The following is a 223,518-nucleotide window of genomic DNA, read 5'->3' as shown; positions in this document are numbered from 1 at the left end:
GGTAGGCTCTCACTTAACCTGTTTGACGGCTTCACACTTTCAGGCCATACAGCCCACATATTTGATTTAAAAGGTCAAGACATGGACAGACACATCTACCAAGTTCACGCCGTTTACAACAACCCATACATCTTAGTTGCTGCCCAGTATATCTGGGATAAGGATGACTACTACGAAGGAGATGACGTTACACAGAAAGGTTATTCTGTTAACGGAGACTTAAAACTCAAACCTTTCACAGGTTACCCTGTAGGGCTATTTGGAAGGTACGACCACTGGGATCCCAACGACGACAAGTCAGACGACACGAGGAAACACTTCGTATACGGTGCCTGGTGGAACTACAGCAACCATGTAAGGTTTACCCTTGCAAACGACAGACTCATAAACGAAAGTGGGAAGGATAAGAACACACTTATGGGAGTAGCTCAAGTTAAATGGTAAGGGGCCTCCCCCCTTTTTTATATACTTAACCTAAAAACTGACTGGAGGAGAGCAGAATGAGAAAACTGATAGCTATATCCCTCTCATCGGCCGTTCTCTTCTTTGGGTGTTTCGGAGGAGAGAAGAAAGCAGAGAAAGGAGCTGAAAAGGAAGCTCCCCAAAAATCAAAAGTTGTAATCAACGGAGCAGGAGCCACTTTTCCGTATCCAGTTTACGTAAACTGGGCTAAAGGATACGAAGAAGCTACAGGAGTAAAGGTCAACTACCAAGGAATCGGTTCCGGTGGAGGTATCAGACAGGTAACTGAAAGGACAGTTGACTTCGGCGGTTCAGACAAGATGCTCTCACCACAGGAGCTTGATAAGAGGAAACTCTACCAGTTCCCGGCAATCATCGGCTCAATTGTAGTCGTTTACAACCTTCCAGGAGTAGGTGATACAGAACTTAAACTCTCAAACAGAGAAGTTTGTGACATCTTCATGGGTAAAGTTAAATACTGGGATGACTCCGAAATAAAGAAAGACAACCCAAACCTTAAGCTACCCCACCAGAAGATTACTGTTATCCACAGGGCAGAAGGTTCTGGAACTACCTGGAACTTTACCTACTGGCTGAGTCAGGTTTGCCCTGAGTGGAAGGACAAAGTTGGCCACGGAAAAGTTGTTAACTGGCCTGTTGGAATTGGAGCTAAAGGAAACGCAGGGGTTACTAACTACGTAATACAGACTCCTGGAGCAGTTGGATACGTTGAGTACGCTTACAAGCTTCAGAACAACCTGAAGGCTGCACAACTCCAATCTAAAGACGGAGACTTTGTAAAACCAAGTGAAGAGTCGTTCAAGGCTGCCGCTTCCCACGCAAGCTGGAAGCCGGAAAGCCACTTTTACTTACCCGGAAACCTTCTCCTTCAGCCCGGTAAGGACAGCTGGCCTCTAACGGCAGCAAGCATGATTCTCCTTCCAAGGGAGAAGAAAGAGAGAAACAAGCTTGTAATTCAGTTCTTTGACTGGGCGTTTAAGAACGGAGATGAGGTTGCAGCGAAGTTAGGTTACGTTCCCCTTCCTGAATTAACTAAGGAAATGGTTGGGAACTACTGGAAAAACGTTGTTCTTAAGTAGTTAAAGGGGGGGCTCCACCCCCCTTCTATTAGGAAAGGATCTCGTCAATAGTAACAACTGTTCCAACCTTTCCGGCAATATCCGGACCGGGTTTAAGTGTCTTCTTACCAGGTCTCCAGTTTGCTGGGCAAACTTCATCTGGATGCTCGTAAACGTACTTCCAAGCCTCAAGCTGACGGAGAAGCTCGTTAACGTTCCTTCCAACAGGTGGGTTAAGAACTTCCTCGGCTACGATAACGCCGTCTGGGTTGATGATGAACCTTCCCCTCCTGGCAAGTCCTGCTTCCTCAATGTAAACGCCGTAAGCCCTTGCAGTTGCTCCTGTTGGGTCTGCTGCAAGTGGGAACTTAAGGTCCTTGAGAAGAGGTTCCGTTTCACAGAAGATCTGGTGGCTGAAGTGGGTGTCTGTTGAGATAGCAAGAACGTCTGCTCCAAGAGCCCTAATCTCGTCAATCTTTGCGTTTACTGCAGCAATTTCAGTTGGGCAGACGAAAGTAAAGTCTGCAGGGTAGAAACAGAGGACCAAGAACTTTCCTGCGTAGTCGGAGAGTTTTACCTCTGTGTAGCCCTTTTTAATCGGGTCGTAAGCGTTTAGGCAGAACTCTGGAGCTTTTTGACCTACTAATGCCATCGCCTCCTCCTTTTGATTTGATTTGTTGTAATGAGAATGATAATAATTAGCAGTTAAAATTTCAAGGCAAAAGTTTCTATATTGCAGTTATACGTTATAGATTAAGTCTATGCTTTGTATCATGAAAGGAAGGATAACCCCTTCCAAAAGAGGATTTCCGGGCTAATTTTCTTGTGGGAAACCGGATATAAGGAGCTCCATGAAGGACAGAATAATCATCAAAGGCGCAAGACAGCACAACCTAAAAAACGTTGACCTTGAGATACCGAAGAATAAACTTGTCGTTATCACTGGAGTTTCAGGCTCCGGTAAGTCTTCTCTGGCCTTTGATACTCTCTACGCCGAGGGACAGAGGAGGTACGTAGAGAGTTTATCTGCCTACGCAAGGCAGTTCCTCCAGCTGATGGAGAAGCCCGACGTTGACCTGATTGAGGGGCTCTCTCCTGCAATCTCAATAGAGCAAAAGACAGTTTCAAAGAACCCAAGGTCAACCGTTGGAACAACTACAGAAATTCACGACTACTTGAGGCTCCTCTTTGCAAGGGTTGGAACTCCTTACTGCCCTAAGTGTAACGTTCCAATTGAGCCCCAAACAGTTCAGGAGATAGTTGACAGGGTTTTAAAACTTGAGGGGAAGAGGGTAATCATCATCTCTCCGGTTGTCAGGGAGAGGAAAGGAGAGCACAGGGAGCTCCTTGAGAAACTCGTCAAACAGGGATTCAGAAGGTTTAGGATAGACGGTAAAGAGTACAGGGCTGAAGAGGTTTTAGACATTAAGCTTGAAAAGAAGGTAAAGCACACACTTGAAGTAATTGTTGACAGGCTAAAGGTTACCGAGAAGTCTAAAAGCAGGATAGCAGACTCTGTTGAGATAGCCGTTAACCTCTCAGAAGGCCTTGTAACCGTTCAGAACTACGAGACAAAGGAAGAGAAGACCTACTCTACGAAAGGAGCTTGCCCCATCTGTGGATTTTCGTTTAGAGAAATTTCCCCGAGGCTCTTTTCCTTTAACAGCCCACTTGGGGCCTGCCCTGAGTGTGGAGGGCTCGGCTTTCGGCTTGCAGTTGACCCTGAGCTCCTTTTAGACTTTAACGCTCCCGTTGTTGAATCTGTGGAGCTCTCAAACAGGGCAAAGTTTGAGTATTTAGCTGATTTAATAGAAACGGGGTGCGAGGAGCTTGGAATCTCTCCCTACACTCCGGTTAAAGAGCTAAGCAATGAGGAGTTTAACTTCCTCTTCTACTCCGAAAAAAGGCCTATAAGGGTTTTCAACACAGTTCCCTACAGCAGGGGGAACTACAGGCCTTACTACTTTGAAGGGATAATTACCCACCTTGAGAGGCGCTACCACGAGAGTGAATCAGACTATGTGAAGGAATTGATAGAACCATACCTGAGAGAAGTTGAGTGTAAGTCCTGTAAGGGAAGGAGACTCAACCAAGAGGCCCTCTCTGTAAAGATTGGAGGAAAGAACATAGCTGAAGTTGAGTCTATGACAGTTGGAAAGTGCTACAGGTTCTTTGAAGAGCTTGAGTTTACGGGACAGAAAAGAGTAATTGCAGAGAGAATCCTAAAGGAGATAAAGAACAGGCTCAAGTTCCTCTTAGACGTCGGTCTTGACTACCTAACCTTAGACAGGAGAACATCAACCCTCTCCGGTGGTGAGTCTCAGAGGATAAGACTTGCAACTCAAATAGGTTCAAAGCTTTCAGGCGTCCTCTACGTTTTAGACGAGCCCAGCATCGGACTTCACCAGAGAGACAACAGAAGGCTGATTGATACCCTCAAGAACTTGAGAGACCTGGGAAATACTGTAATCGTAGTTGAACACGACGTAGAGACGATTGAGAGTGCAGACTTCGTAGTTGATATGGGTCCCGGAGCCGGAGTCCATGGAGGAAAGGTCGTTGCTACAGGAACTCCAGAGGAAATCAAGTCAAACCCGAAGTCCCTAACGGGGAAATACCTTTCCGGGAAACTATCAATAGAAATCCCAAAGAAGAGGAGAAAGCCTACAGACAAGTGGTTGAAAGTGGTTGGAGCGTCTGAACACAACCTTAAGAACATTACAGTTGAGTTTCCTTTAGGATTATTGGTTTGCGTTACCGGAGTTTCAGGTTCAGGTAAGTCAACCCTTGTAAATGAAATACTTTACAGAGCTTTAGCCAAAGAGATCTACGGCAGTAAGGTGATTCCCGGAAAGCACGAAAGGATTGAGGGGCTTGAACACGTTGACAAGGTCGTCAGAGTTGACCAATCTCCGATAGGTAGAACTCCGAGGTCAAACCCCGCAACCTACATTGACGTGTTTACACCGATAAGGGAGCTCTTTGCCGCAACTCCAGAGGCAAGGGCAAGGGGCTATAAGAAGGGAAGGTTCTCCTTCAACGTTCCCGGTGGAAGGTGTGAGGCCTGTAAAGGGGACGGAGTTGTAAAGATAGAGATGCACTTCCTACCGGACGTCTACGTAACTTGTGACGTTTGCGGTGGGAAAAGATTTAACAGGGAAACCCTTGAAATCACCTACAAGGGCAAGAACATTTACGATGTTTTAGAGATGACGGTTGAAGAGGCAATGGAGTTTTTCAGAAATCACCCGAAAATCTTCAACAAGCTGAAAACCCTCTACGACGTGGGGCTTGGCTACATTAAACTTGGCCAGCCTGCAACTACCCTCTCAGGAGGAGAAGCCCAGAGGGTTAAGCTTGCAAGGGAGCTCTCTAAGAGGGGAACTGGAAAAACCGTCTACATTCTTGACGAGCCGACAACCGGCCTTCACATTCACGACGTTAAAAAACTGATAGAAGTTCTCCAAAGGCTTGTTGACAAGGGGAACACGGTAATAGTGATTGAACACAACCTTGACTTTATCAAGTGTGCCGACTGGATCATTGACCTCGGCCCCGAAGGTGGAGAGAGGGGAGGAAGAGTGGTTGCTACTGGAGCTCCCGAAGAGGTTGCAAAAACCGATACCTGGACTGGTAAATTTTTAAAAGAAGTTCTAAACAGATAAAGGAGGTAAGCATGAAGGTTCTTTTGATTCTCAACAGGGAACCTTACGACGGAACTGATGTAACTTGGAACGCCTTAAGGCTTGCAGGGAAACTCCTTGAGAAGGGAGCAGTTGTAAGGATTTTCCTTATGAACGACGCCGTTGACCTTGCAAGGAACGAAACTATAAAGCCGGAATTTTATGATCAGGACTTGGTTGCAATGCTGAAAGACCTTATCGCAAAGGGAGTTCCCGTAAAGGTCTGCGGGACTTGTATGGCAAGGTGCGGTATCCACAAGGGTAAGCCCTACTACGAGGGAACCGAGAAAGCAACTATGAACGACTTAGTTGAATGGATTTTAGACAGCGACAAAGTTTTAACGTTTTAAGAGAGGGGGAGTTCCTCCCCCTTCACCAGCTTAAAACAGCCTGTTGTAAAGCTCCTTTCCTACAACCCGGGAGAGCTCTACAACTCCACCCCTTAAAACGAAAGTTTTATCAAAACCTAAAAGCCTTAAAGCTACAACGGCTGCAGTAGCCCTTCTGTCTGTGTGGCAGAGAACAAAAACTGTCTTATCCTTGGGAATTCTTTTGAGGTTTTCCTCTTTAAAGAGCTCGTGCATCGGTATGTAGAGAGTGTTCTTCAGTCGGGGAGCAAGGAGTTCCTGCTCCAAAGGAGTCCTTATGTCTAAAATGACAAAGTCCTGCTCCTCCTTTATAAGGTCAACAACCTGTTCCGGTTCAAGGGCACAAGGGTTGCTTGCAAGGGTTTTTGGAGTAAAGTTTGAAAAGAGAAGCTGAATTCTCCTTAGAAACTCCCTGTCCAGTTCCACAGTTACCCTCACTAAATTGGTTTAAGATAGCTCTTTCATCGTTACTTCGTGGCAGAGGCGACAATCCATTTTTGTTTTTTGACTTCCTTCAACTTTGTGAGGTTTAAAGTTTCCGAAGTGGTATTCGTTCAACATTTCAACTACCTTAGCTGCAACAGTTGCCGTTAACCTTGCACACCTTTCAGACCTTTCCTTACTGTTGTAGAGAATCGGCCTTCCAAATTTAATAGAAGCCATCTTGCACCACCTCTGAACAGAAACGTGACAGAGTGGAGAGTGGGAAACACTCTCAGGAAAAGGCTGTTTACGCCAGTTACCTTTACCGGGAATGTATGTCGGAAGAGGCGTTTTCTGATACCAGTCGTAGAGTGTGTCAATCATAGCCTTAAAGTCTTTAGTAGGGCAGGTAAGGTTGAATATCGCTCCGGCTGCGTTTAGAGTTCCACACAGAGTTCCCCAACCGGCAGCTCCACCGCCTCCATACCAGAACATGAGAGTTGGTATTCCAAGGTAAGGTCCGCCGACCTTCCTCTGGAGCTCCCCGATTACTGCGTTAAAGACTCCATAGGCACACTCATGCTGGTAGTAACCGTCGTAGGCAAGGTCTGCAACCTTTTTAGGGTCAAGCTTAACGTAAGGTAAGGGAAGATTTATCTCCTTCTGAGACGCAAAGCTCATTGCGGAGCCAACAGTCAGTCCTGCAATAGCTCCAACCCCCGCCTTTGCAACGTCCTTTAGGAACTTCCTCCTTTCCAAAGTACCCTCCTTAACCACTATTTGGTGGTGAACTTGCTTTCATTCTATCATAGAGGTTTTGTTTACGTTTACCTCCTAATCGTTGACGGTGAGAAGCTCCTACAGCTCTACTCGGAGAGTAAAGGAATCTACACAGAGAACAGAAGCATCGTAGTTCCCTTTATAACCTACTTTAAGAGCTTAGCGGGATGAAGGAGCAGGCTGGCTATCAACGGTATACCAGTTCTCGTGAACGTGAATAACCTTTCCGTCTTTGGTTTTGACGTCGTATTCAGTGTCGGCGTTAACCGTGTGGGTGCTGGTCTGGTCACTTCCGAAAACGTATCCTAAGATTCCTCCAGCAACTGCACCGTAGATAGCAGCGTCTTTAGCCTTTGCCTTGTAGTGCTTGTGGGTAGCTGCACCTACTGCAGCACCGCCTAAAGCCCCTAACATCGCCGCGTCTGTCTTTGAAAACTGAGTCGAGGTGCAACTTGAAAGCAGCAGACCTAAAACGCTAATCCCCAAAAGAACCTTTCCCATAGTATTTCTCCATAATCCGTTTATACTCATCAAGAACCTTCCTCCTTATGTGGAGGTAGAGCTCCTTACTCAACGGGTTCACTATAGGAACAAACTCTCCACTTTTACTCTTCCTCGTCGGCATCTGTATAAAGTAGCCGTTATTTGAATATAGTATCTTTATGTCCTTAATTTCTAAAATATCGTTAATCCTGACGGTAGCAACGGCCTTAACGTTTCCTCCAACACCGGTGGTATCAAAGGGGTAAATCTTTACGTCTGTTACCTCAAGGTTCATAACGGGCAGGCGTTCAAGCTCTTTCTTGTTCATCCGATTGAAACTCCTTCTTCAATTTCGGCGTAAACCCTACTTCCCATCTCCCTCCACCTGCTCAGCCTCCTCCTTGAGATTACTTGAAGGGGGATGTAAACTCCCATCTCCTCGTATACTCTCAGGGCCTCCTCCATTGCAGGTTTTAGAGCTCCCGTCTCATCGTCAACCAAAACGAAGATCTCAAAACCTTCAGGCCTCTCAACGACCTTAACGTCGTCGAAAGAAACCCTTCTCCTGAGATTTTCGGAAAACTTCTTGAGAGCTCTCTTCTTCTTATCAGGAAGGGAGAGTAAATTCCACCACTTCGGATTCTCTAACTGCCCTTCACTTTCAACGTAAACTACAATTCCTTCAGTCCCTTCGGGAACCGAGCAGGGCTCAACGGGAACGAAGGCGCCGTTTCTAAAAACAACCTTAAGGCTTTTCAACTTTAACCTCTTTCGCCATATTCAATAGAGAAAATTTAGATTGAGGAGGGAGAGATGGCCATATTTAGGAACAGGCTCCACGCAGGAGTAGAGCTCCACAGAGGAGTAGAGCTCCCGGAGAACAGCGTAATCTTTGCCATTCCAAGAGGAGGAGTTCCCGTAGGCTACGCAGTTGCCAAAGAGAAGAAACTTCCGTTAGACATAGTAGTCGTAAGAAAACTCCCCATTCCTTGGAACCCCGAAGCGGGATTTGGAGCAGTAACCTTAGACGGAACTGTTTACCTCAATCCAGAGTTTGAGGGCTATCTTTCACCAAAAACAATTGAAGAGATTACGAAAACGGTATTAGAAGAAGTTAAGAGGCGAAACAGGGTTTATAGAGGAGGAAAAGGATACAAGGACTTAACGGGAAAAGTAGCAGTAGTAGTTGACGACGGTTTTGCATCGGGCTATACAGCAATTGCAGCGGCAAACTTCCTCAAAAAACTAAATCCTGAAAGGATTTACGCAGTCTCCCCCGTCTGTCCGACCCACACGAAGGAGCTCCTTGAAAACTTCTACGACGGTGTCTACTGTCTGGTTGAGAGCAGGGAGCTCCCCTTTGCAGTAGCCTCTTTCTATGAGGACTTTCACGACCTTACAGACGAAGAAGTTCTTGAGCTTATAGAAGACCTAAAGAGGGAAAACCTTTTCTGGCCGGAGGTTTAAATGAAAACGGTAGAGATGCTGAAAATCGTAAAAGAGGTTCTTAAAAACGCTTACTCACCTTACTCAAAGGTAAGGGTAGCCGCAGTTATGGTAGGAGACGACGGAACTTTAACAGGAGTAAACGTTGAAAACGCCTCTTACGGACTAACTTTGTGTGCCGAAAGAGTAGCCGTGTTTAAAGCCGTTTCAGAGGGAAAGAGGGATTTTTACAAAATGTTAATATATTCTCCTGACGTGATGCCCTACCCCTGTGGAGCCTGCAGACAGGTACTTTCAGAGTTCTTTACAGAAGACTTTGAAATAGTTGTTACAAACGGAAAGGAGGAGGAGAGGTTTACACTCGGGGAGCTCCTTCCCTTCAACTTCAAACTGTAAGGAGGTTACATGGTAAAAATTCTTCTGATAGAGGACGACGAAAACTTGGGAGAGCTGACAAAAGACAGACTTGAAGACTACGGTTTCTCTGTAGACTGGGTTTTAGATGGAAAAGAGGCATTTAGCAGACTTAAAGAGAAAAAATACGACATTGTCCTTTTAGACCTGATGCTTCCGGGAATGAGCGGGCTGGAGTTGTGCGAAAAGGTTAGAAAGGAGACTCCGAACAGAGAAACTCCAATAATAATCTTAACAGCCCTCGGAGATGAGGAGACGAAAGTCAAAGGGCTAACACTGGGAGCAGACGACTACGTAACAAAACCCTTTAGTATAAAGGAGCTAATAGCGAGAATTGAGGCCGTTTTAAGGAGAGCAGGCTACGGTAAGAAAGACGTTTTAGAGTTTGAGGGAATAGTTGAGAACAAGAAGTCAAAGTCTGTAACGGTAGATGGAAAACAAATTCACCTAACAAAGACGGAGCTCCAGCTCTTAGAGTTTTTCCTTGAACACCCTGAAGAACTCTTTTCACGAGAAGAGCTCTTAGAGAAGATATGGGGAAGCGACCACAACGAGACAACGAGAACGGTAGATGTCTACATCAGCAGACTGAGGAAAAAGTTGGGAGACAAAGGTAAATACCTCAAAACGCTTCCCCGATTAGGCTATAAACTAACAAAAGAGATTTAAACTACGGGAGTGTCTACCCAAGTGTGTAAAAATTAAACCTAAAGGAGGGGAGCACATGAAAAAGCAGTATGACCCTTTCTGAGATTTTTGTAGAGAGGCTTGAGGTATGATAGGATTTACACAGTTTTATGGACATTCCCTTTTAATATGCTCCTTTTCCAGTAAGCATTACATAGATTGTTTTTAGAATGATCTTTATGTCTCCTAAAAATGAAATATTATCAATATACTTTAAATCAAGATCAATTCTGTCTTCAAAAGTTGCCTCATTTCTTCCTTCTACCTGCCAAAGACCCGTTACACCAGGCTTGACAGATAAAAGTTTTTTTCTAATATTTTCAGGAATCTTGTAATCGTCAAATTCTTTATATATATATGGTCTTGGACCAACTACACTCATATCACCTTTTAACACATTAAAAAATTGTGGAAGTTCGTCAAGAGATGTTTTCCTTAAAAATTTCCCTATAGGTGTAACTCTTGGGTCGTAAGATTTTAATTTTCTATATTTTTTCCACTCTTCTTTGGCTTTTGGATTTTCATTTAAATATTTTTTCAAAATCTTATCATTATTTTCATACATAGTTCTAAATTTTAACAATTTAAATTTTCTACCGTTTAATCCCGGTCTTTCCTGCACAAAAAAAATCTTTCCACCATCTGTTAATTTTATAGCAATAGCAATTAGAATCATAACAGGTAAAGTTATAATAATTGCAAACAAGGAAAATCCTATATCAAAAGCCCTTTTCCACCAAGGAATTCTGGATTCAAACATACTCCTCCCTCTTCCTTTCCAAGTGACTTATCACTTGCTACTCTATCAAAATTTCCTATTTCTCTCCCAATTCCAGGCAGTCTGAACGATGTACTTCAAGTCATCAAACTTGGGCTTCCAACTTAAAGTCTTTCTAAGCTTTGAGCTATCTGCAACAAGAACAGCAGGATATCCTGGCCTCCTTTCTACTTCTTCTACTTTAAAATCAACTCCTGTAACTTTCTTAGCTGTATCTATAACTTCTTTTACAGAATAGCCATGTCCATAACCGCAGTTAAATACTTCGCTACTTCCTCCATCCAACAAGTACTCAAGTGCAAGTATATGAGCTTCTGCAAGGTCATCTACGTGAATGTAATCTCTTATACACGTTCCATCAAAAGTATTGTAATCCGTTCCAAAAATCTTTATGCTTTCTTTTTCACCTTTTGCAGTTTTAAGTATTAAGGGTATTAAATGCGTTTCTGGATTATGACTTTCTCCTATGTGTCCTTCTGGATCAGCTCCTGCAGCATTAAAATACCTTAAAGAAACATATTTCAAGCCGTAAGATCTATCAAAGTCTTGAAGGATCTTTTCAACAAAAGCTTTTGATTGTCCATAAGGATTTACAGGTTTTATAGGTTCTGTTTCTGGAATAGGAATCTTTTCTGGATTTCCATAAACTGCAGCGGTAGAAAAAAAGATAAATCTATTCACATTATTTTTTATCATAACTTCAAGGAGGTTTATTGTATTAAGCGTGTTGTTCTTGTAGTACTTTAAAGGTTCTTTAACCGATTCAGCAACCTCTATGAATGCAGCAAAGTGCATAACTGCATCTGGTTTAAACTCTTCAAAAATAACATCTAAGGTTGCTTTGTCTTGTAGATCTGCTACGACCAATTTACCGTATAGAACAGCTTCTTTATGCCCCTTAGAAAGGTTATCAACAACTAAAACCTCAAAACCTTTTTCTCCTAGTACTTTAACTACATGACTTCCTATGTAACCTGCTACACCTGTGACAAGTATTCTCATTTTGACTCCTTATTCACTATTCTTTCCAATTCCTCTTCCCAACCTGGGATCTCTATGTTTAACTCTTTTGACAGTTTCCTATTACTCATAGCGGAAAACTTTGGTCTTTTAGCAGGTAGATTAAATATTTCTTTAGAAACCGGATATATAAATTTATCTATTCCTTTTATCTCAAAGATTTTCTTTGCCCATTCATATCTTGAAGCATATCCTGAGTTTGTTAAATGGTATAAACCCATTACCCCATTTTCTAATGCCTTTAAGGTCACATCAACCAATGTTCTTGTTGAAGTTGGAACTGATATTTCGTCATAAGCTATTTTTAAGTACTCATTATTTTCTGCCCATTGCATAAGTTTATAAATAAAATTCTGCTTACCTTCTCCATAAACCCAGCTTGTCCTAAATATTAGATATTTCTCGGGGTTTTCTTCTATTATCCACTTTTCGCCTGTTAGCTTGCTTTTTCCGTATTCGTTTAGAGGATTTGGGGTGTCTTCCTCTGTGTACAGGCCGTCTTCTTTTTCCCCATCAAAAACATAATCTGTTGAGTATGTCACAAAGTAGCTATTATAAATATTTGATGCATAAGCTAAATTTCTGACACCTAAAGCGTTTGTTTTGTAAGCATCCCAATACTGGCTTTCTGCTTTATCAACGAGGTTATAGGCAGCACAGTTTATGACTATATCAGGCTTATAACTTTCAAAAACTTCTAAAACTTTATTCAAATCTGATATATCACACTCACTATGAGATAAAGCTAAAAAATCTTTATTTTGGTTTTCTAAAGCCTTTTGGAAAGCCTGACTTAACTGTCCATTTTTCCCAAATATTAAATATCTCACCTATAAACCTTCTCCCAGTAATCTTTTAAATATTTCAACTTCTTTTCAACCCATTCCATATTTTCTAAATACCATTTAACAGTTTTTTCAATACCTTCTTCAAACTTCACCTTTGCTTCCCACCCTATCTCCCTTTCTATTTTTTCTGTATTAAGAGAATACCTGAAATCATGTCCCGGTCTATCCTGAACAAATGTAATTAAATCCTCAGATTTATCTAATATATTAAGTATCGATTTAACAACATCAATATTTTTCCTTTCTTCTCCACTTCCTACATTATAGACTTCCCCAATTTTACCTTTATCTATTATCTCAAAAACAGCCTCTGCACAGTCTGAAACAAAAAGCCATTCTCTTACATTTTGTCCTGTTCCGTATACTGGTATAGGTTCTTCATTTAAAGCTTTTAGTATAACAACAGGAATTAGTTTTTCAGGATACTGCCACCATCCATAGTTATTAGAAGGTCTAACTGTAATAACTGGAAGACCATATGTTCTATAATACGCTCTTCCAAGCATGTCTGCAGAAGCTTTGCTTACAGAGTAAGGAGAATTTGGATTTAGTGGTGTATTTTCAAAAAACTGCCCTTCTTCTCCAAGTTCTCCGTAAACCTCGTCTGTGGCAATATTTATAAATAAATCAATATTACTTTCTTTAGAAATATCTAGTAAAACCTGCGTGCCTTTTACATTTGTTTCTATAAAAGGAGAAGCATCTAATATACTTCTATCAACATGACTTTCTGCTGCCCAGTGAACAACAACATCAGGTTTTTCTGTTTTGAATATGTGTTCTATAAACTCTCTGTTTGTAATGTCTGCTTTGTAAAATGTTATTTTATTCTCAACATTTTTAAGTCTTTCCATATCTCCTGCGTATGTCAGTTTATCAACGACGACAGTTTCAAAGCCTTTTTCCACAGCCTGCCTTACAAACTCGCTTCCAATAAAACCAGCCCCACCTGTTACCAGTAGTTTCAAATTTTATCCTCCATAAACAAAATTTATATCTGCGTTATCTAAAAACGGCAAATTTTTATCCTTTTCTGACAAGAAAATGTTATTAATCTTATCTAAAGGCCATCTTATATTTATAGTTGGATCATCCCATCTTATACCAGCATCATGCTCTGGAGAATATTCCCCACCTGACACTTTGTATATAACTTCAGCTTCATCTGAAAGGGTTAGAAAACCATGGGCAAACCCTTTAGGTATCCAAAGCATAAGTTTATTGTCTTCTGAAAGCTCATAACCAACCCATTTTCCAAAAGTGGGACTTCCTTTTCTGATATCAACAGCAACATCAAAAATTTTCCCTTTTATACATCTGACCAGTTTTCCCTGGGAAAATGGTTCTTTCTGGTAATGAAGTCCCCTTAAAACTCCTTTTACAGATTTAGAATGATTATCCTGAACAAAATCTGTATCTATTCCTGCTTTTTCAAAATCTGATTTTTTATATGTTTCCATAAAAAACCCTCTTTCATCACCGAAAACTCTGGGTTTTATAAGAACTACATCTGGTATTTCTGTTTTCATAAACTCAAACGGCATTTTTACTCCCTATTTTAAGTGAATAGTGATCTGTGAGTAGTGAAAAGTTAATATGTATCATTTATATTTTTACCTTATTATCCGTGTTATCCAGATAAGACAACTCTTTCGCAATGACAATCTGAGTTTCTAATTCTGCTACTGAACCCAAGGAATTATATAAAAACTGTATACGCTCTTTATCGGAGTTTCTTGCACAACCTTTAGCAATATTTGATGGAACAGATATATATAGCATATCGCCTCAATTGACTAGTTAAACCATTTAGCTCGCTTTTTGGAAACTTTTCAGTAATTGTGTATATAAGTTTAACCAGATTAATACTCTCTCTCCATACTTCTAAATTCTTATGATCCATCCTCTCATCTTCTCACCACTCACCAATCCCTTCTTGCCATTCACTTCTCACTTTTCACTCCTTGCCACTTCTATTAAATATTTTCCATACTCTGTTTTTCTAAGCGGCTTTGCAAGTTCTAAAAGCTCCTCTTTTGTTATCCAGCCGTTATTATAAGCTATCTCTTCTATACAACCTATCATTAAACCTGTTTTATTTTCTATTGTTGCAACAAACTCTCCAGCCTCAAGGAAGCTATCATGTGTTCCAGCATCAAACCACGCAAAACCTCTACCAAGTAATTTAACCTTAAGTTTTCCCCGTTTTAAATACTCTTCATTGACGGATGTAATTTCAAGTTCTCCTCTATCTGAAGGCTTAACATTCTTCGCTATTTCTACAGCTTTATTATCATAAAAATACATTCCAACTACCGCATAATTAGATTTAGGCTTTTTGGGTTTTTCTTCAAGAGATATTACATTACCATTTTCATCAAACTCTACCACTCCAAATCTTTCTGGGTCTTTAACTGCATATCCAAAAACATAAGCTCCACCATTTTTTTCTATGTCGCTTTTAGCTTCTTCCATTATTTTAACTAAATCGTGCCCGAAAAATACATTATCCCCAAGCATGTAACAAATGTTATCATCTTTTATAAATTCTTCTGCAAGTATAAGACCTTCAGCAAGACCGTTAGGTTTTTCTTGAATCTTATACTGAATATTCATTCCAAGCTGTGAACCATCTTTAAAAAGCTTTTGAAAATTGTCTAAATCATCAGGGTTTACTATAAATAAAACATCTTTTATCCCGAGAAGCATTACAAGAGAAAGAGGATAGTAAATCATAGGTTTGTTGTAAATAGGTAGGAAATGCTTATTAACCGCCTGAGTAACAGGATAAAGCCTTGTCCCACTTCCTCCGGCAAGGATAACTGCTTTCATCAATCACCTCATAATATATGTTGTAAAATCATGTAAAGATTTAAAATCTTTATTTTTACCAATTTAAAAACTTATCATTCCTGCATTTTCACCGAATTCTACATCAGAGATAGAATCTCCAACCATTATTGATTTTCCAAAATCTATTTCAGGAAAATCTCTTTTTGCCTGTAAAGCCATTCCTGTTTTAGGTTTTCTGCAGCTGCAATTTTCCTTTTCGTAGTCATGCGGGCAGAAATATATTTTATCTATCTTTATTCCGCTACTTTCTAAAATATCAATCATATTACTATGTATATTGTTTAAATCTTCTTCTGTCATAAAACCTCTAGCTATTCCTCTTTGATTTGCAACTATAATAATTTTCCCAAAAATATTATTTAATATTTTCAATGCTTCTATAACACCAGGTAAAAATTCAAATTGTTCCCAATTTCTAACATAATCTCCTTCAATTTTTTTATTTATAACTCCGTCCCTGTCTAAAAATAACGTCCAGTTTTTATCAATATTTAAATTTTTTAAAATCTCTTTTTGCTTTTTCATAGTCATCCGGTATCCCTATATCTATAAAATATGAATCAAATGGTATTCCATAAAAGTCATAATATTTATAATATTTCTCAAGAAAATCTTTTTCAAATGAAAATTTTTCAGGCATATTTAAAGACAAAAAAAATTCTTTATTTAACAAATAAATTCCACCATTAATAAGTCCATATTTCCTATATTTTTTCTCTAAAAAATTAATAATCTTATAATTATTGTCTATTTCTATCACACCGTATCTATCAAAATTTTTCATTTCTTTTAAAGCTAGTGTTAAGTTTGAATTTTTATTTTTGTAAAACTGGTAGAATTTCCTTAAATCAATACCAAAAAAAGTATCCCCGTTTAAAATTAAAATATCTTTACTATTTGTAAATTCTAAAGCTTGCTTGATTGCTCCTCCTGTTCCTAAAAGTTCCTTTTCTTCTGAGTAACTAATTGAAGTGTTTTTGAATTTTTCACCAAAATAATTTTTTATAATATCTGCTTTGTAGCCTACAGCCAAAATTACTCGCTTTATATCATATCTATTTAAGTAATTAAGTAAATACTCTAAAAAAGGTTTACTATTAATATCTGCCATAGGCTTGGGGAAATCTTTAACAACGCTTTTTAATCTTGTTCCCAATCCCCCTGCAAGGACTATAGCCTCTTTAACCATTGAATAGCTCTCTTTCCACAATCTCACATATTATATGTCCAATTGTAATGTGTGCTTCCTGTATTCTTGGAGTATCAGTTGAAGGAACATTTATTAAATATTTACACATATCTTTCATTTTTCCACCATTTTTTCCAGTCATCCCAACAGTAACCATTCCAATATCATTTGCAACCTGTAAAGCATTTGCAACATTTTTAGAATTCCCAGAAGTTGATATTCCTATTAGTATGTCTCCTTTTCTACCTTTTGCTTTTATAAGCCTTGAATATATCTCATCATAAGAGTAATCATTCGCAACAGCAGTTAAATAAGATGTATTCACATGTAGAGCCTCTGCAAATAACGGTTCTCTATCAAAATAAAATCTACCTGAAAGCTCTGCCGCTATATGCTGGGCATCTGCTGCACTACCACCGTTTCCGCATATAAGAACTTTTTTATCATTTTTAAAAGCATTAATAATTTCTTTTGAAACATCAGATATTACTGAGATCAAATTTTCATCTTCTAATATTTTTCTCTTTACATCTATAGAACTTAACAATGATTTTTTTATACTTTCATTAAACATTTTAAACCCTCCATGTTTCAAGTCCATACTTTGTAAACTGAAATCTTCTAAATTCTCCACCAAATTTTTGTAAAGCTTCTATAACATTATACCTTGTATTTTTAGGGCAGTAAAATATCATAAATCCCCCACCACCAGCACCAGATATTTTACCACCTGTTGCACCTGCTTTTTTAGCAGTTTCATAAATTTCGTCTATAACAGGATTAGTTATACCTTCTGCCATCTGTTTTTTATATTGCCATCCATAATCTAATATTTCTCCAATTTCATTAAGGTTTCCTTTTAAAATAGCTTCTTTCATCATTACTGCTTGCTCTTTGAGCTTGTGCATAGCTTCTATAGACTTTTCTTTTTTTCCGCTTACATTTTTAACCTGTGCTTCAATAATCTTAGAAGAAAGTCTACTTGTTCCTGTATAGTAAAGTAAAATACTAAATTGAAGTTCATTTATTATGTCTGGTTTAATTCTTAAAGGATTTACTATTACTTTATCATTATCATAAAATTCCATGAAGTTAAAACCACCAAAGGTCGCTGCATATTGGTCTTGTTTTCCACCTGCCATTCCTAAATCTTTTCTTTCTATTTCAAAAGCTAAATGAGCTATATCGTATTCTCCGAGAGGAAGTTTTAACCATTCAGCAAAAGCTCCAATAATTGCAACAACAAGAGTAGATGAACTTCCAAGACCAGAGCCAGGAGGGGCATCTACATAAGTAGATAAAGTAAACGATAAAGGCTTTTTAGTAAATTCTTTTACAATTTTATTGTAAATCCCTTTTAGTAAATCCAAATTACCATCTATTTCTAAAACTTCCTGTAATGGGTATTCTAAAGTTTCGTTTCTATCTATGGATTTAAAAACAATCTTTTTATCTTCCCTTGGTTCAATAGTTGCATAAGCATACATACTAATCGTTGCATTTAAAACTGCACCTCCATATATATCAGAATAAGGACTAACGTCTGTTCCTCCTCCTGCAAGTCCAAGTCTTAATGGTGCACGTGAACGGTATATCATCAATATCCTCCTTTTAAATATATTTAAATATTTTAAAATTCCTAAAAAATCTATTTATTCTTTTAGGATTTTGCAATAATCGCCATACACTTTCAAATCCTAATTTTTTTATTAACAAGGGGGCAGGTTTCTCTCTACCAGAAACTATTTCAAAAGTTCCTCCAACGCTCATTATGAATCTTATTCCTAATTCTTTCAGTTCTTTTATATTATCATTTATCCAAAATTCTTGCTTTGGTGCTCCAAAAGCCACAAACAATATATCTGGGGAAGATTTTTTTAGATATTCTAAAATTCTTTCGTTTAATTCATTTGGAAATGGATATGGTGAATAAGGTGGAGAAAATCCATCCATATGCAAATTTGGAAATTTCTCCTTTAGTTTTTTTTGTGATAATTTATTTGATTCTTCCAATCCTCCTAATAAAAAAACTTTTAAGCCTAATTCATTTGCAACATTACAAACATCATATATGAATTCGGAACCTGATATTTTTTCTAAATAAACATCTCTATTTTTTAGTTTTATTATAAAAAATGGAATTTGGCCATCTATAGTTGTAATATACTTGTTCAATACATTTTTAAACTTTTCATTTTCATTAGCCATAACAATAAGCTCTGAGTTTACAGGGAAAATTACCTGTAGCTTATTCTCTTTTAGCCCATCCAGTAGTTTTTCTTTACTGAGTCCATTAAAATTTAAGTTAAATTCCTTTATATATAATTCCATCCCAAATTCCTTTTATTGTAGCCCTTATATTTTTTAAATTTTTGGTTGTTTTTATTGTATTCATTAATATAAATGGGGTTGATATAATATTATACAATAAATTGTAGTGTTTTTTTATATATATCATATTACTTTTGTTAATTAGGTAATAATAAAGCCATTTTTTATCTTTTGTACTTGCACTTTCCTTATGGTACACATAACTATCCAATGCTACAGCTAATTTCCATCCCCTCCTTTTTCCTCTTGTTATCAGATCAAGTTCTTCGGTATAAAGAAAGTAATCTTCATCAAATATTCCTATATCTTCTAAAGTTTCCTTTTGTATTAAAAGTGAAGCTCCCATAATATAATCTATAGATTTATCAACCTCTTCAGCTTTTAAATTTTTTAATATTGATATATGTTTATTTTTCATATAGAGCTTACCTAATCCTAAAATGGGATAAAATTTCCCCCCACCTATTGTCTGTATATAGTCTGGATTATCATAGTATCTGATAACTGAACCAACAAAACCTATCTTATTATCCTTTTCTGCAACTTTGATAAGATTTGAAAGTGTATCTCTTTCAACCACTGTGTCATTATTTAAAAGCCAAATATATTTAAAATCTTTTCTTTTTAAAGCAAATCTAAAAGCAGTATTATTTCCCTTTGCAAATCCATAATTGCCTTTATTTTTTATTATAATTACTGGATATTTAGTGTTTTCAGATAATTTAAAATTTTTCTCTTTTTCTATATTTCCACCTTTTAATGCTTCTTCTTCGGAGTATACAATAAAAGGGATTTTTTTTTGAAGTAAAGGAAAAACTTTATCTTTATGCTTTTCTGAAGGCAAAGGAAATATTTCTCTATTCAAATATTTAGCAATATATTCAACAGAATTGTCCTGTGAATCATTATCAATTATGATTATTTGATAATCTTTATAATCCGATTTTAATACACCCTCAACACATTCAATTGTATCTTGCCAAGAGTTCCAGTTAAGGATGAAAATATATGTTTTTTTTCTCATATTTTTACTTTCCCTGCAAATATATTATTGAGATAAGCTCTAAATGGACGAATTCCTAATTTACCGGCTTTTATATTCCATTCTAAAAAAAATTTAAAATATAACTCACTAAAGCTTAAGTAGTGTGATATATTGGAAGAGTCAGGATTATATCCAAAATCTACCATATATTTTAAACATATTCTTTCTACAGTTTTTATATCATTTTTACTTAATGTTTCTCTCCACTTTTCTTTTGCTTCCACATAAATCCCTTTTTTCTTTTTCAATTCTTTAAAAGATGTATTGGTTTCATTAGGAGTCAGCATATCTTCATAAAATTCTATTTTTAAAAATTGACATAAATTTTCAATAACTTTTTGACTATTATCTACCAAATCTTCGTATTTTATTATAAAAATATCCTCTTTTTTAAGACTTAATAGCTTAGTTACTTGTTTCATACCTACATACCATTCAATAGCAGGTTGATAAACTTTATTATATAAATCTCCTCTATTAATCATAGATGCTGTAACTGCACGAGGGTCTCTGATTGTTACAATTATTTTGGCATCTGGAATTTTTTGTTTTATATAATTTATGTAAAAAATATGATTAGGTGTTTTTTCTCCATATATTTTTTTACCTTTAAAATGTGCAAATTGTTTCAAAATTGTAATAAACATATCTTCATAAGTTGTTGGTGTTTTTTTCTCAAATGTTGTTATTAAATCTAGAAATAAAGGTTTATATGTTTCCATAGAAGGATCGTGACTATGAAAAAGCAAATAATAAATCCATTTAGGAATATTATGCTTTATTTTAATAGAACCTAGTAATTTTCTTGCTGCCCAAAGTCTATTATAAAAACTTGTTTCGGGAGCAATGTTAACTTCAGGATGTTTATTTAATACTTCCCTAATTAATGTTGTTCCTGATCTACCTGTACCGACTATTAATATCATGCTTTTCTCCCAATTATTAATATTTTAAAAAAGAATATTAAAAAAATATAGAAAACCATAAAAATAGTCATTACACCATTATATGTTATAAAATTTTGACCTATACTCCCAAAAACACTTTTCAACCCCCATACAACAGAAGAAAGATAAAAAAGGATAATATACTTGTTCCCTTTTTTCGTCCAATATAAAGAAAATGAATAAAGTAAAGATATTATCATTGCAAAAAATAAAGCAAAAATAATAACACTATATATCTTATATTCAACATACCATGAACCAATAAGTGTAGGAGGTAATCCACCACCGCCAATCCAATCATGTGCTAATATTTGAGAGCGCAAAAAATTATCTAAACCTTGGCCTTTTCCAGGCATTATAATTGATATATCTTTCAAAATTCCACCTGTTTCTAATTCACCATGATTATTTATGAAATCGATTGTCATAATAAAGTTATAAAAATGTTCCTGGAATCTATAAAAAAGATAAATTATAGATAAATAAAGTATATTTAATATGTCAAAAGATTGTATAAATATCTCTCCTCCATATAATGATTTTCCACTTAAATAAGCTCTTAAAATACCAATAAAAGCCAATGATAGTAGAAAAATTAAAAATAGACCAATAGCTTTTAATTTTAATTTTCTAAAAAAGGAAATAAGTAAAGTACTTACTAAAACTAATTGTATAATTTGCCCCCTCCATCCAGTAAAAAGAATTAAGATAATTGCTATACATAGCTTTGAAAATAAAATGATTTTTGAAATATTAGTAGTTTTATGATTTACATGTAGATATATAATATCTAACCAAATTGACATTTCTAAAAAAGTAAAAGCTGGCCATAAAATATAACCCATACCTAAATTAGCACGAGCTACATCTGGATCCGAAGCTAAAAGAGGAATACCTTTTTTTATAAATACTATAAAAAATAAGGCAACACCTAAAATAAATAAAATATCATTAATATATAATTCCAATTTACTGATTTTTTTTGTTTTGAGTTTCTTCAAATATATTTCGTGTGGAATTTTTAGTTTTAAAAATCTTAAAAAAATAAATTTAAACATTTTTAACGAAAAATAAAACAACAAAAATCCAACGGAAAATATATTAAAGTAGAAATCATATTTATTATTTTCATTCGAAAAAGAAAAATTTAATACATAAACAAAAAATATCGGTAATAAAAATATTATTTCTGGCTCATAAATAGATAATGATTTTTCCTTCAAATAAACTTTTACTATTTTAATAAACTCAAATAAGTATATTACGTAAATCAAATATAACGTTAACATTTAAAATACCCATATTTTAATATTCCAAAACTTGTATTTATATCTTATATATACTAAACCTAATAAATTCCATATAATTGTACTTATCATTGTAGCAACAGCTGCACCATTTATACCATATAATGGAATTAAATATAAATTCAAAATTATATTTAGAAAAAATGCAATAAATATTATAAAACTCATTATATGCTGTTCTCCAACCATAGCAAGAATATAACCAATGGAACCCACAGAAGTGTTGAAAAGTTGTCCAAAAGATAATAAAATCAATGCCATAAAACCTATTTCAAAATCTGTTCCAAAAATTTTCAGTAAATCTTTACCTAAAAATATAATAAAAATAAAAGTAAGTACTCCATATATTATTCCCATCTTAGACGTAAATTGAGATAATTTTTTAAACTCTCTAAAGTTCTTCTTAGAAAATTCACTTGCTATCTTTGGTGCAGTGATACTATTAATGGCAAATAATATAAAACTTATGATATAAGAAATGCGCAATGCAATTGAATAAATACCAACTTCTTCTTCATTCAAAAATATACCAATCATTATTGTATCTGTCCATGCCATAACAAATGTCAACATACTTGTAAAAAGCATAGGAACAGAAACAGATAATATAGTGGAATAGGATAAAGAAGAGTTAGTAGAAGTTAGTTTATTGTTAGCTGTGGTTAGGGGGTGGTTGTTAAATTGTTCCCTCCAGATTACGAAAGCGATGAGGGAGATTATAAACACCGAAAAAATGTAAATTGAAATTGGGATTTGGTTTAGGAAGGTTAACTGGTTGTTAGTTAGTAGTAAAGTTATGAAACCAAGAAGTATTGAAGCAAGTATAAAAATTCCTGCTTGTTGGAGAAGCATATATTCTTTTATCTTTTTAAGTCCTCTTAAACTTTCTGTATGAATAAATAGCAAAACAAATGGGACTATCCCAATAGAGGCTATTTTAAAATAGGGCTCAAGATGAGGTTTTTTAAATATAAACTGGGCTATATAAGGAGATAAGAAAAAAACTAAAATTGAAATAAGTATTGAAAAAGGCAGAACAAGCTTTATAGCTTTTTTATAAATATCTTTTACAATTTCCCACTTTCCTTGAGATGAGTATTCAGCCACAAATCTAAGTAATGCTGTATCCATACCAAGTCTGCCGATGACAGAGGATATCTGTAAAAGAGTAAAAGAAAGTGCAAAAACTCCCATTGCTTCAGCACCATAACCACGGGTGATTAACAGAGTAAAAATATAGCCGGCTATTATGCTAACTATTCTTAAAACAAACGCAATAGAAGAACCCTTTAAAAGCTCTTTTAGGTGTATGTCTGAGTTAATTTTGTTTTTTATTTTGTTTAATATTTCCATATTATATATATTACTTTCCAGTAGCCCATTTTATTAAAATATCTGCCACTTCAGGTCTTGAGAACTCTTTAGGCGGTCTTTTTCCTTCTCTAAGCATTGCTCTAACTTTTGTTCCACTAAGGTGAACATGGTATTCTTTTGGATGTGGGCAGGTTTTTGCAGATGCCATATTTTCACATTTAGTGCAGTAAAAAGAATGTTCAAATTTGAGTGGCTGTATTTCAAGCTCATCTGCAAACTGCTCTACAAACTCCTGAGCCTCGTAAGTTCCGTAATAATCTCCAACCCCTGCATGGTCTCTACCTATTATCATATGTGTTGCACCGTAATTTTTTCTCATAAGCATATGGTGAACAGCCTCTCTTGGCCCTGCATAGTGCATAGAAGCAGGGAGGACTGATAGATGTACCTTTTCTTTATTGAAGTAATTATCAATCAATACTTCATAACATTTCATCCTTACATTTGCAGGTATGTCATCTGGTTTGGTTTCTCCAACTAATGGATGAATCATTACTCCATCCATTGGCTCTAAGGCTGTTTTTATTATGTATTCGTGGGCTCTGTGAATTGGGTTTCTTGTCTGAAATGCAACAACTTTTTTCCAGCCTTTTTTCTTTATATTTTCCCTGACCTGTGCTGGGTCAAGATAGTATTTTTCATCAATGCCTTCTCTTACAGGTCTGTTTAACAGCCTTACTATTTCACCACCTATAAAGTTATTTCCTGCCGTTTTTACAACTTTTACTCCTGGATGTTCTATATCTGTTGTTTTAAATACATTTTTGCAGTAATTTTCAAGGTCAAGGTTGAATTTATCTTCTATAACCATTATAGCTATAGGTCTATTGTGTTTATCGTAAAGGGCTACTTCATCTCCTATTTTTAGCTCATTAAAAGTTTCCTCTGGTATAGGCAGTACTATTGGAATAGACCATAAAAGTCCATTTTTAAGATGAATATTGTTTATTACTTCCTCTGCATCTTCTTTTGTCATAAATCCGTTTAAAGGTGAAAATCCACCGTTTGCTATCATTTCGCAATCACTTACATATCTATCAGCTATTGTTATCTTTTTTAATGTTTTTGCTTTTTCTATAAGCTCTTTTCTTTCTTCTTCTGTTGCTATTTTGTTTATTAATTTTCCGCCGTGTGGTTTTAGCATTATTCGTTAACCTCCAGATATCCTTTTTCTTCTAAATATTTGATTATTTTATTTACGCTTTCTTCAATAGACTCTTTATCTGTTTCTACTATTATTTCTGGATTTTCAGGTTCTTCATATGGATCGTCAATCCCTGTAAAATTTTTTATAATTCCTTGTCTTGCTTTTTGATATAAACCTTTTACATCTCTTTGCTCACAAACTTCCAAAGGACATTTCACATATATTTCTATAAACTCACCATCTTCTACTAAATCTCTAACAAACTGTCTATCTTTTTTATACGGTGAAATAAAGGCTGTTAATGTAATAATACCTGCGTCCACAAAAAGCTTTGCAACTTCCCCAATTCTTCTTATGTTTTCTTCCCTATCTTCTGCAGAAAATCCCAAGTCCTTGTTCAGCCCTGTTCTTATGTTGTCGCCATCTAGAACATAAGTATGAATACCCATTTCAAAAAGTTTTTCTTCAACTGCATGTGCCAGAGTTGATTTCCCGCTTCCGGATAATCCTGTAAACCAGAGTATTGCAGATTTATGCCCTTTTTGCCTTTGCCTATCTTCTTTTTTGATATTCCCTTCATGCGGAATAATAAATTTTTTCTCTTCCATCGCTTCTTCCCTATAAATACAAAATAACTATAATTAACCAAAACTAACCTATTAACTAACCATAACTACTTATCCAACTTTTATAAAAATAACATACAAAATCACAATACATATTATACCATACAGGATAGATAGAGGGAAACCTACTTTAATAAAATCTCTGAACTTGTAGTTTCCTGCACTATATACCATCAAGTTTGTTTGATAGCCTATAGGCGTTATAAAGCTTGCTGAAGCACCAAAAGCAACTGCTAAAATAAATGCAGTTGGTTCAACTGATAGTATATTTGCAGTGGATAAGGCTATAGGAAAAACTATTGAAGCTGCAGCAATATTTGTTACAAACTCGGTTAAAATATTTGTAATAATATAAATACCAGCTAAAGCTCCAATAATGCCAAAAGGTAAAAGAAAATCTTTAATATTTAATGCTATTATTTCAGCCAGCCCTGAGTTTATTATCCCTTTTCCAACAGCTATTGAAAGAGCTGCAATTACTGCAAGGTTTATATCAAGTCCTCTTTTTATTTCCGAATAACTGGAAAATTTAAATAAAACAAATAAAGCTATAAGTAAAATAAGTCCTGTAAATAAAGGTACTATATTAAGCGCAGATAAAAGAATAACACCTATAAATCCAAAAAATATTAAGTTTCCTTTTTTCTTATCTATATTAAATATCTCTTTTATTTTTGAGATTATGTAAAAATCTGTTGTATCCTCTGCTCTTTTCCAGAAGTCCTTACCAGTAAGTAGAAGAAGAAGGTCTCCCGGTTTTAAAACAATTTCTCCAATTTTTCCTTTTAATTTTTCACCATTTCTATGAACCGCAAGGATAGCAGCATCGTATTTTGCTCTAAAGTCTGTTTCTCTAACTTTTTTATTAATCAGTGAAGAGTTATTAGAAACTACAACTTCCACAATATCTATTTTTTCTTCATTTATATTGCAAAAATCTGGTAGTGATAATCCATAATCTGAAGATATTAAGTCTGTTATCGCTTCAGTTTGTCCTACAAAGATTAAAATGTCTCCTTTTTTTATAATTTCTTCAGGGGAAACAGGAGATATTTTTTTATCTTTTCTAACTATTTCTGCAAGGAAAAGACCTTTCAAATTTCTTAGTTTTGCTTCTTTTATACTTTTTCCAACTAATTTTGAGTTTCCTTTAACTATTGTTTCTACTATGTACTCTTTCTTTCTTTCTAAAAATGATTTTAAAGGGTCTTCTCTATCTGGAAGTAATTTATATCCAAAAAAGTATATATATATAAACCCTACAATAGTTGCAGGAATTCCTACATATGCAAAATCAAATATATGAAGAGATTTAACTCCATTTTCAACTGCAAGACCATTTACAACCAAGTTTGTAGAGGTTCCTATTAGTGTTATAGTTCCTCCAAGTATTGCAGCATAAGAAAGAGGTATCAATAGTTTAGATGGTGATATATCCTTTTTTTTACTCCACTGGTAAACATACGGAAGAAGCATAGCAACTATCGGTGTGTTATTTAAAAATGCAGAAACAGAAGATACTGATAAAAACATTCTTCCCAAAAAAGATTTATAAGAAATGTTATCACTTAAAATTTTTGAAAAATAATAGTTAACAATACCTGATTTTTGAATAATATTGCTAACTATTAAAAGAAGCAAAATTGCGGCAATAGAAGGATTAGAGAATCCCGATAAAGCCTCAGTTGGTGATATTATCTCAAACACAACTAAAATAGATACAGCTATAAAAAATACAGCTGCAGGATGAAACTTTTCAGAGTATAGACCCCATAAAAGAAAAACTAAGGTTAATACTACAATTAATATATCAAAAGACATCTGACCTTAAAGCTATAAAGTATGGATTTAATAAGTTTTCTTTGTTGTATTTAAGCTCTGGTAAATTTTTTATATCTTTTAAATTTTGTGTTTTTTCATATTTTACCATTTTTCCACGTGCTGCATTTAAAACTGCATGGGCAGCTGCTGTATCCCATTCCATTGTTGGTGCTATTCGTGGATAAATATCAGCTTTACCTTCTGCTACAAGACATATTTTTAAAGATGAACCTATAGATGTTGTATCTACTTTTTTATACTCATTTTCAAGCATATTAATAAACTCTTTTGTTTCTTCATTTAAATGGGATTTACTTGCTACTACGGTTAAAGAATCGTTAGTTTTAGTTGTTTGATTGTTAGTCAGGTTAGTTTTTGTATTATTCTCTATTTTATAGGCTCCAATGTCCTCTCCACCGTAATACAAAATATCTATGGCAGGTGCATAAACTACTCCTAAAACAGGTTTATTTTTATGAATTAAAGCTATGTTTACTGTAAATTCACCGTTTTTCTTTATAAACTCCTTTGTTCCATCTAAAGGGTCAATCATCCAGAAATATTCCCAGTTTTTCCTCTCTTCATAAGGGATATCTTTACCTTCTTCACTTAAAATAGAATAATCTGAAATTTCCTTTAAACCTTTTTCTATAACCTTGTGTGCATTTTTATCTGCTAAAGTTAAAGGAGATTTGTCATCTTTGTATTTAACTGTGAAATCTGTATTGTATATTTTTAATATCTCGTTTCCTGCTTTTTTAGCGATATCAATTAAATTTTGTGTTAATCGTTCTTTGTTCAAAATAAATCTCCTTTGATGTTTTTTTCTTTACAATCTTATTTTCGAGACTTACTAAATATTTTACCTTGTTTTTGAAAACAAATGTTTTTTGTTTCCACGGCCATCTAACCAACATAATCCTCAAGAGCGAGTGTGTCAAGTTCTGTATAGAGGCTGTTTGAAAAATCCAGTCATAACTACCAACTGCCTGTTTTATCTCCCCAAATATCCTTTTAAAATCTTCAGTGGATAAAGCTCTAGAGTCTGTCCTCTCTCTCTGGTGCATGTAGCGTTTGGTGAGTTTAAGAACTTTTTTGAAGTTAAGACTCTTTACTCTCATAATCCCTAAGAGCTCTGCATGTTTAACAAGATTTCTAAAGCTCATACTTTAGGTATTAACTGGCTCTTTAACTCCCCAAAAGTTCCCTCTTTTATAGACTTTCTTACTCTTTCCATCAGTTTCCCGTAGTAGTGGAGATTGTGGATCGTATTGAGGATAACTGAGTTTACTTCTCCCGAGATGTAGAGGTGTCTGAGGTAAGCTTTTGTAAAGTTTCTACAGGTGTAGCAGTCGCACTCCGGGTCAAGGGGAGTGAAGTCGTTTTTATATTTTGCGGCCTTTATATTAATTTTCCCTTGGCTCGTAAAGAGAGTTCCGTTCCTTGCGTTTCGCGTCGGCATTACGCAGTCAAACATGTCAACGCCACTTTCAACGGCCATAACTATGTCAAGAGGAGTTCCAACCCCCATTAGGTAGCGAGGCTTGTCAAATGGGAGCTCCGGCGCAACCAGGGAAGTTATTCTATACATCTCCTCTTTCGGCTCACCAACGCTTAAACCACCTATAGCGTAACCGTCAAAAGGAAGTTTAGTAAGGAGCTCCACGCACTTAAGCCTTAAATCCTCGTAAACACCACCTTGAACGATTCCAAATATAGCCGTTTTATCCGTTGTCCTTGCGTTGATGCTCCTCTCTGCCCAACGGACAGTTCTCTCCATTGAGTGTTTTGTGTACTCGTAGGTGGCAGGATAGGGAGTGCACTCGTCTAAGACCATTCCGATATCAACACCTATCCTCTCTTCAAACTCAACGACGAACTCTGGAGTAAAGAAGTGCTTTGAACCGTCTATGTGGGAGCGGAACTCTACCCCTTCTTCAGTTATTCTCATTAAGTTTCCGAGGCTAAAAACCTGAAAGCCGCCGCTGTCTGTAAGTATCAGCTCTTTCCAGCCGGTAAAGGAGTGGATACCACCTGCAGACTCAATAACCTCAAGGCCAGGCCTCAGGTAGAGGTGGTAGACGTTTGACAAAACCAAGTGGTAGCCCATTCGTGAAATCTGTTCCCAAGTAACTCCCTTAACTGCTCCAAGGGTTCCGACCGGCATAAAGCAGGGAGTTTCCGTTATCCCGTGTGCTCCCTTTAAAACCCCGAGCCTTGCCTTTCCGCAGGTTTTTAAGACTTGAAACTCCATACCTACTTTTCCAGAGTTGAGATTACAAAAGCTCCGCCGTCTGTAACGAAACAGTCGTCCTCTATCCTAACGCCTCCAAGGCCTGGAACATAAACTCCCGGCTCAACAGTTACGACGTTCCCCTTTTTCAAAACCTCTTTAGATCTCTGAGAGATGGTCGGAGACTCATGAACTTCAACTCCTATTCCGTGCCCCAAAGAGTGGACGAAGTAATCTCCAAATCCCTTACTTTTCAGGAACTCTCTAACAGCTCCGTCAACACTCCTACAGGACTTTCCGGAGCAGAGCTCCCTTATACCCAACTCCTGAGCTTCCCTTACAGCATTGTAAATTTCCCTTATCTGTGAAGGAACGTTTCCGATGAGAAAGGTTCTCGTTATGTCTGAAACGTAGCCCCTGTAAACCGTTCCAAAATCAACGATTACAACATCTCCATCTCTTATCTCTCTTTTCCCCGTCTCCCAGTGTGGAACTGAGGAGTTTGGGCCTGAGGCAACTATCGTTGGGAAGGCCTCTCCCTCACCGCCGAACTTGAGGAACGCAGAGAGGAGCTCCCTCCTAAACGCCAACTCCGTAGTTCCAGGCTTTAAAAGGTGGAGAACGCTCTTTAAGGAGAGCTCTGCTATCTGAACAGCCCTTACGATGTATGAGAGCTCCTCCTCGTCCTTTACGGATCTGAACTCGTTTAAGAAGCCTTCAGACTCTTCTACATTAAACTGTGAAAGCTTTTTAACCGTTGAGAGCTTTATCCTAACTGGGTCAACAATTACGGTTTCTACTCCTTTCTCCTTCAGGAGTTCTAACAATTTCTCCCAGCCTTCCCACTCAAGGACTTTAAACTCCTGAACCTCCCTCTCTGCCCTCTCAATGTATCTACCGTCTGTCAGGAAGAGGGCTCCTCCATCTCCAAAGACAATTGAAACTCCGAAGGTTGAGCGGAAGCGGGTAAGGTAGAAGTTTTCTGAAGGGTCAACGGTAAAGTAGACTTTTTTTCTGTCTTTGACCTTCTGCGAAACTAAATCTACCCTACCCATCAGAGGATATACCTCGTTAGGTCTTCGTCCCTTATTATTCCCTCTAATCTCTTCCTTACATACTCTCTGTCAATAACAACCTTCTGCCCTTTCATCTCAGGAGCGTTAAAGGAAAGGTCTTCAAGGAGCCTCTCTAAAACGGTGTGAAGCCTTCTTGCCCCAATGTTCTCAGCCTTTGTATTGGCCTCTTCGGCGATTCTGGCAATCTCCTCAATGCCGTCTGGAGTAAACTCTATCTCAACCCCTTCTGCTGCAAGGAGAGCCTTATACTGTTTCGTAAGGGCGTTCTTAGGCTCTGTCAGAATCCTTACAAAGTCTTCTTTGGTTAAAGGCTTAAGCTCAACCCTTATCGGAAACCTTCCCTGGAGCTCCGGCAACAGGTCTGAGGGCTTTGCGATATGAAAAGCACCAGCAGCTATAAAGAGCATGTGGTCTGTTCTTACGAGGCCGTATCTGGTAGAAACTTTACATCCTTCAACTATAGGAAGAAGGTCTCTCTGGACTCCCTCCCTTGAAACGTCAGGCCCCCTCGCTCCGCTCTTCGCTGCAACCTTGTCTATCTCATCTATGAAGATGATTCCCTGGTTTTCAGCCCTGTCTATCGCCTCCCTTATTACCTCGTCCATGTCTATCAGCTTCTGTGCCTCTTCCTGAGTAAGGTAACGAAGGGCCTCTTTAACTTTCATCTTTCTAAGTTTTTTAGGTTTTGGAAGAATGGAAGAGAGCATATCTTGAAGATTTTGGATGTCCCCGCCGAGTCCTATAACGTTAACCTTAGGCCCTTCAACTGTAACCGGTATCTCAACTACTTCTTCGTCTAACTTACCCTCTTTCAGGAGTTTCTTAACTCTGTTTCTCTCGTCCCTGAGGCGGGAGCTCTCCCTCTCAACGTCTGTCTGAGGTTTCTGAGGAAGGAAGACGTCAAAGAGGCTCTGAACCGACTGAGACTGCTGAGGTTCTGGAACCATTATCTCTGCAAGCCTTTCGTATGCAAGCTCCCTCGCTCTCTCTTCAACCTCTGCAATCTTTTCTTCCTTAACCATATTGACGGATATCTCTACCAAGTCTCTGATTATTGACTCAACGTCCCTTCCTACGTACCCAACCTCTGTAAACTTTGTGGCTTCAACCTTTATGAATGGAGCTCTGACTAACTTCGCCAGTCTCCTTGCAATCTCAGTTTTTCCAACTCCCGTAGGACCAATCATTATTATGTTTTTAGGGACGACCTCCTCCCTCATGTCCTCAGGTAGCCTCTGGCGGCGCCATCTGTTCCTGAGGGCTATTGCAACTGCCTTCTTTGCCTCTTTTTGACCAACTACGTACTTGTCAAGCTCTTCAACTATCTGTTTCGGAGTAAGAAAATCATCGTTCCTCTCTACGTCTCTCTTTTTGGGTTCGGAGCTCCCAAAGAGTTTCTTAAACATTCGGCCTCCTTAAGGCAATTCTTCAACAACAATGTTCGTATTCGTGTAAATGCAGATGTTACCGGCAATCTCAAGGGACTTATAGACAATGTCTCTGGCAGAAAGTTCGGTATTCTGATAAAGGGCAGTAGCGGCAGCCTGAGCGTAAGGACCTCCTGAACCTATTGCCATGACAGGAATGTCGGGCTCTATAACATCTCCATTCCCAGAAATGAGGAGAATCCTGCTGGTATCTGCAACTAAAAGCATTGCCTCTAGACGTCTTAGAACCCTATCGGTTCTCCAGTCTTTAGCAAGTTCAACGGCAGACTTTAGAAGGTTCCCTCCAAAGGTCTGAAGCTTATCCTCAAACCTTTCAAGGAGGGCAAAGGCATCGGCAACAGAGCCGGCAAATCCGGTAAGAACTTTTCCTCCGTATATCTTTCTAACTTTCCTTGCCCCGTTCTTAAAGACAGTATTTCCCAACGTAACTTGACCATCTCCGGCCATTGCAACCTTACCGTCCCTTAAAACGGCACAGATAGTAGTTCCCCTAAAATCCATCACTCCTCCAACTTAAAACTGACAAGCTGTCTCCGTCTTAAACGGGCTCCAACAAACTGACCTAAAACGGCAACAACTATGAGAAGAGGCGCAAATTTCCAAGGAATTCCAAGGCCTATTCTCAGTGCAATTATGAAGGGTATAGGCAGGTGAACGTAGAGGAACCAAAGAGGTGAAAACTTCCTCACTCCTTCTCTTAGCCAGCCGAAAGGAAGGTTTAAAAGAAATGTAATAAGAACGACAAACATAAGTATTTCCAAAGCTCTAACCTCCGAGAGGTTTTTACGGTTAACAAATTTAGTATCTCTCTACAGAAGTGGCAAAATCGGTTTTCACCACTTGACACGCCGGTAGCGAGTTCCTATATTACTGATCAGCAAAGCTCCCCGGTAGCTCAGCTGGTAGAGCGGGTGGCTGTTAACCACCAGGTCGCTGGTTCGAGCCCGGCCCGGGGAGCCATTTTTTTTATGGCTGTTTCAAACTTCTCCAATGTGTCCTTCCGACTTACCCGCAAAAGAGAAAAGGCAGGGAAAATAAAACTCTCTCTTCCTCCTACCCACCGCCCGTGCACTAAAGAGGGAAAATTTTTTGAAATTGGAACTTTTCAAGGTTCATACTGCTTTTTCATGTGTCCACCCTCCTTGTGGACACTCCCAGAATTACTTCACTGAGACTTTACTGTAAACGAACCTTCCACAGTAAGGACATTTAGTTTTACCCGGTTCAAGGTTTTTAAGGAGCTCCCTATACTCTGCAGGGGAAAAGGTAAGTCCGCATCCTTCGCAGGCTCCGGAGGAAATGTCTGAAAAGACAAGGCCGTTGAACTTCTCTTTGAGCTCTTCAAAACGGCGGAGCTCCTCTTCAGGAATCTCCCTTTTCAGAGACTCAACCTCTTCTTTCACTCTCTCTATCTTCCTTTTTAACTTATCCATTTCAACATCTAAGTCTCTTATCTCTCTTTCTACGGCCTCAATCTGAGGTGTTATTTCTTCTTTAATCTTCTTGTAGGCATCTAAAAGGGCCTCTATCTCTGCCTCAACCTTTGTGATCTCCTGCTTCGTCTTTATTATTTCGTCTTCGTTCTTGGCAATCTGTCTCAGTATCTGTTTAAACTCGTTTCTGCTCTTCACTCTCTCCTTCTGAAGTTTCAGCCCCTCAATCCTCTCTTGCTTATAAGAGATAAAATCTTTCAGGTCTTTAAGCTCTTTCCTTTTTTCCTCAAGCTTTCTGGCAGCAGAGTTCAGTTTCTCATTAAGGTTATTGAGTAATTTCTCCTTCTCCTCTTTCTCTTTAAGGAGCTCTTTAAGCTTCGTAGTAAGTCTTAAGAGTTCAATTTCTCTATTCTGAACTTCAAGTAACTTCTCGTTCAACATATTACACCACCTCAAAGGGGGATTTTTCAGACAGGAGTATAAAATCTACCTGGGGAAAGGCACTTTCAAGTAAACCTTTCAGCTTCTTGTAGAAAAACCTCTCTGTTCCAAAGTGCCCCATGTCAAAAACTGTAAGCCCTAAGTCTTTTGCCTTCATAGCGTCGTGATACTTAACGTCTCCGGTAATGTAAACGTCTACCTTTCCGGCAACCGAGTCTATGAACGAGGCTCCACTACCGGAACAGACAGCTACACTCTTTACCCGAAAATTCGGCAAGTAGTTAACAGCCCTGAAAACATCTTCAGGGAGAAAACTTTTAAGCTTTGAAAGAAGCTCTTCCTGTGAACACTCCTTTCTAAGATTTCCTATAGCGCCGTAGGGGGGATTAAGTGTAATGGGTTTAACATCCTGAAGGTCTAAAAACTCTGAGATAAGGGCCGTTGGTCCAAAAGGTGAAACGTCAAGATTGGTATGGAGGGCGTAGAGGGAAATGGAGCTCCTCACAAGCTCTAAAAGTAGGTTTTGGGGATAGCGGTCAGGAGTAAAAACCTTCAGTCCGGAAATCGTCAAAGGGTGGTGTGTAACTATAAGGTCAACTTTATTCCTTTTAGCCTCTCTTATAACTTCACGGGAAACTGACAGGGAAAATCCGACTCTTTCAACTTCCCCCTCACCACAGCTTAGCTGAAGGCCGGAGTTGTCCCAACTATCCTGCTGCTGAAGAGGAACGAGAGACTCTAAAAAAGCGGTTATATCACTTAACTTAGCCATACTAACTCTCCTTGAGGTGGTAGAATTCTACAAAATTGAAGGGAGAAGTAAACGATGGCTTATAAAGATCTAAGGGAATTCATCAAAAAGCTGAAAGAGGAAGGGGAGCTAAAAGAGATTGACTATCCCGTAAGTTCCTACCTTGAAATTACGGAAATTGCAGACAGAACAGTTAAAGCCGGGGGCCCTGCACTCCTCTTTAAAAACGTTGACGGCGGAAAGATACCGGTTGCAATAAACCTGTTTGCCAGCTACAGGAGAATGGTTCTCGCCCTTGAGGACGATCCAGACTCAATAGGGAAAAGGGCAGCGAAACTCTTAAAACCGGAAAAACCTACCGGGTTTGTAGACAAGCTGAAAAAACTGATAGAGCTAAAGAAAATAGCAGACATCTTTCCCAAAGAGGTAAAGAGAGAAAAGGCTCCCTGTAAAGAGGTGATAGTAAAAGAGCCCGACCTTTCAAAGTTCCCCATTCTCTTCTGCTGGCCTAAAGATGGGGGAAGGTTCATAACCCTTCCACTGGTCTTTACAAAAGACCCAGAAACGGGAGAGAGAAACTGCGGGATGTATCGTCTTCACGTTTACGACAGGAAAACTACCGGAATGCACTGGCACTGGCACAAGGTTGGAGCAAAACACTTCTGGAAGGCAAAGAGAATGGGAATAAAGAAGTTCCCAGTAGCAGTTGCCATCGGGTCTGACCCTGCCGTTATCTACTCGGCAACTGCCCCCCTCCCTGAAGACGTTGATGAGATGGTATTTGCAGGCTTTATAAGAGGAAAACCGGTTGAGATGGTTAAGTGTGAAACTGTTGACCTTGAAGTTCCTGCAAATGCAGAGATAGTTTTAGAGGGCTACGTAGACACAGAGGAGTTCCGGTTTGAAGGACCTTTTGGAGACCATACAGGATACTACTCCCTACCCGATTTTTACCCTGTTTTCCACATTACCTGCATTACCCACAGGAAAGAACCCATTTACCCGGCAACGATAGTAGGTAAGCCTCCTATGGAAGACTGTTACATAGGGAAAGCCACGGAGAGGATATTCCTTCCCCTACTTAAAACTCAACTCCCAGAAATTGTTGACATGTGTTTACCTATTGAAGGGGTATTCCACAACTTTGCCTTTATCTCTATAGACAAACGCTACCCGGGACACGCGAAGAAAGTCATTTCAGCACTGTGGGGAATGGGGCAGATGAGCTTTACAAAGAACATCGTAATTTTTGACAAGGATACAAACGTTCACGACATTGGAGAGGTAATCTGGAGGTGGGGAAACAACGTTGACCCGAAGAGGGACGTAGTCTTTACAGAGGGCCCTGTTGACGCTCTTGACCACACGTCTCCACTACCTTTTTACGGTAGTAAGATGGGTATAGACGCTACGAGGAAGTGGAAAAGTGAGGGATTTCAGAGGGACTGGCCGCCAGATATTGAGATGGATCCAGAAGTTAAAGAGAGAGTTGACAGAATATGGGATAAGCTGGGACTTCCATCCCCTCCTAAGAGGAAAAACCCTTGGAGCTGGGGAGTTTAGGTATTGACAAACTTTATAAAGTTACCATATAATGACCACCGGCCAAGAATAAAGAACAAGCTACGACTTAATCTAAAGGGGGCTTATGCCCCCCTCTTTTAGGAGAGTTCCGAAAGGTCAATTTCATCTCTTACTATACAGTATCTCTTACCTCCCAACCTTCCAACTATGCCTGTTTGGGTTTGAAGGATTTCCGGCCTGTAGTGGAGGGCAACAACTTCCCCTATAAAGACGTCCATCGGAGTTGAACCAAGCTTTAAGTGTTCTCTGAGAACACACTCAAGAGATGCCGGAACGCCCTTTACTTTAGGCGGCTTTACCACTTTTGAGGGCTCCAATTCAACAGAGAGCTCCTCCGCCTCACTCACCTCTTGAGGGAAATCCTTCCCTGAAAGGTGCACCTTTTCAAGAAACTCTTCTGAAACGACGTTAACGACAAACTCTTTTGTCTCCAAAATGTTCCTTGAGGTATCCTTTAAACTCCCGTCTTTTCTCTTACCGACGGAAACAAAGAGAAGGGGCGGTTTTGTCGTTATGGCGTTGTAGAAAGAGAAAGGGGCAAGGTTTACAACCCCTTCCCTTGAAACTGTCGTTATCCAAGCTATAGGCCTAGGAACAACGACGTTGAATATGAGTTTACTTACAAGTTGCTGTGGAGACTCTGTGACGACAACCGTTTCCACTAAGCAACCTCCTCCTTTTTAAGAACTTTAACGTTGAAAGTTAGGGGAACTCCTGCAAGGGGGTGGTTGTGGTCTATCGTTACGGTCTCATCGTTAAACTCAAGGACTCTTACTAAGAAAGTCTGTCCGTCGGGAGTTGTTCCCTGAAGGGTTTGACCTTCGTAGAGCTCTATCCCTTCAAACATGTGTCGGGGAAGGGTTTCAACCAAGTCTTCCCTCCTCTCGCCGTAGGCTTCAGAAGGCTGAAGGGTAAAGGTTTTCTCCTCTCCCTCTTCCATCTGTGAAACCTCTCTCTCAAAGCCGGGAATAACCTCCTCCTGACCAGTTGTAAAGGTAAAGGGCTCCCTGCCTTCTGTCGTGTCAATTACAGAACCGTCGGGAGATGTAAGGGTATACTCCACCGTGTAGCGAAACTTCTTCATGCTTTCTCCTTTTCATGCAGTTTTAAAGAACCACTATACTACAGAACCTGCCGAGTAGAAAACCTCCATTGCAGCCCTTACAGAGTCTCCAAACTTGAACTTGTTGTAGCCGAGCTCTTTCAAGGCAAGCTCTACAACTTCAAGGCCGGTTAAGACGTCAAACTGATCAACGTAACCCATGTGTGAAAGCCTGAAGATCTTTCCCTTCAGGTGCTCCTGTCCCCCGGCTATCGTTATTCCATACTTCTCCCTTGCTATCTTAACGACGTCCTGTCCGTTAATTCCTTCCGGAGAAAGAACTGCAGTTACGCCGTTTGCAGGGCTTTCTGAAAGGAGCTCCAGCCCTAAAGCCCTAACTCCAGCCCTTGTGGCCTTTGCAAGTAGTGAATGGCGCTTTGCAACACTCTCAAGCCCCTCTTCAAGGATCATCTTCAGAGCGTCATTTAAGGCAACAACGAGGTTAGTAGCAGTTGTGTACGCAGTCTGCCCTTTCCCTTGCTGCTTTAGTTCTTTTTTAAGGTTGAAGTAGTAGGCTTTTGGATTCTCAACTATTCTATCTACAGCCTTTTCGTTGAGGGTTATAACGGCAAGGCCTGGAGGAGTCATAAGGGCTTTCTGGGAACCTGTAATGGCAACATCTATTCCCCACTGGTCTGTAGGTATGTTGTAGACACCGTAGGCGGTTATTCCGTCGGCTATCAAAAGGGCTTCGGGGTAATCTTTAAGAACCTCACCGATTCCCTTAACGTCGTGAACTGTTCCCGTTGAGGTCTCACATATCTGAACGAGAACTCCCTTAACGCCAGGGTTTTCTGAGAGAGCTCTCTCCACGTCTTCAAGGTTTACAGCTTTCCCCCACTCAACATTTACAACTATCGGGTTAACGCCGTAAGTTCTGCAGAGTTCTTCCCACCTCTGACCGAACTTTCCACCGACAACGACAACAGCGCTGTCTCCCGGGTTAAAAAGGTTTGAAACAGCGGCCTCCATGGCTCCTGTTCCGGAAGAGGTAAGTATCAAAACCTCCCCTTCCGTTCCCATTACCTTCTTAAGGAGCTCCCTCGTTTCAAGGAAAACCTCCTTAAACTCCGGAGATCTGTGGTAAAGGGTAGGCCGTGAAAGGGCTTCAAGAACCCTTTCGGGAACCATAGTTGGACCGGGAGTAAGAAGTCTTCTCTTTATCGGTTTCAAGGCCACCTCCTAACCAAGAACTTTTAAGAACTTCATTATTATCGTTTTTTCACCGTAGTTGACAAAGAAGGCCGTAACTTTGGCGCTCTCTCCAACTCCATCAACCCTCTTAACAACCCCTTTCCCAAACTTTTTATGGAAGACTATTTTCGGCGTCTTCTTTACAGGTTCAGGTAGAATAGCCTTGAGCTGCTGGACTTTCTCTGAACGCCTCTCAACCTCCCTGATTAAGTGGGAAGGAATTTCAGAAATAAAACGGGAAGGTCTCATAGAGCGGTAGCTTCCAAAGAGGCGGCGCTTCTTTGAATAGGAGAGGAAGAGCTGCTTCTTAGCCCTCGTTATTGCAACGTAGAAGAGCCTCCTCTCCTCCTCAACCTCCCTGCTTGTTTCCGACGACTTTACGTGGGGGAAAGTTCCTTCCTCAAGGCCGGTTACAAACACTACGGGAAACTCAAGCCCCTTTGAGGCATGAACGGTCATAAGTGTAACTCTGTCGTCCCCTCCAATCTCATCCTGGTCTGATGAGAGGGTAAGTGATGAAATGAACTCTAAGTAGAGCTCCTCCCCCTTAAGACCTGTCCTCTCTGCAAACTCCTGGAGGGTGTTTCCGAGCTCGTTTACGTTTTCAAGCCTCTGCTCGTAGTCGTCTGGAAACTCCTTTTTGAGGAACTCTTTATAGCCGGTTGAAACTGTTATGAACTTTAGGAAGTCGTAGGGCGGGAGCTCCCCCATCTTCTCCTTCAGAATTCTCAAGGTATCAAGGAGCTCCCCCAAGGCCCTTCTCTGCTTCTCAAGTTTAAGCTCACCGGAAAGCTCAGAAAGTGCTCTCTCCCAAGACTTTTCCCTCTCTACAATTTTCCTCAGCTTCTCCTCAACTGCGCTGCCGAGCCCCCTTTTGGGAGTGTTGAGAACCCTAAAGAGTGAGATAACGTCGGAGTCAAAAACGGCAAGCCTCAAGTAGGCAAGAACGTCTTTAACCTCCCTCCTCTCGTAGAACTTAACGCCTCCAACTATCTGGTAGGGAATACCCTCCCTTCTAAGGGCGTCCTCAAAAACCCGAGAGAGGGCATTAGTCCGGTAGAAAACGGCTATGTCAGAAGGCTTTAATCCTTTGTCTAAAAGTTTTTTTACCGTTTTGGCAACGAAGTGGGCCTCTTCAAAGTCTGTCTCCCCCCTGAAAAGGCCTATCGGCTGTCCCTTGTGGTTGTCGGTGTAGAGGCGCTTTCCCTTCCTGAGCCTGTTGTTCTCTATTACGGCGTTTGCCGCATCAAGTATGGTTTTAGAACACCTGTAGTTCTTCTCAAGCTTTATGACTTTTGCGTTTTTAAAGTCCCTCTCAAAGGAGAGGATGTTGTCTATGTTTGCTCCCCTCCACGTGTAGATACACTGGTCTTCGTCTCCAACGACGCAGATGTTACCCTTCTCTTCCGTTAAAGCCCTTGCAATTTCATACTGAACCCTGTTTGTATCCTGATACTCGTCTATTAGAACGTACCTAAAGAACCGGGAGTAGTAGTCTTTAAGGTCTTCCTGGAGAAGGAGTTCCCTTCCGTAAACCAAGAGGTCGTCAAAGTCAAAGGCGTTTAACTCTTTAAGCTTTCTGTTGTAGAAGTCGTAAACGGGCTTAAGCCTATCGTAGTAAACTTCGGCAGACTCTAAGGAGAACGTGCCGTTTTTCACGTTGCTTATAACCGATGCGAGGGCCGACGGACTATACTGTTCCGGGTCAAGGTTTAACTCCTTTAGAACCTCTTTCAGAAGTCTCTTCTTGTCGTCTGTGTCAAGTATCACAAAGTTGGGCTTGTAGCCTATCCTCTCTGCGTGGGCTCTTAAAAGTTTTACGCAGAAGGAGTGGAAGGTTGATACAAATACCGGGACTTCACTGCCCAAAAGGGCTTCAACCCGTTCTCTCATCTCACGAGAAGCCTTGTTTGTAAATGTAATTGCTAAAATTCTCTCAGGGGGAAAAGAGAGCTCCTTCACCATGTAGGCTATTTTGAAGGTTATGACCCGCGTTTTTCCCGAACCTGCACCGGCAAGTATTAGAAGGGGGGAATCAAAGTAGAGAACAGCTTCCCTCTGTTTTTCGTTGAGTTTTGAGAGGAGCTCCGTCACAACGTCTCCCTAAGGCAGAAGTTTCGCCAAATTATACAGATAGATCGAAGGGGTAAATTAAGGTAAAAATTAAATAAGCCCGCTGCAAAAACTACGAGGGAAGTTTAAACAGGTCAAAAGAATACTTACTGAACTACGGCTTGTAAACGATAGTTGATATGGCGTGTTTGTAGGCCAGTATGTTTCCTCTGTAGTTTTTAAGCTTTAAGCAGAACCGATCAAAACCTTTAAGTTTTCCCTCTATCTTACTTCCGTTTCTAAAGTAAACTGTAACTTTCTTTCCCAGGGCAGAGCGGAGCTCCCTGCTCTGGACTCCTCCCATTGTTGAACAGGCGATAACCTTGTAACCTAAGTTAACCTTTTCCTCAACCTCTCTCTGCTGCTCCTCTGTAAGGACAGGAGGAGGAAGTGAGGCCATCATACTGGCAGGTCTAACGATAACCTCGTCATCCACTTCTTCGTAGACAACGTCTCCCGAAGACTTAAGGAGCTGAAGAAGGGGCTTAATCTGGTCGGGTCTGACAGAGAGTTCCTCCGCCAGCTCATCTATACTTCCTCTAAACTCTCCCTGCTCCTCAAGGAGTTCTATAAGGGCTATCTGGGCTTCTTCTAAAGTCTTGTTCCTTTTCATTCTTAATCCACGTCAAAGAGAATTGTGGCAACTGCGTGTTTGTAAACTAAGGATTTACCCTTAGGAGCTGTTATAGCAAGTGTAAAGTTGTCAAAGTCCAAAAGCTTTCCCTCAAGCCTTGTCCCGCTTATGAGGAAAATGGTCACATCTTTCCCTAAGAGGGATGTTAAAACCGTATCCTGAAGGGATTTCTTCTTCTTCTCCTTTTTCTCCTCATTCTTCGGGACGTCTTTCCCCTCCCCCATCTTCTCCTCTTCAACCGGTAGAACGTTCTTTTCTTCCGTCTTCTTTTCACAAAGCTTTATGAGGAGGCCTCTCCCTCTCATCGTTTCAGACTTTAAAAAGCCCTCCCCTTCAAGCTCTTTAAGAACTTTCTTTATGAGGTAAGGTGAAGCCCCCGTTAAACTGGAGAGTTCCTCCAACGTTCCGCTGTATTCTCCGAACTCTGAAAGGTATTCCTTTAACCAAACTTTAACTTTTTCTGACTTTGACTGAGAAGACATGTTTCCTCCAGAATTTGTTAAACAGATTCACTGTTCCAAGTTGGGCAGTATTTCCTCCTCAAGGGTTCTGGTATTGAACCTTCCTCTCTTAAACTGCTCAGTCTCTAAGAGTTTAAGGTGAAAAGGAATCGTCGTCTTCAAAGTTCCGTCTACGACAAACTCAGAGAGAGCCCTTCTTCCTCTTTCTATAGCCTCCTCCCTCGTTTCTCCCCAAATTATAAGTTTGGCAAGGAGAGAGTCGTAGTAAACGGGAACAGAATAACCTTCATAGATATGGGTATCTACTCTTACTCCAAAACCGCCGGGCAGAAGAAGTTTCTCTACTTTCCCGGGAACAGGTTTAAAGTTCTCTCTGTAATCTTCACACGTTACCCTAAATTCTATGGCGTGACCCTTCAGTTTTTCTTGACCTAAAACAAGTTTTTCCCCGGAAGCAGCCCTCAACTGAAGGGCTATCAGGTCTTTTCCGGTAACAACCTCTGTAACCGGGTGTTCAACCTGTATACGGGTATTCATCTCTATAAAGTAAAAGTTTTTATCCTTATCAACTAAGAACTCTACAGTTCCAGCACCCTCATAGTTTATATGTTCAGCAAGCCTCTTTGCAGCTTTAGAGAGCTCCTTTCTAAGATCCTCATCAACGAAAGGCGAAGGAGCTTCCTCAACAAGCTTCTGGTGCCTCCTCTGAAGGGAACACTCCCTCTCGCCGAAAGTATAGACGTTACCGTGACTGTCAGCAATTAGCTGTATCTCAATATGGCGGGGCTCTTCTATAAACTTTTCAATGTAAACTTCTCCGCTTCCGAAAGCCGCTTCAGCCTCTGCCATTGCAGTGGCTATTAAGGTCTCTGCCTCGTCAAAGGAGGTGATGAGCCTCATTCCCCTTCCACCACCTCCGTGGGCAGCCTTTACGAGGGCGGGAACGCCTATTCTTTTAAACTCTCTCAGTGCTTCCTGAACACTACGACAGACTCCACTTCCCGGAACTATGGGAACTCCTGCCTCCTGAGCCACCTTCCTGGCCTTCGCCTTATCCCCCATAAGGAGCATCGTCTCTGGTGAAGGTCCAATGAATTTTATACCGCAGGCATTACATATCTCTGCAAAGCCCGGATTCTCAGAGAGGAAACCGTAACCGGGATGAATGGCATCGGCTCCGGAGAGCTCCGCCGCAGCAATTATTGCCGGTATGTTCAGGTAACTCTGATGTGGCTGCGGACCTCCTATACAGACAGATTCGTCTGCAAGGTAAACGTGGAGTGAGTCTTTGTCTGCCGTTGAGTAGACGGCAACCGTTTTAATCCCTAACTCTTTACAACTCCTTATTATCCTTACGGCTATTTCACCTCTGTTTGCAATAAGAACTTTCCTAAACATACACAGTCCTACTTAGGTTCTATGTAGAAGAGTGGCTGACCAAACTCAACAGGCTGGCCGTTTTCAACTAATATTTTTCTAACGATTCCTGAAACTTCAGACTCAATCTCGTTCATCACTTTGAGGGCTTCAATTATACACAGGGTCTGCCCTTTTTCAACGTAATCTCCCTCCTTTACAAAAGGCTCTGCGCCGGGAGCGGGCGTCCTGTAGAAAGTTCCGACCATAGGAGATTCAACAACGTAATAGTTCTCCTCAGGCTGGACTTCCTCTACAGGGGGAGGTTCTGAGACCAAAGAGGGTTGTGGAGGAAGTGAAACTGTCCCACCTTCCCTTTTAAACTTTACTTTTATTTTTAACCCTTCAGCTTCTACTTCAAGCTCCTCTACGGAAGTATTTTCAAGGCTCTTAAGGAGCTCCCTTACCTTCTCTATATCGGCCAACTGTTCCTCCTACTTAACGTTTACCCTCTCTATGTACTCACCGGTTTCAGGGTTTACTCTTACCATATCTCCAACGTTAATGAACATTGGAACCTGAACAACAGCTCCCGTTTCAAGTGTAGCAGGTTTTGTAACGTTTGAGACGGTATCTCCCTTAAATCCCGGCTCCGTATCTACAACCTCTAAGACAATGCTCTTTGGAAGCTTTACAGATATTGCCTCTCCCTTGTAGAACTGAACAATTACCGGAGTGTTTTCCTTCAAAAACTTCGCCCTATCGCCTAAGGCGGCAGCAGGAACTCCCACCTGTTCGTAGGTTCTTGAGTCCATAAAGTAGTAGTAGTCTCCATCGTTGTATATGTATTCCATCTCCCTCTCTTCAAAGTCGGCAAGTTCCAACTTTTCACCAACCTTGTAAGTTTTCTCAACAACGTTTCCCGTTTTCAGGTTTTTCAACTTTATCCTTGCAAACGCCTGTCCCTTTCCAGGTTTAACGTGCTGGTAGTCTATGATTTCGTATGGAGCTCCCTCTATTTCCAACTTCATTCCTTTTGCGATTTGATTTACGTCAATAGAAGCCAACTTTAGACCTCCTAAGCAGGTTTTGGGAAAATTATAACAGTAAAATTAAATCCTAACGGAGGAATTTTGAAAAGGCTTCTTCTCCTAACCCTACCGGTTCTCGTTTCGTTTTCTACCTGTGGACACAGGGGAGCTCCGCTCCCTCCCCTTACAAAGGAGCCGGCGATCCCTAAAGTCAAAGCCCTGTTTCAGGACTTCAACAGGCCCCTACTCAGCTGGGAAAGTGTAAGGACGTACAGTGATGGAAGGAAACTGCCTGACCCGAAAAAGGTTAGATACGTAGTCAACGTAAACTTTGGAAAGAGAAAGGTTGAAACGGAAAAGAACTACCTCGTTGACTCTCCGATAGGAATAGGGGAAAAGAGGTGTTACTCCGTTTCTGCCGTTTACAGTGGGAGGTGGAGCTCCCCCTCAGAACCGGTCTGTATAGTTGGCGAAAGACCGATAAACGAAGTTCCCAAAGTAGACGTCAAAGGGGAAGACGGCAAGGTTGTAGTTAAACTTAAAAACCCGGAGTTCCCCGTTGAAGTGTTCAAAAACCAGAAATTCCCCTACGTAAAGCCATACACAGTGTTTCAAGGAGACGAGTTCACAGACACAAAAGTAGAAAACGGAAAAGCCTACACATACAGGTTCTGTTTCTCAAAGGGAAAACTAAAGGGACGGCTGACAGAACCGATAACCGTCACTCCACAGGACAGAATTCCGCCCCTTCCTCCTCCCTACGCATACCTCATAGAAGGAGAAACCTGTACGGTAGTTTGGGATCCCTCTCCGTCTAAAGACGTCATCTATTACATCGTAAAGGTTAGGAAAAAGACTTTTAAAATTTCTGGAATATACTTTAACCTGCCAAAGTGCACTAAAAAGGTGGAGATAACGGCTGTTGACAAGGCCGGAAACAGGTCAAAGCCGGTTAGTGCGGAGGTGGTAAGGTGAAAAAAGTGGCAGTAGTTATGGGAAGCAGGTCTGACATGCCAGTTATGGAAACCTGCACAAAGACATTAGAGGAATTCGAAATCCCCTACGACGTTAAAGTCCTATCTGCCCACAGGACGATTGATGAGGTTATTGCGTTCTGTGAAAGGGCAGAGGAGGAGTATGAAGTAATCATCGCCGCCGCCGGATACGCAGCCCACCTGGGAGGAGTCATAGCTGCAAAAACGACGCTTCCCGTAATAGGCGTTCCACTTGACGCTTCTCCCCTTAAGGGAATTGACTCTCTCCTCTCAATTGTTCAGATGCCCGGAGGAATTCCCGTTGCAACAGTAACCATAGGAAAGGCAGGGGCAAAGAACGCAGCAGTTCTAGCGGCAGAGATAATGGCGATTAAGTATCCGGAGCTCCGCTCAAAACTAAAGGAATATAGAGAAGAAATGAAGAAAAAGGTCTTAGAGGGTTAATCTATGAAAATCTATCCACTCTGCCTTCCTTGTTTTCTCAATCAGGTGAGAAAGGCCGCAGAAGTTGCAGGGCTCAGTAGAGAAAAAACAATAGAGATTGAAAGGGAAGCTGCAAGGTTCATATACAAAGATCTGGAACCTGAGAAGTCTCCCGGCCACAACGCAACCTACATCCACAGAATTTTCAAAAAGATGTCAGGTATTGAAGACCCTTACAAAACGCTGAAGGACAAGTACAACTCAATAGCCTTAAAGCTTGAGCCCCAGCTGAGAAAGGAGATTTACGAAAAGGCCGAAGACAGACTCGCTGCAGCAATAAAGCTTGCTGCCCTGGGAAACGTTATAGACTTCGGCGTTCCAACGGTTTTTGACCTTGAAGAGGAGATAAGGAACTTCTTCAAAACCCCCTTTGCCTACTTTGACGAGGCGATACTTGAGAGGTTTTTAGTTCCCGGTAAAACAGTCCTCTACGTTGCAGACAACGCAGGAGAGATAGTCTTTGACAAGTTCTTAATGAGGGAACTAAAGGAGAGAGGACTGAAGGTTGTTCTGGCCGTTAGGGGAGCTCCCATCCTCAACGACGCAACTGTTGAAGACGCAGTTAAAACCGGGGCAAACGAGATTGCAGACGAGCTAATTACAACCGGAAAGGACTACATAGGCGTTGACTTTGAGTTTGCATCTGAAGAGTTTAAGAAAGCTTGGGAAAAAGCGTTCTTCGTTGTGTCAAAAGGACAGGCCAACTTTGAAACGTTAGAGGGAGTAGACGACAAAGACATCTTCTTCATTCTAAAGGCCAAGTGTGAGCCTGTTGCAAGGGAGCTCCACTGCAACGTCGGAGAGCTGGTTTTCCTCTACAACAAGCACCTTCTTGAGATTAAAGAGGAAAATGGAGAGGGTTAAAAAGGAACCAAGTGCAGTTCCGATAGTGGCAGAGTTTATAAAGAGAGAAGAGATAGTCTGCTCCCCTACGGATACACTCTACGGGCTTTTAGGGAGCTCCCTCTCTAAAAACGTCTTCAGAGAGCTCTACAGGCTGAAAAACAGAGACCCGAAAAAGCCTCTGATAGTTCTCTTTAACTCACTTGATAGGGCAGAGGAGCTGGGAGTTGACTTTCCAAAAGGAGTAAAGGAGAAACTCTCTAAAGTCTTCCCGGAGAGGCTAACAGTTGTTCTTCCCTTAAAAGGGAGCTCCCCGCTAAGGAAGATAACGGGAAGAAAAGACATTGCGATAAGGATTCCAAAGGATGATTTTTTAATAAAGGTTATAGAGCTCTCCCATCCCCTTTTTGCCCCAAGCGCAAATCCTGAAGGGGAAAAGCCGGCAGAGAACTGCTTAGAGTGTTTCAAATACTTCAAGGAAGGGATATCTCTCTGTGTAGAGGGAAAACCCTACGGTAAACCGTCTACCCTCATTTCCCTGCTGGACGGTAAACCAAAAATCTTGAGGGAGGGAGCTTTTCCATTTGAAAAACTTATGGAGGTATTCGTTGAAAAGCCTTAAAGTCGTTTTTATGGGAACGCCGGACTTTGCGGTTCCTTCACTGAAAAAGCTCATAGAGGAAGGTTACGACGTAATGCTTGTCGTAACCCAGCCCGACAGACCTGCAGGCAGGGGGAAGAAACTTACTCCCCCGCCGGTAAAGGTGGTTGCAGAAGAAGCGGGAATTCCCGTCTACCAGCCGGAAAAGGTTAAAGAAAACGAGGAGCTTAAGAAGAAACTCTCCGAGATAAACCCGGACCTGATAGTTGTTGCCGCCTACGGAAAGATATTACCTGAGTGGCTTTTAAACCTTCCAAAGTACGGAACGATAAACGTCCACGCCTCACTCCTTCCAAAATACAGGGGAGCTTCTCCCATTCAGTGGGCCCTTCTCAACGGAGAGGAAGAGACAGGGGTAACGATAATGAAAGTCATTCCGAAGCTTGACGCCGGAGACATAATAAGCCAGAAGAGAGTAAAGATTGAGAGAGACGACAACGCCCAAACGCTTCACGATAAACTGGCAAAATTGGGGGCAGAGCTCTTAACAGAAACCATTCCTCTCTACGTTTCCGGGAAGTTAAAGCCCGTTCCCCAGAAAGAGGAGGAGGCAACATACTGCCCCCAGATAAAAAAAGAGATGGGGAAAATTGACTGGAGAAAAAGCGCAGAAGAGATATTTAACCAGATAAGAGCTTTTACGCCCTGGCCTTCTGCGTTCACAGAGCTAAAGGGAAAACTTGTAAAGATAACTAAGGCACAGCCCGTTAAAGGAGAAGGAAAGCCAGGAGAGGTGATAAGGGCAGACAGGGAGTTGATAGTTGCAACGGGGAAGGGAGCTCTAAAGGTTGAAAAGCTAAAACCGGAGGGAAGGAAAGAGATATCGGGGGAGGAGTTCATAAGAGGATACAGGGTTAAAGAGGGAGACTTCTTTGGATTTAAGGAATAAATTAAGCATATACAAATAATTTGCTCTTAAAACATTTATACAGAGGTTAAAAATGAACCTTGAAAGAAGAGTTGAGGAGTTTAAGAGGAAGGCAAGAGCTTTAGGTTTAAAAGTAACTCCACAGAGACTCGCGGTTTACAAGGCCATCATCTCAAGGCACGACCACCCTTCGGCAGAGGAGCTCTACGAGGAGCTAAAGGACAGAATTGAGGGAATATCCCTAACAACAGTCTACAGGACGCTTGCAAGCTTAGAGTCTGTAGGTCTTGTTCAAAGAGTTCCAACACTGAAAGATAAGGTAAGGTATGATGCACGGGTAGAGCCCCACAGCCACTTCATCTGTTTAAAGTGCGGAAGGATTTACGACATTGATGTTATACCTGAAGTAAATGGAAAAGAGGTAGAATTTGTAGGGGAGCCGATAAGCTGCACTGCCATCTGCTACGGAGTATGTAAAGAGTGTAAGGGTGAAAAAGTATAAACTCTTGATGGACCCGGTTTACGAGGAGTTCATACTGGTAGAGAGGGGAGCTTCCGTTGACAAGGTTTTAAAGAGCTCCCCCCTCCAGCGGCTCAGGTATATCCGTCAGCTGGGTCCCTGCTATCTTGTCTACCCCGGAGCCGAACACACCCGATTTCAGCACTCCTTAGGCGTCTACTGGTTAGTTGAGAAGGCCTTTAACTACTTAAAACTCAACGGCTACACTTTTTCGGAAGAGGAAACACTGCCTCTAAAGTTAGCAGCCCTTACCCACGACTTAGGTCACTCCCCCTTTTCCCATGCCCTTGAAGGCTTCATTCTTCCCTTTAATCACGAAGAGCTTACACAGAAAGCTCTTGAGGTGGTAGAAGCTGAAACGAGAATTGACAGTGAGTTAATAGAGAAGACGAAGGAAATACTGAGAAAAGAGGCCGACCAGCCCTTTAAATACCAGCTCGTTTCAAGTCAGCTTGACTGCGACAGGCTTGACTACCTAAAGAGGGACGCGTTCTACACAGGAGTCTCTTTCGGAAGAATAGATACAAACAGAATCCTCGTTTCTGCCCAGGTTGAGAACGGAGAGCTGGTGTGGAGCTCTAAAGGGTTCAACGCCCTTGAGTCCTACGTTATGTCAAGGTATCAGATGTACTGGACGGTCTACTTCCACAAGGTTAACCTATCTGCTCAGGTTCTCATTCAGAAGATTGTTAAGAGAATGAGGGAACTCCTCCTAAACGGAGAAGAGCTACCGATTGACCAGAGCCTCAAAAGGTGTCTCAAAGAAGGCAGTTTAGAGGAGTTCTTCAAGCTTACAGACGGCCACATAATTTGCTCCATCTACGCCCTTCAAGATTTTAAAGACGGCGTCATTTCAGACCTTTCAAGGCGGTTCGCTAAAAGGGAGCTGTTTAGAACAGTTGAAGTCAAACCTTCAGAGCTCTTAGAGTTAAAGGAGAGAGTTGAGAAGGCCGGTTTTCCTACGGAGTTTTACTTTGAAGTGGTTGAGCCATCAAAAGTTGCTTACTCCTACTACTCCCCCCAGGGAGATGAGGTAATAAAGGTAAAGGTCGGGGAAAGAGTAGATGAACTCTCTAACGTCGCCCCGACAGACGCAATAAAAGCCCTCTCAAGGGAGGTATCAAAGACCTACGCTGTAGTTCCTCCTGAAGTTCTCAGTTAAAGAACAAAGAAAAATCAGTTTTTCTATAATCTCCCTGCATAAGGGACAGACAACCGGAGGTTTAAAAATGGCCAAGTTTAAGGTTTTAATAACCGAACACATAGCAGATGCAGGGATAGAGCTCCTGAAGAAACAGCCCGACGTTGAGCTTACCTACGACCCGGAGCTCTTCAGGAACTTGGACAAGGTTTTAGAAATTATTCCAGAATACGACGCCCTTATCACAAGGAGCGGAACGCCGGTAACTGAGGAGCTCCTTGAAAGGGGAAAGAAGCTAAAAGTCGTCGGAAGGGCAGGCGTAGGCGTTGACAACATAGACCTTGAGGCGGCTTCCCGTAGAGGAATCTTAGTTGTTAACGCTCCAACCGGTAACACCTTAGCTGCAACAGAGCACACAATGGGAATGATGATAGCCGCTGCTAGACTCATCCCATACGCCCACAAGTCTTTAAAGGAAGAGAGAAAGTGGGAGAGGAAGAAGTTTATGGGGGTTGAGCTTGCAGGTAAAACCCTTGGAATAATCGGATTTGGAAGAATCGGTTCAAGGGTTGGAATAAGGGCAAAAGCCTTTGACATGAAGGTAATAGCCTACGATCCTTACATAAAGAGAGAAAAGGCAGAAAGACTCGGAGTTGAGCTCGTTGATGAACTTGACGAACTCTTAAGGCGTTCAGACATAATCACCGTACACACTCCCCTTACAAACGAAACAAGGAACATGATCACGAAGAGAGAAATAGAAAAAATGAAAGACGGAGTTATCCTTTTAAACATTGCAAGGGGAGGAATAATAAACGAAAAAGACCTATACGAAGCGCTGGTAAGTGGCAAGGTAAGGGCTGCAGCCGTTGACGTCTTTACAAAAGAGCCTGCGACCGAAAACATCCTTTTAGACGCACCAAACATCGTAGTTACACCCCACATTGGTGCAAACACCTTTGAGTCTCAGACAAACGTTGCTGTGATAATTGCAAACCAAGTTCTTGCAGCCCTCAGAGGAGAGGAGGTTGAGTTTGCAGTAAACGCTCCCTTTGAGGATACGGCCGCTGCTAAAGTTCTGAAGCCTTTCATGGAGCTTGCAGAAAAATTGGGTCTGTTTGCCGTTCAGGTTGCCTGCTCAAGGGCAAAGGAGCTCGTTTTAGAGTTCAGAGGAGACCTCGGAGAGGACACGAAACCTCTAACTACTGCCTTTCTAAAGGGCTTCCTTAAAAAGGTCGTTGACATTCCCGTTAACCTCATAAACGCTCCTTTCCTTGCAAAGGAGAAAGGCATCTCAATAACTGAAGTTAGAAGACCTGAAGGAGTTAACTTTAAAAAGCTCATAAGAGTTATCTGCAGAGGAAGAGACGGAGAGGAGTTTACAGTTGCGGGAACCGTTATGGACGATACCTTCCCGAAGATCGTTGAAATCAATGGCTTCCTCTTTGACTTAACCCCTGAAGGGAAGCTCCTTCTCATCAGGAACTTTGATGTTCCGGGAGTTATAGGGAAACTCGGCTCAATCCTCGGGAAATACAGCGTCAACATAGCAGGCTTCCAGCTGGGAAGGACTGAAAAGGGCAAAGAGGCCAAGGGAGTAATACTGGTTGACGACGACGTTCCTGAAGGAGCTCTAAAGGAGATAAGGGAAATTCCTGAAATTTTAGAAGTTAAGCAGATAAACCTTTAAAGGAGCAGGGGCTGAGAGGGTTTTCCTATTACCTCAAGCCCCCTCTCCGTTATCTTCCTTCCCCGGGGAGTTCTCACCAAAAATCCCATCTCTATCAGGTAGGGTTCATGGACGTTCTCTATCGTATCAACGTCTTCCTTTAGGACGGTTGCCAACGTGTTTAGCCCTACAGGGCCTCCTTTAAACTTTTCTGCAATGGTCTGAAGTATCTTCCTGTCAAGCCTGTCTAAGCCGTAGGAGTCTATGCCGAGCTCGTTTAAAACCTTCTCTACCCTTTCTCTATCAACAATATCCCAGCCGTGGACTACGGCGTAATCCCTGACTCTCTTTAAAACCTGAATAAGAACCCGGGGAGTTCCCCTTCCGCACCTTGCAAGGAGATCCAGCCCTTCCCCGTCAACTCTGAGCCCTAATTTCCTGCTTACGGCCTCCGCCACCTTTACCATCTCCGGAGCAGAGTAGAGTTCCAATCTACAAACAAGACCAAAACGGGAGCGTAAGGGAGGAGTTAAGAGGTTGAGCCTCGTCGTTGCACCTATAAGGGTAAAAGGGGGGAGTTCTATCGTTACGGCAGTCGCCTTAGAACTCCCGGTAATGATGTCAACCCGAAAGTCCTCCATCGCCGAGTAAAGGGTCTCCTCTACAGCCCTGTTGAGTCTGTGGATCTCGTCTATAAAGAGAACATCTCCTTCGTTGAGGCTCATCAGAAGCCCCAAAAGGTCGCCCTTCCTCTCAATCGTCGGGGCGGCAACGACCTTTATCTCGGCTCCCATCTCGTTTGCGATGATGTAAGAGAGAGTCGTCTTCCCCGTTCCGGGAGGGCCGTAGAAAAGAACGTGGTCTAAAGGTTTCCCTCTCTTTTTAGCAGACTCAACTGCAACCTTTAAGAGCCTCTTTACCTGCTCCTGACCCAAAAACTCGTCAAAACTTTTTGGTCTCTCTATCAAAACTTACTCCCTGAAAGGCGTTTAAGGACTAACTTTACAGCTTCGTTTATAGTCAGCCCTTCTAAATTTATGCCTTTCAGGGCTCTGTTAATTTCAGCCCTCTTGTAACCTAAAGATGAGAGGACTTCGTAGAGCTCCGCCGGAACCCTCTTTATCCTCTCCTCCTCCAACTTGGGACGGAGCTCCGTAACTATCCTCTTAGAGAGCTTCTTTCCAAGCCCCGGAACCTGAGAGAGGAGCTCCACGTCTCCGTCTGAAACGGCCCTCTTAAACTCCTCAACTTCCAAGTGGGAAAGAATTGAAAGGGCAACCTTACTTCCTACCTTGGGAACCTTTATCAGTTCCCTAAAGAGCTTCCTCTCCTCCTCACTCTGAAACCCGTATAGGGTCGGCGTTCCCTCCGGTGGAATGATTAATTCCGTAAAGAGGGAGACTTTCTCCCCTTCCTCTACGCCGGTTAGGAGGGATATGGGAACAAAAACCTTAAAACCTACATGGCCACAAAGGAGAGAAATGGCGTTTCCATACTTTTTAAAAACCTTACCTGTCAGGTAATCAACCATCAGTAGAACCTTAAAGAGTTAACGTTACCCCTAACGGTAAAGTTAAACTTCTGGCCGGAAAACTTCCCCCTTTTCATACTTACTGAAAAGACAAGGTTAATGTATGAGTTGAGGTAGTTCTGAGGGTTGTAGCTTAAACTTCCGTTAACTGTTACTTCAGCGTCTTTTCCCTTTAACTTTCCACTAATCTTTACGTAATCTTTCGTATCAACTCTATACTCAACCTTTCCGTCTCCCAAGTCCAGCTCTTTAAAGGAGAAAAGTCCCAAATTAACGTCTTTAAGCTTAACCTTGTAGAGGTTAAACTCTCCCTTATCGCCGGTTAAGTGTTTTCCTTTAAAGGTTAAACTCCCATCACCTCCTAAGTTTCCCTCTAAATTCACTTGGTTAAAAGTCAAAGGGCAGCTTGAGAGCTTAACTCCTTCAAGTTTAAAGTTTAACTCTTTAACCGGATAGGTAAAAACAGCACTTAAACGGCCGCCGCAGAGCTCCGAACTGAGCCTGAACCTGCTGAAGGAGAGGGGAGAGATTGAAACGTTTTTCAACGTAACGCCTTTAAAAGGGAGCTCCCCTATAAAAAGCTTGGGAGGTATGTGGCGAAAGGAGAGGTTAACAGGGTAAAAGCCCTTCTCATACAGGATTTTCTCTGCAATTCTTTCAAAGGGGAAAGTAAAATAGAGGGAAAAGATAAATGAAACGAAGAAAACTAAGAAGAGGAAGGGAGCTCTCTTAACCTTCACTGCTCCTCCTGTAAAAGAACAGGGTAACCTTCCCAGAAACTACACCATTCTCGTCGTAGTCGGTTACAGTTATTCCGTCAGCCCTAAAGTAGTAAGAACCTCTCTCAATAACAGAGATAAGCCTTGCAACCCTGTTTATCTCCGATTCTTTAAAGGTTACAGTAACGACGTCCCTCTCGTATCCCTTCTTTACTTCCCCGGGCATAACCTTAACGTCTTTTAGGTTTAACCCGACCATCTTAGCAACCGATTGAATAAACGAAGGAACGTCAAGGTCTTCTCCCCTTTTAAGTTTCTCTTTAACCGGATCAACTTCCTTCTTTAAGCAGATAAGTTCCTCTATTTTAGGTTTTAGTTTCTGGAACTTTTCCTCAAGCGCCTCCTTTTTCCTCTCGTAGCTACCAGTCAACGTTTCAAGGGGAACGATAACTGCAAAGGTATAGACTACGAGAAGCAGAAGGGGAATACCTATAAGAACGACTCTCTTCTCCCTCTCTGAAAGGGAGGAAAAGTAGTCAAGAAACCTCTCTCTAAGGCTGTTTATTTCCACTTTCTACCTCTGCCCTTACAGTAAACCTAAGTCCCGACTTTGTTTCTTTAGTTGAAGAGACGGAAACCCTCTTAAAGTAGCGCTTTAAGTTAGTAACAAACAGGTTTAAAGGCTTACTTCCTTGTGCCCTTCCCTTTATAGTGAAGTAGCCGGAAGAGAGAGTTCCATCAACAGCAAGAACATTCACTCCCTCTACAGTAGATTTTGAAATACTGTCAATGTAGTAGAGTAACGGGGGCTCGTTAATTTTCAAGAAGTTTGCTAATTCCCTGTATTCACTAAGTTTCTGGGGAATCTGTATCTCGGGGGCAAGGAGCTTCTCACCGACAATTTGGGAGAGCTCCCTCTTAAACTCCTTCCTCTGAAGGTAGTAGTCCCTCTTAACAGACAGGTAGTTCAGAAAAAGGCCTCCCGTTATTCCCAAAAGGGAGAGAGTAACTGTCGTCCCTATGAAAAGGAGTCTCTTTTTCTCTCTCAGAAGGTCTTGTGAAAAGAGAGAGATACCCTTAAAGAACGCCCGACAGGGACTTTTCCTGAAGTTGTAAAGTCCGTAAGCATTAAAGTAGATTGGGGTCTCCTCTCCAAAAGGCTCAACCTCTGGAACTGTAAAGGAAACTACCTTCGTGAGCTCTTCCCTGAACTCATCAGAGAGAGCTCCTCCACCTACCAGGAAAACGGTCTCCGAGGCCATCTCTTCTAAAAGGGAAAGGAGTTCCCGGTTTTTCAGGTGATAGCTGAATCCTCCCCTTAAAACCTCTATCCGTTCAAGTTTTCCCTCTTTTACGCTTACAACTGAAACTTTCTTCGTTCCGGCATCTATCAGTGTAAAGGTCTCTGAGAAGTTAAGGGCAGCTGCAACTCCTCCCAAAATGTCAACGGTTATCTGTGCCCTTGACGAGACCTTTTCGGGGAGATCCCTCAGCCTCTCGCTCCTTTCAACGAAGATCAGAAAACTACAGCCATTCTCTAACTTTTCAGTCTGACAGAAGGCTACAGATATCTCCTCAGGTTCAACAGAGAGGTCTGTTGCAACGTCGTTTACTATGAGCTTTTTCAGTTTACTACTTGAACAGATGGGGTAGACTGACTTCCTTACCAGTATCTGAGACGACGACACTCCAACTGTAAAACTCTTTCCTTCAGGAATTCCCGTTCCAAAGTTTTTACCGTCAAACCACTTTACTGTAGAACTCCCCCAGTCAACACCTATCATTCAACAACCTTCCACTCTAAAACTCTGTTTCTGGTAGTGTAGGCAACTACGCTTACCGTAGAGTTACCACTTGAAGCAGTTACCTCTACTCTTAAGTAGTTGCACCTGTTCGTTATAAGGGGCAGTATCTCGTAGTAGAGCTCCTTGTCTATCCCCGGGAGCTCTCTAAGCGTCTCAAGTTTCTTTACGGGTCGCGCCTCAATTATACTATCGGCTGCCTCGTCGCTCATTCTCTCTGAAAGTGCCAATAGAACCTTCTTAGGAGCAGAGTTCACGTTAACCTTCCCGTTTCCGTAAACTGTAACAAAAGGCTCAATACTCTTAAAGTTTTTTTTGTCCATTCCCTTTACGTATAGGAGCTCCCCTAAACTCTTCATCGGCCTGTTTGAGGGCCTGTATCCTAAAGACTCGTAGTAGTCCTTCTCTGCACCGAAAGGAGAAGGGGTGTCGTCGCTGTCAACCCAATCCTTTATAGCATCTACAATTTCAGGCTTACCTATTTCCTCAAAGAGCCTCTTTCCAATCCTGTAGTAGAGAGGGTCTGTTAGCTTGTTAACGTTGAACTTTCCACACTCGTCGCTTATCCGTATTGAGATAAAAATTCCTCTGTAGTTGTAGGCTATGGGCTGTGCCCAGTTGTCCCCATTACCGTCAAAGCCGTTGTTATCCTGTCTTAAGTAACTGAGGGCTATCTTCACAGCCGAGACAGCTGCGTGGTAGGCTTGCGCGTAGTTCTTAAGACCTTCAGTCTTCTGGTAGGTTGAATTTGAGAGGTAAAAAACCGAAAAGAGAAAGGCAGCAACGGCCGCCATTATGGAGAGAACCAGAAAGAGGACTATACCTTTACGCTTTTGAGAAGAACTCAACGATGTTCTCCTCGTTTGGAGACGTTATTACTCCCTTTTCGGTGATTATTCCCGTAATGTTCTCATGGGGAGTAACGTCAAAGGCGGGGTTTTTAACCTTTGCACCGTAAGGAGCTATCTGACAGTCTTTACAGTGGCAGTAGAGAACTTCCTCCGGGCTCCTCTCTTCTATGGGAATCTCTACTCCGCTTGAAATTGAAAGGTCAAAGGTTGATGTAGGGGCAGCAACGTAGAAGGGAATTCCGTGTTCCTTTGCAAGGACTGAGAGGGCGTAAGTCCCTATCTTGTTTGCTGTGTCTCCGTTCCTTGCAATCCTGTCTGCCCCGACGATAACGCAGGTTATCTCCCCTAAAGACATAAACCATCCTGCCATGTTGTCTGTTATCAGGTAGTATGGAATTCCCTCCTGCTGGAGCTCCCAGGCCGTTAACCTTGCCCCCTGTAGGTAAGGCCTCGTTTCGTCAACAAAAACTGTTATATCTTTTCCCATCTCAACCGCAGCCCTTACAACTCCGAGGGCTGTTCCGTAGCCGGCAGTTGCCAGAGCTCCGGTGTTACAGTGGGTAAGAACCACCTCCCGGGAGGAAAGGAGCTCCGCCCCGTAAAAGCCTATCTTCCTGTTTGTCTCAACGTCCTGCTTCTCTATGTTTACCGCCTCTGTTTCAAGGGCAGCGACGATGTCGTCTATACTTTGGCCGGCCTCAACAATCTTCTTCATCCTCTTAAGAGCCCAGAAAAGGTTAACGGCGGTAGGCCTTGTAGCAGCGAGCCTGTTTATTATTAGCTCAATCTCTGCCTTGAAGTCTACGTAGCTCTTTACCTTTTCCTTTAACTCCTTTGCCCCAAGGACGACGCCGTATGCGGCAACTACGCCTATGGCAGGAGCTCCCCTAACAACCATATCCTCAATCGCCTTCGCAACGCACTCGTAGGTTTTACACTCTACCCAATCCTCTTTTAAAGGGAGCTCCCTCTGGTCTAAAAGGAGAAGGCTCTCTCCCGTCCACTTTAAAGGCCTAATGTCTTTAATCTTTCCCATTAGCCCTCCTCTACCTTCTTAACTACTAAAACGGGGCACTTGGCCTTCTTTATTACCGCTTTTGCAGTGCTTCCCATCTCCAAGATTCTCTCTATTAATCCCTTACCGTGGTAGCCGATTACAATGACGTTTACTTTCTCTTCCTCTGCAACCCTAACAATCTCCTCCTTCGGGTCTCCGACGGTCATAATCCTCTTTACGTCAAAACCGTAGGAGCGGAGCTCCTCCTCTATTTCTTTTAACATCCTATCGTGATTCTCTAAGATTGCCTTCTCTACCTCTGGAATGCGGGCGTAAATTGTTGCAACGTCTAAAGCAAACGGGTCGTCAAACTGTGGAAGTGAAAACTCTAAAGGATGTATAACGTGAAGAACTACCACCTCTTTCGTTCCCGCTTCCTTTAGCTTCTTAACGTAGTCTTTTGCAACCTCTGAAAGGTCTGAAAAGTCCGTCGGGTATAGAACCTTTCTGAAAAGGGGCATTGTATCCTCCAAAGTTTTTAAAAAATCTTATCACTACTCTTTACCTTTAGCCTCCTGCCAGAGGGACTCCATCTCGTCAAGGCTCATCTCTTTAAGGTCTTTTCCCTCCTCCTTAGCCCTCTTCTCCATGTAGCGAAACCTCTTCTCAAACTTCTCGTTTGCCCTTCTCAGAGCCAGTTCAGGGTGGACTCCTAAGAAACGGGCAAGGTTTACCGCCATAAAGAGAAGGTCTCCCACCTCTTCCTCTAACTTCTCCCTGTCTCCCCTTTTAAGCTCCTCCTCTATTTCGGAGAGCTCCTCAATCAGCTTCTCCTTTATCCCTTCAAAGTTTTCCCAGTCAAACCCGATCTTTGCTGCCTTCTTTTGAAGCTTGTAAGCCCTCTCTAAAGCAGGCATAGACTCCGGAACTCCGTCAAGGATACTCTCTTTAATTTTTCCCTCTTTCTCCTTCAGCTTCTCCCACTCCATGTTAACGTCCTCTGGAGTCTTTATGTCCTCTCTACTCCCAAAAACGTAGGGGTGTCTGTGGATGAGCTTCCTCGCAATTACGTCAACAACGTCATCAATGGTGAAAGCTCCCCTCTCCTTTGCAATCTGAGAGTGGAAGATAACCTGTAGTAGAAGGTCTCCGAGTTCCTCCTTTAACTCCTCGTCGTCTCCCTTTTCGACAGCATCTATAACCTCGTAGGTCTCCTCAAGTAAGTAGGGAAGTAAGCTTTTATGTGTCTGCTTTCTATCCCAAGGGCACCCTTCAGGTGAACGTAGCTTCTCCATTATCTCAACCAAATCTCTAAAACCGAATTTTTCCTTGCTCAACTCTTCTCCTCCTTAAAAAGGCTTTATTTTTGAGATAGCTGATAAATATGGATTTGATATATTAGCCTTAGAAATAATGCCAGACCATATACATCTGTTTGTGTCAGCTCCACCTAAATATGCACCTGCAACATTAGTTAAGTTGTTTAAAGGAATTACTGCAAGAAAACGATTTAAAGAATTTCCAGAACTGAAAAAACAATTTAGGAAAGGACATTTATGGACACCCTCTTACTATTTAGGGACTGCTGGTAATGTATCAGCAGATACGATAAGAAGGTATATACAAGAATGCCAAAGGAAGTAAAAAGAAGCTTAAGGATAGAGTTAAATAATATTACAAGCATAATATTAGGCTATTTAACCTATCACGCAGGAAAACTATGGAATGAAGCAAACTACCTTGTGGGAAATAAACTTGCAAAACCTAACAAATTTGACCTATACAATAAACTAAAAGATATTTCTATTCACAAAAAATCTCTGCAAAGCAGAACAGCACAAATCGTTTTAGATGAACTTTCAAGAGGCTGGTAGAACTTCTTTAACTACCTACAGACACCAGAAAAATACCCATCACCAGTAAAACCACCAAAGTTTAACAAGAAGAAATTTCCTCATAGAACAGTGATATATGACAAGAGTGGATTTAAGATTGAAGGAAATACTATAAGACTATCCCTATCAAAAGAACTAAAACACCATTTAAAAGAAAAACACAACATAGAAATTGACTACCTTAGAATAGAAACAGGATTAAACTTAAGCAAGCTAAACATTTTAAACATACGGATAATGCCTTACAAAGCATATGGGAATATCACATACAGACTAAACATAGTATATGAGAAAGAAATAAAAGAAGAAAAACCACAAACAGATAAAGCACTTGCAATAGACTATGGAGTATCAAACTTTGCAACCATAGTAATAGAAAATCAGCCTATAAGCTATATAGTAGATGGGAAAGGAATACAGTCAATACTAAGGAAATACCTAAAGAAATTAACAAAATGGCAAAAGAAAAGAGATAATCTGCTAAATAAAGGATTAGCTACAAGTAGAGTAGATAAAATACTCCACAGGATACAAAAAAGAATAAACAACCTCCTAAGAGATTTTAGCCATAAAGTTTCAAGCCTAATAGTAGAACTTACAAAGAAATACAATGTTTCAACAATTGTAATAGGAAAACTACAGGAAAGCAAAAATAAAGAAAGTAAGTTATCAAATATAGTGAACCAGATGTTAAGCTTACTGCCACACGGCAGAGTATCAAAACAGATAGAATATAAAGCAAAAGAATACGGTATAAAAGTAGTTTTAGTAGATGAAAGCTATACTTCAGGTGTGGACAGCTTAAAGAAAGTAGCTGTTAACAAAGAAAACTACACACCTGAAGCAAGGAAACACAGAGGACTGTTTAAAAGCATATTAGGATTTGTAAATGCAGATGTAAATGGTGCAAGAAACATACTCAAGAAGTATAAAAGAGACTTTCACGATTACATTACAGGATTGAAGCAAACTGTTAGAGTAAGAGTATTTGGAAGACTTAAAAGTAGCCTTAAGTCTGTCCGAATATACGGGCAGATAGGGGTAGCAAGGTGTGGTGACCACCTGACAGGGATAAGGCTTACACTAAGTAAGCAAACTCCCTGTGAAGCCCTTGACTAAAGTCAAGGGTAGTTCACATATAATCGTCTGAAATTTACGCCGGAGGGCGAAGATGATTTATATCACCAACACTATGTCAGGAAAAAAAGAGGAGTTTAAACCTTTAGAAGATAGAACAGTTAAGATGTACGTCTGTGGTCCAACAGTTTACAACCACGCCCACATTGGCCATGCAAGAAGTGCCGTTGTCTTTGACGTTATAAGGAGATGGCTTGAGTACAGAGGCTACAAGGTTATCTACGTAAGGAACTACACAGACGTTGACGACAAGATAATAAAGAGGGCAAAGGAAGAAGGAATCAGCTGGAAAGAGGTTGCAGAGAAGTATATCGCTTCTTACGAAAAGGACATGGAAGCACTTAACGTTAAAGAGCCGACATACAAGCCGAGGGTTACAGAGCACATAAGGGAAATTATTGAGATGATAGACGGCCTCATTGAGAAGGGCTACGCTTACGAGTCCGGAGGGGACGTCTATTTCTCCGTTAAGAGGTTCCCGGAGTATGGAAAGCTCTCTAAGAGGAACATTGAAGAGCTCCGGGCCGGCGCCAGAATTGAGCCAGGGGAGAAGAAGAAAGATCCTTTAGACTTTGCCCTCTGGAAGAGGAGTAAAGAGGGAGAACCTGGCTGGGATTCTCCCTGGGGAGTTGGAAGGCCAGGCTGGCACATTGAGTGCTCCGTAATGTCCATGAAGTATTTAGGGGAAACTATGGACATCCACGGAGGAGGTTTAGACCTTATTTTCCCCCACCACGAAAACGAAATAGCCCAGTCTGAAGCCTACACGGGAAAGACGTTTGCAAGGTTTTGGGTTCACAACGGTTTTGTAATGGTGAACAAGGAGAAGATGAGTAAGTCTCTTGGGAACTTTTTCACTATAAAGGAGATACTTGAGAGGTTTTCTCCAGACGTTTTAAGGCTTTTCCTCCTCTCAACCCACTATAGAAGTCCTATTGACTTCTCTTTTGAGAGGTTGGAAGAGTCGGAGAGAGCTCTAAAGAGGCTCCTGAACTTCATTGACTCCCTCCCTGCCGTAGAGTCCTTAGAAACAGTTGAAGGTAAAGGTGAGCCTATCCCCGTTTCACAGTTTAGGGAGCTCTTTGAGTCTGCAATGGACGACGACTTCAACACGGCTAAGGCGCTGGGAACTCTCTTTGAGCTCGTAAAAAAAGTAAACCTTCTAAAAGACAGAGCTCTAAAAGAGGGAAGAATAACAAAAACTGAAAAGCTCTCTTTTAGAGAGGCCGTTGAGTTTGTTGAAAATGCCCTTAAAACTTTAGGCTTTAAACTTGAAAGGGAAAAGGAGAGCGGTTTAGAGGAGAAGCTAATAGAGCTTCTCATAGAGGTTAGGGGAGAGCTCCGGAAGAAAAAAGAGTTCCAGCTTGCAGACCTGATTAGAGACAGGCTCAAGGAGCTTGGAATCGCTTTAGAGGACTTACCGACAGGAACCGTCTACAAGAGGCTGTAATGGGAATTTACGACAGAGACTACTACAGGGAGAAACGCAAAAAGAGATGCTGGAAGAGGTTTGTTTTCAAGGCAACCTGGTGGTTAATCGTTGGACTCTTCGCTTTGGCCTTTGTAGTTTACATCTTAGCTATTCTCTCTGAGAAGTAGAAAAAAAGGGGGCACGGAGCCCCCTTTAATCAGTTTTTCTTCCTTCTCCTTCCGATAAAGAGCCCTGCGATACCTGAGAGCATCGTCAGGAAGCTTGCAATTCCAGAAGCCGGTGCAGTTTCAGGAGCAATAGAACATCCTCCTCCACCGCCTCCACCAGAAGCTGACGTACTTTCAGTGGTAGGAACAGAAGAAGGAACTTCTCCGGCAACTGCAAAGTAGCTGAGTTTTATCCTTGCAAAGGTTACGTAAGGGTTGTTCGGATCAACCGTTCCGGTTGTAACAACGCTCCAGTTCTTACCGTCCTCACTTGCAAGAACAACGATCTTTCCGGCAACCTTAGATGGATCATACTTAACGGTAAACGTTACAGGCTCGTTAAATCTGTCTGTCTTGGTATGAATATCGTAGATTTCTGTTGCAAGAACGGGAGTTCCTATTCCGGCAGACTTAGCTGCAGAGAGGGCAGATTCTTCTATTGAAGAGTTCTCAACCTTCTCAACATTAATGGCCGTAGGAGTATCAACAGTTCCCGGCTGAACTGAAACGGATACTTCGTCCCAGTTGGGACCGGTAACCGTTCCGTCCGGCATTACTAAGAAGAATCCGGCATACTCTTTACTCTCAACACCGACCGATGTTACGCGGCAGAGAGCTCCCTGGGTGATGACAAACTTACCGTCTTTAACAGTTGTTCCCTCTGGTAGGAACCAGGCATGGTTCTCTTTAGACTCCTGAATGGCCTCATCCGGAAGAGCCCTAACCGTAAGTGTAACAGTTCTTCCGGTCTTCTCGTCACCGCTCCAAACGGCCGGGCTGAGCCTGTTCTTGCTCTCATCCGGGTTGTGACAGGCGTTACAGGAAAGCGGCCCAGATTTTTGAGCTCCGAGAGCATACTCTGCAGGTAAAACTCCGTGGTCAACTCCAAATGGAGCCATAAACGTCATGATAACTGGGTTGTGGGGATGTCCCGGATCTTCTTTATCAAGTATCTGTTTCAGCGCAGTCTTGAGGGCTTCATACTCAGCGTTGGTGCTGATCTCAGGAACGCCATCTCCATCATCATCTTCTATGTAGTCAGGAAGTCCACCAGGGTTACCGCCAATGAAGTGGATCTTAAAGGCAATCTTTCCTGTTTTCAGATCTATTGTGAGTCCCGGAACGCTTTTCTCAGGATTCTCTCCTTCAGGGTCAATCGTTGACTTTCCTATAGGTTCACCGTTTGAATCGTAGGCTACTCCGTCTATTGCCATGTTCATCTCTCTTGTGAAGAGAGCTCTTCCTGTTGCAGCGTCTACCCAAGTAAACACCTGAATCGGACTGATCAGACCTGCTTTGAGGACAGGATTACCCTTGTCGTCTATCGTCCAGCGCTTAATAATCGGCGGAGCCCATCTCCACGGGAATAGACCGGGCTTAATCTCCCAGTCACCGAACGTAGAGTTTCCGACCCTCATGAGAGCCCTGTAGGGATCCATATCAATTGAGAATATAGGAAGAACTTCGTCGTTTCCGTTGTCGTCTGTTTGAGCAATAACGTAGGAGAAGTTAAGACCGTAAGTAGGACTCGGTCCAAAGGCAGGTATGGCCCATTCAGGTGGGAACTGATAAACAGTTCCACTATCAACTTTCATAAGCCTGTCGTCAAACTGGTTGGAGTATCCCATACTGTCGTCAAAGAACCTAAACGTCCAGTAGGTCTTATAAGGAATGTGGCATACCTGACACTCTATTTTAGAGATGTGAGCACCCGCTGCAGGTCCGAACCAAGATTCGTGGACTTTTGCTGCGTTTGCGTCAGTTCCCCAGTGACAGCTGGTGCAAGTTCTAACAGACGGGTTGTAGTCAAGCGCCGGCATAACCTCACCGGCTGAGTCGTTACCTTTCAGGAAGTTATGGGGGTTGTGGCGTTTCTTCTCATCATCTGACAGGTTGTCTTGACCGTGGCAGGAAAGACAGGAAAGCTTTCCGCCGTCGGCAGCCATGTGAACGTCGTAACCGACAGGAAGACCACCACTCTGCATAGACTGCATAGCCTGAGTCATGTTGTCGTACTGGGGTATCTCACCGTTTGGAGTTATTGCAATCGGAGCAACTGATGGGTCATTCTGTCTCTCATCGGGAGCGCAAACTGCGCCTCTCTTAACAACGTCAGCCCCAAGTCCGATAATTCCCCTCCTTACGTACCAGTTGGGGAAGGAATGCTGTCCATCAACAGTCCACCTGTTTTCTAAATCCGGAATTGCAAAGTGGCACTGAGCACACATCAGAGAAAGTTCTTTGTCTTTATTTCCTTGATTTGAAACCGCTACTCCCTCTGTCTCTGTATCCGGATTAGGCTTACTCAGGGTGTAATGGCCGTCTGTTTCAAGTATTGGAAGCTTGACGTTATCAAGGTCTGCGTCTTGAGCGTAGTAAGCAACTGCTTTAAACGTTCCATCCTTCTGCTTTTCAAGCTTCACAAATGCAAGAGGCTTGCTTTGGTCGTTAGGACCAGCAATTGCCATCAACGTTCCAGTTGCAGCCCAGCCGAAGAAGTGTCCAGCCCTTGCAAGTCTAACAAACGGAACGTTTGGGTCGTTGGGTTTATAGCTAAAGCTATCCTGCATAGAAGTGGCTCTGAGGAAAAATCCTGCTCCAACGTAGGGCTGACCTTCTGTTGTTGATTCGTAGAAAGCGTTCCTCAAGTAGTCCCTTGCTGAAAAGTTGGGAGCTCCGATGTCCAAGTAGAACTGGCTGAAGAACCCTGAAAGCCTGCTGTTAAAGTCTGAGTCGTTGTAAGTGAAGTCTTTAAGGTCAACGCCGATCTGGTTTCCAAGTTGATAGTAAGGAATCGTAAAGCCTGTTGTCATGCCGTGCTTCAGGTATTCGGTAATAACTCCAATAGTGAAACTCTGAATCATCATCATCTGCTTCTGATTTAAACTGTTGGGGTCAACTCCGGAGCTCTGGAACTCCGCCCCAATAACCCCCTGAATAACGTCTCCGTAGTAAACGGATACCAGTCTTCCAAGTGGATCGGAGTAGAAGGCTGCAGAGTCTATCGTGTAGCCGTTTTGAGCCTCTTCTTGAGTTAGCTGCGGCGGAAACCCCATAGAGACTTCAACAACATTTCCGTTAGGATCTCTCTTGACAAATACAAAAACTCTGGGGTTTGCCGGAGTTGGGTTAGCCGTACTCCAGCCGTTTGCAGTTTTTACAACGAGGTTCTCGCTCTCTGCTAAAGACCTATCTGAGTGACAGAGAAGACAGTCTGTATCAAGAACACCGGATTTTTTCCAGTTAAACTTGTGAGGCATTCCAATGTAACCCCTTGACTCCTCGTCTGCCGTGTATGAGAAGAGATCTCCGTCTACTTCATCGTCTGAATACTGGGCTTTTGAGAAGAAACCTGTTCCGTCTTTTGCGCCATCCCAAGTTTCAACTTCATCGTGTCTTTTACCGGAGTCCCTGTCAAAGGCCATAATTCCACCGGAGTGGCAGGAGGCACAGGTAAAGACCTTATCAGGGGTTCCCATGTCCATGTCGTATTTAACGCTACCCCTAAAGTCAATTCCGTTGTTTATATCGGGAGAGAGCCCAGGGTCGTTTGCAGGGTGTTTAGCCGCCAACTGGCGGTAAGAAGGTGGTCACCAAGCTCCATCATCGCCTAAGGAACGCAAGAATTTTCTCCAGTCAATACCTTTCCTTACTCTATCAGCCCCGAAGGAATCAGACATCTCCTCCCAGCCTCTACCTATGTGATAGGCTGCGTGAATCGGGCCGGGAGAGTGAAGACCTGTGCTTACGTCCCCCGTAATTTCCTTGTGGCAGGCTCCACACGTAACTTCCCAGCTTACAGGGTTTCCTGCAACATAGGTCTTTCCGCCGATAACGACTTTGTCTGAAGAGTTAAGAGTTTCAGATATCAGCTTCCCATTGATGTCTTTAAGGGGCACCAGCGGGTGAGAAAAGCCTTGAGCCGATAACCCTAAAAGGAAGAGGGTTCCGGCCGAAAGGGTAACTTTCCACTTCCGCCCTTTCATTCTTACCTCCAGTATGAATACAATTTAGAATCTATCTTATCTCTTATCTTCTAAATTTCAAGAATGACGATAATTAAATAAAAAATTCTGAATAGTTAGCGAATTAAAGAGTTCTTATTTTTATTAAATGAGAAAAAAGCCCGGTTACTGCCGGGCTTTCTGCTTCAGGTAGGCCTCTATGAACTGGTCTATCTCTCCGTCCATAACGGCGTTAACGTTTGAGGTTTCAACCCCTGTCCTGTGGTCTTTAACCAACTGGTAGGGCTGGAAAACGTAAGAGCGTATCTGATTCCCCCAGGCTATACTCTTGTGCTCTCCCTTTGCTTCAGCCAGCTTTTCCTCTCTCTTTCTCATTTCAAGCTCGTAGAGCCTTGCCTTCAGAATCTTCATAGCCCTCTGACGGTTCTGAATCTGTGACCTCTCACTCTGGCAGGTTACAACAATTCCAGTGGGAATGTGGGTTATCCTAACGGCAGAGTCTGTTTTGTTAACGTGCTGACCTCCGGCTCCGGAAGCCCGGTAGGTGTCAACCCTTATGTCCTCTTCTCTTATCTCTACCTCAATTTCGTCGTCAATCTCCGGAACAACTATCACTCCGCTGAAAGAGGTGTGCCTTCTGGCGTTGGCGTCAAAGGGGGAGATCCTAACGAGCCTATGGGTTCCGTGTTCAGACTTTAAGAGTCCGTAAGCGTAAGGTCCCTTAATCAAAAGGGTTGCACTCTTTATTCCCGCCTCTTCGTTCTCCTGAAGGTCTAATATCTCAACTTCAAAACCTTTCCTCTCTGCCCATCTTAAATACATCCTCATCAGCATCTCCGCCCAGTCACAGGACTCGGTTCCACCTGCGCCGGCGTGGATGGTTACAATGGCGTTGTTCCTGTCGTATTCACCGGAGAGGACCTTCTTGACTTCTAACTCGTTGAGCTCTTTCTCAACCTCTCTAAGGTTCTCTTCAGCCTCTTTTAGGAGCTCCTCCTCACCTTCTTCCTCAGCCATCTCAATGAGAACCTCTGAGTCCTCAAGCTTCCTCTCAACAGACGAGAAAGCGTTGAGCTGAGATTCTATCCTGTTCCTCTCCTGTGAGAGTTTCTGAGCTCTCTGGGAGTCGTTCCAGAAGTTAGGAGACGACATCTCACTCTCAATCTCTGAGAGCTCCCTCCTCATCCCCTCAACGTCAAAAATACCCCCTTATTTCTTGATACCTCTCCTTTAGGAGCTTAAGCGCCTCTGAGAGCTCCTGAACTTTCTCTATCATCAAACTACCTCCAGAAAAATTTCACTGTGAAATATAGGCAGCCCTGTAAAGCCCTACAGTTATTCCGCCGTTTGAGAAGTAGGTAAGGAGCTCCGCGTTTAGCCCCGTTCTTTCTACAAGTTTCCTTGAAGGTGAGAGGAAGTAGAGCTCGCACTCTTTAAACTGACGAACTATCCAGTCCCCAAGCCTTGAGTAGATAGTCTTCACCTGCCTTGCAGGAAGTCTAACTCCGTATGGAGGGTTTGTAACTATGAGAACTCTCTCAAACTCAACCTCCGGAAACGAAAGGTTCTTAAACTGAACAAACTCCGAAACTCCTGCCCTTTCTGAATTTCTCTCCGAACACTCAACCGCCTTTGGCTCTATGTCAAACCCGAGAATGGGAACTTTAACCTCTCTCCTTTTATTATCTGCCTCTTTAAGGAGCTCCTTCCACAGCTCAGCGTCAAAGTCTTTCCACTCCATAAAGGCAAACTTTCTGTTCCTTCCGGGGGGAAGATTTGCAGCTATCAGGGCTCCCTCAATAGGAATCGTTCCGGAGCCGCAGAAAGGGTCAATCAGTGGAACATCCCCTTTCCATCCTGAAATTAAAACCATAGCTGCCGCAAGGTTCTCCCTTAGGGGAGCTTCAACCTCACAGACTCTATAGCCCCTTTTGTGGAGGGGAGTTCCTGAAGTGTTTATACTGATAGTGCAGACGTCGTTCTCAAACCTAACAATTACGCTCATTCCCTCGTCTTCATACTTTGCCCTTTTAGGCTCAAATCCAAGCCTTTGGGACATTGCCCTGAAGATCCTCTCCTCAATGGCCTTCGTGTGGTAGAGCTTAGACTTCTTTGAAGTTGCTCTAACCTTTACGGGAATTTTTTCATTTATGTAGTTCTCCCAGCTGCACTTTGAGGCCTTCCTAACTAGCTCCGCAAAGTGTTTTGCCCTAAACCTACAGAGCCTCAGGAGAACCCTATTGGCACTCCTAAGCCATAGGTTCGTTAGGTAAACCTCCCTTAAACCTCCCTCAAACTCAACTCCGCCGGGAACGGCCCTTCCCTCTATCCCAAGCTCTTTTAACTCCCTTTCGGTTACCTCCTCAAGCCCCGGCTGAGAGACGGCAAATAACTCCATCACACCTCCGAAACTATCTCCTCAACGACCCTCTTTATAGCCCCTCCTTTAAGTCTTGAGGCTACCTCTCTTTCAAGGAGCTCCCTCACGTTCTCCCCGTTTTCAAGCAAAAGTGAAAAGGTATTCCAGAGCTCTTCCCTGTTTACCCTCTCCTGGAGGAGCTCCGGGACGACCTCTTTCCCGGCTATGAGGTTCGGAAGAGAAACGAAAGGCAGTTTAACCAACCTCTTTGCAACCCAATACGTAACGGGATTTAGCTTGTAAACGACTACGTGGGGAAGGCCAAAGAGAGCTCCCTCAAGAGACGCAGTTCCAGAGGCGATAACGCCGGCCTTTGCGTATGCCATCACAGAATACCTTCTACTCTCCGGAACTAACCTAATGTTCTCTGAACGGAAATCCTTAAACATCTCCTTTACGCTCTCTGCAACCGGGATTACCCACTCACCGCCGAAGCTCTCTGCAAAGTCCTTTAAAGGTTCAAGGAGATACTTAATCTCCGTAGGCCTGCTTCCCGGAAGGAGGGCGAAGAAATCCCCTTTTATACCGGTTTCTTTCAGAAGTTCCTTTCTACTTACCTCCGGCTTTACCATTTCAACTAAAGGATTTCCGACAAACTGAGCGTTTACCCCTAACTTTCTGTAGAAACCCTCCTCAAAGGGAAATATGACAAAAACCTTATCTGTAAACTCCCTTAAATGTTTTGCCCTCCACTTTCCCCAAGCCCAAAGTTTAGGAGGGATGAAGTAGAAAACCTTTATTCCTCTCTTCTTTGCCTCTTTTGCGACCTTTAAGTTAAACCCGGGAAAGTCAATCAGAAGAACGGCGTCGGGTTTTTCCTTCTCTAAAAAAGAGACGATTTTCCTCTTTCCTTCCAGTATCTTTGGGAGTTTCTCTAAAACCTCAATTAGGCCAAATGATAGGAGCTTTTTTGAGTCGTAAATCCTTACAGTTCCAGGAATCTCGTCTAAGAAGACACCGAAAACCTGGAAATCTTGGGGGAGCTCCTTAACCACCTCTTTTGCGTAGAGAAACCCGGAGAGCTCCCCGGTTACTATCAGTATCTTTTTCATATCTGTTTTAAGAAGTTCTCAATAATCTTTATCCCATCCTCTGTAAGGATGGATTCCGGGTGAAACTGGACGCCGAAGATGGGAAAATCCTTGTGTCTAATTCCCATTATCTCCCTATCATCCTCACTCTCAGCTGTTATCTCAAAAACTTCTGGTAGAGTTTCTCTGTCAATCACAAGAGAGTGATACCTTATTGCAGAGAACGGGTTTTTCATCCCCTCAAACAGAAACTTCCCGTCGTGGTGAATCAGAGAAGCCTTACCGTGCATAAGTTTCTTCGCCCGCCTAATTTTCCCGCCAAAGGCAAAACCGATTGACTGATGTCCCAAACATATTCCCAAAATCGGAACCTTCCCCGCAAAGTGCCTTATTGCTTCAACGGAAACTCCCGCCTCCTTCGGAGTGCAAGGACCCGGAGATATAACTAAAGCTTCCGGATTCTTCCTCTCAATCTCGTCAACGGTTATCTTGTCGTTCCTGTAAACCTCTATATCAGCCCCGAGCTTCCCAAAGTATTGGACAACGTTGTAGGTAAACGAGTCGTAGTTGTCTATCATTAAAATCATTACCTACTCCTTCAGAGCTCCGCAGATTTTCTCCCCCCAGTTAGAGAGAGCTATAACGTAATTATCCTCTGGAATAGGGTTTAAAACCAAAACCTTCCCGCCGATCTCTTTAGCAACAAGCTGTGGAACCTTCCTGTCTGCAAAGATTTCGCTTATAACCAATTTAGCGTTTTCTTTTTTAGCTTCCTCTATTACCTCCTTAATCCTTTCCGGAGTAACCTGCTCCTCAGGTGTCCTTGCTACTTCAATAACCTTTATCCCGAAGGTTTCAAGTAGCGGCTTCCAAACAGGGTGATAGATAACAACCGCTCTGCTTTTTGCCCCCTTCAAACACGCATCAATCCTTCCAATCATCTGATCTATCATTGCCGCGTAGTCTTCAGCTCTCTTCCTGTAATAGGTCTCTCTCTTAGGGTAGAACTTAGTTAACCTCTCGGCAACCTCAAAATAGACGTCCTCCATCAGAACCGGATTCATCCATAAGTGATACCCCGGCTGCTTCACTACCGGGTATTTTTGGGAGAAGAGCTCTCCCAGGTTCAAAACCTTACTCTTATCAACACCCTTTAGAGCCCAATCGTCAAGCCCTAAACCGTGAACAATAACAAGGGAAGCCTCTTTCTCCTTCCGAACATCAGAAGGCTTTGGTTCATACGTGTGAGGCGATTCTCCTCCTTTCAGAATAGAGTAGTACTCAAAATCCCCTCCCCCTAAATACTCGGCAACACTCTTCCAAACTGGTAAAGAGGCTACTATCAAAGGCTTTTTTCCTCCTCCAGAAAAACAACCGGCAAAGGAAATGATAAACAACAAAAGGAAAAAAAGCCTAACCATTAGTTCCTCCGTGCCTTTAAGGAAGTGTGAAATAAAATATATACAAAAACATCGTTAAGCATTACCACCCTCAATATAGCCTTACACAAAATATCGTAGAAACTCACTTTGTGGGAGTTCTCAAGAAACTGCTTTTTTACTTAGACGCTAAAAGGACTACCATAGCTTTAAATTCTGACGAGTAGCTTTTCCTCGATTTTAACTAAGGGTGTAGTGCAGTTTTCGGGATCCACCTCAAAGATAAAGTTCAGTTTATAATAACTCTCAACCAAAAGACTCGGAGTTGGTTATGTTGAAGAGGAAAAAGGCAATTCTTGCCCTTGAGGACGGAACTTACTACGAAGGCTTAAGCTTCGGAGCTGAAGGGGAAACTGCTGGAGAGGTGGTGTTTACAACTTCAATGACGGGATATCAGGAGATAATCACTGACCCTTCGTTTAAAGGACAGATAGTTACGATGACCTGCCCGCTTATTGGCAACGTTGGAGCAAACAGGGAGGATGTAGAATCTAACGGCCCAAAGGCGGAAGGGTTTATAGTTAAGGAGATATCTGAGATCTACTCAAACTGGCGGGCAGAGAAGTCGTTTGAGGACTACCTGAAAGAGTATGGCGTTGTGGGAATTTGTGAAATAGATACGAGAGAACTCACCAAGAAGCTGAGAAGCGTCGGAACGATGAGGGGGGTTATCTCAACTGTTGACTTAGACGTTGACAGTCTCATCTCAAAGGCAAGGTCAATTCCCCCCATGGAGGGGTTAAACTTGGTTGACGAGGTAACCTGTAAGGAGCCTTACGAGTGGAACTTGGGAACCTGGAAACTGGGAGAGAGCTACCCGGAGAAAAAGGATTTTAAATACTCCGTTGTGGTTTTAGACTTTGGAATCAGGTATAACATTTTGAGAAACTTGGTTGACGTTGGAATTAAACCGATAGTCGTTCCAGCCCATACTCCACCCGAAGAAATACTGAAGATGAACCCAGACGGGATATTCCTCTCCTGCGGCCCCGGAGATCCGGCTGCAGTCACATACGCAATTGAAACGATTAGATACCTAATCGCAACTTACAGGAAACCGATATTCGGAATATGTCTTGGGCATCAGTTAACTGCCCTTGCTCTCGGAGCCTCTACATACAAGCTTAAGTTTGGCCACAGGGGAGCAAACCAACCGGTTAAGAACAGGAAGACTGGAAGGGTTGAGATAACTGCCCAGAACCACGGGTTTGCCGTTGACGAGTCTACAATTCCCGATGACCTTGAGGTTACTCACCATTCGCTGAACGACGGAACGGTGGAAGGGTTAAAGCACAAGACAAAGCCTCTGTTTACCGTTCAGTATCACCCAGAGAGCTCCCCCGGCCCCCACGACTCAAGGTACCTTTTCAGGGAATTTGAGAAGCTAATAGCAGACTACAAAGGCCGTTAGGGGATATGGTATACGACGTTGTCGTTGTGGGGTTGGGGCCAGCCGGATGTTCTGCCCTTAAAACTCTTGAGGGGACGAACTTAAAAGTTTTGGCTCTTGAGAGAACTCCCTCCTTTCCGAGGAAAAAGCCCTGTGCAGGAGGGCTAACTCCAAAGGCCTATGGGCTATTGAAGGAGCTCTTTCCAAACCTTGACGCAGTAGTTAGAAAGAGGGTTTCACAGTTTCTCCTCTACAACGGGAAGGATTACGCAGTTTTAAGCTCAAACGCCGTTCTGACCTACCTAACAAACAGGGAGGAGCTGGACAGCTTTCTCTTTAAGTCTTTAGACCACTCACAGTTTGAAGTTCACATTGGAGAGACTGCCCTCTCTGTAGAAATTGAAAAAGACAGAGTAGTTTTAAAAACGGACAAGGGAATTTACGAGTCTAAGATAGTTTTGGTTGCCAGCGGGGTAAACAGCAGGATTGCCCGGCAGTTAAAGGTTAAGAGGGAGATTGGTTTTACCTACGAGTCCTACGTTGAGAGTAACAGGGAGAACCTGATTATAGACTTTACTGGATTTAGTTGGGGATACTACTGGGCTTTCCCTAAAGGGGAAACAGTTACTACAGGGCTTGGGGAGTTCAGGAGTAAAAAGATTTTTTCAAGCTTAAGGGAGCTCCTTTATGAGTTTAACAGGAAACACGAGTTTAGAGGGAAGGAGCTGTGGAGCTCCGGCTTTCCAATCCCGGCAGGTAAGAGGGTAAACGACGTTTACAGGTCAAGGGTTCTATTTTTAGGGGACGCTGGAGGTTTAGTTGACCCTTTAACTGGAGAAGGAATCTACTACGCAGCAAAGAGCGGAGTTATAGCAGCTGAAAAGGTTAAGCAGTTCTTTTTAACCGGAAATGAAGGAAGTCTCAGAAGCTATCAAAGTGCAATTAACTCACAGTTTGGGGAGGAGTTCTTCTGGGCAAGGATTGTAGGTAAGTGTTTCTTCTCATTTAAGGGAGTAAATTTCTCAATAGTTCGCCGCTCCCAAAGAATCTCTCAGCTTGCTGCGGAGCTCCTTTCAGGTAACCTATCTTACAGGGATAGTTTCTTTAATTACTTAAAACTTTTGCCGGGAGCTCTATTAAGGAGGTAAAATGCTTCAAGTTTCAATAAAGAGGGGGAAGGAAAAGAGAATAAAAGGTTTCCACCCCTGGATATACAAGAACGAGATACTCTCATACTCAAGGAGGCCGAGGCCTGGGGAGCTCTGTATAGTCAGGGACTACAGGGGGGCGTTCTTAGCAAAGGGCTACATAAACCCGGACAGCTACATAGCAATAAGGGTTCTTACCTTTAAGAAAGAGGAGGAGATAGACTACAACTTCTTCGTTAGGAGAATCTCTGAAGCCCTCTCCTACAGGAAGGAAATCGTTCCCGAAAACTGCACGGCCTTTAGGCTAATCCACTCTGAAGCTGACTACCTGCCGGGGCTCGTCGTTGATTACTACGACGGCTACTTAGTAGTTCAAGTTACAACACTTGGAATGGAAATTCTGAAGGAAACTGTCGTTAGAGCTCTCGTTGAGGTCGTAAAGCCAAAAGGAATATACGAAAAGTCAACAGTTCAGACCAGAGAACTTGAGGGACTTCCTTTAGTTGAACAGCCACTCTACGGAGACGTTCCGGAGAAGGTCGTAATCCTGGAGAACGGCATAAAGTTTAACGTCCAGATAGTCGGAGGTCAAAAGACGGGCTACTTCTTAGACCAGAGGGAGAACAAGCTCCTTTTTGCAAAAGAGTTCGTTAAAGAGGAAGACAGGGTATTAGACGCCTTCTGCCACCTTGGAGGGTTTGGAATCCACGCTGCAGTTATTGGGAAGGCAGGAGAAGTTGTTGCCTTAGACAGCTCTCAGCTTGCCTTAGACCTTGCAAGAGAAAATGCAGAGCTCAACGGAGTTGCAGACAAGTTTAAGTTCGTTAAAGGAGACGCCTTTAAGGTTCTAAAGTCAATGGCGGAGAGTGGAGAAAAGTTTGACTCCATAGTTATAGACCCTCCCGCCTTTGCAAAGAGCAGGAAAGTCGTTGAACAGGCAAAGAGGGGTTACAAGGAGCTTTTTTTAAGAGGACTTAAGATGTTGAAACCCGGAGGAAGTATTGTTGTCTGCTCCTGCTCTCACCACATAACTCCTCCAATACTGGAGGAGATCCTCACTTCTGCGGCCTTTGACACGAGAACTCCATTAAGGGTTCTCTACACAACATACCAGGCAAAAGACCATCCATTCGTTCTCCAGATTCCTGAGTCAAGATACCTTAAGTGCATCTTTGCTAAAAGGTTTCCCTGGGATATCAAGTAGTTAGAATTGGTAGAGGGAACCTTAAACGGAGGAAAGATGGCAACTGCTACTAAGAAGGAAAAGAAAACAAGGAAAAAAGTTCCTAAAGCCCTTATATACGAGATGAGACACGGAAGCCCCATTTACTACAGGGACTACGAAAAGGTCTTGTCTGGGGAGAAGAGCCTGGAGGAGGTTATAAGAAGTAGTGGAATTCAGAGCTGGTTAATAGAGTTAATAGTTCAATTTCTCCTTCAAAACTTAGACTTGAGAAAGTACCAACTCCTTTTCAACGAGGTTGGTTTCAAGTTTGCCCCTAAGAGTTGGTACAACTTAGACATAGGCATATGGGAGAAGGAAAAGGTTGGGATTTCTTTTAATCTTATGAAAGAGAACGAAAAAAGTAAGTAGGAGGAAATTATGATAAGGAAGGCCGTAATTCCAGTTGCAGGGCTTGGAACGAGGTTTCTACCGGCAACGAAGGCTCAGCCTAAAGAGATGCTTCCTTTAGTTGATAAACCTGTCATCCAGTACATAGTTGAGGAGGCAGTTGCCGCAGGGATAAAACAGATAATTTTCGTTACCGGAAGGCACAAGAGGGCGATAGAAGACCACTTTGACAGGAACTTAGAGCTTGAAAGGAATTTAGAGGAGAAAGGGAAGAAGGAGCTCCTCAAGATAGTCCGCGAAATTCCAGACATAGCCGACTTTATCTACATTAGACAGAAAGAGCCTTTAGGGCTTGGCCACGCAATACTTACGGCAGAGCCGGCCGTTGGGAATGAGCCTTTTGCCGTTCTCTTAGGTGACGACGTTATGGCCTCTAAACCTCCGGCAATAGGACAGCTCATTGACGTTTTTGAGAGGTTCAGGTGTTCTGTAATAGGTGTACAAAGAGTTCCCGAAGAGGAGGTTGAAAAGTACGGAGTTGTCAGCGGAAAAGAGGTGGACGAAGGGGTTCTTAAACTTGACGAGCTTGTAGAGAAACCGCCTAAGGAGAGAGCTCCCTCAAACCTTGCAATAGCAGGAAGGTACGTTCTAACTCCGGGAATATTTGAAGCCCTGAGGGAAACCCCTCCCGGAAAAGGAGGAGAGATACAGCTAACAGACGCCCTTCAAATTCTTAACAGGAGAGAGGCCATCTATGGTAGGATTTTAGAGGTTAAACGTTACGATACAGGGAATAAGTTGGGTTTCCTTGAGGCTACAGTTGACTTTGCACTGATGAGGGAAGACTTGAGGGAACCGTTCCTCAAGTTCCTAAAAAAAAGACTAAAAGAGGAGATGAAAAATGGCAGAAATGATGAATGAACCGATAAACCAGCCACAGCTACCTGAAGAACTCCCCGTCCTTCCGTTAAGGGACGTCGTCGTATTCCCGATGATGATAGCTCCGCTGTTTGTCGGAAGACCGTTTTCTTTAAACGCAGTAGAAGAAGCCCTTAGAGAACACAAGCTCATATTCCTTGCGACTCAGAAGAACAAAGAGATAGAAGAGCCAACGAGGGAAGACCTCTACGACTACGGAACCGTCGCCGTGATACTGAAGGCGATGAAGATGGGCGACGGTAGGGTAAAGATACTAGTTCAGGGACTTGGAAGGGCAAAGATAAAAGAGCTTAAGAGAGAAGACCACCTGTTTAGGGCGAAACTCCAGCACGTCCTTGAGCCGGAGTATAGACCCCAGAGCATAGAGGAAGAAGCACTTGTAAAGCTTGTAAAAGACCAGATTGAAAGGGTCGTTGCCCTCGGGAAACAGATTCCTCCAGATATGGTTGCCATTCTCAGGTCTATTGAGGACCCTGGAAGACTTGCAGACCTTATAGCAGCCCAGCTTGACCTGTCAACGGAAGAGGCGATAGAGCTTCTGTCAACAGTTGATCCGATAGAGAGGCTCAAAAAGGTCAGTGAGAAGTTAGAACACGAGATAAAGGTCTTAGAGGTTCAGGAGCTCATAAGGGCAAAAGCCCGTGAGTCTATGGAGAAGGAGCAGAAGGAATACTTCCTGAGGCAACAGCTGAAGGCAATCAGAAAGGAACTCGGTGAGGAAGAGGAAAAGAGTAAAGAGATTGAGGAATACAGGGAAAAGATAAAGAAAGCCAAAATGCCCAAAGAGGTTGAGGAGGCGGTTTTAAAGGAGCTCTCCCGACTTGAGAAGATGCACCCCGAGTCTGCCGAAGCCGCTGTTTTAAGGACGTGGCTTGAGTGGATGATAGAGCTCCCCTGGTCAAAGAGAACGAGAGATAAGCTTGATATAGAGAGGGCAAGACAGATCTTAGACGAAGACCACTACGACCTTGAGAAAGTAAAGAACAGAATCCTTGAATACTTGGCCGTCAAATCCCTCATAAAGAAGAGAAAGAAAAAGGTAAAAGAGGTTAAACAGCCGACGATCTGTTTCGTTGGCCCACCGGGAGTTGGAAAAACGTCACTTGCAAGGTCTATTGCGAGAGCTCTGGGAAGGAAGTTTGTAAGGATTTCACTTGGAGGAGTTAGAGACGAGGCAGAGATAAGGGGACACAGGAGAACTTACGTTGGAGCAATGCCCGGAAAGATTATTCAGGCATTAAGGAAGGCAGGGACGAAGAACCCGGTTATTCTTTTAGACGAGATAGACAAGATGTCCTCAGACTTCAGAGGTGACCCTGCCGCTGCCCTTTTAGAGGTATTAGACCCAGAGCAGAACAGGGAGTTTGTTGACAACTACATCAACCACCCCTTTGACCTGTCGGAAGTCCTCTTCATAGCTACGGCTAACACTCCACACACTATTCCAGAACCCCTTTACGATAGGTTAGAAGTTTTAAACATTCCCGGATATACAGAGTATGAAAAGCTCCAGATAGCAAAGAGGTACATAGTTCCTAAACAGATGAAGAATCACGCGTTGACAGAAAAAGACATTGAATTTACAGATTCAGCTCTCCTTCACATCATCAGGCACTACACAAGAGAGGCGGGAGTAAGAAACCTTGACAGGAGAATTGCTGCAGTCTGCAGGAAAGTAGCCCTCTGGATAAGCGAGGGTAAGGAGAAGAAGTATAAGATTACAAAGAAGATGGTTGAAAAGATTTTAGGAGCTCCCAAGTTCATCCCGGAACTTGAGCTCGGAGAGGACGAGGTTGGAGTTGCAACGGGGCTTGCCTGGACTCCCGTTGGCGGAGACGTCCTCTTTATAGAGGCCGTTGTCACGAAAGGTTCGGGAAGGCTCATTCTCACAGGAAGGCTTGGAGACGTAATGAAGGAGTCTGCCCAGGCTGCCCTCGGGTTCATAAAGGCAAACGCTAATAAGTACAAGATAAAGCAGGACTTTGGGAAGATAGACATTCACGTCCACGTTCCTGCAGGAGCCATTCCGAAGGACGGACCTTCTGCCGGTATAACAATTGCAACTGCAATGCTCTCAGCCCTTACGGGAAGGAAGGTTAAGAAAGAAGTTGCGATGACGGGAGAGATTACCTTAGGCGGTAAGGTTCTACCCGTTGGAGGACTGAAGGAGAAGATACTTGCAGCTCTGAGGTATGGAGCAAAGAAGGTGATACTTCCAGAGAAAAACAAGCAGGAGGTTATGGAGGAGCTCCCCGAGGAGGCCAAGAAGAAGATTGAACTTATTTTCGTAAACAGGGTTGAACCAGTCTTTGAGATAGCCCTTCACCCTGAAGAGAAGAAAAGAGCTAAAAAGTCAAAGGCTAACGAGAAAAGTAAAACATAACGTTTGGGTAGCCCCTACTGGCTGCCCTTTTCTCATTCTCCATCAATTTTAAGAACGCCGTTTTCCATTCTCAAATGCTTCCAACCTAAAACTTCCATTAGCCTTTCGTCGTGGGTTACGACAACGAGGGAGCTCTCCGTCCTTTTAAAGAAGTCCACCAACTTTTCCCACTTCTCCCTGTCAAGCCCCGTTGTAGGCTCATCTAAAAGGATTACTTCCGGCTCCATAGTCACAACACACGCAACGGAAACTATTCTCTTCTCACTGCCAGATAGTTTATAGGTCGGTTTTTCCTTAAGATGTTCTATGTCAAACTCCTTAAGCGTTCTATCCACAATTTCCTTAACCCTTTCTCTTTTAACTCCTTTTACAAGGGGAGCAAAGGCCAACTCCTCCTCAACTGTGGGGGCAAAGAGCTGGTCGTCTGGATTCTGAAAAACGTAACCGACCTTTCCCCTAAGGGCACTAAAATCGTTTTCGGTTATGATCTCTTTCCCTTTAAAGAGAATTTTTCCCTCAAAGGGAACAAAACCCATTAGAGTTTCAAGAAATGTCGTTTTACCAGCCCCGTTTGGACCAGTTATAAAGAGCTTTTCACCCTCCTTTAAGGAAAAGTTAACGCCTTTTAAAACCTCTCTGCCTTCAACTTTTACCTTTAAAGCTTCTGCAGATAAAACTTCCAAACTGTAACTCCCCAATAAAGAACTGTAATTAGTGCGAAGAGAACGTCCAACTTCCTCAGCTCAAAGTGTTTAAAAACAGGAAAGTATCCGTTAAATCCCCTTGACAGCAGAGCCTTATAGACATTTTCAGACTTGAAGTAGCTCTTAATGAGAAGGTTTCCCATAAAGTAGGCATAAGTCTTGTAGGTCTGTAGAGAAGTCTTTGGAACAAACCCTCTTGACTTTGCCGACTTGTTAGCCAACTGAAGCTGCTCTTTTACCGTAAACAGATATCTGTAGAAAAAGAAAGTAATCTGAAGGAGCTTGTTGGGAATTTTCAGGTGGTGCAGGGCGTGAAGAAGGTCAAAGACAGAAGAGGTTGTAAGGAGGAGAAGTGAGAAGAGAACGATTACTGTTGACTTAAAAAAGATCAAAACTCCCTTGTAAGGGGAACCTAAAAACAGCTGTGTAAGAACAACAAAGAGGAGGAAGAAGTCTGCAAAGAGAAGGAGTTTCAGTATGGTTGCGGTTTTCCTGTAAGCCGTTGCGTAAAAGAGAAGTGCAAGGGGAAGGAAAGCAAAAACTTGAAACAGGTTGCCGGCAAGGGCAACCGTCCAGGCAAGTAGAAGAAACAGAAGGATTTTCACCCGCGGGTCTAATCGGCTTAAAAAACCTTCTCCGTTAAGAGGCGTCTCCACTTTCTCTCCTTCTGTAGCAGTATCCAAACATTGCAGCCCCAAATATACCCAATATCCAGCCGAGTCCTCCTATAACGTCTTTGTAGGATATGGAGCTCTGGGACTCCTCAATCTTTAGGAGTTCCTTGTGTATTGGGCGGAGCTCTTCCCTTAAGACTTTTCTAAACCCTTCAGCTGAAGGTGGAGGAGTGGCAGAGGACGGGGAACTTTTGGCCGGCATTTCGCTTTTGGAGTTTTCTTCAGCCGTGTTCTCAGAAGTTGTGGTAGGAGCTCCTACAGTAAAGTCAACTTCGGCTCTGTGCCCCAACTCCGCCAAAACAACAGCTCTATACTTACCGCCCTTTTTAATCTTAAAGTCAAACTCTCCCTCCTTGTTCGTTCTTCCCGTTAAAACAACGTTTCCCTTAGAGTCGTAAACCGTTACCTTGGCGTTCTTTGCAGGTGTTCCATCACTAAAGTAGGAGACGAGAGAGACGTTTCCATCCTCAACGTCAACAAAGGCCGATATCTTATGGGCAAAGGACTGGGCTGACAGAATGAACAGAAAAGAAAAAACAAAGAGTATGAGCTTTTTCATCTTAAACCTCCAGCGGAATTCCGCTCTTTTTCAGGTATAGGAAAACGAAAGAGTTTATTACCGTTTCAACAGCTGCAACGGGAATATGGGCTAAGAAGGCCAGCTCTGCCGTTTTTGTGAAGGAGCTCCCTATACTCATCAGCTCAACGCTAACAAAAGTAGCAGCCAAAAATACACCTATAAGAGCAGCAAGAACTCCTGCAGCCACAAGAGAACTGGTTGTTCCCTTTTTAAGGAGAGGTTTAACGACATAGTAGGCAACAACACCCGGAAAGGCCATGTTAAACGTGTTCACTCCCAAAACCGTTATTCCTCCGAACTGAAAAAGGAGGGCCTGAAAGAGAAGAGCAACGAAAAGGGCCGGGAAGACCGCCCAGCCCAGGAGGGCACCTGCAAGGCCGTTGAGGAGCAGGTGAACGCTCGTTACACCTATGGGGACATGAATCAGGGAAGCAACGAAGAAAACGGCTGAAAGGAGCGCGGTTCTCGGAATCTTTCTGCCGTTTATTGACCTGAGGCCTACATAAAGGCCTGCAGACGTTAAAACCCAACCGGTTATTAGACACCAACCTGGAAGAACTCCCTCTGAGATATGCATTACTTCACCCCTTCAGGTTTTGGATAGGCCTTAACCCACATTACTGCATCAAACTCAACAGGATAGAGCTTTCCATCCTTGTAGCGCTTCTTACCTCCGTAGCCTATCGCGGAGAATCCCCACCATCCTGCCCAAGGAATTGTGTACTCAAAGTAGCCGTCTTTATCCGTCCTCACTACCTGAGTTACAAAGGCGTCTGCAGGAACTTTTACTCCCTTTGTATTTAGATACTCAATCTCAACCCTCACGTTTGCAGCAGGTTTTCCGTTGAAGTAAACCCGTCCTCTGAAGGTATTTCCTTCCCATAGGCCGAAAGGCCTTGTAAGTGGAACGATTTCGGCCTTAAGACCGATAGGTTCATTCCAGCCGTCCTCCATTCCAAAGCCTTCTACCTCTACTTTCGTTACCTGCTGAATAAACTTCTCTTCTGCAGGTTCAAAGTAGGCACTCGGGTAGACGTAGAACTTATAAACTCCGGGTCTTCTCAGCTTAAACTCAGCCTTATACATCGGAACCATCTTGTTTGAACCCTTCATCGCCGGAATCATGACCTTCTTCCAGTGAAGTTTCTCCTTATGGCCGTTGATAATGACTCCACTGTCAAGGATCTTGAAGGGCATGTTTGGTTCACCCTCCATCGGGTGGGTAAACTTAGCTTCAACCTCAATCGTTGTAGCTCTGTTCCCCTCAACGATGTCGGTTGAGGGTTTTAAAAGCATAAAGTGGGCAAAGGCTGCAGGTGAAACGAGGATAGACAGTAGTGCTACCGTTCCGGCCTTCATCAGCTTCCTCATCTTCTCCTCCTTTAGATATTAAGATTCTTGTCTAATTATACAAATTTGTTATGATTACAGCAACAGATTTTATTACTAAAAGGCACAAACCACAAGAATTTGATATGAAAGATTTGTTTTCCGGTAAATACTAACTAAATTTGTATTATCTAACTAATGTTAGGAGGAATTATGGAATTCTTGATTTACCCGGCAGCTCTTTTGTCGGCCGGTTATCTGATTTTTCGGTTTACGAGAAACCCCTGTAAAAACTGTTCAGATAGAAAAAACGGTAGGAGGAGGTGTTATGATGAGACGAGCACTTCTTGTAGCAACGGCTGTTTTCCTCTCATCTCAGGGAACTCTGGCACAGACAGATCCGGAGGTTTTGAGGGAGCTCCAAGAGTTAAAAGCCCGTATCTCTCAGCTGGAGCAGGCCTTAAAAGAGAAGAACGCTAAGGAGGAACAGGTAGAGAAGGAGGTAGCAGAGATCAAGGAGAAACTCTCTTCCCTTGAAATCCACGGAGGGGTGAGGCTTTACTATCAGGGAGCTGCCGTTGACAAGATTGACAACCAGAAGTTCTCAAACCCAAGCGGAGCAGGCTACAGCGCAGACCTTGAGCTGACATTTAAACCGGATGAAAACGGAGAGTTCTACATGAGGCTCCACTCAGGAGCTGGAACGGGAGCAGATAAACTCTTTGATAAGGCAGAGAATGGAGAACCGCTGTTTGCAAACCTCAACACACTTGCAGACGACAACCCCGACAACGACGGGGAGTTCAGAATGCTTGAGGCCTACTACACCCGTTCACTCTTTAACGACAAGGTAAGCGTAGTTGTAGGAAAGACAGAACCTTTCATTATGGTTGACGACAACGAATACGCTAACGACGAAACGACCCAATTTGTTGGAAAGCCGTTTGTCAACAACCCTATCTTAGACTCAGAGGACACCTTTGCCCCAATGATAGGGGTTACTTTCACTCCTGCAGACGGGTTTGAAGTTGACGCAGTCGTTCAGAGCAACGACTCGGCCGGCATTACCTACAACGGAAATGAGTGGAGTCAGAGAGAGAAAAGCGTCTACGACGACGTTTTTGACCGGCCTTTCTACGCCGTTCAGCTCAAATACTCCCCTGAGTTTAACGGCCTAAAAGGTAACTATAGACTCTACTTCTGGAACGACTCTGCAGACCACATCAAGATAGGAGAATCTACAGATAACCCCAACAGGAGACCGGGAACTGAAGACGGCTGGGGAGTTGGAGTCTCCTTTGACCAGCAGGTTGCAGAGAACGTAGGAGTTTTCTTCAGAGCAGCCTACGGAAATAAGGACGTTTACGAAGTTGAGAAGTTTGTATCCTTAGGTGCAAGCGTTAACGGTTTAATTGAATCCCGACCGAACGATACTTTAGGAGTCGGAGTTGCAGCCCTAATACCAAACGACAAGCTGAAGAACGACGACACAGAGTATCACTTTGAGGCTTACTACAGAATAGCTTTATCTGATAATTTCTTCATAACTCCGGACGTTCAATACGTTATCAATCCCCACGGTAGTTCAGACAATGACAACGTATTTGCAGGAATGGTCAGGGCTGAGTTCTCCTTCTAAAGGGACCTCCTCTTCCCGGGGCTCAGCCCCCTCCTTCCTCTTTTGATTCAGAAGTTGGGAATCGATATGACGGAAGCTTCCCTCTTTGACGTAGCAAGGAGAGCTCCGGCGCTTCTCAACATCTACTTGGGAGCTCTCCTGCAGTTTAGAAACTTTTTCCTGCCAATTGCAGGATTCATGTTTTTTCAGAGTTTTTCAAAAATGTTCCTTGCTTTTTACCTGCGGCATACCTTGTCCACACAGGTAAAACGCTTTCTGAAGCCAATTTCGCTCTTTCTTTTTTCCAGTTTTGCGCAATCATAGGAACTTTCCTTTCAGGAAATATAGCCGACAGAATAGGGAACAAACAAACCTTTCTAATTTCCACTATCTTGGCTATTCTCTCTATGCCTTTCTTCTTGTTTTCCAATCTTATCCTTTTTTTAAATATTTCCAAGACGGCATTAGGTGAAGTTTTTTAGTTTTATCATTGTTTTTTCTATCTTATTTAGAGTTTCTCGAAGTTCGTCTCTATAACTTTTTAAATCAACCAATATTTTTTCTACCTCGGAAATATAAGGGAAATATTCAGTTCTATATTCCTCAGGGGTTAAAGTTTCAATACAGTCTTTGAAGAACTTGTCTATTTCTTTTTTCATATCTTCTTTCTTTTTATCAAATTTACGTTTTTCTAAAAACTCAAAAGCTGTTTCTAATATTACTATAAGTAAAGTAAGATTTTTTATCGACTTTGCAACTTTCATTGTACCCCAAGGTTTAAATTTTATAGGTAATTTCATTAAATCTCTAATCTTTAAAACTGCATCGGCTATTTGTCTCGTAGGCGCTTTCAATAAAGCTTTGCTAATATGTTTACTTTCAAATATAAACCCCTTGGCAAGATTAGAATGATACTCTAACGATTCTTCTATGTCCTTTAGAAATTTTTTAGTTTCACCCTCGAGATGTTCTGTATGCCTTCTTATGATTAAATCTATATATTCTCCTATAACATATCCATCTTTCCCAAACCTCTTATGGCATACATTTGCTAAATCTTGTATGTTTGAGGAGGTTTCAATCTCTTGCAAAATGTCTTCACGCAATGATAGTATATCCCGTTTAATATTTATATAACTTCTATTTATGTCTTTCTCCAAAATGTTTAACTTTTTCTCATATTCATCAATTTGATTGTTTAGCAAAACAATCTCATCTTTCAATTTTTCATGCAGGTTTTCAAGCTCCTTTAATGTTCTTATAACTATATCTTTAATTACACTTAACCCAGATTTTATTGCCAATTCTTCTTTTGCTTTTTCTATAAACTCGTTTATTATATTCTCCAGATCTCCTATTCTGGAGAGTTTCCTGTAATCACTCTCTTTATTAAACCATTCCATTAAACCTAATCCAAAAGGATCTCCTGACATACAAATTATTCTTTTAAAATTAGGCACTCCCACAACTTCTTTTAATACATTTTCCACAACCTCCCTTTTTATCTCGCAGTTTCTTTTAAAATCTTCTTCATCTTCTAAATCTGCAACCTCGTCCATTTTGTTAATAACAAAGATAGTAGAATCTATCTTTCCTAAATCCTTTAATAGCCATTTCAATGTCTTATGATGCGACTCCTTCAAAGGATTTACAGCATCTACTACATATATAATCACATTTGCTTCTGATATATACTTCTTTGTTTTTTCTTCATGCATCAATTGGTCTGAGAAAAGTCCAGGCGTATCAACGATTAAATAATCCCTAAATTTATATTCTTTAATTTCATCAGTTGCGGGTTCAACAGAAATCTTTACATCCAACGATTTTGTCAATGCAGAGAGGATAGTAGATTTTCCATCTGAGAAAGCTCCAAAGAATACTATAGAGAATTTTTCACTTTCTATACTGGATATGGCATTTGTAATTTTGTGCTTCAGTTCTTTATAAGGTTCAATTTCAATTTCCTCTTTAATCTCATCCAATTGCTTGGCAAGACTCCTTAGTTGATTGAGTACCTCTTCTTTATTTTGGGAGTAGCTATACATCATACTCTCCTTCATTTTTTAATTTTATATTCACTATCCAAAAGTAAAAGTGCCCTGTAAGAGAATTCATCTTTTACATAAATTACTTTGTCTTCTACTTTGTGCCCAAGTTTATTAAAACATTCAGAAGTAGATGAAAAACACTTGATATCTTTTATACGAAGAATAGACTTTTTATATTCTGGAATTTCACTAATACCTATGACTAACATTGAAGAGAGGCTTAAATCTATGTAGGCAAATTCTACGCTTTTATCTACTATTTCTTTAACTAATAATGTACTAATATTTTTTTGAGCTTCTTTTATGACTTTTATTATTTCATCTATTTGTCTGCTAATCTTTTTAAGATCATTTGTTCTTCTTTTAAGAAGGTTAATAGGAGCTTGTGTTTGCTGTTTTAGTTTCCTGAATTCTGTCCTCAATTGCCCATCAATCTCATTTTTCATTTTTTCAACAGCTTGTTTTATTTCTTTATAAGCCTTTTTCTTAGCCTCTCTTTTTCTTTTTTCTGGATCGCCAACAAGCCAATCCCAAATTTTTCTAAATACAACTAAAACACCAGTAATAATTCCTAAAATTGGGCTTATAGCCCAAGCTGCAATTACTCCCCATACAGACAAACCTACATCCAATATTTGTTTAAAAATATAACCAAAGTCTATTTTTAATTTTTCAATAATTTCTTTTAAATTAACTTTTACTCCAAATTTTCCTAACTTTATATATAAATTAACTCTCCTCTCAAATTCCTTTATTTTACTTTCAATCTCAGTTTTCATGTCTTTTAAAATCTTTTTCATTTCATTTTGTATTTCATTCTTATAACTTTTTTGTATCTCTTCTAACTCTTTTTGCATCTGGCTTTCTGACCACTCATCTTCAATTCCCTTATACACCTTTTTTCTCATTTCATTCTCCATTTCGTTCAGGATACTATTAAAAAAATCTTTTATATAATTTTGATATTTCAAAAAAATCTTTTCAACATCTTGTTGATATTTTTCAACAAGATCATTTATTTTGGTAATTTCTATATCAAATTCCTTCTTATTTTTCAGAACGCTGTTTAACATAATACCTAAAGAATTTAAAAATTTGTAGGTATTTGACACTTTAATTTCTTCTAGTGCTCTTTGACTTAAATCTTTTATCACCTGTTCGATTTTGTACAAATTAGAGAATTGGTATGCTTTTTCAAGATCACCAAATACATTTTTTAGTTTTTCTTGCTCCTTCCTTAAATCCTGCCTATTAGGTTTACCTTTAGCAAGAAAACCTATAAATGCATTTAAGTTAATATTACCATAATAATGCTCATTAAAAATGTCTTTAAGTTTTTCCCTTACCCTTGCCTCCATCTTTTCTACATTTTTATCAACCAGCTGTTTTTTGTATTTGTAACTGCTCGGTTTTCCTCTTATATTGATAATAGAATATACTTTTGCCCTCCTATTTAAAAATTTTTTCACTTTTTTTAACGTGCCTTCCTCTGGTTCTTTATTTGTTCCAATTACATAAAAAACAATATGAGATTTATTAACTGCTTTCTTAATCTCGTGAATTACCTTTTTTTCGTTTCCCTCCAATCCTGGCACATCCAAAAAATTTATTTTCCCCAATGATTTTTTATTTATTCTTTTTGTAAAATCTTTACGACCATCACCAATGCTGATCCCATCGCCTCCTATGAGGGCTTCTATTAATGTGCTTTTCCCCGCATTTGTTTCCCCAAAAAATGCAATATTAAAACTTTCCCATTCTGATTGTTCGGATAAGACTTTAACATCCTCGGAAATTTTTTCTATTCCTTTAATCACTTCACCTTTAATTTCCTCAAAGCTTTTCTTTAAACTCTCATCGGTAGTGCCACTAATTTCCAATTCTTTAAATTTTTCCAAAGAACCCAATAAGGACTTAATCTCCTCCTGTAAATCTTCTTTAAACATATTGAACACTCCCCCTTAGCTCAAAATTTCGCATAACGTTTGGCGGGTATGCAAAGTGCGAGGCGAAACCGAGCATTTGGGTAAGCACCGAAGGTGCGAACCATATAACCGCTTGTTAAGTGAGGGCATAAACTCCGAGCAAACCGAAAGGGTGTGAGAGTGCCCGCCGTCGCCATATCTATTCATTGTTTTCTCCCTCTACAAGTTTTCTTATTTCGTATTTTATCAGATTTTCCCTCAAAGTTATAAATCGTTCAAATTTTTCCTTTATTTCATCTGGTGTTGAACTTTCTTTTACACTTTTTAAAATCTCAAACATTTCTTCATTTATAAAATGCTTCTCTAAAATCCTCTTTACTTCCTCCTCGCTTCCATGTTTTTTTATCATTTCCTTAATATATGTGGATGGAGCTTTTCTACTAATTTTTTTATTTGTAGATGATAAAATAAGTGTTCTATTGAGCACAACGTCCTTTTCAACTTCTACATTTTTGCTTTCTAAGAATTTCCTCGGAAAAATGTGATGGTCTTCTAAATCTTTTTCTGAAAATTTAATCTCATCTTTCTCATAAAAATCCCTTGCTCTTCTTCTGAATAGCAAATTAAAAACACCTTTGTAAATAGAACTTTTACGATGTTTTGTATCTATTTTCATAATATCTAATTTACTTCTCATGTCTGTTATTGCTTCAGGAAGTTTATTGGAATCTGTTAGCCAAGCGACTAAGTCTTTAAAGTCTTTGATCTGCTTAGCTTCAGTAGAACCAGAATACCTCTCTGTAAAAATTACACTCCAGTACCATTTATTTATTTTGTTAATATCAATGTTAATTTTCTTATCCTCTGCTTTGATAAATAATCCAAGCCATATTGAAATCATGGATGGATATGAGAGCCATCTGTAATCTGCAATTCCATATTCAGACACATCAAATAATCTTCTTAAAATTTTGTTTTCCAGTATCTCTACTGCCTTTTCCCAAGCTGTTTTATTCAAAGTTTCTGAATTTAATTTTATTATATCTCTTGCTTTTATGCTCATACCTTCACTCAGCGCTAATCCCTGAATAATATAGTAAGGGATTTTTGTGTTCTTTATATCATTGGCTGCTATTTGTTTTAACCAATATTTTTCATTGAATGCATTCTCCCATTCCGTTCTTAAATTAATAAACTTGTATAGTCTAGCTGTTAGTAAATCAAATATTGATAATTTAATTCCTGTACGGTTTATTCTTTCAAATAATATTGCTATATCCTCAGGTTTTGCCGTTAAGGGAATGCTCAATACATGAACCTGATAATCTATAATATTTTTTAGATAATTTTCTATCTTCTGTGCTTCATTCTCGTCAAACAGATTTCTAAATTCACCATACCATAACTTCCAGAAATTGGATTCATCAGCCAAAAAAGTTAGCGGTAAGATTTTCTCTTTTTTCAATTCTGATAATTTGTAGTCACCACTATCATCTATCAATGCTTTGTATTCTCTCCATTGCTTTGACCAGCTAAAAACGGCACCTTCTATATTGTCAATACTTAATTTTTGTAAATCTATAAAAAATGCATAGGGATTTGCCGTATTTTTTAAAGGAATATCTGGGGAGTATAAAGCGTAAAATAATGAAGTTAATCGTTGTTGTCCGTCAAGCACTATAATTTCTGGTTTACATGTAAAATTACCATTTATTTTATCTGCACCTTCTATTGGAATTACTTTAAAAGGAACATCTGTTGGATTTACTCGTTGTATAAGGAATGTGCCTATGAACATTCTTTCCAATAAAGAACATATAAGTTCTTCTATATTATTTCTTGCCCAAACAAAATTTCTCTGGAAATCAGGAAGCATTACTTCTCCATGATATGCCTTCCTTACTAATTCTAATAATTTCTTTTTTGACCATTCTAATTCCATGTTTTCAACCTCTTATTTATTCTAAACCTTCCCAAGACGACGGCGGGCATTTCACTTAACGTTTTGGGGGTATCTGAAGTCCAACAAAGTTGGATTTGGGCAAAGTGCCGAAGGCGCGAAGCCAGATACGCTCTGTTATCTGCTGTGGGAGATATGAATATTTTCATTTTGGAACATTAAAAGCCATTATAGTTAAAATTATCTCTCTGTTTACGTCTTCAGGTTGATGAAATATATAACTGAAAATCGTTTCACTCTTCAATTTATCACTTTTGAGACTCCATTCTCGTTTATAACATGTATGTGATTTAACAACAGGGTCAATTTTTGCCAGTACTGAACTAAAATTTTGGTTTTTGTTAAATAAAAGAATAGCCGTTTTAGTGTCTCGCCAGCTGGTATAACCCAATAACTGGTCTATAGCTTCACTTAATTTCTTTTCTCCTCTCCAAAACTTACACTCTGCTATAAATACATTCTTGTTCTCAACACGTATTAGAATGTCTGTTTTTCCTCCATAGTTGAAAGTTTCTCCTGTAGCTTGTCCCCCGTAATGTGCATTAAGCATCATTAAGAAATGATCTCGAATTTCCTCTTCCTTTAATCTGGAAAATGTTTGAGGACTTCTTTCCATTACCAAAGTCATGTCGTAAATCCTCTCTAAGATATCTTCATAGTCTTCTAATGCTAAAGCAGGCTCTGGCTCAAAAGCTTCTTTAGAAACTTTAGGTGGCTCAATTTTAGGTTTCTTTCTTATAGATGGGATTGCATAAGAAGTCGGTATTCCTTCACGGCGCTTTATAGGAATTCCAAGGGAATTGATCAAGCCCATATCATCCAAGAGTTTCTTTTTCCTTTGAGCTACAAACTGCCTAATAAAGGACTCAAGTTCTCGGTTGTAATTACTCACATCTCTATTAACCCATTCTGAGTATCGTTTGATTTCGGCCAAATCTCTTTGATATGCTTGTTTAAGTTTTTCTGCATCATGCTCAATTGTTCTATAGATTAAATGAATCTCCTGCCCCACAACTTCCCCACGGGGAGGATTAAAAGTATAAGTTGAAGGCTGGTATTGAAACAGATCCCCATCTCCTTCGAAGGGGACAGCGATTATAATCTGGATTCCCTTAACATCAAATGGACGACTCTGATCAGAGATTGCCCTCCTTGAGTCTTGGCTTACATCAACGTATATCTTGTCTTCAAATATCTTAAGAGGGGAAAAAGAATATTTAGCTATAAGATATTTGCTAAAATCTTCCTCACTTACATTAAGAATATAATTAGAATCAAACTTCTCAACTTCTCTTTTTAGCTCACGTTTTCTATGCTCAAAGAAGTCGTGAAGATTCCCCTTTCTAAAAAACAGTAAATCAGGTTTCATTTCCTTTCATCTCCCCATTGCAGATAACGTTTAGCGGGTATCCGAAGTCCTCGTTAGAGGATTTGGGCGGAGCATAGGGAAGCCAGATACCGCTTGTTAGGCGAAGTTATCATTTTTATTTATATATAGGGTGATATTTTATCTATAAAAAATCTTAATGCATCAGGCCATAATAAACATCCATTTACGCTTCCTGCTCTGCCCCAAACCCAGTTTCCTTCCTTATAACCACCCCGTAAATACAGGAATTCATGCACAATATCTCCTTCTTCCGGTGGCTGAAATTTTTGCTTAAATTCTTCCGGGTTTTCAACATATTTATCTACGAATATCGTTTCTAACTGTAGTGCAATAGGTGTCCAGCCATAATAAGAATATCCAAAAATTTTTCGTAAATAATAAAGAGATACATTATTTTTAACACTTGGTTTCAAATCTATTACCAGTCTGTGTAATCCAGCATCAAAGCCTAATTCTTTAATTATTTCCTTCTCAGTTATTTCCCATCCTATTCCTTCTTCTTCTTCTTCATTGACATGGATATTAGAGCATTTAGATTTGGCCAATGAATATATCGGTCCATTACGACCAGCAAGAGATACTTCTTTCACTTTTTCTAATTGATTGCCTTCCTTCCTATACACAATGAACGGCATACTTTACCTCCTAATTTCGCCTAACGTTTTGCGGACATACGAAGTTCGGATTTGCCGAATTTGGGTGAGCCGATAGGCGAACCGCATACCCGCTTGTTAGCAGACCCGAAGGGCAAGCATGCGAATGCAGGCGAAGAGTTCCGCCCGAAGCCCGCATTATATCTTTTTAATGTATTTTGATAGCACATTGCTAAACTCCTTCATTGTTTTAGATGCCCATTCTATAATTTCTGGATAATCTTCTTCTGAAAGAGATTTTATATTACCTTTGATGTTTTTGTAGATTGCAATTCTACATGCTCTTTTTTCTTCCATCTTATCCCATATGAGTCCTTTTATCTCATTATCTATTTTATCCTTATATTTTTCTAACTCTTCAAAAATCCTTTCATTTTCATTTTTATCTCCTGTATCAATATATAGTTCGACTGCGAATCTGTTATTACTTTTAAATACCCATACAAACGATAACCCGCTTTTACCAGCACCAAAGCTTAACCAATTCTGCGGTTTAGGTTTGATTTTTCTCCCCCTTGGATTAATCTTCTTATATTTATCTACCAATTTAGAATAAAACTCTAAATACTTTTTATCAGTTTCACTCATCGTTTGACTCGACATTTTAATCAATCTTTCCCAATCATTTGGTTTAACAACTATTCTAAAATCTGGGGCTGGTGGAGAGTCCTCTATTTTAATCAACTTTATCTCAACTCCGAAAAATGATGGTCCTCCTTCCGGATCAACATTTTCATTTAACCATTCTAACGCTTTTTTATGCTCTTCTCTGAAATTTTCTGCAATCCAAATTATTATGCCTGCTTGTTTACCAGCAGCATAAGTAAGTATTTTACCTAAATGGTCATGGTTCGTAGTTCCGAACTGATTTTCTATTATGATTATTTTATTTGAATCAGAATCTCTTGCGATTATATCACAGCTAAAATTTCCAACGTTTTCTTCTATATTACTATCAATTATATCTAGATTTAATTTCCCTCCCAAAATATCTAGATTTTCGTTTAGCCAAGGAGTAAAATCTTTATCCTCTTTTTCAAATACATCTTTCAAATTAACTTGTTTAATTTTTCCAAGTTTTTGCTTTATCATTATAACCACCTCGTTCTATTTTTATGAAATTTTCCTATTTTGCGGGCGAAGGGTGGAATTTCTGCTAACGGTTTGCGGACATACGAAGCTCGGCTTTGCCGAATTTGGGCGGAGCAAAGCGTAGCCGTATGCCCGCTGTTATCTGCCGTTGCCAATATACCCATGAATTTTGCAATTATATTTTATATTTCTCCACAAAGTACTTAAAGGACTTATTTTTCCGTTTTGCCATTTCAATAGAGAAAATTTTTAGAATTTCCGACATGAAATCTATTCGAGAAGTAAATTTCTCAGGAATCAAATCTTTAAAGCTCTCTTTTGTGATATTATCAGTGGTTTCAATGTTACCTATTTTAAGCTGTTTACTTGCTTTATTATCTAATCCTGCTAAATACCAGCTTTCTATTTCCTTTATTACAATAATTATTTTACTTGTGTCGATATATTTGCGTTCCTGTTGTATTTTTTCTTTTTTGGCTGTAACACAAGGAGAATTATCAATGTCTGCAAAATAAATATAATCCGCTTTCATTCCTTCGATGCTCTTAATGAAATTATCTATCTTTTCTTTTTTCATTTCAGCATATTTTATGACCTTCACCATGTCATATCTCTTTTTAAGTTCTGGAATAATTATTCTATTAAAAAACCTCTCGTCGTCGTCTCCCTCAACCCATATAAATAGCTGTTTATAGGAAGACATAAATCAAACCTCCAGCAAATTCTGTATATAAAGTTCCTCAATACCTATATCATTTTTTAGGAAATTTTTAACTTCTTCTTTATTAGCTGGACGGGAAATTGTTGAGAAACCATGATTATCACGAGAAACGAGTAAGATATTTTCTAACCCGGCATATTTTACGAATTCGGGATTGTGTGTAGTGACTAAAATCTGTTTCTGCCGGGAAGCATCTTTCATCATCCCTACTACTTTAGAAATAAGATATGGATGAATGTTTCGCTCAGGTTCCTCAATAATGACAAATAGCTTTCTCTCAAAATATAAAGCAACGATAAGAGCCATTATGTTTATTGTTCCATCAGAAATAAGTGACGCAGGCAAGTATTTATTCCTGAAATAGGATTCACTTAATTTGAAAAGCAATGATTTATCTGCAAATTTTTCCACATCCAAGTTCTCTACAAATGGTAAAAACTCTTTTACCAGATTAAAAAGTTTCCTCCTTTTCTCCCTGTCTTCTATAATATTCTTAAGAATAATGGATAAATTGCTTCCGTCCTCCTCTAATTCAGCTTTTCCTGTAATTGGGGTAGCTTTTTTAGGCAGTTTTGGGTCAAAATCGTATATAGAAATTTCACTAAAGACCATTTCCGTTGGAGGTATTAAAAGAGGTATAAAAAAAGGCGTTTCAATGATAAGAGTATGTTTTGGCAGTTCTATATCTCGCAAAAATGGGGGGAATATATCCTCTTCTTTTAGTTCTACTTTTTCTGGTTTATTAAGTTTGATTTTAACTCTTCCATTGCTACGTGAAATAATTATTTCGCCTTGACCTAGCTTTTTTTCATCTTTAATTCCTTTCTTTGTCCTCTTTAATCTGATAAATTCAACTTTTTGAATTAATTTATCCCTTGCTATTCTAAATCCAGATCTTTTCTTGTAAAATTTTAAAGCAAATTCATAAATTGTTTCGTATACTTTTATGCCAATTAGTCCTGCCTCTATCCGTTGTATACTTCTGAACTTTTGATCAGAAATGATTTTTATAACTAAATCTTCAGAAGATCCTATATTCATATTCCTAAGGTATTCCACGCCTCCTTGTAAAGATATCGCATTATCCAATCCTGAGATTGTTATATCTTTCAAAAATTTAAAGATGCTTACAAAATTGGACTTACCGGATGCATTTGCACCGATTACCACATTGAATTTTCCAAGATTAACTTTTAAATCCTTAAAACTTTTAAAGTTTTTTACTTCTATTCTTTTTATACTCATCTTTTCTGCCTCCTATTCTTAGCAATGGCTGATAACGTTTGGCGGGTATCTGAAGTCGCCGTAGGCGATTTGGGTGAGGGCTGAAAGCCCGAACCAGATACCCGCTTGTTAGGCGACGTAACATTAATTAATTTGGTTGAGTTCATAAAATTTTTCCTTCATTCCTTCAAATCTTTTATCTAAGTAATCATAGAATTCGTTAATATTTTCGTCAGTTAAATTATCAATAAAGCTCAACATATCACGTGTTGTAAAAGTATACTTTTCTGTTTCTTTGATTTTCTCCTCGCTCTGTGCTTGAGTTATCTCTCCATTTGCAACAAGTTCATCATAATATTCATAGATTGTTTTATCTCTTTTGTCCCTATTAGTATTCTTTTTGATAAGCGCCAAGTTACCTATAGAACTAATTGGCAAACCATCCATTTGTGTCGCGAGGGGTTTCAAACGTGCGAAGGGAACCACATGATCTATTTCAAATTCAGTAGTGGATAGTTCTTCGTTAGCTGTTAAAAGATGTGTGTAAATGTATTTCAAAAACAATACTGTTATCTTATTTATTCTTGCCCTATTTTTCTCTTTCTTATTTTTCTCATTTTCATGCCATTCTTGAAGTAGTGAATCCCACAGATCTTTATTAATCTCATTTTCATACCAATCTAAATACGCCCTTTCCGTAGCTTTTTTATCGCCTGTCCCACTCCAATATCCTTTGATTATATCATATAGATAATGATAAGGAATATTCCTCTGGAGCTTATCTTTTATACTATTCCAATTAGAGTCTTCCTCAATAGAACCATTTTCTTTATCAACAATAAACATTGAATTAAAAACTTTCCCAATAATAGATACTATTTGGAATTCTGAATGTAATACTGGAAATTCGCTGCCATTCTTCTTATTAGCTTTTAATCCTATATATGGTTTAAGTGCCCTATTGACAAAATCCACAGCTTTTAAGAGATTTTCTTCTAAAATATTTAAATTAAATTTCTTAAGCGTTTCAGGTAGTGTGTCCAAACGCTTAAGGTTGTGTCTAACACATATTGCGACAAGATTAAAGCCAATTGAATCTGCTTCATGCTCAGAAGTCGATGACTTAAATAACAAAGGATACTTTTCAACTAGCAACTTTCCCAAACCAAAAAGATATTCAAAATATGTAAACTTAGATGTATAAAATGTTGATGGATCATAATTTTCGACTTCCAACCCTTCATCAATCAAAGCATCGTATTTTGCTTTAATTTTATCTATTATTTCGGTATTTTGTATTTCTATGGGCTCATACGTCGACCATGTTGCCGCAAATATTTGATATTTATTTAGTTGAGTACCTTTTGAATTTATTCTCTCAAATATAATTGGTAATTCTGATTTATCTCCAGTATATATTATGGCGGGTATCTTAAAATCACTAATATCGCTCTCTTCTTTTATCTTTTGAAGATAAGGTTTCAATAAGTTTACAAATCTTTTTATATTTTCTTTTGTGATTTCTTTTTGGAATCTCTCCTTAATTTTCTCATCTAAAAAGGATGCAAGTTCAAAGGATGAAAAACCATGTGACTCCTCAAATCCGTTAATAGATCTAATCCATTCCACTATATGTTTCTTTACTTCATCATCATTGATTTGTGAAACTATATTTTGTAAGAATCCTCTTACCTTTTCTACAAAATCATAATCTAAATTTTCTTCATCATAAAAATCAGTCGGTTTTTCATAATATCTTTTTAAGGTAGTAACTCGTTGTAATCCATCTATAAGCTGATACTCTGTAATTCCATTATTGTCACCCGTTTTGTACACAAGTATTGCACCTATGGGCATTCCTTTTTTTATAGAGTCAATAAGTAACTTCCTTTGTCTGTCTTTCCAAATGAGAGTTCTCTGAAATTTAGGTATTATTAATTTCTCTTTTTTTGGTGGTTTTTCCTTTAGGGAGTTTATTATATCCTCAACACTCCAGGATTTTACGTCTGTATAGTTTTCAATCATTTTTCAACCTCCTGATTTTTGTTATGTCGCCTAACTCGTTCATATACGAACTATTCGTATATACCACTAATTTTGGAAGATATGCGAACTGTTCGCATATACATACCTCTGGGTGATCATTATTTTTTGTTTCTTTGGTCATGTCTCACTTCCTGCTAAAAGGCTGTCAAGTGGATTTTTTATTGCAGAAAGGTTTTTTGTACTTACATGGGTATAAATTTCTGTTGTCTTTGAACTTTTGTGGCCTAAAAGTTCCTGAATATACCTCAGGTCAATTCCACTCTCCAGCAAGTGTGTGGCAAATGAATGTCTTAATGAGTGAACACTAACGTTTTTCTTAATCCCCGCCTTTTTGCATGCATTCTGGAAAATTTTTTGAACGGTCCTTGTAGTTATATGCTTTTCTTTATTCCATCTGGGGAATAACCATTTCCCGAGTTTTTGCTTCTTCCAGTATTCTCGCAAAGTTTGAAGAGCTACATCTGACAGTAAGGTATAGCGGTCTTCTCTACCTTTTGATGCTCTAATGTGAATCAGTTTCCTATTTGCATCTATACCTTCGGGCTTAAGTCTCACAACCTCCCCAACTCGTAATCCAGAATACATAAGCATTAAAATGGATTTTCCATAATAAAATTTTAAAGCATTTATAACGATGTTCAAAGTATAGATACCTCGGGTGAGAAATTCATAACCTCTTGAACTGCAACTACAAAAGGTGTAAGGTGACCTCCCGAGGGTGTATAGGCTCCTCAGACTTTACCTCATCTTTAACGCTGTTAAAAGTACATAGAAGAAAACGGCAGGCCCTGTTGAAAGGCCTACCATCAACGATAAGTAGAAAAGCTTAGAATGAAGCTTTATCACTCAAAGATTAAGTATGAACTCCGAAATTGTCCTTACAGGCTGACCTGTTGCACCTGCAGAGTAGTATTTCCAAGGGCTGTTTAAAAAGGCGGGGCCGGCTATGTCTAAGTGTGCCCAGCTCTTAACCCTTTCACCGTCAACAAAGTTCTGCAGGAATAGTGCTGCCGTTATCGCTCCACCGTAGCGGCTCTTACCGACGTTTTGAACGTCTGCATACTGCCCCTTAATGTCCTCTTTTAAATCCTCGTCTAAAGGCAACCTCCACATCTTCTCTCCGGTTTTCTCTGAAAGGGAAAGGAGCTCCTTGGCCAACCTCTCATCGTCTGTAAAGAGGCCAGAAGTGTAGTTGCCAAGGGCCACTACGCAGGCTCCTGTTAGCGTGGCCATGTCTATCATAACGTCTGGAGAGAGCTCCGAACCGTAGATAAGAGCGTCTGCAAGGATAAGGCGACCCTCGGCGTCTGTTGAGTGAACCTCAACGCTCTTTCCGTTCTTGTAGACGATTATGTCGTCTGGCCTGTAGGCCTTTCCGTCGGGCATGTTCTCAACTGTAGGTATTAGGCCATGGACTTCAACGTCTGGCTGGAGCTCCCCAACTGCCTTTACTATTCCAAGAACGGCACAGGCTCCTGCCTTGTCAGACTTCATCGCCTTCATGTACTGCTCGGGCTTTATGTTCAGTCCTCCGCTATCAAAGGTTACCCCTTTACCTACCAAAACAACTCTCCTCTTGGCCTTCTTAGGCTTGTAAGCTATGTGGATGAAGCGTGGAGGATTCTTACTCCCCCTTCCGACAGTAAGGATTCCAACCATCTGGTTCTTTTCAAGCTTCTTCTCGTCAAAGACCGTGCATTCAAAACCGTACTCTTTTGCAAGCTTTTTAGCCTCTTCGGCAAGGGCTTCCGGCGTAATTACGTTTCCGGGCTCGTTTACGAGGGCTCTCGTGTAGTTCGCAGCCTCTCCGAGGATTTCTCCCAACTTGAAAGAATCTTTAAACTCTGGAACTCCGGCAACGTAAACCTTCTCAACTTCAAACTGGTCATCTTTGGAGCTCTTATACTTGTTAAACTCGTAGCTTCCAAGCTTTAAACCCTCTGCAACGAACTTTGCAGCATCCTCCTTCAGCTTATCCACTCCGAGGAGCTCACAGACTACCCTTTTAAACTTCCTTCTCTTTGCCTCCTTTATACCCTTTGCAGCAGCAAGCCTAACGGTATCGGCCTTAAGTTCTCCCTTCTTTCCAAGGCCAACGTAGATAACGCTCTTAAAGGCCTCACCGGGAAGAACTGCAACCTCTCCGGCCTTTCCTTTAAACCCTAAAGTCTTCAGGGCTTCTTTCTCCTTCTCCTCAACCTCCTTAAGCCCTTCGTAAACCCCAGTTATCAGGGCGTCTGCCTTCTTACCCTTTATCTCAGTCTGATAGCTCAGCTTCACCTCTCACCTCCTTAAACTTTTCAGTTTACTCTTATTAACTCGCCGTACTTATCTAAAGCCCTTGAGACGTATTCTCTTAAGGTCCAAAACCCTTTCTGAATCTGGGAACACCGGGTAGTAGCCGGCCTTAGTTACCCCTTCTGGTCAAAAGTTTTCAGTGCAGGGGAACTCTTTCCTTTCCTGTAGTTCTCCATTTCCGCGGGAACAATCTTTTTCAGCTTCCTCTGAATGAAGAAGTTGAGAACAAAAATCGTAAACACTGGAAGTGATCCGCCTACAAAAGCACTCTTAATGTTCATAGAGAGAACCTTAAAGGTCTCTCCGGAATACTGAACAATGAAGTCTATAAGCAGGAAGAAGAGATATAGGGAAACTATGTAGTAGACCTGTTTAACGTATTCAACGTAGTCAAGGATAATAGCGGTTAAAAAGGTTATTTTGAAGCTGAAAGTTAGGGCGTAGGCGAAACCTCCCGGTTTTATGGCGTTTAAAGGGTTAAACCTGTCGGTTTCCGTAGTTTCAAGGAACTTAAGGGCTGAAAGTATCCTCATAAGCCCCGTAATTGTAGGAAGCGATATTATCAGGAAAACTACAAGTCCCCAAAGGAGCATCGTCCAGTTCATCTCTTCCCTCCTTTCATCTCCTCAAGCAGTTTCAGAGCTCTCTCTACCTTCTCACCTATTCCCGGCTCCTCAGATTCAACTTCAGGGTTCTTCTTAACTACTTCTTCGGCCTTCTTCAAGTGTTTTTCGGCCTCCTTAAGGTCTCCTACCTTTAAAAGGCACATTCCGTAGTGGTAGTTTATAACTGCATCTTCAGGCCTTTTCTCTATAGCCTTCTTCAGGTTAGTGCAGGCCTCCTTAAACCTCCCCATCTTAAAGAGAACCCACCCTTTCGTGTCTAAGTAGGCAGGGCTGTTTGGTTTAGACTTTAGGGCTTTACCAACTAACCTCAGCGCTTCTTCTAAGTTCTTGTTCCTCAGAGCGTAGAAATATGCAAGGTAGTTGTAAATGTCTGGAGTAGGCCTTATTTTGAGGAGCTCCTTCAGACTCTCTTCAGCGATTTTGTCTCTACCGAGCTTGTCTGCAAAGTAGGCAAGGTAGAAGAGGTAGTCTGGATTCCTCTTAAGCTGCTCCTTCCAGAAGGAGAGGAGCTTGTAGGCCTCTTCTGTATTTCCCATCTTGTCCTCAAGAAGTGCCGCCTTTATCAGGTAGTCCGGGTTGTTCGTAATTCCCCAGAGTTTTTCGTAGAGCTCTTCGGCCTTTTCGTAGTTCTTCAGCTTGTAGTAGGTTAGTGCAAGCCTCTCCATAACTGTCGGGTTTTGAGGGTAGTAGCTCAACGCCTTCTCGTAGGCCTCAACTGCCTTCTTTAGGTTTCCAGAGAGTTCGTATGCAAGCCCCAACATAAAGTAGACGTTCGGGTTGTCCGGGTTCAGCTTTGTAATCCTCTCTATTATTGGAATTACCTCTTTATACTCTTTCATCTCAAATAGGTTTGCTGCAACCCAGGAGAGGAGCTGAAGGTTGTAGGGCTGAAGCTTCACAAGTCTGTTTATAACCTTTAGTGCCTCTTTCGGCTTGTTTTCAGCTATGTAGATGAGAAGGAGTTCCCTTAAAGCGTAGATGTTGTCGGGATTTTCCTTTAAAACTCTCTTAAGGAAGGTTTCTGCTTTTCTGTAGTTCTTCAACTTCTGGTAAACCTTTCCAAGTAGAAGGTATCCACTCTCAAAGTCCGGGTTCTCCGAAACGGACTTCTCAAGGTAGAGCTTGGCCTTACTATAATTCCCTTTCAGAAAGTAGGCTTGACCCAAGAAGTAATCTATTAAGTAGTCATTCTTAAAGTGTTTCTCGGCTTTTTTTAAGAGCTCCAGAGCCTCATCAGCCTTCTTTTCGTTGAGAAGAAGGTTTGAGAGAAAGACGTAAGTATCCCTATCGGGCTTAATCTTTAAAACTTTCCTGTAGAGTTTCTCGGCACAGCCGTAATTTCCACGGGCTATACAGACGCCGGCCTTAAGTTTCAGTGCGTTTACACTGTCAGGATTAGTTTTCAGAATTTCCGATAAGAGCTTATCAGCCTCGTCAAACTTCCTGAGAGAAGCGGCGAGCCTTGCTGCCTCAAGCCCCAAATCGGCATTTTGTCTGTTCAACTGGTAGGCCTTCTCTATAGACTGTAAGGCCTTTTCATTCTCTCCCTTAGAGAGGTAGTTAAGGTAAAGCATGTAGTAGTAAGTATAGTCGGGCTTAAAACCGACAGGTTTCAGTTTAACGGCCTTTTCTGTTTTCTTCTTAACCGGCTTTTCAGCTGGAACAGTTTTAGGCTTTTCCTTCGTAGGAAGAACACAGGATGAAACCAAAACAAGAAAGGCAAGGAACAGTTTTTTCCCCATATCACTTCCTTCAACTGTGGAGTTGCCCTTATTATAAAATTTCACCAAATGGAGAAGACACTGAAAAGGATAAGGGAGCTCCTCTCCCTCCTTACGAAGGAGAACTTCAAATACTTCAGCAGAGTCAAAGACCCGGACAAGGCTCTTTCCCTTTTACTTGAGGAGCTCCTGCCCCACCTTGACAGGAAGAGAAAGAGCTGGGTTCAGAAAGTCCTATCGGTCCTTAAAAACTACAGTTCTCTGAGTGAGGAAAAGAAAAAACAGCTCTTTAAGGAACTTCACTCTGTTTTTACGCTTAAGTTCTCCCCCAAAGAGATAGAGAGGGCAAGGAAGAGCGAATTTACAAAGGAAAGAGTAATCTCATCGTCAGAAAAGCTTGAGAAAAGGACAAAGAGATACCCAATAAAGGCCTTTTTCCAGAAGGTTGAATCGGTTAAGGGAATTGACAAAAGGAGAGTTAACAGGCTCAAGAAGTTGGGAATAGAGACCGTTTTAGACGCCATTTACTACCTTCCCTTTAGGTATGAGGACAGAACCACGGTTACCCCCATGGCCTACCTGAAGCCGGGAGAGAACACCTTAGTTAAAGGACAGGTGGTAAACGTCTCCGAGATTCAGACGTCCAAGAAGAAGAAGAGAATCCTGAAAGTTGTACTCTACGACAAGACGGGAGCTCTAACTCTCCTATTCCTTCAGGAGAAGGTCTTAGGCTACTACAGAAACCTCCTCTCTAAAGCTAAAGAGCTGAAAAAGGAAGTTTTGGCATACGGGCAGGTTAAGAGGAGCTCCACAGGCTTTGAGATGGTTCACCCAGAAGTTGAGGTCTTAGACCCGGCCAAGGGTAAACTTGAAAAGCTTGGAACAGTCCTTCCCGTCTACCACTCTGCAGAAGGTTTAAAGCAGACAACGGTTAGGAGAGACGTTCAAACAGTCGTAAAGAAAGTCCTTCCATACCTTCCAGAATACCTGCCTAAGGAGATTTTAGAGAGGAACGGCTTTCCAGAAGCTGCCGACGCCTTCTGGAAAGTCCACTTTCCCTACGACGAGGAGGTTGAGGAGCTCCTCTCTTTCAGAACTCCAGCCCAGAGAAGAGTAATCTTTGACGAGCTCTTCCTGTTTCAGTTAGCCCTCGCACTTCACAGGCAGAAGATTAAGAAGGAGAAAGGAATCTCCTTTCCCGTTTCAGAGGAGATGATTGAGGAGTTTAAGGGAGCTCTCCCCTTCAAGCTCACAAACGCCCAAGAGAGAGTCCTTAAAGAGATAGTTTCAGACATGAAAAAGCCCGAGCCTATGAACAGGCTCATTCAGGGAGACGTCGGAAGCGGAAAAACCGTCGTTGCCGCAGCTTCTGCGTTCTTTGCCGCAAAGAGCGGATATCAGACGGCAGTAATGGCTCCGACTGAAATCCTTGCAAACCAGCACTTTAAGAAGTTTAAAGAGTTCCTGTCCCCCTACGGCATTAGGGTAGGGCTTTTAACGGGAAGTATGACGAAGAAACAGAAGGAAACGGTTTACAGGGCGATAAAAGAGGGGTTCATTCAGGTAGTCGTCGGGACACACGCCCTTATTCAGGAAGGGGTTGAGTTTAAGGAGTTAGGGCTTGCAATCATAGACGAGCAGCACCGGTTTGGAGTTAAACAGAGGGTTGAGCTTAAGAAGAAGGGAAGAATGCCGGACGTTCTGGTAATGACTGCAACACCGATTCCGAGGACTCTTGCGATGACAGCATACGGAGACTTAGACGTTTCCGTTATAGACGAGCTCCCTGCCGGAAGGAAGCCGATAAAGACCAAAATCATGTTTGAAGACGAGATGGGGGAGCTTGTAAACTTTCTGAAAAAGGAGATAGAGCAGGGGAACAGGGCCTACATAGTCTACCCTTTGATTGAGGAGTCTGAAAAGCTTGAGCTGAAAGCTGCAACCGAGATGTTCCACTACTGGAATGAAAAGCTAAAACCCTACAAAGTTGGGCTTCTACACGGAAGGATGAAGCAGGAAGAGAAAGACGCGGTGATGGAAGCCTTCAAAAGAGGGGAGTTCTCAGTTCTCGTTTCAACAACGGTTATTGAAGTAGGCGTAGACGTTCCGGAAGCTACGGTAATGGTAATTGAACACGCAGAGAGGTTCGGCCTTGCACAGCTCCACCAGCTCAGAGGCAGGGTAGGAAGAGGAAACAGGCAGTCTTACTGCTTTTTGGTTACGTCAAGGGGAGCAGGAGAGGACGCAATAAAGAGGCTAAAAGTCCTTGAGTCAACCAATGACGGTTTTAAGATTGCAGAGGCAGACCTTCAGTTTAGAGGTCCCGGAGAGATATTCGGAACGAAACAGTCTGGACTCGGGGACTTTAAGGTTGCAGACCTGAGGAGAGACTACGAGGTCTTAAAGGTTGCAAGGGAAGAGGCCAAGAAACTGATAGAGAAAAACCCGGAGCTTAAAGGTTTAGATGACCTGAAAGAGATTATGAGGTTTAGGTTCGGAGAGAAGTTTGACCTCGTTGAGGTAGGTTAGTAAGTCCTCTCAACGATAAAGTCTGCAACTTCAAAGAGAGCTCTCTTCAGTGGCGAGTCCTCAAAAACGGAGAGTTCTTCCTTTGCCCTCTCAACAAACTCCCTTGCAAGCTGGAAAGTTCTCTTCTCTCCTCCCTTCTCTAAAACAACCCTCCTAACAAAGTTAATCTCCTCTCCTGAAGGGTTCGGGTTTGAGAAGACCTCCTCAACTTTCCTTCTCTCCTCACCTGAGAGCTCTCCCAGAACTGAAAGAATGGGATAGGTTACCTTTCCTTCCCTTATGTCGTTTCCTGCAGGCTTTCCTATGGTTTTTGAGTCTGAAACGTAGTCAAAGGCGTCGTCTACGAGCTGAAAGGCGTAGCCTATGAACTCTCCGTATTTTTTGAGAGCTCTCCTCCTCTCTCCGTTTTCTCCTCCGACTATTGCACCACACTCACAGCAGGTCGCAAGGAGTGAGGCCGTTTTCCTGTATATAACGTCAAAGTAGTCTTCCTCAGAGATTGACAAGTCTCCAATCCTCTCAAGCTGGAGGAGTTCCCCTTCGGCCATGTCCTGAACGGTTTGGGAGGCAACTTTTAAAACCTCATCTCCGCCGTAAACGGCCAAGACGTATATGGCTTTGGCAAACATGTAGTCTCCAACCAAAACCGCAACGTCGTTCCCGAAGACCTCATTTGCTGACGGCCTTCCCCTCCTGAGCTTTGCTCCGTCAACGATGTCGTCGTGTAAGAGAGTTGCAGTGTGCATATACTCCATAACAGTTGCAACGGGAATGAGGCGGTTAAGGGGAGCTCCCACCATCTTGCCGGCGATAATCGTAAGCCCCGGCCTTACCCTCTTCCCTCCGCTGTCTAAGATGTATCCCCCTGCCCTTAAGACTAAAGAGACCTTACTTGAGAGGAGCTCCCTTGAGAACTCTTCAACCTTCTCTAACTCTTCCCTTACAACTTCAAAAGGCTTAAATACCTTCATTCCCCACCTATTTAATTGGAATGTTTCTACTTCCAGGCTTAACTAAAGGCTCTTTACCTTCCTTACAGAGAGGGCAGGCCTCAGGATGGTAAACGGGAACTTCCAACCTCCAGAGAGTTTGGAAGGGAACTCCAAAGTCAACCTTTCCTCCGCTCCTGTCAACTAAACTGCCGACGGCAACAACCTCACCGCCGTGGGATTTAACGACCTCAATTGTCTCTTTCGTTGACTTCCCGGTTGTTACAACGTCCTCAACTACAACAGCCCTCTCTCCCTTCTTTATCTCAAATCCCCTTCTCAGAGTGAGCTTCCCGTCAACCCTCTCTGCAAAAATTCCTCTAACCTTTAAGTGCCTCGCCGTTTCGTAGGAGACAATAATTCCACCAATTGCAGGAGCTATTACAAAATCGTATTTAACCCCCGTCTCCTTGATCCTCCTTGCAAGCTCCCTACAGAGGATCTCTGCGTAGTTTGGATACTGGAGAACCTTTGCACACTGCAAGTAGTATGGACTGTGAAGACCGCTTGAGAGTAGAAAGTGGCCGGTTAAGAATGCATCTGCCTTTAAGAATATCTCCTTAATCTGCTCCTCAGTAAGCATCCTTTGACTCACCTCCCTGTTTGAGTGATGTAATTTTAGGACAAATTTCCGAAAAGTCTTTATCTTTAGCTTAAATCAGAGGCAGGAGGTCGAAATGGAGCTTCGGGAGAAAGTCCTTTCCCTCTCAAATGAGATAAAAGAGGATGTTATCTCTTGGAGAAGGCACATTCACATGTACCCGGAGCTCTCAGGTAGAGAGTTCAACACCGCTGAGTTCGTAGCCGAGAGGTTAAGAAAGTTTGGAGTTGACGAGGTAGTTGAGAACTTTGCAGGTTCAACGGCCGTAGTTGGAATCATTAGAGGAAAAGAAGAGGGAAAGACAGTCGCCCTAAGGGCAGACATGGACGCCCTGCCGACTGAGGAGAAATCGGGAAAACCTTACGCTTCAAGGATAAAAGGCATTATGCACTCCTGCGGCCACGACGCCCACACTGCAATGCTCCTCGGAGCTGCCAAAGTTCTGTGTGAAATGAGGGAGAACCTTAAGGGAAACGTCAAGCTGATATTTCAGCCCTGTGAAGAGAGGCACGACTGTAAGGGAGCAAAGTGGCTCGTTGAGAAAGGAGTCCTTGAGAACCCTAAAGTTTCGGCTATTTTTGCCCTCCACGTATTCCCGGAGCTACCCGTTGGTTACGTCGGAACGAAGGAGGGACCTTTCCTTGCCTCCTCAGACGTTTTCAGGGTTAAAGTTATTGGAAAGAGCACCCACGCCTCCCGGCCCCACCAGGGAGTTGACCCTGTAATAATGGCTGCACAGTCAATAAACGCCCTCCACCACATAGTGAGCAGAAAATTAGACCCCTTAGAGCCTGCAGTTTTAACAATTGGGAAAATTCAGGGAGGCTTTGCAGAGAACATCATTCCAGATGAGGTTGAGTTTGACGGAACAATAAGAACCCTTTCCCACGAAGTAAGAGAGACAATTCCAAAGCTCATAGAGAGAGCTCTCTCAGGAATCACCTCAGCATACGGCGGAAGCTACTCTTTTCAGTTTGAAGAGGGAACTCCGCCTCTAATTAACCACCCTGAAACCACGAGGTTTGCAGTTGAGAAAATGAGGGAGCTCCTGGGGAAAGAGAGAGTCGTTATTTTAGAAAGGCCTACGATGGGAGGAGAGGACTTTTCAGTCTACCTCCAGCACGTTCCTGGAACCTTCATAAGGCTCGGAGTGAGAAACGAGGAGAAGGGAATCGTTCACCCCCTCCACAACTCAAGGTTTGACATAGACGAAGACGCTCTACCCGTTGGAGTTGCAGTTGAGTCTTACTTAGCTCTTACCTACCTCAATAGGGATTAATTGAAAATCGTTCTCAATAAGTATAGAATTAAAATTGCCGCGGGGGTGGAGCTGGGCTCCTGAGACCTGCCCTTTCGGGTGGGAACCCCTGGAACCTGATCCGGATAATGCCGGCGTAGGGAGCGGCGAGAGTCAATCTCCCCCTCCTTACAGCCTCCCTCGTGGTAAAACCTTAATAGGAGGCAAAAGTGCAGAACCTCAGTGAAGTCCTAATCTCAGAAGCCATCATCACTTCGTTTATGGAAAAACTGAAAAACCACCTTGAGGTAGATGTAGCAATTGTAGGAGGAGGTCCTTCCGGTCTCGTTGCAGGCTATTACCTGGCCAAAGAAGGCTTCAAGGTAGCAATCTTTGAGAGAAAGCTTTCAATCGGTGGAGGAATGTGGGCTGGAGCCATGTTCTTCAACAACATCGTCGTTCAGGAGATGGGAAGAGAAGTTTTAGATGAGTTTGGAGTTAGATATAGGGAGTACAAACCGGGCTACTACGTTGCAGATGCAGTTGAGTCCGTAACAACAATAGCTTCAAAGGCAGTTAAGGCGGGAGCTACCGTTTTCAACGGAGTAACGGCTGAGGACGTAGTTCTAAAACAGGTTAACGGCCAGTATAGGGTCTGCGGCCTTGTAATAAACTGGACTACTGTAGATATGAACCACCTAATGGTTGACCCTCTCGTAATAACTTCAAAGTACGTCGTTGACGCAACAGGACACGATGCCACAGTCGTCTCAACCCTACAGAGGAAGGCCGGAATAAAGCTGAACACAGAAACCGGCTGCGTAGTTGGAGAGAAACCCCTCTGGGCTTCTGTTGGAGAAGAAGACACGGTTAAGAACTCCAAGGAGGTCTTCCCGGGAATCTTCGTAAGTGGAATGGCTGCAAACGCAACCTGCGGCTCCCACAGGATGGGACCTGTTTTCGGCGGAATGCTCATGTCCGGTAAAAAGGTTGCAGAGGAGATTTCAAAGAGGCTTAAAACCAATAAGGAGGCGTAATGGCTACTTTAGTTGAACTTGTTAAGAAGGGAATTATTCCGAAAGAGGTTGAGTTCTGTGCAGATTACGAAAAGAGAGACGTTGACTACATAGTTAATGGTCTGATTGAGGGAACGATAGTAATTCCTGCAAACATCTACCACAGGGAGAGGGAAGACTTTACCCCAAGGGCAATAGGAAAGGGGCTGAAGACGAAGGTAAACGTCAACATCGGAACCTCTGGAGACATTGAAGACATAGAGCTTGAGCTTGAGAAATTAAAGATCGCCCTAAAGTACGGAACAGATGCGGTTATGGACTTATCAACCGGAAAGTTCATTGACGAGACGAGAAGGGCAATAATCAAGAACTCTCCTGTAATGGTTGGAACAGTTCCAATCTACCAGGCCGCAAGGGAAGCTGCTGAGAAGTACGGTTTCATCGGAAAGATGACAGTTGACGACCTCTTTAACGCAATTGAGAAACACTGCAAAGATGGAGTTGACTTTATAACCGTCCACTGTGGGGTAACCCTCTCCTCCCTTGAAAGGCTCAGAAACGAGGGAAGGATTATGAACATAGTCTCCCGTGGCGGAGCTCTCATGGCAGAGTGGATGGTCTACAACGAAAAAGAGAACCCCCTCTACGAGCACTACGACAGGCTTCTGGAAATCGCAAAGAAGTACGACGTTACCCTCTCCTTAGGAGACGGAATGCGGCCTGGCTGTATAGCCGACGCAACAGACAGGTGCCAGATAGAGGAGCTCATAACCTTAGGAGAGTTAGTTGACAGAGCAAGGAAAGCAGACGTTCAGGCAATGGTAGAGGGACCAGGCCACGTTCCCCTTGACCAGGTTGAGGCAAACATACTACTCCAGAAGAGGCTCTGTCACGGAGCTCCCTTCTACGTCTTAGGCCCAATCGTTACAGACATTGCTCCCGGCTACGACCACATAACGGGAGCAATTGGGGGAGCAATCGCTGCAAAGGCCGGAGCAGACTTCCTCTGCTACCTTACCCCCGCTGAACATCTTGCACTGCCGGACGTTGAGGACGTTAAACAGGGAGTTATAGCCGCAAGGATTGCAGGCCACGCCGCCGATATTGTTAAGGGAGTTCCCGGAGCTCTTGAGTGGGACATTGAGATGGCAAAGGCAAGGGAAGCCTTAGACTGGGAAAAACAGTTTGAGCTTGCAATAGACCCTGAGACTGCCCGCAAGTATAGAGAGGAGAGAGCTCCCCAGGAGGACGAAAAGACCTGCACAATGTGCGGAAAGCTCTGTTCAATAAAGAGAGTAGAGGAATACCTTAAGAAGGAATAGAACCGGGAGGGTTTTGTGCTTGCAAAGAGGATCATTCCCTGCTTAGACGTTAAGGAGGGAAGGGTAGTTAAGGGGGTCAACTTCGTTAACCTGATAGACGCTGGAGACCCTGTTGAGAACGCGAAAGTTTACGACGAGCAGGGGGCAGACGAACTGGTCTTTTTAGACATTACGGCAAGCTACGAGAAGAGAGGCATAATGATAGACGTCGTTAGGAGAACTGCAGAGGAGGTCTTTATGCCCCTTACAGTTGGAGGGGGAGTAAGAACCGTTGAGGACATAAGGAACCTTTTAAACGCAGGAGCAGACAAGGTCTCAATAAACACAGCTGCAGTTAAGAACCCGGAACTTATAACAGAAGGAGCAAAGCTCTTTGGCTCACAGTGTATTGTCGTTGCAATTGACGCCAAGAGAAGAGGAGAAGGCTGGGAGGTCTACATCCACGGAGGGAGGACCCCAACTGGAATAGACGCCGTTAAGTGGGCAAAGGAGGTAGTTGACAGGGGAGCCGGAGAGATACTCTTAACGTCAATGGACAGGGACGGAACGAAGGCCGGTTACGACATAGAGCTAACGAGGACAATCTCTGAGGCGGTTCCTGTCCCGGTTATAGCCTCAGGGGGAGCTGGAAAACCTGAGCACTTCTACGAAGGGTTAACTGAAGGGAAAGCAGATGCGGTCCTTGCTGCCTCTGTTTTCCACTTTAGGGAGATTTCAATTCCTGAGCTGAAAAGGTACTTAAAAGAAAGGGGAGTTTGGGTGAGAGCTTAGAGGGAGGCAAGGAGCTCCCTCACTCTCCTCTCAATCTCATCTCTAACCTGCCTAAAAGCTTTTAGTTTCTCCTCCTCTGTTCCTTCTACCTTTGCCGGGTCTGGAAGCCCCCAGTGAACGGTCTTGGCTCCGGGAACTACCGGACACCTTTCAGCCGCATCTCCACAGAGAGTTACGACGAAATCAAGCCCTTTAAGGGGAATCTCTTCTAAGCTTTTTGAGCGTTGAGAAGAGATGTCTATTCCCTTTTCGGCCATGACTTTTACGGCTAAAGGGTGGACGTATCCTGAAGGCTCAGAGCCGGCAGAGTAGACTTCAACTTTCTTCTTTAGTCTTTTCGCGTAAAACTTCCCAAACCCTTCAGCCATCTGGCTCCTTGCAGAGTTCCCCGTGCAGATAAATCCTACTTTCATAACTCCTCCAAAGGGGCGGAGGAAACCCGCCCAAGACTTAAATCCTATCTTTAAGGAGTAACCAGAGCCTTTTCTTCGCTTCCTCTGAGATGTACTCTGGCTTCGTCTGGATAGCTCCAACAAGGGCAGTTCTTGCTGGGGAGTTCTCAAGGTCTTCAGGCTTTAAAGTCTCAACCACCCTCTTAATCATCTTCTTTGCGTTCTCAACGTTCCTTGCCATAGTTGCTAAAACCTTCTCTACGTTAACCTCCTCTCCCTCCTTCCAGACGTCGTAGTCTGTAGCCAAGGCAACTGCCGAGTAGGGAATTTCTGCTTCCCTTGCAAGCTTTGCCTCCGGAATGTTCGTCATTCCGATTACGTCAACTCCCCAGCTCCTGTAGATCTTAGACTCTGCCTTTGTTGAGAACTGGGGTCCCTCAATACAGATATAGGTTCCCTCTCTGTGAACGGGAATTCCCTCCTCTATACAGGCGTTATAGATGATCTCGTTGAGAAGTGGGCAGGTAGGAGTGTCAAAGGGAATGTGGGCAACGATCCCGTTTCCAAAGAATGTTGAAGGTCTGTTCTTCGTTCTGTCAAAATACTGTGTAATGATTACAAAGTCCCCCGGTTTTACCTCCTCCTTCATAGAACCTACGGCACTAACGGAGATTATGCAGTCAACTCCAAGCATCTTAAAGCCGTAAATGTTTGCCCTGTAGGGGACTTCGGAGGGAAGGTAGACGTGCCCCCTTCCATGTCTTGGAAGGAAGTAGACCTCCTTATCTCCAAGTTTCCCGCAGATGTAGGCATCTGAAGGCTCTCCAAATGGGGTCTCAAGCTTTATCTCCTTAACGTCTGTAAGCCCCTCTATGTCGTAGAGGCCGCTTCCTCCTATAACTCCTATCTTCATCTACTCTCCTCCTTTAAACTCAATTTCCTTTCCCTTGAGTTTAACGATTGTTCCCATTCCCCAGACGTTTATGACCTTGTCTCCGTCTTTATCTGTTCCTTCAAGGATTCTAACTTGGATGTTCTTTACTCCGTCTGCCTGAAGCTGTTGAGCCTGCTGTTCAAGCATTCCAACAACCCTCATTACCGGGTCAATGGGGAGCTCCCCGTTAAACCAAGTTTTTTGCTTCTGCTGGGCGAAGGCGTAGGCGATGTTCACAATCTCGTGGGGCTCAGGAATTTCTCCGAAAGAGAGAAGCATAAGTTCCTCCTTTTGGAAATAATTTATCTGAGAAATTTTAACTGAAAGGGAGGACTTATGGTTTTAAGAGACTTAGAGGAACTTAAAAAGTTGGTCAAGAAGTTAAGGAGTGAAGGAAAGAAAATGGTTTTCACAAACGGCTGTTTTGACATCCTCCACGCCGGCCACGTTGACTACTTAGAAGAGGCCAGGTCTTTCGGAGATTACCTTATTGTAGGAATGAACAGCGACTCTTCTATAAGGAAAATAAAAGGGGAAAAAAGGCCAATTGTTCCAGAGAACTTCAGAGCAAGGGTTCTTGAAGGGCTAAGGGCAGTAGACTGCGTCTTTATATTTGACGAAGAAACTCCACTAAAAGTTATTGAAACCGTTAGGCCAGACGTTTTAGTTAAAGGAGCCGACTGGCCTCTGGAGAAAATAGTCGGCAGGGAGTTTGCCAAAGAGGTAAAACGGATTCCCTTCAGGTTTGACATTTCAACAACAAAAATTTTAGAGAAAATCCTGGAGCTCTACAAAAACTAAACGGCACTAAATAGGAACCTAAGGGGAACCGTAGCATAACTCCCTTTAAGAAGGAGGAACTTAAAGAGAAGGCCTTTAGGAACCCTTTCAACTGAGAACTCTTCAGGTTTAACAACAGTTTCCCTTGAGAACCTGTGAAAGTAAAGTTCATAAGGTTTAAGGAGCCCCTCATCTAACCCTAACCTCTCAACTTCTTCCCTGTAAACTCCAGAACCGGGAGTATACGAAGGAAGAGTATCTAAGATTTCAATCCTACCTAAAGGAAACAGGAGTTCCCCCGCCCTGTACTTGAACTTTACCGTTTTAACACCGGAATCCTCTATAAGTTTCTTAAGCTTTTCGTTAAAGAGAAGGGACTGGAGAACGTTCATATGAAACTCAATCTCCTCTTTCGGTATCAGTTTAAAAGCCTCCTTTAAAGTACCTCCCCTTCTCATAAAACCGGCAACCTTTTTCCTCCAACCTTTAAGGAGTTTTTCAGCAGAGACGTAATCTCCGAGTAAAAACGCCCTTTTTCCCTTTCTTTCCTTGGAGCTCTCCCATCCGGCAGGTTTAAATAAGAAGGAGAGAGCTCTCTCCCTGTCGCCTAAGTAGTTAACGAACAGTTTCCCGTTCCTAACGGAAGTAAACCTCTGCTCCCCATAGTAGTTTGGAAATCCAAAACTCTTTAAGACTTTTAACCTTTCTTCTGGAACATCTCCTACTCCCTCAACCAAAACGGCAAACCTGTTTCCTAAAACCGCCCTTTCTACGGAAACGTTTAAGAAACCAACCTCTTTAAGCTTTAGGTTCGGAAGGTTAAACTCCTTAAGGCGAAAACGGGAGGGAACGCTCACGAACTGAACAGTTTCTGCGTTTTTATCCTTAAGGCCGCCGTAGGAGATAAGTTTTAGAGGGATGGAGCTCTCCCTTGCAACCCTCTTCAAGACGGGAAGGGTCTCAAGACCTCTCTTCCAAAGGCGGTAAACCCTGTATTTCCCTTCAGGTTTAATAGGATAGGAAAGAACCTCCTCAACCTTAAAGTTCTCCGGCCTGCTTTTGATTTTCAAGCTCTCTCTCCTTAAAATTTCCTTAATGAGATATATAGATTAAGGAGGAAGAAATGAAAGTCTACCTTATCGTTTTCTCTCCAAACTGTACAGAAGGAACTTTTATGTTTGCGGAAGAGCTTGAGTTTATAAACGACGCCCACGTAAGAGCTTCAGGCTACTTCGCTTTTAAGGAAGACGTATCAGAGTATAAAAGGCTGAAAAAAGAAAAAGCCAATAAAAGAACTCTCATAATTCCCCAGAGCTCCTACAGCTTCATAGAGGAGCTGGAAGTTTAAACAACTTGACCCTACAGGTAAAGCTGGTATAAATTATGCTCCACTTTAACCACCTACGGAGGTTCTCAAGATGTATGCCGTTATAAAGACAGGCGGAAAGCAGTACGTTGTGGAGCCCGGTCAGGTTTTAAAGGTTGAGAAGCTCAACCTACCTGAAGGGTCCGAAGTAGAGTTTGAGGCACTGATGGTAAGGGGTGACAACGGAGAGGTAAAGGTTGGCCCAGAGGCCAAGGGAGCAAAGGTTAAGGCTACCGTAGTAAGGCACGGTAAGGGTAAGAAGATTATCGTCTTCAAGTATAAGGCCAAGAAGCACTACCAGAGGAAGTATGGCCATCGTCAACACTTTACAGAGATTCAGGTTAACGAAATCGTAAGCTAATTGGAGGTTTGCCATGGCACATAAGAAAGGTATGGGTTCTACCAAGAACGGTAGGGACTCAATCGGTAAAAGGCTGGGAGTAAAAAGGCACGACGGCCAGATAGTTAAGGCCGGAAACATAATCGTTCGTCAGAGGGGAACTTCCATCCACCCAGGCCAGAACGTTGGAATGGGAAGCGACTACACCCTCTTTGCTCTAATTGACGGAGTCGTAAAGTTTGAAACGAGGAGAAACAAGAAGTTCGTAAGCGTTTACCCCGTTCAGTAAGCCCCCTTTCTCTTCGGGGGCTTTCCCCTACTTAATCAGGTAAAGAATAACAACTCCTAAAACTTCACCGATTGCTAAGGCCAGAAAACCGGGAGTTACCACCCTAAAGAGTTCCCTCGTTCCCATTGAAAGGGTCAAGAACCACTTAAATAGGGTGTTAACGAAGGCCGCCAGTAGAACCGCAACTATTCCAGAAATTAGTGCCACATTTCCAACGGAGAAGAGCTTAGAAACAGAAAGGGTTATGGCATCAACGTCTGAAAGTCCGGATATGGCGGCAACAACGTAGAGTCCGAAATCACCAAAGTATCTCAGTGAAGTTCTTGAAAGGAAAAGGATAAAGGCGTAAAAGGCACCAAACTTAAAGGCCGTTGAGAGCTCAAAAGGGTTGTTAACGTTGACCTGAGCCTGCCTTTTTGAGGAGCTCCTTGTCAACCAGTAAGCGTAAGCCATCCCAAGTGTAAAGGCAAGAAGCGACGGTATCAATAGGAATCTTGCAAACTGAGGGCTTACAATTGCAGCTAAAACGGTCATCCTTGGGAACATTATTGCAGAGGCTCCGACAATTCCGGCGGCATACTCTCTTAAGAGGTTTGGGTTTATCTTTGCTAAAGGGGAAAAAGTTGCAGTAACGGCAGTGCTTGAAACCAGCCCTCCTATGAAACCGGCTATTACTACACCCCTCTCTCCTGCCAGTTTTGTAAGGACATAGCCCAAGAAGTCTATTGACGAGATAACTACGACCATAGTCCATACTTCTTTTGGGTTAACGCCGTAGAAAGTTTTGTCTGGGAGAAGGGGGTATATAACGACGGTAACAGCCGCAAACTTCAGAAATGCGTAGAGGTCTTCAAGTGTTAGGTGCTTAACAAAGCTGTGCATCTGTTCTTTAAAAGAGAGAACAGAGAAGAGGGAAATAGTTAAAAGGGCAGAAAGCTGATACTCTCCGGTGTAGCAGAGAAGACCAATCAGGTAGGTTATGAGACCAGAGATTTCAGAAGTAAGGCCGGGAGCTCTCTCTAAAAACTCAGAAATTCCGATGAGAAGAACAAGGCCGAAGAGTGAAACGTAGACAACAGGTAAACCGAAGTGAGAAGAGAGAGCTCCCGAAAGGGCCCCAAAGAGTGAGATTAGAGTAAAAGTCCTCACTCCTCCAAAAGAGGCCTTCCCTTCCCTCTGCTTCTTGAACTCCCTCTCAACTCCTACGAGTCCTCCTAAAAGGAGGGAAACAACGAACGGTTCGTAGAGTTTCCAAACCTCTGAGTTTATAAGCTCCTTAAGGATTTCCACCGTAGAGCTCCCTCTCCAGAACCTCCCTCATCGTCTCTACCGGAGCCTTTTTACCCGTCCATATCTCAAACGCAACAGCTCCCTGATGAACAAGCATTCCAAGGCCGTTAACTGTCTTGCACCCCTTCTTCCTTGCGGCTTTCAAAAGAGGCGTCTCTGGAGGGTTGTAGATAATGTCAACCACGGTAATTCCTTCAGGAATCTTTGAGTAGTCAAAGAGGTTGGGGTCATCGGGCTTCATTCCAACAGACGTTGTGTTAACTATTATGTCAACGTCCTTTAGGAGAGTTTCTACCGTTCCCTCTTTGAGGGGGAAGACTAAAACGTTCCCCCTCCTCCCAAGGAGCTCTCCAACCTCCTTAGCCCTTGAAAAGTTCCTGTTTACGACGTTTAAAAACTTAACGCCCCCCTTTAAAAGGGCATATCCAACAGCCCTTGCAGCTCCTCCCGCCCCAAACATGAGAGCTCTTTTCCCCTCAAGATCAACCCCTTCCTCAATCAAAGACCTTAAAAACCCTTCTGCGTCTGTGTTGTATCCCGTAAGCTCTCCACCTTCATTTTTTACAGTGTTGACTGCACCAAGGAACTCTGCCTCGTCTGAAAGGTAATCAAGGTGTTCAACGATGTTCTCTTTGTGGGGAACTGTAACGTTAAAGCCCTTTATCCCGAGGGCTCTTACTCCTTCAACTGCCTCCTTTAAGCTCTCCGGTTTAACCTCAAATGGAACGTAAACGGCGTCTACTCCCGTCTTCTCAAAGGCTGCGTTCTGCATCAGCGGAGAGAGGGAGTGTTTAACAGGGTATCCGAAAATTCCGTAAACAGAGCTCTTTCCGGTCAACTTCATAACACCTCCGTAAACCTGCACTTTGCTCCCTGATAGGTATCCCTCTCCTCAAACCGCTTTCTAATGAGGTTTATAACCCTGTTCTTCTCCCTGTGGCTACACCAGGAAGGGGCAATGAGGAGCTCCTCAGGAGCCTCACCGGTTATCCTCTGAATAACCGTTCTTTTGGGAAGCCTCTCAATAAAGTCAACAACCAAGTCTACATACTGTTCAAGGGATAAAAGGGGAAAGCGCTCTCTTAGGTAAATCTCCTCAAGCTTTGTGTTCTTAATAACGTGTAAAGGATGGATCTTAACGCCGTCAATCCTCAAAGAGGCCAGAAAGTCTGCCGTCTCCATCATGTCCCCGTAGTCTTCTGTAGGCAGACCCAAAATAACATGGGCACACACGTTTAACCCTTTAAACCTTTTAGTTCTCAGAACGGCGTCAACAAAGTCTGAAACACCGTGTCCCCTGTTCATCCACCTGAGGGACTTAAAGTGGGAGCTCTCAAGTCCATACTCAATCCAGACCAGATACTCCTCAGAGTAAGAGGCAATAAGCTCAAGGGTTTCGTCCGGAACACAGTCGGGCCTCGTTCCGACTATCAGTCCTACGACCTCGGGAAACTCTTTTACGGTATCGTAGATAGGCTTCAGCTGTGAGGGTGGAGCGTAGGTGTTGGTGTAGGCTTGAAAGTAAACCAAGAACTTCTCTGCCCCGTATCGCCTCCTTACCCTCTCTATACCTTGGGCTATCTGTTCTTCAACAGACTTTTTCCTCTTCCCAATGTCGTAGTCGGAACCGGAGTAACAGTAGACACAGCCTCCCGTCCCTTTTGTCCCGTCTCTGTTGGGGCAGGTAAACCCTGCGTCTACGGTTACCCTGAAAACTCTCTCTCCGAAGAGCTCCCTCAGGTATCGGGAGTAAGAGTAGTAGCGCTCCAACTACTCTTCCTCCTCCTCTTCCTCAAACTCAATTCCTATCGGGACAAACTCTGCTACGTCTGAAAGCCCCCACTCTTCAAATTTCTCACTTCCAAGCTCTTCACACTCAATAGGAACAACGAAAAGAAAACCTTCCCCTGAGCGCCTACAGTGTTCGGCTATGGCTTTTGCCCTCTTTTCTGCCTCTTCCGTTTGAAGTGTTTGGCAGTCTTCAACCTGAACGGCTATCTGCTGTCTCTCCCCCTCTTCGTTTTCAAAAACTGCCAAAAAGTCGGGAAGATACTCTTCCCCCTCTGCCTCAGGTTCATAGAGGTCAAAACCCTCCTCTTCCATTAAAACAGCTATAAGCTCTACCAGCTCCTCCCTCGTAAGGCCTCTTTCCATTTTTCCCTCCGGAATCAATTGAGGTAAATTTATGTGTATTATCCACAACAACCAATTTAATGGCTTATAATTCCCTTGAACAGACCAGGGTAAAACGGAATGTTAAGCTCCTCCAACATAAAAGAGAAAACTCAGGAGTTTTTAAAACCTGTTGCAGAAAACGTCGGCAGCTGGGGAATCACGCCCAACGCCGTAACCTTAACAGGGTTTATTCTCTCCGCAGCGGCTGGAGTGTTTCTAAGTTTAGGAGACCTGCTTAACGGAATTATACTCCTTGCGCTTTCAGGCGCTTGTGACGTTTTTGACGGTATTCTTGCAAGAACCTCAAGGAAAACGACTAAGTTCGGAGCCTTCCTTGACTCCTTTTTAGACAGATACGCAGACTTTTTTCCCCTTGCAGGTCTCCTCTACTACGGCCACGTTACGGGAAACGAGCCGCTACTGTTTGGCTCTCTGTTCTCCATACTCGGAGCTTTCACAACGAGCTACGCAAGGGCAAGGGCAGAATCCTTAGGAGTTGAGTGCAAGGTTGGAGTATTTGAAAGGCCGGAGAGGATCATAATGCTCCTTTTAGGACTTCTTTTAGACTATCCGACAGAAACAACCGTTCTACTGGCACTCCTTTCAAACTTTACGGCAGTTCAAAGGCTTCTCTGTGCTTCTGAGAGGCTCCGTTGAGAGGACTTTTACTGTTCATCGTTACCCTCCTACTTGCACTAATACTGGGAGTTCTGGGAATTTTCATCCTCACAAAAAGGGAGATTTACGAGAAGAGGGAAGTCAACTTCAGTTTAAGGGTAAAGGAAGGAACGAGTTTAAAGGAACTGGTTGAGGAGCTCCACTCAAGGGGCCTCGTAAACTACCCTAACCTTGTCTACTACTGGGCAAGGTTAGAAAAGGTTGAGCCTAAAGCCGGATGTTACACAGTAAAAGGGGAAGTGAGCTTAGAGGTGCTCCTTAAAACCTTTGAAAAGGGAAGCCCCTGCCTGAAAAAGTTTACCGTTCCACCCGGCTCAGACCTGATTATCCTTGATAAGCTCCTTACTAAGGAGAAGATCTGTAAAAAGGGAGAAATACTAAAACTCTCAAAGGACAAGGAATTACTATCAGAGCTCCAAATTCCCTCACTTAACGGATTCCTGTTCCCAGACACCTACTACATAAACGAGAAAAACAGATGCAGAAAAGCCGTAGAGGTTGCCGTCAAGCGGTTTAAAGAGGTTGTTTACCCTCTATACAAAAACTACGAGCCGCAGGAAAAGGTAAGAAAAGCCTTGAAGAACCCTACACTTCTTCAGATAGTAACTGTCGCGTCAATCGTTGAAAAGGAGACGTCAGTTCCCAAAGAAAGACCGCTAATAGCGGCAGTGATATACAACAGACTAATAAGGGGAATGAAGCTCCAGTGCGACCCTACTGTAATCTACGCCCTAAAGTTAGAAGGAAAAGAGGTAGAAAAACTAACTTACAAAGACCTGAAAGTTCCCTCACCGTATAATACCTACTACACGAAAGGACTTCCTCCGGCTCCCATATGTAACCCATCGTTGGAATCAGTAAAAGCAGCCCTCTATCCGGCAGACGTTGACTACCTCTACTTTGTAGCCACTGGAAAAGGAAGTCACGTTTTTGCGAAAAGTTATAATCAACACCTAAAAAACGTTAGAAAGTTAAGGAAATGGCAAAGAAGAAACGGTTCGTAGTAGATAGTTCTGGGGAAAAATACCCCTTCTCAAAGGGCGTTTTAGCAAGGTCTTTAATGAAAGTAGGCCTCTCCATTGAAGATGCATACAGAGTTGCCGATTCCGTTGCCTCAAAGATTAAGGGAACAGTCACGACAGATGAGCTTATAGAACGGGTTTACAGAGTTTTAAAGGAAAAATTTGGAAAAAAGGTAGCAAACAGGTACAAGGGTCAGGTAAGGGAAAGGGAAGTTCTGGTATGTGAGGAGTGTGGAAAAGCATTCGTTCCGTTTTCAAAGGGAATCCTTGCCGCCTCTATCCGTTCAGCAGGCGTTGATACGAACGAGGCCTTTGAAATAGCAAAAGAAGTCCACGACACTCTGGTAAAGAAAGGGAAATTCAGGGTAAAGAGGGCGGAGCTCCGGGAGATAACGGCAAAGTTCCTGAAAAAACGCCTGGGAGAGGAGTTTGCCAAGAGATACCTCCTCTGGAGAAAGGCCAAGAAGTTAGAAAAGCCCATAATCATTCTGATAGGTGGAGCAACGGGCGTAGGGAAGTCCCGCCTTGCCTCTGAACTTGCAGGGACCCTTGAGATAAACAGGACGGCATCTACAGATTCCATCAGGGAAGTTATGAGGAAAATGATATCTAAGGAGCTCGCCCCCTCTCTTCACGTCTCTTCATACGAGGCAGGAGAGTTCCTTCCTCAGCTTTCAGAAACTCCGAAGGAAGAGAGGGTTATCTACGGTTTCTTAGACCAGAGCGAAAAAGTCCTCGCCGGAGTAAAGGCAGTCGTAAACAGAGCTATAAAGGAGAACGTAAGTCTCGTCGTTGAGGGAATCCACTTGATACCGGGAGTTGCAGACCTGTTTAAAGACAAGGCCTACGTCGTCCACATAATTCTTACAACCCTTGACGAGGAACTCCACAGGGGCAGGTTTTCGTCAAGGGAGAAGAGCTCCCAGAGAACCAGCAAGAAATACCTGAAAAACTTTAAGGCAATCAGGAAAATCCAGGACTTCATATACGAGAAGGCCAAAGAAAAGGGAGTTCCCGTAGTTGAGAACATTGACTTTGATGAGACCAGAAAGGGAGCTCTTGATATTATTACAGAGCAACTCCTGAGGGAAGTAGAGGTGTAGGTTGACCTGGCTCTTCGTAGGCTTAGGGGGTTTTTTCGGTGCTATCTCAAGGTTTCTAATTGCAGGTTTTGCTCAAAAAGTTGCAGGAACGACATTTCCCGTCGGAACACTTACGGTAAACGTTCTCGGCAGCTTCCTAATAGGGTTTTTAGTTCTACTCTTTGAAAACATAATAGCTCCACAGTGGAAGGCCCTATTTATAACGGGATTCCTGGGAGCTCTCACGACCTTCTCAACCTTCAGCTACGAAACGACCGTTCTACTTCAAGAAGGTTTAGTCGCAAAAGCCCTTCTTAACGTCACGCTCAACGTCGTTCTCTGCACCACTGCAACCCTTTCAGGAATGGCTCTCTTTCAGTCAATCTTTAAACTTTAACTTTTCCCCTTTCCCTCCTACATTTAATTTCAGAAACAGATGAGGAGGGAGATATGCTCTTAGACCTTGAAAAGGGAAGATTTTTAGTAAAAATCTCAAGGGCCGCAGTTGAGGAGTATTTAAGGAGCGGAGTAAAGATAGAACCGCCACCAAACACTCCGGAGGAGCTCTACGAAAAGAGAGGAGTCTTCGTTACCCTAAAAACCTACCCCTACAAGGAACTAAGAGGATGTATAGGCTATCCAGAACCGATAATGCCCTTAGTTCTGGCAACGATTGACGCGGCAATTTCCGCCGCAACGAAAGACCCAAGGTTTTACCCCGTTGGTATTGAGGAGCTCCCCAAACTTCTCTTTGAGGTTACGGTTCTCACCCCTCCTGAGCCGATTAACGTTCCACCTGAGGAGCTCCCCAACGCCATAAAGGTCGGAAGGGATGGACTAATCGTTAGGTGTGGATACGCCAGCGGACTCCTCCTTCCTCAGGTTCCCGTTGAATGGGACTGGAACGAAGAGGAGTTCCTCTCTCAAACCTGCGTAAAGGCGGGCTTACCTCCAAATTGCTGGCTTGACCCAAGGTGTCAATTCTATAAGTTTCAAGGACAGATATTTACCGAGATTGAACCCTACGGAGAAGTTATTGAGGAGAAGATTTAGGAGGTTGAGTTGCAGGACTGGATTTTGAACTTTTTGATAGCCCTACCAGGAATTCTGTGGGCAATGACGATTCACGAGTTTGCCCACGGCTACGTTGCCTATAAACTTGGAGACTATACGCCAAAACTTGCCGGAAGGCTCACCCTTAACCCTCTTGCCCACATAGACATTATAGGGTTTATAGTCCTGTTCTTAGTCCACTTTGGCTGGGCAAAGCCCGTTCCTATTAACCCGAGGAACTTTAGAAACATCTCTTCCTGGAAACTTGGAGAGATTTTAGTAGCCTTCGCAGGCCCTTTTTCAAACTTCCTAAGTGCTTTCCTCTTTGTGCTCCTTTTGAAGTACCTGCCGTTTGCTTCTCTATCACCTTCAATTTCAGAGCCCCTCTTTCTAATGCTTAAGTACGCAATCTTCATAAACGTCGCCTTTGGAGTGTTTAACCTGTTACCAATTCCACCGCTGGACGGCTCAAAAATTTTTGAGGCACTTCTACCTCCGAAACTCTGGATGAAGTATAAACAGATTGAGCCCTACGGCCCCATAATCTTGATTATCCTTTTAATAAGTCCTGTGTTAAACTGGATACTGGTTCCGTTGGTTAACGGGATAGTAAAAGCTATGTTCGTTTTAACCTGATTCTGAGGAAGTGATGATTTTTAAGGAGCTCATAAAGAAGAAGAGAGACGGGGGAGAGCTCTCCAAAGAGGAGATTGAGTTCATCGTTAACTCCTACACGAAAGGCGAAACCCCAGACTACCAGATGGCCGCTCTCCTGATGGCAGTTTTCTTCCGGGGACTCAACTACAACGAGACTCTATACCTTACGGACTCAATGCTTCGCTCTGGGAAGAGAGTTGAGATAAAGGTTAAAGGAACTCTTGTTGATAAACACAGCACCGGAGGAATCGGAGACAAGGTTTCACTGGTCATAGCTCCAGCCCTTGCAGAGTTAGGGTTTAAAGCACCTCTACTTGCAGGAAGAGCCCTCGGATTTACCGGAGGGACGATAGACAAGTTAGAGAGCACCGGAATGAAGGTAGAGCTCTCCGACGAGGAGATTTCAAAGGTTACAGAGAGGTTCGGGTTTTCAATCTCTGCCCAAACGCCGGAAATTGCCCCGGCAGACAGGAAGATATACGCTCTAAGGGATGCAACGGCAACTGTAGAGAGTATTCCCTTAATCGTTTCAAGCATCCTCAGTAAGAAGCTGGCAGTAAACACGGAGGCAATAGTCTTTGACGTTAAGGTTGGAAGCGGAGCCTTTATGAAGACAATGGAGAATGCGAAGGCACTTGCAAGAGGGCTTGTTGAGGTCAGCAAGCTCTACGGAAAGAAAGCGGGAGCTCTCATAACAGAAATGGGGCAACCCTTGGGACTCTTTGCAGGAAATGCCCTTGAGGTAAGGGAAGCAGTAGATGCCCTAAGTGGAACGGTTCAACCAGACCTTTTAGAGGTGGTATCTTCCCTTGTAGGATTACTATACGAGCTAACAGAAAGGGGAACTTTCCATAAAGGTAAATATAACGCAGAAGAGGTAATAAAGAGCGGAAAAGCTCTGAAACGGTTTACTGAGTGGATAGAGTATTTAGGCGGGAACCCCTACCCCGAGATAAGAGCAAAAAGGGCTGTTGTTGAATCACCTGTTGACGGCTACATTTCCGAAATAGACGGAGAAGCCCTTGGATGGCTCATAGTTGAGATGGGAGGAGGAAGGAAGAGAGCGGGAGAAGAGATTGACTACTCCGTGGGCTTAGCGTTTTTCAAGAAAGTGGGAGACAGAGTAGAAAAGGGAGAACCTATAGGAGAGATCTACTACTCATCGGGAGACGAAAAAAACTTGAGCTCTAAATTCTTATCAGCATTTAAGTTTTCTGAAACAGCCATTGAAAAACCCAAATTAGTTAAAGAAAAGGTGGTTTAGAAAGATTTATCGCATAAATTGAACTGAAATAAGTAAACAGGAGGAAGTATGTCTGCAGAAGTAATCAAGAAAGCGTCTGAGCTTGCTCAGGCAATCGCAGAGAGTGAAGAGCTTGCAAACTTTAGAGCTGCCGAGGCAAAGCTCAGAATGGATCCAGAGGCAAGCCAGCTCTTCAACGAGGTTCAGAGACTCCAGCAGATGGCACAGATGTCTGGAAGCCCGGAAGCTATGCAGCAGTTAGAAGAAACCTTCAACAAGTTTGCAGAGCATCCGGTTGGAAAGGAGTACTTAGAGGCAAACCAGAAGTTCGGCCAGATGCTTGAAACGGTTAACGCACTCCTTCAGGAGGCAATTGAAGGACCTAAACAGCACGGACACGGCTGTTCCGGATGTTCCGGCTGCGGTATGTAATAGTCGGGGGAGTTACTCCCCCACCATTTCCCTGTTTTTCCTTAAGATTTCAATAACCTCTTCATCGGTAGTCTGAGAAAAATCTTGGTAGAACTGCCCAACTGCGTGGAAGAACTCAGGAGCGTAAAGAACGACCAAGTAGTCAACGAGCTCGTTAAACTCACTTAGCTTATCTGCCGGCATAACGGGAACTGCCAAAATTATTCTGTTCGGATTCTTTCTCCTTAAAGATGAGATTGCAGCCTTAACCGTAAGCCCTGTTGCTATCCCGTCGTCAACTAAGATAACGTCCCTTCCCTCAACAGTAACTCTCTTTAAACCAGAGAGGTATTTCCTTCGCCTCCTTTCAATTTCGGCTAACTCTTCCTTTGCCTTCTCTTCTAAATAGTCCTTCGTTATTCCAAGCCTTTCAAACGGAACAGACGAGTTCAAGAGTAAATGCCCATCTTCCGTTACGGCTCCGACGGCAAACTCCTCGTTGAAGGGAGCTCCCACCTTCCTCGGAATTATCAGCTCTATCGGAGCTCCCAAAGCCTCAGCAATCGGCTCGGCAACTACAACTCCACCCCTCGGTATTGCAACAACCACAGGTTTAATCAAATTTCCGTTGAACTTTTCTATTAGAGCTCTGGCAAGGAGCTCCCCTGCTTGGCGCCTATCCCTGAAGACCATCTCTCCCTCCTAAAAAGGCTTTTAATTCAAATTACTTTCACGCAAGTAAAATCTGCAATCACTCAATCAGGGAGTAGAGGAGCTCTATCTCCTCTTTCCAAATTGAAGGGTCTATCGTCTCAAGGATAAGGGGAATGCCATCAAGTCGCGGGTCGTTCATTATAAACCTAAAGGCGTCAAGCCCAATGTTTCCCTTACCTATTGAATGGTGCCTGTCAACTCTACTCCCAAGCTGAGACTTTGCATCGTTTAGGTGCATACCTTTTAGGTATTTAAAGCCTACAACCTGATCAAACTCCTCCATGGTTCTCTCGTAAGCCTCACGGGTTCTAATGTCGTAACCGGCAGCAAAGAGATGGCAGGTATCTAAACAGACTCCAATGCGGCTCTTATCCTCAACGAGCTCTACAATTCTTGCAATGTGTTCAAACCTATAGCCAACGTTTGATCCCTGACCCGCAGTGTTTTCAATGACTAAAACCACATCTTTCGTCCTTGATATAGCCTCATTAATGGAGTCAGCAACTATCTCTAAACACTCTTTTTCAGACACCTTCCTCAGATGGCTTCCCGGGTGGAAGTTGAGGTATTTAAGCCCCAACTGGTAGCACCTTTCAATCTCGTCTATAAAAGCCTCTAAAGACTTCTTTCTCTTCTCAGGTTCAGGGCTTCCGAGGTTTATCAGGTAGCTGTCGTGGGGCAAAACGTGTTCCGGTTTAATTCCAACTCTCTTTAGGTTTTTCTTAAACTTCTCTACTGCCTCTTCCGTTAAAGGCTTCGCCTTCCACTGTCTCTGATTCTTCGTAAAAAGGGCAAAAGCTCTCGCTCCAATCTCTTTAGCGTTTAAAGGCGCGTTAAAAACTCCTCCTGCCGTGCTAACGTGAGCTCCTACAAACTTCAAAGTCTCCTCCTTGAAAAAAAGTGTTGTTAATTTTGCCAGATTGACTAAATTTTTAGGGCAGAAAGCCCGGGTGGCGGAATTGGCAGACGCGCAGGACTCAGGATCCTGTGGGCTAACGCCCGTGCGGGTTCAAATCCCGCCCCGGGCACCACTTAGCAGATCTCTCTACTACCTATAAAGGTAGGAATAGACGTCCCTCCAAGCTCCTTACACAGGTCGCAACCGCAGGAAACGAGAAACAAAAACCGTCTGTCATCTTGAGGAATTTCTGAACTTCAGCCATTCCCTCTTTCGGCTCTTAAAAAGTAGAGCTTAATTACAAAGTTCTTTCTTTCCTTCCCAAGTATAAGCTGTTAAGAAGTCCCAACCAGTAAGTTTTCATTCCTTCCGCGTTAACGAGGGCGAAAAATCGGTCTTCAGGGAAACAGACGCAGTAAACGAATTTTCCTTCCGGGAAAGAGGGGAGGCTATCAAGTGCGTAAACGGTTTTTCCGAACAAACTTTCCCACTGACCTGATTCATAATATTAATTACGAATAGCAAAACCGGAGGAACCTTAAAATTGGTTGAACTTTCCAAAAAACTGAGGGAAGTTGAAACAGTAGGGGTTCTCTCTGGAGCTGGGCTAAGCGCTGAAAGTGGAATTCCGACATTTAGGGGAAAAGACGGTCTGTGGAACAGGTTTAACCCCTCAGAGCTTGCGACCTTTGAGGCTTTTTCGGAAAACCCCAAACTCGTTTGGAAGTGGTATCTGTGGAGGATGCACTTAATAGCAAAAGCTAAACCCAACCCCGGCCACTATGCAATAAAGGAAATGGAAAAGCTGTTCCCTCAGTTTCTCCACATCACCCAGAACGTTGACGGTCTCCACAGAGAAGCCGGAGGAAAGAAGTTTGTGGAGCTCCACGGCCACATCTTTGACGGAAAGTGTAGGTTCTGCGGAGCTCTCTACCCCGAAAGGGAGTTCTCCTCAATATACCCGTTGGCGTCCAAGGAGTTTTTGAGGAAGATAACAGAAGAGGAACTAAAAGGTAAAGTTTTTGAAAGAGTTGAGAAAGGGGAACTCCCCGTTTGCCCAAAGTGCGGAAAAATTGTAGGACCCGGAGTTGTATGGTTTGGAGAGAGTTTACCGGAAGAGGCATTAGAGAGGGCTTTCTCTTTTGCAGAGAGAAGTGATGTGTTTATAGTTGTCGGAACTTCCGGAGTTGTTCAGCCTGCCGCATCAATTCCGTTAATTGCAAAAAGAGGAGGAGCTTACCTTGTTGAAGTTAACCCCGAGGAGACCCCCATTTCACCTTATTGCGATCTCGCCCTTCGGAAGCCGGCATCTTCTGGACTTCGGGAGCTCCTTGAGGCTTTAAAGAGCTAATCCCGTAGGAGCAGAGGAAAAACTTGTGTTTTCCTAAACTGTACTCCCTCAAAACGTTCTCTTCCGGCTTTCGGGTAAGGAAGATAGAGTTCTTAGGAGGTCCGGGATTAAACCTTAGAATCTCGTTCCTGCCCCTCTCAACGTAAAAACAGAGTTGTAGGTATGTGGTTTTAGTAAAAAGAGGGTAGCCTTTAGAGTCCTTTACTATCTGAGCTGCAACCTCTCTAACGGATGGATACTTTAGCTGAGCAATCGGGTAGTAGTACGAACTATAAAAACCCCTGAAAATTAACATCAAAATGGAAACAAGAACTACGACATAGGTAAAGTTAAACCTTGGGAGAAAGAGGAAGTAAACGGCATAGAGGATAATCAGAAACTCTAAAGTTGACTTTAAAATTAAAGAAGGGTTCTTTGAAACAATAATTCCGACAAAAATTCCGATAGGAACTATCAGCTCGGCGGTAAACCTGACAATCTCTTTAGCCCTTTTGTGGACGAACTGAAAATCTGAAAGGTAGTAGCCCAAAATAAGGGAAAAGAGGGGAAGCGCCGGAATCAAATATCTGAGCCTGCTTCCGGGAAAAACCCAGTAGAGGAGGAAATCTAAAGCAAAGGAAAGGAGGAATGCCTTTAAAACAGGATTTGGAGGGAGCTCCCACCTCCTTCTCTTATACAGGTAGTAGATAAGAATGAAAGACCACGGGAATGTAGCAGTTAGAAACCTAAATGGATAGGAGATGTAGTTCTTAATCGTTTTTGAGAGGGGGACACTGACGGGAGCTCTGGAAAGAACCTCCGAAAAGAGAGTTTTTACTGCTTGGTCTGTCTTAACGGCAAAGAGCCAAGCTATAAACGGTAAAAGCCCGAAATAGAGACCGGTGAGATGGTTAACCGTCAAAAGTTTTTTAAGCTCTCTCCTAACAAACAGGTATGAAAAAACGAAAAAGTAGAAAAACTGGAAAGCCGGAAGACCTTTTGTTAGCAAAGCTAAAGATGTAAAAAAGTATCCTAAAACCCAGGCAAAAAACTCCCTTCCCCTATCAAACAGGCTAAGCCAGCCAAAAACGGCCATTGAAATTAGCAGGGAAAAGAGAGTATCCGGCTCACACTTTGAGCCGTAGCCTATCAGAACTATGTAAAAGGTGGGGTAAATTAAACTACCGAAGAGAGCTCCCTTAACTCCAAAGAATCTCTTACCGCCAAGAAAGATAAGTACAGAAGTTAAGACAACTGAAAACACAGAAGGAAGCCTCAAAGAGAGTTCAGAAACTCCCCCTAAGAGAAGAGAAAAGAAGGAGGTTATCCACTCGTGGAGGGGAGGCTTTTTAAAGTAGGGAACTCCCAAAACCGTCGGCTGGAGGAAGTTGTGGCTCTTTAACATCTCAAAAGTGATTATTCCTCTCCTCGGCTCTTCGTGAATGAGAACGAAAACTCCAAGGTTAATAACCAACGACAAGAAGAGAAGCAAGAGGAACCACTTAAGGAAACTACTTTCCCAGCTCTTTTTCGTCTTCTCCAACTTCCTTAAAGACCTCCGGAGGAACGTCAGGTTTCTCTCCAACCGGGCTAAATTCTACATCTATTGAGCCGCAGTTTGGACACCTGTAGTAGCTTATCCACATACAGGAAGAGCCGATAATGTCTGAAACTTCACCGTTCTTGTTTACGTCTCTTGAGCCTATATATTCAAACTCTCCAACGTTCCCGCAGGTTGAACACTTCAACAATTTCTTAAACTCCACTTTACGCTCCCTTTTGTGGGATATACTTTCTACCACAACAATTTATTAGTAGGTTGTTAAGATGAAAAGGAAAAACCTGATTCTCCTTGCAGTTCTCTCCTTCATCCTGTTAGTCCTTCCAAACGGCCTCTATTCTGCCTTTGACAAAGACGAGCCTAAGTACTTAGAGGCCGCCTACGAGATGGTTAAGAACGGAGACTACATAACCCCTTACTATAACTACGAGTTTAGGTTTGATAAGCCCATTTTGGTCTATTGGCTGATAGCTGCAGGTTACAAGCTCTTTGGAATAAACGAGTTTGCAGGTAGGCTATTCGTATCCCTCTGTGGAGTTTTTACCGTTCTCCTACTCTACTGGTGGCTCTGTAGGTGGAAGAGTGAGAGGTTTGCATTCTGGAGCTCCCTCGTCCTCCTCTCACTGCTTGACTTCATAGTGATGTCGTCTGTTGCGATGCCTGACGTTGCTTTAACGTTTTTTATTGCGGGAGCTCTCATCTTCTTCTTTGAGGGTTACCACAGGAAAAACAAAAACTACTATAGGCTCGCCTTTCTCTTTTCAGGACTTGCAACGCTAACTAAAGGTCCCGTAGGACTTGCTCTACCCGGTTTAATAGCCGTTATCTACCTTACTTTAAGGAGAGACCTAATTAAAACTTTAAAGGAGATTCCTTGGCTTACAGGTTTTGGAATCTACTTTGCCGTAGTTCTTCCTTGGTATGGAGCAATCCTCCACAAACACGGTTACCAGTTCTTTAAAGACTTCATAATCTTTCATAACATCCACAGGTTTACAGGAAAAGTTCCCGGTCACCCGACAGAGTGGTGGTATTACCTTGTAAACTACTTCTGGCTCTACCTTCCGTTTTCACTATTCTTCCCCTTTGCAGTTTACAAGGTCTTTAAGGAGAAAAGAATTTTGGGAGATGGCGTTTTAGAGTTCTCAACCGTCTGGTTCTTTACAGTTTTTGCCTTCTTCCAAGTAGCCCACACAAAGCTCGCCCACTACCTCCTGCCTTCGTTTCCGGCGTTTGCAGTTATTACTACCTGGTACCTCTTCAATTTAAAAGAAAAACTCCCCCTTTACCTAACGGCTTTCCTCTTTACAACCTTAGCACTTGCAGGTGGAGTATTCTGGAGCATAAAACAGTGGCCTCTGTTAGGACTTTCCTTCCTTGTCCCTCCCCTTTTAGGAGTCTGGTGGGCCGTCTGGACGAAAGACGCTTTAAAGCCGATTACTTTAGGCTTCCTCACAGGAATGCTCCTTTTTAAGTGGGTCACTCTACCTCTTTTAGAGCCTTTAAGGGCAAAACCGATTATCGGGAAAGAAGTTGCCAGGATAAAGGAGAGGTGTAGAGAGTGCAAAGTTGTCTTTTTAGACTTTTCAAGCCCGGAGATTGTTTACTACTATAGGAAAGGCAAACTGAGTGACCTAAACGGAGAAACCGTTGAGAAAATGCTTAAGAGCAAAGAGCCTGTTGTTGTAATTACGAGAGAAAACAGGATTAAAAAACTGAAAGGACTAAAATACTACAAGATAGATGAAAAGAAGGAGCTCCTAACAAAACACTCCATTGTCTTAATCTCCAACTATCCGAAGGAGAAGCTAAATGGAAAAGGTTAAGAAAGTTTCAGTAGTTATCCCGGTGTTTAATGAAGAGGAGAACGTTCCAATTCTCTACGAAAGGCTGAAGGAGGTTTTAGAGGGAATTCCTTACGACTACGAGGTAATCTTCGTAAACGATGGAAGCACCGACAGAACGGGGAAAATATTAGAAGAGATTGCTAAAAAAGACCCTAAAGTCAAGGTAATTGAGTTTGCCAGAAACTTCGGACAGACCCCTGCAATAGTTGCTGGAATGGACTACGCAACTGGTGATGTGATAGTTACGATGGACGGAGATCTTCAGAACGACCCCAAAGATATTCCGAGATTACTTGAGAAGATAGAAGAAGGATACGACGTAGTAAGCGGCTGGCGGAAAAACAGAAAGGACGCTGCAGTTTCAAGGAAGCTCCCGTCTAAGATTGCAAACTGGCTCATCGGGAAACTAACGGGAGTGAGAATTCACGACTACGGCTGCACCCTCAAGGCCTACAGAAGCGACGTTATAAAGAGGGTGAGGCTTTACGGGGAGCTCCACCGGTTTGTCCCAGCCCTTGTTTCAACAGTAACCTCTGTAGACAGGATTATTGAAATTCCCGTTGAACACCACCCGAGGATTTACGGAAAGTCAAAATACGGCATCTCAAGAACTTTTAAGGTCATTTCAGATCTTTTCTTCATCTGGTTTATGAAAAGATTTATGCAGAAACCCATCCACTTCTTCGGTCTTCTCGGAATAGTTCTCTTCCTGATCGGAGCAGTTCCGTTTACCTACCTAATAATCCTCAAACTTATGGGAGAATCCATAGGACAAAGGCCGCTGCTCATTATCTCTGTCCTCTTTATACTTGCCGGGATTCAGATGTTTACAACGGGAATCTTAAGTGAAATGCTCATGAGAATTTACTTTGAGTCTCAGGACAAAAAACCTTACGTCGTAAGGAGAGCTCTCAACGTTGAAAAGGGGTAGTTTAGCCGTTTCCCTCTTAATTCTTTTAGTCTTTGGCTACTTTCTCTACGATTATAACGTTTTCCAAAACCTAAAGAGGATTTTTAGAGAGCTCTCTCTTCCCTTTATCATAACTTCCCTATTCCTCTACACGTTAACCTACTACTTCAGGGCAAAAAGGTTTACAGTTTTCTTTCCCAAGATAGAAATAAAAGACCTTTCAGCAGTTATGGCAGTTCACACGTTCTTTAACAACCTTCTCCCTTTTCGCTCAGGGGAGGCGTCTTTTCCAATAATCCTTAAAAAACTGTTTGGCATTGAAGGAGTTATATCTTCTGCAGCCCTAATCGTTGCAAGGCTCTTTGACCTTCTCTCCCTCTCAATTCTATTTACAGCTGCAACCTTTGGAGTCTCTGTAAACAACAGGAAATTTCTCTGGATTTCAGTTCTTCTCGGAATCTTCATAGTTTTAGTTCTGATTTTAGGCTTTAAGCTCCTTAAAATTCTAAAGAAACGGTTTGGATTTGCCTCTGCACTCTTCTTTTTCTTTACTGAGTTTAAATCTACAAAAAAAATACTTTTAGTCTTCCTCTACTCACTCCTCAACTGGATTACAAAGTTTACAGCCTTTTACTTCATAATAAAGGCGGGAAATCTAAAGCTGAACTTCTTTGAGAGCACTTTTGCAGCAACATTTGGAGAGCTGACAACTGTTCTCCCCATTCACAGTATAGGAGGGTTTGGAACCTACGAAGCGGGACTCGTGGGAGGGTTTGCACTTTTAGGTTTTAAGGGAAGCTACGCCCTAACTGTGGCCTTCTACTTCCACCTTCTCTTGTTTACAATGTCTGGCCTTTTAGCACTTATAGGCTGGTTCTACCTCTCCCGCCGTTTAAGAGTAGGATAATCTCATCTGCAACCTGCTCAGGGCTCTTTCCGGAAGTATCAACGGTAAAGTGGGCTTTTCTGTAAAAGGGAAACCTTTTTTGATAGAGCTCCCTCAACCTAACCTCATCAAGAGAAGCAAGGGGTCTGTTCTCGTCTCCCGAAATTCGGGAGTAAAGTGTTTTAAAATCTGCATAGAGAAAAACCGAAGTGGCGTAACTGTTTATAATCTCCATGTTGTTTTTGTAGGCGGGAGCTCCCCCACCTGTAGAGAGGATAAAGCTTGAGTTACCTTTCAGCTTTTCCAACAAGAGCTCCCTCTCTTTCTCCCTGAAAAATTCCTCTCCCTTCTCTTTAAAAATCTGAGGAATAGAAAGGCCGGTTCTTTCAACAATAATGGAATCAAGGTCTACAAGTGAAAGTGAGAGTTTCTCCGAGAGAAATTTTCCCACAGTTGACTTACCGCTACCCATAAAACCGACAAGAACGAGCTTCATCACTTCACCGGAAGGGCGAATACAGGCCTGTAACCTTTATCGGGAAGCTTAACGGTGATATCGTCTCCCGTCCCCACAGTTCCGTCTATTCCGGGGTTAACAACCTTGTCGCCTAAGAGGTAAAAGTCGGTTTTCAAACACCCTTTTACCGGGAGCTTTTCCCTTACTTTACCCTTCAGTATCAGCTCTTTTAAACCCCAGTTAACGGCCTGATTAACCTTAAAATGGTTTAACTTTAAGTAACCCAGAGGAAGCGTAAAGTAGACCACCACCAACAGTCCAAGAGCCTGAACAAACAGTCTAAGTTTATAAGGAAAACTATCCACAACGTTAAACCGTTTAATTTCTATTAAACCTGCTTCAATATACCTCAAAATATCGGTAAGGGTCAAACCATACTTGTAAACCTCCTCCCTGTTAACAGGCCGTCTGGCAGTCCAGTGGGCAACCAAGAAAGAGGGGACTCTTTTAACGTCAATCTTCGTTATCTCAAAGTATGGTGGGAGATCCTTCAGCGACTCCAAAAACGGATCCTTAAGAACCTGTAGAAGCTCGTCTTCAAAAACCGGAACACCGGAGGAGCACTGCTCACCTTCAATAAACTCAAACTTCGGATAAAAGTCGTTAATAAGCCACCTTTCAATAAAAACCTTCAGAGCTTTTTTCTCGGGGAAACCTGGAATGTTTGTAGAAAGGTAGAAGTTTATACCGTCGTAACAGATAACAACTTCCTCGTTAAAGTGGGGAAGGTAGAGTTCTAAACGCCCTCCCTTATCTTTAAGCGTGTCTACAAAGATTCTTAAGTCGTCTAAACTTTTTAGCCGTCCCTTTACACCCAGCATGTTAGTCTTCCTAAAATAACGTTAATTAATAAAACTATCAAAGAAACAAGAACAATATGTTTTACACTAGAGTTAATGAAAGCTCTCATGCCGGGAACTAAAAGGAGCTCCGGTTCAAAGTTACCGAAGTTGACCAAGTAAAACCGTGCAAAGACAACTCCTAAAAGGATACCTACCAAAAAGCCGAGTATAAACTTCAAAGGAAAAATGTAACCGGGCAGAGGAACAGACAGGTGAACGAGAACAGGAACGGGAGGAAATTTCTCAACCGAAATCCCTTTCTGGGAGAGCTCCTCCTTCAAACGGTTGGCCTCTTCCAACTTTAGAAGCGACGAATATGTTAAGTATAGGTTATACTTAATTTCTGAAGAAGGGTTAAGCTCAAAGGCCTTTCCAAAAAAGGAGAGAGCTCTCTTAAAATCCCCCTGAAGGAAGTAGACGTAACCGTAGTCGTTAAAAACTACGGCCTGACGCAGAGGGTCTGAAAACTTAAATCTTTCTATTTTGGCAATATCATCAAGCTTACCGAGAACAAGGTGGCAGGTTACACTTTCAAGAGTTGAATCTTTACTGTTGGGAAAAACCTCATCAATTAGATAGTCGGGAGCATAACCGTCTCTACTTACCTTGATGTAGTAGAACAGGTTGTCAGATTTTAACCTTAAAGAAGCATTATCGTAGAGAACTTGAGATATAAAGAGAAGAGAGAGAGCCACGAGTAAGTAAATGCCTAAGCGCTTTCTCTTTAGATTAGTAAGAAGAACAAAACCAAACCCGGTAACGACGTAAATGAGAGCACAGATGTTAACGACAAAGGCAAACACTAAAAAGGAAACGCCACCGACAGTCAGAAACCTCTTTGTAAGAGGCTGAACGTTCGTATTCTGAAAGTAGAAAAGAAGGGTATAGAAGAGCAAGAGAAACAGGAAAACCTTAAGGGCTGTTTCTAAAGGATAGGTGTAGTAAGCCACCTTCTTTAAAAGAGTAAGCTGCGTAACCGGAACTTTCTCAACTTCAGAGCCCAGTAAGTAGTTAAGCTCAGGTATGTAGTAAACTGGAAGGTTATCTTTAGCGCTCTCTATGCTTTTAAGGTCTAAAAGGATGGTGGATTTAGGTTTTTTAGACTTTAAGTCTTCTTCAAGTTTTAATAGAAGCTCATAAACAGAAGGGGAAACAGTTTTAACCTCGGTTTGGGTTTCCGGTAAAGCTCCGTTTAAAAAACTAAAGCAGAGAACTAAGGCGAGAAATAAAGTTTTCAATATTCTCATAGTTCTCAATTCCCTCAATCCCCCAGGTCCTAAAACCTACGACCCGTTTCCCTAACTTCAATGCATGGGCTATCTCACTGAGGGTTCCGTAGTTTCCCCCAACTGCGACTACTATTTTACTTGCTGATGAAACAACTATAACGTTTCTGGCCTGCCCCATTCCTGAGGGAATTTTAATGTCTATGAAAGGGTTGGAGAGGTCTTCGTAGTGGGGAAGTATCCCAACGGTAAGTCCCCCTTTTTCTTTAGCCCCCCTTGATGCCCCTTCCATAACACCGAAAAGACCTCCGGTTACCAAAACGTAGCCCCTTTCAGCAACGAGCCGTCCCACTCTTCTTGCCGTTTCGTAGAGGGAGTTCCCCTCGGGAACTCCCCCGTCTCCTATAACCGAAACTGTCTTCACTTCTTCCTACCCTTCAGGTATTCAACCAAAGGCTCTTTAATCTCAACAAGCCCTAACTCCGTTATCTCCATCAGGTGAAGCCTCGTGTCGTGGCCACAAAGCCTACAACCGTCAATTCTGAAGAGCCTCAGTATGTCTCCGAGCTCTTTCTTAAAAGCCCTCGCCCTTGAGGGAGACAAAAGAATTTCCTTTGAGAGAACCATCGTGCAGTCAACTATGTGGCCGACGGCGTACCCTCCTGCAGCCTCTGCAGAGAGCTCGTCGTGTCCGCTCCTTTTCTGCGAAACGAAAATGGCCGTCTGATACCACTTTTTCATGAAGTTGAAGAAGGCCCTGACGATTGAACGGGCTAGCATCTCTTTCGCTTCGTAAAGCCCAGTAATTGAGTCTATAACCGTTCTGTGGCAGTGGTACGTCCTGTAAACGTAGGCAAGGGTGTCTAACATCGTCGGTATGTCATCACGGAGCCTTGAGTTGCTTGCTGCGTCTATCAGTATGATGTTGTCCTCAATCTCCTCAAAGTCAACTCCCATTGCCAGAGCTCTCTCCTTAAGGCCGGCAGCAACAAAGTTTGCAGGGCTTTCAACGGTAACGAAGCACACTTTCTGTCCCATAGAGGCCTGTTTTATCGTAAACTGCTCGGCCATAAGGCTTTTACCGGTGTCCGGCATTCCGGTAAGGTTTACAACTGCGTACTCCGGAATTCCTCCCAAAGGCTTCCTAAGGGGCTTTCCGTCCTCAATTTCCACTTTGAAGAACAGGTCGTCTAAACCTTTAACTCCCGTCGGAACTCCCCGGAGCTCCGGCGCTTTCTTTACAGCCTCCCCGAGGACGTAGACGTAGTCCTTCATTACCTGAGGCTGCCTTTCGCTGTAACCTTCTGCCATCTCTCCCCTCCTCTAACTCCTTTTCACAAGTTTAACACCCCAGTTTAGGAGCTCCTCTGTCGTCCTTTCGTCGGGAGTCTCTGCGTAAACCCTAAAGACCGGCTCCGTTCCGGAAGGCCTAAAGAGTATCCAGGAATCGTTTGTAAAGATGATTTTTAGTCCGTCTATCGTGAGAACTCTCTTAACTTTTAGTCCGTTCCACTCCTTAGGGGGGTTCTCCTTAAGCTCCTCAAGGGCTTCCCTCTCCTCTTGGGAAACCGGAAGGTCTATCCTTCTGTAGTAGGCAGTTCCGAACTCCTCAAAGAGGGCGTTTACCATTTCAGAAACTGTCTTTTCCTCTGCAAGCATCTTCTCAACTATCAAAAGCCCCATTAAAAGGCCGTCCCTTTCAGGCAGGTAGTCAACCAAGGCGTAACCACCGCTCTCCTCTCCTCCGAAAAGTACTTTCTCCTTAACGATTACCTCACTTATGTTCTTAAAACCTACTGGAACCTCAAGGAGCTCTAACCCTAACTTCCTACAAACCCTATCAACTAAGTAGCCGGTGCTGACTGTTTTAACGACGATTCCGTCCCTCTTTCCCCTGTTCCTAACAACGTGCAGGAGTAAAAGGGCGTAAACTATCTGGGAGTTGACGAATTTCCCGTTCTCGTCAACGATTCCCACCCTGTCACCGTCTCCGTCGTGAGCGATGCCGATGTCGGCTTTAAGAGCTCTCACCTTCTCCATTAGAGAGGTAATGTTCTTCTCAACTATAGGCTCAGGGTGTTTACCTCCGAAGAGAGGGTCGCGGTATGCGTGAATCTCTGTAAGCTCCGCCTTCGTTCCAAGGAGAGCTCTATACATAAGCCCCTGCTGTGCACCGAACATCGGGTCGTGAACGATTTTTACAGGCCTTTCCTTAAAGAGGGAAAGCTCCAGCTGTTCCCTAACTCCCTCAACGTATGGAGTCACTAAATCCTTCAAGTTGTAGCTCCCAACCGGTCTCTCTAAGTTCTCGGCCTCAGGGAGTTTCTCTTCTATCTTCCTCGTGACTTCCGTCCTTGCCGCCCCTCCGAATGACTCTTTAACCTTGTAGCCGTTATACTTACCGTAGTTGTGTGAAGCCGTTATAACGACTCCGTTGTCATAGTTCCCGTATTTAGTGTTGTAGGAGACTGCAGGTGTCGGACAGAAGCCGTCGGAAAGGTCTACGTCAAATCCCATTCCTCCAAAGGTTTCAGCTACGAACTTTCCATATTCTTCCGACAGGAACCTCAGGTCGTAGCCTACAGCTACCCTCTTTGCCCCTGCCTCTTTCAGCATAAGTCCGTGGGCAAGGGTAACTCTTTTTAGGTTGTCAAACGTAAAGTCCCTTGATATTATGCCTCTCCAACCGTCTGTTCCGAACTTTATCATCTTTCCTCCCTACTTTTACACAAAAAGTAGCTGGACTGCTCCGATGAGAGCTCCCAAAACCCCTCCCATCAGCGTTATGTAGCGGAGCTCTTCATTTATCAATTTTAAAACTATTCCCTCAACCTCCTCTATCGGAAGGCCGTTTATTCTCTCACGAACAAGCCCCTCTATGTCAACAGCATCTAAGATTACCGGGAGCTCCCTCTCTATCACCTTTAAAAGCTCATCAGTCAGAAACGAAGAGAGAATTTCCCTGTTCTCTGCTATCAGCTCCCCTAAGAACCGAGAAACCTTTAAAGAAGCCTCTCCCTCAAGGAAATCACCAAGTCTTCTCTCTTTCAGCTGTTCAGCGTAAAATGAGAGAGATCTCTCCAAAATCTCCATGAAACGCTTAAACCCTTCACTTTTAACGTCAATCTCCCTGTTCATCAAGTCCTGAACTCTACTCCAGATGAGCTTTGAGACTTTCAGTTTAAAGTCCGGAGAGTTTGATGTCTTCTCAATGAGGTCAACGGCAAGGTTTGAAAGCCTCTCGCTGAAAGATGAGACCATTGAATCGGTAAGGAGAGGAATAAACTCCCTAAGCTTTGAAAGGTTCTCCTTTATCAGGGAGTAAACTACGTCCCTAAATTCGTTTCTCTTTGATTCTTTTGCAAAGTATTCAACTATCTGGTCAATCTTTTCATCTAAAAACTTCTCAAACTCCGCCTTTAAACTCTGAGGAATAACCTCTCCGACCTTTTTCCCGTGGAGCTGTTTAAAGATAAAACTTACAGTTCCTTCAACTCCCTCGTCTAAAACCTCACCGAAAACCTCTCCTACCTTTTTATCCCCAAAACTGGCCGAAAGTTTTGACAGAAACTCCTCTGAATTACTGCCAAAGCCTTCTAAAAAACTCTCAACTAACTGCCTTAAACTCTCCAGAATCCTCTCCTCGTTTAAACGGCTCCTTAAAGTCTCCTCGGTTAACAGGTTCTCCTTTACAACCTTTGCTATAGCATCTGCAAGTTTCTCCCTCTTTGAAGGAATCAGGCCGGGAGTAAAGGGAACTCTCTTTCCGAAAAGGTAGTAAGCCCTGTAGGGTCTGAAGAGCATTTTTATTGCAACGTAGTTCGTAAAGTAGCCAATAAGAGCTCCAACTGCCGGCGGAACCAAAGCCTCAATCAAGGGAGAACTCCTCTAAAACGGAGTAGATTGGACCTTTTTCTGTAAGCTTACTCTCAATGAGAGAAACTTTAGGCTCCACTCTTTCCTCAAAGACAAAATCTTTCATCTTAAAGAGATAGGAGCTGAACTTTCCCCTGTGTCTCATCCTCTTTATTCTGAGGAGCGTTACGTGTGGAGTAAAAGACTCTTCCATTGGGAAACCAAAGGGCATAAGGGCTTGATCAACTCTCCTCTTTACCTCTCCAATCCCTTCAGACTCAACACCGACCCATAGGACTCTCGGCCTTTCCCTGTCCGGAAAGACCCCCAAACCTCTGTAGGTGACTTTTGGAGCTCTCGCTCCCTTAAGTTTTTGCCTTAAAAAACTTACAAGCTGCGGAATCTTCTCCTCCTCAAAGTCTCCCAAAAACCGGTAGGTAAAGTGAAGGTTTTCCTCCTCTACCCACTTTCCTTCAACCTTTATTGAGGAGATGAACTTCCTCACCTCAAGAAGTTTCGGAATTGAAACAAGCGTTCCTAAAAAGAGCCTTTTCTTCTTCAACAGCCAGACTCTCCAAAGAGGTAGAATTATTGTATAACAGCAACCGGGAGGGAGAGAGCCTTGAAAAAGAGAACAAAAATCGTCGCAACTTTGGGGCCTGCCTCAAGCGACCCGAAAATCTTAAAGAGAATGGTAGAGGCAGGCCTTAACGTAGTTCGTCTAAACATGTCCCACGGAACTAAGGAAGAACACAGGGAAAGGGTTGAGTTAGTAAGGAGAGTTGAGAAGGAAACCGGAAGGCCCATCCCGGTTTTAATGGACTTGTGTGGCCCAAAGATAAGGGTAGGAAAGCTCAGCAAGGAGCCACTCTTCCTCCACAGGGGAGACTTGGTAGTTCTCACAACTGGAAAACCGGAAAAGGGAAAGATAACCGTTAACTATCCAAAGCTCCACGAAGAGGTTAAGAAGGGAGAAACGATACTCCTTGCAGACGGAGCCTTTAGACTGAAGGTAAAGGATGTAAAGGGAAAGGACATAGTCTGCGAAGTCCTTGTAGGGGGTCCCCTTACATCACACAAGGGGGTGAACCTTCCACACACGAAACTCTCCGTTCCAGCACTGACGGAGAAGGACAGGGAAGACGTAAAGTTCGGAGTAGAAGTCGGCGTTGACCTGATAGCCCTCTCGTTTGTAAGGAAGGCAGAGGACGTTTTGGAGTTAAAGGAACTCTTAAAGAGTTTAGGGAAGGAAATCCCGGTAATTGCGAAGATAGAGAAACCTGAAGCAGTTAAGAACGCAGACGAAATTATAAGGGTTTCAAACGGAATAATGGTTGCAAGGGGAGACTTGGGGGTGGAGCTCCCTATAGAGAAAGTCCCCGTAATTCAGAAACAGCTGATAAGGAAGGCAAACGAGGCAGGAAAGCCGGTAATAACGGCTACACAGATGCTCAAATCAATGGTAGACCTTCCCGTTCCAACGAGGGCTGAGGTTACAGACGTTGCAAACGCAGTTTTGGACGGAACTGATGCCCTAATGCTCTCTGAGGAGACGGCGGTAGGTAAGTACCCGGTTAAGGTTATTAAAACAATGTCTAAAGTAGCCCGAGAAGCCGAAAAGATATACCCCTACAAAAGGTATTCTGAGCTACCGGCGGAGAACCTTCAGGACTCACTTGCAAAATCTGCCTGCAACCTCTCAAGGGAGGTAAAGGTTAAGGCCATCGTTCCGTTTACAAGGAGTGGAGCTACAGCAACGGCCGTCGCAAAGTTCAGGCCTCCCGTCCCGATCTACGCAGTAACCCACGACAGGGAAACATTCAGAAGGCTAAACTTGGTTTGGGGAGTTGAACCGCTCTTAACGGTTCCTGCAGAGTCAACAGACAGGATTATTAAGCTCTCCATAGAGGCCGCAAAGGAGAAAAAGTTAGTTAAAAAGGGCGACAGGATAATCGTTTTGGCGGGAGCTCCCACCGGAGTCCCGGGAACAACAAACCTGTTAAAGGTTGTAACCGTAAGGTGAGGGAGTTGTGAAAAAGTTAATCGGACTGGTTCTTTTCATCGTCCTCTCTGGAGCTCTACTTGTTTCTGGTTTAGACCAAGAGGTAAAGAAAGGGCTCTTTATCTTACTCTTTGCGGCGGTGTTCTGGATATTTGAGATACTGCCACTTCCGGTAACAGCCCTATCAGTTCCGCTGATCGGGATTTTCCTCGGAGTGGACTCCGTTAAAGGCTCGCTTTCTTCCTTTGCCCACCCGATAATCTTCCTCTTTTTTGGTGGGTTCGCCCTTGCAACTGCCCTTACGAAATACTCTTTAGACAGGATGATTGCCTACAAAATCGTCTCCCTCTCTCAGGGTTCATTTCTCATTTCTGCGTTTCTCCTCTTTACAGCAACGGCCTTCGTCTCTATGTGGATAAGCAATACCTCTACTACCGCAATGATGCTTCCGTTAGCTTTAGGTGTGATAGGAGCTCTAAAGGAGAACAGCTGGAAGGTAAAGCACTTTATCCTCCTTGGAGTTGCCTACTCTGCAAGCGTCGGTGGAATCGGAACCCTCGTCGGAAGCCCTCCCAACGGAATAACGGCGGCAGACCTCGGAATGGGGTTTACGGATTGGCTAAAGTTCGGCCTTCCAACAGTTGCAGTTCTCCTCCCACTTCTCTTCTTTATCCTATACCTCTACTTTAAACCGACGGTTGAAAAGGGAGTTTCTGTTGAAAGGGTTAAGGTTGAAATTGACAGGAAGAGAGTTCTCGTTCTCCTAACTTTCCTTATAACCGTATTCGGCTGGCTCTTCAGTAAACCTATCTCAAAGTTCCTCGGAGTGTCAAAATACTTTGATGCAGCCGTTGCTCTACTGGCAGTCGTTCTCCTGTTTGCATTTAAGCTGGTTAACTGGAAAGAAATTGAAGAGGGAACAGACTGGGGAACGCTGATACTCTTCGGCGGCGGAATTACGCTTTCCCACTTTTTAAAAGTAACGGAAGCGAGCAAATTCATAGCCAGCTTGTTCGTAGATACGGTAAGCGGACTTCCGCCGTTTTTCTTGGTTTTATCCGTAACCCTCTTTATGATCTTCATGACCGAGCTTATGAGCAACACGGCAACAGCGGCCATCTTCGTTCCGATTCTAATTTCTACTGCAAAGGGTTTAGGACTCCCGGCAGAAGAGCTTGCAATACCAGCCGGAATAGCCGCCTCCTGCGCCTTTATGCTTCCCGTTGCAACACCACCAAACGCAATTGTTTACGGAACCGGAGAGGTAAAACAGGAACAGATGCTAAAAGTCGGTTTCATCCTTAACATCACCTTTGCCGTAGTTATTGCCCTAATTTGCTTACTCATCTAAGTCGTGGTAGCGTTTCGGAAGTATTCCTGCAGCGTAGTAAACCTTTGCAACTGCCTGTCTGTAGGCCGAAAGGGCTGCAACGTAGTTGCTCCGAGCCTGGTTCAGTGCAGTTTGGGTGTCAAGGAGCTCCGTCATAGTAGCAAGGCCATTCTTATACCTCTTCTCAACTATCCTTAAAGACTCCTGGGCCGAGGAAATTGCAGCCCTTGTAAGCTCTACCCTTTTCTGGGCAGATACAAAATCGTAGTAGGCTTTAGACACTTCAAAGGCAATTCCCTTCTTAGCCCTCTCCTCGTACTCCTTAACCTTCAGCTGGGCAATTCTACTCTTCCTTAAGCGGTAGAGCTTCTCTCCGCCGTTAAACAGATTCAGCGACGCCCTCACTCCAACCATCCAGCTTGAGTTCTCCTTATTCCAGGGAGCTGTGTCGTCGGCAGAAAATACCTCTCCAAAGGCTCCAAATTGAGGCAGGAAGTCGGCCTTCGCTATCCTCTCCATGTCTTTCGTTTGGGAGAGACGGACTTTCAACTCCTTCAGCTCAGGCCTGTTCTTAATCGCCGTTTCAATGAGCTTGACAAGGTTAAAGTTAAAAGGCCTGTAGGTTAAGTCTCCGTCTACAGTTATGTCTCCCTTTGGAAACTCACCCATTGCAACGGCCAGAGCCCTAAGGGCAACGCTATAGTTACTCTTTGCCTTTACGAGGTTCTCCTCCATCTGCTCTAAGTAAACTTTAGCCCTTAAAACATCTGACTTTAAACCTACTCCGGCCCTGTAAACCGCTTCAGCGTCCTTCAGGTGTCTCTCTGCATCTCTAACGGCAAGCTGAGCAGTTTCAAGGAACGCTTTTGCAGTTAGAACAGAGTAGTAGGCCTTAACGACGTCGTATACAACGCTGTTCTCGTCTCTTTTAAGCTGTTCCTTTGCAGCCTTTACCTCTTTCTTTGTAAGGTCAACAGCAGCCCTCAGCTTCCCGCCGAGCCAGATGGGAACCGTAACTTTTAGTCCCGTCTTAAAGAGCTGTGACTTCCCCGGGTCGTTAAAGTCCGTCCCCATCATGTCAAGTTTTTTGACTTCCATTCTATTCATTATTGCATAAGGTGGATCAGTCGTTTTGTTGTATTCAGAGTAAAGGTCAACCTTGGGAAGGAGATGGGCTTTTGCCATTCTGTAATCGTAGAACTTTTCTTTTACCTCTTCCCTCTTTGCCTTTAAAAGGTTGTTCTTCTCAAGGGATAACTTTACCGCCTCGTCTAAGGTTATTCCGAAAGAGCTGACCGTTCCTGCAAGGAAGAAAATAAGGGCTGCGAGCTTTATCCTCATAACGCTCCTCTCTTACAATTCAAATATTGCAATGAATTTATACTTTGAGGCTACTTTTGAGTCAAGCGAACAAGTTTAAACTCACCGGCCATAACGAACTTCCCCTCTATAAGGGCAAGTGCGCCTCTGTTAAAATTAAGGAGCTCCTCCGCCCTCAACTTTGCCTCGTCAACCGACCTGCTGTTTCCCAGGTAAGTTGCGCTACAGTCTGTAACTACCGGGTCTTCTCCGATAACAGTTGCAGAGTCAACCCTTCCAAAGCTTAAAGAGTGGCCGATTTTGCTTGAAGAGGTTGAAACTCCCCAGGTGCCGGGTGGGAGCTCCACCCCCAAACTCCCGACCCCTTCAGACTTCTTTGAAAGGATTGAAACAACTGCCGGCCTTTCAACCTTTAAGTATAGGTCTCCGCCGTTTTCAAGTATAAACTGAGAAACTCCCAAACTCTGAAGCTTCCTTCCCAAGAATAGGTTAACCGCCCCTGCAACTCCGGCCATAGGGCCGACTCCGACCTTTTTGGAGACCTCGGCCATAACTCTAACAATCTCGGGAGCAAGAGGCGGAACGCTCATCGGAACTAAAGACTTTAAAAACTCAGGGTTAATTTCACAGTAAACCTTTATCTGTTCTCTAACGTCAACGAGGTAAGAAAGGAGCTCCCCCCTTAACTCCTCTCTAAACTCACTCTCCGGAACTGCAACCCAAACGTCACTCTCACCGGCAACAAGGTTAAAAGATTTAAAACCCTTAGGTTTCTGAAAAAATCTGTAGAACCTCTTTTCAGGTAAAAGGAACATCAGAGCTCTTCAATAATTTTCGTTATCTCTTTAGACCTCTCAAAGGCCGCCTTCACAGCATCAATAAAAGCACTCCTAACGGCACTCTTTTCAAGCTGGGAAATTCCCTCTATCGTCGTTCCGGCAGGGGAGGTTACGGAGTCTTTCAAAACTCCCGGGTGTTCATCCCTTGCCATAACTCCTGAACCTATGAGGGTTTCAACAACGAGCTCCTTTGCAATCTCCCTTGGAAGGCCAACCCTAACGGCTCCGTCGCACATAGCCTCAACAACGAGGAAAAAGAAGGCAGGGGAGCTCCCTGAAACCGCCGTCACGGCGTCAAAGAGCTTTTCCTCAACGTCAATCACTTTGGAACAGGTGGAAAGGAGCTCCTTAACGAGCTTCCTCTCATCGTCTAAAAGCCGGTGGTTGTCGCAGTAGGCAACAACCCCCTTCCTCACCTTAACGAGAACGTTAGGCATAATCCTAACCACCTTCTTGTCGTCTCCAACTACCTCCTCAATCTTCCTAATCGGATAACCGGCAGCCATAGAGATTAGAATCTGGGCAGGAGTAAGAGCCTCCGCTATCTCCCTTAAAACCGAGGTCATTACCTGAGGCTTTACGGCAAGGAAGAGAACATCGCTGCTTGAAACCACGTCTAAGTTCTTCTGTGAAGTCTTTACTCCATACTTATCAGAAAGGTATTTCAACCTCTCGCCGTTTACGTCGGAAACAAACACCTGATAGGGTAAGAGGAATTCTCCTCCCACCAGAGCTCCTATAAAAGCATCCGCCATATTCCCGCCGCCGATGAAACCAACTTTTACGTTCATAATAACTCTCCCACTTGAGATTAAACTCCTCAGAGGCTATATTATAAGTCCGAAAGAAAAGCCCGGGTGGCGGAACTGGCAGACGCGAGGGACTCAAAATCCCTTGGGCGCAAGCCCGTGCGGGTTCGATTCCCGCCCCGGGCACCAAAGAATAAAACCCGCCCGAAAGGCGGGAGTAAGGATTTAGCTGTTCTTAAAGTTTTCAACGGCCTTCATTACCATCTCTTTTGCAACATCACTTCCTTTAAATTCTTTGACTTTAACCCACTTCCCGGGTTCAAGGTCTTTGTAATGTTCAAAGAAGTGTTTAATCTCGTTAAGTGTAGCTTCCGGAAGGTCGTTTATCTCTTTAACGTTCTTAAAGGTTAAGTCCAGCTTATCTACAGGAACGGCAATTATTTTCTCGTCCTTTCCGCTTTCATCCTCCATAACCAAAACACCGATAGGTCTGCACCTTATCACGCTCCCCGGAACAACAGGCTGTCTGGAGATTACTAAAACGTCAATAGGGTCTCCGTCGTCTGCCAACGTGTTGGGAACAAAACCGTAGTTTGCTGGGTAGAACATTGGAGTAAAGAGAAATCGGTCTACAAAAACCGCTCCACTCTCCTTGTCCACTTCATACTTAACGTTTGACCCCTGAGGAATCTCAATTACAGCGTAAATATCCTCCGGCGGGTTCTTTCCCGGTGGTATTTTCTTTACGTCCATTTTTAACCTCCCTATACATTTTGGGGGGATTATAACTCTAAACATCAAAGATGCGAGGCTTCGGGTGGATTTACACTCCTATGGCTAACCATATACACTTGTTAACAGCTACTAAGGCCCGCAAAATTATAAAAAGCGGACTTCTCTGTCGTATAACGGATGGTGGGTATCTGAAGTTACAGAAGGTGATTTGGGCGAAGGCGTAAGCTAAAGCCGAACACCCGCTTGTTGTCCGAGTGCGTCAGCACCGAAACATAGCAGATAGTTCGGCTCAGCGGCATCAACATCCCTCCTAAACTCTCCGACAGTCTTTAATACCCTTTAAAGTTGACGTTTACAAATAAAGTTAATAGTATCTAACTTACGGAGAAAAGGAGGACAAGATGAGGCTTGTTGAGGTTGGAGAAGGGCAAAATGTAAGGATTTTAAATATCTACGGCGGCCCCGGACTTAGGAATAGACTTGCATCTATAGGGATCTTTCCCGGTTCCATCTTAAAGATAGTAAAGTCGGCACCGGGACCTCTCATCGTTGAGGTATCGGGAAGTAGAATCGCCTTAGGAAAGGGTATGGCATCAAAAATAGAGGTGGAAGAAGTATGAAGAAAAAGATAAAAGTTGCCCTGGCCGGAAACCCTAACGTTGGGAAAACAGCTCTAATGAACGCCCTCGCAGGAACGAACGAAAAGGTGGGAAACTGGCCGGGAGTTACTGTTCAGAAAAAAGTTGGTAGATATAACTTTAGGGGATTTGAGATTGAGCTGATAGACCTTCCCGGAATTTATAGTCTTACTTCTTACACTTTAGAGGAGAGAGTAGCTAGAAATTTTCTTCTAAAGGGAGACTACGACGTCGTTGCAGATGTTATTGACGCTACTCTTTTAGGTAGAAACCTCTACCTGACGTTAGAGCTCCTTGAGATGGGAATCAAGCCGGTAATAGTCCTAAACAAAGTAGACGAGCTTGAGAACTACGGTTACTCAATAGATGCCGGCCTCCTTGAGAGAGCTCTCAATCTTCCCGTCGTTGAAGTTTCAGCTGTAAAGAAAAAGGGACTTGAAAAACTTTCGGAAACGTTCCTTATGGTTGCGACTAAAGACCTTAAACCTGAAGGTTTTACTCCTGTCTACTCAGAAGATTTAGAGAACGCCATATCCCTAATTGAGATAAAGCTGAAAGAGGAACTCCCACTAAACTTCCCCTACAACCTCAGGTGGTTTTCAATAAAACTCCTTGAAAAAGACCCTAAAATAGTTGATGCTTTGAAAAAACAGTTTAAATCTGCCGATGAAATACTGAAAGAGATAGAAAAAATAGAATCTGAGATTTCGCTAAAACATAAATGTGACCTTCCATCTTTTGTTGCAAAAGAGAGATTCATGCTTGCTTCAAGAATAGCTACATATGTTGTAAAGAACACTGTTGAACTCCCTCAAGAAAAGTTAAGCGACAAAATAGACAAAATCATCACAAATCCTGTAACAGGAATTCCTATATTCTTCGCAGTAATGTGGCTGGTTTTCAAGCTAACCTTTGAACTTAGTGCACCTTTTTCCCATTGGATTGACCAGATTTTCAGCTCTTACCTACCAGGATTGGTTGAAAATTACCTTAGTTTTCTGCCAAAAAGTGCTATTTCGTTAATAAACGATGGAGTTTTAGCAGGGGTTGGTGCAGTAATGGTCTTTATTCCCGTTTTGGGAATCCTTTACTTTTTAATGTCTATTCTTGAAGACACCGGATACATGGCAAGGGCGGCAGCCCTTTGGGACAACTTTATGAAACACTTCGGCTTAAGCGGAGCTTCCGTTATTCCTATGATTTTAGGATTCGGCTGCAACGTTCCGGCCGTATACGCAACGAGAGCCATGAGGTCTTCCGTCCAGAAAATGGTAACAATGGCAATAATTCCCTGGATGTCGTGTAGCGCAAGGCTTACGGTGTATACAATCTTTGTTGCAGCCTTCTTTAAAAACTACCAATCTGTCGTAATATTCGGCCTCTACCTCTTCGGTGTTCTGATGGCGCTGCTCTTCGCACTTGTAATGTCCAGGTTTGTAAAAGAAACGGAAGACGAGTTCTTTATAGAGCTCCCCCCCTACAAACTACCGGCGTGGAACGTTGTATTTAACCAAACTTGGATAGAAGTAAGAGAGTTCATATTTAAAGCAGGAACGATAATATTTGCCGTTTCTGTATTTATCTGGGCTCTCGCCTCACTTCCACCCGGAACGGAATATGCAGGTAGGGAGAGCATTGTAGGAAGAATAGGAGAATATCTGGCCCCTCTCTTTGAGCCTTTAGGAATACACGACTGGAAACCGATAGTAGCTCTAATTTTTGGAGCTCTGGCAAAAGAGGTCGTAGTGGGGACACTGGGAACACTTTACGGAACAGGGGAGTCGGGGCTTGTTAAGGCTCTCCAGTCAACATTCACTCCGGAAAGCGCTCTGGCCTATCTGGTATTTACCCTTCTCTACATTCCCTGCGTTGCAACGATAGCGGCGATTAAACAGGAAAGCGGGAACTGGAAGTTTCCGTTAGGAGTTGTGGCGGTAGAGCTCTTAGTTGCGTGGGTTTCTGCCTTTACGGTTTACCATATTTCAAAATTATTTGTATAGTTTATAAAAGCTTTCTGGAGAGAATTTGGCAAAGAGAAAAACCGTTTACGTGTGTCAGAAGTGCGGATACAGAACTCCGAAATGGGCAGGAAGGTGCCCCGAGTGTGGAGAGTGGGGTAGTTTGGTTGAAGAGGTTGAGAAGTCAGAGCCGAAACACCGTTCCTCTTGGGTAAGTCCTTCCACTTCCGCTCCTATTCCTATTACCGAAGTAAGGAACTCCGCCCAAAAGAGAGAGAAGACCGGCATTCCCGAATTTGACAGGGTCTTAGGAGGAGGACTCGTTAAAGGCTCAGTCTCTCTTATCTCCGGAGAGCCGGGAATAGGAAAGTCAACCTTCCTCCTTCAGGTTGCAAGTCTTTTTGCCGAAAGAGGGAAAGTTCTATACGTAACTGCAGAAGAATCTCCAGAACAGGTGGCCATTAGGGCTAAAAGGCTCAAAGCTGAAAAGGAAAACCTCCTCATCTACTCAGAGAACAACTTAGAGGAGATAGGCAAACAGGTTGAAAAGGTCAATCCGGTGTTAACTGTATATGACTCCGTCCAAACCCTCTACCTTCCCTACATAGAGTCTGCTGCAGGTTCCGTTTCACAGGTAAGGGAGTGTGCGGCATTCATAACGAACCTCTCAAAGAGAAGGGGCATTACCAGCTTTATAGTAGGTCATGTAACAAAAGAAGGGACAATTGCTGGCCCCAAGGTTTTGGAGCACATAGTTGACGCCGTCTTTCAGTTTGAAGGGGACAGGGGATACAACTTCAGAATTTTCAGGAGTATTAAGAACCGTTTTGGGTCAACGGGAGAGCTTGCCGTATTTGAGATGACAGAGGAGGGACTTAAAGAAGTCCCGAACCCTTCTCAGTTTTTCTTAGAGGAGAGGCCTAAAGAGAAGGCTGGCTCGGTCGTGTTTGCAGGAATAGAGGGAAGTAGGCCTCTACTCCTTGAAGTTCAAGCACTTGTAACGAGGGCAGTCTTTACAACCCCTCAACGGAGAGCAAAGGGAATAAACGCAAACAGGCTCTCCATAATCGTTGCAACGGTAGAGAAGGAGTTGGGAATTCCACTGAGGAACTTTGACGTTTTCGTCAACGTTGTTGGTGGGGTAAAGGTTGACGAGCCTGCAATTGACCTTCCCGTAGCAGCAGCAATTATCTCAAGCTACTTTGACAGACCTGTAAAACCCGAAGTAGCCCTGTTTGGAGAAATAGGCTTAATAGGAGAAGTTAGAAGGGTAAAGCTGGAGGAGCTCCGCCAGAAAGAGGCTGAAAAAAACGGCTTTAAAGTGGCTACTGGAATTAAGCACATCTCTGAGATTCCGGAGAAACTCCTTATTTAATGGCGGAGGCGGATGGGAATCGAACCCACCACCCCGCTCCTAGCGGGGCCACCGGATTTGAAGTCCGGGGGGGACACCAGCCCCCGTCCGCCTCCAGAGTTAAATTTCTAACGGAACCCCTTTCCCGTCAACTTTTTTACCAAACTCTCGCTATTGGCAAAACACTCCTCAACCTGTGAAACCGTAAGTCCGGCTCCTACACCGACAGTAATGGCAAAGCTCCTCGTTACAAGGTCTCCGGGGGAATGGGTATCGGTATTTATTACCATAGGAGCTCCTACCTCTGTAGCAAGTTTTGCAACGTGGCCGTTTGTTATGCTGTGGCCCCTTCTGGTTGTAATCTCAAGGAAGACTCCGTTCTCTTTGGCAAGCTCAACTTCTTCCCGCGTAATAAGACCAGGATGGGCAAGAATGTCGGCCCTACCCTCAATTGCAGCTCTGTTTGTTCCCGGAGCAACAGGCTCAACAACCGTTTCACCGTGAACAACGACAACTTTAGCCCCAGCCTCTCTACACCTCTCTATAAGTTCAGGTATTCTAACCGGTGGAACGTGCGTAATTTCAACGCCGGGAATGACAACGAGTGAAGTGTTCTCATTGAGAACTTCTAAAGTCTCGTAGAGCTTTTCCAAAAGGAACTTGTAGTTTGAAAAGTCTGCATGGTCGGTTACTGCAATAGCCCTGTAACCAATGGCTTCTGCTCTACGAACCAACTCACTGGGGAGGAGCTCCCCGTCGCTAAAAAACGTATGGGTGTGAAGGTCTATCATTTCTCAAACTCCCGAAATAGATTTTCTAAACTATGAAAAGTATAACGGAGATTTACGAAGTTCTACTGAAGACCTACGGAAAGCAGAACTGGTGGCCAGCAGACACTCCTTTTGAAATCTGTGTAGGGGCAGTTCTAACCCAGAACACCAGCTGGAAAAACGTTGAAAAAACAATAGAGAACCTTAAGAAAGAAAACCTTCTATCACCTGAAAAGATAATCTCCTGTTCTCCTGAAAAACTGAAAGAACTAATAAAACCTGCCGGTTTCTTCCGTCAGAAAGCCAAATACCTGAAAAACCTAAGCAAGTTCATATTAGAAAAAGGTGGAATAGAGAGCCTAAAAAAAGGGAACTTGAAAGACCTGAGAGAAAAGCTTTTAAAAGTAAAAGGAATCGGAAAGGAAACTGCTGATAGCATACTCCTTTACGCTTTAGATAAACCGAGTTTTGTTGTAGACGCCTATACAAAAAGGTTATTCTACAGGTTGGGATTGATAGAGAGCGAAAAGATAGGTTACAAAGCTGTAAAAAGACTTGTTGAAAGTGAAATTCCACCGGTTGAACGAAATCTGGAAATTTACAAGGAGCTCCACGCTCTAATAGTTGAACACTCAAAAATTAAGTGCAGGAAAAACCCAAACTGTAAAAATTGCCCTTTCTCTTTTAAATGTTTGATATACCTTAATCAAGGCAGGTAGAAAAGAACCTCTGTGTTAGAATAGATGAGCCTAAACTCTCAGAGGAATAGGTTTATGCGAAACCTTAGCTTCTTAAAGCTGCCTCAAGCCGGTGCAGATACGGTAATAGTCTTTATACTGATTCTTGCCGTTCTAATTTTGGGCTTAATTCTAATTGGACTTCTCAGGAATTACTTAAGGTCAAAGAAACTGAAGGAGTATTTTTTCAAAGAGGCTTACGATAGAGGGCTATCTGAAAAGGAGGCTCAGATACTCTGGGAATACTCCATTAAGTTGGGAAGAGATCCGTTTTTAGCCCTTGAGTTTAAAGCTCCCTTTGAAAAAGTCGTTGACCTATACCTAAGAACCGACCCAAACGCCGACGAGAAACTAATTCAGGACATGCGTTCTAAGTTAGGGTTTGACTACGTTCCTTACTTTGTTCCTCTCGTCTCAACAAAAGACATAGAACTCTTCCAACCTGCAAAGCTCTACACCCCTACGAAGGAGAGTTTTGAAGTTGCACTCTTTGACAAAGACGAAAAGTTTATGCACTGGGCAGTTATTGATAAGAAGGGAATTCCAAACTTAGTCGGTCAGAAGGTAACTGTCTCCTTTATAAGGAAGGGAGACGGTATATACAAGTTTGAAAGTACTGTTAAAGAGATGATCAGGGAGAACGGGAAAACTATCCTCAAAATTCCCCAAACCTTTGAGCTAACGAGGTATCAGAGAAGAGAGTATACGAGAGTAGAGGTTGAAATTCCCGTTAAGGTCGGAGTCCAGATTGGAGAGGATGTTAAGTGGCTTAACGGGGAAATTGTTGACATATCTGAAGGTGGAGCCAAAGTGTGTATCTCTCTGAGCGACTACCAGACGGAGCTCCAGCCTATGACAAGTCTCACCCTCAGTTTTGTCCTTGCCGAGAAACAGTTTAACCTGAAAGCTACCGTTCTTAACATCTACCCCAGAAGGCACGCTACGTGTTACGGCGTGAAGTTTGAAAATATCAAACCGGAAGAACAGAAGTTCATACACGACTTTGTTAAGAAGGAACAGCAGAAGTTGGCACAGTTAATGGTGAAGAAGAGAGGATGAAAGGGCTTACGACGGTTTTAAGGGTAAAGAAGAGAGAGTTATCGGACGAGGAAAGGAGGCTGAAGGAGCTCCTCACAAAAAGGGAAGAGCTGAAACTGAGAGAGAGAGAAACTCAGGAGAGGCTAAACTCCCTTAAAAGTCTCAGCGTGAAAAACCCTTTTGAGCTCGGAATATGGAAGGAAACGGGGAGAGCTCTCTTAAAAGAGTTGGAAAGGCTCAGAGCTGAAATGGAACTCCTTCAAGAACAGTTAGAAAAGCAGAAGGAAAAAGTGGCCGTTAAGAGGGGAGAGGTTAAGGCTGTAGAGAAGTTTATTGAGAAACGGGTAAGGGAAAAAGAGAGGAGAGAAGAGCTCCTTTTAGAGAGGTTCATCCATGAGGTTCTGGGTAGCCGTTATACTGATTAGCCTTCTGTTCCCCAACGCTTTGGGACAGGAACAGGTAGAGAAAAAGGAGACACAAAAAGAGATAGAGAAACTCCTCTCCCTCAAGAAAAAAGTTGAATCACTAATAGAGAAGAACAGGGAGATCCTTAAAAAGATAGAGCAGGAGAGGGAAGCCCTAAAGAAAGAGAAAGAGGAGTTTGAGAAAGAGGTTCAAGAAGTCCAGTCTGAAAGGTATAAGAAACTCGCCCAGATGTTCTCTAAGATGGATCCAGAAATGGCAGGTCAGAAGATTTCGGCAATGACAGACCCTAAAGAGGCAGCTTACATCCTATACAACATGAAAAGCAGGGTAGCGGGAGAAGTACTGAACTACGTAGACCCGAAAATGGTTGACAAAATAGTCAAAATCCTTACAAACCTTAAGGAAGCTTCCCCTTCCGGCGGTAAATCTTAGCCAAAATACGGGCAACAGCCCTGTAGAGCTCCTCCGGTATGTAATCTCCTATGTCGCAGGTATCGTAGAGAGTTCTTGCAAGCTCTGGGTTTTCTTCTATTGGAACCCTATTTTCCAGAGCAATCTCTTTAATTCTAAGAGCTACAGAGTCTACCCCCTTGGCGACAACTTTTGGAGCGTGCATCTTACCCCTTTCATACTTTAGAGCAACGGCGTAGTGGGTAGGGTTTGTAATAACAACATCTGCCTTTGGAACTTCTGCCATCATCCTCTTCATAGCTATCTCCCTCTGACGGCGCCTTATGGCGGACTTAACGAGGGGATGTCCTTCTTGCTGCTTCCTCTCCTCCTTAACCTCCTGTTTACTCATCTTTAAGTTCTCCTCATACTCCCAGCGCCTAAAGAGGTAGTCAAGGCCAGCAATGGGAATAGAAAGGAGGCCGAAGGTAAAAAAGAGGAAAACAGAATCTCTGGAGAAAAGGTAACTCTCGTCTTTAAAAGGAATAAAAGAGAGTGAGCTGAATCCATAGAGTGTATGGACTAAAGCATAGTAACCCACAGCAACGGCAATTAAGAGCTTTAGAGAGCTCTTTATGGTCTCAAATAGAGTTTTAAAGGAAAAGACCCTCTGAATTCCTGTAATTGGATTAATGTTTGAAACTTTAGGAGTTAAAGGTTTTAGCGTGAAAACAAAACCGAACTGGACTACGTTTCCGAAAACGCCGACAAGAAGAAGAACTATAAAGACAGGAATAACCAAGAAAAAAAAGATATAAATGGAAGTTGTTATTAGATGAGAAATATCGAGGTAGGCAGACTGGGAGAAGACGTAGTAGACGTAATCCCTCAAATTTTTAAAGGAAAACGGCAGGTAAAAAATCAGAGTAAGGGAAACGGCAATGAGGGAAAGGGCTATGGGAACGTCCTGACTCTTTAAAACCTGTCCCTCTTCCCGGGCTTTCTGGCGCCGTCGCGGGGTCGCCTTTTCGGTTTTTGAAGGGTCTTTTGCCACCTATCCTCCTAAAATTTTAAAGACGGTTAAAAACTCTTCAATAAACCTCTCAACCAGTCCCCTTGTAAAGTATATAAGGGCTGAAAAACCTGCGGTAAGAAGGAAAAGACCTATAAAGAGCTGAACGGGAAGGCCTACTATAAAAACGTTTATTTGAGGAATTAACCTGTTTATCAGTGCAAGGGTAAGGTTGGTCAGGAAAAGGGCTAAAATGAACGGGAAGGCCATTTTAAACGAGAGGACGACGAGGAGAGCTCCCTCCTTCACAAAGAACTTGTATAAAGGCTCAGAGAGGGTAAAAGAGCCTACGGGAACAACTCTAAAGCTCTCAAAGAGAGCTCCGAGAAAAACCCTGTAAGCACCGGTAGAGAAGAAAACGGCGTAGAAGGTTAGAACGAAGAAGCGCCCTAGAACCGAGACCATACCGAACGTAGGGTCAAACATGTTGACGACTGTAAGTCCCATCATGTATGAGATAAGCTCGGCAGCGTAGATGACTATGCTGTAGAAGATAAAGGCAATAAGCGATAGAAAAACTCCTATCAAAGCCTCTTTCAAAACCAAAAGGGAGAGCTCCAAAAGTGAAAGCTGTGTAAGGTCAACTGATCCGTTAACGTAGGGAAGGATGAAGAAAGTGAGTGCAAGGACAAGGAGAACTTTCACGTTTGGCGGAATAAACGGCGTTGAGAAAAAAGGAAAAGAGATAAAAAGGGAAGCAATTCTTATTAGAACCAGTAAGAAAACACCGAAGTGGACTGAAAGGTAGTTAACAAGTTGGCTCATTTCACCATCTGAAGAAGATACTGAAAGTTCTCCTTCGTATACTCAACAAGTTTCATAAACATCCATCCGCCAAAGATAAATATGGAGACAAGGGCTGCCAGAATTTTGGGAATAAAGGTTAAAGTCATTTCGTGAATCTGGGTTGCAGCCTGAAAGATGCTGATGAGAACGCCTACAACAAAAGTGATTATGAGGACGGGAGTTCCTACAATGAGAGCTACCTCCAACATCTTCTGCCCTAAAAAGACAACTTGATCAACCGTCATCTGTAGCTCAGAATAATGGATTTAACGAGAAGTTCCCAGCCACCGGAAACAACAAAAAGTATCAGTTTAAATGGTAACGAAAGCATCATAGGTGGAATCATCATCATCCCCATAGACATGAGAATACTGGCAACCAACAGGTCTATAACGACAAAGGGAAGGTAAATGACGAAGACAAATTCAAAGGCGGTCTTTATCTCACTTACCATAAAAGCAGGAATCAGGGTTACCATTGAAACCTGCTGAGGAGAAGAAGGCTTCTCTCCCCTTATATCAAGGAAGAGCTTCAGGTCTTCTTTACGGGTGTTCCTCAACATAAACTCTTTTAGCGGAACGGTAGCCTTCTCAACGGCTGCAACGTCAGAGAGCTCCCCCTTCAGGTAGGGCTGAAGTGCAACCTCATCTACCTTTTTAAAGGTTGGAGCCATCGTAAAGAGGGTAAGGAAGAGTGAAAGGGCAATGATTACCTGATTCGGCGGCGTTTGAGGCGTTCCAAGGGCGTGGCGAAGAAGAGAGAGGATGATAACTATCCTTGTAAAGCTCGTAACTGTTATTAGAATTGAAGGGGCAAGGGCAAGAACAGTTATGAGAAAAAGGATTTTCAGGGTTATGTCAACATGCCCTAAGGAGTTTGCAATTTCAGAAGCCGTCTGTCCGTAAGAGTTAGTCGGCAGAAACACCGCTGGAAGTAGAAGTATCTGAACTCTCTTCATCTTTCCACTCTCTTAAAACCTTAACCTCTCCCCTACTCTGGCAGCAGAGGAACGTTGTATTTTTCACTCTAAACAGGATGAGGGAGCTCTCCCTATCTATAGGGCACCTGTCTAAGATCTCAATTTCTCTACTGCTGCCCTTCCTTAGGTTCAGGTTGAACCTTAAAACGAAAAAGTAAACGGCTAAAAGACCTAAAATGAGAAAAAGGGAATTAAGGAAAAATTTAAAGGCCTCGTCAGACAAGGTCTACCAACCTCAAGCCTATCTTGTCATTTATGATTATTATCTCACCTATTCCAAAATCCTGGTCGTTCAGCTTTACGTCAAGGTAGTCCTCTAACTTCTTGTCAAAGACAATAAGGTCCCCTCCTTTGAGCTTTAGAACTTTTGAGAGGGGGAGCTCCTTATTTCCCAAAACGAGGGAAATTTTAAGCTTTATGTCGCTGAACCTCTCAATCTCCCTTAAACTATCCTGTCTGGATGATGAACTCTGTGAAGTAGACATTTTTTACTCCGCCCAGGGGAAGAATTGCGTTAACCCTTTTTGCTATCTCTTCCTTCAGAAACTCTATACCCTCAGGGGTTCTTATGTCGGAGCTCCTCTTTGTAAGAAGGAGAGTTGTTATTGCGTCCTTCATCTCAGGAAGCCTCTTTTGAGCCTCCTGTTGAACTTTCTGATCTTTAAGCTCTAAAACTATGGAAACCTTCAGATACCTCTCTATATCAGGATCTGCCAAGTTGACAACAAAGGTTCCCAAATCAAACATTACACCAACGTTTTCTGTAGCCTTTATCTCTTCTATTATCTTCTCGGCCTGCTTTTCCTTCGTTTCAGCCGCCTTCTTTTTATCAAGAACCAAGAACTTGTAAGCAGCTCCACCACCTGCAGCAGCAAGTAAAACAAGTAAGAGCAGGAAGATGAGCTTCTTCTTACCTCCGCCCTTCTCTTCCTGTTCCTGATTTACTTTTTCCTCTTCAGCCATCTACTACCTCTTGATGTTCATTGTCTCTTGGAGTATCTGGTCGTCGGTTGTAATAACCCTTGCGTTTGCCTGGTAGGAACGCTGGGCAGTTATGAGCTTTATAAACTCGTTGGCTATGTCAACGTTAGACATCTCAAGCATTCCACTTCTAATCTTTGAGATAACTCCACCGGGCATAATAACTGGAGTGTAGGTCTGAACGTTGGGAACGTAAAGCCAACTTCCTTTCCTAACAAGTATCTCTTTATCTTTAAAAGTAGCAATTGCAAGCCTTGCAATATCCCTTACCCTACCGTTTGTATAGGAAGCTTTAATAATCCCGTTCTCACTTACAGAAACGCTCATAAGGTCGCCCTTGCTGTTTCCGTCCTGCTCTGCGTAGAACATAAAATCGGATGCAAGCTGCTTAAGGCTAAGGATGTTAAAGGACAGAGTAATAGGAGCTGCTCCGTTGTTAAGATCAACAGGGGCTGTAGCTATCTTCTTCGGGTCAAGGGCGTTTGTTGACTCGTTGCTGTCGTAAGTTTCGTAGCCTGAAACCGTTATTGAATCACTGTTACCGTTGTTTGCAAGTTCAGATATGTAAACCTTGCCATTTGAGTAATCTATAGTTCCTCTAACATCTCCCGTCTCTTTATCTATCAACTGCCCCTTCCCGTTGTCTAACAGGGTTCTAGTAGAACTACCAACGGTGTATGTAATCTCTCCTACGCTTCCTGGAACGATTGGAGCGTTTGAAAGGGTGAAAGTTCCGTTATCACTGGTATCTTCCGAATCGTTTTCACTTCCGTGGGAAGAAACGGTTCCAAAACCCTTTATAGAAGGGTCATCAATCGTCCCGTCTGTTTTAAACTTTACCTTTAAGAAAGCATAATTATTACCATCTTTCGGTATCTCAACAGGTTTTCCATCAAGCATTGCGAAAACGAGCCAGTAAGCGTTTCCGCCTTCTTCCTTATGGATAAAGTAGTAGTCAAGGTTGTGGGAGTTCCCGAGGGAATCGTAAATGGTTACCGTGTTGATGTAGTTGTATGTATCAGAGTTCGCCGGGTTGAAAATAGACTCGTCAACGTCTGCTGTATTGGGGTTGTCAACGATGAACTTTGCACGGGAGTCAAGGTTGCTAGGATCTTTAAAGGCAACGTAGGTTGTCGCTTTCGGATCCATACTCATGAGAATGTTTATGTTGCTTATAGCACCTGCCACATTTCCGTTCTCGTCAAGCATCCAGCCCTGAACTTTCATTCCCAGCATGTTTATTATGTCGCCGTTGGCATCTAACCTGAACTGACCGTTTCTGGTGTAGTAAGTAGCCCCGGACTGGTCTTTAACCATAAAGAACCCTTCACCGTCTAAGGCCAAGTCAAGGGGGTTGTTAGTGTTCTTAAAGGTTCCCTGACCGAAGTCCTTAACCGTAGCACTGACGAAAGTTCCTCCACCTACTTCTTGATTGACGGGAGCTCCATTCTTAAAAGTTGTCAAACTTCTTGCAAGAAGGTCTTCAAAAACGGCGTTTTCGGCCTTGAAACCTACGGTATTAACGTTTGCAATGTTGTCTGAGATAACGGAGAGCCACCTCTTATCGGCAGAAAGACCTGTAAAGGCAGTGTAAAAGGACTGGAGCATCTCAACCTCCTATACCAATTACGTTTTCCAGCGGTATTTGATCAAAAGAAGTGGTTAGGTAAACCCCGTCTTCTTTCTTCCTTACTCCGTCAATCAGAGCGTAGCTTTCAAGGTCAACATCAATATTATTTCCATTACTGTCTTTAGCCAAAACGGAAACTGTGTAGTAGCCGTCTTGAAGTGAAGGGTTGTCTATCTCCACCGGGTAGCTGCCAGAAGAGAGGTCTGAGAAGTCCTTCCTATCAACCACATTTCCGTTGGAGTCTTTAATAACAACTTCTACGTAGGAAGCAGGCTCTTTCAGTTCAAAAGAGAGTTCTCCCTTTCCGTCTTTAACGTAGGTTTTATCCCCCCGGTAGAGAACCCTTCTTCCTATGAAAGAGGTTGCGTAGAAGAGCTCTGTAGATTTGAGGGAGCTTTTAAGCTCACCTACGCTGTTTTCAAATGAGTTTAAGACTTCCATCTCCCTAAGTTTTACAGAGTTGTTGATGAAGTCGGAGATGTTCTCGGCCTGAAGGGGATCCTGCCACTCTATCGTTGCAAGAAGAACTTTCAAAAACTGAGATTTTGTCATTTTAGAGTTATCGTAGTCTGGACCTACGACCTTTACTTGTGAGTCACTATTCAAGAAGATGCCGTCCACAGCCATATAGCTCTCCCTCCTTAAGTATAGAGTCTACCAAATTCCGGATTTGAGAGATGGACTCCTCTAAGGGAGCTCTCTCATCAATCCTCTGTCTTATAAAGTTTTCCACCTTCCTATGGGCGGAGATAGAAAGGTCAATCAGAGGAGAAGAACCCTCTTTGTAAAGGCCTAACTGGATAAGTTCCCTGTTCTCTCTGTAAATGCTCTCCAACTTAAAGATAACAGACTGATCCCTAAGAACTTCTTCAGGAAGTAACTGGGGAGTTAAACGGCTCACGCTCTTAAGAATGTCAACAGCAGGAAAGAGCCTCCTGTTTGCCATCTCCCTTGAAAGGACGATGTGGCCGTCTAAAAGACCAACAGAGGCATCTGCAACCGGGTCAAGGGCGATGTCATCACCCTCCACTAAAACGGTAAATATACCGGTTATGCTTCCACCCTTAGAGAAGTTTCCTGCCCTCTCTATGAGCCTTGCAAGTCCGGAAAAAACAGAAGGAGTGTAGCCCTTTGACGTAGGTGGTTCACCTACAGACAAACCTATCTCCCTCTGTGCCATTGCAAACCTTGTAAGGGAGTCAAGAAGCAGGAGAACATCTTTACCCTGAGAGGAGAAGTAGTCGGCAACTGCAAGGGCTGTATGGGCTGCCCGTATTTTTGCAAGTGGAGGCATGTCAGAAGTTGCAACAACAACTACAGAACGGGAAAGTCCCTCTTCGCCTAAACAGTCCTCCAAGAACTCCTTAACTTCCCTCCCCCTCTCCCCTATAAGGGCCACAACGTTAACGTCTGCAGAAGTGTAGCGGGCAATCATTCCTAAAAGGGTGCTTTTTCCAACACCTGCCCCTGCAAATATTCCCAACCTTTGGCCTTTCCCTACCGTTAATAGGGCGTTTATTACCCTAATTCCCAGGTCAAGGGGTTCCTTAATCCTCTTCCTCTCCAACGGGTTAACGGGAACAGGTTTAAGGGGAACAAAGTTTGTGGGAATAAACTCCTTTCCGTTGAGGACGTTTCCAAACGGGTCAACAACAGTCCCTAAAAGAGAGTCTCCGACTGGAAACTTGAGGCCTGAGAGCTTAGCTTCAACCTCTGAACCCAACGTAACGCCGCTGGGGTCGTCGTAGGCCATAAGCAGGGTTTTACCCTCCTTGAAACCGACAACCTCGGCCTCTAAAGAGCCGTTAACGGTGCAGAAGTCTCCAATACGAACTTTTGGAAGCTTTGCCTCTATAACGGTACCTTTAACTCCTAAAACTTTTCCCTTTACCCTATACTTAGGTAAGTTTCTTAACCTCTCTCTCAAGCTCTTCCCTCAGAAGGTTCAGCTTCTCTTTCAGCTTTGACTCAAGGGTAAACTCTTTAAAGGTTAAACGGAAGTCGCTCTCACCTAACTTATCATTTACTTTCACGTTTTTACCTGTAACGAGTTTTCCAAGCTCTTTTCCAACCTCAACGGAGAAGAGCTCCTCAGACGAAAAGGTAGACAGGAGCTCTTCCAAGCTCCTCTTAACAAACGGAGCGTTTTCAGGCGAGATGTAGAGGAACTCTAAGATTTCAACTATTGACTCAGATACTGATTTAAGGAACCCAGATATAACACCTCTTCCCTTTTCCTCAATTTGCGAGGTTAAAAGGTCAAGGTTCTTCTTTAGTTGGGAAAGTTTCTCTCGGTAGCTCTTCTCCATCTCTTCTAAGGAAGCTTTCATCTGAGCCTCAAGCTCTAAACGGGCTTTCTCAACTCCCTCTTGAAACCCTTTACTGTAAAATTCTTTCTTAGCCCTCTCAATCTCTCTCTTAAAGTGTTCCTGAACCTTGAGGAGTTCCTCCCTGTAAAAAGCCTCTATTTCTTCAAGACTTTTCTCTCTCTCTTCTACGCCACTGTCTTTAGATTCCGACTTCCTGTGAACCTCTAAAAATGGGGAAAAGTCTTCAAGGTCTATCATCTGAGCCCTTCCTCTTTAAGCCACTTGCTTATAATGTTCGTGAGGAGCTCCGGATAGTCTCTGGCAATCTCAACAACTTTCAGGTAGACGGGGTCCTGCTCCAATTTAATCTCCTCAAGTTCTTCCTCGTGTTTCTTCCTTGCCTCCATCTCGGCCATAATGGCCTCCGGAAGCTGAGTTTCAGGAGGAATCTCCTCTTTGGCTCTACCCTTCAAGAGCTTAAAGGCTAGAACCCCTACAAGGAGTATACCCAAAACGCCGCCGGCAATGGCGTAATAGAGCCACTTAGCTTCTTCTTTACCCTGCGGTTGACTCATAAGGAGTTTTGCCTCAAACGGAACGCTTGCAACCGTTACAACGTCTCCTCGCTTAGGGTCGTAACCTATTGCGCTCTTAACTATCTCCTCGTAAGTTCTTATCTCCTCAGGAGACCTCGGAACAAACTTATATTCATTAGTCCCGTCCTTCGTTTTTACTTTTTCATATTTTCCGTCAACTAAAACGCCTACAGTGATTCTCTTTATCTTGAAAACGGGAGTAAAGGACTCTTCAACAGTTTTTGATACGTCGTAGTTTTTTGTTACATCTTTCTTCTCTTTCTTAATCAGCTGCTGCTGTGAGCCCAAGTTAACTACAGGTGGAACGTTTGTGGTCGTTCCGGGAGCTCCCTGAGGCCTTTTCTTAACACCCGTCTCACTTTCCTGAACTTTTCTCTCACTTACAACGGCGGTCATGTCGGGGTCGTAGATCTCTTTTTTAGTCTGAACTTTACCGGTTTCAATCTCTACAGAAGCTCTTACAACAACTTTGCTGCCACCGAGAACCTGAGAGAGCATAGACTGAACTTTCCTCTCTATATCCCTCTCAAGCTCCTGTTTTATCTGGAGCTCTTTTCCCGCCCCCGTCCCATCTTCGTTTTCAGAAAGTAGGTCTGTCAAAACCCTTCCTCTATCGTCAACAACAGTAACGTTTTCGGGCTTCAAACCGGGAACTGCATGGGAAACTAAGAAAACGATAGCCTTTACCTGCTCGGGGGTTAAATCCCTACCCGGCCAGAGCTCTACAAGAACAGAGGCCTTAGGTTCTTCGGAAGGCCTTACAAATATGGACTCTTTTGGGAGGGCAATATTGACCTTTACGTCTTTTACCGCATCTATCCGCCCTATAGTTCTCTCAAGCTCTCCCTCTAAAGCCCTAAGGTATTCAACGTTTTGCTGAAACTGGGTTATTCCTAACTTGGTATTATCAAATATTTCAAAACCTACAACCTTACCGTGGGGAATGCCCTTTGCGGCAAGCTTAAGCCTTATATCGTAAACCTTATCTTTCGGGACGAGTATTATTGAACCGTCTCCTACAACTTTATAGGGAATGTGTTCTTGCTGGAGAACAGAGAGTATCTCTCCGGCATCGTCCGGGCTCAGGTGGGTATAGAGGACAGCGAAATCCTGAGAGGAATGCCTGTTAAGGGCAATAAACGTTAAAAAGGAGAGTAGCGTTAGAGCTCCCAAGATGAGAGCAATATTCTTAGGGTTTGCTTTCTCCCTTAAAAGGGCTTCTACTTTACCCTTTATCTCGTCAAACTTCAAGGATTCCTCTCTACGTTATACCTGCATTCTCATTATTTCTTGATAGCTCTCAAGGGCTTTGTTCCTTATTTCGGTTAAAAGGCGTAAAGACAGGTCTGCTTTCTCTATAGTGAACATAGCCTCTTCAATGTTCTTAACCTTTCCTTCAGAGAGAGATCTCTCCATCTCCCTGGCGGAAAGCTGCTGAGAGTTAACCTCTTTGAGAAAGTCCTCCAAAATACGGGAGAAAGAACTGCCGTTATTCTTCTCCTGAACTCCGTCTTTTATGGGAACAAGGCCACGAAAATTGGCGTTAAGCTCTACTTTCATATCCCCCCCTAAGCCCTTAGAATCTCAATAGCGTTAAGGATGCTGTTTTTATAAGTGTTAAAAGCCGTTAGGTTAGCCTCGTAGCTCCTCATTGCAGATATCATGTCAACCATCTCTTTTACGGGGTCAACATTCGGAAGCCTTACGTAACCGTTTTTACCGGCAAGGGGGTTTGAAGGGTCATACTTTAAGCGGAAAGGAGAAGGGTCTTCAGTAACCTTTTTCACCTTTACCCTGTAAACGGGAACATCTCCGGAGCTGTCTAAAACGGCTTCAAATATGGGAACTTTTCTTCTGTAGGGTTTTCCGTTTTCATCAACAGAGTTGGCGTTTGCAAGGTTACTTGAAGCTATGTCCATCCTTACCCGCTGGACTAACATTCCGGTAAGGGAAACCTCAAGGCCTTTAAATATCACCTCTACCTCCCCTGAATAACCAACTTCAATTTCCCTATCTCTTTCCTGAGAGCTTCATTTATCGTCCTTATCATCAGGTTGGACTCTGCAAGTTTCGCAAGTTCTTTGTCAAGGTTGACCTTGTTGTTGTCGTATCCTGAGTAGTCGGGAGAATTTACTACCTTAAACCTCGGAACAGGCACTTGAGGGTCTATGTGGCGGGGATCTGTCTTTTTAAGGGGGAGAGCTCCCTCAAGCTCCCTCTCAAAGACCAAGTCCTTCGGCTTGTAGTTGGGAGTATCTACGTTGGCAATGTTACCCTGTATTACCTCTGAACGGCGGAAGAAGTAAGAAGCTCCGAGCCCAAGCTCATTTAACGGTTTGAATAGTCCCAAGGTTCTCCTCCCCCAAAAGAGCATCTTCGTAAGCTGTTCTTGCAAGTAAGGAGAAACTGTCAACACAGCCCTTTATAGCTGTGTATCCCTTCTCTGCCACGTCAGGCTTACCTAACCTAACGGCCGAAATCGTTAAGTAGCTGTCAATGAAACAGTTTCTATAGCCGGCTTTATCAAGGTCTTCAGCCATTTGAAGGGCAACCCCGTAGTTCCCATACAGAAGAGCCGCCTGTAGGAGCTTGTCTAAAGCTACCCTTACTACAGGGTCTTTTCCATAACCCTTCAAAAGGCCGTCCCTGTTTTCCCTGTATACCTTGAATGCAGAGTCAACGTTCCCCGAGTTTACATAGCCAGCCAAAACTACTGCCATTAATTTTACCGTTTTTTTCCCGCTACACACCTCTGTAAGTTTCTCAGGTGGAGGCAGTCTACCTCCGGTAACAAGCTGAATCTCAGAGTAGAGGAGGTTGTAACGGCAGAAGTTCTTGTTCTTTACCTTCTGTAAAACTTTTAACGCTTCAGAGAAGTCCTTGTCGTCAAAGAGAGCCTCTGCCATAAGAAGCCTACTCTCGTCATCTTTCCACCGGTTGACCATGTATGAGAGGAGCTCCACCCTCAACCTTCTCTGATTGCAAACTTTAAGGTCTGAGGCAAACTTTAAGAGAACTTCCTTACCAAATATCTCCTGAAAGAACTGTGGATTTGACCTGTATAGCGCGCACCCCTTTTCCGGCGGAAGTTTAAGAAGGTAAGACTTCCAGAGATACCTTAAGAATTCCCTCTGCTCATACTTTACCTGCTGAGGAAAAACGAGAGAAACCTCCCAAAGGAGGCGGCGGAAGACGTTTGAGGGAGCTCCCATCTCAAAGATCAGATACCCCAGGTCGGCAAGGGCGTATACCCCTACGTAGGTCGTCCTGTAGTTAACCAGCAGGTTAGCTATGTAGTTTATCGGGTCTTTAAAAGCCTTATCGCCGGTAAGGAGAGCTCTATACTTTATCTCGGGATCTTTCATCATGGGAATGATCTTGAGCCTTGCAACGTAGCTCTCTGTAGATTTAGGGTAGTCGCGAATTACAGAGTAGTAGTAGATAAAGGCAAGTTTTTTGTTCCCCCTTTTAAGCTCCATATCCCCCAACCGAAGAATTGCCCTTCTAATAACAGAAGGGTCTTTTGCAAAGGAAGCTATCCTTCTAAAAACCTGTTCTGCAAGGGTTAAGTTCCCAGTCCTGTAGATATCCTCGGCAACCAATAGGTAATACTCGGGGTTGTCTATCAGGAATTCCTCAAACTCCTTGTAGAGCTTAAAAAAGTATGGAAGAGCCTCTCTATACTTACCCTGAGAAAACAGGATAAGCCCCTTTAAGAACTCTACTTCCTTCTCCTCCTGAGGGTTAAGCTTTGAGGTAGAAACCAGAATGAAGTATTCGTCGACAATGTCGTTTCTCCTGCTCCAAACGGCAGTTCTGACTATTCCTATCGTAGTGTCTATCTTCTGCTGGGGAGTTTTGGCGGCCAAAAACGCCACCCTGTAAACGGCAAGGGCTTGTTCATAGAAAGAGAGAGCTTCGTAGATCTTGGCTTTTGTGTAGTAGTAGTCCCACGGGAGCTGTTTATTACCGGCGGAGATAAAGTAGAGCTGAAGGTAGTTCAAAGCCTGCCAGAAAAACTTCTTATTTCCGGTTTTTCTACCTATGGCGTAGTAAGTTTTTGACAACATAAGAAGGCTTTCAGAGTAGTATTTAGAGCCGGGTTTTAAGAGTTTCAGGAAGTAGTCAAGGGCAGTTGAGTAAGAACCTATTTCAAACTGCTGAACGCCTCTTTTGTAGAGAGTTGCGTCTCTGTCTACCGTAAGAGCTCTCGCTTCAGAAAAGCTAAGAACAACCAGAAAGATAAAGAGAAGCCAAAGCCACCTCAAACCTTTAACTCCAGCTCACCAGAGGCTTTCTCGTGAAACAGCGTATAACGCCCCTTTTTCTGCTTCAGTGTAATTTTACCCGTAACAAAGCCCGAATCTTCAATAACGGCCGTAAGGTCTTTCAGAGTTGAAGGATCAAGGTGCCAATCGGCCAAAAGGTTTAAGTTCAGGTTCAGAACCTTTCCCCTTAATGTAGCCAACAGCTTTAAATTTTTATCAACATACGAAACCTGAAATCCTGTATCCTCTTTAAAAGGATGAAAACGGGAAGAGTGGTCTGAAGCTTCTAAAAAGCTGTGTTCCCCTTCGGCACTACCGTTGGAGATATCCGGCAGAAAAACAGTTGAAGAGCCTGTAAACGGAACGTCTGAATATGCGGTGTTCAATTTGGAATGGTGTTGGTGTTGAAACTGAGGGAAATTATCCGATAATAGAGATGGGGGGTTCCCGACAGCAGAAGAAAAAAGGTGGACAGGAAAGGGGGAGCTCCTGTCCACCTCCGCCCTCTTTGGAGCGGGGAACTTATCCGGGGAAAAGGATGCTGAGACACCCTTTATTATCTTGGATTTTTTATCAAACTTTGAAGAAAAATGGAAGAATTTACGGTTTAAACCGTACTCCTTTAAAGGAAGGAGTTGTAGAGAACTCCCTACTGTTAAGGTTTGAAAGTAAAAATCTGCTGAAGCTCTAAATCTCTCGCCTAAGTTTATAGGTGAATTGGAACTTAAAAAACTGACACTGGTCTTTTCAGTTAAGGTAGTTTCTCTATTAAAACCATTAGTTTTTTCAATCTCTTCCCTTAAGTTGTAATCAGAGTTAGAGGCCATTATTCTTTTTCCATTTGGGAAATTTTTCTTAGTATTAGCTGAACTTTCATCTTTTCTTAGGAACTCTACTTCATTAAATTCCCTATTTTCACTTAAATTATGCTCAGATTTCTCCCTTTTAGATGTCCTTAAGGAAGGATCTAAACCCTTGGAGAGGACTTGTTTAATATTTTTTAAAGATACCTTCCCTTTTGATACCCCACTCCCTTTAAGAACTGCTTTGACTATTACCCGCTTCCTTTCATCCTGATTAGAACTTTTCCCTTTCACACCGACGTTCTTAATATGTAAATGCACCGGAGCTACACCAAAAAAGAAACCCGTTTTGAGGGGAACTCCCCCATGAGCAACTTGCTCTTTATCCAACTTGAACAGCCGTTCACCTTCTTTTTTAATTGTTTTTAACTTAAACCCCTTCAAAGAGAGTTTCTTTAACGGTTTATATAAAAGTTCTCTTTCCACTTTAGGTATAGAAACAGATCCCCTCCTTTTCAAAACACCCCTCAGTTTAGACAATGGCTTTAAGGAACGGATCTCCTTTAAATCTAAAAAGGAAAAGGCGGAAATTTCTCCTTTTAATTGCTCCTCACTTCTATGAGCAGATTTTCCTATTATCTGCCCTTTTTCAATACTCGGATAAATCAAAAGAAAAGGGAAATGACCCCTTATCGGGTCTTTCAAACTCGGCAGGTGTATTTTACTTAAATGAAAAGTTTCATTATCTTTTCCCTTTAAAGACTTTAAAAGGACAGAATCAAAAACTCCGTCCCTCTTATTTTCCTTCGTCAATCCCAGTTTAACACCTTTTTTATCTCCCAACTTAGGGGCAAACAGCAGAAGATTAAGGATGTTCATCTCTCCCTCTAAAAGGTAACACTTCTTATTATAGCTGATGTTCAAGAGTTTTCTTTAATTTCTTTAAAGCACCCGTCTTTATCTGTGAAACTCTTGAGACAGAAACTCCCAGTATCTCTCCTATAGATTTAAGGTCAAGTTCCTCAACGAAAATAAGCTGAAGAACCAGCTGCTCCTTTTCTGAGAGTTGAGAAATGGCAGAGGCCAAAACCCTTTTTGCTTCGTCTTTCAGAACTAAATCTTCAGGGGCAGGAAGGTCTGATGTAAGCGTATCCTTTATAAAATACCTCTCTGAGTTCCCAAAGAGCCTCTCCTCAATGGAGATGAGGTTAGCTACTTCCTCCTTCAGTTCAGAAACTTCCCCATTCTTAAGCTTTTCCCTTACACTTCTGGGGAGGAAGTCAAGTTTTCTCAGGTAGTCTAAAATTTCCCCCCTTATCTTTGTGTAGGCATAGGTTGAAAACTTCGCTCTGTTGGAGTCATACTTGTCTATTGCCTTAATAAGACCTATAACCCCGGTATTTACCAGCTCATCAAACTCAACAATCCCTCTAGGAAGCCTTCTAAAGATTTTGTTGGCCACCTTCCTTACAAGAGGAAGATGCTCTATTACAAGGTCTTTTTTAGATTTTGTATACATCAAGCACCTTCCCTGAAGAACCTGATTAGTCTCTTTATAAAACTTTCACTTTCCCTACCTTCTAAAAGCGCCTCTCCCGTCTCCAACTGGGCTATTTTCTTGAGCTCTAATGAAAAAGGATCGGAAGGGTAGATGTGAACAAGGGGCTTACCTAACTTTAAAGCCTCCTTTAGCCGCGGAGAATAGGGAAGAACACCTGCAAGTTTTAACCGGAACCCCAAGAACTTCTCAACTGACGTTCTAAGCCTCTCAAAAGTTTCAAAACCTTCACTTTTTGAGGTGGCTGAGTTGATGATGACTTTAAAAGAAGAGTAGCCGTAAACCTTATAAACACTCTTTATAAAGGCATAGGCATCTGTAAGAGCTGTAGGTTCAGGCGTTGTTACAACATAGGTCTCTGAAGCCGCCCTTGAGAAGTTGACTGTAAAACGGGAGATGCCGGCAGAGTTGTCTAAAATGATAAAGTCGTAGCTGTCCATAACTCTATCAAGCTGAACCAGAAGGTTGGCAGCCTCGTATGACTCCAACTCTTCCAAAGAGTCTATACCGGAAAAGCCTAAAACCACGTCAAAGTTGTAAACCCTCTGGATGACCTCTTTAAGGGCGCTCCCCCTTAAAACCGCCTTTAGGTTTTTTGAAGGGTCTAAGTTCAGCAAAAGGTGAACGTTCCCTAAACCTATATCACAGTCAAGGAGAAGGACGCTCTTTTTAAAAACGTTGGCAAGGGTGTAGGCAAAAGAGGTTGAAACAGTTGTCTTTCCAACTCCTCCTTTGCCGCTGACAAAAGAAAGGACTTTACACCTACTACTTCTGTTCCTATCCCTTACAAGCTCTATTAGTTTCTCAGCCTGCCTTTCCATCAGCCTCCCAGTAACATATCTGCCACAACAGAAGGTGTAAGAAGCTTAATGTCTTCAGGGACTCTCTGGCCGGTGCTTACGTATGAAAGCGGAAGACCGGACTTAACGCCTACATTAACCATAACTCCCGGCCTTGAAGACTCGTCAACCTTTGTAAAGAGAAGGAAGTTTACGGGAAAGAAGCTCCTATACCTGTTTACAACTTCCATAGCTTCTTTTGTATCGTAGTTGCAGGAGACAAAAAGAACGTACTCTATTGAAGCACTTAAAACGGAAAGTGTAGCTTTTACCTCTCCCAACCTGAAGTAATCGTAATGGCTCCTACCTACCGTATCTATCAGTATAACGTCTAAATCCTTCAGGTTCTCTACTACCTCTTTCAGCTTCTTCTGGTCTGTGGCAACGTAGAAGGGAACGTTAAGAATTGAGGCGTAAATCCTTGCCTGTTGAGTTCCACCTACCTTAAAGGTATCTGTAGAGATAACTCCAACTTGAAGCTCCTGCTCTATAACGAACTTACTGGCAAGCTTAAACATGTTCGTCGTCTTCCCAACTCCGGTAGGCCCTATAAAGGCGAAAATCCTCTGTTTCCCCTTCTCAACTTTTAATTCACCTGTAAAGGAAAGCTTCTGACTAAACGCGTTAATAAGAGCTTCTTTAAATGTATTGGTATTAAGGTCAAGCTTCTCCGTCTCTATGTCTAAACCACAGGAAGTTTTAACCAAATCAACCGCTATCTCCGGCTCTACTCCCTTCTTAACCAGCAGATTGATGAGCTCAACGGCATCTCCCGTAAACTCGTCAAGCTGAGGAACTATGCAGGGAGTTCTATCCTCAAGGTGCTCAGGAACTGAAGGAACGGGAATAGGCTGCTGAACGGGAATCTTGGAAACGTTCTCTTTAAGGGTTTGGAGGAGCTCCTTAACCTCCCTCAGTTCTTCTTCAAGCCTCTCAACCTCTCTCTCTTTCTCCCGTTCTTCTTCTTTCTTTGTAACAAAAAGTTTGTAGCGCCTTTTCTTCAAGAAGGGAATAATCCCCGGAACCTTTTCAACCTCGTAGTAGAGTATCTCTACATCCCCTAACTCCTGTTTTGCCCTCTCTATAAGGGCGTCTAAATCCTCTCCCTCGTAAACTTTTATGCTCATTTCCCGTCAACCACCCCAACAATGTTTAGCTGAACTCCAGGCTCAACCTCTGCGTAAGAGAGAACTGCAACGTTGGGAAGATATGGTTCAAGTATCATTCTGACAAAACGCCTCACTGCAGGCGACGTTAGAACAGTTGGTATCAGCTGCTGCCCTAAAAAGTGGCCGATTCCCTCCGAAACGCTCTTAACGAGATTCTGAACGAAAACCGGATCTAACGGAGGCAGATAACCGTCGTTCTCCTTAACCTTTTTCATTATAAACTCCTCTGCCTCCGGAGAAAGGGAAAGAGCAGTTAAAACCCCATCTTTAGCGTATAGACTCGTGATGAGACGGGAAAGGGACTGCCTCGCAAACTCTGTAAGAACGTCCGGGTCTTGAGTCTTCTCGATGTTATCGGCAACAGACTCTATTATCGTAAGGAGGTCTTTAACGGGAATTCCCTCTTTGAGAAGGTTCTGAATAACTTTAGTCAGAATACCGTAAGAGACAGGTTCCGGAACCATATCTCTAACAACAGGGTATCGGGAAGCAAGCTTTGTAACCATCTCCTTAACATCTGCCCTACTGACGATCTCGTGGGCGTGTTTCTTGATAACTTCAGACAGGTGAGTAACAATAACGGTAGGGACGTCTACAACTGTGTAGCCCAAAAGTTTTGCTCTATCCTTCTCCGAGTCATCAACCCAGTAGGCAGTAAGGCCGAAAGCTGGTTCTTTTGTAGGTTTACCCTTTATCTCTCCCCTTACGCCCCCCGTATCAATTGCAAGGAACTTACCAGGTTCAACTTCTCCCCTTGCAACTTCTACATCTCTCAAGAGTATTCTGTATTCGTTAGGCTTAAGTTCAAGGTTATCCCTTATGTGAACAAGAGGAATTACTATTCCAAGTTCCTTAGCAAGCTGTTTCCTTAACTTCCTAATCTTCTCAACTATCTCTCCCTTTTGACTCTCGTCAACGTAGGGAATGAGAGAATACCCTATCTCAAGGGTTATGGGCTCAGGCTGAACTATCAGGTCTTCAGGCTTTTCTTCCTTACTCTTCTCTATAAGCTCCTTGGCCTTCTGCTGGGCTTCCTCAAACTCTTTAACCGTTTCATACTTGAAAACCATATAACCTACTACAGCAACAAGGCCTGCAAGGAGTGTAAAGGGAAGTGTAGGCATCCCAGGAACCATACCAATGATGAGTAGAATCAGTGAAGCCATAAAGAGGGGCTTGTGATACTTTGTCAGCTGTTTAAAGATTTCATGGCCGAGGTCGGTCTCTGCAGCAGCTCTGGTAACCATAAGTCCTGCAGCTGTTGAAGTGATGAGAGAGGGAATCTGGGAGACGAGGCCGTCTCCAACTGTAAGGATCGTAAAGGTTTTAAGTGCATCCGAGAAGTTCATGTGGTGCTGAACCATACCTATTATCAAGCCACCAATAATGTTTATGAGAGTTATTATGATTCCAGCTATCGCGTCCCCCCGGATAAACTTTGAAGCACCGTCCATAGCTCCATAGAAGTCGGCTTCTCGGGCTATCTCTTCCCTCCTCCTTTTTGCCTCTTCTTCGTTGATAAGGCCGGCGTTTAAGTCTGCGTCTATGCTCATCTGTTTACCCGGCATTGCGTCTAAAACGAAACGGGCAGCAACTTCTGAAATCCTCTCTGTTCCCTTCGTGACAACGATGTAGTTGATTACGACCAAAATGGTAAAAACGATAATTCCTACAACATAGTTACCACCTACAACAAACTGCCCAAAGGCCTTTATAACGCTACCGGCTGCATCTGGACCTTCGTTTCCGTGGAGAAGAATCCTTCTCGTTGTTGCTACGTTGAGAGAGAGACGGAGGAGAGTTGCAAGGAGGAGAAGGGACGGGAAGGAGGAGAGCTCCAACGGGTGCCTAACGTAAACCGTTGTCATCAAGATAACTAATGAAAACGTGATGCTGAAGGTGAGAAGAACGTCAAGGAGAAACGGAGGAATGGGAAGGATCATGCTGGCCAAAATGGCCAATAAGAGAAAAACAAATATCAGATCGGAATACTTATAAACCCGGGAGTAGTATAGAGTTAGCGAGTTTTTCATCAACCTCCCTCTCTCCCGTAAGCCTCTAAAACCCTGTTAAAGAATGGCTCAAGGTTCTTACCGAGTTCCTCGCCTATCTTTTGGGAGAGCTCCATATTGAAAAGGTCTCGGTAGAGCCTCGCCGAAAAGCTCCTCTTTGGAGAGAAAAGGCCGTCCGGCATAGACTTTTCAGCTTCCTTAAGGAACTGGTTTAAAAGGTAAACTTCAAACTGCTTAACCGCTTCCTTACCGCTCTTTATCTCTCCAATCTGAGAAAGATCCCAGTAAACTTCTGCTTTACCTACTCCATCTAACATACCCTACCCACCTACATAATTATCAGTTTTGCATGGAGCTTCCCTGCAGCCTTTATAGCCTGAATAATGGCTATGAGGTCGCCGGGAGAAACACCTAACTGGTTTAGAGCCTTTACAAGGTCTTTAAGTGAAGGTGAATTAACGGCAAATATTCTTCCGTGCTCCTCAACAACTTGTGTCTTAACGTTTTGAACGACCTTAGTTTGACCTCCAGAGAGGGGAGAAGGCTGAGAAACAACAGGAGTTTTCGCAACCGAGACGTAGATGTTCCCGTGGGAAACGTAAACGGGAGGGTCTATTTTAACGTCACCGCTCATTATTACAGTTCCGGTCTTTTCGTAGATAACAACGGTAGGTTCAGGGTTTGTATCTACCTTCAAGTTTAAAACTGAAGAGATAAACTGAACCTTATCAACTCCGGGAGGGTAGTTAACCTTTACGGTTGCCGAATCTACCGCTTTTGCAATTCTCATTTTAAAGTGGCTGTTTATCTTCTCAGCTATTTCGCTGGCAATAGAAAAGTTGGGGGAGTTAAGGGTAAGTGTTAAATCCTTAAGCTGCGAGAGCTCAAAGGGAAGAGGTCTCTCAACGATACCACCGTTTGGAACAATACCCGCAGTAGGGAAGTTCTTCTGGACTTTCCCTCCTCTGTTTGACTCGCTGTAACCCCCTCCGGTTGAAACAGGCCCTTGAGCAAAGGCGTATATCCTACCATCGGGACCCATAAGGGGAGTCCTTATAAGGACTCCGTTTGCTATGCTCTTAGCATCCCCCAAAGAGGCCACTTCAACGTCAAACGTCATTCCCGGCTTTGCAAAAGGAGGAAGTTTTGCCGTCACGATAACGGCAGCAGCGTTTTTCGTCTTTATGGCTTTGGGGTCTACAAAAATTCCCATCTTCCTCAGCATGTTGGCAATACTCTGAAGCGTAAAAACGCTTGTAGTCCCGTCTCCACTTCCGTTTAGGCCAACAACAATTCCGTAACCGGTAAGGTAGTTAGGCCTTACCCCTTCAACGTTAACCAAAGTTCCTACTTTCACTTCTGCCCCTAACGAAACCTGAGCAAAGAGAAAAAACAGGAGCAGAAACCTTAAAACAGCCATGTTAACCCCTAAAACGGCCAGATTTTCTCAAGAAGCCTTGCCAACCAGCCGGGCCTTTGGGAGTCGTTAAAGTATCCCTTTCCGTTGTACTCAACATACATATCGGCAACTTTAGAAGAGGGAACTGTGTTGTCAGGCCCTATGTCACTGGGGCGGACGATTCCCGATATTCTCAAGACCTGAACGTCGTCGTTTATCTTTATGGTCTTCTCTCCAACAACAAACAGGTCTCCGTTTGGGTAGATCTTTACGACCCTTGTAGATATTGTGGCTATGAGTTTAGCGTTCCTGCTTGTAGAGCTCTTCCCGCTGAAACTGGTAGACGGAGAGGTAGAGAAACCTAAAAGGGGGTCTTTACTTTTTCCGGGAAACGGCTTTCCAAAAACTTTAGGTTTGTTCAGGTTTATGTTGTAGGAGCTCTTCTTACCGGAAGAAGTCTTTGCAGAGCCTACACCGGAAAGGGTTTCGTAAACGGCAATGGTAACAACATCTCCAACGCTGTGGGCTTTGGGGTCGGAGAAGAGGTTACCGCCTCCGTTGAAAAGTGAACCGGGAGACACTATTCGTTCCTGAGGTATAGGTTTAGGCTCCTTCGGAAAGGCAACGACCTCCCTCTTCTCCTCACCACAGGAAGAAAGGAAAACTAACGGGATACAAATTCCACCAATCCATTTCCAGTAACTCTGCATAACAAAACTTTTCCAGTAGATGGGTTTTTCACCTTTATTATATTCCCCACAACGCCATCCTGAAGGGCTATTCCGAGGAGTTCCACCTTTATAGCCCCACTTCTGTAAACTACTCTAACAGGCTGGTTCCTCCTTACGACAAAGTTTGGAATGATTCCGGTATTCGTTATAACGTCTCCAGGCAAAAAGTCTTTCCTTGCCGTAGCACCAACAATGGAGGAAAGGTTGCTAGTTCCCCCTCTGGCCCTGCTCTCAACAACGTCTTTAAGTGAGATCTTATCGGCAGTAATGACACTTCCACGGGGAATGGGTTTGACGGCAACAACCACTTTAATCTTCCTCTCAACCCTAACGGGAAGCCATAACTTCTTTACAGTCTTCCCGTTTACGGTTATCTCGTAGACAAAACGGGCAGAGTTCCTTCCCAAGTAGTCAAGTGAAAGGTGTTCTCTGTAATCGGTGTAGGGAAGTTTTACGTTTATACTTGGAAGCGAAATTACTTCGTACTGTGGGTAGTTCTTTTTAAAGAAGTCTTTTATAAGCTTTTTAATGTGGTCTCCATCAATAACCGAACAGACAGAAGATACTAAAACCCTCTCCGCCCCTTTTAATGCAATTTCCTTAACGGAGATACCGTTCTCTCTCAGGTAATCGGCTATTTCTCTTGCGACATCTTCCTTTGATATGCTCCTCTCCCTACAGGGCGGTGGAAAATCGGAGACTTTGATAGAGGAAAGGAGCTCCCTTTCAGCAGGCGTCCCCTTTATTTCCGCAATCTCACTTAAGGTCACTTCCCGACCGTAAACCTGAGAACGGACTTTAAGAAGAACTTCAGCTCCAAAAGAGAGTGAAGAAACCAGAAGGAAAAAGAGAAGCAAGAGGTTAACTCTTAAGGCTGGCAACAGTCCTGAGCATTTCATCAGCAGCAATTATCCCCTTGGAGTTTATCTCGTAAGCCCTCTGGGCAACTATCAGGTTAACCATCTCTTCAACGATGTTTACGTTTGAGGCCTCTAAGAAACCTTGAGTAAGCTTTCCAAAGCCGTCTGTGTTGGGGTCTCCTTCTATAGGCTCTCCAGAAGCATCCGTTTGAACCAACAGGTTCCCCCCTATTGCCTTTAAACCTGCCGGGTTCATAAACCTGTAAAGTTTAATCTGACCAACCTCTTCGGTTACCTGCTGTCCACCGGAGTTCCTTACAACGTAAACCTTTCCGTTAGGCGAGACAGAGATGCTTACAACGGTTTCTGGAGACGAGATCTGAATGTTGGGAGACAGCCTATAACCTTCTGGAGTAACGAAGTAACCCTGGTCGTCAAGCTGAAAGTTACCAGCTCTGGTGTAGGCCTCTCCGCCGCCAGGGAGCTCTATCTTAAAGAAACCATGTCCCTGAATGGCTATGTCTAAAGGCTTGTCTGTCTTTATTAAACTCCCCTGAGTAAATATCTTACTGACGTCAGAGAGCTTTACACCGAGGCCAATCTGAATTCCCGACGGAACTCTGTTCTCGTCGGAGCTCATAACTCCGGGATCTCTGATGTCTTGGTATATGAGGTCTTCAAAGTTAGCCCTTGATTTCTTAAAACCTACGGTATTAACGTTGGCTATGTTGTTTGAGATAACGTCTAAGTTGGTCTGCTGGGCTTCCATTCCCGTTGCAGACGTCCAGAGAGCTCTAAGCATATCTCCCTCCTTTAAACTTTCCCAATTTCGTTGCTTCTCATATTCATCTGGTCAAGGCCTCTTATGAGGTTCCCGTAAATCTCAAACCTTCTCTGGGCTTCTATAAGTTTTACCATCTCCTTCACGGGGTTAACGTTTGAATCCTCTAAGTAACCCTGAAGAACGGCAGCATCTGTAGCCATCGGTCGGCCGTTTCCAGCGTAGTAAGAGTTCCCTAAAGGTTTAACTGAAAGAAAGTCTACTACTTTTAGAACGGCCACTTTCTTATTGCCTTCGTAAACAACTCCGTCTTCAGTAATCGTTACATTTGACTCACTGCTCAGAACTATTTCCCTGTCTGAGATGTCTAAAACCGGGTTACCGTTTGCATCAACGAGTTTTCCGTCTGGGCCTATGAAAAAGTGACCGTTTCTGGTGTAAACCTCTCCAGCTTTCGTTTTTACTGCAAAAAAGCCTCTTCCTTTAAGGGCAACGTCCAACGGGTTTCCCGTCTTTTTGAGAGCTCCCTGCTTTAGAACAACATCTGTTTGCTTAAACCTAGGAAAGATGAGAAGGTTGTAGCTATCTCCCCTGTTTTTGGGAATGTGCTGAGAGAACTCCTCCATAAGAACCCTTTTAAAGCCAGGGGTGTTAACGTTGGCTATGTTGTTTGTAATAATGTCAAGTTGCTCTTTTGCCCTCTCTCCACCTGCAGAAAGAACGTAAAGGGGCTGAACCGTAAGCGCCATAACTACTCCTCAATAAGTTTAAGCCTCTCCTCTGGGGTTATTATCTGAACAATCTCTACTCCATAGTTTTCCTCAACCTGATAGAGCCTACCCTTGGCTACCAACTTTCCGTTAATCTTTACATCTACCGGCTCATCTATGAACCTATCAAGTTCAACAACACTATTTGAGTGAAGCCTTAAAATCTCCTCAAGAGTCAACTTTGCAGAGCCTATCTCAACGCTTATCTCAAGTGGAATGTCCTTTAAAAGCTCAAACTCCTTTTCACAGTTCTCGCCCTTTTCAGACGAAGGAACTCCGGCCTCAGTTTCAGTCTCAGTTTCAGCTTCAGGAGAACCCCCTTGAGCTTTAAGAGCCTCTTCCCACTCTTTTGCAAGGTCTTCCTGATCCTTCTCGCTACTCTCCTGCTGCTTCAGGGCTTCTTCCCACTCTTTCGCTAACTCTTCCTGACTCTTCTCCTCCTCTGCCATTTCCGTCTCCATTTATGAGTTTGTAGATAAGGGCGGCGTATTTATCTTTAACTTTACCCAACTTAGCCAAGAACTTGGGGCTTTCCTCAACGTAGAGCTTAAGAAGATCTTCTTTACCCACTCCCAACTCTATTTTATCGCCTACTCTCCACGAAAGAACGTCTTTCATGTAAAAGACTTTTCTTCCAAGCTCTAAAGAGACTCTCAGCTTGGTTCTAAAGAGTTTCTTCTGCAGGTGTTCCTCCCAAACCGGGTCTCTTTCAGTAAAGAGGGACTCAGAGAAGATGAGCTCTTTTATAGGCATAAAAAGCCCCTGAGGGAAACAGAAGAAGAAAGGAGCCTCATAGCCGTCAATATCCATAGTGCACTCAACGACTATTACCTTCTCGTTGCCTGAAACGATTCTGGCAAGGGCAGGGTTAAGCTCTATTCCTCTTAACTCCAGGCTGACAGGATAAACATCCTGCCACACCTGTTCAAAGGTATCAAGTGAAAGCTTAACCAGGTCTTGAATAACTCTCATTTCAAGCTTTGTAAACTCACGTCCCTCTATTTTAAAGGGCTCTGCCGGACCACCGAACATAACACTGATAATGACAAAGACTAAGCGGGAGTCAAGAATAAAGAGGAAGTTCTCCTTAAACGGCCTCATTGCAACTATGCTGTAACTTGCAGGCATAGGTATCTTTATCATGAACGACTGAAAACGGGTTATGTAAACAGATTCCTTCGTTACCATTCCTATTTGAGGGACAAGACTCCTTACCTTCTCCCTGTAAATCTTGACCCACCGTTCAAAGAGGAGCTCAAGGCCTGGAACGCCCCCTTTCTTTATGTGCTCTACCTGTTCAAAGCCAAAGGGAGCGACCTTTTTCTCCTCTTTTTCCTCTTTATTACCACCACCTAAAAGGGCGTCTATCTCCTCTTGAGAGAGGAACTCCTCAGCCACAAAGCCTCCTAAAGGAGCTCTTCAGAGCCGCCTAACTCTATTTTTCCTTCCTCTGCCAGTTTCTTGATTATAGCAATGACCTTCTTGCGGGCCTTTTCAACATCGGACTTTTTAACAGGTCCCAAAGCCTCAAGGTCTTCAAGGAACATCTGAGCAGCACGTTTAGACATGTTGGAGAGGAACTTGTCAAGGATCTCTTTGGGAGCTCCCTTAAGAGCAAGGAGCAGGTCGTTCTTATCAACAGCCTTAAGAATTTCAATAATCGCCCTGTTGTCAAGCTTGATGATGTCTTCAAACTTGAACATCCTCTCCTCAATGGAGTCTGCAAGGGATGGGTTCTCTTTTCTTACCTCGTCAAGGAGCTCCTGAGCAACCTCTTTCGGCAGGTTGTTGACTATTTCAGCAGCAATGTCTAAACCGCTTAGGGTCTGCTCCTTGCCGGCACCTATACTGGCAAGCTCCTCCTCAAGGGCTTCTGTAACAATCCGTAAGGTTTTCATAGATATCTTTTCAAGCTGGGCAAGCCTCTTTATAACCTCTTCTCTAACGTTTGTAACTCCCAACCTCTTTGGAAGGTATTGAATAACCTCGGCAGCCTTCATAGGGGGAAGCTGAGAAAGGATTATGGCAATTATCTGAGGGTGCTCCTTCTCTATGAGCTTGGCTATAAACTTGGCGTCCATTTTCTTCAGCTCTTCAAAGACAACCTTCCCCGATTCAGAAAGCATTGTCTCCTCAAGGAGCTCCTGCAGCTTATCAGGTGGCAGAGCCTTCTCAAGTAACCTCCTCAGCTCGTCGGGGGCAGTCCTTAAAGGTGCAATCTCGGAGAGCTCGTCGTAGGCCTCTTTTATGACTAACTTAACCATGTCCTTCTTTATGGTTCCCAGAGAGAGAATAGTCTTTGCAACTTTTGTTAGCTCGTGTTCCCTCAAGTTCTTTATTACGTTTACAGCTACGTCTTCAGGAAGGGAAAGAATAAGAATCGCTGCTTTTTGAGCACCGGTAATCCTTTCCGTCCTATGTTTTTCTGTTCCTTTCTGAGCCATAACCTACTAACCTTTCTTGTGACTAAAGTAGAGAGCCAGAGCCAACATCAAAACTCCAGCAGCGAGGTAAAGGGTTTGAAGTGGCGTTTCATACTTAATGTGAATTGCGTATTTAAAGAAAGTAACGATGAGAACCATTAAAACTACTTTTGCAAGCTTCTCTTTCAGGTCGTCTAAGCTGTGAATGGCCAAAATTTTGCTGGAACTTTCGTCGTTTTCCGCTTCGTCTATCTTACTGATAAAGAGTTCATAAAGACCCAAAGAAAAGATGATGAGAACCGTTGCAATGAGGTAGAGGTCTATAGCTCCTACAATAGCCCCGACCAACTCCTCGTGTTCTTCCTTACTCAGGTGAAAACCGTGAGAAAACATACCGTAAATAGGCTCGTAGATCTCGTAAGACGCAACGACGAAAAGACCGAAAGAGGCGAGAAGAGAAAAGAGAACGGCAATTATAACCATCCACCTGGTTCGCCACAGAAAACCTTCAAAAAACCTCTCAATTATCCTCATAACTTAGAATCCTCCAAAAACCGCATGCTCAACGTAAAAGAGGAGAATTGCCGTAATTACAGTAACTGCTGCAACAGGGGTTCCGTACTTCATAAACCTGAAGAAATCTATCTTGTAGCCGCTTCTCTCTGCAATATCGGCAGTCACGATGTTTGCAGAAGCCCCTATCAGAGTAAGGTTACCTCCCAAACACGCTCCAAGGGAAAGTGCCCACCAGAGGGGATCCATAACGTTTCCCATCTGCATCTCCATCCCCTTCAAAACGTAAGCCATAGACATTGTAAATGGGATGTTGTCAACAAAGCCGGAGATAATGGCAGAGACGAAACCAACTAAGATTATCCCCTCGTGGATGTTGTTCCCTATCGCCTCTATAAGCCACTTTGCAGCTATGTCAAAAACGCCGTTAACTTCAAGGGCACCAACGACCATGAAAAGACCCATAAAAAAGATGAGAGTTGTCCACTCAACCTTTTCAAGAATCCAAGCAGGAGAAAGATTGCTTATGAGAGCAAGTATCGTAGCCATCATTAAAGCGATGACTCCGGGTTCAAGGCCAAAATCGTGTCCCACTATAAAGAGAACTATCGTTATTAGAAAAACGGTAACTGACTTCTTCATCAGCTTCCTGTCAAGGAGTTTCTCGTCAACCTTTCCAGAAAGTATATCTTCAAGTTCCTCTGCAGTTGCCTGAGCCTTTAAAAACCCACCCTTAGCCATCATAAAGTGCATAACGGCAAGCCCTAAAAGGAAGGCAAGAATAGCGTAAGGAGCAACCTCTTCAAGGAAATCGTTGAAAGTCTTACCGGCAATACTACCTATAATAATGTTTGGTGGGTCACCGATAAGGGTCGCAGTTCCACCGGTGTTAGAGGCTAAAACGATTGCTATGAGGTAAGGAATAGGGTTGAGCTTTAACCTTTCGGCTATGTTTATCATAACCGGTGTCATAAAGAGAACCGTCGTAACGTTATCAAGGAAGGCGGAAAATAAAGCCGTAAGAAGAGAGAATATCCAAAGAACCCTCGTAGGAGAACCTTTTGTCAGTTTAACAGCCTTTGCAGCAACAAGGTGGAAGAAGCCGCTCTTCCCCATAACTGTAACGATATTCATCATTCCAAAGAGGAGAAGAATCGTGTTCTGGTCTATTGATTCCCAAGCCCTTTCAGGGGTTATAACCCCAATCACAAGGACTAAAGAGGCACCTATGAGGGCTGCTATCGTTCTGTGGAAGAACTTCTCAAGGAGTATCATTGCGTAAGTGAGGACGAAGAGAAGAACTGAAAGTTCAGCAAGCTCTGTTTTGGTTACGTGAACATGAAAAGCCTCTAAGAGTCCCCCTACCGTTTTCGTAGCCTCGGTTCCGTGCTCCATCACTCCTCCCAACTTTTTAGTAGATCCTGAGCCGTTTTTATCCCACTCTCGGTAACCTCACCTGAGAGCATGACGGAGAGCTCTCTAACCACATCATCTCCCTCAAGGAGTTCAACGCTAACGTTCCCAGCAGAGTCTTTCTCCAACTTAAATACTCTATCCGCCGCCGCAACGACCTGAGGCGAGTGGCTGACGGCAAGAACCTGCTGTCTCTCAGATATAGTTTTCAGCTTTTTTGCAACCTTCCGTATTATTTTACCCGACATTCCGGTGTCTATTTCATCAAAGACCATCGTTATTTCTGGAAACGAGATAAAGCTGAGAACAGAGAGTAGGAAACGGGAGAGCTCCCCACCTGAAATGGACTCCGAAAGCGGAGATAGGGGAAGTTTTGGATTTCCGGAAAACAGGAAAGTGACTTTTTCAAGACCGGAAGGAGAAGGTCTGTCAAACTCTTCAAAGAGTATCTCAAATCGGGCACTCTCAAGGCCAAGCTCAGAGAAAGACTCCTTCAAGTATCTCTTTAACCTCTCCGCTCCCTCTCTTCTGCTATTTGAGAGCTCCCCTCCCAAACTGTAAAGGCGACTTTCAAGCTCTTTTACCTTTTTCTCTGACTGTTCAAGCTCAAATGTTATGTTTTCAAGCCTTTCAAGTTTTTCTTTGGCGCTTTTCAAAAAAGAGTTTATCTCGTCGTAGTCTGAACCGTATTTCCTCTTTAAACGCTCTATCTGGTAGAGCCTGTTCTCTATCTCCTCTAAAGAGAACTCCGTCTCCGGCGGCTCAACCTCCCTCTCAATTTCAGAGACGACGCTCTCCAGCTCAAAGTAGAGAGAGTTGAGTCTATCAAGTATCTCAGGGTAAAGAGAACTCCTCTCAAACTCCCTGACAACCTGCGAGATACCGTCAAGGACTGAACCGTCACACTCGTAGAGTAGACAGAGGGCTTTTGAGCGGAGCTCCCTTATCTGGTCAGCCTTTTCTACCTTCTCCTTTAGTTTTCGGAGCTCTTCCTCTTCGCCGGGCTGAAGGTTAACTCTCTCAATCTCTTCAATCTGGAACCTAAGGATGTCAATCTCCCTATCCCTTAACCTCTCTTCCTCTCTGAGCTTTTCAAGGTTTGATAGGGCTTCGGTATACTCTGAGTAGACTTGCCTATATTTTGACAGGAGTTCCCCGTTCTCTGAAAAGGTATCAAGGAGCTGAAGCTGAACTGAAGGCTTTAGAAGAGTTATTCCTTGCCTTTGAGACTGGAAGATGAGAAAAGGAGATACAACCTCTTTAACCCTCTGCTGAGGAACTCTCATACCATTTAGGAAGTATCTAGAACGCCCCCCTGAAACTTCCCGTCTGACACACATTTCCTCACCGTTTAAACAGAAAACAGCCTCAACAAAAGTCCCATCAGAGACGAAAGGAAGACGGTGCCCTAAAAGAAAGTTTATTGAGGAGAGGAGAAGTGACTTTCCCGTTCCGGTTTCGCCAATAATAACGTTAAAGCCCGGAGAGAGAAGAAGTTCCCCTGAAATTGCACCGAAGTTGTGAAGGCGGAGCTCCTCAAGCATATCAAGACTCTACAAAGGACTTTATCTCTTTAAGGAGTCTATCCCTTCCTTCCCTCGTCTTTGAAGAAAAGGGTATAACCTTAACAGACTCGTCTTTAAACTCTTCCTTTACTCTCCTTTCAAGTCTTGCCTTCTCGTTTTTCTTTAGCTTGTCAACCTTTGTCGCAACTACAACGTAGGGAATTCCGAAGAAATCAAGCCACTCTTTCATCTGTTTATCCTTCTCAGTTGGACCCACTCTTGAGTCAACTAAAAGAAAAACACCTTTCAGTCTGTCCCTACCTTTTAGATATCCCTCTATTAGCTCCCTCCACCTCTTCTGCTCCTCAAAGGGAACCTTTGCAAAACCGTAACCGGGAAGGTCAACCAAGAAAAACTTGTCGTTAACTAGGTAGAAGTTAACAGACCGGGTCTTACCCGGTTCAGAACTGACCTTTGCAAGCTTAAAGTTGTTAACGATAGTGTTTAAGAGAGAAGACTTCCCGACGTTTGAACGGCCGACAAAGGCTACTTCGTTAAAAGGAGTCTGGGGAAAGTCTTCAGGTCTATAGACAGTTCTGTATAGTTTAACTTTCTTTATCTTCATTACCCCTCTTTGAGGAGCTGGTCTATAGCCTTCTTAAAGAGGTTCTCGTAAGAGGGAGCGAAACCTACCTCGTAATAGCGGATATATCCCTTCTTGTCTATTATGAAAGTCTGGGGAATTGAATCAAGCCCTGTTATCCTTCCAGCATACTCGTCCCAAGCCTTATCCGTTGACGGCCCCACGAGGTAGCTTACCCCCATCTCCTCAACAAAGGGTTTCAGTTTTTCGGGGGAAACTCCCGTATAGTCAACGGAAAGACCGATAACAACAACCTTTCCGCCGTAGTCCCTGTATATCCTGTCAAGAATAGGCATTTCAGCCCTACAGGGAGGACAGTAAGTCCCGAAGAACTGAACAATAACCACTTTTCCTTTAAAGTCAGAAAGTTGATGAACCTTACCGTTTACGTCGGTAAACGTAAAGTTGTAAGCCTTAACTCCCTGAGATGTGCTTTTACTCTGGGTAGAGCTCTTCTCAACAGGCTTTACTCCGGTAGATTCCTTCTGACACCCAGAAAAGGCCAAAAGAGATAGAACAAGAGTAGCGGTTAGAAGCTTCCTCATCTTAACCTTCCTTCTCTTCAAGGTATTTACTGGCAGACATTGCAGCAACGGCACCGTCAGCAGCAGCCGTTACGACCTGCTTTAACGGTTTGTATCTTACATCTCCAGCGGCAAAGAGGCCGGGAGTCTTAGTCTTCATCTCCTCGTCTGTAACTATGAACCCCTGTTCCGTAGTTTCAACAAGGTGGGCAACTGGAGCAACGTTGGGCTCGTTCCCGATAAAGATAAAGACGCCGTCTACGGGAAGAACGCTCTCCTCACCTGTAACTGTATCCTTCAGCGTCACAGACTCAACAAAGTCCTTTCCGTTAATAGAAACAACTACCTTGTTAAGAATCGGTTCTATCTTCTCGTTTCTCTTCACCCTATCCTGAATTATCTTCACAGCCCTAAACTTATCACGCCTGTGTATCAGGTAAACCTTACTTGCAAACTTCGTTAAATACAGAGCTTCCTCAAGGGCAGAATCTCCACCGCCGACAACTGCAACGGTTCTATCTTTAAAGAAGGCACCGTCACAGACGGCACAGTAGGAAACTCCCCTTCCTACAAACTCAGCCTCTCCCGGAACGTTAAGCTTCCTTGGAGTTGAACCTGCAGCCCAGATGAGAGCCTTTCCCCTAAACTCCTCTCCTCCTGCCTTAACAACAAACAGGTCTCCGTCTAAGTCAACCGATTCTACCGGTTTTCCGTTCTCTATTTTGGCTCCGAACTTCTCTGCGTGCTGTCTAAACTTTTCAGAGAGCTCAAACCCCGTAATCCCATCGTAGAAACCGGGGTAGTTCTCAATCATCTCAGTTATAAGGAGTTGACCGCCTGGCATCATCTGGTCTAAAACGAGAGTGTCAAGCTGAGAACGACCGGCATAAATGGCGGCAGCCAGCCCTGCAGGGCCAGCTCCTACTATCAGAACATCTTTTACCATTGTTTACTCTCCAAGAACTCTCTGAATCATGTTTTCAAAAACGGCCTTTGGCTGAAGACCAACCTTAACGTCTGCAACGTCTCCGTTTACAAAGAGCATAACTGTAGGAATCCCTCTAATGCCATACTGCATTGCAACCATCGGAAGCTCATCTGTGTTAACCTTAACAACCTTAACCTTTCCAGCATACTCCTCAGCAAGCTCATCTATTGTTGGAGCGAGCATTCTACAGGGTCCACACCAAGGTGCCCAGAAGTCAACCAAAACGGGGATATCGGACTGGAGAACTTCCCTTTCAAACTCTTCTACCGTCCTAATCTCTTGAGCCATTATCAACCTCCTCTTTTAAAAGTTGCATTATTTTAATAACTATCGGCTTTTCTATCCTGTAACAAGTCTTTACTCCATCCTTCCTATGGGAGATAACTCCTGCAGTCTTAAGTATGTTAATGTGCTGGGAAACTGTAGGCTGCGGGACATTTAACTCCTGCCAAATGTCCTTTACGCACTTCTCTCCGTCTGAAAGGTATTCAACTATCTTTACCCTTGTTGGGTGAGCAAGGGCTTTAAAGATTTCAGCTAACTGCTCCTCCTTCCCCAAAAACTCCTCCTCTCAAAGTTTGAGCGAATTGTATCATAGTTAATATATGATGATTCCTGCATACCCTACAACCTGACTATAATCTCCGGTTACATCTCCTGAAGTCCTATACATAACAAGTTCAGCTCTGTTAGCTCCTAAGAGTTTAGCTGCAACGATGCCGACTGTAGCCGGAATGACGCCGCACATTGAGATGTTGTAGGAGTGGACCCTTCTGTAGAGCTCTTCCGGATCAAGATTCAGTATAGGATCTATCGCAAGTGAGTCTAACTTCTTAGCTGTTGACTGAGAGACGTAATGGGAAAAGTCTGTACTGATAACTATCAGAGAGTCTCTACCATTTAAAACTTCCGAAAGGGCTTCCCCTGCAGCAACACAGTCTGAGTAGGAAAGGTGCTGAAAGACTATGGGAACGATTGACAGGTCTTCCCGGTAGCCTGAACAGTGTTGAAGGAAAGGAACTTGAACTTCTAAAGAGTGCTCGTAGATGTGTGCAGTAGTGTTGGGCTCGTAAGGGTAGTGTTCAATAAGCTCAGAGGCAATCTCGCTGTTTACAGGAACCTCTCCCAAAGGTGTAAGCCATACGCCCTCTGGGAATACTGAAGCAGGTTTACCAAGGCCTGTATGGTTTGGTCCCATAACGACACAGTTTGAAGGCACTACAACCCTACTGTAAGTCTCTCCTGCGACTTTACCCGAGTAGATGTATCCTGCGTGGGGAACTACAACGGCCTTTGCCTTCACTTTTGGGAGCTCCCGCCTGCAGAAAGAGTCTAAAAAGAGGCGGAGCTCTTCAGCCGTTCCCGGGTAGAACTGACCTGCTACTGCCGGATACCTTACCATCTCTCCCTCCTTTAACCGTTGTCTTTCCGTTTCTTAAATATAGTTATCTTTCTTCGGAAATTACTTCAAACTATATTTAGGGTTGCAAACTCCCGTTAAGGAGTAGTAGATGAGAAGGATAATGTTTAAGTCTAAAATCCACAGGGCTACCGTAACCGGAGCAGACCTTAACTATGAGGGAAGCATAACGATAGACAGTGAACTGTTAAAGCTTGCCAACATTTATCCGTACGAGAAGGTTGACATATACAACGTAACAAACGGTGAAAGGTTCTCAACCTACGTAATACCGGGAGAATCGGGAAGCGGTGAGATCTGCCTCAACGGAGCAGCTGCCAGGAAAGTTCAAAAGGGGGATATCGTAATAATCGTAAGCTACTGTGAGCTTACAGAAGAGGAGATTAAGGATTTCTCTCCAACTGTTGTTCTTGTTGACGAGGAGAACAGACCAATTAAGGTAAGCAGAACGTCCGGCGGACTTTTAGTTTAAAGGGGCACAAAGCCCCAAACTACCTTTCAATTTCACCGGCAATAAACTTATCAACTAACTCTTTTGCCTTCCAGTCCGGATACTGAACAGGGGGATGTTTCATAGTGTAGGAAGAAATTGAGTAGAGAGGGCCTGAAATTCTCCTGTCCATTGCCAGTTTTGCACACCTTATTGCATCTATTGCAGAACCAGCGCTGTTTGGAGAGTCCTCAACAGAGAGTTTTAGCTCTATATACATAGGAACATCACCAAAGAGCCTTCCCTCAAGCCTTATGTATGCAATTTTGTTGTCCTTAAGCCACGGAACGTAGTCGCTTGGGCCGATGTGGATGTTGTCCTTGTCAATGGGGTAAGGTATTAAGGAGCGGACGGCCTCTGTCTTTGAAACTTTCTTTGTTTTAAGTCTCTTCCTCTCAAGCATGTTGAGGAAGTCTGTATTACCACCAAAGTTCAGTTGGTAGGTTCTGTCAATCGGAACTCCCCTATCAGCCATAAGGGTTGCGAGAACCCTATGGGTTATTGTTGCTCCAACCTGGGACTTTATGTCGTCTCCAACTATCGGAAGCCCCTTCTCTTTAAACTTATTTGCCCATTCTTCGTCTGAAGCAATGAACACGGGAATACAGTTAACAAAGGCGCAGCCGGCCTCTAAAGCACACTGAGCGTAGTAGCGGGTAGCCTCCTCAGAGCCTACGGGAAGGTAGTTAACAACAACCTCTGCTCCGCTCTCCTTAAGGACTTTAACAACGTCAACGGGCTCCTTATTTGCAGGAACAAAACGTTGGTCTTCAGGGTATTCAAGCATGTGCTCTGCAAAGCCGTCCATTACAGGACCCATCTGGACTTCAACGCCCATCTCCGGAATGTCCGGATAGAAAACCTTAGTGCAGTTTGGTTTTTCAAATATCGCCTTGCCTACGTCCTTTCCAACCTTCCTTGCGTCTATATCAAAGGCAGCAACAACCTCTATGTCCCAAGGTTTATAACCGCCAATGTCGTAGTGCATAAGACCGGTTATCTCTTCCTTACTTTTGTTTCTGTAGTAGTAAATTCCCTGAATGAGAGAGCTTGCACAGTTCCCAACTCCCACAACGGCTAACTTTACCTTCTTAGACATCTACTCTCCTCCCAACCGGTACTTTTTGGAGAGCTCCTTAAACTCTCCAATCTTCCTCTCCAACAGGTCTAAAATGGGAACCATCTCGTCAACTATTTTCGGAAAGTTCTTAGCTAGAGATTCTACTACATTTTGAATAACCTGTTCCCTCTCCTCTTCCGATAGGTAGCTCCTGTTCTTAAGTGCATCTTCAATCAGAGCCATTTCAAGAAGACCTAAGGTAAGGAGAAGAGGGTTAACCTCCTCTGCTTTAAACCGCTGCTTTAAGAACTCAAGAACCTGCTGATAGTTGCTGTCAGGCCTACACCTTCCAAGCTCAAGGTTTACCCAAAGATCTGCAGCCCTACAGGCAAGCCCTTTTATACCTTTCTCATCAATCTCCATCTTACTGCTCCAGCTCCATTAGTTTTACTTTGGCTATACCAGCTTCAGGCGTTCCCGGGTATTTCTGAATTACTTCCCGAAGGATCTGCTTAGCCTTGTTCATGTCCCCCATTCCCCTGTAACACAGAGCAAGCTTAAGCATTGCGGCAGAAACTTTGTTCCCATTTGGGTATTTATCTATAACCTGCTGGAAATATTTAGCTGCAGTTTCGTAGTCGTTGTGGGAGTAGTAAATCTCCCCTATCCAGTAGAGAGCGTTGTCTGCAAGGTCGCCGTCTGGATACTGCTGAACCAACTGCTGGAAGAGCTGCTGAGCCTTGTCAAAGTCTCCTGATTCCATAGCGTTAAAGGCCTGCCTGTAGAGGTCTTTAGCACCCATCTGTACTACAGGCTGAGGTTGTTTTTCCTGCTGCCCGGTGTGCGGAGCTCCTACCGTAACCTGAGAAACAATGCCCTTTACCTGTTCAACTTCCTTCTTCAGGTCGTAGATGTTCTGTTCGTTCGTGGCAACCCTGTCCTCTACCTTTGAAACCCTCTCTTCAAGGCCGGTTATCCTCCTTTTGTTCTGGGAAACTTTAGCCTTTAATGCTTCAACTTCAGCCTTCAGAGAGGAAACGTCAGTTGTAGTCTGCTGACCAGTGGTTGCACAACTGAAAGATGCAACAGACAATATGGCTATTCCAACGAGCTTTCTCATCTACTCCTCCCCGAAATTAAGGTTTTTCCTTTCAAGTTCTGCCTCACACTCACTGACCAACTCGTCTATAAGCTCTTTAACGCTGTACATCCTGTTAACCCTTCCGACGTTACTTCCTGAGAAAACAAGCCCCCTCTCTACGTCTCCGGAAACGGACTTAAGAAGAACGTCTGCAATACAGTATATAGAATCCTCACCAGAACAGGTTTTTAAACAGTTAAACGGGCACTTGTGAGGAATTTTTCCTTCCTTCTCAAGCCTTTCAGTGAACGGGTTTCTGACGGCGTGGGCGGGCATTCCAACTGGACTTTTTATGTAGATAGAGTCTTCGGGCTTTGCCTTTATAATGTAGTCCTTGAACTCCTGTGCAGCGTCACACTCGTAGGTTGCTATGAAGCGGGTGGCGATCTGAACCCCTTTTGCTCCCATCTCAAAAGCCCTTGCCATGTCCTTTCCGTCAAATATTCCGCCGGCAGCTATAACCGGAATGTCAACAGCCTCAACAATAGAAGGAAGAACGTCCCACAAGCTCTCCATCGTTCCAAGGTGTCCGCCGGCCTCCCCACTCTCAACGATAACTGCCGCTGCCCCTAACCTCTCTGAAAGCTTTGCACCCTTTGGGGTTGCAACTATCTCTATAAGGGGCATGTCAAAAGTGTTACAGATTTTAAATACGTCCTTCCCAAAGCCTGCTCCCTGAATTATCAGGTCTGCCCCGGCGTCTATCGCCGTCATGAGGAGCTCGTAGAAGTGGGTTAAAGCGTACATTATATTCACGCCGATTATTCCGTTAGGGGCAAGCTCCTTTGCTTTCCTTATCTCCTCTGCAAGCTCGTGGGCGTAGTGGTAGGGTTTTAGACCAACGCTCTCTACGTCTATTCCCTTACAGGTCGTTTTTTTAGGCTTTGACCTGTCCTTTTCGTGAAGGAGAACTGCCGAAATTACACCTATTCCCCCTGCGTTTGCAACTGCAGAGGCAAGTCTGTGAAGGGAAACTTTTGCCCCCATTCCACCCTGAATTATGGGGTATTTCAGCTCAAGGTGTTTGATTCTGAGTTTCGGAAGTCTACTCATTAATCTCCTCTACCAGTTTTTCTAAACTTTCTCTATCATCTGAAGACAGAATTTTAAATCCTTTAGAACTTAAAAGTGCAGCCGTAACGCCCATTCCCTCCTTAAGTTCGTCACTCTCAAACCTGTAAATTCTCTTTACCCCACAGGATGGGCTCTTCTCCTTTAGAATACAAGCTACGCAACTATCTCTTAAGAGCTCTGCTGCGTAAAGGGTTTCGTAAGCTCCCTTTAAGAAGTTCTCCGTTACGTCTAAGTTAGAACCGTCAACCGTTTTAACCCTTGCCTTTCCGGAGATTACCTGAAACCCATCTCCCTCTGTAATCTTTGCAGGAGACCTCGGTGTTGGAAGCCCTCCCAACTGCTCCGGACACAGCGGAACGACAACTCCTCTTCTAAAAAGTTCAACTATCAACGTGTTTCTGTTGTTTCCACCGTTATACTTGCAGTTGATACCTAAAAGGCAGGCGCTAACTATTACTCTCTTCATCCTTTACAACAACCTCGTGGAACGGTTCACTTGATACTCTTTCTGCAACCTCTAAAATATCCTCTAATTTAACGTTTTCTATCTCCATAAAGAAATTCTTATCGTATCCGTATCCCCTTCCCAAAACTTCCCAGAAACCTAAATACCATGCCTTCTTTCCCCTTGTTTCGTGGTCAAGAAGGTAAGTCCCTCTAAAGTACCGTTTTCCCCTTTCTACAAGATCTTCAGTTAGAAGAGAGGGAATACGGGAGATTATCCTGCGGAGCTCCTCCCTTACGGCCGCCTCTTTCTCGGGGGAAGTTCCTATGTAAACGAGGAGCCTTCCGGTGTTTCTCCTTGAAGAATACAGGGAACCGGTTGAGTAGGCAAAGCCCCTCTTTTCCCGGAGCTCCTGAAACAGAAGAGAACCTATTCCCTCTCCCAAAACTGTGTTCAGGAGCTTGTAAACCGGGTATTTCGGGTCTAAAACTGAAGGGGCGTTGAGGGCGACGAGAATAAAGCTCTGGGCTGAACCTTTCCTGTGAACAGACTCTGTTTTAGACTCAGTTATAGGGCAGTCAAACTCTTCAATTTTTACCGGTTTAAGGGAAATATCCTCAAGCTCTTTTAAAACAGCATCTATATTTTCTAAGTCTCCACAGAGGGAAACAGTAGAACCTTCAGGTATAAAGACCGTTTTAAACCAGTCTGAACAGCTGTCAACGGTAAGTGACGAAACGCTCTTCTCACTTCCGTAGGGCATCTTGCTGTAGGGAACTCCCCTGTAAGTCATCTTCATCAAGGTCTCGTAGGCAAGGGTGAAGGAATTTTCCCTTTTTGCCACTATAGAGGCCAGAAGGGAGCTCTTTTCAACGCTGAAACTCTCCTCCAAAAATCCGGGGTTTAAAATGGTTTCGGTAAGCAGAGAGACGTAGTCTTCAGAGAATCGGGAAACCGACTGAAACCGAAGCTGAGAGTAGTCAACAGACACCTCAGGAGAGAACGGCGTCCCCATCTGTTCCTGAAACGAGTAAAAGTCTTCGGCCGGTCTCTTTAAGCTCCTCTTAAAGGCCGTTCTAAGGGTCAGTAGAGTTATCCCTTCAACTCTGTCTAAAGAAGACCCTCCCGGCATAAAGAGCGTCCCGGCAAGTATTTCAAACCCTTTTTCTTCCTTCAGTAGAACCTTAAGGCCGTTTGAGAGCTCTAAAACCTCAACCATTTAAAAGTCCTCTAATGCAGGAACTACTGGCAGTGAGCTGTAATCAGCACCGTCAACTACAACCTTCCTTCCCTCCACTTTGACCCTTCCGTCAACGAACCACTTAACGGCCTGAGGGTATATCCTGTGTTCCCACTTTAAGACTTTATCGGCCAAGGTTTCCGGAGTGTCTTCAGGAGAAACCGGAACGGCAACCTGAACCACAATTGGACCCGTATCTACTCCCTTATCAACGATGTGAACCGTAGCTCCCGATACCCTTACTCCGTATGTAACCGCCTGCCAGTGGGGTTTAAGGCCGGGAAACGAAGGAAGGAGAGATGGATGAATGTTTAAAATCCTGTTGGGAAAAGCCTCAACGAACACATCGGAAACTATCAGCATATAGCCTGCCAAACAGACTAAGTCCACCTTCAGGTGTTTAAGAATCTCAACCAGTCTCCCGTCGTAATCCTCACGGCTCGTAAAGGAAAACGGATCAACGAAGAGCCAGTTAATCCCCAACCTCCGGGCTCTCTCAACGGCACCGGCGTTTCTCCTGTTTACAATAAGGGCTACCAACTCTCCCCTTATTTTCCCGTTTAAAAAAGCCTTTGCTATGGCTTCAAAGTTGCTTCCCCTTCCGGAAGCCAAAACGGCCACTCTCACTCTATAACTACCCTCCCTTCCCCTTCTGTAATCTCGCCAATTCTGAAGACCTTTTCGCCGGAGCTCTCAAGGACTGAAACCGCCTTATCAATATCATCGGGAGAAACTATGACGGTGTAGCCTATACCCATGTTAAACGTTTTGAACATCTCCTCTTCCGGAACGTTCCCCTTCTCCTGAATAAACCTGAAAACTTCCGGAACTTCCCAAGAATCTTTCTTAACAACGGCGTTAACGTTCTTCGGAAGAACCCTTACAAGGTTTCCCGGAATACCACCGCCGGTAATGTGTGCCATTCCCTTAACTTTTACCTCTTCAAGCAAGGAAAGAACGCTCTTTATGTATATCCTTGTAGGAGTCAGAAGAACCTCGTAAACTTTACCGTCCAACTCCTTTACGTAATCGTCAACTTTAAACCCCAAGATCTCAAAAAAGAGCCTTCTTACAAGTGAATAACCGTTGCTGTGAATACCGGAAGAGGCCAAACCTAAAACAACGTCACCCGGTCTTATCTCCTCTCCGGTTATGTAGTCTTTCTTATCAACTATGCCTACAACAAAGCCTGCAAGGTCGTATTCACCTTCCGGGTAGAAGTCCGGCATCTCCGCCGTTTCTCCTCCTATGAGGGAGCAGCCTGCAATTTCACACCCTCTGGCTATTCCCTTAACGACGTCTGCGGCAACGTCAACAGAGAGCTTACCGGTTGCAAAGTAGTCTAAGAAGAAGAGGGGCTTAGCTCCAACTGTAAGGATGTCGTTGACACACATCGCAACGAGGTCTATTCCGACCGTATCGTGGATGTTTGCCATTTGGGCAACCTTCAGCTTCGTCCCAACCCCGTCAGTTCCGGAGACGAGAACGGGCTCTGAGTAACCGGAAGGAAGAAGGTATCCCGCCCCAAACCCGCCAATTCCGGCTAAAACGTTCCTGTCAAAGGTTCTCTTCGCATACTCTTTTATCCTGTCTACAAGTCTTTCTCCAGCTTCTATGTCAACTCCGGCATCCTTATAGGTTAAAGGCTTCTTCATTCTAAATCCTCCCCATAGTCTATTTTACCGTCAAAGAAGATTGGGACTTCGTAGGCAAAGTGGCGCTTAGTCCACCCCTTCTCTCCTCCGAGCTCCCTCTCAATGAACTCCTCAAAACCTTTTACCTTTGAGTCTAAGGCGTCTGCGTAGGCAAGGGCAACCGCCTCAAGGGTCTTGGGCTTCTTTGGAGAGCCGTGTTCATACTGGCCGTGGTGGGAAAGGATACAGTGGAGAAGTTTTGTCTTTAAATCTTTCGGGAAACCTTCAATCTGGGAAACTTTAAAGGCTACCATCTCGCAGCTCATATAGAGGTGTCCTAATAGTATTCCTTCGTTTGTCCTGTCTATAGCCGTTTCTATACTGTACTCGTAAACCTTACCGATGTCGTGGAGTATTGCTGCCGTTATCAATAAATCCCTGTCTATGCTTTTGTAACGCTTGGCAACAACTTCACATACATCAACAACTCCTAAAGTGTGCTCCAAAAGGCCGCCTATACAGGCGTGGTGGATGGTTTTTCCGCCAGGAGCCCTGAGAAACTTCTCAACGAACTCATCGTCGTAGAAGAAGCTCTCTAAGAGCTTTTTAAGGTATTCGTTTTGAACGGAGTCTATTATCTCTAATAGCTCTGTAAACTGCTCCTCTATGGAGAACCTGCTCTCACTGACGAACTTCTTCGGGTCGTATTCTCCTTCAGAGGCAATTCTTATATCAGTAAGCTTAGGTTGCAGGTTACCGTTAAAGTATTCAACGTTTCCTTTAACAAAAACAACATCTCCCTTTTTAAAAACGGTTAAGTCGGCACCTTTAGGAGGTTTCCACCATAGGGCTTGGAAAGTCCCTGTTTTATCCGACAAGACAAGCCTCAGGAAGGGCTCCCCCGTTCTGTGTTTTTTTATCTCTACATGTTCAACAACGAAGTAGCCTTCAAAGGGAGCCCCCACCGGCAACTTATAAACTTCTCTGACAAACACAACTTCTCCTTGAGGGGAAATGGGTAGTGGGAATTATAAACGATAGATGAAAGGGAGACAGAGCTCCCCTAAAAACCGACCTTTGCTGCGTAGAAGGCAGAGGTATCAACAACCGGATTGATCCAAACACCGAAAACAATCAGGAGAATAGCCATAACTGCCAGAGGAAGGAGTATCCAGTTCTTGTTTGGAGAGTCGTTTACAGGCTTCTCAAGTGTAGGCTCCTCAAGATACATCTGTTTTGCTATCCAGATGTAGTAAGCAACGGAGAATGCGCTGTTTAAAAGACCGATAAGGGCTAACCAGGTCATTCCTGCATCAACAGCAGCCGTAAAGACAAATACCTTACTTATAAAACCTGCCATCGGCGGAACGCCTGCAAGTGATAGAAGGAAGATGAGGAAAAGAGCGGCAAGAAGCGGCTCCCTTCTACCCAATCCCTTGTAGTCGTCCATCGTTCTTGCACCCCAGACAAACAGGAAAACGGCAAAACAGAGGAACGCAGCCGTCTTCATAAAGACGTAGGCGACGGAGTGGTAGATAATACCGGTAATACTAAGTGGAACAGAGAGGGCTGCAAAAGCAACGAGAGTGTATCCTGCATGGGCAATGGAAGAGTAGGCAAGTATCCTTGAAACTCTCTTTTGGGCAAGGGCTAAAAGGTTTCCAACTGTCATAGTAAGTGCTGCAATTATTGCAAGTATAAGTGTAAAGTGGCCAGCAACTACGGGAATGGCCTCGTAGACAATTCTCATAAGACCTATGAAAGCAGCGCTCTTAGAGATACCTGTAAGGAGGGCAGCAACTCCTGGGCAGGTTCCGTCGTAAACGTCGGGTCCCCAGAAGTGAAACGGAAAGGCGGTTATCTTAAATCCAAATCCTGCAAAGATAAATACGGCAGCAAGAGCAACGAGTGGGTCTGCAAACAGGTTCTTAACTAAAGCTGAAAACTCAAAGCTTCCCGTTATTCCGTAGAGAAGGGAGATTCCGAAGAGCATAAAGCCAACGGCGAGAGCTCCGCTGAAGAAATACTTTACTCCCGCCTCAAATGACTTATCGTCAAAGGCAAAGAGAACCATTAGGTATGTAGGCATAGTCATAAGCTCCATAGATATGGCAAGGGAGACGAAGTTGTTGGCGCTTAGAAGGAGGAGAGCCCCAGCAGTAGATATCATAAGAGCAGAGATGAGCTCGTTTACGAACTTGTCCTTCTCGGTTATCCAGTAAATGACCAACATAACCATCCATGAGGCCACTAAAACGAGACTTCCCACTAAAATAGAGACCGGATCTGTTGTAAAAAAGCCCTTTAAAACGTGTCTTCCTTTATCGGATATGAGAACCAGAAAGAGGGAGACAACGTAGCCGATTGAGGAGATGAGAGCTCCCTGTATCCCCGATATCCTGAATAGCCTGTTGATAACGGGAAGAAACGCTCCCGTTAAGGCTAAAACCATCGTTGCTGCAAGGAAGTTAATGTTCACCTGTTACCCCCTACTGAAAGAATTGTGCGAAAGTGTTAACAACAGGGTTATAGAGGTTAAATACAACGGCCGGAACAACCCCAACCAGTATAAAAGCTCCAATGTAAAGGGCAAGTGGAATGTTCTCAACCATAGGAAGTTCCTTTAAAGACTTCAGGTTTTCAAAACCTTCCCTTAACGGGCCAAAAACAGCCCTCTGGAGCATCCACATGAAGAAACCTGCACTCAGAGCACTTGCAAGTGGAACGATAACCATAACCCAGCCGTAGTAGTCAAAAGCTGCAAGCATAACAGAGAGCTCCCCTACAAAACCTGCGGTTCCCGGAAGACCTACTGCAGCAAGGACTCCTATAACGAACATCGTCATAAGGCCGGGAATCTTTTTCATAATTCCGCCAAGCTCAGATATATACCAAGTGTGGGTCTTATGGTGGATATAACCTGCAATCATAAAGAGAAGTGAGATAACTAAGGCGTGGCCTACCATTTCGTAAACTGCCGCAGAAATTCCAGCAGCAGTTAGTGCTGAAAGGCCGAGGAGGACAAACCCCATGTGGTTAATACTTGAGTAGGCAACCATCCTCTTTATGTGATCTTCGGCAAGGGCTCTAAAGCCAGCGTAAAAGATCGTAAGGACGGCAATAAAGGCCATAAGTGGAGCAAAGAACTTACTCGTCTGAGGGAAGAGGAATATTTCCCACCTTAGGAGACCGTAGGCTCCCATCTTAAGAAGAAGACCTGCAAGGAAAACTGAAATCGGAGAAGGAGCCTGAACGTGGGCGTCTGGAAGCCAAGTGTGGAACGGAACAACGGGCATCTTAACGGCAAAGCCGATAAACATGAGAATCCAGACAAGTTTGGCTATTGAAGGATCAAGCTGAACGTTTAAGAGCTTCTCAAACTCAAAGGTGTGGGTTGAAAGGTATAGAACGATAATACCGAGAAGTAAGAAGATACTTGCAAGGTGGGTGTAGATAAAGAACTTCATTGCCGCGTATATCCTGTTCTCTGCTCCCCAGATACCTATGTGGAAGAACATGGGAACGAGTGTAAACTCCCAGAAGATGAAGAACCAGAGAAGGTTCATTGAAACGAAAACTCCGACCATAGGTCCCAAGAAGACGAGTATCAGGAAAAAGTAAGCACCCGGTCTTTCAATATTCCAAGAAGAAAGGGTAACAGTTATTGCAAGGAAGGCAACAATTCCGAGGAGAACTAACGATATGCCGTCGGCTGCCAAGTGAAGGTTAAAGTCAAAAGGCGGGTATATAGTGTAGGATTCGTGGAAGGCAAATCCGTTTCCCGGGTATTTGACAATCAGAAAAGCAGTGCAGAAGGCTAAGAAAAGTCCTACTGCCAACGACAGGTATTTCGGAATATCCCGGTTTAACTTCTCACCTATCCAGGCAAAAGGAGCAACTAAAACCGGGAGAAGTATCATACTGAGTAGAACCATCCACTCCTCCTAAACAAAGAGAATGATTAGTGTAAGGACTAAAACGCCAGCAACGAAGTAGGTCAGGTAGTCTATAACGTCTCCTGTCTGTATCTTCCTGCACCTGTCCCAGCAGGCAAGTGATAGCTTTGCAGTGCCGTTTACTGCACCGTCAACTATGTTCGTATCAATCCACTCAACTGCCTTGGCTATTGAACCGTAGAAGACGTGGCGGCAGAGCCACTTTATCGCAGCATCTACGTACCAGCCGTTGTAGAGGAACTCGTTTATCCCCTTTCCAAGGGGGTGGGCAAGGAACTTAGCAGTGCTAATAACCCTCTTGTAGTAGATGAGGAAGACGATTCCAAAGAGGATAAACATTACCGTTAGGGTTGCCACCAAGAGATTTAAGAAGAAGGGCTCATGAACCTCTCCAAAGAGAAAGTGAATGATTTTCTCCTTGAAGAAGGGAACTAATACTGTGAGAACTGCAAGGACGTAAAGAGGAACGAGCATTACAGGGTAGGCTTCCCTTGCCTTCTTTGAATACTCAGAAGGCTCTCCAGTAAAGACAACGAACCAGAGCCTAAAACCGTAGGCAATACAGAGAACTGCTGCAACAAAGGTTAAACCGAAGATTACAGGGTTTCCATACTCGTAAGTTGCTGAAATTATCCAGTCCTTACTGAAGAAACCGTTAAACGGTGGAACACCTGCAAGGGCTAAGATACCTACCAAGAAGAGAAGCGCCGTTTGGGGCATGTATTTGTAAAGGCCTCCAAGCTTAAAGGCATCTTTCTGGTGGTGTGTCATGTGGATAACGGCACCAGCAGCCAAGAAGAGGAGTGCCTTAAAGATTGCGTGGTTCATAAGGTGGAATATTCCTGCAGCTGCAGACCCAACTCCTATAGCAACAAACATTAAGGCAAGGTGTTCCATCGTTGAGAAAGCAAGAATCTTTTTAATCTCTGTGTGGGCGAGAGCTCCCGTCGCTGCGATGAAGGCAGAGAGAGCTCCAACGAAACCAACAAGAATGAGAGCGTGGGAGTAATCAAAGAAGGGGAACATTCTTGCAACTAAGTAGACACCGGCATTAACCATCGTAGCGGCGTGGATAAGGGCTGAAACGGTTGTAGGACCTTCCATAGCATCTAAGAGCCACGGGAAGAGGGGAAACTGTGCAGACTTACCGACGGCTCCGATAAAGATGAGGATTGAGATTAAAAGGCCGAGCTTTACAGGAAAAGCACCTGCAACTGCAAGGGCGTTTAACTCCTGAAAGTTAATAGTTCCAAGTAAAACCCAGGCAACGATTATTCCTGCAAGCATAAACACGTCGCCGAACCTTGTCATAACGAAGGCTTTAAGGGCAGCCTCAGCTGCACTCTTCTTCCAGTACCAGTAGCCGATTAAGAGGTAGGAACAGAGACCTACGCCTTCCCAGAAGATGTAGAGTCCAACCAAGTTGCTTACAAAAACGAGGCCAACCATAGAGCCTATGAAGAAGAGCTTCTCAAAGTAATATCTGTTGGGAGACTCGTCCTCTTCCATGTAACCTTTAGAGAAAAGGATGTCTAAGAAACCGATTCCGGTGGCTATCAAGGCCATTACAACGGCCAAACTGTCAACGTAAATTCCCAGCGGAACTTTAAAAGAGCCGAAGGTAAACCAGTTGAAGTTGTGGACTATCGGGTGTTCACCTAAGTTAAGTGCAGTGTAGCAGGTAAGGATAAAGCCCGTTAACCCTGTTAACGCAGCAACCCAGAATGAGTTCCACCTTTCTGTAAACTTACCTATTAAAAAGGCTGATATGCTTCCGAGGAAAAAGATCCCTATTGTTAGATAAGTAACCCAGACCAACTTCTCCATACCTACCACCTCAGATTCCTGATTTTTGAAGGAATGACCTCACCAAACCGCTTGTAAAAAACGATTACTATTGCAAGACCTACAGCAGCCTCAAGGGCAGCAAGTCCTATCGTGAAAAAGGCGAATATCTCACCGTCAACGTTCCTCTGGGCAGAGAAGATGGCAAGGTTAAGGTTTGCAGCGTTTATTATCATTTCAACTGCAAAGAGCATCCTAATTACAGACCTCCTTGAGAGAAGACCGTAAACCCCCACTGCAAGAAGGGAGAATGATAAAAACAGGTATGCATGAATGTCGGCCTCAAGAAGCATTACTTAGCCTCCCTTTTCTTCGTAATGATTGCATTTGCCATGTAAAGGAGGGCAGAAACGATAAAACCTAAAACTATCGTAAAGAAGGAGTATTTCTCTACGAAAACGGTTCCTAAAACCTCTGTTGAGAAGGTTTTAAAGGGAAACGTGTCTATAGCGCTCAAGAAGGAAAAGGACGTTCCGAGGATAAGAAGGAAAAGACTTAAAACTATAGCACTTACGGCTTTACCCTCTGGCTTTTTGTAACTCTCTCCAATCATCATAATTGCAAAGAGAACAAGTATCGTTACTCCACCAGCGTAGATGGCAAGCTGAACACCTCCCAGAACTGGCATATTAAGACCGAAGTAAACGAGAGCTATCTCTGACAGCAACACGACGAACGAAATTGCTGCCCAAAGGAGAGACGTCGCTTCAAGAGCGATTATTGCACTACCTATAACAACTGCGTAGATAATCCAGAAGTAAACGTTCCCCATTACTCCTCTCCTTTAACCTCTTTCTTTGACTGTTGAGCCTGCTGCTTTTTCTTTAGAGCTTCCTGCTTCTTCTTCTCAAGGAGCTCCTCCATCTTCTTGGCCTTCTCAATTGCCTCTTCCAAGTTCTCAGGCTCAAAGACGTATTCAGTTAACTTGTCCCACGTAACATCCTCTAAGAGCATTGAGTAGTGGTCGGTTAGCTTTATGGCTTTCTCAGGCTTTGTAGGGCATGCATCCTCACAGAGGCCGCAGAAGATACACTCGTTAGCCCTAACCTTCGGAACGGCCCTTGGCTTCTTAACACCGGTTGGAACCATGTCTATACAGTTAACAGGGCAAGCTCTTGCACACATTGAACAGCCTATGCAGAGCTCTGCATTTATAATGTGCTTGCCCCGGTAGTGGAGCTCTCTCTTTATCCCCTTGTCCCACCAGATCTCAGTAGCCTTTGGAGCAAAGAGGGCTTTTGTAACCCTTAAAACCTTCTTCGTAGCCTCAACAGGTATCTTCAGAGCGTCTTTAGCTTCCATTTAACACCTCTCCTTAAGAAATGAACATCTTTACAAGAACAATAAAGGCAAGGTTTAGAAGAGCTAAAGGAGTTAATACTTTCCAACAGAACCTTAAGAGCTGATCCATCCTGATACGGGGAGTAGAAGCCCTTACGACGAAGGTAAAGAGGTAGAGCCCTACAATCTTTATGAAAAACCAGAGAATCCCCGGAAGCACAGGCCCCTTAAAGCCTCCAAGGAAAAGAACAACGGCTACTGAGTAGAGGGCAAAGAGCTCTATCAGTTTTGAAAGGACAAGTATTGCGTAGTTAAAACCTCCAAACTCAGTCAAGAATCCGTAGACTATCTCCTGTTCTGCCTCAGGTATATCAAAAGGCGGCCTATCAGTAACGATAAGAGTTGCAGTAACGAATATAAGAAATGCTGGAAGGAGAATTAAGAAACCTAAGAAAGAGCTCTGATGAACTATCTCAAGGTGGTTTAGCGTTCCGTAGAAGACGGCAGCAGCAAGGGCAGAGAGCCAAAGGGGAATTTCTCCCGAAATCATCTGGTTTACCATTCTCAAACCACCAATAAAAGAGTACTTACTCTTTGAAACCCAACCGGCGTAGAAGAAGACCGGAGGCATACCGGTAACAAGGGCAAGAACTACCAGAAGGTCAAAACTCGTGCTCACTATGTAGCTGTGTTCAGAGAAAGGTATAAAGGCAATAAGTGCTGCAACCATAAGGAAAGCAACAAATGGAATAAGTGAGAAGAGAAGCTTATTCGCCCTCCTCTGAATAATGGATTCCTTCTGGAGGAGCTTAAAAACGTCTGCCGTAGTCTGGAGAATTCCCCACTTTCCAACGTAGTAAGGACCAGTTCTAAGGTGAACGTCTGCCAGTACCTTCCTCTCAAGGTAGAAAATTCCCAAGAACACCACCAGCAGGAAGAGAAATCCCGGGAAGAATATCGCTTTAATCCAAGCTTCCATTCCTTGCCTCCTACCTGTCTATGTCGCCGTGGCACATGTAGAGGGATGCAAATATGACCGGAACGTCCGCAAGCTTTACGTTCTTCATTATCTCTGGCATAGCCCAGAGGTTTGCGAAGGAGGGAGCTCTCATCTTCAGCCTGTAGGGACCAGTTCCACCGTCGCTTATGAGGTGGAAACCGAAGCATCCCCTTGCCCACTCAACGTTAACGTAGGCTTCACCCGATGGAACCTTTATCGGGAACTTAGTTCTCCACTCTCCCTCAGGCAGCCCCTCTATCGCCTGCCTTATTATCTTTGCAGACTCCTTTAACTCTTCCCAGATTACTAGATACCTTGCGTAGGCATCCCCTTCTTCCTTTGTAACTACTTTAAAGTCAAGCTCTCCGTAAGCTGCATAGGGGTAGTCCTTCCTAATGTCTGAAGCTACTCCAGAAGCCCTTAGAGCAGGACCGGCAAGCCCAAGCTCAATGGCCTTTTCTCTCGGAACAACTCCAACCCCTTGTGAACGGAGCTTAAGAGTCGGGTTATCAATAAAGACCTCTCCGTAGCGTGGAATAAACTCTTTCTCAAGGAAATCAACAGCAGTAATCATCTTTTCTATGAAATTTCCGGTAGGTTCAAACCTAACCCCACCTGGAACGATAGAGGCAGTAGCTATTCTCTGACCTGAGTAGACCTCAAAGGCGTCTAAGAACTTCTCACGAGCAATCAGCGCCCACTGCGTTGGAGTGTGAACTCCTAAAACTCCAACAAAACCACCAAGACCTATAAGGTGGCTCACTATTCTTCCACCTTCACAAAGAATAGTCCTCACGTAATCGGCCTTTTTTGGAACCTCAACTCCTGCGATCTTCTCAGCAGCTATAGAGTAACCCGTCATAGTTCCGAAGTTGTCTATAAAGCAAGCCCTTTCAACATTAACGATTGCGTTTTGCCAAGTTCTATACTCAACCAACTTCTCTAAAAGCCTTAGAACGTAACCGATGTCTGGGTCAACCTTTACAACCTCGTCACCGTCAAGCCACACCTTTAGCCTCATAGGGCCAGATGCTGGGTGCTGAACACCCCAGTTGAGCTGGAGGAGTTTCTCCTGAAGAAGCCCTAAATCCTCACCTGAAACCTCTTTCTGCTCCTCAACTACGAATGTATACCCAGCCATAGCTATACTGTTTCCCATTACTTCTTCTCCTTAGATGGCTTCCTGTGTTTCTCAAAATCGTAAGACTTCCTAAGGGGAAACAAACCTTCTGCCCATTCAGGAAGGAGCATAACTTCAAGCCTCGGATTTCCGATAAACTCAACTCCGAACATTTCCCAAGCTTCCCGTTCGTGGGGCTGAAGGGGTGGAAATATATCTGAAACCGTCGGAATCGTCAGGTCGTTTTCAGGAAGGGTTACTCTCACCATAACCAACTTTTTGTAGTCAAGGTTTTCCAGTATGTAGTTAACCTGAAACCCCTCTCCCTTAGGGGTGTAGTCAACAACTGAAACCGTATGCGGATACCTAAAACCGTTCTCTTTTAGGAATTTCATCAGGTTCCGTAGCTCCTCCTTTTTACACTGAATAAGGAGCATGTTCGTGTCGTAAGCTTCTGATTCAAGACCAAACTCAGACCTTACCTTTTCCTTTATCTCCTCTAACATAGCTGCTCCTTAATACTCTATTTCTTCCATACAGTTCGGGTGTTTCTTCGCTGCGTTCTCTCTGTCTTTAAAGATTATTTCCTTCAATCTCAAAAGACCTTCAAGGGTCGCCTCAGGGTTCGGTGGACAACCTGCAACAAAAACGTCAAATGGGATATATTGAGAAACATCAACTGCAACGAAGTCTGAGTCCCAGTAGGGACCTCCTCCTCCTGCACAGGCTCCCATTCCAAAGACGTACCTCGGTTCCGGCATCTGCTGGTAGACCCTCAAAAGGACTGGAAGAACCTTCCTTGAGACGAGCCCAGTAACGATAATAAAGTCTGCCTGACGGGGACTTGGAGTCATCATAAAACCGTACCTTTCCCAGTCAAACCTTGGACCCATAAGAGCTAAAACTTCCAAGGAACAGCAACCACTACAGAAGTGGACTCCCCAAGGTGAGTTTGCCCTCGTCCAATCAAAGAACTTTAAAATCATTTTCTGTTTCCTCCAACCATTACGTAGGTGAGGGGAATCATAAGTAGTAGTGAGAAGAGAATAAATATCCAACCAAACTTCGGGTCTCCCTTACCTACCGAGTAAAGAACGAAGAAAACTCCAGCTATGTCCATAGCTATGAAGATAATGGCGTAGAAGTAATACTGAAAGTTAACGCTGGAGATTATAGGCTCCGGAGCTGGCAGACCACACTCGTAGGTATCTTCTTTAACAGGGTGTGGGTTCCTTGGAGCTACGGCAACTGACATTATCCAGAGTGAAAGTCCTGCAAGCGCCATCACAACCAAAAAGACGATAAAGCTGTAGAGCATTTCAACTCTCCTGTCTGCTTTTGGTAGATATTACCAAATTGTAAAAATTTTGTAAACAATCTGTAAAAGAGAACAGTTAAGACTATTTTAAGATAGAGTGAGTGGAAAGGTCAAGAATTATGAATCTCTAATTTTAGCCAAACCTTCCTGTGATGTAGTCCTCTGTAAGTTTCTCTTTCGGTTTAACGAAGAGCTCTTCAGTTTTGTTAAACTCTATCAGCTCTCCCAAATACATGAAGGCTGTGTAGTCTGAAACCCTCGCAGCCTGCTGCATGTTGTGTGTAACTATTATCACAGTTAGCCTATCTTTAAAACTTACAACCAGCTCTTCAATCTTAGCCGTTGAGATTGGGTCTAAAGCTGAGGTCGGCTCGTCAAAGAGGAGAACTTCAGGCTCAACAGCTATAGCCCTTGCAATACAGAGTCTTTGTTGTTGACCTCCGGAGAGGGCCGTAGCAGGTTTATTTAGTTTATCTTTAACCTCATCCCAGAGGGCTGCATCTTTCAGGGCTTTCTCTACTCTATCTGAGAGTTCCGATTTGTTCTTTATCCCCTGAAGCCTTAAACCGTAGGCTACATTATCAAAAATGGACATAGGAAAGGCAGTGGGTTTCTGGAAGACCATTCCGACCCTTATTCTCAGTTTTATCACGTCGTAGTCGGGGTCTAGTATGTTCTCACCGTCTAACAGAATTTTCCCCTCGTACCTGTTCCCCGGGTAAAGGTCATGTATCCTGTTGAAACTCCTTAGGAGAGTTGTTTTCCCACACCCTGATGGACCTATAAGGGCAGTAACCTTTTTCTCTGGAACTTTAAAAGAAATACCCTTCAAAACCTGGTGATTTCCATAGTAGAACTTAAGGTCGTCAACTACGATCTTTACAGGCTCAGAAGGCTCTATTATAAAAGCCATTACTCCTCCTACTTCTTAAACTTGTAGTGGGCAATTAACCTTCCTAAAATGTTTGCCCCTAAAACTCCCAATGTAAGGATAATCGCTGCAGCCCAGGCAAGCTCTTGCCAGTATTTGTAAGGGCTCATTGCATAGTCGTACATTGTAACCGTTAGTGAAGCCATAGGCTGGAAGATGTTTAACGTAAAGAAGTTGTTGTTAAAGGAGGTAAAGAGGAGAGGAGCCGTCTCTCCGCCGATTCTCGCAACTGAAAGAATAACTCCGGTAACGATTCCAGTAATTGCAGCCCTGTAAACAACATCTTTAATGACCTTAAACTTCGTAGCTCCAAGGGCGTATGCGGCTTCCCGGAGCTCCGGCGGAACCATCCTCAACATGTCGTCTGTTGTCCTGAGGATTATGGGAATCATCATTATCGCGAGAGCAACAGAGCCTGCTACTCCCATAAAGTGGCCAGCAGGCTTAACCATAACCGCGTAAATAAAGGTTCCGATAACTATTGATGGAACACTCATAACTACGTCTGACAGGTCTCTTATGAAGTTTGCCACTCTACTGTTTCCGCCATACTCAGAGAGGTACGTTCCTGCAAGTATTCCAATTGGAATACCTATAACGGTTGCAAGGAAAACGATTATCATCTGGCCGACTATTGCGTGTTTTAAGCCTCCCGTGTTATCTCCGGGAGCAGGCGGGTCACCGACAAAAACTTCCCAAGAGAGAGAACCTAAACCTTTGTAGAGGAGCGTTCCTAAGATCCAGAGTAGCCACATAAGGCCAAAAAGAGCTGCAAGTGTAGAGAGAACTAAGATAATCCTGTTTACAACTTTTCTCTTCCTTAAAGCGTCCAAGCTCTACCCCTTCTCAACTCTCTTGAGGAAAACGAACTTACCTACGGCTATGACTAAAAAGCTCATAACGAACAGAATAAAGGCAAGGTAGAAGAGGCTTGAAAGGTAGATGTCTGAGTCGGCCTCTGTAAACTCGTTTGCAAGTGTAACGGTTATAGAGGTTGCAGGCTCTAAGAGGGAGTGGGGAATTACCGGCTGGTTACCCATAACGAAGGTAACAGCCATCGTTTCGCCGAGAGCTCTCCCCAGCGAGAGAATTATTCCCCCTATAACTCCAAGCTTGGCGTAGGGAATAACGACGTCCTTCATAACGTCCCACTTCGTAGCTCCAAGGGCGTATGCAGACTCCTTTAAAACGTCTGGAACCATCTTAAAAGAATCCCTTGAGATTGCAGCCGCATAGGGAAGAATCATTATTGAGAGGACTATTGAAGCAGTTAAGAGGCCAATTCCTGGAGTGTATCCCTCAAACCACTGACCTATTAACGGTAGTTTCCCTAAAGTTACGTGGATAACCGGCTGAAGGTAGTCCCTCATAAAGGGAGCGAAGAAGAAGAGACCCCACATTCCGTAGATAATACTTGGAATGGCTGCAAGGAGCTCTATCGCCACCCCAACGGGGGTTCTTAAAGGATGGGGAGCAATTTCTGTTAGGAATATGGCAATTCCGATGGCAACTGGAACGGCAATCAGAATTGAAATAACTGTGCTGACGATGCTTCCGAATATGGCTGGAGCTCCCCCGAACTTCTCTATCGGAGGGTTCCAAACCTTTGAGGTAATAAACTTCCACACTCCAAATGTCTTTATGGCAAGCTCAGACTCGCTGTAGAGAACAAAAGCAAGAGCAATTAGAATGAGAACTACTAAAAAAGCCGAAAGCGCCGCCAACTTCCCGAAAGTCCAGTCTGCCCAGAATCCTCGGCTCTTAGCCATTTAACCTTCCTCTAAAGGCTTCTCTGCAGGCCAATTTTATCAGAAGAAACGGTAAGAAATTGTTAAGATGGAGAAGTCAACATACCTTTTAAAAGGCTAAAATTTTGAGAAACCCTCAGAGGAGAAATCAATGTCTGTAAAAACTGGAAACTTTGTCCACCTTCACCTCCACTCTCAATACTCAATCTTAGACGGAGCAATCAAAATAAAGGACCTGGTAGATAAAGCTATAGAGTATGGAATGCCGGCAGTTGCCGTAACCGACCACGGGAACATGTTCGCCTCTTACGAGCTCTACAAAACCTGTAAGGAGAAAGGGATAAAGCCAATTATCGGCCAAGAGTTCTACATAGCAAAGGGCTCAAGGTTTGATAGGAGTAAAGGAAAAGAGGGAGAGAAAGGGAGCTACCACCTGATACTCCTTGCAAAAAACGACACAGGCCTTAAAAATCTAATGAAACTCAGCACCATCGGTTTCACAGAGGGTTTCTACTACAAGCCCCGTATAGACAAAGAGGTTTTGGAGAAACACAGCGAAGGCTTAATAGCTCTCTCTGCCTGTATACAGGGAGAGATTCCTCTTCTCTACCTTATGGGAAAGGAGAAAGAGGCTGAAGAGGCTGCAAAGTGGTACAAGGAGCTCTTCGGAGACGACTTCTACCTTGAAGTCCAGTATCACGGAATAGAGGAACAGAAAAAAGCAAACAGGTTTCTGATAGAGCTCTCTAAAAAACTAGACATAGACCTCGTTGCAACCAACGACGCCCACTACCTAAACAAGGAGGACTGGGAAGCCCACGACGTCCTCCTCTGCCTTCAGACCGGAAAAAAGCTTACAGACGAAAAGAGAATGAGGTTTCCAAGTAAAGAGTTCTACTTCAAAAACGCCCAAGAGATGCTTGACGTTTTTAGAAACGTTCCCCAGGCAGTATTCAATACCCTAAAGATTGCTGAAAAGGTTGAAGGTAAGCTTGAAACTTTTGAGAACAGGGGATACCTCCTTCCAAATTATGAAGTTCCAGAAGGCTACACGTACGAGAGCTACCTGAGAAAACTTGCCGAGGAAGGACTTGAAAGGAGACTAAAAGAGCAGGGAATTGTAGACGGAGAGAAAAGACAAAAGTATTACGAGAGGCTTAACCACGAGCTTAAGATAATCAGCGACATGGGATTTCCCGGCTATTTCCTGATAGTTTGGGACTTTATCAACTGGGCGAAGAGGAACGGAATACCGGTAGGCCCCGGAAGGGGTTCAGCAGCTGGCTCTTTGGTCGCCTACGCAATCGGAATTACAGACATAGACCCTTTAAGGTTTAACCTCCTCTTTGAGAGGTTCCTGAACCCTGAAAGGGTTACGATGCCGGACATTGACGTTGACATCTGTCAGGAAGGAAGGGATAGGGTAATCCAATACGTTAGGGACAAGTACGGAGAGGACAAGGTATGCCAGATAATCACGTTCGGAACTATGAAGACCAAGATGGTCGTTAGGGACGTTGGAAGGGTCCTCGGAATTCTACCTAAAGAAGTTGACAAGCTGGCAAAGCTGATTCCAAACGACGCAAAGTCGGTTGAGGACGCAGTTGAGAGAGCTCCCGAAATACAGGACCTGATGGAGAAAGACCAGACGATAGAGAGGCTCATAAAAATAGCCAAAAGACTCCAGGGACTTGCAAGGCAGACGGGCGTTCACGCAGCAGGAGTAGTTATCGCCCCAGAAACCCTTACAGACTACATTCCCCTGGCAAAGAGTAAAGACGGAGACGTTACGACCCAGTACGACATGGGGCAGATTGAGTCCTTAGGCCTACTAAAGATGGACTTCTTAGGCCTTAAAACCCTAACAATCATAGACAGGACGATAAAGCTCATAAAAGAGAGACACGGCGTTGAGATAGTTCCAACAAAACTTCCCTTAGACGACGAGAAAACCTTCAAACTCCTTCAGGAAGGAAACACGATTGGCGTCTTTCAGCTTGAATCAAGAGGAATGAGAAACTTAATGAAGAGGTTAAAACCCTCTGTCTTTGAGGACATAATTGCCCTCGTTGCCCTCTACAGGCCAGGCCCACTAAACTCCGGAATGGCAGAAAGCTACATAAAACGGAAGCACGGCGAAGAGGAAGTTGACTACATCTTCCCGGAACTTGAGCCCGTCCTTAAAGAGACGTACGGCCTTTTCATTTACCAGGAACAGATAATGCAGATAGCAAACATACTTGCAGGCTACTCACTTGGAGAGGCAGACCTTTTAAGGCGTGCAATGGGTAAGAAGAAGAAAGAGATAATGGAAGAGCAGAGGGGAATTTTCGTTTCAAGGGCAGTAGAGAAAGGATACCCGAAAGACAAGATAGAGAAGCTCTTTGACGATATCGCCAAGTTTGCAGAGTACGGTTTCAACAAGTCCCACTCTGCAGCCTATGGCTTCCTAGCCTACGTAACCGCTTACCTGAAAGCCCACTACCCGAAAGAACTCATGGCAACAATGATGTCAATTGACTTTGACAAGACGGATGAAATAGTAAAGTTTATGAAGGACTGTAAAGAGAACGGAATTCCCGTTTACCCGCCGGACGTAAACAAGAGTGGAGCTTACTTTGAGATTGAAGGAGAGGGGATAAGGTTTGGACTTGCAGGAATAAAGGGAGTAGGGGAGAAAGCGGCTCTCCACATTGAGGAAGCAAGGAAAAGAGAAGGGGAGTTTAAAGACCTCTACGACTTCTGCCAGAGGGTTGACCTGAAGGTTGTAAACAGGAAGGTTATTGAATCACTCATAAAGGCCGGAGCTTTTGACTCTACTGGAATCTCAAGAGCTGCAAACTACGAGGTTTTAGACAAAGCGATGAGCGCCGCCCAGAGTATTCAGAAGTCAAAGAGCAAAGGGCTTATGAGTCTCTTCGGAGACGATTCGGTAGTTGTTGAAAAGGAGTTTCCAAACGTTCCGGAGTGGAACGACAGAATAAAGTGGGAGTACGAGAGACAGGCAATAGGTTTTTACCTCTCCGGTCACCCGTTGGAAGAGTATAAAGGAGTTGTTGAGCTCAAGTTCAACTCCTCGTCCGAAAAGGAGGAGTGGAAGGACGGAGAGGAAGTTTTCCTAGCAGGAGCGATAACAGAAGTAAAACTTAGAAGGAACCAGAGGGGAGAACTCTGGGCAACGTTAGAGCTTACAGACCTTGACGGAACTGTTCCTGTTTTAGTCTTTCACAATACCTACAAGGAAGTTTCGGAACTCCTTACAGAGGGAAACCTCATAGCCGTTAAGGGAGAAGTAAGGGAAGAAGAAGAAAGTAAGAGCGTCATAGCAAGGGAAATTATCTCCGTCCGTGAAGCGGTTTCGGATCAGGTAAACGAAATCGTCATAACCCTTAACGGAAACCAGGTAACAGAAGAAACACTCTCAAGGCTCAAGAACTTTATAGAGAAGAACTCCTCTCCGAAGGGAAAACCCGTTGTTGTTGAGGCGGAGCTCCCCGACTGTTTTGTAAAATTGCAAATAGACCCAGACTTGAAGTTACCCCTTGACGCTCATATCCTTAAGGAACTCCAAAACAGCCTACATCTCAAAAAAGTGAAGGTAAACTGAGGTTGAAAAGATGGCCGGATTGCACGACTTTGAACTTCAAGTAGACAGACTCAGAAAGAAAATAGAGGAACTTAAACAGATGGGAAAACACGACCCGGCAGTAATTGAGGAAATAGAGAGGAAATTCCATAGGAAAATAGAAGAGTTCTACAACAACCTCTCTGCCTGGGACAGAGTCCAAATAGCCCGCCACCCAAACCGCCCCCACGCCCTTGACTACATAAGGGCAGTTTTTGACGATTTTGTAGAGCTCCACGGAGACCGTCACTGTGGAGACGGAAAGGCCATAGTTACAGGTTTTGCAAGGTTTGAGGGTGAGAGCGTCTGCGTTATAGGGCAGGAGAAAGGAAGGGAGACGAAGGAGAAGATAGAGAGAAACTTCGGAATGCCCCTTCCTGAAGACTACAGGAAAGCTCTAAGGGTTATGAAGTTGGCAGAGAAGTTCAGGAAACCCATAATTACCCTCGTTGACACCCCCGGAGCCTTTCCGGGAATTGAAGCCGAAGAGCACGGTCAGTCTGAGGCAATAGCAAGAAACCTTCTTGAGATGTCAAAACTAAAAGTTCCAATAATCAGCGTTGTTATAGGAGAAGGGGGGAGCGGGGGAGCTTTAGCCATCTCAGTTGCAAACAGGCTCCTGATGTTTGAAAACTCAATCTACTCGGTAATTTCCCCAGAAGGGTGTGCAGCAATCCTGTGGCAGTCTCAGGACAAAGTAAAAGAGGCAGCGGAAGCCCTTAAACTCACAGCTAAAGACCTTAAAGACTTAGGAATTGTTGACGAAATAATCCCTGAACCTTTAGAGGGAGCCCACAGGGACTGGGAAACAACCTTTGAAAACTTCAGGAAGTATGTAAAGAAACACCTGAAGGAGCTGAAGCAACTAACTCCTGAAAAGTTAGTTGAATACAGATACAAAAAAATCAGAAAGATTGGAGCTCCCTAACGTTAACCTTAGTCGGAAGATAAACCAACCCAGCAACTTCAAAGGGGCAGGCGTTATCAACCCAGTGGTAACATTTCTCTGAGTGGACCTCGCTGGAATGTATAGCAGCAGTAACAGTATACTTATCAGGTTCAATGTTCATCGGTAGCTCATTCTTTAACGAGGTCTGGTAAAATCTTCTGTAGTTCCATTTTTGCCTCCTGGGGTTGGTATTTGTGGGGTGTTCCCCAGGAGGTTATCCCATTTCTCAAGCTTACACAAAATATCGTACACTCTCTAGAAGAGCTCCCTCTATTCCTAAATGAGTTTTGAAAGTAAAACTGAAATTATCTCTTCTGCTGATCTCTCTGAAAGGAGTTCCTGAGCCAACCTCTTTACCTTTTCAGGAATCTTTGAAAAATCTTCCTTGAGTATCTTTTCTTTCAACTCTTTAAGGTCGTTTACTCTAAACTTCTCAGGCCTAATTCCTTTTAAGCCCTTTATCCTGTACATCCTTCTCTTTTCAGGCTCGGCAACAAGGCTAATAGCAACCCCTTCTCTTCCGGCTCTCCCTGTTCTTCCTATCCTGTGGACGTAGCTTTCAGGGTTTTCAGGAAGCTCGTAGTTTATAACGAGGCCAACGTCTTTAATGTCAAGACCTCTTGCAGCAACGTCTGTAGCGACTAAAACTTTTACTTTCCCTTCTCTAAATACCCTTAAGACATTTTCCCTCTGTCTCTGGGAGAGGTCTCCGTGGATAGCCCTTGCATTTATGCCTCTACGCTGGAGCTCTCTCTCAATCTCGGCAGCGTCCCTTTTCGTCTTAACGAAAACGATCGTTGCAGTCCCCTCATTTTCCCTCAGAATCTTCTCAAGGGCCTTCAGCTTATCTTCACTCTTTACAAGCAAAATCCTCTGCTTAACCTTTGGAGTAATTAGCTGTTTACTTACCTTGATGAACTTGTAACCAGGCTTCAAGTAGTTGTCTATCAGTTTCCTGATTTCGTAGGGCATCGTTGCAGAGAAGAGCATTGTCTGTTTCTCTCTTGGGGTTTTAGAGAGAATCTCTTCTATATCCTCAATGAAGCCCATGTCCAACATCTGGTCAGCCTCGTCTAAAACGGCGTAGCGAACTTTATCAAGCTTCAGTATTCCCCTGTTTATTAGGTCTTTTACCCTTCCGGGAGTTCCAACAACTATCTGGTTCCTTCCCCTTCTCAAAATGTTAGCCTGCCTCTCTATGGAAACTCCACCGTAGACGGGATAGGCAGAAACCCCTTTGTTCTTTCCTATAAGGGAAATTTCGTGGGCTACTTGAATTGCCAGTTCCCTCGTTGGAGTCAAAATTATTGCCTTTACTCCCCTCTCCCTGGGACTTATCCCTTCAACTATAGGAATACCGAAAGCTGCCGTTTTCCCTGTTCCTGTTTGTGCCTGTCCTACTATATCCTCTCCCTGAAGGGCAACGGGAATTGCCTCTTTTTGAATAGGAGTCGGAGACTCAAATCCCATCTCTTCTAAAGACTTCTGAACTCTCTCATCTAACTGATTGAAACTGAACTCCATACGCTTCTCCTCTTAAACAGTAGTTTTAAATAAAAATTGCCACGATTCCCGCCGCCGTTTCAGACGGAAACCGTGGCAACTATTCTAATTAATCTTTAGCTCTAAGTTAAAGTCTTTCTACATCTACAGCTTTAAGGCCTTTGTCACTCTCTGTTACGTTGAAAGATACCCTTTCACCCTCTTCAAGGGTTCTAAACCCTTCTCCACTTATTCCTGTGTAGTGGACGAAAACATCCTGTCCGTTGTCGGCTGTGATGAAGCCGTAACCCTTCTTTGAGTCAAACCACTTGACTGTTCCTGTGAGCTTTTCCATGTTCCTTACCTCTCTAAAAGTTTCTAAAATTAAAAAGCCCCAGAAGGCAGAAACGGCATGCCTTCTGGGGCTTTACTCAGTTTCCGTCGTGCTGCCTTCTGTATCTGCAAAGCTAATTTAACACTTTAAAAAACAAACGTCAATAGGTAGAGGAGAGGCTGTTTGAAAAATCCAGAGGAATAAGAAAAGAACCCAGAGATTGAACAGACAAAACTTAGCTAATACAAACAACTGAGCTATCTGAAAGCTCTTAGTCCTCTCATAACTACCAACTGCCTGTTTTATCTCCCCAAATATCCCTTCTATAAGTCCTCTGGAACGATAAATACCATCAGATTCAACAAGTTCCTTCGCCCTTAACCTTAAACCTACACTCTCAACAAGCTCAGTAAGTCTCTCACTGTCATAAGCTTTATCTGCGGGAAAGGAAATTAAGGAAGTCAATTAAAGGGTATTTCTTGGGTCTTCCCATTTTGGATTTGAAAGGATATAAATTAGAGCCTGTCCTCTCCGGTGCATGTAGCGTTTAGTGAGTTTAAGAACTTTTTTGAAGTTAAGATTCTTTACTCTCATACCGGAGAGGATAGGCTTTTTTCTTCGGTTTGGCAATTTTCAAACACCCTCCTATACGGAAGAGACTGAGCTCAATTCCAATGTTAAAATAATTTCCCACTCGTCAGACCCGTACATGAAACGGCTGATTGAGGAGATAGGGGAAATTACAAAGACCTACTTAAGGAGTAAGAGATGAAGCTGAGCAGGGAAGAGGTTCTCCACATAGCAAAGCTTGCAAGGATAGAGCTCCGGGAGAAAGAGGTTGAAAAGTTCAGGGAGCAGTTATCTGAAATACTTAACTTTGTTGAGAAGCTGAACGAGCTTGACACCGAAGGGATAGACCCGAAGTTCTCAGTTGTTCCTCCGGAAAACGTTTTAAGGGAAGACGTTCCGGGTTTGAGCCTTCCAAGGGAAAAGACCTTTATGAACGCTCCCGAAACTGACGGTCAGTTCTTCATAGTTCCGAAGGTAGTTAAAAAGTAGGAGGAAAAAATGGAACTGCTCAACAAGAGCCTGAAGGAGCTCCACACTCTCATAAAAAAGAAGGAACTCAAGCCGTCTGAACTGGTTGAGACCGTTTTAAAGAGAATAGAGGAGACTGAAGATAAGCTAAACGCCTACATAACGGTTGCAGAAGAAAAAGCAAGAAAGAAGGCAGAGATTGCAGACGAGGAACTTGCAAAACTCTCAGAGGATGAGGTTCCGGAGCTCTTCGGAATTCCCCTCTCAATTAAAGACAACATAAACGTTGAGAACGTCAGGATGACCTGTGCCTCGAAAATCCTTGAGAACTTCATCTCCCCTTACGATGCAACCGTTATAAAGAGGTTAAGGGAAAAAGGAGCGATATTCGTCGGGAAGAACAATCTTGACGAGTTTGCAATGGGTTCCTCAACAGAAACCTCTTACTTTGGCCCTACTAAGAACCCATGGGACTTGGAGAGAGTTCCCGGAGGCTCTTCTGGAGGTTCTGCAGCCGCAGTTTCAGCCCGCTCAGCACTTGCCTCTTTAGGCTCAGATACGGGAGGTTCAATCAGACAGCCTGCAGCCTTCTGCGGAGTTGTCGGTCTAAAGCCAACATACGGTAGGGTATCAAGGTACGGGCTGACTGCCTTTGCTTCCTCTTTAGACCAGATAGGCCCCATAACGAAGACCGTTGAGGATGCAGCCTACCTCATGAATGTTATCTCTGGTCAGGACTCAAAAGACGCAACCAGCGCAAAGATTCCAGTTCCAAACTTCCTTGAGGCTTTAAATGGAGAGGTGAAAGGACTAAAGGCAGGCCTTCCTAAAGAATATTTCGTTGAGGGAGTTGACCCGGAGGTAAAGGAGAAGGTCTTAAAAGTTGCAGAAATTCTTGAGAAGAACGGAGTTACGGTTGAGGAAGTTTCACTACCCAACACCAAATACGCTGTTGAGACTTACTACATCATAGCTCCGGCCGAGGCCTCTTCTAACCTCGGTAGATACGACGGAGTTAGGTATACATACAGGGCTAAAGACTACAAAGACCTGATTAATATGTACTGTAAAACTAGGGCTGAGGGCTTCGGAGACGAGGTTAAAAGGCGTATTATGATTGGAACTTACACGCTTAGTGCCGGTTACTATGACGCTTACTACTTAAAGGCTCAAAAGGTTAGAACTCTCATCTACCAAGGATTCCAGAAGGCCTTTGAGAAGGTTGATTTCCTCATAACTCCGGTTACTCCCGAAACGGCCTTTAAGATAGGTGAAAAGACGGACGACCCGATAAAGATGTACCTATCAGACATATTCACGATTGCCGTAAACCTTGCAGGGCTTCCGGCCGTTTCCATTCCTTGCGGCTTTGACAGTAAGAACCTTCCGGTAGGAGTTCAGTTTATAGGAAGGGCTTTTGACGAGGAGACAATTCTGAAAGTCGGAGATTTCGTTGAGCAGGAGTTAAAACTCAATACGGTGCCGGAGCTCTAAGCTCCGGCGTTTTTCAATGTTCCAGAGGAAATTATTCCCCGTTTCTCTCTTCCTATCTTTCCTCATAAATGCCTTAGCTTTCGGTTATCTGCTAAAGTTTAAACCGGTAAAACTTAAAAAACAGTCGGTTCTAAACCTATCATTTGAAGCGGAAAAACCGGAGATAGGTAAACAGAAGAGTGAAAAGGGAAAAGGGAACGGAAAGAGTAAAGGAAAAGTCCCGGGTCTTCAGGAAAAAAGGACTCTTAAAGTTTCAAGAGGTGGCAATGAGAAAGAAATAGTTAGAAAGAGCTCCCTAAATTTACCTGCGAAAAAGCTAAAGAAGAGACTTAGAAAAGAACAGTTTTACAGGAGAGAAAAGGCAAAAAAATCAAAATTAAGTGAGAAACCACAAGTAGTTAATCGGGCAGAACAAAAAATAAAAGAAGCATTTCCTCAACCTTTACAGGGCTCTGAGACTAAAAAAACTTTAGCTCCGATAAACTCTCAGCTGAGAAAGAGAAAAGAGGAAAGTCTCAAGGGATCAGCGGAAAACAGAGTTCAGAGAGTTCAGGAATCTGCGGGGAGCTCCGCCATCAAAAGCAATCCCAAACCGGTCGGTGGCTCTGAAAGAGCTAAAGAGGAAACCACTCAGAAAAAGCCATCAGGAAAAAGAAAGACAAGTAGAGAGAACTACTTGAAACTCCTATTGGCAGAGGTTGAGAAGAACAAGTTCTACCCCTTCATCGCAAGGAAAATGGGAATTGAGGGAAAGGTAAGGCTGAAGGTAGTTATCGGGAGAAGGGGAGAACTCCTCTCTGTAAAGGTCCTCTCTTCAGATTCATCGTTTCTTGAAAAAGCGGCAGTTAAAACCCTAAAAAAGTGTCTCTTTCCCCCTCCTCCCGGTGGAAAGTTTGAAACAGAATTAACCATCCGCTACAAGCTCAACTAACTACTCCCTCAAATCTCCAATCAACTCTGATATGTCAGAGTATCCCATCTCTTTCAAATACCCCTCTAACCCTTCAACTATCTCCTCTACAGCCTTTGGGTTAAAGAAGTTTGCGGTTCCAACCTGAACGGCGGAAGCCCCTGCAAGGAAGAACTCAACTGCGTCCTCCCAGTTTGAAATTCCCCCTATGCCAATAACAGGAATAGAGACGGCCTTAGAAACCTGATAGACCATCCTAACGGCAACCGGCTTTATTGCAGGTCCCGAGAGACCTCCAAACTTGTTCTTTATCCTCGGCTTTCTCTTCTTTATATCTATCGCCATTCCGAGGAGCGTATTGATTGCAGAGAGAGCATCTGCTCCGGCTGACTCAACGGCTTTTGCTATCTCAACGATGTCTGTAACGTTTGGAGAAAGCTTAACGATTACAGGTTTGTCTGTAGCTCCCTTAACGGCTTCCGTTAGCCTTGCAGCCTCAATAGGGTCAACTCCAAAGGCAAGTCCCCCTTTTTTAACGTTTGGGCAGGAAATGTTAAGCTCAATGGCATCTACTCCGTCAACACCCTTTAAAACCTTTGCAACCTCTACATACTCCTCAACTGTGGAGCCGTAGATGTTTGCAACGACTCTGCACTTATACTTTTTAAGCTCTGGAACTATCTTTTCAACGAAATACTCAACGCCGGGGTTCTGAAGTCCTATTGCGTTGAGCATTCCGCAGGGGGTTTCCCATATTCTGGGAGGCTCGTTTCCTTCTCTCGGCTTTATGGAAAGTCCCTTGACACAAACGGCTCCAACTTTGTTAAGATCTAAGTAGGGAGCGTATTCAAGACCAAAACCAAAAGTTCCCGAAGCCGTCCAAACCGGGTTTTCAAACTCAACTCCGAAAAGTTTAGTTTTCAGCATCATCTAACCTTCCTCAAGTAGGCTACCGTTTCAACGTGGTAAGTTTGGGGAAACATATCTATTACCTTTGCCTTTTCCATGTTTACTCCGTACCGGTGGAAAGTAGCAATGTCCCTTGCCAGGGTTGAAGGGTTGCAGGAAACGTAGACGATCTTCTTAACCCGTGAAAGAGTAGCTATCGTTTTAACTATCTTTTCGTTGAGACCACTCCTAGGTGGGTCAAGTATTACGAGGTCTGGATTGTGTTCCTTTAAAATCGGAAGTCCCTCCTCCGTTTCCCTGCAGTAGAAACTGACGTTCCTCAGACCGTTTATGTCCTTGTTGTAGAGGGCATCACTGACGGCAGAGAAGTTTGCCTCTATTCCAAAAGCCCTATGGACGTATCTACCAACGGGAATTGTTAGCGTTCCTACTCCGCAGTAGAGATCTCCTGCCAGTATGTACTGGTGTTCCATTGCAACTTTTGAAACCCTGTTTATCAAGTTTTCAAGCTGAAACCTGTTGACCTGAAAGAAAGAGTCTGCACTTACTCTAAACTTAAATTTCTCTGTAAATTCGTAAGAGAAGTCTTTACCAAAAAACCTTATCCTCTCCGGAAATCCGTTTAACTGTCTGTAGATACCGTAACCTATGAGGTTGACCTTTAAAACTTCTCTTAACTTTTCAACAGGGATCTCAAAGAGCTTAAACCTTCCTTGAAAGACGATTTTAAGGAGGACTTCGTCTTTTTTAGATGAGTAGACGTGAAACTCTAAAGGTTCCGACGGAAGGAGTGTAAGGAGTTCTTTAAGCTTTGGGAAGATTTCCGATATATCTTCTTTAAGTAGAGGGCACTTCTCTATGTCAACGACCTGGTGGGAGTTCTTGGCGAAAAATCCGACTTTTCCGTTTCTGACCTTAATTTGGGCACGGTTTCTGTATTGCCAAGGAGAGGGAGACGGTATTACTTCATCTATATTGGGTTTTTTTATCTTCCCTATCTTTTGAAGATTTTCCTCAAGGATTGCCCTTTTATACTCTACCTGCTTCTCGTACTTTACGTGCTGCCAGTCGCAGCCTCCACACCTGCCAAAGTAAGGACACAGAGGCTCTACTCTATCTCTGCTCCTTTCTAAGATTTTTACAACTTCAGCTTCGCTGTATCCGCTCTTTCTGCTCTTCTCCTCAACTAAAACGGTATCTCCCGGGGCCGTGAAAGGAACGAAAACTGCTCTGCCGTTAAGTCTTCCTAATCCTCTTCCGCCGTAAACTAACTTCTCAATTTTCAGTTTAAACCGCTTTCCCAAAGGCGAACCTCCTTCTTAAGCTCTTGAATTATACGAATTTGTTGCGATAATAGACTTGAGGTTATGAGGATTAAAACTAAGTTGGTTGTGTCCCTCACCGTTAAAGTTTCATAATTCTTCTCTTAACAGAGTTTGCCTACCACAAAATAGAAGATTTAAGAGTAAGTATAGGTTTGGAGAAACTGTTACTAAACTTGAGAAGGAATTTCCTAACGCTGATTCATTAGTTATTGCCGGGGATAGGAAAAAGGCGGCTCAGGAGATTGAAAGGGTTGCTCTAAAGGTTAGTAGTTATACAAACTCTGAGGCTAATAAGGTTTATTCACTTCTTCAATAAAAACAGTTCACGAGAACATCTCTTACTTTAACATCGGGGAACTTTCAGTTGTTATTAAAAGGTTCAATGAGACTCAATGGGATATTCTTTAAAAGGGATAAACGGTAGCCGTTTCAATACAGTGAAGGCTTACGCTCAGAAACTTAAAGGTGGAGAGTGCAGAATTACTGTGGAAGGGGAAACATCAAGGGACAAAAGGCTCTTTGAGAGGTTCTCTTTCTGTCCTGAAGAAGGGGTTGTTAAGAGGGGAGAACTCCTTACCTTCACGCAGGAGAAGAGGGTTCTCACAGTTAAAGTTCTATGGGTTAATGAGAAAAGTGACGGATTAATCGTTGGATGATTATGAGGTTCATAATGGAGCACTACGTTAAAGAGATACTGTGTCAAAACGTTTAATTTTGTTGTAGAGCGTATCTCTCTGAACGGGAGTGTAGCCGGCATCTCTTATGAGCCTTAAAATCTCTGAAAGGGGCATTCTGAACTTTACTCCTGCCGCTGCAACGACGTTCTCCTCTATCATTAGAGAGCCAAAGTCGTTTGCTCCAAACTTTAGGGCTACCTGAGCCATCTTACCGCCCTGCGTAACCCAAGAGGCCTGAACGTTTTGGAAGTTGTCAAGATATATCCTGGAGACGGCTAAAACCCTTAAATACCTCTCTCCGCTGGCCTTTTCCTTTACCTCTTTTCCAAGTTCTGTGTTGTCGGGCTGGTAGCTCCACGGGATAAAGGCCGTAAAGCCGCCGGTTTCATCCTGGAGCTCCCTCAAAACTTTCAGGTGCTCAACAATGTCTTCATCTGTGTCTAAACTGCCGAACATCATAGTTGCCGTTGTCCTTAAACCAAACCTGTGGGCAGTTCTGTGAACCTCCAACCACTCAGAAGTCCTTGCTTTGTTTGGAGCTATTCTTTCTCTAACCCTATCTACAAGTATTTCTGCTCCACCTCCGGGGATTGAGCCTAAACCTGCCTCTTTCAGCCGTTTTATCACCTCTTCAACAGAGAGGTTTGAAACCCTGGATATGTGGATGATTTCGGGGGCAGAGAAGCCGTGGACGTGAATCTGAGGAAACTCACCCTTTATGAAAGAAAGGAGCTCCTCGTAGTATTCAATTCCAAGGTCTGGGTGAAGCCCTCCCTGAATGAGGATGGCAGTTCCTCCCAGCTTTATGGTCTCCTCAATTTTTTTCCTTAAGGTTTCCTTGTCTATCACGTAAGCGTCGGGAGCTCCTTTATCCCTGTAAAAGGCACAGAACCTGCACTTGCAAACGCAGATATTTGTGTAGTTAATGTTCCTGTCTATAACGAAGGTTACTTCCCTTTCGGGGTGAATTCTGTTTCTGACGAAGTTTGCAAGTTGGCCTAAGGTCAGCAAGTCTTCTTCCTTTAGGATTCTCAGGGCTTCCTCTTCCGTTATTCTCTCTCTGGAAGTTACTTTCTCTTTTAACCCCATTTAGCTCCTCCGGACTATAATTAGTCTTAGCTAACGTTAGAAGTGTAGGGAGTTAAACTTGGAGTGTCAAATATGCCGGGGAACCGGCTGGATTATTGAGGAGAGCGGCGGCCGAAGGGTAGCAAAGAGGTGCCGCTGCCAGTTTAAGAGGCTCAGCAGGGTTTACTTGGAGAGCTCCGGCATACCAGCCCGCTACAGAAATTGCCGCTTTAAAAACTTTGAGCCGGAAACTCCATACCAACTGAAGGCTTTAAGAACCTGCATAGACTTCTTTTCCCGTTTTCCCTACGTTGACAGGGGAATTCTCCTCTACGGCCCTCCCGGCACGGGAAAGACCCACTTGGCTGCTGCAACTCTCAGAAACATCGTTGAATACAAGGGTTTAAAGGGAGTTTTCTGCGACTTTCGGGGACTCTTAATAGACCTTAAGAGCTCCTACGAAGGTAGAGCTTCAACTTCAGAGATACTTGACTCCGTAAGGAAAGTTCACCTTCTCGTTTTAGACGACGTAGGAGCCGAGAGGAATACGGATTGGGCAAAGGACATTTTGGCAGAGATAGTGAACTACAGATACACCCAGAGCTTACCGACGATAATCACTACAAACTTGCGTTTTGATGACATTTCAGGTGAAACGTTTGCCGAAAAGTTTGATGAGAGGACAGAGTCCCGCATCTACGATATGTGCCGGATAGTTAGGGTGGAGGGTCATGACAGGAGAAAGGTTGGCGTATAAACGGGTAGGAGTTGTTGCTAACCCTACAAAGCCTGAAAGTGCAGAGGGCTTTAAGAGAGTCGTTAAAAAGCTTATGGAGAAGGGGGTAAAGGTTTACACCGACGAGGAGTCGTGTAGGCTTGTGGGAAGTGACTGGTGCGGAAGTGAGATAAAAGTCCTTGACCGGCTACTCCTTCCCGATAAGGTTGACATCATTTTGGTTTTAGGTGGGGACGGAACCTTTCTAACAGTTGCAAAGCTCATAGATAAGAGACCTGTTCCTCTCCTTGGAATAAACTTTGGAACTTTGGGTTTCCTAACGGAGATTTCCATAGACGAGATTGACCAGTGTATAGATAGGCTTCTTAAAGGGGAGTTTGTAATTGAGAACAGGCCGGTTTTAAGGGTAAAGGTTGTCAGGAGGAACGGCCACGTTTCTATCTACAGGTGCGTTAATGAAGTTGCCATAAAGAGGGACACCCTTGCAAGAATTATAGAGATAGAGGTGAAGGCCGACGGAGATTACGTTACGACTTTCAGAGGAGACGGGGTTATAGTTGCAACTCCAACTGGTTCAACGGCATACTCACTCTCGGCTGGTGGGCCTATAATCTATCCGACCCTTAACGCAATGCTTTTAACTCCCGTCTGCCCACATACTTTAACCCTTAGGCCTTTGGTTTTAAACGGAGAGGTGTGTTTAACGGCAAGCCTTAAAACGGAGAGCGAAAACGTTATGGTTATCTTTGACGGTCAGGAGGGGATAGAGCTCCGCCTTGGCGACCTAATAGAGATAACTCGATCCCCCTACGACCTGTTAATTTTGAGGGATCCCAAAAAGTCTTACTACCAAACTTTAAGGGAGAAACTGAAATGGGGATAGTTGCAGGAGTTACGGCTTTCTTTGCCGCCGTTGTTTTCCTCTTCAACATTAATCAGGGGCTTAAAACACCTGAAAGTGCCCAGGTTTACAACGGTAAACTATACATTTCAAACATAGGGAACCTTCCTCCCGACAAGAAGGACGGAGACGGCTACATCTCTCTTGCCAACTTAAACGGGGAAATTGTCAAAGCTAAGTTTATTAAGGGCCTTAATGCTCCTAAGGGAATAACGTTCTGTAACGGAAAGCTCTTTGTTGCAGACATTGACAGTGTAGTTGTTGCAAACCCTGAAACAGGAGAGATCTTGAAGGTTATCCAGGTTCCCGGTGCTGAGTTCCTTAACGATACTGCCGCTTACGGTGGAAAGGTTTACGTTTCAGATACCCAGACTAACACTATTTACGAGGTAGATGCTAACAGTTATGCCGTTAAAGTGTTCCTTAAAAGCCCTCTCCTTCAAGGACCTAACGGAATAGACTTTACGCCTAACGGAAAGATGATTGTTGTCAGCTGGGGGGGAGGGAAAGTCCTTGAAGTTGATGGAGTTGTAAAGACTCTCGCTTCAGGGTTTGAGAACTTAGACGGAGTTGTCGTTACTGAAGATGGGACGATAATCTTCTCTGACTTTTCAGCCGGTAAGATATACGCTCTTAAGAACGGAAAGGTTTCACTTGTTGCGAAGAATCTCATCTCCCCTGCTGACATAGGTTACTATAAGGGAAAACTTTTTGTCCCCGAGTTTATGATGAACGACGTTAAGGTTCTGGAGATTAAAAGGTGAAGAGAGTTTTCATACTAACCGGTGAGGCTGGAGCTGGAAAGTCAAGTGCCGTAAAGCACCTTGAGGATTTGGGTTTTTACTGTATAGATAACGTTCCTCCTGCCCTTGTGCCGGAGCTCCTCTCCCTCGTTGAGAAAAACCCAGAAATAGAGAATGCTGCCTTAGTTGCCGACGTTAGAAACCCTGAATTTAAAGAATCTGCCGGAGAGCTCTTTAAACGGATAAAGGAGGAGTTCCCGTCTGTTGAGGTGTGGTATTTCACGGCCAACAAGGATACTTTGATAAACAGGTTTAAGGAGACAAGGCGTCCACACCCTTTTCAACGCTACTACACAGATGAAAGTTTAGAGAAGTTAATAGAGAGAGAAAAGGAGTTCTACGAAGGGCTTAAAGACTCTTTTGACAGGGTAATAGACACCAGCAACCTTACATACCACGACCTAAAAAGGCTCATAAAGGAGCTCCTTGAAACGGGAAAACCTAAGCTTCAGGTTAACTTCCTCTCATTCGGTTTTAAATACGGGATACCCCACAGTGCCGACAACGTCTTTGACGTCCGGTTTCTTCCCAACCCCCACTTCATTCCCCACCTAAAAGACAAAACCGGAATGGAGTCTGATGTTGAAGAGTTTGTTATGGGCTATGAGGAGTCAAGAAAAACCTTAAATACTATCCTTGAGTTTGTAAGGCTAACGCTTCCACTCTATGAGAAAGAAGGGAAGGCTTACATTACCTATGCCGTTGGGTGTACAGGGGGACAGCACAGGTCCGTTGTTTTCGCTGAAGCCCTTGCAAATAAGGTGGCTGAGGAGTTCCCTCAGTATGAGATATACGTTGAACATAGGGAGCAGAAGGTTAGGCGGAAAGTGAGTAAAGAACAGTGAAGTGGTCTTTCCCAGGGTAAACGGTCAACTGAACGTTCTTTAGGCTTTTAAAGACGGAGAGAGCTCCCTTTAATCCTGTAATCGTATCTTCCTGACCGACGAAGATCTCAACGGGAACGTCAATTGACTTAAGGTAGGGTGAAAGGTCAAACCTTGAATAGTTTTCAAGGAGCTCTCTAGCCACTTCGGGATTAAGCTTAGGAAGTGGAAACTTCTCTTTTGAGCAGAGACTTCTAAACTCAAGAACCGTTTTTTTAAAGTTCCTACTGAGCTTTTTTAAAAACCTCTCAACAACAACTTCAGGCTGTGAAATCCCTGAAAACCTTACCGTTGGAGCAATGAGAATCAGCTTCCCAATTTTCTCCGGGTAGAGAGCCCCAACCAGAACCGAAACCGTTGCTCCTAAAGACCAGCCAACTAAGGTAGAACTTTGGGGGAGAGCTTCTGCTATCTCTTTTGAGAGCTCTAATAGGTCTGTTGACTTAAACGGAAACTCCCCGTGGCCGGGGAGTTCCATGTGTGTCCCAGTTTCAAAGGGAGTTCTGTTCCAAACGGTTTTATCAAAGCTCCAGCCGTGGAGTGTAAATATCACGCCGCTTTCTTATTCTCCTCTTTCCCTTTTCTCATCTCCCTAAACAGGTGGAACTCTTTGATTACCTCAATGGCCCTTTTAAGCTGGTTATCTATTCTCTTCTCCTGCTTTTTCCTTATCTCTTCCGTCTTTTCAGGGTGCTTTTCCATCTCCTTAAACTCTTCCTTTAGGGTCTCTATGTCTTCCTTAGAGAGCTTAACCTCTACGTCCGGATTAATTCCCTTTCCATCTATACACTTATGGTTAGGCATGTAGTACTTGGCGGTAGTTATCTTAACGGCGTATCCCATGTCTAACGGGTAGAGGGTTTGAACTGACCCTTTCCCGAAGGTCTTCTCTCCTACAACAATAGCCCTGTCGTTGTAGCGGAGAGCTCCCGTCAGAATTTCGGCAGCACTTGCCGTTCCTCCGTTTACTAACATGACAACCGGAACGTCGGTTGGAACTATGGAGTCGTGGAGTGAGTAGTATTTTTTGATGCTTTCGGGGATTCTTCCTTTTGTGTAAACGATGAGCTTACCTTTTGGCAAGAAGAAGTCGCTAATTGCAACTGCAGAATCTAAAAGTCCACCGGGGTTGTTCCTTACATCAACAATAATTCCTTGTAGCTTTTTATCCTTCTCAAGGGACTCAAGGGCTTTCTTGAACTCACCAACAGAAGTCCTCTGGAACATTGTAAACCTTATGTAGCCTATGCCTCCCGGCAGAATTCTGTACTTAACGCTCTTAATTTTTATAACTGCCCTTGTTATCGTGAAGGGCTTCGGCTCAGACCAGCCCTTCCTCCATATCCAAATTGTTATCTTTGTTCCCGGTTTACCCCTCATCAGCTTAACAGCTTCAGAAAGGGTCATGTCGGGGGTTACCTCTTTTCCATCAATCTTTACAATAATGTCTCCCGGTTTTATAC

Annotated in this window: 244 protein-coding genes, 4 tRNA genes, 2 pseudogenes and 1 riboswitch (2 of these 251 running past the window's edge); of the genes and pseudogenes, 74 read left to right on the top strand and 176 right to left on the bottom strand. The window is 43.5% G+C overall.

Annotation, left to right across the window (positions count from 1 at the left end):
- Both ACZ424_RS07300 and pstS read left to right on the top strand, forming a co-directional pair.
- Positions 1-444: the 3' end of a hypothetical protein gene (locus ACZ424_RS07300; protein WP_464904323.1), read on the top strand. It extends 723 nt beyond the left edge of the window; only the last 444 of its 1,167 coding nucleotides appear in the window; the start codon falls outside the window, past its left edge; it ends in the stop codon at positions 442-444.
- Between the two features lie 56 nt (positions 445-500).
- On the top strand, positions 501-1,562 hold the full coding sequence (pstS, locus tag ACZ424_RS07295) for a phosphate ABC transporter substrate-binding protein PstS (RefSeq protein ID WP_464904322.1): 1,062 nt from the start codon (positions 501-503) through the stop codon (positions 1,560-1,562).
- 28 nt (positions 1,563-1,590) lie between these two features.
- Here the strand turns inward: pstS and ACZ424_RS07290 are convergent, their stop codons facing one another.
- Positions 1,591-2,193 carry a peroxiredoxin gene (locus tag ACZ424_RS07290; RefSeq protein ID WP_464904321.1) on the bottom strand — a complete coding sequence of 201 codons (603 nt, stop codon included), beginning with the start codon at positions 2,191-2,193 and terminating at the stop codon, positions 1,591-1,593.
- Positions 2,194-2,392: 199 nt separating this feature from the next.
- On the opposite strand from ACZ424_RS07290, the gene uvrA reads away from it, so the two are divergent.
- Positions 2,393-5,206: an excinuclease ABC subunit UvrA gene (gene uvrA, locus ACZ424_RS07285; protein ID WP_464904320.1), complete on the top strand. Its 2,814-nt coding sequence runs from the start codon at positions 2,393-2,395 to the stop codon at positions 5,204-5,206.
- Between the two features lie 11 nt (positions 5,207-5,217).
- Entirely contained in the window at positions 5,218-5,574 is a 357-nt protein-coding gene (locus ACZ424_RS07280; protein ID WP_464904319.1) for a DsrE/DsrF/TusD sulfur relay family protein, read from the top strand.
- A gap of 30 nt (positions 5,575-5,604) precedes the next feature.
- On the opposite strand, the gene ACZ424_RS07275 is transcribed toward ACZ424_RS07280, so the two are convergent.
- Positions 5,605-6,018, bottom strand: a complete 414-nt coding sequence (locus ACZ424_RS07275) for a rhodanese-like domain-containing protein (protein WP_464904318.1) — start codon at positions 6,016-6,018, stop codon at positions 5,605-5,607.
- A 21-nt stretch (positions 6,019-6,039) separates the two neighbouring features.
- Positions 6,040-6,774, bottom strand: a complete 735-nt coding sequence (locus ACZ424_RS07270; protein ID WP_464904317.1) for a C-GCAxxG-C-C family (seleno)protein — start codon at positions 6,772-6,774, stop codon at positions 6,040-6,042.
- A gap of 33 nt (positions 6,775-6,807) precedes the next feature.
- Between ACZ424_RS07270 and ACZ424_RS07265 the strand changes: the two genes are divergently transcribed.
- Positions 6,808-6,966 (top strand): hypothetical protein, encoded by a 159-nt coding sequence (locus tag ACZ424_RS07265; protein WP_464904316.1) that lies wholly within the window; start codon positions 6,808-6,810, stop codon positions 6,964-6,966.
- On the opposite strand, the gene ACZ424_RS07260 is transcribed toward ACZ424_RS07265, so the two are convergent.
- Genes ACZ424_RS07260 through ACZ424_RS07250 form a run of 3 tightly spaced genes read right to left on the bottom strand, consistent with a single transcriptional unit; the run spans position 6,955 to position 8,037 of the window.
- Positions 6,955-7,296 (bottom strand): glycine zipper domain-containing protein, encoded by a 342-nt coding sequence (locus ACZ424_RS07260; protein WP_464904315.1) that lies wholly within the window; start codon positions 7,294-7,296, stop codon positions 6,955-6,957. The two genes, ACZ424_RS07265 and ACZ424_RS07260, sit on opposite strands and share 12 nt — an antisense overlap.
- On the bottom strand, positions 7,271-7,606 hold the full coding sequence (locus ACZ424_RS07255) for a septation protein SpoVG family protein (RefSeq protein WP_464904314.1): 336 nt from the start codon (positions 7,604-7,606) through the stop codon (positions 7,271-7,273). Before ACZ424_RS07255 ends, ACZ424_RS07260 begins: the two co-directional genes overlap by 26 nt.
- Positions 7,603-8,037, bottom strand: a complete 435-nt coding sequence (locus ACZ424_RS07250) for a hypothetical protein (protein ID WP_464904313.1) — start codon at positions 8,035-8,037, stop codon at positions 7,603-7,605. The genes ACZ424_RS07255 and ACZ424_RS07250 overlap by 4 nt, the downstream gene beginning before the upstream one ends.
- 54 nt (positions 8,038-8,091) lie before the next feature.
- On the opposite strand from ACZ424_RS07250, the gene ACZ424_RS07245 reads away from it, so the two are divergent.
- From ACZ424_RS07245 to ACZ424_RS07235, 3 genes are read left to right on the top strand one after another with little or no spacing between them, the layout of a single operon-like run.
- Entirely contained in the window at positions 8,092-8,745 is a 654-nt protein-coding gene (locus ACZ424_RS07245; RefSeq protein ID WP_464904312.1) for a phosphoribosyltransferase, read from the top strand.
- On the top strand, positions 8,746-9,120 hold the full coding sequence (gene cdd / locus ACZ424_RS07240; RefSeq protein WP_464904311.1) for a cytidine deaminase: 375 nt from the start codon (positions 8,746-8,748) through the stop codon (positions 9,118-9,120).
- A 9-nt stretch (positions 9,121-9,129) separates the two neighbouring features.
- A complete protein-coding gene (locus tag ACZ424_RS07235; RefSeq protein ID WP_464904310.1) occupies positions 9,130-9,807 on the top strand; it encodes a response regulator transcription factor in 678 nt (225 codons plus the stop codon).
- A 142-nt stretch (positions 9,808-9,949) separates the two neighbouring features.
- Here ACZ424_RS07235 and ACZ424_RS07230 read toward each other — a convergent pair whose 3' ends face one another.
- The 26 genes from ACZ424_RS07230 to ACZ424_RS07105 all read right to left on the bottom strand — a co-directional run bounded on the left by ACZ424_RS07230 (position 9,950) and on the right by ACZ424_RS07105 (position 32,629).
- Positions 9,950-10,585 (bottom strand): sugar transferase, encoded by a 636-nt coding sequence (locus ACZ424_RS07230; protein WP_464904309.1) that lies wholly within the window; start codon positions 10,583-10,585, stop codon positions 9,950-9,952.
- A gap of 45 nt (positions 10,586-10,630) precedes the next feature.
- Positions 10,631-11,605, bottom strand: a complete 975-nt coding sequence (gene galE, locus ACZ424_RS07225; RefSeq protein WP_464904308.1) for a UDP-glucose 4-epimerase GalE — start codon at positions 11,603-11,605, stop codon at positions 10,631-10,633.
- Positions 11,602-12,453 (bottom strand): dTDP-4-dehydrorhamnose reductase, encoded by an 852-nt coding sequence (gene rfbD / locus ACZ424_RS07220; protein WP_464904307.1) that lies wholly within the window; start codon positions 12,451-12,453, stop codon positions 11,602-11,604. The genes galE and rfbD overlap by 4 nt, the downstream gene beginning before the upstream one ends.
- Positions 12,450-13,439, bottom strand: a complete 990-nt coding sequence (rfbB, locus tag ACZ424_RS07215) for a dTDP-glucose 4,6-dehydratase (protein WP_464904306.1) — start codon at positions 13,437-13,439, stop codon at positions 12,450-12,452. Before rfbB ends, rfbD begins: the two co-directional genes overlap by 4 nt.
- A 3-nt stretch (positions 13,440-13,442) precedes the next feature.
- Positions 13,443-14,015, bottom strand: a complete 573-nt coding sequence (rfbC, locus tag ACZ424_RS07210) for a dTDP-4-dehydrorhamnose 3,5-epimerase (RefSeq protein ID WP_464904305.1) — start codon at positions 14,013-14,015, stop codon at positions 13,443-13,445.
- Positions 14,016-14,076: 61 nt separating this feature from the next.
- Entirely contained in the window at positions 14,077-14,253 is a 177-nt protein-coding gene (locus ACZ424_RS07205) for a four helix bundle protein (RefSeq protein WP_464904304.1), read from the bottom strand.
- The gene (locus tag ACZ424_RS07200; protein ID WP_464904303.1) at positions 14,219-14,374 is read right to left on the bottom strand and encodes a four helix bundle protein; all 156 of its coding nucleotides are present in this window, start codon (positions 14,372-14,374) and stop codon (positions 14,219-14,221) included. The genes ACZ424_RS07205 and ACZ424_RS07200 overlap by 35 nt, the downstream gene beginning before the upstream one ends.
- 47 nt (positions 14,375-14,421) lie before the next feature.
- Positions 14,422-15,303 (bottom strand): glucose-1-phosphate thymidylyltransferase RfbA, encoded by an 882-nt coding sequence (gene rfbA / locus ACZ424_RS07195; protein WP_464904302.1) that lies wholly within the window; start codon positions 15,301-15,303, stop codon positions 14,422-14,424.
- 63 nt (positions 15,304-15,366) lie between these two features.
- Positions 15,367-15,849 (bottom strand): D-glycero-alpha-D-manno-heptose-1,7-bisphosphate 7-phosphatase, encoded by a 483-nt coding sequence (locus ACZ424_RS07190; protein ID WP_464904301.1) that lies wholly within the window; start codon positions 15,847-15,849, stop codon positions 15,367-15,369.
- On the bottom strand, positions 15,809-16,513 hold the full coding sequence (locus ACZ424_RS07185) for a nucleotidyltransferase family protein (RefSeq protein WP_464904300.1): 705 nt from the start codon (positions 16,511-16,513) through the stop codon (positions 15,809-15,811). The genes ACZ424_RS07190 and ACZ424_RS07185 overlap by 41 nt, the downstream gene beginning before the upstream one ends.
- Positions 16,506-17,087: a D-sedoheptulose-7-phosphate isomerase gene (locus ACZ424_RS07180; protein WP_464904299.1), complete on the bottom strand. Its 582-nt coding sequence runs from the start codon at positions 17,085-17,087 to the stop codon at positions 16,506-16,508. Before ACZ424_RS07180 ends, ACZ424_RS07185 begins: the two co-directional genes overlap by 8 nt.
- Before the next feature lies 1 nt (position 17,088).
- Positions 17,089-18,111: a GHMP family kinase ATP-binding protein gene (locus ACZ424_RS07175; protein ID WP_464904298.1), complete on the bottom strand. Its 1,023-nt coding sequence runs from the start codon at positions 18,109-18,111 to the stop codon at positions 17,089-17,091.
- Between the two features lie 13 nt (positions 18,112-18,124).
- On the bottom strand, positions 18,125-18,844 hold the full coding sequence (locus tag ACZ424_RS07170) for a WecB/TagA/CpsF family glycosyltransferase (protein WP_464904297.1): 720 nt from the start codon (positions 18,842-18,844) through the stop codon (positions 18,125-18,127).
- A complete protein-coding gene (locus ACZ424_RS07165; RefSeq protein WP_464904296.1) occupies positions 18,819-19,868 on the bottom strand; it encodes a glycosyltransferase family 2 protein in 1,050 nt (349 codons plus the stop codon). The genes ACZ424_RS07170 and ACZ424_RS07165 overlap by 26 nt, the downstream gene beginning before the upstream one ends.
- Positions 19,865-20,815 (bottom strand): sulfotransferase family protein, encoded by a 951-nt coding sequence (locus ACZ424_RS07160; RefSeq protein ID WP_464904295.1) that lies wholly within the window; start codon positions 20,813-20,815, stop codon positions 19,865-19,867. Before ACZ424_RS07160 ends, ACZ424_RS07165 begins: the two co-directional genes overlap by 4 nt.
- Entirely contained in the window at positions 20,812-22,125 is a 1,314-nt protein-coding gene (locus tag ACZ424_RS07155; RefSeq protein ID WP_464904294.1) for an O-antigen polymerase, read from the bottom strand. The genes ACZ424_RS07160 and ACZ424_RS07155 overlap by 4 nt, the downstream gene beginning before the upstream one ends.
- Positions 22,126-23,496: a flippase gene (locus tag ACZ424_RS07150; RefSeq protein ID WP_464904293.1), complete on the bottom strand. Its 1,371-nt coding sequence runs from the start codon at positions 23,494-23,496 to the stop codon at positions 22,126-22,128. It lies immediately after the preceding gene.
- 10 nt (positions 23,497-23,506) lie between these two features.
- A complete protein-coding gene (gene sat, locus ACZ424_RS07145) occupies positions 23,507-24,661 on the bottom strand; it encodes a sulfate adenylyltransferase (protein ID WP_464904292.1) in 1,155 nt (384 codons plus the stop codon).
- Entirely contained in the window at positions 24,661-25,272 is a 612-nt protein-coding gene (gene cysC / locus ACZ424_RS07140) for an adenylyl-sulfate kinase (protein WP_464904291.1), read from the bottom strand. Before cysC ends, sat begins: the two co-directional genes overlap by 1 nt.
- A 69-nt stretch (positions 25,273-25,341) precedes the next feature.
- Positions 25,342-27,111 carry an SLC13 family permease gene (locus ACZ424_RS07135; RefSeq protein WP_464904290.1) on the bottom strand — a complete coding sequence of 590 codons (1,770 nt, stop codon included), beginning with the start codon at positions 27,109-27,111 and terminating at the stop codon, positions 25,342-25,344.
- Positions 27,101-27,913, bottom strand: a complete 813-nt coding sequence (gene cysQ / locus ACZ424_RS07130) for a 3'(2'),5'-bisphosphate nucleotidase CysQ (protein WP_464904289.1) — start codon at positions 27,911-27,913, stop codon at positions 27,101-27,103. The genes ACZ424_RS07135 and cysQ overlap by 11 nt, the downstream gene beginning before the upstream one ends.
- 360 nt (positions 27,914-28,273) lie before the next feature.
- The gene (gene tgt, locus ACZ424_RS07125; RefSeq protein ID WP_464904288.1) at positions 28,274-29,365 is read right to left on the bottom strand and encodes a tRNA guanosine(34) transglycosylase Tgt; all 1,092 of its coding nucleotides are present in this window, start codon (positions 29,363-29,365) and stop codon (positions 28,274-28,276) included.
- Between the two features lie 2 nt (positions 29,366-29,367).
- Positions 29,368-30,399, bottom strand: coding sequence for a M24 family metallopeptidase (locus tag ACZ424_RS07120; RefSeq protein ID WP_464904287.1), 1,032 nt, complete (start codon positions 30,397-30,399; stop codon positions 29,368-29,370).
- Positions 30,399-31,826: an ATP-dependent protease ATPase subunit HslU gene (gene hslU, locus ACZ424_RS07115; RefSeq protein ID WP_464904286.1), complete on the bottom strand. Its 1,428-nt coding sequence runs from the start codon at positions 31,824-31,826 to the stop codon at positions 30,399-30,401. The genes ACZ424_RS07120 and hslU overlap by 1 nt, the downstream gene beginning before the upstream one ends.
- 9 nt (positions 31,827-31,835) lie before the next feature.
- The gene (hslV, locus tag ACZ424_RS07110; protein ID WP_464904285.1) at positions 31,836-32,369 is read right to left on the bottom strand and encodes an ATP-dependent protease subunit HslV; all 534 of its coding nucleotides are present in this window, start codon (positions 32,367-32,369) and stop codon (positions 31,836-31,838) included.
- Positions 32,369-32,629, bottom strand: a complete 261-nt coding sequence (locus tag ACZ424_RS07105) for a hypothetical protein (protein WP_464904284.1) — start codon at positions 32,627-32,629, stop codon at positions 32,369-32,371. Before ACZ424_RS07105 ends, hslV begins: the two co-directional genes overlap by 1 nt.
- Positions 32,630-32,752: 123 nt before the next feature.
- On the opposite strand from ACZ424_RS07105, the gene ACZ424_RS07100 reads away from it, so the two are divergent.
- Positions 32,753-32,828: transfer RNA gene (locus ACZ424_RS07100), tRNA-Asn, on the top strand.
- A 200-nt stretch (positions 32,829-33,028) separates the two neighbouring features.
- Here the strand turns inward: ACZ424_RS07100 and ACZ424_RS07095 are convergent.
- Positions 33,029-33,742 carry a zinc ribbon domain-containing protein gene (locus tag ACZ424_RS07095; RefSeq protein WP_464904283.1) on the bottom strand — a complete coding sequence of 238 codons (714 nt, stop codon included), beginning with the start codon at positions 33,740-33,742 and terminating at the stop codon, positions 33,029-33,031.
- A gap of 1 nt (position 33,743) precedes the next feature.
- The gene (locus tag ACZ424_RS07090; RefSeq protein ID WP_464904282.1) at positions 33,744-34,514 is read right to left on the bottom strand and encodes a Nif3-like dinuclear metal center hexameric protein; all 771 of its coding nucleotides are present in this window, start codon (positions 34,512-34,514) and stop codon (positions 33,744-33,746) included.
- Positions 34,515-34,568: 54 nt separating this feature from the next.
- On the opposite strand from ACZ424_RS07090, the gene ACZ424_RS07085 reads away from it, so the two are divergent.
- A complete protein-coding gene (locus ACZ424_RS07085; RefSeq protein WP_464904281.1) occupies positions 34,569-36,056 on the top strand; it encodes a menaquinone biosynthesis decarboxylase in 1,488 nt (495 codons plus the stop codon).
- Between the two features lie 98 nt (positions 36,057-36,154).
- Here ACZ424_RS07085 and ACZ424_RS07080 read toward each other — a convergent pair whose 3' ends face one another.
- The 9 genes from ACZ424_RS07080 to efp all read right to left on the bottom strand — a co-directional run bounded on the left by ACZ424_RS07080 (position 36,155) and on the right by efp (position 43,967).
- Complete coding sequence (locus ACZ424_RS07080; protein WP_464904280.1) at positions 36,155-36,739, bottom strand: flavin reductase family protein; 585 nt, start codon at positions 36,737-36,739, stop codon at positions 36,155-36,157.
- Positions 36,739-37,161 (bottom strand): FKBP-type peptidyl-prolyl cis-trans isomerase, encoded by a 423-nt coding sequence (locus ACZ424_RS07075; RefSeq protein ID WP_464904279.1) that lies wholly within the window; start codon positions 37,159-37,161, stop codon positions 36,739-36,741. The genes ACZ424_RS07080 and ACZ424_RS07075 overlap by 1 nt, the downstream gene beginning before the upstream one ends.
- 33 nt (positions 37,162-37,194) lie before the next feature.
- Positions 37,195-38,352, bottom strand: coding sequence for a pyridoxal-phosphate-dependent aminotransferase family protein (locus ACZ424_RS07070; protein WP_464904278.1), 1,158 nt, complete (start codon positions 38,350-38,352; stop codon positions 37,195-37,197).
- Between the two features lie 9 nt (positions 38,353-38,361).
- Positions 38,362-40,467, bottom strand: a complete 2,106-nt coding sequence (locus ACZ424_RS07065; protein WP_464904277.1) for an ATP-dependent helicase — start codon at positions 40,465-40,467, stop codon at positions 38,362-38,364.
- A gap of 133 nt (positions 40,468-40,600) precedes the next feature.
- Positions 40,601-41,098 (bottom strand): RNA chaperone Hfq, encoded by a 498-nt coding sequence (locus tag ACZ424_RS07060; protein ID WP_464904276.1) that lies wholly within the window; start codon positions 41,096-41,098, stop codon positions 40,601-40,603.
- A gap of 2 nt (positions 41,099-41,100) precedes the next feature.
- Positions 41,101-41,601 (bottom strand): RNA chaperone Hfq, encoded by a 501-nt coding sequence (locus ACZ424_RS07055; protein WP_464904275.1) that lies wholly within the window; start codon positions 41,599-41,601, stop codon positions 41,101-41,103.
- Between the two features lie 27 nt (positions 41,602-41,628).
- Positions 41,629-42,978 carry an acetyl-CoA carboxylase biotin carboxylase subunit gene (gene accC / locus ACZ424_RS07050; RefSeq protein ID WP_464904274.1) on the bottom strand — a complete coding sequence of 450 codons (1,350 nt, stop codon included), beginning with the start codon at positions 42,976-42,978 and terminating at the stop codon, positions 41,629-41,631.
- Positions 42,979-42,986: 8 nt separating this feature from the next.
- A complete protein-coding gene (accB, locus tag ACZ424_RS07045) occupies positions 42,987-43,421 on the bottom strand; it encodes an acetyl-CoA carboxylase biotin carboxyl carrier protein (protein ID WP_464904273.1) in 435 nt (144 codons plus the stop codon).
- 9 nt (positions 43,422-43,430) lie between these two features.
- Positions 43,431-43,967: an elongation factor P gene (gene efp / locus ACZ424_RS07040; protein ID WP_464905222.1), complete on the bottom strand. Its 537-nt coding sequence runs from the start codon at positions 43,965-43,967 to the stop codon at positions 43,431-43,433.
- A 102-nt stretch (positions 43,968-44,069) separates the two neighbouring features.
- Between efp and ACZ424_RS07035 the strand changes: the two genes are divergently transcribed.
- The 8 genes from ACZ424_RS07035 (at position 44,070) to serA (ending at position 51,168) form a co-directional block, all read left to right on the top strand.
- A complete protein-coding gene (locus ACZ424_RS07035; protein WP_464904272.1) occupies positions 44,070-44,942 on the top strand; it encodes a fibronectin type III domain-containing protein in 873 nt (290 codons plus the stop codon).
- Positions 44,939-45,406 carry a 5-(carboxyamino)imidazole ribonucleotide mutase gene (gene purE, locus ACZ424_RS07030; RefSeq protein ID WP_464904271.1) on the top strand — a complete coding sequence of 156 codons (468 nt, stop codon included), beginning with the start codon at positions 44,939-44,941 and terminating at the stop codon, positions 45,404-45,406. The genes ACZ424_RS07035 and purE overlap by 4 nt, the downstream gene beginning before the upstream one ends.
- 3 nt (positions 45,407-45,409) lie before the next feature.
- Positions 45,410-46,309, top strand: a complete 900-nt coding sequence (locus tag ACZ424_RS07025) for a damage-control phosphatase ARMT1 family protein (RefSeq protein WP_464904270.1) — start codon at positions 45,410-45,412, stop codon at positions 46,307-46,309.
- Entirely contained in the window at positions 46,296-46,910 is a 615-nt protein-coding gene (locus tag ACZ424_RS07020; RefSeq protein ID WP_464904269.1) for an L-threonylcarbamoyladenylate synthase, read from the top strand. The genes ACZ424_RS07025 and ACZ424_RS07020 overlap by 14 nt, the downstream gene beginning before the upstream one ends.
- Before the next feature lie 10 nt (positions 46,911-46,920).
- Positions 46,921-47,838, top strand: coding sequence for a methionyl-tRNA formyltransferase (gene fmt / locus ACZ424_RS07015; protein WP_464905221.1), 918 nt, complete (start codon positions 46,921-46,923; stop codon positions 47,836-47,838).
- Positions 47,839-47,890: 52 nt separating this feature from the next.
- Complete coding sequence (locus ACZ424_RS07010) at positions 47,891-48,319, top strand: Fur family transcriptional regulator (RefSeq protein WP_464904268.1); 429 nt, start codon at positions 47,891-47,893, stop codon at positions 48,317-48,319.
- Positions 48,306-49,499 (top strand): HD domain-containing protein, encoded by a 1,194-nt coding sequence (locus tag ACZ424_RS07005; RefSeq protein WP_464904267.1) that lies wholly within the window; start codon positions 48,306-48,308, stop codon positions 49,497-49,499. Before ACZ424_RS07010 ends, ACZ424_RS07005 begins: the two co-directional genes overlap by 14 nt.
- A gap of 67 nt (positions 49,500-49,566) precedes the next feature.
- Complete coding sequence (gene serA, locus ACZ424_RS07000; protein ID WP_464904266.1) at positions 49,567-51,168, top strand: phosphoglycerate dehydrogenase; 1,602 nt, start codon at positions 49,567-49,569, stop codon at positions 51,166-51,168.
- Here serA and ruvB read toward each other — a convergent pair.
- From ruvB to mazG, 9 genes are read right to left on the bottom strand one after another with little or no spacing between them, the layout of a single operon-like run.
- A complete protein-coding gene (gene ruvB / locus ACZ424_RS06995) occupies positions 51,165-52,115 on the bottom strand; it encodes a Holliday junction branch migration DNA helicase RuvB (protein ID WP_464904265.1) in 951 nt (316 codons plus the stop codon). The two genes, serA and ruvB, sit on opposite strands and share 4 nt — an antisense overlap.
- On the bottom strand, positions 52,112-52,678 hold the full coding sequence (ruvA, locus tag ACZ424_RS06990) for a Holliday junction branch migration protein RuvA (RefSeq protein ID WP_464904264.1): 567 nt from the start codon (positions 52,676-52,678) through the stop codon (positions 52,112-52,114). The genes ruvB and ruvA overlap by 4 nt, the downstream gene beginning before the upstream one ends.
- Positions 52,678-53,418, bottom strand: a complete 741-nt coding sequence (locus ACZ424_RS06985; RefSeq protein ID WP_464904263.1) for a hypothetical protein — start codon at positions 53,416-53,418, stop codon at positions 52,678-52,680. The genes ruvA and ACZ424_RS06985 overlap by 1 nt, the downstream gene beginning before the upstream one ends.
- Positions 53,408-53,968: a type II secretion system protein GspM gene (gspM, locus tag ACZ424_RS06980; protein ID WP_464904262.1), complete on the bottom strand. Its 561-nt coding sequence runs from the start codon at positions 53,966-53,968 to the stop codon at positions 53,408-53,410. The genes ACZ424_RS06985 and gspM overlap by 11 nt, the downstream gene beginning before the upstream one ends.
- Complete coding sequence (locus ACZ424_RS06975; RefSeq protein WP_464904261.1) at positions 53,949-55,181, bottom strand: hypothetical protein; 1,233 nt, start codon at positions 55,179-55,181, stop codon at positions 53,949-53,951. The genes gspM and ACZ424_RS06975 overlap by 20 nt, the downstream gene beginning before the upstream one ends.
- On the bottom strand, positions 55,178-56,047 hold the full coding sequence (gene gspK / locus ACZ424_RS06970; RefSeq protein ID WP_464904260.1) for a type II secretion system minor pseudopilin GspK: 870 nt from the start codon (positions 56,045-56,047) through the stop codon (positions 55,178-55,180). Before gspK ends, ACZ424_RS06975 begins: the two co-directional genes overlap by 4 nt.
- Positions 56,025-57,086: an S-methyl-5-thioribose-1-phosphate isomerase gene (gene mtnA / locus ACZ424_RS06965; RefSeq protein WP_464904259.1), complete on the bottom strand. Its 1,062-nt coding sequence runs from the start codon at positions 57,084-57,086 to the stop codon at positions 56,025-56,027. Before mtnA ends, gspK begins: the two co-directional genes overlap by 23 nt.
- Positions 57,086-57,568 (bottom strand): universal stress protein, encoded by a 483-nt coding sequence (locus tag ACZ424_RS06960; protein WP_464904258.1) that lies wholly within the window; start codon positions 57,566-57,568, stop codon positions 57,086-57,088. Before ACZ424_RS06960 ends, mtnA begins: the two co-directional genes overlap by 1 nt.
- Before the next feature lie 33 nt (positions 57,569-57,601).
- Entirely contained in the window at positions 57,602-58,384 is a 783-nt protein-coding gene (mazG, locus tag ACZ424_RS06955) for a nucleoside triphosphate pyrophosphohydrolase (RefSeq protein WP_464904257.1), read from the bottom strand.
- Between the two features lie 58 nt (positions 58,385-58,442).
- Between mazG and tnpA the strand changes: the two are divergent.
- The 5 genes and pseudogenes from tnpA to ACZ424_RS06930 all read left to right on the top strand — a co-directional run.
- A pseudogene (tnpA, locus tag ACZ424_RS06950) lies at positions 58,443-58,691 on the top strand (IS200/IS605 family transposase); the annotation flags it as partial.
- The gene (locus ACZ424_RS06945; RefSeq protein ID WP_464904256.1) at positions 58,676-58,921 is read left to right on the top strand and encodes a hypothetical protein; all 246 of its coding nucleotides are present in this window, start codon (positions 58,676-58,678) and stop codon (positions 58,919-58,921) included. The pseudogene tnpA and the gene ACZ424_RS06945, both read left to right, overlap by 16 nt.
- 90 nt (positions 58,922-59,011) lie before the next feature.
- Entirely contained in the window at positions 59,012-60,061 is a 1,050-nt protein-coding gene (locus tag ACZ424_RS06940) for an RNA-guided endonuclease InsQ/TnpB family protein (RefSeq protein ID WP_464904255.1), read from the top strand.
- A 52-nt stretch (positions 60,062-60,113) separates the two neighbouring features.
- On the top strand, positions 60,114-61,529 hold the full coding sequence (gene cysS, locus ACZ424_RS06935) for a cysteine--tRNA ligase (RefSeq protein ID WP_464904254.1): 1,416 nt from the start codon (positions 60,114-60,116) through the stop codon (positions 61,527-61,529).
- Positions 61,529-61,678 carry a hypothetical protein gene (locus ACZ424_RS06930; RefSeq protein WP_464904253.1) on the top strand — a complete coding sequence of 50 codons (150 nt, stop codon included), beginning with the start codon at positions 61,529-61,531 and terminating at the stop codon, positions 61,676-61,678. Before cysS ends, ACZ424_RS06930 begins: the two co-directional genes overlap by 1 nt.
- Positions 61,679-61,707: 29 nt before the next feature.
- Here the strand turns inward: ACZ424_RS06930 and ACZ424_RS06925 are convergent, their stop codons facing one another.
- From ACZ424_RS06925 to ACZ424_RS06895, 7 genes are all read right to left on the bottom strand, one after another.
- The gene (locus ACZ424_RS06925; protein WP_464904252.1) at positions 61,708-65,289 is read right to left on the bottom strand and encodes a cytochrome c3 family protein; all 3,582 of its coding nucleotides are present in this window, start codon (positions 65,287-65,289) and stop codon (positions 61,708-61,710) included.
- Positions 65,290-65,307: 18 nt separating this feature from the next.
- Complete coding sequence (locus tag ACZ424_RS06920) at positions 65,308-65,703, bottom strand: hypothetical protein (protein WP_464904251.1); 396 nt, start codon at positions 65,701-65,703, stop codon at positions 65,308-65,310.
- 144 nt (positions 65,704-65,847) lie between these two features.
- Positions 65,848-66,958 (bottom strand): peptide chain release factor 2 gene (gene prfB / locus ACZ424_RS06915; protein WP_464904250.1). Its coding sequence is split into 2 segments (ribosomal slippage): positions 65,848-66,882 and positions 66,884-66,958, totalling 1,110 coding nucleotides; the frame shifts between segments, so codons are not numbered across the junction.
- Between the two features lie 21 nt (positions 66,959-66,979).
- Positions 66,980-68,080 carry a THUMP domain-containing class I SAM-dependent RNA methyltransferase gene (locus ACZ424_RS06910; RefSeq protein WP_464904249.1) on the bottom strand — a complete coding sequence of 367 codons (1,101 nt, stop codon included), beginning with the start codon at positions 68,078-68,080 and terminating at the stop codon, positions 66,980-66,982.
- The gene (gene lpxB, locus ACZ424_RS06905; protein WP_464904248.1) at positions 68,080-69,153 is read right to left on the bottom strand and encodes a lipid-A-disaccharide synthase; all 1,074 of its coding nucleotides are present in this window, start codon (positions 69,151-69,153) and stop codon (positions 68,080-68,082) included. The genes ACZ424_RS06910 and lpxB overlap by 1 nt, the downstream gene beginning before the upstream one ends.
- Entirely contained in the window at positions 69,150-69,719 is a 570-nt protein-coding gene (locus ACZ424_RS06900; RefSeq protein ID WP_464904247.1) for an anthranilate synthase component II, read from the bottom strand. The genes lpxB and ACZ424_RS06900 overlap by 4 nt, the downstream gene beginning before the upstream one ends.
- Positions 69,720-69,722: 3 nt before the next feature.
- Entirely contained in the window at positions 69,723-70,553 is an 831-nt protein-coding gene (locus tag ACZ424_RS06895; RefSeq protein WP_464904246.1) for a metal ABC transporter substrate-binding protein, read from the bottom strand.
- A 289-nt stretch (positions 70,554-70,842) separates the two neighbouring features.
- Between ACZ424_RS06895 and carA the strand changes: the two genes are divergently transcribed.
- From carA to lon, 6 genes are read left to right on the top strand one after another with little or no spacing between them, the layout of a single operon-like run.
- Positions 70,843-71,982, top strand: a complete 1,140-nt coding sequence (carA, locus tag ACZ424_RS06890; RefSeq protein ID WP_464904245.1) for a glutamine-hydrolyzing carbamoyl-phosphate synthase small subunit — start codon at positions 70,843-70,845, stop codon at positions 71,980-71,982.
- A gap of 5 nt (positions 71,983-71,987) precedes the next feature.
- Entirely contained in the window at positions 71,988-73,109 is a 1,122-nt protein-coding gene (locus ACZ424_RS06885) for a geranylgeranyl reductase family protein (RefSeq protein WP_464904244.1), read from the top strand.
- A gap of 1 nt (position 73,110) precedes the next feature.
- Positions 73,111-74,313, top strand: a complete 1,203-nt coding sequence (locus ACZ424_RS06880; protein WP_464904243.1) for a class I SAM-dependent rRNA methyltransferase — start codon at positions 73,111-73,113, stop codon at positions 74,311-74,313.
- A gap of 36 nt (positions 74,314-74,349) precedes the next feature.
- Complete coding sequence (locus ACZ424_RS06875) at positions 74,350-74,703, top strand: hypothetical protein (RefSeq protein ID WP_464904242.1); 354 nt, start codon at positions 74,350-74,352, stop codon at positions 74,701-74,703.
- A gap of 6 nt (positions 74,704-74,709) precedes the next feature.
- Positions 74,710-75,603 (top strand): UTP--glucose-1-phosphate uridylyltransferase GalU, encoded by an 894-nt coding sequence (gene galU / locus ACZ424_RS06870; RefSeq protein WP_464905220.1) that lies wholly within the window; start codon positions 74,710-74,712, stop codon positions 75,601-75,603.
- A complete protein-coding gene (gene lon / locus ACZ424_RS06865) occupies positions 75,584-78,004 on the top strand; it encodes an endopeptidase La (protein WP_464904241.1) in 2,421 nt (806 codons plus the stop codon). Before galU ends, lon begins: the two co-directional genes overlap by 20 nt.
- 32 nt (positions 78,005-78,036) lie before the next feature.
- Here lon and ACZ424_RS06860 read toward each other — a convergent pair whose 3' ends face one another.
- Genes ACZ424_RS06860 through ACZ424_RS06840 form a run of 5 tightly spaced genes read right to left on the bottom strand, consistent with a single transcriptional unit; the run spans position 78,037 to position 81,333 of the window.
- Positions 78,037-78,687: an energy-coupling factor ABC transporter ATP-binding protein gene (locus ACZ424_RS06860; protein WP_464904240.1), complete on the bottom strand. Its 651-nt coding sequence runs from the start codon at positions 78,685-78,687 to the stop codon at positions 78,037-78,039.
- The gene (locus ACZ424_RS06855) at positions 78,660-79,364 is read right to left on the bottom strand and encodes an energy-coupling factor transporter transmembrane component T family protein (protein WP_464904239.1); all 705 of its coding nucleotides are present in this window, start codon (positions 79,362-79,364) and stop codon (positions 78,660-78,662) included. The genes ACZ424_RS06860 and ACZ424_RS06855 overlap by 28 nt, the downstream gene beginning before the upstream one ends.
- On the bottom strand, positions 79,348-79,941 hold the full coding sequence (locus ACZ424_RS06850) for a hypothetical protein (RefSeq protein WP_464904238.1): 594 nt from the start codon (positions 79,939-79,941) through the stop codon (positions 79,348-79,350). The genes ACZ424_RS06855 and ACZ424_RS06850 overlap by 17 nt, the downstream gene beginning before the upstream one ends.
- A 1-nt stretch (position 79,942) precedes the next feature.
- Entirely contained in the window at positions 79,943-80,539 is a 597-nt protein-coding gene (gene cbiM / locus ACZ424_RS06845; protein ID WP_464904237.1) for a cobalt transporter CbiM, read from the bottom strand.
- Positions 80,539-81,333, bottom strand: coding sequence for a DUF4198 domain-containing protein (locus tag ACZ424_RS06840; RefSeq protein WP_464904236.1), 795 nt, complete (start codon positions 81,331-81,333; stop codon positions 80,539-80,541). The genes cbiM and ACZ424_RS06840 overlap by 1 nt, the downstream gene beginning before the upstream one ends.
- A 286-nt stretch (positions 81,334-81,619) precedes the next feature.
- Here ACZ424_RS06840 and ACZ424_RS06835 point away from each other — a divergent pair, with 286 nt between their 5' ends.
- Positions 81,620-82,930 (top strand): carbohydrate porin, encoded by a 1,311-nt coding sequence (locus tag ACZ424_RS06835; RefSeq protein ID WP_464904235.1) that lies wholly within the window; start codon positions 81,620-81,622, stop codon positions 82,928-82,930.
- 173 nt (positions 82,931-83,103) lie between these two features.
- Positions 83,104-83,391, top strand: coding sequence for an MFS transporter (locus ACZ424_RS06830; RefSeq protein ID WP_464905219.1), 288 nt, complete (start codon positions 83,104-83,106; stop codon positions 83,389-83,391).
- On the opposite strand, the gene ACZ424_RS06825 is transcribed toward ACZ424_RS06830, so the two are convergent.
- From ACZ424_RS06825 to ACZ424_RS06765, 13 genes are all read right to left on the bottom strand, one after another.
- Positions 83,374-84,960 carry a LeoA/HP0731 family dynamin-like GTPase gene (locus ACZ424_RS06825; protein ID WP_464904234.1) on the bottom strand — a complete coding sequence of 529 codons (1,587 nt, stop codon included), beginning with the start codon at positions 84,958-84,960 and terminating at the stop codon, positions 83,374-83,376. The genes ACZ424_RS06830 and ACZ424_RS06825 overlap by 18 nt on opposite strands.
- An 8-nt stretch (positions 84,961-84,968) precedes the next feature.
- On the bottom strand, positions 84,969-86,906 hold the full coding sequence (locus tag ACZ424_RS06820) for a GTPase (RefSeq protein ID WP_464904233.1): 1,938 nt from the start codon (positions 86,904-86,906) through the stop codon (positions 84,969-84,971).
- A 178-nt stretch (positions 86,907-87,084) separates the two neighbouring features.
- Complete coding sequence (locus tag ACZ424_RS06815; RefSeq protein ID WP_464904232.1) at positions 87,085-88,827, bottom strand: GmrSD restriction endonuclease domain-containing protein; 1,743 nt, start codon at positions 88,825-88,827, stop codon at positions 87,085-87,087.
- Between the two features lie 163 nt (positions 88,828-88,990).
- Positions 88,991-90,214: a hypothetical protein gene (locus tag ACZ424_RS06810; protein WP_464904231.1), complete on the bottom strand. Its 1,224-nt coding sequence runs from the start codon at positions 90,212-90,214 to the stop codon at positions 88,991-88,993.
- 119 nt (positions 90,215-90,333) lie between these two features.
- Entirely contained in the window at positions 90,334-90,870 is a 537-nt protein-coding gene (locus ACZ424_RS06805) for a hypothetical protein (RefSeq protein WP_464904230.1), read from the bottom strand.
- Between the two features lie 156 nt (positions 90,871-91,026).
- On the bottom strand, positions 91,027-91,980 hold the full coding sequence (locus tag ACZ424_RS06800) for a DUF4268 domain-containing protein (RefSeq protein ID WP_464904229.1): 954 nt from the start codon (positions 91,978-91,980) through the stop codon (positions 91,027-91,029).
- 175 nt (positions 91,981-92,155) lie between these two features.
- The gene (locus ACZ424_RS06795) at positions 92,156-92,683 is read right to left on the bottom strand and encodes a hypothetical protein (protein WP_464904228.1); all 528 of its coding nucleotides are present in this window, start codon (positions 92,681-92,683) and stop codon (positions 92,156-92,158) included.
- A 3-nt stretch (positions 92,684-92,686) separates the two neighbouring features.
- Complete coding sequence (locus ACZ424_RS06790; protein ID WP_464904227.1) at positions 92,687-93,946, bottom strand: AAA family ATPase; 1,260 nt, start codon at positions 93,944-93,946, stop codon at positions 92,687-92,689.
- Positions 93,947-94,069: 123 nt separating this feature from the next.
- A complete protein-coding gene (locus ACZ424_RS06785; protein WP_464904226.1) occupies positions 94,070-95,950 on the bottom strand; it encodes a DUF262 domain-containing protein in 1,881 nt (626 codons plus the stop codon).
- 138 nt (positions 95,951-96,088) lie between these two features.
- Positions 96,089-96,613 (bottom strand): tyrosine-type recombinase/integrase, encoded by a 525-nt coding sequence (locus ACZ424_RS06780; protein ID WP_464904225.1) that lies wholly within the window; start codon positions 96,611-96,613, stop codon positions 96,089-96,091.
- 204 nt (positions 96,614-96,817) lie between these two features.
- Positions 96,818-98,251 carry a leucyl aminopeptidase gene (locus ACZ424_RS06775; RefSeq protein WP_464904224.1) on the bottom strand — a complete coding sequence of 478 codons (1,434 nt, stop codon included), beginning with the start codon at positions 98,249-98,251 and terminating at the stop codon, positions 96,818-96,820.
- A 131-nt stretch (positions 98,252-98,382) separates the two neighbouring features.
- Complete coding sequence (locus ACZ424_RS06770; protein ID WP_464904223.1) at positions 98,383-98,874, bottom strand: hypothetical protein; 492 nt, start codon at positions 98,872-98,874, stop codon at positions 98,383-98,385.
- Positions 98,871-100,637, bottom strand: a complete 1,767-nt coding sequence (locus ACZ424_RS06765; RefSeq protein WP_464904222.1) for a tetratricopeptide repeat protein — start codon at positions 100,635-100,637, stop codon at positions 98,871-98,873. The genes ACZ424_RS06770 and ACZ424_RS06765 overlap by 4 nt, the downstream gene beginning before the upstream one ends.
- Before the next feature lie 48 nt (positions 100,638-100,685).
- On the opposite strand from ACZ424_RS06765, the gene recG reads away from it, so the two are divergent.
- The gene (gene recG, locus ACZ424_RS06760) at positions 100,686-103,145 is read left to right on the top strand and encodes an ATP-dependent DNA helicase RecG (protein ID WP_464904221.1); all 2,460 of its coding nucleotides are present in this window, start codon (positions 100,686-100,688) and stop codon (positions 103,143-103,145) included.
- On the opposite strand, the gene ACZ424_RS06755 is transcribed toward recG, so the two are convergent.
- Positions 103,142-104,116 carry a polyprenyl synthetase family protein gene (locus ACZ424_RS06755; RefSeq protein WP_464904220.1) on the bottom strand — a complete coding sequence of 325 codons (975 nt, stop codon included), beginning with the start codon at positions 104,114-104,116 and terminating at the stop codon, positions 103,142-103,144. The genes recG and ACZ424_RS06755 overlap by 4 nt on opposite strands.
- Before the next feature lie 7 nt (positions 104,117-104,123).
- The gene (gene pyrE, locus ACZ424_RS06750) at positions 104,124-104,717 is read right to left on the bottom strand and encodes an orotate phosphoribosyltransferase (protein WP_464904219.1); all 594 of its coding nucleotides are present in this window, start codon (positions 104,715-104,717) and stop codon (positions 104,124-104,126) included.
- Between the two features lie 94 nt (positions 104,718-104,811).
- Here pyrE and ACZ424_RS06745 point away from each other — a divergent pair, with 94 nt between their 5' ends.
- From ACZ424_RS06745 to hisF, 4 genes are all read left to right on the top strand, one after another.
- Positions 104,812-106,014, top strand: a complete 1,203-nt coding sequence (locus tag ACZ424_RS06745; protein ID WP_464904218.1) for a M20 metallopeptidase family protein — start codon at positions 104,812-104,814, stop codon at positions 106,012-106,014.
- A 31-nt stretch (positions 106,015-106,045) separates the two neighbouring features.
- Positions 106,046-106,153, top strand: a riboswitch (TPP riboswitch).
- A gap of 49 nt (positions 106,154-106,202) precedes the next feature.
- Positions 106,203-107,009 (top strand): sulfide-dependent adenosine diphosphate thiazole synthase, encoded by an 807-nt coding sequence (locus tag ACZ424_RS06740; RefSeq protein ID WP_464904217.1) that lies wholly within the window; start codon positions 106,203-106,205, stop codon positions 107,007-107,009.
- Positions 107,009-108,310 (top strand): phosphomethylpyrimidine synthase ThiC, encoded by a 1,302-nt coding sequence (thiC, locus tag ACZ424_RS06735; RefSeq protein ID WP_464904216.1) that lies wholly within the window; start codon positions 107,009-107,011, stop codon positions 108,308-108,310. Before ACZ424_RS06740 ends, thiC begins: the two co-directional genes overlap by 1 nt.
- A 15-nt stretch (positions 108,311-108,325) precedes the next feature.
- Positions 108,326-109,081: an imidazole glycerol phosphate synthase subunit HisF gene (hisF, locus tag ACZ424_RS06730; RefSeq protein ID WP_464904215.1), complete on the top strand. Its 756-nt coding sequence runs from the start codon at positions 108,326-108,328 to the stop codon at positions 109,079-109,081.
- Here the strand turns inward: hisF and ACZ424_RS06725 are convergent.
- The 3 genes from ACZ424_RS06725 to ACZ424_RS06715 are packed head-to-tail and all read right to left on the bottom strand — an operon-like array spanning position 109,078 to position 110,686.
- A complete protein-coding gene (locus ACZ424_RS06725; RefSeq protein ID WP_464904214.1) occupies positions 109,078-109,494 on the bottom strand; it encodes an arsenate reductase ArsC in 417 nt (138 codons plus the stop codon). The two genes, hisF and ACZ424_RS06725, sit on opposite strands and share 4 nt — an antisense overlap.
- A 37-nt stretch (positions 109,495-109,531) precedes the next feature.
- Complete coding sequence (gene mtnP / locus ACZ424_RS06720) at positions 109,532-110,386, bottom strand: S-methyl-5'-thioadenosine phosphorylase (RefSeq protein ID WP_464904213.1); 855 nt, start codon at positions 110,384-110,386, stop codon at positions 109,532-109,534.
- Positions 110,387-110,686 carry a hypothetical protein gene (locus tag ACZ424_RS06715; RefSeq protein ID WP_464904212.1) on the bottom strand — a complete coding sequence of 100 codons (300 nt, stop codon included), beginning with the start codon at positions 110,684-110,686 and terminating at the stop codon, positions 110,387-110,389. It lies immediately after the preceding gene.
- 57 nt (positions 110,687-110,743) lie between these two features.
- On the opposite strand from ACZ424_RS06715, the gene rfaE2 reads away from it, so the two are divergent.
- Positions 110,744-111,208 carry a D-glycero-beta-D-manno-heptose 1-phosphate adenylyltransferase gene (gene rfaE2, locus ACZ424_RS06710; RefSeq protein ID WP_464904211.1) on the top strand — a complete coding sequence of 155 codons (465 nt, stop codon included), beginning with the start codon at positions 110,744-110,746 and terminating at the stop codon, positions 111,206-111,208.
- On the opposite strand, the gene truD is transcribed toward rfaE2, so the two are convergent.
- Positions 111,205-112,257: a tRNA pseudouridine(13) synthase TruD gene (truD, locus tag ACZ424_RS06705; RefSeq protein WP_464904210.1), complete on the bottom strand. Its 1,053-nt coding sequence runs from the start codon at positions 112,255-112,257 to the stop codon at positions 111,205-111,207. The two genes, rfaE2 and truD, sit on opposite strands and share 4 nt — an antisense overlap.
- A 53-nt stretch (positions 112,258-112,310) precedes the next feature.
- Between truD and ACZ424_RS06700 the strand changes: the two genes are divergently transcribed.
- From ACZ424_RS06700 to rpmA, 3 genes are all read left to right on the top strand, one after another.
- On the top strand, positions 112,311-112,535 hold the full coding sequence (locus tag ACZ424_RS06700) for a hypothetical protein (protein WP_464904209.1): 225 nt from the start codon (positions 112,311-112,313) through the stop codon (positions 112,533-112,535).
- 70 nt (positions 112,536-112,605) lie between these two features.
- On the top strand, positions 112,606-112,914 hold the full coding sequence (gene rplU / locus ACZ424_RS06695) for a 50S ribosomal protein L21 (protein ID WP_464904208.1): 309 nt from the start codon (positions 112,606-112,608) through the stop codon (positions 112,912-112,914).
- A 13-nt stretch (positions 112,915-112,927) separates the two neighbouring features.
- Positions 112,928-113,182 (top strand): 50S ribosomal protein L27, encoded by a 255-nt coding sequence (gene rpmA / locus ACZ424_RS06690; RefSeq protein WP_013536901.1) that lies wholly within the window; start codon positions 112,928-112,930, stop codon positions 113,180-113,182.
- Between the two features lie 27 nt (positions 113,183-113,209).
- Here the strand turns inward: rpmA and ACZ424_RS06685 are convergent, their stop codons facing one another.
- From ACZ424_RS06685 to ACZ424_RS06670, 4 genes are read right to left on the bottom strand one after another with little or no spacing between them, the layout of a single operon-like run.
- Positions 113,210-114,472: an MgtC/SapB family protein gene (locus tag ACZ424_RS06685; RefSeq protein ID WP_464904207.1), complete on the bottom strand. Its 1,263-nt coding sequence runs from the start codon at positions 114,470-114,472 to the stop codon at positions 113,210-113,212.
- Entirely contained in the window at positions 114,459-115,316 is an 858-nt protein-coding gene (locus ACZ424_RS06680) for a shikimate dehydrogenase (protein WP_464904206.1), read from the bottom strand. Before ACZ424_RS06680 ends, ACZ424_RS06685 begins: the two co-directional genes overlap by 14 nt.
- Positions 115,313-116,242, bottom strand: coding sequence for a tRNA modification radical SAM protein MnmL/YtqA (mnmL, locus tag ACZ424_RS06675; protein ID WP_464904205.1), 930 nt, complete (start codon positions 116,240-116,242; stop codon positions 115,313-115,315). Before mnmL ends, ACZ424_RS06680 begins: the two co-directional genes overlap by 4 nt.
- Entirely contained in the window at positions 116,243-116,626 is a 384-nt protein-coding gene (locus ACZ424_RS06670; RefSeq protein WP_464904204.1) for a hypothetical protein, read from the bottom strand.
- 99 nt (positions 116,627-116,725) lie between these two features.
- Between ACZ424_RS06670 and ACZ424_RS06665 the strand changes: the two genes are divergently transcribed.
- From ACZ424_RS06665 to ACZ424_RS06630, 8 genes are read left to right on the top strand one after another with little or no spacing between them, the layout of a single operon-like run.
- Entirely contained in the window at positions 116,726-117,304 is a 579-nt protein-coding gene (locus ACZ424_RS06665; RefSeq protein WP_464904203.1) for a CDP-alcohol phosphatidyltransferase family protein, read from the top strand.
- Entirely contained in the window at positions 117,301-118,329 is a 1,029-nt protein-coding gene (gene mltG / locus ACZ424_RS06660; RefSeq protein WP_464904202.1) for an endolytic transglycosylase MltG, read from the top strand. Before ACZ424_RS06665 ends, mltG begins: the two co-directional genes overlap by 4 nt.
- Positions 118,305-119,450 carry an ATP cone domain-containing protein gene (locus ACZ424_RS06655; protein WP_464904201.1) on the top strand — a complete coding sequence of 382 codons (1,146 nt, stop codon included), beginning with the start codon at positions 118,305-118,307 and terminating at the stop codon, positions 119,448-119,450. The genes mltG and ACZ424_RS06655 overlap by 25 nt, the downstream gene beginning before the upstream one ends.
- Position 119,451: 1 nt before the next feature.
- Entirely contained in the window at positions 119,452-119,826 is a 375-nt protein-coding gene (gene crcB / locus ACZ424_RS06650; protein WP_464904200.1) for a fluoride efflux transporter CrcB, read from the top strand.
- Positions 119,827-119,879: 53 nt separating this feature from the next.
- Positions 119,880-120,482, top strand: a complete 603-nt coding sequence (locus ACZ424_RS06645) for a TIGR00296 family protein (RefSeq protein ID WP_464904199.1) — start codon at positions 119,880-119,882, stop codon at positions 120,480-120,482.
- A gap of 9 nt (positions 120,483-120,491) precedes the next feature.
- Positions 120,492-121,118 carry a site-2 protease family protein gene (locus tag ACZ424_RS06640; protein ID WP_464904198.1) on the top strand — a complete coding sequence of 209 codons (627 nt, stop codon included), beginning with the start codon at positions 120,492-120,494 and terminating at the stop codon, positions 121,116-121,118.
- 13 nt (positions 121,119-121,131) lie between these two features.
- Positions 121,132-122,403, top strand: coding sequence for a thymidine phosphorylase (locus ACZ424_RS06635; RefSeq protein WP_464904197.1), 1,272 nt, complete (start codon positions 121,132-121,134; stop codon positions 122,401-122,403).
- A gap of 48 nt (positions 122,404-122,451) precedes the next feature.
- Positions 122,452-122,814 carry a YlbF/YmcA family competence regulator gene (locus tag ACZ424_RS06630; protein WP_464904196.1) on the top strand — a complete coding sequence of 121 codons (363 nt, stop codon included), beginning with the start codon at positions 122,452-122,454 and terminating at the stop codon, positions 122,812-122,814.
- Between the two features lie 12 nt (positions 122,815-122,826).
- On the opposite strand, the gene ACZ424_RS06625 is transcribed toward ACZ424_RS06630, so the two are convergent.
- Both ACZ424_RS06625 and nfo read right to left on the bottom strand, forming a co-directional pair.
- Positions 122,827-123,486 (bottom strand): phosphoribosyltransferase, encoded by a 660-nt coding sequence (locus ACZ424_RS06625; protein WP_464904195.1) that lies wholly within the window; start codon positions 123,484-123,486, stop codon positions 122,827-122,829.
- Between the two features lie 58 nt (positions 123,487-123,544).
- On the bottom strand, positions 123,545-124,387 hold the full coding sequence (gene nfo, locus ACZ424_RS06620) for a deoxyribonuclease IV (RefSeq protein ID WP_464904194.1): 843 nt from the start codon (positions 124,385-124,387) through the stop codon (positions 123,545-123,547).
- A gap of 64 nt (positions 124,388-124,451) precedes the next feature.
- Here nfo and ACZ424_RS06615 point away from each other — a divergent pair.
- Together ACZ424_RS06615 and ACZ424_RS06610 are read left to right on the top strand one after the other, a co-directional pair.
- Positions 124,452-124,538 (top strand) — tRNA-Leu (locus ACZ424_RS06615).
- Between the two features lie 411 nt (positions 124,539-124,949).
- Positions 124,950-125,756 (top strand): SIR2 family NAD-dependent protein deacylase, encoded by an 807-nt coding sequence (locus tag ACZ424_RS06610; RefSeq protein ID WP_464904193.1) that lies wholly within the window; start codon positions 124,950-124,952, stop codon positions 125,754-125,756.
- Here the strand turns inward: ACZ424_RS06610 and ACZ424_RS06605 are convergent.
- Together ACZ424_RS06605 and ACZ424_RS06600 are read right to left on the bottom strand one after the other, a co-directional pair.
- A complete protein-coding gene (locus ACZ424_RS06605) occupies positions 125,656-127,278 on the bottom strand; it encodes an ArnT family glycosyltransferase (RefSeq protein ID WP_464904192.1) in 1,623 nt (540 codons plus the stop codon). The genes ACZ424_RS06610 and ACZ424_RS06605 overlap by 101 nt on opposite strands.
- A complete protein-coding gene (locus ACZ424_RS06600) occupies positions 127,247-127,501 on the bottom strand; it encodes a hypothetical protein (protein WP_464904191.1) in 255 nt (84 codons plus the stop codon). The genes ACZ424_RS06605 and ACZ424_RS06600 overlap by 32 nt, the downstream gene beginning before the upstream one ends.
- A 61-nt stretch (positions 127,502-127,562) precedes the next feature.
- Here ACZ424_RS06600 and ACZ424_RS06595 point away from each other — a divergent pair, with 61 nt between their 5' ends.
- Genes ACZ424_RS06595 through ACZ424_RS06585 form a run of 3 tightly spaced genes read left to right on the top strand, consistent with a single transcriptional unit; the run spans position 127,563 to position 130,960 of the window.
- On the top strand, positions 127,563-129,122 hold the full coding sequence (locus ACZ424_RS06595; protein WP_464904190.1) for an ArnT family glycosyltransferase: 1,560 nt from the start codon (positions 127,563-127,565) through the stop codon (positions 129,120-129,122).
- Positions 129,109-130,074 carry a glycosyltransferase family 2 protein gene (locus tag ACZ424_RS06590; RefSeq protein WP_464904189.1) on the top strand — a complete coding sequence of 322 codons (966 nt, stop codon included), beginning with the start codon at positions 129,109-129,111 and terminating at the stop codon, positions 130,072-130,074. Before ACZ424_RS06595 ends, ACZ424_RS06590 begins: the two co-directional genes overlap by 14 nt.
- The gene (locus ACZ424_RS06585; RefSeq protein ID WP_464904188.1) at positions 130,061-130,960 is read left to right on the top strand and encodes a lysylphosphatidylglycerol synthase transmembrane domain-containing protein; all 900 of its coding nucleotides are present in this window, start codon (positions 130,061-130,063) and stop codon (positions 130,958-130,960) included. Before ACZ424_RS06590 ends, ACZ424_RS06585 begins: the two co-directional genes overlap by 14 nt.
- Here the strand turns inward: ACZ424_RS06585 and ACZ424_RS06580 are convergent.
- Genes ACZ424_RS06580 through thpR form a run of 8 tightly spaced genes read right to left on the bottom strand, consistent with a single transcriptional unit; the run spans position 130,917 to position 137,941 of the window.
- Entirely contained in the window at positions 130,917-131,435 is a 519-nt protein-coding gene (locus ACZ424_RS06580) for a shikimate kinase (protein ID WP_464904187.1), read from the bottom strand. The two genes, ACZ424_RS06585 and ACZ424_RS06580, sit on opposite strands and share 44 nt — an antisense overlap.
- The gene (locus ACZ424_RS06575) at positions 131,435-132,277 is read right to left on the bottom strand and encodes a hypothetical protein (protein ID WP_464904186.1); all 843 of its coding nucleotides are present in this window, start codon (positions 132,275-132,277) and stop codon (positions 131,435-131,437) included. Before ACZ424_RS06575 ends, ACZ424_RS06580 begins: the two co-directional genes overlap by 1 nt.
- Complete coding sequence (locus tag ACZ424_RS06570) at positions 132,265-133,536, bottom strand: tetratricopeptide repeat protein (RefSeq protein WP_464904185.1); 1,272 nt, start codon at positions 133,534-133,536, stop codon at positions 132,265-132,267. The genes ACZ424_RS06575 and ACZ424_RS06570 overlap by 13 nt, the downstream gene beginning before the upstream one ends.
- The gene (locus tag ACZ424_RS06565; RefSeq protein ID WP_464904184.1) at positions 133,499-133,948 is read right to left on the bottom strand and encodes a TIGR00725 family protein; all 450 of its coding nucleotides are present in this window, start codon (positions 133,946-133,948) and stop codon (positions 133,499-133,501) included. Before ACZ424_RS06565 ends, ACZ424_RS06570 begins: the two co-directional genes overlap by 38 nt.
- Positions 133,945-134,835, bottom strand: coding sequence for a KaiC domain-containing protein (locus tag ACZ424_RS06560; protein WP_464904183.1), 891 nt, complete (start codon positions 134,833-134,835; stop codon positions 133,945-133,947). Before ACZ424_RS06560 ends, ACZ424_RS06565 begins: the two co-directional genes overlap by 4 nt.
- A gap of 12 nt (positions 134,836-134,847) precedes the next feature.
- A complete protein-coding gene (locus ACZ424_RS06555) occupies positions 134,848-136,233 on the bottom strand; it encodes a phosphoglucomutase/phosphomannomutase family protein (RefSeq protein ID WP_464904182.1) in 1,386 nt (461 codons plus the stop codon).
- A gap of 15 nt (positions 136,234-136,248) precedes the next feature.
- Entirely contained in the window at positions 136,249-137,400 is a 1,152-nt protein-coding gene (locus ACZ424_RS06550; RefSeq protein ID WP_464904181.1) for a DUF445 family protein, read from the bottom strand.
- Positions 137,393-137,941, bottom strand: coding sequence for an RNA 2',3'-cyclic phosphodiesterase (thpR, locus tag ACZ424_RS06545; protein WP_464904180.1), 549 nt, complete (start codon positions 137,939-137,941; stop codon positions 137,393-137,395). The genes ACZ424_RS06550 and thpR overlap by 8 nt, the downstream gene beginning before the upstream one ends.
- A 60-nt stretch (positions 137,942-138,001) precedes the next feature.
- On the opposite strand from thpR, the gene pyk reads away from it, so the two are divergent.
- Both pyk and ACZ424_RS06535 read left to right on the top strand, forming a co-directional pair.
- Positions 138,002-139,402: a pyruvate kinase gene (gene pyk / locus ACZ424_RS06540; protein ID WP_464904179.1), complete on the top strand. Its 1,401-nt coding sequence runs from the start codon at positions 138,002-138,004 to the stop codon at positions 139,400-139,402.
- Positions 139,403-139,409: 7 nt separating this feature from the next.
- Positions 139,410-140,732, top strand: a complete 1,323-nt coding sequence (locus tag ACZ424_RS06535) for a DASS family sodium-coupled anion symporter (RefSeq protein ID WP_464904178.1) — start codon at positions 139,410-139,412, stop codon at positions 140,730-140,732.
- On the opposite strand, the gene ACZ424_RS06530 is transcribed toward ACZ424_RS06535, so the two are convergent.
- The 3 genes from ACZ424_RS06530 to proC are packed head-to-tail and all read right to left on the bottom strand — an operon-like array spanning position 140,721 to position 143,661.
- A complete protein-coding gene (locus tag ACZ424_RS06530; RefSeq protein WP_464904177.1) occupies positions 140,721-142,052 on the bottom strand; it encodes a TolC family protein in 1,332 nt (443 codons plus the stop codon). The genes ACZ424_RS06535 and ACZ424_RS06530 overlap by 12 nt on opposite strands.
- Positions 142,053-142,102: 50 nt before the next feature.
- Entirely contained in the window at positions 142,103-142,846 is a 744-nt protein-coding gene (locus ACZ424_RS06525; RefSeq protein WP_464904176.1) for a UPF0280 family protein, read from the bottom strand.
- Positions 142,846-143,661, bottom strand: a complete 816-nt coding sequence (gene proC, locus ACZ424_RS06520) for a pyrroline-5-carboxylate reductase (protein WP_464904175.1) — start codon at positions 143,659-143,661, stop codon at positions 142,846-142,848. Before proC ends, ACZ424_RS06525 begins: the two co-directional genes overlap by 1 nt.
- A gap of 60 nt (positions 143,662-143,721) precedes the next feature.
- Here proC and ACZ424_RS06515 point away from each other — a divergent pair.
- A tRNA-Leu gene (locus ACZ424_RS06515) sits at positions 143,722-143,808 on the top strand.
- A gap of 36 nt (positions 143,809-143,844) precedes the next feature.
- Here ACZ424_RS06515 and ppa read toward each other — a convergent pair.
- Positions 143,845-144,372, bottom strand: a complete 528-nt coding sequence (gene ppa / locus ACZ424_RS06510) for an inorganic diphosphatase (RefSeq protein WP_464904174.1) — start codon at positions 144,370-144,372, stop codon at positions 143,845-143,847.
- A gap of 383 nt (positions 144,373-144,755) precedes the next feature.
- Between ppa and ACZ424_RS06505 the strand changes: the two genes are divergently transcribed.
- Genes ACZ424_RS06505 through radA form a run of 3 tightly spaced genes read left to right on the top strand, consistent with a single transcriptional unit; the run spans position 144,756 to position 148,325 of the window.
- A complete protein-coding gene (locus ACZ424_RS06505) occupies positions 144,756-144,974 on the top strand; it encodes a FeoA family protein (protein ID WP_464904173.1) in 219 nt (72 codons plus the stop codon).
- Positions 144,971-146,992, top strand: coding sequence for a ferrous iron transport protein B (gene feoB, locus ACZ424_RS06500; protein ID WP_464904172.1), 2,022 nt, complete (start codon positions 144,971-144,973; stop codon positions 146,990-146,992). The genes ACZ424_RS06505 and feoB overlap by 4 nt, the downstream gene beginning before the upstream one ends.
- Before the next feature lie 25 nt (positions 146,993-147,017).
- The gene (gene radA / locus ACZ424_RS06495) at positions 147,018-148,325 is read left to right on the top strand and encodes a DNA repair protein RadA (RefSeq protein WP_464904171.1); all 1,308 of its coding nucleotides are present in this window, start codon (positions 147,018-147,020) and stop codon (positions 148,323-148,325) included.
- Here radA and ACZ424_RS06490 read toward each other — a convergent pair.
- Positions 148,326-148,420 (bottom strand) — tRNA-Sec (locus tag ACZ424_RS06490). It lies immediately after the preceding gene.
- A gap of 12 nt (positions 148,421-148,432) precedes the next feature.
- The gene (locus ACZ424_RS06485) at positions 148,433-149,095 is read right to left on the bottom strand and encodes a histidinol phosphate phosphatase domain-containing protein (RefSeq protein ID WP_464904170.1); all 663 of its coding nucleotides are present in this window, start codon (positions 149,093-149,095) and stop codon (positions 148,433-148,435) included.
- Between the two features lie 32 nt (positions 149,096-149,127).
- On the opposite strand from ACZ424_RS06485, the gene ACZ424_RS06480 reads away from it, so the two are divergent.
- From ACZ424_RS06480 to ACZ424_RS06465, 4 genes are read left to right on the top strand one after another with little or no spacing between them, the layout of a single operon-like run.
- Positions 149,128-149,793 (top strand): helix-hairpin-helix domain-containing protein, encoded by a 666-nt coding sequence (locus tag ACZ424_RS06480; protein ID WP_464904169.1) that lies wholly within the window; start codon positions 149,128-149,130, stop codon positions 149,791-149,793.
- A 54-nt stretch (positions 149,794-149,847) separates the two neighbouring features.
- Positions 149,848-150,870, top strand: coding sequence for a flagellar brake protein (locus tag ACZ424_RS06475; protein WP_464904168.1), 1,023 nt, complete (start codon positions 149,848-149,850; stop codon positions 150,868-150,870).
- Entirely contained in the window at positions 150,867-151,274 is a 408-nt protein-coding gene (locus ACZ424_RS06470; RefSeq protein WP_464904167.1) for a hypothetical protein, read from the top strand. The genes ACZ424_RS06475 and ACZ424_RS06470 overlap by 4 nt, the downstream gene beginning before the upstream one ends.
- The gene (locus ACZ424_RS06465; RefSeq protein WP_464904166.1) at positions 151,243-151,707 is read left to right on the top strand and encodes a MotE family protein; all 465 of its coding nucleotides are present in this window, start codon (positions 151,243-151,245) and stop codon (positions 151,705-151,707) included. Before ACZ424_RS06470 ends, ACZ424_RS06465 begins: the two co-directional genes overlap by 32 nt.
- Here ACZ424_RS06465 and flhB read toward each other — a convergent pair.
- Genes flhB through amrB form a run of 39 tightly spaced genes read right to left on the bottom strand, consistent with a single transcriptional unit; the run spans position 151,673 to position 184,619 of the window.
- A complete protein-coding gene (gene flhB / locus ACZ424_RS06460) occupies positions 151,673-152,719 on the bottom strand; it encodes a flagellar biosynthesis protein FlhB (protein WP_464904165.1) in 1,047 nt (348 codons plus the stop codon). The genes ACZ424_RS06465 and flhB overlap by 35 nt on opposite strands.
- Positions 152,720-153,502 carry a flagellar biosynthetic protein FliR gene (locus ACZ424_RS06455; protein WP_464904164.1) on the bottom strand — a complete coding sequence of 261 codons (783 nt, stop codon included), beginning with the start codon at positions 153,500-153,502 and terminating at the stop codon, positions 152,720-152,722.
- Positions 153,499-153,768 carry a flagellar biosynthesis protein FliQ gene (gene fliQ / locus ACZ424_RS06450; protein ID WP_464904163.1) on the bottom strand — a complete coding sequence of 90 codons (270 nt, stop codon included), beginning with the start codon at positions 153,766-153,768 and terminating at the stop codon, positions 153,499-153,501. Before fliQ ends, ACZ424_RS06455 begins: the two co-directional genes overlap by 4 nt.
- Positions 153,765-154,481, bottom strand: a complete 717-nt coding sequence (gene fliP / locus ACZ424_RS06445) for a flagellar type III secretion system pore protein FliP (protein WP_464904162.1) — start codon at positions 154,479-154,481, stop codon at positions 153,765-153,767. The genes fliQ and fliP overlap by 4 nt, the downstream gene beginning before the upstream one ends.
- Entirely contained in the window at positions 154,432-154,725 is a 294-nt protein-coding gene (locus tag ACZ424_RS06440) for a flagellar biosynthetic protein FliO (protein WP_464904161.1), read from the bottom strand. The genes fliP and ACZ424_RS06440 overlap by 50 nt, the downstream gene beginning before the upstream one ends.
- Entirely contained in the window at positions 154,718-154,987 is a 270-nt protein-coding gene (locus ACZ424_RS06435) for a FliM/FliN family flagellar motor switch protein (protein ID WP_464904160.1), read from the bottom strand. Before ACZ424_RS06435 ends, ACZ424_RS06440 begins: the two co-directional genes overlap by 8 nt.
- On the bottom strand, positions 154,950-155,465 hold the full coding sequence (locus ACZ424_RS06430; RefSeq protein WP_464904159.1) for a flagellar basal body-associated FliL family protein: 516 nt from the start codon (positions 155,463-155,465) through the stop codon (positions 154,950-154,952). Before ACZ424_RS06430 ends, ACZ424_RS06435 begins: the two co-directional genes overlap by 38 nt.
- A 3-nt stretch (positions 155,466-155,468) precedes the next feature.
- On the bottom strand, positions 155,469-157,091 hold the full coding sequence (locus tag ACZ424_RS06425; protein ID WP_464904158.1) for a flagellar hook protein FlgE: 1,623 nt from the start codon (positions 157,089-157,091) through the stop codon (positions 155,469-155,471).
- Position 157,092: 1 nt separating this feature from the next.
- Positions 157,093-157,740, bottom strand: a complete 648-nt coding sequence (locus ACZ424_RS06420) for a flagellar hook assembly protein FlgD (RefSeq protein ID WP_464904157.1) — start codon at positions 157,738-157,740, stop codon at positions 157,093-157,095.
- The gene (locus ACZ424_RS06415; RefSeq protein ID WP_464904156.1) at positions 157,712-159,040 is read right to left on the bottom strand and encodes a FliI/YscN family ATPase; all 1,329 of its coding nucleotides are present in this window, start codon (positions 159,038-159,040) and stop codon (positions 157,712-157,714) included. Before ACZ424_RS06415 ends, ACZ424_RS06420 begins: the two co-directional genes overlap by 29 nt.
- A complete protein-coding gene (locus tag ACZ424_RS06410) occupies positions 159,012-159,680 on the bottom strand; it encodes a FliH/SctL family protein (protein ID WP_464904155.1) in 669 nt (222 codons plus the stop codon). Before ACZ424_RS06410 ends, ACZ424_RS06415 begins: the two co-directional genes overlap by 29 nt.
- Positions 159,677-161,269: a flagellar basal-body MS-ring/collar protein FliF gene (gene fliF, locus ACZ424_RS06405; RefSeq protein ID WP_464904154.1), complete on the bottom strand. Its 1,593-nt coding sequence runs from the start codon at positions 161,267-161,269 to the stop codon at positions 159,677-159,679. The genes ACZ424_RS06410 and fliF overlap by 4 nt, the downstream gene beginning before the upstream one ends.
- A 15-nt stretch (positions 161,270-161,284) precedes the next feature.
- Positions 161,285-161,578, bottom strand: coding sequence for a flagellar hook-basal body complex protein FliE (fliE, locus tag ACZ424_RS06400; protein ID WP_464904153.1), 294 nt, complete (start codon positions 161,576-161,578; stop codon positions 161,285-161,287).
- 8 nt (positions 161,579-161,586) lie between these two features.
- Entirely contained in the window at positions 161,587-161,994 is a 408-nt protein-coding gene (gene flgC / locus ACZ424_RS06395) for a flagellar basal body rod protein FlgC (protein WP_464904152.1), read from the bottom strand.
- Between the two features lie 2 nt (positions 161,995-161,996).
- A complete protein-coding gene (gene flgB, locus ACZ424_RS06390) occupies positions 161,997-162,368 on the bottom strand; it encodes a flagellar basal body rod protein FlgB (RefSeq protein WP_464904151.1) in 372 nt (123 codons plus the stop codon).
- Positions 162,343-164,286, bottom strand: a complete 1,944-nt coding sequence (locus ACZ424_RS06385) for a tetratricopeptide repeat protein (RefSeq protein WP_464904150.1) — start codon at positions 164,284-164,286, stop codon at positions 162,343-162,345. Before ACZ424_RS06385 ends, flgB begins: the two co-directional genes overlap by 26 nt.
- Positions 164,283-165,968, bottom strand: coding sequence for a hypothetical protein (locus ACZ424_RS06380; protein WP_464904149.1), 1,686 nt, complete (start codon positions 165,966-165,968; stop codon positions 164,283-164,285). Before ACZ424_RS06380 ends, ACZ424_RS06385 begins: the two co-directional genes overlap by 4 nt.
- A 28-nt stretch (positions 165,969-165,996) precedes the next feature.
- Positions 165,997-166,608 carry a sigma-70 family RNA polymerase sigma factor gene (locus tag ACZ424_RS06375; RefSeq protein ID WP_464904148.1) on the bottom strand — a complete coding sequence of 204 codons (612 nt, stop codon included), beginning with the start codon at positions 166,606-166,608 and terminating at the stop codon, positions 165,997-165,999.
- Positions 166,608-167,468 (bottom strand): AAA family ATPase, encoded by an 861-nt coding sequence (locus tag ACZ424_RS06370; protein ID WP_464904147.1) that lies wholly within the window; start codon positions 167,466-167,468, stop codon positions 166,608-166,610. Before ACZ424_RS06370 ends, ACZ424_RS06375 begins: the two co-directional genes overlap by 1 nt.
- Positions 167,468-168,613: a flagellar biosynthesis protein FlhF gene (locus ACZ424_RS06365; protein ID WP_464904146.1), complete on the bottom strand. Its 1,146-nt coding sequence runs from the start codon at positions 168,611-168,613 to the stop codon at positions 167,468-167,470. Before ACZ424_RS06365 ends, ACZ424_RS06370 begins: the two co-directional genes overlap by 1 nt.
- Complete coding sequence (gene flhA, locus ACZ424_RS06360; RefSeq protein ID WP_464904145.1) at positions 168,610-170,688, bottom strand: flagellar biosynthesis protein FlhA; 2,079 nt, start codon at positions 170,686-170,688, stop codon at positions 168,610-168,612. The genes ACZ424_RS06365 and flhA overlap by 4 nt, the downstream gene beginning before the upstream one ends.
- Complete coding sequence (locus tag ACZ424_RS06355; RefSeq protein ID WP_464904144.1) at positions 170,688-170,984, bottom strand: flagellar biosynthesis protein FlgJ; 297 nt, start codon at positions 170,982-170,984, stop codon at positions 170,688-170,690. The genes flhA and ACZ424_RS06355 overlap by 1 nt, the downstream gene beginning before the upstream one ends.
- Before the next feature lie 11 nt (positions 170,985-170,995).
- Positions 170,996-172,087 carry a flagellar basal body P-ring protein FlgI gene (locus ACZ424_RS06350; protein ID WP_464904143.1) on the bottom strand — a complete coding sequence of 364 codons (1,092 nt, stop codon included), beginning with the start codon at positions 172,085-172,087 and terminating at the stop codon, positions 170,996-170,998.
- 8 nt (positions 172,088-172,095) lie between these two features.
- The gene (locus ACZ424_RS06345) at positions 172,096-172,776 is read right to left on the bottom strand and encodes a flagellar basal body L-ring protein FlgH (RefSeq protein WP_464904142.1); all 681 of its coding nucleotides are present in this window, start codon (positions 172,774-172,776) and stop codon (positions 172,096-172,098) included.
- On the bottom strand, positions 172,731-173,654 hold the full coding sequence (gene flgA, locus ACZ424_RS06340; RefSeq protein WP_464904141.1) for a flagellar basal body P-ring formation chaperone FlgA: 924 nt from the start codon (positions 173,652-173,654) through the stop codon (positions 172,731-172,733). The genes ACZ424_RS06345 and flgA overlap by 46 nt, the downstream gene beginning before the upstream one ends.
- Before the next feature lie 4 nt (positions 173,655-173,658).
- Positions 173,659-174,459: a flagellar basal-body rod protein FlgG gene (flgG, locus tag ACZ424_RS06335; RefSeq protein WP_464904140.1), complete on the bottom strand. Its 801-nt coding sequence runs from the start codon at positions 174,457-174,459 to the stop codon at positions 173,659-173,661.
- A gap of 11 nt (positions 174,460-174,470) precedes the next feature.
- Positions 174,471-175,187 (bottom strand): flagellar hook-basal body protein, encoded by a 717-nt coding sequence (locus ACZ424_RS06330; protein ID WP_464904139.1) that lies wholly within the window; start codon positions 175,185-175,187, stop codon positions 174,471-174,473.
- 2 nt (positions 175,188-175,189) lie between these two features.
- Positions 175,190-175,657: a flagellar motor switch protein FliN gene (gene fliN, locus ACZ424_RS06325; RefSeq protein ID WP_464904138.1), complete on the bottom strand. Its 468-nt coding sequence runs from the start codon at positions 175,655-175,657 to the stop codon at positions 175,190-175,192.
- Positions 175,584-176,606 carry a flagellar motor switch protein FliM gene (locus ACZ424_RS06320; protein WP_464904137.1) on the bottom strand — a complete coding sequence of 341 codons (1,023 nt, stop codon included), beginning with the start codon at positions 176,604-176,606 and terminating at the stop codon, positions 175,584-175,586. Before ACZ424_RS06320 ends, fliN begins: the two co-directional genes overlap by 74 nt.
- An 8-nt stretch (positions 176,607-176,614) precedes the next feature.
- Positions 176,615-177,652, bottom strand: a complete 1,038-nt coding sequence (fliG, locus tag ACZ424_RS06315) for a flagellar motor switch protein FliG (protein WP_464904136.1) — start codon at positions 177,650-177,652, stop codon at positions 176,615-176,617.
- A gap of 6 nt (positions 177,653-177,658) precedes the next feature.
- Complete coding sequence (locus tag ACZ424_RS06310) at positions 177,659-178,165, bottom strand: YqhA family protein (RefSeq protein WP_464904135.1); 507 nt, start codon at positions 178,163-178,165, stop codon at positions 177,659-177,661.
- A 3-nt stretch (positions 178,166-178,168) separates the two neighbouring features.
- Positions 178,169-179,539 carry an ArsB/NhaD family transporter gene (locus ACZ424_RS06305; RefSeq protein WP_464904134.1) on the bottom strand — a complete coding sequence of 457 codons (1,371 nt, stop codon included), beginning with the start codon at positions 179,537-179,539 and terminating at the stop codon, positions 178,169-178,171.
- On the bottom strand, positions 179,539-181,101 hold the full coding sequence (locus tag ACZ424_RS06300) for a DNA repair protein RecN (protein WP_464904133.1): 1,563 nt from the start codon (positions 181,099-181,101) through the stop codon (positions 179,539-179,541). Before ACZ424_RS06300 ends, ACZ424_RS06305 begins: the two co-directional genes overlap by 1 nt.
- Before the next feature lies 1 nt (position 181,102).
- Positions 181,103-181,687 (bottom strand): ribosome biogenesis GTP-binding protein YihA/YsxC, encoded by a 585-nt coding sequence (gene yihA / locus ACZ424_RS06295; RefSeq protein ID WP_464904132.1) that lies wholly within the window; start codon positions 181,685-181,687, stop codon positions 181,103-181,105.
- A complete protein-coding gene (locus ACZ424_RS06290) occupies positions 181,687-182,250 on the bottom strand; it encodes a TlpA family protein disulfide reductase (protein WP_464904131.1) in 564 nt (187 codons plus the stop codon). The genes yihA and ACZ424_RS06290 overlap by 1 nt, the downstream gene beginning before the upstream one ends.
- A 1-nt stretch (position 182,251) precedes the next feature.
- Positions 182,252-183,175 carry a thioredoxin-disulfide reductase gene (gene trxB, locus ACZ424_RS06285; protein WP_464904130.1) on the bottom strand — a complete coding sequence of 308 codons (924 nt, stop codon included), beginning with the start codon at positions 183,173-183,175 and terminating at the stop codon, positions 182,252-182,254.
- Between the two features lie 3 nt (positions 183,176-183,178).
- Complete coding sequence (trxA, locus tag ACZ424_RS06280; RefSeq protein WP_464904129.1) at positions 183,179-183,505, bottom strand: thioredoxin; 327 nt, start codon at positions 183,503-183,505, stop codon at positions 183,179-183,181.
- Positions 183,489-183,776, bottom strand: a complete 288-nt coding sequence (locus ACZ424_RS06275; RefSeq protein ID WP_464904128.1) for an ArsR/SmtB family transcription factor — start codon at positions 183,774-183,776, stop codon at positions 183,489-183,491. The genes trxA and ACZ424_RS06275 overlap by 17 nt, the downstream gene beginning before the upstream one ends.
- Before the next feature lie 39 nt (positions 183,777-183,815).
- Complete coding sequence (gene amrB, locus ACZ424_RS06270; RefSeq protein ID WP_464904127.1) at positions 183,816-184,619, bottom strand: AmmeMemoRadiSam system protein B; 804 nt, start codon at positions 184,617-184,619, stop codon at positions 183,816-183,818.
- Between the two features lie 109 nt (positions 184,620-184,728).
- Here amrB and panD point away from each other — a divergent pair, with 109 nt between their 5' ends.
- On the top strand, positions 184,729-185,109 hold the full coding sequence (gene panD, locus ACZ424_RS06265; RefSeq protein WP_464904126.1) for an aspartate 1-decarboxylase: 381 nt from the start codon (positions 184,729-184,731) through the stop codon (positions 185,107-185,109).
- A 19-nt stretch (positions 185,110-185,128) separates the two neighbouring features.
- Here panD and ACZ424_RS06260 read toward each other — a convergent pair whose 3' ends face one another.
- The 23 genes from ACZ424_RS06260 to pstC all read right to left on the bottom strand — a co-directional run bounded on the left by ACZ424_RS06260 (position 185,129) and on the right by pstC (position 204,941).
- Entirely contained in the window at positions 185,129-186,226 is a 1,098-nt protein-coding gene (locus ACZ424_RS06260; RefSeq protein WP_464904125.1) for an inositol-3-phosphate synthase, read from the bottom strand.
- Positions 186,227-186,610 (bottom strand): hypothetical protein, encoded by a 384-nt coding sequence (locus tag ACZ424_RS06255; RefSeq protein ID WP_464904124.1) that lies wholly within the window; start codon positions 186,608-186,610, stop codon positions 186,227-186,229. It abuts the gene before it with no gap.
- A gap of 1 nt (position 186,611) precedes the next feature.
- Positions 186,612-187,307 (bottom strand): tol-pal system protein YbgF, encoded by a 696-nt coding sequence (gene ybgF, locus ACZ424_RS06250; protein ID WP_464904123.1) that lies wholly within the window; start codon positions 187,305-187,307, stop codon positions 186,612-186,614.
- Positions 187,308-188,381 (bottom strand): NAD(P)H-dependent flavin oxidoreductase, encoded by a 1,074-nt coding sequence (locus tag ACZ424_RS06245; RefSeq protein WP_464904122.1) that lies wholly within the window; start codon positions 188,379-188,381, stop codon positions 187,308-187,310. It lies immediately after the preceding gene.
- Complete coding sequence (locus tag ACZ424_RS06240; RefSeq protein WP_464904121.1) at positions 188,374-188,868, bottom strand: 2-thiouracil desulfurase family protein; 495 nt, start codon at positions 188,866-188,868, stop codon at positions 188,374-188,376. Before ACZ424_RS06240 ends, ACZ424_RS06245 begins: the two co-directional genes overlap by 8 nt.
- The gene (locus tag ACZ424_RS06235) at positions 188,849-190,066 is read right to left on the bottom strand and encodes a M16 family metallopeptidase (RefSeq protein ID WP_464904120.1); all 1,218 of its coding nucleotides are present in this window, start codon (positions 190,064-190,066) and stop codon (positions 188,849-188,851) included. Before ACZ424_RS06235 ends, ACZ424_RS06240 begins: the two co-directional genes overlap by 20 nt.
- Positions 190,067-190,714, bottom strand: coding sequence for a phosphoribosylglycinamide formyltransferase (gene purN / locus ACZ424_RS06230; protein ID WP_464904119.1), 648 nt, complete (start codon positions 190,712-190,714; stop codon positions 190,067-190,069).
- On the bottom strand, positions 190,711-191,742 hold the full coding sequence (gene purM / locus ACZ424_RS06225) for a phosphoribosylformylglycinamidine cyclo-ligase (protein WP_464904118.1): 1,032 nt from the start codon (positions 191,740-191,742) through the stop codon (positions 190,711-190,713). Before purM ends, purN begins: the two co-directional genes overlap by 4 nt.
- On the bottom strand, positions 191,739-192,716 hold the full coding sequence (locus ACZ424_RS06220) for a 3'-5' exoribonuclease YhaM family protein (RefSeq protein WP_464904117.1): 978 nt from the start codon (positions 192,714-192,716) through the stop codon (positions 191,739-191,741). The genes purM and ACZ424_RS06220 overlap by 4 nt, the downstream gene beginning before the upstream one ends.
- Before the next feature lie 68 nt (positions 192,717-192,784).
- Entirely contained in the window at positions 192,785-194,200 is a 1,416-nt protein-coding gene (locus tag ACZ424_RS06215) for an NADH-quinone oxidoreductase subunit N (protein WP_464904116.1), read from the bottom strand.
- Between the two features lie 10 nt (positions 194,201-194,210).
- Positions 194,211-195,656, bottom strand: a complete 1,446-nt coding sequence (locus tag ACZ424_RS06210; RefSeq protein ID WP_464904115.1) for a complex I subunit 4 family protein — start codon at positions 195,654-195,656, stop codon at positions 194,211-194,213.
- A gap of 9 nt (positions 195,657-195,665) precedes the next feature.
- Positions 195,666-197,504 carry an NADH-quinone oxidoreductase subunit 5 family protein gene (locus ACZ424_RS06205; RefSeq protein WP_464904114.1) on the bottom strand — a complete coding sequence of 613 codons (1,839 nt, stop codon included), beginning with the start codon at positions 197,502-197,504 and terminating at the stop codon, positions 195,666-195,668.
- Between the two features lie 2 nt (positions 197,505-197,506).
- Positions 197,507-197,815, bottom strand: coding sequence for an NADH-quinone oxidoreductase subunit NuoK (gene nuoK / locus ACZ424_RS06200; RefSeq protein ID WP_464904113.1), 309 nt, complete (start codon positions 197,813-197,815; stop codon positions 197,507-197,509).
- Positions 197,815-198,294 (bottom strand): NADH-quinone oxidoreductase subunit J family protein, encoded by a 480-nt coding sequence (locus tag ACZ424_RS06195; protein WP_464904112.1) that lies wholly within the window; start codon positions 198,292-198,294, stop codon positions 197,815-197,817. Before ACZ424_RS06195 ends, nuoK begins: the two co-directional genes overlap by 1 nt.
- Positions 198,294-198,824: a 4Fe-4S dicluster-binding protein gene (locus ACZ424_RS06190; RefSeq protein WP_464904111.1), complete on the bottom strand. Its 531-nt coding sequence runs from the start codon at positions 198,822-198,824 to the stop codon at positions 198,294-198,296. The genes ACZ424_RS06195 and ACZ424_RS06190 overlap by 1 nt, the downstream gene beginning before the upstream one ends.
- Positions 198,825-198,837: 13 nt before the next feature.
- Positions 198,838-199,782, bottom strand: coding sequence for a complex I subunit 1/NuoH family protein (locus ACZ424_RS06185; protein ID WP_464904110.1), 945 nt, complete (start codon positions 199,780-199,782; stop codon positions 198,838-198,840).
- Between the two features lie 10 nt (positions 199,783-199,792).
- The gene (locus ACZ424_RS06180) at positions 199,793-200,962 is read right to left on the bottom strand and encodes an NADH-quinone oxidoreductase subunit D (RefSeq protein WP_464904109.1); all 1,170 of its coding nucleotides are present in this window, start codon (positions 200,960-200,962) and stop codon (positions 199,793-199,795) included.
- Positions 200,962-201,429, bottom strand: a complete 468-nt coding sequence (locus tag ACZ424_RS06175) for an NADH-quinone oxidoreductase subunit C (protein WP_464904108.1) — start codon at positions 201,427-201,429, stop codon at positions 200,962-200,964. Before ACZ424_RS06175 ends, ACZ424_RS06180 begins: the two co-directional genes overlap by 1 nt.
- A 9-nt stretch (positions 201,430-201,438) precedes the next feature.
- Entirely contained in the window at positions 201,439-201,909 is a 471-nt protein-coding gene (locus tag ACZ424_RS06170; RefSeq protein WP_464904107.1) for an NADH-quinone oxidoreductase subunit B, read from the bottom strand.
- A complete protein-coding gene (locus ACZ424_RS06165) occupies positions 201,906-202,241 on the bottom strand; it encodes an NADH-quinone oxidoreductase subunit A (protein WP_464904106.1) in 336 nt (111 codons plus the stop codon). Before ACZ424_RS06165 ends, ACZ424_RS06170 begins: the two co-directional genes overlap by 4 nt.
- A gap of 133 nt (positions 202,242-202,374) precedes the next feature.
- Positions 202,375-203,154 (bottom strand): phosphate ABC transporter ATP-binding protein PstB, encoded by a 780-nt coding sequence (gene pstB / locus ACZ424_RS06160; RefSeq protein WP_464904105.1) that lies wholly within the window; start codon positions 203,152-203,154, stop codon positions 202,375-202,377.
- Between the two features lie 8 nt (positions 203,155-203,162).
- Entirely contained in the window at positions 203,163-204,005 is an 843-nt protein-coding gene (gene pstA, locus ACZ424_RS06155) for a phosphate ABC transporter permease PstA (protein ID WP_464904104.1), read from the bottom strand.
- Between the two features lie 3 nt (positions 204,006-204,008).
- Positions 204,009-204,941 (bottom strand): phosphate ABC transporter permease subunit PstC, encoded by a 933-nt coding sequence (gene pstC, locus ACZ424_RS06150; protein ID WP_464904103.1) that lies wholly within the window; start codon positions 204,939-204,941, stop codon positions 204,009-204,011.
- A 130-nt stretch (positions 204,942-205,071) separates the two neighbouring features.
- Between pstC and dnaE the strand changes: the two genes are divergently transcribed.
- Both dnaE and ACZ424_RS06140 read left to right on the top strand, forming a co-directional pair.
- Entirely contained in the window at positions 205,072-208,527 is a 3,456-nt protein-coding gene (gene dnaE, locus ACZ424_RS06145) for a DNA polymerase III subunit alpha (RefSeq protein WP_464904102.1), read from the top strand.
- Positions 208,528-208,537: 10 nt separating this feature from the next.
- Complete coding sequence (locus tag ACZ424_RS06140; RefSeq protein ID WP_464904101.1) at positions 208,538-209,473, top strand: acetyl-CoA carboxylase carboxyltransferase subunit alpha; 936 nt, start codon at positions 208,538-208,540, stop codon at positions 209,471-209,473.
- Here the strand turns inward: ACZ424_RS06140 and ACZ424_RS06135 are convergent.
- The 4 genes and pseudogenes from ACZ424_RS06135 to ACZ424_RS06120 all read right to left on the bottom strand — a co-directional run bounded on the left by ACZ424_RS06135 (position 209,451) and on the right by ACZ424_RS06120 (position 211,940).
- Positions 209,451-209,615 carry a Wzt carbohydrate-binding domain-containing protein gene (locus tag ACZ424_RS06135; protein ID WP_464904100.1) on the bottom strand — a complete coding sequence of 55 codons (165 nt, stop codon included), beginning with the start codon at positions 209,613-209,615 and terminating at the stop codon, positions 209,451-209,453. The genes ACZ424_RS06140 and ACZ424_RS06135 overlap by 23 nt on opposite strands.
- Positions 209,616-209,770: 155 nt before the next feature.
- Positions 209,771-211,018 (bottom strand): DEAD/DEAH box helicase, encoded by a 1,248-nt coding sequence (locus tag ACZ424_RS06130; RefSeq protein WP_464904099.1) that lies wholly within the window; start codon positions 211,016-211,018, stop codon positions 209,771-209,773.
- Between the two features lie 106 nt (positions 211,019-211,124).
- Entirely contained in the window at positions 211,125-211,331 is a 207-nt protein-coding gene (locus ACZ424_RS06125) for a cold-shock protein (protein ID WP_464904098.1), read from the bottom strand.
- Between the two features lie 117 nt (positions 211,332-211,448).
- Positions 211,449-211,940 (bottom strand): annotated as a pseudogene (locus ACZ424_RS06120) (hypothetical protein).
- Positions 211,941-212,078: 138 nt separating this feature from the next.
- Between ACZ424_RS06120 and gatC the strand changes: the two are divergent.
- From gatC to ACZ424_RS06105, 3 genes are read left to right on the top strand one after another with little or no spacing between them, the layout of a single operon-like run.
- On the top strand, positions 212,079-212,369 hold the full coding sequence (gatC, locus tag ACZ424_RS06115; RefSeq protein ID WP_464904097.1) for an Asp-tRNA(Asn)/Glu-tRNA(Gln) amidotransferase subunit GatC: 291 nt from the start codon (positions 212,079-212,081) through the stop codon (positions 212,367-212,369).
- A gap of 9 nt (positions 212,370-212,378) precedes the next feature.
- A complete protein-coding gene (gene gatA / locus ACZ424_RS06110; protein ID WP_464904096.1) occupies positions 212,379-213,842 on the top strand; it encodes an Asp-tRNA(Asn)/Glu-tRNA(Gln) amidotransferase subunit GatA in 1,464 nt (487 codons plus the stop codon).
- 16 nt (positions 213,843-213,858) lie between these two features.
- Positions 213,859-214,773, top strand: a complete 915-nt coding sequence (locus ACZ424_RS06105) for an energy transducer TonB (protein ID WP_464904095.1) — start codon at positions 213,859-213,861, stop codon at positions 214,771-214,773.
- Here the strand turns inward: ACZ424_RS06105 and ACZ424_RS06100 are convergent, their stop codons facing one another.
- A complete protein-coding gene (locus tag ACZ424_RS06100) occupies positions 214,774-215,682 on the bottom strand; it encodes a dihydroorotate dehydrogenase (RefSeq protein ID WP_464904094.1) in 909 nt (302 codons plus the stop codon).
- Positions 215,679-216,965, bottom strand: a complete 1,287-nt coding sequence (rlmD, locus tag ACZ424_RS06095) for a 23S rRNA (uracil(1939)-C(5))-methyltransferase RlmD (protein WP_464904093.1) — start codon at positions 216,963-216,965, stop codon at positions 215,679-215,681. Before rlmD ends, ACZ424_RS06100 begins: the two co-directional genes overlap by 4 nt.
- Positions 216,966-217,378: 413 nt before the next feature.
- On the opposite strand from rlmD, the gene ACZ424_RS06090 reads away from it, so the two are divergent.
- Positions 217,379-217,642: a hypothetical protein gene (locus tag ACZ424_RS06090; RefSeq protein ID WP_464904092.1), complete on the top strand. Its 264-nt coding sequence runs from the start codon at positions 217,379-217,381 to the stop codon at positions 217,640-217,642.
- A gap of 27 nt (positions 217,643-217,669) precedes the next feature.
- Here the strand turns inward: ACZ424_RS06090 and mqnC are convergent, their stop codons facing one another.
- Entirely contained in the window at positions 217,670-218,752 is a 1,083-nt protein-coding gene (gene mqnC / locus ACZ424_RS06085; protein ID WP_464904091.1) for a cyclic dehypoxanthinyl futalosine synthase, read from the bottom strand.
- Positions 218,753-218,810: 58 nt separating this feature from the next.
- Between mqnC and ACZ424_RS06080 the strand changes: the two genes are divergently transcribed.
- The 4 genes from ACZ424_RS06080 to rapZ are packed head-to-tail and all read left to right on the top strand — an operon-like array spanning position 218,811 to position 222,016.
- Positions 218,811-219,488 carry an ATP-binding protein gene (locus ACZ424_RS06080; protein WP_464904090.1) on the top strand — a complete coding sequence of 226 codons (678 nt, stop codon included), beginning with the start codon at positions 218,811-218,813 and terminating at the stop codon, positions 219,486-219,488.
- Entirely contained in the window at positions 219,463-220,350 is an 888-nt protein-coding gene (locus ACZ424_RS06075) for an NAD(+)/NADH kinase (protein ID WP_464904089.1), read from the top strand. Before ACZ424_RS06080 ends, ACZ424_RS06075 begins: the two co-directional genes overlap by 26 nt.
- On the top strand, positions 220,341-221,132 hold the full coding sequence (locus tag ACZ424_RS06070) for an NHL repeat-containing protein (protein ID WP_464904088.1): 792 nt from the start codon (positions 220,341-220,343) through the stop codon (positions 221,130-221,132). The genes ACZ424_RS06075 and ACZ424_RS06070 overlap by 10 nt, the downstream gene beginning before the upstream one ends.
- Positions 221,129-222,016 carry an RNase adapter RapZ gene (rapZ, locus tag ACZ424_RS06065; protein ID WP_464904087.1) on the top strand — a complete coding sequence of 296 codons (888 nt, stop codon included), beginning with the start codon at positions 221,129-221,131 and terminating at the stop codon, positions 222,014-222,016. Before ACZ424_RS06070 ends, rapZ begins: the two co-directional genes overlap by 4 nt.
- Here rapZ and ACZ424_RS06060 read toward each other — a convergent pair.
- Complete coding sequence (locus ACZ424_RS06060) at positions 221,988-222,608, bottom strand: alpha/beta fold hydrolase (protein WP_464904086.1); 621 nt, start codon at positions 222,606-222,608, stop codon at positions 221,988-221,990. The genes rapZ and ACZ424_RS06060 overlap by 29 nt on opposite strands.
- Positions 222,605-223,518: the 3' portion of a S41 family peptidase gene (locus tag ACZ424_RS06055; RefSeq protein WP_464904085.1), read on the bottom strand. 388 nt of this gene lie beyond the right edge of the window; 914 of the gene's 1,302 nt are visible here — the last part of the coding sequence; the start codon falls outside the window, past its right edge; it ends in the stop codon at positions 222,605-222,607. The genes ACZ424_RS06060 and ACZ424_RS06055 overlap by 4 nt, the downstream gene beginning before the upstream one ends.

Source organism: Thermovibrio ruber (assembly GCF_055380895.1).
Note: the sequence above shows the minus strand (reverse complement) of the source record. Positions and strands in the feature narration are given on the sequence as shown.

What these genes read in the sequence shown, in the direction of transcription:
- pstS (WP_464904322.1), top strand. Translation starts at nt 501, where the DNA reads ATGAGAAAACTGATAGCTATATCCCTCTCATCGGCCGTTCTCTTCTTT.
- ACZ424_RS07290 (WP_464904321.1), bottom strand. Translation starts at nt 2,193, where the DNA reads ATGGCATTAGTAGGTCAAAAAGCTCCAGAGTTCTGCCTAAACGCTTAC.
- uvrA (WP_464904320.1), top strand. Translation starts at nt 2,393, where the DNA reads ATGAAGGACAGAATAATCATCAAAGGCGCAAGACAGCACAACCTAAAA.
- ACZ424_RS07280 (WP_464904319.1), top strand. Translation starts at nt 5,218, where the DNA reads ATGAAGGTTCTTTTGATTCTCAACAGGGAACCTTACGACGGAACTGAT.
- ACZ424_RS07260 (WP_464904315.1), bottom strand. Translation starts at nt 7,296, where the DNA reads ATGGGAAAGGTTCTTTTGGGGATTAGCGTTTTAGGTCTGCTGCTTTCA.
- ACZ424_RS07255 (WP_464904314.1), bottom strand. Translation starts at nt 7,606, where the DNA reads ATGAACAAGAAAGAGCTTGAACGCCTGCCCGTTATGAACCTTGAGGTA.
- ACZ424_RS07245 (WP_464904312.1), top strand. Translation starts at nt 8,092, where the DNA reads ATGGCCATATTTAGGAACAGGCTCCACGCAGGAGTAGAGCTCCACAGA.
- cdd (WP_464904311.1), top strand. Translation starts at nt 8,746, where the DNA reads ATGAAAACGGTAGAGATGCTGAAAATCGTAAAAGAGGTTCTTAAAAAC.
- ACZ424_RS07235 (WP_464904310.1), top strand. Translation starts at nt 9,130, where the DNA reads ATGGTAAAAATTCTTCTGATAGAGGACGACGAAAACTTGGGAGAGCTG.
- ACZ424_RS07230 (WP_464904309.1), bottom strand. Translation starts at nt 10,585, where the DNA reads ATGTTTGAATCCAGAATTCCTTGGTGGAAAAGGGCTTTTGATATAGGA.
- galE (WP_464904308.1), bottom strand. Translation starts at nt 11,605, where the DNA reads ATGAGAATACTTGTCACAGGTGTAGCAGGTTACATAGGAAGTCATGTA.
- rfbC (WP_464904305.1), bottom strand. Translation starts at nt 14,015, where the DNA reads ATGCCGTTTGAGTTTATGAAAACAGAAATACCAGATGTAGTTCTTATA.
- ACZ424_RS07205 (WP_464904304.1), bottom strand. Translation starts at nt 14,253, where the DNA reads ATGCTATATATATCTGTTCCATCAAATATTGCTAAAGGTTGTGCAAGA.
- ACZ424_RS07200 (WP_464904303.1), bottom strand. Translation starts at nt 14,374, where the DNA reads ATGGATCATAAGAATTTAGAAGTATGGAGAGAGAGTATTAATCTGGTT.
- rfbA (WP_464904302.1), bottom strand. Translation starts at nt 15,303, where the DNA reads ATGAAAGCAGTTATCCTTGCCGGAGGAAGTGGGACAAGGCTTTATCCT.
- ACZ424_RS07190 (WP_464904301.1), bottom strand. Translation starts at nt 15,849, where the DNA reads ATGAAAAAGCAAAAAGAGATTTTAAAAAATTTAAATATTGATAAAAAC.
- ACZ424_RS07185 (WP_464904300.1), bottom strand. Translation starts at nt 16,513, where the DNA reads ATGGTTAAAGAGGCTATAGTCCTTGCAGGGGGATTGGGAACAAGATTA.
- ACZ424_RS07180 (WP_464904299.1), bottom strand. Translation starts at nt 17,087, where the DNA reads ATGTTTAATGAAAGTATAAAAAAATCATTGTTAAGTTCTATAGATGTA.
- ACZ424_RS07175 (WP_464904298.1), bottom strand. Translation starts at nt 18,111, where the DNA reads ATGATATACCGTTCACGTGCACCATTAAGACTTGGACTTGCAGGAGGA.
- ACZ424_RS07170 (WP_464904297.1), bottom strand. Translation starts at nt 18,844, where the DNA reads ATGGAATTATATATAAAGGAATTTAACTTAAATTTTAATGGACTCAGT.
- ACZ424_RS07165 (WP_464904296.1), bottom strand. Translation starts at nt 19,868, where the DNA reads ATGAGAAAAAAAACATATATTTTCATCCTTAACTGGAACTCTTGGCAA.
- ACZ424_RS07160 (WP_464904295.1), bottom strand. Translation starts at nt 20,815, where the DNA reads ATGATATTAATAGTCGGTACAGGTAGATCAGGAACAACATTAATTAGG.
- ACZ424_RS07155 (WP_464904294.1), bottom strand. Translation starts at nt 22,125, where the DNA reads ATGTTAACGTTATATTTGATTTACGTAATATACTTATTTGAGTTTATT.
- ACZ424_RS07150 (WP_464904293.1), bottom strand. Translation starts at nt 23,496, where the DNA reads ATGGAAATATTAAACAAAATAAAAAACAAAATTAACTCAGACATACAC.
- sat (WP_464904292.1), bottom strand. Translation starts at nt 24,661, where the DNA reads ATGCTAAAACCACACGGCGGAAAATTAATAAACAAAATAGCAACAGAA.
- cysC (WP_464904291.1), bottom strand. Translation starts at nt 25,272, where the DNA reads ATGGAAGAGAAAAAATTTATTATTCCGCATGAAGGGAATATCAAAAAA.
- ACZ424_RS07135 (WP_464904290.1), bottom strand. Translation starts at nt 27,111, where the DNA reads ATGTCTTTTGATATATTAATTGTAGTATTAACCTTAGTTTTTCTTTTA.
- tgt (WP_464904288.1), bottom strand. Translation starts at nt 29,365, where the DNA reads ATGGAGTTTCAAGTCTTAAAAACCTGCGGAAAGGCAAGGCTCGGGGTT.
- ACZ424_RS07120 (WP_464904287.1), bottom strand. Translation starts at nt 30,399, where the DNA reads ATGGGTAGGGTAGATTTAGTTTCGCAGAAGGTCAAAGACAGAAAAAAA.
- hslU (WP_464904286.1), bottom strand. Translation starts at nt 31,826, where the DNA reads ATGTTTAAGAAACTCTTTGGGAGCTCCGAACCCAAAAAGAGAGACGTA.
- hslV (WP_464904285.1), bottom strand. Translation starts at nt 32,369, where the DNA reads ATGGATTTTAGGGGAACTACTATCTGTGCCGTTTTAAGGGACGGTAAG.
- ACZ424_RS07095 (WP_464904283.1), bottom strand. Translation starts at nt 33,742, where the DNA reads ATGTTGAACGAGAAGTTACTTGAAGTTCAGAATAGAGAAATTGAACTC.
- ACZ424_RS07090 (WP_464904282.1), bottom strand. Translation starts at nt 34,514, where the DNA reads ATGGCTAAGTTAAGTGATATAACCGCTTTTTTAGAGTCTCTCGTTCCT.
- ACZ424_RS07085 (WP_464904281.1), top strand. Translation starts at nt 34,569, where the DNA reads ATGGCTTATAAAGATCTAAGGGAATTCATCAAAAAGCTGAAAGAGGAA.
- ACZ424_RS07075 (WP_464904279.1), bottom strand. Translation starts at nt 37,161, where the DNA reads ATGAAGAAGTTTCGCTACACGGTGGAGTATACCCTTACATCTCCCGAC.
- ACZ424_RS07060 (WP_464904276.1), bottom strand. Translation starts at nt 41,098, where the DNA reads ATGAAAAGGAACAAGACTTTAGAAGAAGCCCAGATAGCCCTTATAGAA.
- ACZ424_RS07055 (WP_464904275.1), bottom strand. Translation starts at nt 41,601, where the DNA reads ATGTCTTCTCAGTCAAAGTCAGAAAAAGTTAAAGTTTGGTTAAAGGAA.
- accC (WP_464904274.1), bottom strand. Translation starts at nt 42,978, where the DNA reads ATGTTTAGGAAAGTTCTTATTGCAAACAGAGGTGAAATAGCCGTAAGG.
- efp (WP_464905222.1), bottom strand. Translation starts at nt 43,967, where the DNA reads ATGAAGTTGGAAATAGAGGGAGCTCCATACGAAATCATAGACTACCAG.
- ACZ424_RS07025 (WP_464904270.1), top strand. Translation starts at nt 45,410, where the DNA reads ATGAAAATCTATCCACTCTGCCTTCCTTGTTTTCTCAATCAGGTGAGA.
- ACZ424_RS07020 (WP_464904269.1), top strand. Translation starts at nt 46,296, where the DNA reads ATGGAGAGGGTTAAAAAGGAACCAAGTGCAGTTCCGATAGTGGCAGAG.
- fmt (WP_464905221.1), top strand. Translation starts at nt 46,921, where the DNA reads ATGGGAACGCCGGACTTTGCGGTTCCTTCACTGAAAAAGCTCATAGAG.
- ACZ424_RS07010 (WP_464904268.1), top strand. Translation starts at nt 47,891, where the DNA reads ATGAACCTTGAAAGAAGAGTTGAGGAGTTTAAGAGGAAGGCAAGAGCT.
- serA (WP_464904266.1), top strand. Translation starts at nt 49,567, where the DNA reads ATGGCCAAGTTTAAGGTTTTAATAACCGAACACATAGCAGATGCAGGG.
- ruvA (WP_464904264.1), bottom strand. Translation starts at nt 52,678, where the DNA reads ATGGTTGATTACCTGACAGGTAAGGTTTTTAAAAAGTATGGAAACGCC.
- ACZ424_RS06975 (WP_464904261.1), bottom strand. Translation starts at nt 55,181, where the DNA reads ATGATAGGTGTTGACTGGGGGAGTTCTACAGTAAAGTGGTTTGACGGT.
- mtnA (WP_464904259.1), bottom strand. Translation starts at nt 57,086, where the DNA reads ATGGGAAAGATTAAAGACATTAGGCCTTTAAAGTGGACGGGAGAGAGC.
- ACZ424_RS06960 (WP_464904258.1), bottom strand. Translation starts at nt 57,568, where the DNA reads ATGCCCCTTTTCAGAAAGGTTCTATACCCGACGGACTTTTCAGACCTT.
- ACZ424_RS06945 (WP_464904256.1), top strand. Translation starts at nt 58,676, where the DNA reads ATGCCAAAGGAAGTAAAAAGAAGCTTAAGGATAGAGTTAAATAATATT.
- cysS (WP_464904254.1), top strand. Translation starts at nt 60,114, where the DNA reads ATGATTTATATCACCAACACTATGTCAGGAAAAAAAGAGGAGTTTAAA.
- ACZ424_RS06930 (WP_464904253.1), top strand. Translation starts at nt 61,529, where the DNA reads ATGGGAATTTACGACAGAGACTACTACAGGGAGAAACGCAAAAAGAGA.
- ACZ424_RS06920 (WP_464904251.1), bottom strand. Translation starts at nt 65,703, where the DNA reads ATGAAAGGGCGGAAGTGGAAAGTTACCCTTTCGGCCGGAACCCTCTTC.
- ACZ424_RS06910 (WP_464904249.1), bottom strand. Translation starts at nt 68,080, where the DNA reads ATGGAGTTATTTGCCGTCTCTCAGCCGGGGCTTGAGGAGGTAACCGAA.
- lpxB (WP_464904248.1), bottom strand. Translation starts at nt 69,153, where the DNA reads ATGAAAAAGATACTGATAGTAACCGGGGAGCTCTCCGGGTTTCTCTAC.
- ACZ424_RS06900 (WP_464904247.1), bottom strand. Translation starts at nt 69,719, where the DNA reads ATGATTTTAATGATAGACAACTACGACTCGTTTACCTACAACGTTGTC.
- ACZ424_RS06895 (WP_464904246.1), bottom strand. Translation starts at nt 70,553, where the DNA reads ATGGTTAGGCTTTTTTTCCTTTTGTTGTTTATCATTTCCTTTGCCGGT.
- carA (WP_464904245.1), top strand. Translation starts at nt 70,843, where the DNA reads ATGTTGAAGAGGAAAAAGGCAATTCTTGCCCTTGAGGACGGAACTTAC.
- ACZ424_RS06885 (WP_464904244.1), top strand. Translation starts at nt 71,988, where the DNA reads ATGGTATACGACGTTGTCGTTGTGGGGTTGGGGCCAGCCGGATGTTCT.
- ACZ424_RS06880 (WP_464904243.1), top strand. Translation starts at nt 73,111, where the DNA reads ATGCTTCAAGTTTCAATAAAGAGGGGGAAGGAAAAGAGAATAAAAGGT.
- ACZ424_RS06875 (WP_464904242.1), top strand. Translation starts at nt 74,350, where the DNA reads ATGGCAACTGCTACTAAGAAGGAAAAGAAAACAAGGAAAAAAGTTCCT.
- lon (WP_464904241.1), top strand. Translation starts at nt 75,584, where the DNA reads ATGGCAGAAATGATGAATGAACCGATAAACCAGCCACAGCTACCTGAA.
- ACZ424_RS06850 (WP_464904238.1), bottom strand. Translation starts at nt 79,941, where the DNA reads ATGAAAAAGCTCATACTCTTTGTTTTTTCTTTTCTGTTCATTCTGTCA.
- cbiM (WP_464904237.1), bottom strand. Translation starts at nt 80,539, where the DNA reads ATGCATATCTCAGAGGGAGTTCTTCCAGGTTGGTGTCTAATAACCGGT.
- ACZ424_RS06840 (WP_464904236.1), bottom strand. Translation starts at nt 81,333, where the DNA reads ATGAGGAAGCTGATGAAGGCCGGAACGGTAGCACTACTGTCTATCCTC.
- ACZ424_RS06835 (WP_464904235.1), top strand. Translation starts at nt 81,620, where the DNA reads ATGATGAGACGAGCACTTCTTGTAGCAACGGCTGTTTTCCTCTCATCT.
- ACZ424_RS06825 (WP_464904234.1), bottom strand. Translation starts at nt 84,960, where the DNA reads ATGATGTATAGCTACTCCCAAAATAAAGAAGAGGTACTCAATCAACTA.
- ACZ424_RS06820 (WP_464904233.1), bottom strand. Translation starts at nt 86,906, where the DNA reads ATGTTTAAAGAAGATTTACAGGAGGAGATTAAGTCCTTATTGGGTTCT.
- ACZ424_RS06815 (WP_464904232.1), bottom strand. Translation starts at nt 88,827, where the DNA reads ATGGAATTAGAATGGTCAAAAAAGAAATTATTAGAATTAGTAAGGAAG.
- ACZ424_RS06810 (WP_464904231.1), bottom strand. Translation starts at nt 90,214, where the DNA reads ATGAAACCTGATTTACTGTTTTTTAGAAAGGGGAATCTTCACGACTTC.
- ACZ424_RS06805 (WP_464904230.1), bottom strand. Translation starts at nt 90,870, where the DNA reads ATGCCGTTCATTGTGTATAGGAAGGAAGGCAATCAATTAGAAAAAGTG.
- ACZ424_RS06800 (WP_464904229.1), bottom strand. Translation starts at nt 91,980, where the DNA reads ATGATAAAGCAAAAACTTGGAAAAATTAAACAAGTTAATTTGAAAGAT.
- ACZ424_RS06795 (WP_464904228.1), bottom strand. Translation starts at nt 92,683, where the DNA reads ATGTCTTCCTATAAACAGCTATTTATATGGGTTGAGGGAGACGACGAC.
- ACZ424_RS06790 (WP_464904227.1), bottom strand. Translation starts at nt 93,946, where the DNA reads ATGAGTATAAAAAGAATAGAAGTAAAAAACTTTAAAAGTTTTAAGGAT.
- ACZ424_RS06785 (WP_464904226.1), bottom strand. Translation starts at nt 95,950, where the DNA reads ATGATTGAAAACTATACAGACGTAAAATCCTGGAGTGTTGAGGATATA.
- ACZ424_RS06770 (WP_464904223.1), bottom strand. Translation starts at nt 98,874, where the DNA reads ATGAACTGGACGATGCTCCTTTGGGGACTTGTAGTTTTCCTGATAATA.
- ACZ424_RS06765 (WP_464904222.1), bottom strand. Translation starts at nt 100,637, where the DNA reads ATGGGGAAAAAACTGTTCCTTGCCTTTCTTGTTTTGGTTTCATCCTGT.
- recG (WP_464904221.1), top strand. Translation starts at nt 100,686, where the DNA reads ATGGAGAAGACACTGAAAAGGATAAGGGAGCTCCTCTCCCTCCTTACG.
- ACZ424_RS06755 (WP_464904220.1), bottom strand. Translation starts at nt 104,116, where the DNA reads ATGAAGGTATTTAAGCCTTTTGAAGTTGTAAGGGAAGAGTTAGAGAAG.
- pyrE (WP_464904219.1), bottom strand. Translation starts at nt 104,717, where the DNA reads ATGCTTACTGAGGAGCAGATTAAGGAGATATTCTTAAAGGCAGATGCA.
- ACZ424_RS06745 (WP_464904218.1), top strand. Translation starts at nt 104,812, where the DNA reads ATGGAGCTTCGGGAGAAAGTCCTTTCCCTCTCAAATGAGATAAAAGAG.
- thiC (WP_464904216.1), top strand. Translation starts at nt 107,009, where the DNA reads ATGGCTACTTTAGTTGAACTTGTTAAGAAGGGAATTATTCCGAAAGAG.
- ACZ424_RS06725 (WP_464904214.1), bottom strand. Translation starts at nt 109,494, where the DNA reads ATGAAAGTAGGATTTATCTGCACGGGGAACTCTGCAAGGAGCCAGATG.
- mtnP (WP_464904213.1), bottom strand. Translation starts at nt 110,386, where the DNA reads ATGAAGATAGGAGTTATAGGAGGAAGCGGCCTCTACGACATAGAGGGG.
- ACZ424_RS06715 (WP_464904212.1), bottom strand. Translation starts at nt 110,686, where the DNA reads ATGCTTCTCTCTTTCGGAGAAATTCCTGAGCCCCACGAGATTGTGAAC.
- rfaE2 (WP_464904211.1), top strand. Translation starts at nt 110,744, where the DNA reads ATGGTTTTAAGAGACTTAGAGGAACTTAAAAAGTTGGTCAAGAAGTTA.
- ACZ424_RS06700 (WP_464904209.1), top strand. Translation starts at nt 112,311, where the DNA reads ATGAAAGTCTACCTTATCGTTTTCTCTCCAAACTGTACAGAAGGAACT.
- rplU (WP_464904208.1), top strand. Translation starts at nt 112,606, where the DNA reads ATGTATGCCGTTATAAAGACAGGCGGAAAGCAGTACGTTGTGGAGCCC.
- rpmA (WP_013536901.1), top strand. Translation starts at nt 112,928, where the DNA reads ATGGCACATAAGAAAGGTATGGGTTCTACCAAGAACGGTAGGGACTCA.
- ACZ424_RS06680 (WP_464904206.1), bottom strand. Translation starts at nt 115,316, where the DNA reads ATGAAGTTGACCGGAAAGAGCTCTGTTTACGGAATTTTCGGATACCCT.
- ACZ424_RS06670 (WP_464904204.1), bottom strand. Translation starts at nt 116,626, where the DNA reads ATGGAAAGAGGCCTTACGAGGGAGGAGCTGGTAGAGCTTATAGCTGTT.
- ACZ424_RS06665 (WP_464904203.1), top strand. Translation starts at nt 116,726, where the DNA reads ATGTTAAGCTCCTCCAACATAAAAGAGAAAACTCAGGAGTTTTTAAAA.
- ACZ424_RS06655 (WP_464904201.1), top strand. Translation starts at nt 118,305, where the DNA reads ATGGCAAAGAAGAAACGGTTCGTAGTAGATAGTTCTGGGGAAAAATAC.
- ACZ424_RS06645 (WP_464904199.1), top strand. Translation starts at nt 119,880, where the DNA reads ATGCTCTTAGACCTTGAAAAGGGAAGATTTTTAGTAAAAATCTCAAGG.
- ACZ424_RS06635 (WP_464904197.1), top strand. Translation starts at nt 121,132, where the DNA reads ATGATTTTTAAGGAGCTCATAAAGAAGAAGAGAGACGGGGGAGAGCTC.
- ACZ424_RS06630 (WP_464904196.1), top strand. Translation starts at nt 122,452, where the DNA reads ATGTCTGCAGAAGTAATCAAGAAAGCGTCTGAGCTTGCTCAGGCAATC.
- ACZ424_RS06625 (WP_464904195.1), bottom strand. Translation starts at nt 123,486, where the DNA reads ATGGTCTTCAGGGATAGGCGCCAAGCAGGGGAGCTCCTTGCCAGAGCT.
- ACZ424_RS06595 (WP_464904190.1), top strand. Translation starts at nt 127,563, where the DNA reads ATGAAAAGGAAAAACCTGATTCTCCTTGCAGTTCTCTCCTTCATCCTG.
- ACZ424_RS06590 (WP_464904189.1), top strand. Translation starts at nt 129,109, where the DNA reads ATGGAAAAGGTTAAGAAAGTTTCAGTAGTTATCCCGGTGTTTAATGAA.
- ACZ424_RS06580 (WP_464904187.1), bottom strand. Translation starts at nt 131,435, where the DNA reads ATGAAGCTCGTTCTTGTCGGTTTTATGGGTAGCGGTAAGTCAACTGTG.
- ACZ424_RS06575 (WP_464904186.1), bottom strand. Translation starts at nt 132,277, where the DNA reads ATGCTGGGTGTAAAGGGACGGCTAAAAAGTTTAGACGACTTAAGAATC.
- ACZ424_RS06560 (WP_464904183.1), bottom strand. Translation starts at nt 134,835, where the DNA reads ATGGCAGAAGGTTACAGCGAAAGGCAGCCTCAGGTAATGAAGGACTAC.
- ACZ424_RS06555 (WP_464904182.1), bottom strand. Translation starts at nt 136,233, where the DNA reads ATGATAAAGTTCGGAACAGACGGTTGGAGAGGCATAATATCAAGGGAC.
- ACZ424_RS06530 (WP_464904177.1), bottom strand. Translation starts at nt 142,052, where the DNA reads ATGAGGATAAAGCTCGCAGCCCTTATTTTCTTCCTTGCAGGAACGGTC.
- ACZ424_RS06525 (WP_464904176.1), bottom strand. Translation starts at nt 142,846, where the DNA reads ATGTTCCTTTTACCTGAAAAGAGGTTCTACAGATTTTTTCAGAAACCT.
- proC (WP_464904175.1), bottom strand. Translation starts at nt 143,661, where the DNA reads ATGAACGTAAAAGTTGGTTTCATCGGCGGCGGGAATATGGCGGATGCT.
- ppa (WP_464904174.1), bottom strand. Translation starts at nt 144,372, where the DNA reads ATGGACGTAAAGAAAATACCACCGGGAAAGAACCCGCCGGAGGATATT.
- ACZ424_RS06505 (WP_464904173.1), top strand. Translation starts at nt 144,756, where the DNA reads ATGAGGCTTGTTGAGGTTGGAGAAGGGCAAAATGTAAGGATTTTAAAT.
- feoB (WP_464904172.1), top strand. Translation starts at nt 144,971, where the DNA reads ATGAAGAAAAAGATAAAAGTTGCCCTGGCCGGAAACCCTAACGTTGGG.
- ACZ424_RS06485 (WP_464904170.1), bottom strand. Translation starts at nt 149,095, where the DNA reads ATGATAGACCTTCACACCCATACGTTTTTTAGCGACGGGGAGCTCCTC.
- ACZ424_RS06480 (WP_464904169.1), top strand. Translation starts at nt 149,128, where the DNA reads ATGAAAAGTATAACGGAGATTTACGAAGTTCTACTGAAGACCTACGGA.
- ACZ424_RS06475 (WP_464904168.1), top strand. Translation starts at nt 149,848, where the DNA reads ATGCGAAACCTTAGCTTCTTAAAGCTGCCTCAAGCCGGTGCAGATACG.
- ACZ424_RS06470 (WP_464904167.1), top strand. Translation starts at nt 150,867, where the DNA reads ATGAAAGGGCTTACGACGGTTTTAAGGGTAAAGAAGAGAGAGTTATCG.
- ACZ424_RS06465 (WP_464904166.1), top strand. Translation starts at nt 151,243, where the DNA reads ATGAGGTTCTGGGTAGCCGTTATACTGATTAGCCTTCTGTTCCCCAAC.
- ACZ424_RS06455 (WP_464904164.1), bottom strand. Translation starts at nt 153,502, where the DNA reads ATGAGCCAACTTGTTAACTACCTTTCAGTCCACTTCGGTGTTTTCTTA.
- fliQ (WP_464904163.1), bottom strand. Translation starts at nt 153,768, where the DNA reads ATGACGGTTGATCAAGTTGTCTTTTTAGGGCAGAAGATGTTGGAGGTA.
- fliP (WP_464904162.1), bottom strand. Translation starts at nt 154,481, where the DNA reads ATGAAGAGAGTTCAGATACTTCTACTTCCAGCGGTGTTTCTGCCGACT.
- ACZ424_RS06435 (WP_464904160.1), bottom strand. Translation starts at nt 154,987, where the DNA reads ATGTCTACTTCACAGAGTTCATCATCCAGACAGGATAGTTTAAGGGAG.
- ACZ424_RS06430 (WP_464904159.1), bottom strand. Translation starts at nt 155,465, where the DNA reads ATGGCTGAAGAGGAAAAAGTAAATCAGGAACAGGAAGAGAAGGGCGGA.
- ACZ424_RS06425 (WP_464904158.1), bottom strand. Translation starts at nt 157,091, where the DNA reads ATGCTCCAGTCCTTTTACACTGCCTTTACAGGTCTTTCTGCCGATAAG.
- ACZ424_RS06420 (WP_464904157.1), bottom strand. Translation starts at nt 157,740, where the DNA reads ATGGCTGTGGACGGCATCTTCTTGAATAGTGACTCACAAGTAAAGGTC.
- ACZ424_RS06410 (WP_464904155.1), bottom strand. Translation starts at nt 159,680, where the DNA reads ATGATAGACCTTGAAGACTTTTCCCCATTTTTAGAGGTTCACAGGAAG.
- fliE (WP_464904153.1), bottom strand. Translation starts at nt 161,578, where the DNA reads ATGAAAGTAGAGCTTAACGCCAATTTTCGTGGCCTTGTTCCCATAAAA.
- ACZ424_RS06380 (WP_464904149.1), bottom strand. Translation starts at nt 165,968, where the DNA reads ATGAACATCCTTAATCTTCTGCTGTTTGCCCCTAAGTTGGGAGATAAA.
- ACZ424_RS06375 (WP_464904148.1), bottom strand. Translation starts at nt 166,608, where the DNA reads ATGTATACAAAATCTAAAAAAGACCTTGTAATAGAGCATCTTCCTCTT.
- ACZ424_RS06370 (WP_464904147.1), bottom strand. Translation starts at nt 167,468, where the DNA reads ATGGAAAGGCAGGCTGAGAAACTAATAGAGCTTGTAAGGGATAGGAAC.
- ACZ424_RS06365 (WP_464904146.1), bottom strand. Translation starts at nt 168,613, where the DNA reads ATGAGCATAAAAGTTTACGAGGGAGAGGATTTAGACGCCCTTATAGAG.
- flhA (WP_464904145.1), bottom strand. Translation starts at nt 170,688, where the DNA reads ATGAAAAACTCGCTAACTCTATACTACTCCCGGGTTTATAAGTATTCC.
- ACZ424_RS06355 (WP_464904144.1), bottom strand. Translation starts at nt 170,984, where the DNA reads ATGTTAGATGGAGTAGGTAAAGCAGAAGTTTACTGGGATCTTTCTCAG.
- ACZ424_RS06350 (WP_464904143.1), bottom strand. Translation starts at nt 172,087, where the DNA reads ATGGCTGTTTTAAGGTTTCTGCTCCTGTTTTTTCTCTTTGCTCAGGTT.
- ACZ424_RS06345 (WP_464904142.1), bottom strand. Translation starts at nt 172,776, where the DNA reads ATGCAGAGTTACTGGAAATGGATTGGTGGAATTTGTATCCCGTTAGTT.
- flgG (WP_464904140.1), bottom strand. Translation starts at nt 174,459, where the DNA reads ATGCTTAGAGCTCTCTGGACGTCTGCAACGGGAATGGAAGCCCAGCAG.
- ACZ424_RS06330 (WP_464904139.1), bottom strand. Translation starts at nt 175,187, where the DNA reads ATGGCGCTTACGGTTCAGCCCCTTTACGTTCTTTCTGCAGGTGGAGAG.
- fliN (WP_464904138.1), bottom strand. Translation starts at nt 175,657, where the DNA reads ATGGCAGAGGAGGAGAAGAGTCAGGAAGAGTTAGCGAAAGAGTGGGAA.
- fliG (WP_464904136.1), bottom strand. Translation starts at nt 177,652, where the DNA reads ATGGCTCAGAAAGGAACAGAAAAACATAGGACGGAAAGGATTACCGGT.
- ACZ424_RS06310 (WP_464904135.1), bottom strand. Translation starts at nt 178,165, where the DNA reads ATGAGGATAATTGAGAGGTTTTTTGAAGGTTTTCTGTGGCGAACCAGG.
- ACZ424_RS06305 (WP_464904134.1), bottom strand. Translation starts at nt 179,539, where the DNA reads ATGGAGCACGGAACCGAGGCTACGAAAACGGTAGGGGGACTCTTAGAG.
- ACZ424_RS06300 (WP_464904133.1), bottom strand. Translation starts at nt 181,101, where the DNA reads ATGCTTGAGGAGCTCCGCCTTCACAACTTCGGTGCAATTTCAGGGGAA.
- yihA (WP_464904132.1), bottom strand. Translation starts at nt 181,687, where the DNA reads ATGAAGATAAAGAAAGTTAAACTATACAGAACTGTCTATAGACCTGAA.
- ACZ424_RS06290 (WP_464904131.1), bottom strand. Translation starts at nt 182,250, where the DNA reads ATGAGGAAGCTTCTAACCGCTACTCTTGTTCTATCTCTTTTGGCCTTT.
- trxB (WP_464904130.1), bottom strand. Translation starts at nt 183,175, where the DNA reads ATGGTAAAAGATGTTCTGATAGTAGGAGCTGGCCCTGCAGGGCTGGCT.
- trxA (WP_464904129.1), bottom strand. Translation starts at nt 183,505, where the DNA reads ATGGCTCAAGAGATTAGGACGGTAGAAGAGTTTGAAAGGGAAGTTCTC.
- amrB (WP_464904127.1), bottom strand. Translation starts at nt 184,619, where the DNA reads ATGGTAAGGTATCCGGCAGTAGCAGGTCAGTTCTACCCGGGAACGGCT.
- panD (WP_464904126.1), top strand. Translation starts at nt 184,729, where the DNA reads ATGAGAAGGATAATGTTTAAGTCTAAAATCCACAGGGCTACCGTAACC.
- ACZ424_RS06260 (WP_464904125.1), bottom strand. Translation starts at nt 186,226, where the DNA reads ATGTCTAAGAAGGTAAAGTTAGCCGTTGTGGGAGTTGGGAACTGTGCA.
- ACZ424_RS06255 (WP_464904124.1), bottom strand. Translation starts at nt 186,610, where the DNA reads ATGGAGATTGATGAGAAAGGTATAAAAGGGCTTGCCTGTAGGGCTGCA.
- ybgF (WP_464904123.1), bottom strand. Translation starts at nt 187,307, where the DNA reads ATGAGAAAGCTCGTTGGAATAGCCATATTGTCTGTTGCATCTTTCAGT.
- ACZ424_RS06245 (WP_464904122.1), bottom strand. Translation starts at nt 188,381, where the DNA reads ATGAGTAGACTTCCGAAACTCAGAATCAAACACCTTGAGCTGAAATAC.
- ACZ424_RS06240 (WP_464904121.1), bottom strand. Translation starts at nt 188,868, where the DNA reads ATGAAGAGAGTAATAGTTAGCGCCTGCCTTTTAGGTATCAACTGCAAG.
- ACZ424_RS06235 (WP_464904120.1), bottom strand. Translation starts at nt 190,066, where the DNA reads ATGGTTGAGGTTTTAGAGCTCTCAAACGGCCTTAAGGTTCTACTGAAG.
- purM (WP_464904118.1), bottom strand. Translation starts at nt 191,742, where the DNA reads ATGAAGAAGCCTTTAACCTATAAGGATGCCGGAGTTGACATAGAAGCT.
- ACZ424_RS06210 (WP_464904115.1), bottom strand. Translation starts at nt 195,656, where the DNA reads ATGGTTCTACTCAGTATGATACTTCTCCCGGTTTTAGTTGCTCCTTTT.
- ACZ424_RS06205 (WP_464904114.1), bottom strand. Translation starts at nt 197,504, where the DNA reads ATGGAGAAGTTGGTCTGGGTTACTTATCTAACAATAGGGATCTTTTTC.
- nuoK (WP_464904113.1), bottom strand. Translation starts at nt 197,815, where the DNA reads ATGCTTCTTGAGGCCGACATTCATGCATACCTGTTTTTATCATTCTCC.
- ACZ424_RS06195 (WP_464904112.1), bottom strand. Translation starts at nt 198,294, where the DNA reads ATGGGGAACGTTTACTTCTGGATTATCTACGCAGTTGTTATAGGTAGT.
- ACZ424_RS06190 (WP_464904111.1), bottom strand. Translation starts at nt 198,824, where the DNA reads ATGGAAGCTAAAGACGCTCTGAAGATACCTGTTGAGGCTACGAAGAAG.
- ACZ424_RS06185 (WP_464904110.1), bottom strand. Translation starts at nt 199,782, where the DNA reads ATGGAAGCTTGGATTAAAGCGATATTCTTCCCGGGATTTCTCTTCCTG.
- ACZ424_RS06180 (WP_464904109.1), bottom strand. Translation starts at nt 200,962, where the DNA reads ATGGGAAACAGTATAGCTATGGCTGGGTATACATTCGTAGTTGAGGAG.
- ACZ424_RS06175 (WP_464904108.1), bottom strand. Translation starts at nt 201,429, where the DNA reads ATGTTAGAGGAGATAAAGGAAAAGGTAAGGTCTGAGTTTGGTCTTGAA.
- ACZ424_RS06170 (WP_464904107.1), bottom strand. Translation starts at nt 201,909, where the DNA reads ATGATTTTAAAGTTCTTTGATTGGACGAGGGCAAACTCACCTTGGGGA.
- ACZ424_RS06165 (WP_464904106.1), bottom strand. Translation starts at nt 202,241, where the DNA reads ATGCTCTACAGCTTTATCGTCTTTTTGGTTGTGATGGCGCTTGCAGGA.
- pstB (WP_464904105.1), bottom strand. Translation starts at nt 203,154, where the DNA reads ATGGCTTTTATAATAGAGCCTTCTGAGCCTGTAAAGATCGTAGTTGAC.
- pstC (WP_464904103.1), bottom strand. Translation starts at nt 204,941, where the DNA reads ATGGCTAAGAGCCGAGGATTCTGGGCAGACTGGACTTTCGGGAAGTTG.
- dnaE (WP_464904102.1), top strand. Translation starts at nt 205,072, where the DNA reads ATGTCTGTAAAAACTGGAAACTTTGTCCACCTTCACCTCCACTCTCAA.
- ACZ424_RS06140 (WP_464904101.1), top strand. Translation starts at nt 208,538, where the DNA reads ATGGCCGGATTGCACGACTTTGAACTTCAAGTAGACAGACTCAGAAAG.
- ACZ424_RS06135 (WP_464904100.1), bottom strand. Translation starts at nt 209,615, where the DNA reads ATGAACATTGAACCTGATAAGTATACTGTTACTGCTGCTATACATTCC.
- ACZ424_RS06130 (WP_464904099.1), bottom strand. Translation starts at nt 211,018, where the DNA reads ATGGAGTTCAGTTTCAATCAGTTAGATGAGAGAGTTCAGAAGTCTTTA.
- ACZ424_RS06125 (WP_464904098.1), bottom strand. Translation starts at nt 211,331, where the DNA reads ATGGAAAAGCTCACAGGAACAGTCAAGTGGTTTGACTCAAAGAAGGGT.
- gatC (WP_464904097.1), top strand. Translation starts at nt 212,079, where the DNA reads ATGAAGCTGAGCAGGGAAGAGGTTCTCCACATAGCAAAGCTTGCAAGG.
- gatA (WP_464904096.1), top strand. Translation starts at nt 212,379, where the DNA reads ATGGAACTGCTCAACAAGAGCCTGAAGGAGCTCCACACTCTCATAAAA.
- ACZ424_RS06105 (WP_464904095.1), top strand. Translation starts at nt 213,859, where the DNA reads ATGTTCCAGAGGAAATTATTCCCCGTTTCTCTCTTCCTATCTTTCCTC.
- ACZ424_RS06100 (WP_464904094.1), bottom strand. Translation starts at nt 215,682, where the DNA reads ATGATGCTGAAAACTAAACTTTTCGGAGTTGAGTTTGAAAACCCGGTT.
- ACZ424_RS06090 (WP_464904092.1), top strand. Translation starts at nt 217,379, where the DNA reads ATGGGATATTCTTTAAAAGGGATAAACGGTAGCCGTTTCAATACAGTG.
- mqnC (WP_464904091.1), bottom strand. Translation starts at nt 218,752, where the DNA reads ATGGGGTTAAAAGAGAAAGTAACTTCCAGAGAGAGAATAACGGAAGAG.
- ACZ424_RS06075 (WP_464904089.1), top strand. Translation starts at nt 219,463, where the DNA reads ATGACAGGAGAAAGGTTGGCGTATAAACGGGTAGGAGTTGTTGCTAAC.
- ACZ424_RS06070 (WP_464904088.1), top strand. Translation starts at nt 220,341, where the DNA reads ATGGGGATAGTTGCAGGAGTTACGGCTTTCTTTGCCGCCGTTGTTTTC.